Below are 229,096 nucleotides of genomic sequence, written 5' to 3' on the forward strand. Positions count from 1 at the left end.
GATCGTCGAGGCGTTCCTGCACGCCGCCGGCTACTGCGGCATGCCGCGGGCGCTGAACGCGACCTTCGTGGCCAAGAAGGTCTTCGCCGAACGCGGCCTCCTCCCGGTCGAGAACTGACACGTCGCACTCGGCGGTCCACCACGACGGCAGCCCCCGGCACTACTCTGAGTGACTGACGATCTCGGAGAGGAGACGCGAGGTGCGGATCCGGCGGGCCACCACGGCCACCCTGCTCGCGGCCCTGACCGGCCTGGCGCCGGCCCAGGCCGCGCGGGCCGCCAGCCTGTACGACTTCGCCGGCCAGGGCGTGATCATCTGGAGCGAGCCCACGGCCGGCTCCCCCCGCGTCGGCCTCGGCAATCCGGGCGAGGGCTTCGTGTCGGACCGGTCGGAGGAGCGCGAGCCGTACCGCTGCGCATGGTTCGACAGCGTCCTGTGGCACCACGGCCGCAACGCGACCACCGGCGCGGCCGGCTGGGTCGCCGCCTGCGACCTCGTCGACGCCGACTAGACCCCCAGTTCGACCGGCTCCGGACGCCGAGACTCCGGGCCGCCCTCCTCCTCGTGGCCCTCCACCGAGAGGTTCGGCAGCAGGCGGTCCAGCCAGCGCGGGCACCACCAGTTGAGCCGGCCCAGCAGCACCATCGTCGCCGGCACCAGGAACCCTCTGATGATCGTGGCGTCCACCGCGATGGCCACCGCCAGCCCCACTCCGAACGTCTTCACCATCGGGTCCGGGTACGCGATGAACGCCGCGAACACGGCCACCATGATCAGGGCGGCCGAGGTGATGACCCGCCCCGTCGAGCCGAGCCCCTCCGCCACGGCCCGTGCGTTGTCCCCGTGCCGCTGGTACGCCTGCCGCACCGCCGTCAGCAGGAACACCTCGTAGTCCATCGACAGCCCGAACAGCACCGCGAACAGCATCAGCGGCACATAGCTCTCGATCGGCACCGAGAAGAAGAGCGTCCGCAGGGCGTGGGAGCCCGCGGGTGCGTCCATGCCGACCAGGGCGCTGCCCAGGCCGATCGAGAACACCAGGGCCAGCGCGCCGAAGGCGGCGCCGAGCGAGATCAGGTTCATCACCGCGGCCTTCACCGCGACGACGGGAGCGCGGAAGGCGAGCAGCAGGAGCAGGGCGCTCAGCAGCACCACCACGCCGATGACCAGCGGGGTGCGCTCCGACATCCGGGTGCCCGAGTCAGCCATGGCCGCCACCTTGCCGCCCACGTGCACGCTCACCCCGGGCAGCGAGATGGCCCTGATGTCCTTGACCACGTCGGCCGCCCGCGTGTCGCTGGGGGCGTAGTCGGTGACGACCTGCAGCAGGATCGAGCGGCCCGAGGAGTTGACCTTGGGAGTGGCCACGTGCGCGACGCCGTCGACGTCCTGCACCTCGCGGGTGACCTGGTCCACGACGGGGTCCTTAGGGTCGGCCACCTGGGAGGGCAGCTCGGCGACCACGATCAGCGCGCCGTTGGCGCCGGGGCCGAAGCCGGTGGCTATCAGCTCGTAGGCGCGCCTGGGCTCCGAGCCCTGCGTGCCGTACCCGTCGTCGAGCGGCCCGAGCTTCAGCGCGAGCGCCGGGGCCGCGAGCAGGCCCAGCACCACCACGCTGCCGAGCAGCACCCGCCACGGCCGGCGCGCCACCCAGGATCCCAGGCCCGCCCATCCGGTGCCCGACGAGCCGCCACCGCGCAGGAAAGGCACCTTGAGCGCGTTGACCCGGTGGCCGAGCAGCCCGAGCAGGGCGGGGACGAGCGTGACCGAGGTCAGCACGGCGGCGATGACGGAGATGCCGGTGATCCAGCCGAGCGTCGCCAGCAGCGGGAACCCGCCCAGCATGAGCGCGCTCAGCGCGATCATCACCGTGCCGCCCGCGAACACCACGGCCCCGCCCGAGCTCGCCACGGTACGCCGTACGGACTCCATGACCGGCACCCCGTCAGCGAGCAGCCGCCGGTGCCTGGACAGCAGGAACAGCGCGTAGTCGATGCCCACACCCAGGCCGATCATCGTGGCCATGATGCCCGCCTGCTTGGGCACGTCCAGCACGTGCCCGAGCAGCCCGATCACGCCGAGCCCCGAGGCGACGCTGACCAGGGCCGTGAAGATCGGCACCATTGCCGCCACCAGCGTCCCGAACGCGAACACCAGCACCAGCAGCGCGCACACCACGCCGATGATCTCGCTGGGCCCGGTCTTGATCTCCTTGTCGGCGGGCGTGGAGCTGTCGGCCGCCACCACCTCGATCCCGGCGGCCCGCGCCGGGTCCGCCGCCTTCGACAGGGCGCGCGTGTTCTCGGCGGGCTTGGTGCTGTCGTGACCCTGCATGCGGATGGCGATGAGCCCGATCTGCAGGTTGGAGGCGATGCCGCCACGCCGGAACGGCGTGTCCACCTGCACGACGTGCGGCACGGCCCGCAGCCGCGCCAGGGCGTCCTCCACGGCCTGCTTGCGCCGCTTGTCGATGAGGGGCCCGTCGGCGGAGTACAGGACGAGCTGCACCGTGCCGCCGGGATCGTAGCCCGGCCCGAAGCCGCTCTTCATGAGATCGTGCGCCCGCTGCGTGTCCGTGCCGGGGATCGACACGTCGTTGCTGACCGGGCTGCCGAGCACGAGGCTCCCGCCCATCAGCGCCGCCGCCACGACCACCCATGTCGCCAGCACCAACCGGCCGTGCCGCGCGCACCAGCCGCCCAGCCGCCCAAGAAACCGCGTCATCGCCTGAAGTCCCTTTCGACGGCCGTCCTGTACGGTCGTACAGGACTACGATAAAGCAGGAAATATCCGACGGGGATGGATCACACCGGAAATGAGACGATGACCACACCCGACGACACCCGGAGCCGGATCCTGGCCGCGGCCAGGCAGCTGTTCGCCGAGCGCGGTTACGCGGGCACCTCCCTGGCCGACATCGCCGCGGCCGTGGGGCTGACCAAGACCGCCGTCGCCTACCACTTCCACCCCAAGGACCGCCTGGCCTACGAGCTGCTCGCCCCGGCGGCCGACGACATGCTGGCGCTGCTCGGGACCGACTTCCCCGACAGGGAGGCGTTCGTCGAGGCGCTGGTGACGTTCGCGGTGCGCTACCGCTCGGTGATCCGCCTGTTCATGGAGGATCTGGCCGCCGAGGACCCCGGCTCGCCGGACTCGGAGCGCGCGACGGTCAGGTCCTTCCGTGACGAGATCTTCGCCAGGCTCGCCGGCGACGACCCCGACCCGACGACCCGGCTCAAGAGCTGGGCCCTGCTCGGCGCGCTGCAGTGGGGCGCGGTCAGGACGACGGACCTGCCCGAGGACGAGGTCCGCGACGTGCTGCTGGAGGCCTGTCGGGGCTTCTAGAGCCTTCTAGAGCCCGAGTACCTGGCGTTCCACGTGGTCGAGCGCGAGGCGTACCGCGCCCAGCGCCACGGCCTCGTCCCCGAACGTGGACGCCACCACCTCCGGCACGCTCACGCAGAGCTCGGCGAGGTGGCGGCGGAGCGGCTCGAGCAGCACGTCGCCGGCGCGCGCGTGGCCGCCGCCGAGCACCAGCAGATCGGGGTCGACGGCCAGAGCCAGCGCGGAGGCGCCGATCGCCAGGTTCTCGGCGTAGCGGTCGACCCGCCGCACGGCGTCGCGATCACCCGCCAGCGCCGCCTCGAACACCTCCGCCGCGGTGGCGAACTCCGGGCCGTCCTTGACCAGCTCGCGGGCGGCGTCCTCCCAGCCGACCTGGCGCAGCGTGCCGATCTCGCCCGCCGCCCCGTTGCGCCCCTGATGCAGCCGGCCGCCGATCAGGATGCCCGCGCCCGCCCGGTGGCCGATGAGCACGTACACGACGTCGGAGGCGTGCTGCGCGCTGCCGCGCCAGTGCTCCGCGAGCGCGGCGAGGTTGGCGTCGTTGGCCGCCAGCGCGGCGCCGCCGAACCAGCGCCCGGCCAGCCCGGCCAGGTCCACGCCCGTCCAGCCGGGCAACGTGATCGACAGCGACACCCGCCCGGTGCGGTCCACGATGCCCGGGGTGCCCGCGGCCACCGCCCACACCCGCCTGTGCGCGATGCCCGCGCCGTCCACGCAGGCCAGCGACGTACGCCGGGCCGCCTCCAGCCGCTCGTGGGCCGCGGCGTCGCCGGGGACGGCGGCCCGCTCCCAGGCGATCACCTCGCCGTTGAGATCGGCCAGCGCGGCCACGATCGCGTCGCCGCCGACCTCCACGCCCATCACGTAACCGGCGTCCGCGCGGAACCCGAACCGCCGCGCGGGCCGGCCCATCGCGCCCTCGTCCGGCGGCACCTCTCTGACGTAGCCGCGCTCGCCCAGCTCGTCGAGGACCGTCTCCACCGTCTGCCTGGACAGGCCGGTGACGCGGCCGAGCCGGGTCAGCGTGGCCACGCCCTCGCGGCGCAGGGCACTCAGCGTGAGCTGGGTGTTCACCTTGCGCAGCAGCGAGGCGTCACCCGGGCGGAGCTCCGTCACTTATGAGACCCTTCCCCATAACTCAATGTTGACGAAGAACAGCCAGGATCCTAGCATCGGCCCGACATACGTTAACTGGTTCCATATGTGGAGGCGCAATGGTCACGCTCGCCGTCGTGGGCGCGGGTTCGCGGGGGGCCTCGTACGCCCGCCACGCCGTCGAGAGCGGCCAGGCGCGGGTGGTCGCGGTGGCCGATCCGCTGGACGCCCGCCGCGACAGGTTCCCCGGGGCGGCGCAGTACACGGACTGGCGCGAGCTGGCCGCGCAGCCCCGCCTGGCGGACGCGGTGATCATCGCCACCCAGGACAGGGACCACGTCGAGCCCGCGGTGCGCCTCGCCGAGCTGGGCTACGACATCCTGCTGGAGAAGCCGATGGCGGTCTCCGAGGAGGACTGCCGGAGCATCGTGGCGGCGGCCGAACGCTCCGACGCCGTCTTCGCCGTCTGCCACGTGCTGCGGTACACGCCGTACACGCGGGCGCTGAAGAGGCTGCTGGACGAGGGCAGGATCGGGGAGATCGTCAGCATCCAGCACCTGGAGCCGGTCGGCTGGTGGCACCAGGCGCACTCGTACGTGCGGGGCAACTGGCGGCGGGCCGACGAGTCCACGTTCATGCTGCTCGCCAAGTCCTGCCATGACCTCGACTGGCTGGTGTACCTCACGGGCAGGCAGGTCACGCGCGTGTCGTCGTTCGGCGGGCTCAAGCACTTCCGCCCGGAGAACCGCCCGGAGGGCGCGGCCGACCGCTGCCTGGACTGCCCGGTCGAGGCGGCGTGCCCGTACTCGGCCAGGCGCATCTATCTCCCGCTGGCCGGACGCGAGGTGTGGCCGCTGTCGGTGCTCACCGAGGACGTCTCCGAGGCGGGCGTGCTGGAGGCGCTCAGGACGGGCCCGTACGGCAGATGCGTGTACGCCTGCGACAACGACGTGGTCGACCACCAGGTCGTGAACATGGAGTTCGAGGGCGGCACGACCGCGTCGTTCACCATGACCGCCTTCACCCCGTCAATCCACCGGCAGACGCGGATCTTCGGCACGCGAGGGTCGATCGAGGGGGACGGCGAGCGGCTGACCGTCCACGACTTCGTCACCGGCCGCGCCGAGATCGTCGAAACCCGTCCCACGGGCCCGGAGCGGAGGAGCTCGGGGGGAGAGAGCGAGGGACGAGCCAACGAGCCCCGAAGCGGCCGCGACCATAAGCACGCGACAGCGGGTGGCGGCCACGGCGGCGGCGACGCAGGGCTGGTGGACGCGTTCCTGGCCGCGGTCGCCACCAGGGACCGCTCCTCGATCCTCTCCTCGCCGAGGGCCAGCCTGCACAGCCATCTCATCGCCTGGGCCGCCGAGAGGTCACGGCTGCACGGCGAGACCGTCACGCTCGAAGCGCGATGACGTCACTCGCCGGCGATCGTGCCCGTCGGGGTCTCCTGAGGCTCGTTGGGGTCGGGACCTGACTGGGCCGCCAGGCCGAACACGATCACGACGGCGCTGCCCGGCGCGGCGCACGTGCCCGGCTGGACGGTCTGGCTGAGGACCGTGCCCACCCGGGACTCGTCGTCCACCACCTGTCCCCTCGACCGTACCGAGAAGCCCGCCGCGGTCAGCGCCGCCCGCGCGTCCTCCAGGGACCGGCCGACGACCGAGGGCACCGGGACGCCGTTGCGGGCCACCGTGAGCGCCACCGGAGTGCCGCCCGTGACGCGGCTGCCCGCCGTGGGCTGCGTGGAGAGCACCTGGCCGTCCGGCTGGTCGGTGCAGGAGCGGGTGACGGCGCCGACCGCCAGGCCCGCGCCGGTCAGGCGGGACTCGGCGGCCTTGAGCTGCAGCCTCGTGACCGCGGGCACCGGCAGCCCCGCCGACACCTGCAAGGAGACCGTGCTGCCCTTGGCCACCGCCGTGCCCGGGGCGGGCTCGGCGGCCAGGACCTGGCCGATCTTCTGGGGCGAGTCGAGCTGGGTGACGGCGCCCAGGACGAGCCCGGCCCGTTTCAGCGCCTTCGCCGCCGCACTCTTGTCCATTCCCGTCAAGGACGGGACCGGGACGGTGACCGGGTGCGCCACCGATGAGCCGGCGGGATCGCGCTCCTGCGTCTTCTCCGGCGCGGCCGGGGACGACCGGCCGGCCGGGGAACGGGATTTCACCGGGTCCGAGTGCGGGGGGACCGACGGGCCGGCCGCCTGGGACGGCTGGACCTCGGGGTCCTTGTTCACGGCGGGGAGGAGGGTGGTGAGCAGGACGGCGGCCGTGACGCACAGGGCCGCGCAGACCGCGATGACCGCCCTCGGCCAGCCGCGCCTCGGCGCCGACGGGGCGTTCCCATAGGTCACCGGCTCCATCGAGCCGCTGCTCTCCCGGGTGTCCGGTAACCGGTAGCCGCCGGGCGTCCCCGTGGCCTCGGGCTGGGCGACGGGCGTACGGGGCCCGGAGGGCGCCGAGCGCTGCTCGGGCACCAGCGGCGGAGTGGCCCGCAGGATGTGCGGCGGGGGCGAGCTCAGCACCTCGGCCGGCACCTCGGCCCCGTCGCCCAGCAACTCGAACAGCAGGTCCCTGCTGGTGGGCCGGTTCCGCGCGTCCTTGTCCAGGCACGCGTCGACCAGCGTGCGCAGCCGCCCGTCCAGGCGTCCCAGCTCGGGCGGCGCGGTCAGGATGCGGTGCAGCACCGGCGCCACCGAGTCCTGTCCGAACGGCGCCGTGGCGTTGGCCGCGAAGCACATGGTGGCGCCCCACGAGAACACGTCCGCCGCCCCCGTGACGGCCGACGCGGTGATCTGCTCGGGCGCCATGTACGCGGGCGTGCCCACCCCCCGCCCGCTCACCGTGGCCGCCGCGTCCAGCGCCCTGGCCAGGCCGAAGTCGATCACGCGCGGCCCGTCGGACCCGAGCAGCACGTTCTGGGGCTTGAAGTCCCGGTGGACGATCCCCGCCCGGTGGATCGCCGCCAGCGCGGTGGCCGTGCTGACCGCGAGCCGCTCCAGCGCGCCGCCCCTGCGCGGCCCGGTGAGCGCGACCTCCCGGTGCAGCGAGGGCCCGTCGACGTACTCGCTCACGATGTACGCCCGGCCCTCGTCGAATCCGGCGTCGACCACCTGGGCCGTGCAGAACCTCGCCACGTGCTTGGCCAGCTCGACCTCCCGCAGGAACGCCGCCCGCTCGTCACCCACGGGCCCGTGCAGCAGCTTGACCGCGTACGTCTCCCCGCCCCGCGAACCGAGGAACACCGTGCCCTGTCCGCCCTCGCCCAGCCGTCCGGAGAGGTCGTACTCACCGAGTCGCTGGGGGTCCCCCGTTCTGAGCGGCTGCGCCGTTGGCACGGGCGCCTCCCCTCGCCGCCACCCTTCCTGCTCTCTACTGAAAGCAACGGGCCGCCTTCAGTCAACGGTGCGCACGGCAATCGCCGCCTGACCGTGACACAGCTGGTCAAGAAGCTCGTGCGACCGTGCCCGAATACGTCACTTCGTCCTTACCTTGGCGCGTCACCTTGATGGCCATCCGGTTCGAGTCGGACATCGGGAACATCCGCAGCGTTCCCGGATAGCACTCGCTCCCCATGACCTGATCGAGGGTGAAGACCGCACCGCGCCCGCTGCGCGCGAGCCGCCCGGAGCAGTGCAGGTCCGCTCCCCACCGCATCGTCCCGCCGTCGGCGCCCATGCGCAGCTCCACGGGGAAGACCCGGTGTGCGGTGAAGTGCTCGGCGGAGCCCGTCCACGTGCCTTCCAGCCCCGGCCCCTCCGCTCCGCGCAGCCAGAACACGAACCCGGCCACCGCCATGGCCACCCCGATCGCCGCCACGCCCAGCTGCCAGGGCCACACCCGCCTGCGCGCCGGGCGCTCCGTGGCGGTGTCGCGTGCGACGGCGGGGAAGCTCGTGGTGGGGTCGGGGTCCATGATCCGCCCGGAGTCGCCGGGCGGCGCGCTCTCCATGACCAGCCGCAGCCCGGCCGTGGCGGGATCGCCAGCGGCCGGAGGCTGCGCGGAGCGGGTGGCGCCGACGGCGGCCTGTGCGCCCGACGACAGCACGTCGCCGCCCGCCGCCTGCCCAAGCAGCCGCCGCAGCACCTCCTCCGCGTCGGGCCGGTCCCCCGGCTCCGGCGCCAGGCAGGACTCCACGATCTCCCGCAGCCGCCCGGTCAGCGTGCCGAGGTCCGGCTTGCCGTACAGGATCCTCGCCAGGACCTCCTGGTAGGTGTCCGCCTTGTACGCGTGCCGCCCCGTGGCGGTGTAGACGACGGTCAGCCCCCAGGCCCACAGGTCGGCGGGCGGCCCGGCGAGCTCACCTTTGATGCGCTCGGGCGCGAGGTACGCCGGGGTGCCGACGGGCACCGCGGCGGTCGTGGCCGCGGTGTCCATGAGCCGGGCCACGCCGAAGTCGATCACTCGCGGCCCGTCGATCCCGAGCAGCACGTTCTGCGGCTTGAAGTCGCGATGCACGACGCCGGCCCGGTGGATGGCCCCGAGGGCGGTGGCGGTGCCGATGGCCAGCCGCTCGAGCGAGCCGCCCAGCCGCGGCCCCTTGGCGACGACGTGCTCCAGCAGCGAGGGGCCCTCGACGTACTCGCTGACCAGGTACGGGCGGTCGCCTTCGAGGTCGGCGTCGAGCAGCTGGGCCGTGCAGAACGCGGCCACCCGGCGTACCGCCTCGACCTCTCCCAGGAACCTGCGCCGCACGTCCGGATCGCCGGACAGGCTCGCGTGCAGCAGCTTGACCGCGACCTGGGCGCCCTGCTCGGAGTGGCCGAGGTAGACGACGCCCTGACCGCCCTGGCCGAGCCTGCGCGACAACCGATACTCCCCCAGCTGTCTCGGGTCATCGGCTCGGAGTGCGGACATATCTTTCGATTATGCCGGGGTTTCGATCAGCCTCGCATAATCATCGAGGATCGGCAGCACTGTGCTCGCAGGGCCGCTGGGGAGCGTGGCCACCGCCTCCTCGATGCCCAGCTCGGCGAAGTAGTCGAGCTTCTCCCTGGTCGGCATCGTCCCGAACGGGATCACCTTGGCCATCGGCCGGCCCGCCTTCTCGCACGCCTCGCGCAGCATCGGCAGCGCCGCCCTGATGCCCTTGCCGCCGATCGGCATCCAGCCCTCGGCGTACTCGGCGACCTGGGCGAACAGCTTCGGCCCCGCGGCGCCGCCCACGTACACCGGTGGCCCGCTGCGCGGCTTGGGCCAGGACCAGGACGGCTCGAACCCGTCGAACGAGGCCACCTCGTCCCGCCACAGCGCCTGCATGGCGAGCACGTTCCGCCTGGCCACCTCGCGGCGGCGGCCGTACGGGACGCCGTGGTTCTCGATCTCCTCGACGTTCCAGCCGAAGCCGACCCCGACCACGACCCGGCCGCCCGACAGGTGGTCGAGCGTGGCGACGGCCTTGGCGGTCACGATGGGGTCGCGCTGGGCGGCGAGCAGGACACCGGTCCCGACGCGCAGCCGCTGCGTCGAGGCGGCGGCGAAGGAGAGGGCCACGAGCGGGTCGAGCGTGCGCTTGTACTCCTCGGGCAGTTCGTCCTGGCCCGTCGCGGGAGGGGTACGGCGCGAGACCGGGATGTGGGTGTGCTCCGGCACGTAGAGGGAGTCGAAGCCGCGCTCCTCCGCCGCCCTGGCGAGGTCCTGGACCGGCATGGCCAGATCCGTGACGAACATCGTGACCCCGAGCCTCATGCGATCTCCTTCTCGTTAACCAAGCGATTGCTCGGTTAAGATTTCCAGAGTACCTTGCAGAAGACCGTTCCGCGGAAAGAGGTTCCCGGTGAAGTTTTCTATCTTCCTGAATCCGCAGATTCCCGGCTCCGGGTACGCGGCCGAGGAGAACGCGAAGGCCAGACGGCCCATCGGGCGCGACACCGAGTCGTACCAGAAGCTGCTGCACGAGGTGCGGGAGATAGCGGTGCACGCCGACCAGCTCGGCTTCGACGCGCTGATGATGACCGAGCACCACTTCCATTCGGAGGGCATGGAGTTCTCGGTCAACCCGCTGATGTTCCTCACCGACCTCGCCGCCAGGACCGAGCGGATCCTGCTCGCGCCGCTCGGCCTGGTGCTGCCCGCCTGGGACCCGATCAGGGCGGCCGAGGACGTGGCCCTGCTCGACCAGTTCTGCAAGGGGCGGCTGCGGCTGGGGGTGGCGCGCGGCTACCAGAACCGGTGGATGAACGTGCTGGGCCAGCGCTGGCACGCGGCAGCCGCGCGTTCGGACGGGTCGGCCTCCGACACGCGGAACTTCGACGTCTTCGGCGAGGTGCTGAAGATCATGAAGATGGCGTGGACGCAGGAGACGCTGCGCTACAAGTCGGACGTGCTGGACTATCAGGTGCCTTATCCGTTTGAGGGCATCGAGGGGTGGCCGGCGCTGGAGTGGACCCGGACGTTCGGCGCGCCGGGCGAGCTCTCCGAGGATGGGAAGGTGCAGGCCGTCTCCGTCTGCCCCAGGCCGTACCAGAATCCCCACCCGGAGCTGTGGCAGCCGTTCACGATCTCGGACCGGTCGGTCATCAGGGCCGCCCAGGAGGACATCCTGCCGTGGATGTTCACCCCCAACCCGGACGACCACGCGGCCAAGGCCAAGCTGTACCAGGAGGAGTCCGCCAAGCAGGGCCGCCACTACAAGCTGGGCGAGCACACCGGCATCCTCAAGATCGTCGGCATCGCGGACACCACCGAGGAGGCCATCAACACCTTCGGCCGCAGCATCCCCAAGGACTTCGCCGCCTTCTTCGGGCCGTTCGGCTACCTGGAGGTGCTGCGGAAGAAGGAGGACGAGAAGCACAAGCCCATCTCCCCGGAGAAGGGCGACGCCAAGCGCATGAACGACGTGGAGATGGCGCTGTTCGGCACCCCTGACGACGTCAAGCGCGGCATCCAGCGGATGCTCGACCGGATGCCCGACCTGGAGTGGTTCGGCCTCTACATGCAGGGGCAGCAGGGCGTGCTGCCGCTGGACACGGTCAAGCGGAACCTGGAGCTGTTCGCCACCAAGGTCATCCCGGAGTTCCCATGAGGTTCTGGCTGGGGGCCTCGTTCGTCGACACCGACCAGTTCCTCGAGCTGGCGCGAGCGGCCGAGCGGTGCGGGTTCGACACGCTGACGCTGTCGGACCACCTGTTCTACGCCGACTTCGCCACTCCTTACCCGTACTCGCGGTCGGGGCGGCCGCGCTGGGACGCGCGTACGCACTGGCCGGACGCGTGGGTCACGATCGGCGCCATGGCCGCGGTCACCACCTCGCTCCGCTTCTCCCCGAACGTCTACATCGCGCCGGCCCGCGACCTGTTCACCGTGGCCAAGCAGGTGTCCACGGCGGCGGTGCTGTCGCGGGACCGGGTGACGTTCGGGGTGGGCGTGGGGTGGTGCAAGGAGGAGTTCGTCGGCACGGGGCAGGACTTCCACACGCGTGGACGGCGCCTGGACGCCATGCTCCCCGTCCTCCGCTCCCTCTGGGCCGGCGAGACGGTCACGCTGGACGGCCTCCCCGAGCTGTCGATCTCCCCCACCCCGGCCCGGCCGATCCCCGTCTACGTGGGCGGCGACAGCGACGCCGCGCTGCGGCGGGCGGCCCGGCTGGGTGACGGGTGGATCGGGAACCGGATCTACACGGAGGAGCAGCTCGACACCGTGCTCGACACGCTGCGGCAGCACCTTTCCGAGAGCGGCAGGACCGAGCCCTTCGACATCGTGGCGCCGCTCGCGGTGCTGCCGGACGCCGACACGTACCGCCACTTCGCCGCCAAGGGCGTGACCGCGACCATGGCCGCGCCGTGGTGGCTGGCCACCCCCGAGGAGAAGGCCCGGTACGGGGAAGGGACGCTGGAGCTCAAGATCGCCACCATGGAGCGCTTCGCCGAGGAGGTCATCGCCAAGCTCTGACGTCAGCGGGGCGGGAGGCCCAGCTTCACCATGGCCAGATCGACCAGGCCACTCGGGGCCTCCGCCGCCGCGCCGATGCGGGCCGCGGTTGCCGGGGGCTTCGCGGCCTCCGGGGGCTTCGGGACCTCTGTCGCCACACCGATGCGGGCCAGGGCCGCGAGGCCGAGATAGCCGCCGTACGCGTCCTGCGCCCGCCGGGACGCCTCCTCCGGCGACTGGCCGGCCTCCTCCAGGGCGGCCCGCATGAAGGCCAGCCGCCGTTCGGTCACCCGCCGCACCACCGGGCCGACTACTGGGCCGACCACCGGGTCGTCGGCCTCGCTGATCAGCCGGAACGAGATGGCCGCGTCACGCCCGTCACCGAAGGCCCGCTCGAGCAGCACCCGCATGCGCTCCACCGGATCGCGCACCTGCACCAGCCCGGCGATGATCGCCTCGGTCTCGGCCTCCCACCGCTCCAGCGCCGCCTCGACCAGCGCCTGGCGGTTGGGGAAGTGCCAGTAGAAGCTGCCTTTCGACACGCCGAGCCGCACCGCCACCGGCTCCACGGCCACGGCGGCCGTGCCGCCCTCCGCCAGCGCGTCCAGCGCGGCCTTCGCCCAGTCGTCCGCGTTCAACCGACCCACCCGCCCATCCTTCCATACGCCACCGTATAGTCCCTTCCATACGCAGCCGTACGGAAGGGGCAGCCATGCCGACGCTCACCGACCGGTTCATCCCTCGACCCGACGCCGCCGAGCGCCACTCCATCGTGATCCCCGCGTCACGCGACCGCGTCTGGGCCGCCGTCACGCATCCGACCTCGTTCAACCTCCGGGCGATCGTCGCCGTCCGGAACGTGGCCGCGCGGTTGAGCGGCGGCCGGCCGGAGCGCGAGGCCCCCCGCTTCACGCCGCTCGCCGAGGACCCGGGCCGCGAGGTGGTCCTCGGCATCATCGGGCAGTGGTGGCGCATCGGCCGCGCCGAGAGCGCGGGTCCGATCACCGGCGCCGGCGACTTCGACGCGTTCGACCGCCCCGGCTACGCGAAGGGCACGCTCAGCTTCCTGCTCGACGAAACGGCCGAGGGGCGGGTCAAGCTGGTCACGGAGACCCGCGTGGTGGCGACGAGCGAGGACGCGCGGCGCGCGTTCCTGCGGTACTGGATGGTGATCCGGCTCGGCAGCGGCCTCATCCGCCGCATCATGCTCGCCACCATCCGCGCCCGCGCCACCCGAACCCCCTAGCCGCCTTCGGCGAGGTTTCCCAGGATCCGCTGGAGCATGTCCGTGACCTGGGCGACCTCCTCCGGCGAGAACCCCGCGAAGACCTGGTGACTGATCCTCCCGAAGATCGGCGGCAGGCCGGGCACCAGCGCCCGACCCTCGTCCGTCAGCTCGATGACGATCGAGCGCCGGTCCTCGGGATGCCGGACCCGCCGCAGCAGCCCCTTGGCCTCCAGCCGGTCGAGCAGCCTGGTCATCCCGGCCGTGTCCGTGCCGAGCCGGCTCTTCAGCAGGCTGGGCGTGCTGTCACCGCGCGAGGCGTGCAACAGCAGCGCGGCCTGCTGCGCCGTGAGGCCGAGGGGGGCGAGGCGCCGCTCGGTCTCGGTGTTCAGCTCCCTGCCCACCTGCACGAGCAGCGACCCTCCCCCCAGGACCAGCTCGAACGTGGACTGCGCCGCACGGTTCTCGTTCATCTCCGCAGAATATCCTGTGTAGACATTTGCTGTCACGACAGCTACAGTCGCGACATGACCGACCATCACCTCTTGATCGTGGGAGGCGGAATCGCCGGATCGTGCCTTGCCCAGGGCCTGCGACGGGCAGGCCTCGGCGTCACCCTCTTCGAACGCGACCCCTCGGCCGCCCACCGCCCCCAGGGGTACCGCATCAGCCTCAAGGAGACCGGCGCACGGGCCCTGCGGGCCTGCCTGCCGGACGGCCTGTTCGACCTGGCCGTGGCGACGTCCATCCGCCCGGCCACTCGCATGATCTTCATGGAGACCGACCTGCGGCCCAAGTTCGCCAAGGACATCCCGGAGACACGGCCCGGCGTGGACGGCTTCGGCGTCAACCGGCTCACGCTCCGCGAGATCCTCATCTCTGGGTTGTCGGATTCCGTCCGTTTCGGCATGGACTTCCAGCGGTACGAGCGGCTCGGCGACGGCCGCGTACGCGCTCACTTCGCGGGCGGCCGGAGCGTGGACGGCGATCTGCTCGTGGGGGCGGAGGGCGTAGGCTCGCGGGTGCGGGCGCAGCTCCTGCCCGATGCCGTGGTGGACGAGCTCGACTGGGCCCTGTACGGCAGGACGTGGATCACCCCCGACCTGCTGGCCGCCACGCCGCCGGAGCTGGTCGACTCGTTCAACCGGGTCATCGCCCCCGACGGCGGCGCGATCGCCATCGCCACCTGTCGCCCGCTCACTCCCGTCCCCGAGGCCGTGGCCCGCCATGCCCCCGGCACACGGCTGACGGACATCCCCGGTTACTTCTCGTGGACGCTGAGCGCCCCCGGCCCGCGCCCCGACGGCGTGCCCCCGGCCGCCCTGCACCGGCTGGCCATGGACACGGTGCGCGGCTGGCACGAGGGCGTGCGGCGCATCGTGCACGAGGCGTCGCCGGAGGAGACGTTCGTCCTGCGGACCCATTCGGCGCGGCGCGTGGAACCGTGGGACGACCCTGCGATCACACTGGTAGGAGACGCGGTGCACAGCATGAGCCCAGGGCGGGGCGAGGGCGCCAACGTGGGGCTCCGGGACGCCCGGGTGCTGAGCGACCTGCTCGGGGCGGCGGCGGCCAAGGGGCACCCGCTCGCGACCGCCAAGGCCTCGTACGAACGCCGCATGCTCGACTACGCCTTCACCGCCGTCGACGCCTCCCGCCACCACCCCTTCGCCCCCTTCCAACCCCGCACCCCGGCCGGCTGACCCACCCGTCGTTGCGCCGCCCCGGACGCCTGTAAGGGGAGATGAGCGGAGGGGGCGTGGTGGGGTGGGGGAACAGGGGGTGCGCGTGGGCGATAGCCTCATCCTGTGCTGGAAACGATCGCAGCCACCCGTTATGTGACCCCCTTGCGGGAGGGCGGGTCGCTGCCGGGCGTCGTCGAGGCCGACGACCTGGGCACCTACGTGGTGAAGTTCCGTGAGGCGGGTCAGGGCCGGCGGGTGCTGGTCGCCGAGATCATCGCCGCCGAGCTGGGCCGCCGGCTGGGGCTCAGAATTCCCGATCTCAAGCTCATCGACCTGGACCCGCAGCTGGCCATCAGGGAGCCGGACGAGGAGGTGCAGGACCTGCTCAAGGCCAGCACCGGGCTCAACCTGGCGGTCGACTTCCTGCCCGGCGCGCTCGGGTTCGAGCCGTTGGCCTGGGTGGCGGATCCGGTGTTCGCGGCGAGGGTGGTGTGGTTCGACGGTCTCATCCACAACATCGACCGCAGCTGGCGCAACCCCAACCTGCTGGTCTGGCACCGCGACACCTGGCTGATCGACCACGGGGCGGCGCTCTGGTTCCATTACAACTGGAAGACGGCCAACCCTGAGCGGGTGTTCAACGCGGGTGACCACGTGCTCGCGCCGTACGCCGGTGACGTGCGGGCGGCGGGCGCCGAGCTGGCCGGTAAGATCGACCGGGAGCTGCTGGAGACCGTGACGGCGCTGGTGCCCGACGAGTGGCTGGACGGCGAGCCGGGGTTCGACGGGCCGGGAGCCGTGCGGGAGGCGTACGTCGACCATCTGCTGCGGCGGGCGCACGGCCCGCACGAGTGGCTCGTGCGGTCCGAGGCGAAGGCTCAGCCGGCAGGGCCGGGAACCGTGGGCGAGTTCTGGCGGGGAGGCGACCGGTGACCAGGGACGTCTACGAGTACGCGGTGATCCGCGTGATCCCCAAGGTGGAGCGCGGCGAGCTGATCAACGCCGGCGTCCTGCTCTACTGCCAGCCGCGCGACTACCTGTGCGCCCGGGTCCAGCTCGACCCGGGCCGCCTGCGCGCCCTCGACCCGGGCGTCGACATCGACGGGGTACGCCGGGCGCTCAGCGCGTACGAGCTGGCCTGCGGCGACAAGCCGGGACCGCTGGCCGAGGAGTCGCTCGGCGGCAGGTTCCGCTGGCTGACGGCTCCCCGCAGCACGATCGTCCAGGCCGGGCCCGTACACGCGGGCCTCACCGCCGACCCGGACACCGAGCTGAACAGGCTGTTCGACAAACTCGTACGGGTCTAGCCGGCCGAGCGGTAGCCGCTGCTCAGCCGTGAGCCGCTGCGGGAGCGGCTGCATCAATCACCGGCCGTGCGGCTGGGTTCAGGTCATGGTGGGGTGGGCTCTACCAACCCCACCATGACCATCGCGCCCCGGAGGACGACTCGAGGCCTACTTGTTGACGTGCCGATAGAGGAACACGGCCGAGCTCTTCAACTGAGCCGTGGTCGCCTTGCCGATCCGGCGCTTCTCAGCGGTCTCGATCGCCTGCTTCAGCGTGGTGTCGCCGTACACCTTGGCCGAGGAGTTGTACACGCCGTGCGCGTAGTTCAGCCACGCGGCCAGCAACTCCCTGTCGAGCAGCGCCTTGGCGATCTTCGACTTGGTGGTGAGCACCTTGTACGCCCTGGCGAGAGTGCCAGCCTTGCTCAGCTCGGGAAAGACCTTGCTGCCGTTCTGCACGATGGACAGGTAGCAGACGAGGGTCTGGTCCGACAGCGCGCCCTTGTTCTTCAGCATCTCCGTGGCCCACTGCTTGGAGCTCAGCGGCTTCGTCCCCTTGCCGCGCACACAGCTGTCCACCACGGGCTCGGTGTTCGGGTCGAAAATGATCGAGTCCGGCTCTGGCTGAGAGGTGGGCGGCGTCGACGTGCTGGTCGGCGACGGAGTGCTGGTGGGGGCGGCGGTCGGCGTGGCCGTCGGGGTGGCGGTCGGGGTTGGGGTCGGGGTCGGGGTCGGCTTGGGGGGCAGAGCCTTGAAAAGGTCAATCCGCTTGGTCGTGACCCCGCCGTAAGTGATCGGCTTGCCTGTGTCCTGAAGCCGCTTGAGGAGCTGGGCGACGGTCGCGTTCGGCATAGCCTGCCTGAGCACGGCAAACGCTCCTGTCACGTGCGGGGCGGACATCGAGGTGCCGGTGGCGGTGCCGTACACGTTGCCCGGCAAGGACGACTCGATCTGGACACCGGGTGCGAACAGGTCGAGCAGCGGTCCACGGTCGGTGAAACGGGCGGGGGCGTCCTCATCGTCCGTCGCGCCCACCGTGACAGCCGAGGAGATGCAGGCAGGCGCCCCCACGCCGTTCGGATTGCCGGCGTTTCCCGCGGAGAACACCGAAGCGACGCCCTTGGTGGCCAGTGCATCGATGGCCGGCTTGAAGAAGCGGCCGATGGCCTCGGTGTCGCACGCCGTCGAGTACCTGCCGGCGCCGAGGCTCATGTTGGCCGCGACGACGCCGGGCTGGTCGGCGATGTACCGCAAGGCGTTCCTGATCGAGGAGTAGTACGCCCGGGCGCAGGGAGCGGGCCGGCCGCCGCACCGCCTGGCGTCGTCGACGCGGCTGAAGACCTGAACGGCGAAGATCTTGGCCTCGGGAGCAACGCCGTCGGCAGGTGCGCCCGTCGTCTTCCTCCCGGCCGCGATACCTGTCACGTGAGTTCCGTGATCGCAGATGGACTTGTCGCCATTGCGGCAGCGCGGGTTCCTGGCATCCGCCGAGCCCTTGCCGAACTGGGTCTTCTGCCCGTTCGGGCAGAGCGAGGTCGTGGAGTCCGCGGCGTTGATCTCCGAGAAGCATGCCTCACCGGCGATGCGATCGGCGTAGAAGGGGTGGCTGGTGTCCACGCCGGTGTCCAGGATCGCGACCGTCTCGCCCTTGCCGGTGAAGCCGCCTGCATGCGCCTGATCCGCACCAATGATCTTGATGCTGGACAGGAGGGTGGGCTCGAAGGAGCCGTCCTCCAGAACCAGCTTGACTCTGTCATCGGACCGCAGTGATTCGAGACCTTGCCGATCGATCGTCGCGACGAAGTTGTCGCTCGATCCCGGCGGTGACTCGATGCTGGACTTCAGCGAGGAGCGGTCCGTCTTTCTGGCCACCGCTGGGGCGTCGCTTGCATGGTCCACCTCGACGATGACACGCACCGCCTTCCCGTGGTTCACCTGCTCGGTGACCGCGGGATCCACCGCCGGCGCGGGAGCTGGTGTGGCTGCTTGAGCCGGTGCTGCGACTAAGGCGGTGACTGTAACAGCGAGCACAGCGGTGCTCACCAGAAGAGACCGTAGTCTCACTCTTCCTCCGGGAATTGGCAAGTAGAGAGAACGCCGCGGCCTCAGGCGAGGAGAAGATCCCCTGTTGCTCGTCGCACGACGAATCCCCCATAAGTGGATCTATAGGGCTTGAGTGCACTTAAGGTGCATAAGGTGATATCGGCGTCGATATCGACCGCTATTCGAGGATCCCGACTTCGCGCACGCCAGCGAAGCGTATTGGCCGCGTGGTCTCACACCACCGCACCTTCCGCATCACCCCGGAACCACTCTGCCCGTCCATCGAGCCGAGCGACCTGGCGGCGAAGCCTCGCGAGCAGACCGCCCCGACCATGGACGTCTTGGTGCACGCGGCGCGGTCGAGGCCGGCGGCAGGCCGACCGGGGGGACGTCCTCTCGGTCCTGCGCCGCGCACTGCCCCCATCGTCGTTCGCACCCGTCCCCATCGACCTACGTCATGAACATGACGAGAGATCCCGGCCTGTCCTCGATGAGGGTCGATCATGTTCGTGATCTCGCGCGTGAACTGGGGTCAGCCGTGGGGACGGAACTCGAAGATTCCGGGGTTACGCCGCCCCAAGATGTCTGAGGCGGCGTTCGCCCGCCCTGGAACTCAGTGGGCCAGGGCGTAGCGCTTGGGGTTGCTGATCGTGGTGCAGTAGTAACCGCTGGGCGCCAGCTTGAGATCGATCTGGCACTTCTGGTAACCCGCCGAGGTGTACGGGTACGTCTTTACGACCGTCTGTGCGGATGCCGTGCCGGCGCCGAGGGCGAGGCCGACGGCGGCCATCGCGACGACGACGGACAGCCCCTTGGACATACTGCGGAACATCAAAACTCCTGACTTCTCGGCTCAGAGTGACGTCCCTAAGATACACAATTATGGAGCATACGCTCTGTTATTTCTTTGGTGAGCGCTTGCTCTCCGGCTGCAGCACCGTCTTCTGCCTCACCAGGCGGCGAGCCGCTGCCGTTCGACAGCGCGTTGCGGGAGCTTGGCATCTGCGCACCTCAGAGCTGCCAGGAAGGACGTCGGCGGTCGCGACAGGTGTGGTGCGACGATCGCGTACGGCGTACGACGAGCTAGAACAGGACCGACATGAACGTGTCGACCTCCTGGAAGCCCACCTTGCGGTAGACGGCCCTGGCCGAATGGTTGAAGTCGTTGACGTACAGCGTGACCACGGGAGCGAAGAGACTCAGCGCGGCCTCCACCACGGCGGCCATGCCCGCCACGGCGTGGCCCCTCCCCCGCAGCTCCGGCGCGACCCAGACGCCCTGGATCTGGCAGGCCTGCGGCGTGACGGCCCCGATCTCCGCCTTGAAGACCACCCGCCCCTCGTCGATGCGGGCGTAGGACCGGCCGATCCTGATCAGCTCGGCCACGCGGGTGCGGTAGAGGGCGCCGCCGTCGCCGAGGTTGGGCGAGACGCCGACTTCCTCGGTGAACATGGCCACGCAGGCAGGCAGCACGAGCTCGAACTCGTCCGGCCGCACCCGGCGCACCAGGGGATCGGGGGGCACCGACGGCTTGCGCGAGGTGGCCATGACCGGCTGCGCCCACCGGATCGCCCGGGCCCGGCCCCAGTGCGGCTCGAGGCGCTCCCACAGCAGGGAGACGGCGTCGACCGGGCCCACGATGGAGGAGCAGCGGCGCCCCTGCTTGCGGGCGCGGTCGGCGAACGCGTGCACGGCCTCGGGACCGGCGTTGACCGGCACCAAGTTGGCACCGGCGTAACAGAGTGACACAAGTCCACCGCGCGGCCCGAAGCCCCACATCTGCCCGCCCAGCCTCGCCGGATTGAGTCCGACGGCCCGCACTCGGGAGGAGACGAAGACGTTCGCGACCGGGTCGGTGTCCAGCAGGGCGAGAACCTCGTCCCGGTCGCTGTCGTCGAGCACGCGCGACGCCGATGTACGCAGCATCACATGGTCAGACTACGCGAAGGGTTACCGATTAGCTCATTGGGCAATGCCGACGGTAATCCATTCTTGACGTCATATCCCCTGAAGCAGCCCGAGGAGTCCGAGCAGGCCGCCCGAGGGGTTCTCGGCCGCCATGTGCTGGGACGCCTTCGGCTCGGGCAGCGCGGGGCACTCCACGTCCCGCCGCGGCAGCGTGCCGTCCCTCAGGTACGCCGCGAGGCGGGCGTCCACGCAGGTGTTGCCGGCCAGCGAGACGCCGTGGTTGCCGCCGCCCTCGACCACCATGGTCGCGTGGTCGAAGTGCCTGCGCATCTCCAGTGCCCCCTTGTACGGCGTCGCTGCGTCGTCACGGGACTGGATCATGAGGATCGGCGGCAGCTTCCGCGACCCCTTCACCTCGACCGGCGTGCCGCCCGGGGCCGACCAGTAGAGGCAGGGGGCGTTGAACCAGGCGTTCGGCCAGGTCATGAAAGGCGCCTGGCGGTGCATCCGCGTCATGTCGGCCTTCCACGTGGCCCACTCGCGCGGCCACTTGGCGTCGGTGCACTGAACGCCCAGGTAGATGGCGTAGCCGTTCTCGGCCTTCTCGTCGTCCTTGCCGTACTTCTCGTAGAGGCCGAGCAGCCCACCGACGTCGCCCTGCCGTACGTACGAGGACCAGGCCTGGGCGAACTGGGGCCACACCCGGTCGCTGTACCCGGCGGTCGTGAAGATGTCGTCGAGCTCGCTCGGTCCGACGATGCCGCCCGCCGGGCGGGCGTGCAGCCGGTCGCGCATCGCGTAGTAGGCGAACGACGTCTGCTTGGCGGTGGCGCCCAGCTTGTAGACGGAGTTGTGCCTGGCGGTCCAGGCGAGGAACTGGCGGTGGCGGTGCTCGAAGGCGCTGTCCTGCCGGAGGTTCGACTCGTACCAGACCAGCGTGGGGTCGATCGTGCTGTCCATGACGAGCCGCTTGACCCTGGACGGGAAGAGCGTGGCGTAGACGGCGCCCAGGTAGGTGCCGTACGAGTAGCCGAGGTAGCTGATCTTCTCCTCGCCGAGCGCGGCGCGGATGGAGTCCATGTCCCTGGCGGAGTTCTCGGTGGTGAGGTACGGCAGCAACCAGGCCCAGTGGTCGCCGCACCGGTTCGCGTAGTCGGCCGCCCTCGAGAGCAGCACCCGCTCCTCCACCTCCCCGTGCGGCACCGCGTCCGGCCGGGGAGCCTTGAAGTAGCTCTCCGGGTCCACGCAGTGCACGGCCGGCTCGCTGCCGCCGACGCCGCGCGGGTCGAACCCGACGATGTCGTACCGCGCGCTCACGTCCTGCGGCAGCGCCGCGGCCACGAACTCGGTCAGTTCGCGCCCGGACGCCCCCGGCCCGCCGGGGTTCACCAGGAGCGTGCCCAGGTGGTTGGCGTCCCTGGACACCTTGGCCCTGATCCGGTTGATGGCCAGCGTGATCGCCTGCCCCATGGGCTCGCGATAGTCGAGCGGCACGCGTACGGTGGCGCACTCGAGCTCGGCCGGCGTGGCCCGCTCCGGCTCGCTGGGGCAAGGCGCCCACGCCACGTTGCCCGGCATCCCTGTCGCACCACTGGCCAGCGCCGTCCCGTCCGCGCTCACGATCCCGCCGACGAGCAGCGCGACACTGGCCACAACCCCCATGACCCGCTTCACCCGGGCCCCCTTCCCCCGTCTGCACAGGCCTGCGATGCTCCCGTGCGCGACCGGGTCATGACGCTGGGTATGGGGAAAGGCTTGCCAATTTGTAATGGCTTGATTGCACCCCGTAATGCCCTACTTGATCACAAGGAGTGCCTGGGATGAAGGGGGCAGGGGCGCGCGGGCTCGAGCCGCCGCGCCCCCCGGGAGAACCGGAGCAGGGGTCAGCGGACGACGACCTGGGGGCCGGAGTCGTCGTCGAGGTCGACCTCGACGCCCATCTCCTCGGCCAGCCGGAGCGCCTCCTCGATCAGCGTCTCCACGATCTGCGACTCCGGCACCGTCTTGATGACCTCGCCCTTGACGAAGATCTGCCCCTTGCCGTTGCCGGAGGCCACTCCCAGGTCGGCCTCGCGAGCCTCCCCTGGCCCGTTCACCACGCACCCCATCACGGCCACCCGCAGCGGCACCTTGAGCCCTTCGAGCCCCGCCTGCACCTGGTCCGCGAGCGTGTACACGTCCACCTGGGCCCGCCCGCACGACGGGCAGGAGACGATCTCCAGACCCCGCTCCCGCAGCCCGAGGGACTCCAGGATCTGGGCGCCGACCTTGACCTCCTCCACCGGAGGCGCGGAGAGCGAGACCCTGATGGTGTCGCCGATGCCCTCCGCCAGCAGGGCGCCGAAGGCGACCGCGGACTTGATGGTGCCCTGGAAGGCCGGGCCGGCCTCGGTGACGCCCAGGTGCAGCGGGTAGTCGCACTTCTGGGCGAGCAGCCGGTACGCGTTGATCATCACGACCGGGTCGTTGTGCTTGACCGAGATCTTGATGTCGCGGAACCCGTGCTCCTCGAAGAGCGAGCACTCCCACAGCGCCGACTCGACGAGCGCCTCGGGCGTGGCCTTGCCGTACTTCTGCAGCAGGCGCGGGTCGAGCGAGCCGGCGTTGACGCCGATCCGGATCGGCACCCCGTGGTCGGAGGCCGCTAGGGCGATCTCGCCCACCTTGTCGTCAAATTTCTTGATGTTTCCGGGGTTGACCCGAACCGCCGCGCACCCCGCCTCGATGGCGGCGAACACGTACTTGGGCTGGAAGTGGATGTCGGCGATGACCGGGATCTGCGACTTCTTCGCGATGATCGGCAGCGCGTCGGCATCGTCCTGGGACGGCACCGCCACCCGCACGATCTGGCAGCCCGACGCCGTGAGCTCCGCGATCTGCTGCAACGTGGCGTTGACGTCGGCGGTCACCGTGGTCGTCATCGACTGCACCGAGACGGGCGCGTCGCCGCCCACGGGCACGCTGCCGACCATGATCTGGCGAGAGTGTCGGCGTTCGGCGAGCGGCTTGGGCCGGACCGTCGGGATGCCGAGAGCAACAGAAGACATTTCAACCCTTACTGTGACGACGGTTTCCAGTCTAGGTAGTGAGCTCCACCGCGCGGGCCCGGGCCCAGGCATCGGCCGCCAGCACCTCTTCGACGGAGTCGGCCGGGGTCACCTGGTGCTCCTCGACGACCTTGGCCACGGTGTCGACGATCGCCAGGAACGGGAGCTCACCACGCATGAACGCGTCGAGGCACGCCTCGTTGGCCGCGTTGTAGACGGCGGGCGCGGTGCCGCCCTCGGTGCCGACGTGCCTGGCCAGCGCGACCGAGGGGAACGCGACGTCGTCGAGCGGCTCGAACGTCCACGTGTGCGCCTTGGTCCAGTCGATGGGCCGCGCCGCCCCGGGGATGCGGCGAGGGTGGCCGAGCGCCAGGGCGATCGGCAGCCGCATGTCAGGTGGGCTGGCCTGGGCGATGGTCGAGCCGTCCACGTATTCCACCATGGAGTGGATGATCGACTGCGGGTGGACCACCACCTCGATGCGGTCGAAACCGAGGTCGAACAGCAGGTGCGCCTCGATCACCTCGAGCCCCTTGTTGACCAGGGTGGCGGAGTTGATCGTGATCACCGGGCCCATCGACCAGGTGGGGTGGGCCAGCGCCATCTCGGGCGTGACGTCCGCCATCTCCGCGCGCTTCCTGCCTCTGAACGGCCCGCCGCTCGCGGTGACCACGAGCTGCTTGACGCTGTCGGGGTCGTAGCCGCCGGGCCCCGAGGCCCACAGGCACTGCTGCAGCGCGGAGTGCTCGGAGTCGACCGGCAGGATCTGGCCGGGCTTGGCCAGCCGCTTGACCAGCGGCCCGCCGATGATCAGGGACTCCTTGTTGGCCAGCGCGAGGGTCCTGCCCGCCTCGAGCGCGACCAGCGTGGAGGTCAGCCCGAGCGCGCCGGTGATGCCGTTGAGCACCGTGTCGCACGGCCACGCCGCCACCTCGGCGACGCCTTCGGGCCCGGCGAGCACGGTGGGCCGGGCGCCGTGCGCGGCCAGCGCGTCCCTCAGCGCGGGCACGGCCGCCGCATCGGCCACCGCCACCGCCTCGACCCCGAACTCGGCCGCCTGCCTGGCCAGCAACTCGACCTTGCCACCCCCCGCCGCCAGCGCGGCGACCCGGAAGCCGCCCGGGTTGGCGGCCACGACATCGAGGGCCTGAGTGCCCACGGAGCCGGTGGAGCCGAGCACGACGACGGTGCGGAGGGTCTCTTCATGCACCTGTCCATTGTCCCCGCTGGCGGACGTACTCAGGCACGCGGCACCGACCGTGCCAAAATTCCGTCACTTATGTGACCCGAGATAACACAGTTAATTCATGCCGGAATAGCGCTATATCGGTATGCGCGAATCTTGAGAAATCTGGATATTGCTACGGCTACCTTCCGTACCCCAGGTCCGGTTTTCGGGAGGTACGTAATGCACCGCAGAGTCGTTCTGCTTTCCATCCTCACCCTCACCGCGGGAAGCGCCGCCCTGCTCCCGGCGAGCGCGGCACAGGCCGGCGTCCAGCTGCGGCCGAAACCGGCCCAGCACGCGGCGGCGGACTCGGCCTCTGAGCAGCGGCAGGTCCTGACGTACTGGACCGAGCAGCGGATGGAGGCGGCCCAGCCGCTGGACGCGCCGAACCCCAAGAAGGGGACGAAACTGACCATGGACGAGCCCTCGGAGGGCAGTCCGTGGACGGCGCCGCCCACCGGCGCGGCCCGCGCCGGCACGGAGCCGCAGGCGGCCAGATCGTCCGGCGAGGCGTGGACCGGCGGCGGCGCGGTCGTGAAGACCACCGGCCGGATCTTCTTCACCACACAGGGGCGGAACGCCTCGTGCTCGGGCTCGGCGGTGAACAGCGCGAACAAGAGCGTCGTGCTGACCGCCGGCCACTGCGTGAAGTTGAATGGCACGTTCCACACGAACTGGGTCTTCGTGCCCGGCTACAGCAACGGCCAGCGGCCGTTCGGCACGTGGGCGGCCACGAAGCTGCTGACCACGCCCCAGTGGAACGCGAGCGAGGACATCAACTTCGACGTCGCCGCCGCGGTGGTCGTGCCGCTGGAGGGCAAGACGCTGGTCGACGTCGTGGGCGGCCAGGGCGTCGCGTTCAACCAGCAGAGAAGACAGCAGATGTACGGGTTCGGCTACCCGGCGGCGGCGCCGTACGACGGCTCGAAGCTGATCTACTGCAGCGGCCGGACCTTCGACGACTTCCTCATGAGCGACGACCAGGGCCTGACCTGCAACATGACCGGCGGGGCGAGCGGCGGCCCCTGGATGCTGAATTTCAACGAGTCGACCGGGCTCGGCACCCAGAATTCGGTCAACAGCTTCAAATACAACTTCGCCCCCAACTGGATGTTCGGCCCATATTTCGGAAATGAGGCCCAAGCCGTCTACCAATCAGCGCAAAACACCAACGCACTCTGAGAGATTTACCGAAAGTAGTCACAAGAACACATCTCGTGGTGCAGACTCCGGGGGCATGACCTTGAGCACCCCCCTGCTTGCGGCTGCCCCGCTCCTGGCAGGACTGATCGGCCCTGCCCTCCTCGGCGGGGCCCCCGCCCGGCAGCAGGCCGACCAACCCGCCCACAGGGCTGTGCGTACCGAGATAGTCGAGCACGTGGCCGCCCGCACCGCTGCGGACCAGCGGCGCGTGCTCGACTACTGGACGCCGGAGCGCATGGCCAAGGCACTGCCGATCCGCCTGCTGGACCTCGTGACGGACGGCGCCGGCCTGCTGAGTGGCGTGACCGGACGCACGGGCGTCCGCGCCGCCCCGGACGTGTCAGGCGGCCGCGTGTCTCCCGGCACCCTGAATTTGACCCCGTCACGGCGCCACCAGACGGCCGGTCGGCCGCAGACCAACACGGTCGGCTCGCGCTGGATCACGGGCGGCGCCGTGGCCAGGACCACGGGCCGCGTCTTCATGACGGTGGCCGGCACCGACTTCGTCTGCTCGGCCAGCACGGTCAGAAGCGCCAACAGGGACGTCGTGGTCACCGCCGGCCACTGCGTCAAGGACGGCACGGGCGAGTGGGCGGCGAACTGGACGTTCGTCCCCGGATACGAAACGGCCGGCCTACAGCCGTACGGGCAGTACGCGGCACGCCGCATGTTCGTCGCCGGGCCATGGTCGCGCAGCGGCGACGACAACTACGACGTGGGCATGGTCGCGCTGGCCGCGTCGGGCGGCAGACACGTGGCCGACGTGGTGGGTGCGCAGGAGATCGCCTTCAACACCCCGCGCGGGGGCCAGGCGTTCGGCTTCGGCTACCCCGCCGACCCGCCGTACGACGGTGACCACCTGGTCTACTGCGCCGGGCGGCTCAAGGACGACCCGTACGGACAGAGCCGCGACCAGGGCCTGGCCTGCGACATGACGGCGGGATCGAGCGGCGGGCCGTGGATGACCGCGTTCGACCCGGGCTCGGGCAAGGGCACGATCACGTCGCTGAGCAGCTTCAAGTACAGCGACGACCACCGCACCATGTACGGCCCGTACTTCGGCGACACCGTCAAGGCGCTCTTCAATACGACGGAGCACGCGTGATGCGGGCTGTCTCAGCGCCGATCCAGTAGGGCCAGCGCAGTGGCGACGCTCAGCATGACATCCCTGGCCTCCTGCGACGTTCTCGAGACGGAGGCCATGATCTCGTCTCTATCGACATCGGTGGTCAGCACCAGGTCGCCCAGGATGGCCTTGATCAACGGTGTGAACTCGCCTCGGTCGCACTCGGCGATCGCGCGAGTGTAGGCCTCACCTCGGTCGTGGCTGTCGTGCTGCAACGCCAGCACTTCCAGCAGCCCACGTATCGGAGCTCCGACGCCCCTGGACGGCCCTGCGGCCTCCATGATGCCGAGGAACGGCGTGATGGCTTGGAAGAGCGCCATTTGATCCGTGTCATAGCAGAAGACGGCTTCTATCGCGACTCCCAGGATGGTGCGCGAATCCAGGAAGGGATCGGGCAGGCCGCTCAACGACCGCGCTTCCGTATCATCGCGCGCGCTCAGCACCATGTCCGCCATCTCCGGCTTCACCGCGATCGCATCGAGGATGCTGGACCATTCCTCGGGAGCGCACTGCGACCGCCACAACAGCGCATACCCGCGCCATTCCCGGATCGTCGACTCGTACCCTGGCATCAACTCGCTCGCCCGCAGCTTTCCGCCGCAAACCAGCGCGAGCAGCACGAGGTTCGCCGAGTAATAGGCGTACCGCCGCTGCGGACCGGCCGTCCACGGCCGATACGGATATGACGGCTCCTCCCGCGTGTCCAGCCCCCGGAACAGCCGCACGATCAGCGGCCGCCACTCCGGTTTCGCGAGGTCGCGCAGGAACGAGATGACAGGGGCACGAGTGCTGAGCGTCGCCCAGGACAGCAGCGTTCTGAGCCGCCCGTCGTCGACGTCGCCCATCACGGAGTGAGCTTCCTGCGCGAGGATCTCACCGAGCAGAGAGGCCACGAACCTCGCGATGAGGTACTCACCGAAGGTCGCGTGCAGGAACTCATAGGTCTGCAGCACCTCGTCGTCACGGGTCGCCCTGTCTTCGTGGACGAAGAAGAACTTGCCCGGCGCCAGATCGCCCGAGCTGAGCGGGGTCGCGAACCCGGCCTCAACCCTGGGCCGGTCCAGTCGCAGCGCCTTCAGATCCTCGTCGAACTCGGCGCTGGTCGCCCACTGCCGCCCGCGGTTGAACATCGAGAACGCCACGCATGCGAGATGCACCAGCTCCCGTTCGACCAGCCTGCCGACCTCGGCGGGCGGATGGGCCTTCTTCAGCTCGCGCTCGACGAACCTCCGCATCAGCCGCTCGTACAGCTCCGCCTCACCCAGCTCGGCGGCCGAATGCAGCGCGTTCCCGTCGGCGTCGTAGAGCGCGAGCATCAGCAGCAGCAGCGGCTGCTCGGCGAGGGCGGCCTGGCGGCTCACCACGTCCAGGGTCAGCGGGCGCAGCTTCTGCCACCGGAAATATCCGGCGTTGGCGGTGTTCCAGACTTCCAGCCAGCGAGCGATCTGGTTGCCGTCGAAGGGCTCCAGCTTCGCAACGCTGGTCCCTTCCGGAAAGTCCGCCCGGTTGGCGACGGCCGTCCGCGAGGTGACGATCACGGCCACGGCCCGTCCCGCGTCCCGCTCGCGCTGCTGGAACCTGGCCACCTTCTCCAGATAGTCGGTCTGCCGCACGCCGGTGGCCTGCAGTAACTCGTCGAACCCGTCGAGGAACACGACCGGCAGCACCCCGTCGGCGGCCCTGGCCACCTCGGGCCACTGCAGGCGTTCGCCGCTGAGCCGGTAAATGGCCTGCTCGATCTGCTGCTGGAGGTCGGCACCAGCCGACACCTCGCGGAGCGGCACCCGGATCGGCAGGAACGCTTCCTGGGAGAGCCGGGCCGCCAGCACCTTGGTCAGCACGGACTTGCCCGCCCCTGGCTGGCCGAGCACCACCAGCGGCCGTTCCGTGGCGCCCGAGCCCGTCAGGAAACCGGCCAGGAATCCCGCGAGATCCTCCCTGACCTCCTTGCCCGCCCACCACGGCTCCGTGCTGGGATCGTCTTGGCGTTTCACCTCCGCGACCCGGTAATGAGGAGTCTGGTACGCCAGGTCGAGCGTGGGCAGCTCCATGCCCGCAGGCACGTCCCCCGTCTCGGCGACCGGCCGGGTCAACGCGACCAGGTGCAGCCGGGAGATCGTGTCCAGCTGATCAGGCAGGGCGCCGCCAGAGGCGACCGTGGCGAGCAATCGCGCGAGCCCCGACAGCCCCGCGCGAGTGGCCTGATGGTCGATCTGCCCCGCCCAGAAGGCGAACTCGGGCACGTCCAGAGCCAGCTGCCGGAACCGGTCGGTATAGCGGCGCCTCGCCTCCTCGACCAGCTCGTCGCCCCTGAACGCCGCGGCGACCGCCTTCCACTCATGGCCCTCGAGCCGGAGCTCGAGGCCTTCGAGGAAGCCGATCATGTTGCCGTTGAACGCCCGGTAAGCAGCAGCGATCTCTTCAACGTTCTGCTCGAAGGGTCGATGCGGCGCAGGGCATGGGATGTCCGGCATCCCGAAGACCGCCCGCTGCTCGTCCTTGCTGAAGCTCCTGAAAGAGTCGGGCAGCTCGAAGCGGCCCAGCGCCTCCAGGTAGGCGGTGACGACGAGGATCGCGTGCGCGGCCTCCAACCGCTCGGTACGGCTGCGCCACACCTTGTCGGCGCGCCAGTCCCGCCACCGCCCCAGGAGGCCGTTCCCGACCTTGACGAGCTCGTTCTTGGCCTCGATCAGGTCCCAGACACCCAGGGTGCCGACCCCCAACAGGATGTCCAGGGCCTTGACCGCCGGGTCCTCCCCGCCCAGGAGCCGGACCGCGTCGACGTACCGATATCCCCTCGCCATGCGGGGATATTAAGCCCTGTCAGAGCGTCAGGCCGGTCAGAACCATGACCTTCTCGTACGTGAAGTCCTCCATCGCCGAGTGCAGCCCCTCGCGTCCGATCCCCGAGTCCTTGACCCCGCCGTAAGGCATCTGGTCCGCCCGGTACGAAGGCACGTCGCCGATGATGACGCCGCCCACCTCCAGCTCCCGGTTGGCGCGGAAGGCGGCGTCCAGCGAGCGGGTGAACACTCCGGCCTGGAGACCGTACTTCGACTCGTTGACCAGCGCGTACGCCTCGTCGATCGAGGCGACGGGCTGGAGGATCATGACCGGGCCGAAGACCTCCTCGCAGGCCACCTTGGCGTCGTGCGGGACGTCGGCCAGCACGGTCGGCGCGATCGTCGCCCCCTCGCGGGTGCCGCCCGCCAGCACGCGGGCGCCCGCGGCGACCGCCTCCTTGACCCACTGCTCGACCCGCTCCGCCGCGGCCTCCGAGACGAGCGGGCCTACCTGGGTCTTCTCGTCCGCCGGGTCGCCGGTGACGAGGCCGGAGACGGCCGGGAGGAGGCGCTCGACGAAGGCGTCGTACACGGGCCGCTCGACGATCACCCGCTGCACGGCGATGCAGCTCTGGCCGGCCTGGTAGTTGGAGTAGAGGGCGATGCGCTGGGCCGCCCAGTCGAGGTCGGCGTCGGCCAGCACGACGGCGGCCGCGTTGCCGCCCAGCTCCAGCGTCACGTGCTTGCGCGGCACCTGGTCGGCGATGGCGTAGCCGACGGGCGCGGAGCCGGTGAACGACACCACGGGGAGACGGGGGTCCTGGACCAGGGCCGAGGCGCGCTCGTTCTCGATCGGCAGGACCGAGAACATCCCCTCGGGCAGATCCGTCTCCGCCAGGATCTCGCCGAGCAGCAGCGAGGAGAGCGGCGTGGCGGGGGCGGGCTTGACGATGACGGGGGCGCCCACGGCGATGGCGGGGGCGACCTTGTGGGCGACCAGGTTCAGGGGGAAGTTGAACGGGGTGATCGCCAGCACGGGCCCGTGGGGGACGCGGGAGACGTACGCCAGCCGCCCGGCCGCCGCGGGCTCGGTGTCGAGCCGCTGCACCCCGCCCGACCAGCGCCGGGTCTCCTCGGCGGCGAAGCGGAACGTGGCGACGGCGCGGCCGACCTCGCCACGCGCCCAGAGGATCGGCTTGCCGTTCTCGGCCGTGATGAGCTGGGCGATCTCCTCGGCCCGCTCCGCGAGGCGGCGCGACACGTGGGCCAGCGCCTCGGCGCGTACGTGCACGGGCAGCGCGGCGGCCTCGCGGGCCACCGCGTGGGCGGCGGCGACGGCCTCCTCCACCTGGGCGTCGGTCGGCACGGAGTGCCGACCGACGGCGCGGCCGTCATGGGGGTTGGTCACAGTGAGCTCGGAGTCCCCGGTCGCGGCGCGGCCGGCCAGCCAGAAGGTACGCACGTCCATACACATGACGTTATGCCAAGCCTGCCATGGGGGATTTACACCACGGTGCACAAGACTCCCATGAGGGCCCACCGTTAAGTACAAGCTCCGTGGTATACCCATGATGTAACAGAAGTAGACCCAATTCGGGATGTTTACCATGCGGAGTGGTTTGAGCGATCTCCGCCATGGCTAAGTCATCGTGTGCGGGTCTCCAGCGCGGCGGGCCCCCGACTTCAGAAAGGCGTGGGCCCCGTGACCGAACAACGTGAGGTCACAAGGACGCTGAGCTCCTTGGCCACGAGGGAGGTCTCATGACCTCGGCGCCGCTGGGGCTGCAGGGCGCCTACCTCCTGGGTGAGCGCGCCAGCCACGACGAGCTCCGCTCCCGGCTCCTCGACGTGGCGGTGAACCTTCTCGAGTCGGACGGGGCCGACAGCCTGACCATGCGCAGGATCGCCGCGGAGGCGGGCTGCACGACGACCGTCATCTACACGATGTTCGGCAACAGGGAGGGGCTGGCGGAGGCGCTCTATCTGGAGGGGTTCGAGCGGTTCCGCCGTTTCCTGGAGGCGGTGCCGGCGCGGCGCAGCCCGTTCGAGCACCTGACCGCGCTCGGGCCCGCGTACCGGGAGGCGTGCCTGGCCGAGCCCGGCTTCTACAGCCTGATGTTCGAACGGGCGATCCCCGGCTTCGAGCCCAGCGAACGCGCCAGGACCCTGGCCCGCGCGGCCCTGAACATCCTCGACCGCGTGATCGCCGACTGCATCTCGGCCGGTTACCTGATCCCGACCCAGCCCCGCAAGATCGCGGACGCGCTCTGGGCGGGCGCCCAGGGGGCTATCAGTCTGGAACGCGCCGGTCACCTGCGTGACGGGAGCACGTTCGAGGCGGTCACGACGGCGATCATCTGCTGCTACCTGGTGGAGAAACAGGAGTAACACCGCCGCCCCCTGTAAGCTCCAGCACACGGACAAGGGGGGACATCGTGAATCGTCGTCGTGCTTACGCCCTGGCGCTCGCCGCATCGGCGCTGGCCGTCGGCATGGGCGCGGCACGGCCGACCCCGACACCGACCGCCACCCCCACTCTGGCGCCCACGCTCACCCCCACGCCCTCGCCCAGCCCGAGCGCGACGCAGAGCGACGGCACGCTGCAGATCCTCACCTACCGCGGCTACGCCGAGTACGGCGGCATCAGCCCCAAGGCCAACTGGGTGGGCACGTTCGAGAAGGAGACCGGCTGCCGGATCGCCAAGCTCGACACCGTGCAGACCGCGGAGGACATGGAAAAGGCCGACACGCGGCCCTACGACGTGATCTCCGCAGGCCCCGTGCTGGCCGCCGACCTGATCGAGCGCAAGCAGGTGCAGCCCATCGAGCCGGCCAAGGTGACCGGGTACGACGACATCGACGAGCGCTTCCGCGACATGTCCACCGTGTCGGGCAAGGTGTACGGGGTGCCGTACCTATGGGGCTATCACGAGTTCGTCTACGACTCGGCCAAGGTCAAGCCCGACATCAAGCAGGCGTTCGCGTCCGACCGCGTGGCCCTCAGGGACACCCCGCTCACGATCGCCGACACCGCGCTGGCCGACGGGTCGGTGAAGGAGCCGTTCGAGCTGACCAAGGACCAGTTCGACGGGGCGATGGCCCTGCTCGAGCAGAGCAAGGGCCGTACCTACTGGAAGAACCCGCTCGACCTGGTCCAGGGGTTCGCCACCGGGGCGCTCGACTACGCCCAGGCCACCCCGTACTACCGCCTGCTCCTGCAGCAGGCCGGAATGCCGGTCAAGACGCTCAAGACGGACAAGACCACCGGATGGGTGGATTCCTGGATGCTCGGCGCGAGCGTCTCCGACACCACGTGCGCCTACCGATGGCTCAACTGGATGACCGACCCGGACGCGCAGCGTGACGCCGCCGCCTGGGTGGGGCTGGCCCCGGCCAACGTCAAGGCGTGCAAGGGGCGGGCCAAGCTGATGTGCGATACGTACGGGCGGGGCAAACAGCTGGACCGCGTGGACTTCGCCGTTCGGCCACCCGGGGGTTGCCGGGCGGATGACGGGGAATGCACTGAATACAAGGCTTGGACCGACAGGTGGGAGAAGCTCGCCAAATGACGGTGACGCGGGCGCGCCCGCTTCCCCCCGCTGGGCGCCGCCCGTAGGGACGCCCCGGGCCTTCCCCCTCGTCCCGGGGCGTCTCGTTTCGCCGTGGTCAGCGGTCTTGGTCAGCGGGCGTGGTCAGCAGGCGTGGTCAGCGGGCGTGGTCACCGGGCTGGGAACGCCACGACGGTGGCCGTAGGAGCGGGAACGAGTGCCTCGGCGCAGTCGCCGCAGGCCAGGACCGACGAGTTGTCGGGTAGCACGCCCACGCGCACGCGCGGACGCGGCCATCTCTTGTGGCAGACGACGCAGGCGTCGCCGTCGCGCTGGGCCCCGGTGAGGCCTTCAGGGTCGAACGTCAACATACTCTGCGCCGATCTGGTCGGACTCCAGTTCATCACGCTCCCTGCAGCCATCGCCCATCCGTATGTCGCAACCGTTATAACCCTGACCGAGGCCGTGAGGGATCAGCTGAGCGTCAAGTCAGGGTGAATTCTCTACCCGACGGACGCCAGTTACACCACAAAATCGGGCATCCAGCCGCAAGCCGGATGCCCGATTGGTGGGGGTTTCCTCTAGAGTTCGGCGATCGCCTTCTCCAGGATGCCGAGGCCCTCCTCGAGCAGGTGCTCGGGGATGACGAGCGGAGGCAGGAAGCGCAGCACGTTGCCGTACGTGCCTGCCGTCAGCACCAGCAGGCCCTCGGCGTGGCAGCGCTTGACGACCTCCTGCACGGCGGTGGGGTTCGGCTCCTTGGTGCCCGGCTCGACCAGCTCGATCGCGATCATCGCGCCGCGGCCGCGGACGTCCCCGATCACACCGAAGCGCTCCTGGAGCGCCTTGAGCCGGGGCAGCATGATCTCGCCGATGCGGCGGGCCTTCGCGACCAGGTCCTCCTCCTCAATGGTCTCGAGTACGCCGAGCGCGGCCTCGCAGGCCAGGGGGTTGCCGCCGTACGTGCCGCCCAGACCGCCGACGTGCACCCTGTCCATGATCTCCGCGCGCCCGGTCACGGCGGCCAGCGGCAGACCGCCCGCGATGCCCTTGGCGGTGGTGATGATGTCGGGTACGACGCCCTCGTCCTCGCAGGCGAACAGGTCGCCCGTCCTGGCGAAGCCGGTCTGCACCTCGTCGGCCACGAACACGATGCCGTTGGCCCGGCAGAACTCCGCGATCCGCGGCAGGAAGCCCCGGGCCGGCACGATGAAGCCGCCCTCGCCCGCGATCGGCTCGATCACCACGGCGGCCACGTTGTCGGGCCCGATCTGCTTGGTGATCAGGTCGATGGCCTCCGCCGCGGCCTCCTCGGCGCAGTTCTCGGGGCCGGTCGGCCAGCGGTACGGGTACGCCAGCGGCACCCGGTACACCTCGGGCGCGAAGGGGCCGAAGCGGTGCTTGTACGGCATGTTCTTGGCCGTCAGCGTCATGGTGAGCAGCGTGCGGCCGTGGTAGCCGTGGTCGAACACGACGACGGCCGGCCTGCCGGTGGCGTGCCTGGCGATCTTGACGGCGTTCTCGACGGCCTCGGCGCCCGAGTTCACCAGGAACGTGCGCTTCTCGTGGTCGCCCGGCGTCAGCTCGTTCAGCTTCTCGCACACCCGGACGTACGACTCGTACGGGGTGACCATGAAACACGTGTGGGTGAAGTCGGCGACCTGCTTCTGGACGCGCTCCACGACCTTGGGGGCGGCGTTGCCGACGTTCGTCACGGCGATGCCGGAGCCGAAGTCGATCAATGAGTTCCCGTCGGCGTCCTGCACGACTCCCCCGCCGGCGCGGGTGACGAAGACCGGCAGCGTGGTGCCGATGCCGGGCGGTACGGCGGCCTGCTTGCGGGCCAGCAACTCCTGCGACTTGGGGCCTGGGATCGCGGTCACGACGCGCCGCTCCTGGGGAATGCTCATGGCTCGACGCTACGGCGGGCTCTCACCTGCGCCGATACGTCGATATGTACCATTGAACTGGTCGTCTTTGCCAGAATGGACAAAAATCCGCATGCCGCCTCCGCTCCACACCGTCATACGCCGCATGGGCCTCCAGCCGGTGGCCGGCATCCTTGGCGGTGTGGGCCGGCTGGACGCGGTGGTGCGGTGGGTCGCGGTCAGCGAGCTGGCGGACCCGACGCCGTACCTGGAGGGCGGGGAACTCCTTCTCACCACAGGCATGCGGATGGAAGGCGACCAGTCCCAGTATGTCGCCCGCCTGGTCGCCCGCGGCGTAGCGGGGCTCGGTTTCGGCGTCGGCGTCTCGCACGAGGAGGTGCCGCCCGCCCTGGTCGCGGCCGCCGACGAGGCCGGTCTGCCGCTGCTGGAGGTGCCGCGCGAGACCCCGTTCATCGCGGTCGGCAAGGCGGTCAGCGAGCTGCTGGCGGCCGAGCAGTACGAGGAGATCACCCGCGCCTTCGCCGCCCAGGGCCGCCTGACGCGGGCGGCGCTCCGGCCGGAGGGCATGCACGCGGTCATCGACCGGCTCGCCAAGGAGGTCGGCGGCTGGGCGGCGCTGTTCGACGAGTCGGGCGAGGTCCGCCACGCCTCCCGCGGCGCCCACACGGACGCCGTCGTCGCCGAGCTCACCCGCCTCCGCACGGGCCGCCCCCCGGCCGGGCATGGTGACCGCCGCGGCCCCGGACACGTCGGGGACGAGGACCACGGCGATACCGCGCACGTCCGCGATGGTGCCGCCCATGAGGACGGGAGCATTACACAGGACGCGACGCCCGAAGGTGTGGGCATCGCACGCACCACCCGCGACACGACGCACGCACGACGGGGCGCCGCCGCGGGCGCGGCCGGCGGCGGGACGCGTGCGAGCGGAGGCGGGACGCGGACGGGCGGGCTCCCCGCACCTGGACCCGGAGGAGCCGCTGAGCGCGCGGGTGGGGGTGCCGGGCGAGCCGGCTGGGGTGCCGGGCGGGCGGGGCCGTTGCCTGCCAGCCTGGCGCTGTCGGGTCCCGGTGAGCACATCGTGGTGCAGCCACTGGGCGGAGGGGCGCGTCCGCGCGGATTCTTCGCCGTCGGCGCCCAGGAGCCCTTCTCGCCGGTCACCCACACAGTGATCAACGCCGCGGGGTCCCTGCTCACCCTGGCCATGGAGCAGGGCAGGACCCAGCTCAACGCCGTTCGGCGGGCCCGCTCCGCCGTACTGCAGCTGCTGCTGGCCGGTGAGAAGGAGCGGGCGCGGGCGGTGCTGAGGCCACTCGGCGGGTGGCTGCCCGAGGAGCCGTTGGCGGTGCTGGCGGCCGACGCCGACGCGCTGGAGGCCCTGGAGTCGCACGCGTTCGCGGCGCTGCTCGATGACGACGCGCCGGGCTCCCTGGCCGTGGCGCTGACGGACAGCACGACGGCGGACAGCATGACGGCGGACGGCATGACGGCGGACAGGGCGGCGCTGGAGCCGGAGGTGCCCGTGGGTGTCAGCCTGCCGTGCCGTTACGCCCCTGAGGCCCTGCACGGCGCGCTGGACCAGGCGAGGCGCGCGCTGGAGGCCGCCAGAGGCGGCGGCCACGACTTGCGAGCGGGCGCGGGGCGGGTGGTGCGGTTCGGGGAACTGGCCGGGCAGGGCCTGATCGGGCTGCTCGACCAGACCGTCGTGCAGGCGTTCGCGGCGGCGCTGCTGGCCCCCCTCACCGCGTACGGCTCCAAACCCGACCTGGTCGGGTCGCTCCGCGCGTACCTGGACAGCAACGGCCACTGGGACGCGGCGGCGCAGCGGCTCGGCGTGCACCGCCACACCCTGCGCTACCGCATGAAACGCGTCACCGAGCTGCTGGGCCGCGACCTGGACGACCCCGGAGTGCGAGCCGAGCTCTGGCTCGCACTCGAGGCCACCCGTCGATGACGGTCACTTGTTGGTGGGGAAGCCCAGGTTCACGCCGCCGTGGGAGGGGTCGAGCCAGCGCGAGGTGACGACCTTGCCGCGGGTGTAGAAGTGCACGCCCTCGGTGCCGTGCACGTGCGTGTCGCCGAAGAGCGAGGACTTCCAGCCGCCGAAGCTGTAGAAGGCCATCGGCACCGGGATGGGCACGTTGATGCCGACCATGCCGACCTCGACCTCGTTCTGGAAGCGCCTGGCGGCGCCGCCGTCGTTGGTGAAGATCGCGGTGCCGTTGCCGTACAGGCCGCCGTTGATGATCTCCAACCCCTCCTCGTACGAGGAGACCCGCACGATCGACAGGACCGGCCCGAAGATCTCGTCCTCGTGCGTGCGCGAGCCCGGCGGGACGTGGTCTAGCACGGTCGGGCCGAGCCAGAAGCCGGGCGTCTCCGCGGCCTTGCCGCCGCCGAGCACGGCCGTCTCGCGGCCGTCCACGACCAGCTTGGCGCCCTCCTCGACGCCGAGGTCAAGGTAGGAGGCGACCTTGTCACGGTGCACCTCGGTGACGAGCGGTCCCATCTGGGACTTCGGGTCGTCGCCCGGGCCGATCACCAGCCCGTCGACCCGCTCGACGATCTTCTGTACGAGCTCGTCGCCGATCGGGTCGACGGCCAGCACGACGGAGATCGCCATGCACCGCTCACCCGCCGAGCCGAACCCCGCCGACACGGCCGAGTCGGCCACCAGGTCGAGGTCGGCGTCGGGGAGGACGAGCATGTGGTTCTTGGCGCCGCCGAGTGCCTGCACGCGCTTGCCGTGCGAGGTGCCGGTCTCGTAGACGTACCTGGCGATCGGGGTGGAGCCGACGAACGACACGGCCCGCACGTCGGGGTGCTCGAGCAGCCGGTCCACGGCAACCTTGTCGCCCTGCACGACGTTGAACACGCCGTCGGGCAGCCCGGCCTCCTTCCACAGCCGCGCCATGAGCAGGGACGCCGACGGGTCCTTCTCCGACGGCTTGAGCACGAACGCGTTCCCGCACGCGATCGCGACCGGGTACATCCACATCGGCACCATGGCCGGGAAGTTGAACGGCGTGATCCCGGCCACGACACCCAGCGGCTGGCGGATCGAGTAGGAGTCGACCCGGGTCGAGACACCCTCGGAGAAGCCGCCCTTGAGCAGGTGGGGAATCCCGCAGGCGAACTCCACGACCTCCAGGCCCCGGGCCACCTCGCCGAGCGCATCGGAGTGGACCTTGCCGTGCTCGGAGGAGATCAGCGCGGCCAGCTCGTCGCGGTGGGCGTACATGAGCTCGCGGAAGCGGAACAGCACCTGTGACCGCTTGACCAGCGACGCGTCCCGCCAGGCGGGGAAGGCCGCGACGGCGGCCGCCACGGCCGCGTCCACGTCGGCCGCGGAGGCGAGGGCCACGTGGCCGCTGACCTCGCCGGTCGCCGGGTTGTAGAGCGCCGCGGTGCGGGCGTCGCCGTCCGCGAGGGCTCCGTTGATCCAATGGTTGACGGACTTCACTGGGCGGCTGCCTCCGCGTCGATGGTTTCCAGAGCGGTCACGATGATGCCAAGACCCTCGACGGCCTCGTCCACCGTGAGGGTGAGGGGCGGGGCCATGCGGATCGCGGTCCCGTACAGGCCGCCCTTGCCCGCCAGCAGCCCCGCCTTCTTGGTCTCCTCCATGAAGCGGGCGGCCTGCGCGGGGCTCTCCAGCTCGACGGCGAACATCAGGCCCTTGCCGCGCACGTCCTTGACCACGGGCAGCCGCTTGGCGGCCTCCTTGAGGCCGTTGATGATGATCTCGCCGGTACGCGCGGCGTTGGCCTGCAGGTCGTGGTCGAGCACGTAGTCAAGGGTGGCGTTGGCGGCGGCCATCGAGACGGGGTTGCCGCCGAACGTGGCCAGGCCCACGGCGTGCGGAGCGTCCATCAGGTCGCCGCGCGCCACGACGCCGCCGACGGCGAAGCCGTTGCCGAGCCCCTTGGCGAACGTCATCATGTCGGGGGTCACGCCGTGGTTCTGGATGCCGAAGAACGCGCTGCCGGTGCGGCCCCAGCCGGTCTGCACCTCGTCGGAGATGAACAGGATGCCCTGCTCGTCCAGGACCTCCTTGTACGCGGCGAACAGCCCGTCGGGGGCCATCGTGAACCCGCCCACGCCCTGGATCGGCTCGGCGATCAGCGCGGCCACGTCGTTGGAGACCGCGGTGGCCAGCACGTGGCGCAGGTCCTCCACGCACGCCTGGATGTAGTCGGCGTCCGACATGCCCTTGAACGGGGTGAGGTGCCGGTCGGCGCCGTGCAGGAACTGCACGTTGAGCGGGGAGAGCGAGTTGTTCTTCCAGGCGCGGTTCGAGGTGACGCCGATCGTGCCGAAGCTGCGCCCGTGATAGCTCTGCCGCATGGCGAGCACCTGGTCGCTCTTGCGCGCGTACGTGGCCAGGAGCAGGGCGGTCTCGTTGGCCTCGGTGCCGGAGTTGGTGAAGAAGACCTTGGCGTCAGGGATGCCGGAGAGCCGCGCGATCTTCTCGGCCAGCTCGATCTGGCCGCGCAGCAGGTAGACGGTGCTGGTGTGCACCACGCCGGAGGCGATCTGGCGTTCGACGGCCTCGCGCACCTCGGGCACGTCGTACCCGATCATGTTGGTCAGGATGCCGGCGAAGAAGTCCAGATAGCTCTTGCCGTCCGCGTCGATGACGCGGTTGCCCTTGCCGCTGACGATCTCGATGGGCTCGTTGTAGTTGAGTGCCAACCAGTTGGGCATCACTGCCCGGTGGCGCGCGAGAAGCTCCGACATGTCACCGAGTATCCCTTTTTCCTTCCGCACACTCCCACCTCACACTGTCGGCACAGGGGAAAAATCCCTTACACCTTGCAAAGTACCCGTCCCACGGATGCGACGCCCCCTAGGGGATTTCCCGTCCGCCTGGAGGTGTACGCCGGGCCAGGCCGGTACGCCGCGGGAGGCACGGCGAATGCCCACTGGCGGCCGACGACCGGGGCCATGCCGGTCGACCACCATCGGATCATCCAGAAACACGAAGGAGTGACCGAGATGACCGTCACGATCGACCGCCGCCCCGAAACACCCTCCGGCCCGCCCAAGCTCGACCGCGACCAGCTCCGCCGGGCCCAGCAGGACACGCTGGACACCCCGCGCATGCGCTACAGCCTGCTGGCCAAGATGATGTTCAAGCCGGTGGACCTCATGTACGGCGAGAAGGGCTCGTACACGAAGTTCGCCATGCTGGAGATCATCGCCCGCGTGCCGTACCAGGCGTGGGAGCGCATGGGCTATTGGGCCGTGCACCGCCACCGGGGACGCTCGGCGCTGGCCAGAAGGGTCTTCGAGCGGATCGTGGAGGCCCGGGCCGACCAGGACAACGAGCAGTGGCACCTGCTGATCCTGCAGGACCTCGTGCAGCGGACCGGACAGCGGCAGAACTGGCTCCTGCACCGGGCCGCCCCGTGGCTGATCGCGTTCTTCTACTACCACGTGTCCTGGGTGCTGTTCCTGGTCAGGCCGGAGTGGAGCTACCGCCTGAACGCGGAGTTCGAGGACCACGCCGAGCACGAGTACATGACCTTCGTGGCCGAGAACCCGGAGCTCGAGTTCGTGCCCGACCCCGGCACGTACGCCGCCGAGTACGGCCACTATCGCTCGGTGGCCGACCTGCTCAGGCAGATCGGCCACGACGAGCGCACCCACAAGCTCGACAGCCTGGAGAGCATGCGGGAGCCCCGTGTCCGCTAGACCCCGCTGCTCTCCGGCACCGGCACCGGAGCCGCGACCGGGCGCAGGACGGCCACCGCGAGCAGCGCGGCGGCCACGCAGAAGGCGGCCCCGACCCACGAGCCCAGGTGCATGGCCGACGTGAACGCCTGGTTGCCGGCCTCGGCGAACCCCGTCAGATGCGCGCCGCCGATCGACTCCCTGGCGGCGGCGGGCAGGTCGGCCGGCATCTGCGAGGTGTACTGCCCGGCCAGCACGCTGCCCAGGATCGCGATGCTCAGCGCCATGCCCACCTGCTGGACGGTGTCGTTGAGCGCCGAGCCGACGCCGGCGTGCTCCACGGGGATCGCGCCCATGAGCGAGGAGTACGCGGACGGCCCGGCCAGCCCGGCGCCCATACCCATGATCACCAGGCCCGTGAGGAGCGGGAGGTATCCGGTGGTCGTGGCCATGACGGCGAAGCCGCCGGCCATCACCAGCAGCCCCAGCCCCACCAGCACCCGGTTGCTCGCCTTCTTGCCCAGCCCGGCGCCCACGCCGTTGAAGATCGCGGCGGCCACGGCATAGGGCAGCATGGCCAGGCCCGCCTGCATCGCCCCATACCCCAGCACGAACTGCAGGTACTGGGTCAGCATCAGCAGCACGGCGCCCGCCCCGAACGCCATCAGCAGGATCGAGAACGACGCGCCGCTGAAGTTGCGGTTGGCGAACAGGTGCAGCGGCAGCATCGGCTGCGTCTGCCTGCGCTCCCAGACCACGAACGCGCCCAGGGCGACGACCGCGATCGCGATGCCGATCACGTTCCATTCGCGCTCGATGATGACGTACACGGCCGACGTCAGTCCCACCGTCGACAGCACCACGCCGACGGGGTCGATCTTCCGCCCGCTGCTGCGGGTCTCGGGCATGAGCACGACGGCGGCCACGATCGCCACGGCCGCGATCGGGATGTTCAGCAGGAAGACCGAGCCCCACCAGTAGTGCTCCAGCATGAAGCCGCCGAGCGTCGGGCCGGACACCATGCCGACCAGGGCCACCGCGCTCCAGGCCGCCATCGCCTTGCGCCGCTCCTCCTCGTCGAAGACGGTCATCAGGATCGACAGCGTCGAGGGCATGAGGAGCGAGCCGCCGACGCCCATCAGTGCGCGGGCGCCGATGAGCTGCCACGGCTCGGAGACGAGCACGGCCACCAGGGACGCGCCGCCGAAGAACGCCAGGCCGATGATGAGGAACAGCCTGCGGCCGTACTTGTCGGACAGGCTGCCCGAGGTGAGCAGCAGTCCTGCGTAGGCCAGCACGTACGCGTCGATGATCCACTGAATGTCCGACGGGCTCGCGCCCATCTCCTTGTTCAGCGAGGGGATGGCGAGGTTGAGGACGGTGTTGTCCACGACAAGCACCAGCAGCGCCAAGCAGAGCACGCCGAGGATCCACCATCGGCGTGGGTCTCGTACGGTGTTCGAGTTCACTCGCACACCGTATGGCATTCCTCGTACAGTGTGCGAGTGCATTTATCCTTGAAGGATGACAGGCAAGCAGTTCACCTCCGTGTGGCTCCGCGAGCCGCGCAAGGCCACGAGCCCCGGGCTCAGCCGTGAGGAGATCGTCAGAGCCTCCATCGAGCTGCTCGACGCGGAGGGCCTGGCGGGGCTGAGCATGCGCAAGCTGGGCGCGAAGCTGGGCGCGGGCGCCACCAGCATCTACTGGTACGTCGCCCACAAGGATGAGCTGCTGGAGCTGGTCTACGACGAGGTGTGGGGCGAGATGAGATTGCCTGAGCCCGAGGACGTGGGCTGGCGTGACGCGGCCTCGACCCTGGCCTACAGCATGCGCCAGGTGATGCTGCGCCATCCGTGGTCTGCCGACCTCCTCGGCCGCCTGCCCGCACTTGGCCCCAACGCGATGCGGGTGGCCAGCGGAATGCGCAGGATGTTTAGAATGGCCGGGTTCGAGGGGATGGACGTCGACTACGCCGGCAGCACGCTCACCGCCTACGTCTACGGCAAGACGCTGCCGGAGATCGCCTGGAACACCTCGATGTCCGCCCATGAGTACGACCCCGACGAGATGCGCAACATGGTCGTCACGGCGGCCCGTGACTACCCCGACATGCTGGAAGGCCTGGACATGTCCGCCTACGACGACGTGAGCGCCATCCAGGCGGTCGCCTTCGATTTCGGGCTGGTGTCGGTGCTCGACGGCCTTGAGCGGCGGCTGCCGGCGTAGCAGGATCCGGGCATGAGCCATTTCCGTGCCGCCCGCGATTTCTTGCTCCACGCCGACGCTGCCACCGCCCGCCGCGACTTCCGCTGGCCGGAGCTCACGGAGTTCAACTGGGCGCTCGACTGGTTCGACGGGGTCCTGGCCGCCGAGACGCCGGACGCCGTCGCGCTCAAGATCGTGGGGGCGAGCAGCGCCCGCTACACGTTCGCCGAGCTGTCGGCCCGCTCCAACCAGGTCGCGAACTGGCTGCACCTGCAGGGTGTGCGCCGGGGCGACCGGATCCTGCTCATGCTGGGCAACCAGGCCGAGCTGTGGGAGTCGCTGCTGGCCGCGATGAAGCTGGGCGCGGTCGTCATCCCCGCCACGACGCTGCTGACGGCCAAGGACATCGCCGAGCGCATCGCCCGGGGCCGCGTCTCCCACGTGATCGCCGACGCCGCCGACGCGGGGAAGTTCAGGTCCGGCGAGTACACGAAGATCGCTGTGGGCGACGCCTACAACTGGCTGCCGTACCACGAGGCGTACGAGGAGAGCGAGCGCTTCGTCCCCGACGCCCCGACGCGGGCCGGCGACACGCTGCTGCTCTACTTCACCTCGGGCACGACCTCGCAGCCCAAGCTGGTCGAGCACACCCACGCCTCCTATCCGGCCGGGCACCTGTCGACGATGTTCTGGATCGGGCTCAGGCCCGGCGACGTGCATCTCAACGTGTCCTCGCCGGGGTGGGCCAAGCACGCGTGGAGCAACGTCTTCGCCCCCTGGAACGCCGGCGCCACCGTGCTGATCCACGACTACCGCCGCTTCTCCGCCCCGGCGCTGCTCGAGGTGCTGCGGGACGAGCAGGTCACCACGTTCTGCGCGCCGCCGACCGTCTGGCGGATGCTCATCCAGGAGGAGCTGGCGGCGTGGCAGCGGCGAACGATCAGGCCCGAGAGCGGTAGCTCGCGTGACCAGCGAGGGCCAAGTGAGCGCGACCATGAATCGCACTTGCCCCTGCGTACGGCGGTGGCCGCCGGCGAGCCGCTCAACCCCGAGATCATCGACCAGGTGGCCAAGGCGTGGGGCATCACGATCAGGGACGGCTACGGCCAGACCGAGACCACCGCGCAGATCGGCAACGCGCCGGACGAGCCGGTCAGGCCGGGGTCGATGGGCCGTCCGCTGCCCGGCTACGACGTGGTGCTCCTCGACCCGGTCACCGGTGAGCCCGGGGACGACGGCGAGATCTGCCTGCCGCTGGACGACCGCCGCCCCCTAGGCCTCATGTCCGGATATGTCGGTGGATCGAGTGACGCGATGCGCGCCGGCTTCTATCACACCGGCGACGTCGCCACCCGCGACCAGGACGGCTACATCACCTACGTGGGCAGGACCGACGACGTCTTCAAGGCCTCCGACTACCGCATCTCGCCGTTCGAGCTGGAGAGCGTGCTGCTGGAGCATGAGGCCGTGGCCGAGGCGGCGGTGGTGCCCGCCCCCGATCCGGTACGCCTGGCCGTACCGAAGGCCTATGTGACGCTCGCGCCCGGGTTCGAGCCGGACGAGGCGACCGCGCGGTCGATCTTCGAGCACTGCCGCAGGGAACTGGCCCCCTACAAGCGGGTGCGGCGGCTGGAGTTCGACGAGCTGCCCAAGACGATCTCCGGCAAGATCCGCCGGGTGGAGCTGCGGGTGCGCGAACCTCGGAGGGAATACCGGGAGGAGGACCTCGGCCAGTGACAAAGCGTAAATGGCCCCATGGCCGTTCTTACATTCTGATCGGCTAGGCTCTGCCCCGTGTTGCCCACCATCGCCGACGTCCTCGCACTGGAGACCGTACGCCGGGGCAGCCCGCGTGTGGTCGCGGGCGCCGACCGGCTCGACTCCAAGGTGCGGTGGGTGCACGTCGGCGAGATCGCCGACATCGCCCACCTCCTGCGCGGAGGGGAGCTGGTGCTCACCACGGGCGTCGCGCTGCCCGAGGACCCGGAGAAGCTCGCCGACTACATCGGCGAGCTCTCCTCTGTCGGCGCCTCCGGGCTCATCGTGGAGCTGGGCCGCAGGTTCGTCCGCGAGCTGCCCCGTGCCGTGGTCAAGTCGGCCGAGGAGCACGGGCTGCCGGTCATCGTGCTGACCCGCGAGACGCCGTTCGTGCAGATCACCGAGTCCGTCCACTCCCGGATCATCGACATCCAGCTGGAGGAGCTGCGGGCCTCCGAGCAGCTCCACGAGGTCTTCACCGAGCTGTCGGTCGAGGGCGCCTCGCCCGCCGAGGTGCTCGCCCAGGTGTCCAGGCTCTCCAACCGGCCCGTGCTGCTGGAGAACCTCGCGCACCAGGTGCTGGCCTGCGAGTCCGCCGGTCGCGACGCCGGCGCGCTGCTGGCCGGCTGGGAGGCCAGGTCCCGGGCGGTGGCCCCGTCGGAGCGCACCGCGTACGACACCGCCTCCGGATGGCTGGTCACCACGGTCGGGGCACGCGGGCAGGACTGGGGGCGGCTGATCCTGATCTGCGACTCGCCGCCGACGCCGCGCGACATGGTGCTGGCCGAGCGCGCCGCCACGACCCTCGCCCTGGGGCGTCTGCTGGAGCGCCACCAGGAGTCACTCGAACGCCAGGCGCACGGCACGATCATCACCGGCATCCTGACCCACGCCTACGCCGACCCCGACGAGGCCGCCGCCCGCGCCCGCGCCGTCGGCGTGCCGCTCACCGGCCGCAAGCTGATCAGCGTGGTCATCAGGCCGACCGAGCCGGCCGACCAGGCGCTCGACGGTCAGGCGCAGCTCGGCGAGCTGGCCGAGGCCACCGCCGCCGCCTGCCGCGACATCCGCCTGCCCGCCCTGGTCGGCGCGCTCGACCAGGAGCGGGTGGGAATCCTGCTGCCCCTCCCGCCACGCAGCCAGGCCGAGCCCGCGCTGACCGCGCTCTCCGAGCGACTGCGGGTGCTCTGGCGGCCGGGGTCCTCCTTCGTGCTGGCGGCCGGCTCGATGGTGGAGTCCATCAGGGACGTACGGCGGAGCTTCCTCGAGGCCGAGCAGGTGGCCGACGTGGCCGTCCGCCAGCCGGACGGCCGGGCCTTCTACCGGCTGCCGGACCTGCGCCTGCGCGGCCTGCTGCACCTGCTGCGCGACGACGCCCGGCTGCAGACGTTCGCGGAGCGGGAGCTCGGGCCGCTGCTGGCGCACGACGCGCAACGGGGCGGCGACCTGACGCGGATCCTGCGCATCTACCTCGACGCGGGGCGCAACAAGGCGGTCGCCGCGCAGAAGGCCCATCTGTCCAGGCCCGCCTTCTACGACCGGCTGCGCCGCCTCGAACGCATCCTGGACACCGACCTCGACGACGTCGAGTCGTGCATGTCGCTCCACGTGGCCCTGCTGGCCCTGGAGTCCTTCCGCCGCGAACCCCGCTGACGCCCGCGGACACCACCGGCGCGGGGGCGCCTGCCCGGTTAACGTCGCAAGTGTGCCCCTCTTCTTCAACGCCCTTGAGGCGGCGGCTCACCGGCTGTCGCTCGTGCCTCCGATGTTCGACTACTTCGGCGCTTTAGGCCTGCACACGCTCCTCGCGGCGGCCAGGATGGGCGTCTTCGACGCCCTGCGCGAACGCCCGTCCACCGGCGGGGAGCTCGCCGCCGCGCTGCAGCTCGACCCCCGCTCCACGGACATGCTGTTACGCGCCCTGGCCGGGCTCGGCTACCTGCGTGCCAGGCGCGGCCGGTACGGCCTGACCCGCGCGTCTCGGCTGTGGTTCGTGACCGGCTCGCCGACGTCGCTGGTGGCGGGGCTGGAGTTCTGGGAGCGTACCGCGTTCGTGATCTGGCCCAGGCTGGAGAAGGCGGTACGTGACGGGGCTCCCGCCACGTCCTTCTACGCCCTGCTGGAGGGCGACCCGGATCTGTCCCGGTCGTTCCAGGCGTGGACGGCGGCGCTGGCCAGACAGCAGGCCCCGGCGGCAGCCCGGGCCATCCCGCTGCCGCGCGGCGCCAGGCGGGTGCTGGACGTGGGCGGCGGCCACGGCGAGTTCAGCGTGGAGCTGCTGCGGCGGCACCCCCGGCTGCACGCCACGGTGATGGACCTGCCGCAGGCGCTCGAGGCCGCCGCCGGCCACCCCCGGCTCACCGCGCGCGCCGGATCGTTCCTGGACGACGACCTGGGCGAGGGGTACGACGTCGTCCTGCTGTTCAACATCGTGCACGGCCTGGACGACCAGGACGCGGCCGCACTCCTGCGGAGAGTGGCCGCCGCGCTCAACCCCGGAGGGACGATCGTGGTGGGCGAGCAGTTCGGGGACAGCGTCATGCCGGGCCGGTCCAGCCGCACCCTGCTGCGCCTGCTCGACCTGAACTACCTGGCCACGGCGGGCGGCAGAGTGCGGGACTTCCGGGAGGTGTCTCACCTGCTCCGGGCGGCGGGCTTCCGCCGGCCCCGGCACCGGCGCCCGTTGCGCGCCGTGCCCACCGAACTGGCCATCGCCCTCAGAAACCCATAGCGGCCCGTACCTCCTCGAGCGTCGCGACCGCCCGCTCCCGCGCCTTCTCATTGCCGGCGGCCAGGATGGCTCTCACATCTGTCTCGGCGAGCTCGGCGCGGCGTTTCCTGATCGGCCGCAGGAACTCGTTGACCGCCTCGGTGGCCAGGCCCTTCAGCGCGGCGGCGCCGCCGTTCCCGATCTCCTCGGCGATGTCCTGCGGTGGGCGACCGAGACAGAGTCCGGCCAGCGTGAGGAGGTTCGCCACCTCGGGACGGTGCGTCTCGTCGAACGTGATCAGCCGGTCGGAGTCCGTGCGGGCTTTGCGGATGAGGGCGGCCGTCTCGTCCTCGGTGGCCGACAGGGCGATCGCGTTGCCGCGGCTCTTGCTCATCTTGCCGCCGTCGAGGCCCTTGAGCATCGGCCGCTCGCCCATCATGGCCTCGGGCAACGGGAACACCTCGCCGTACCGCTCGTTGAAGCGGCGCGCCACCAGCCGAGTGACCTCCACGTGCGGAAGCTGGTCCTTGCCGACCGGCACCAGCGTGCCCTTGCAGAACAGGATGTCGGCCGCCTGGTGCACGGGATAGGTGAACATCAGGCCGCTCACCGCCGCCTGCGAGCTGTGCGCGATCTCGTCCTTGACCGTGGGGTTGCGGCTCAGCTCGGACACCGACACCAGGCTGAGGAACGGCAGCAGCAGCTGGTTCAGCTCGGGGATCGCGCTGTGCTGGAAGATCGTGACCTTGTCCGGGTCGATCCCGATCGCGAGGTAGTCGAGGAGCAACTCGGTGATGTTGCGCTGGATCTCGCCGGGCAGGTCCCGGTCGGTGATCACCTGATAGTCGGCGATCAGCACATACATCGGGTACGTGTCCTGCAGGCGTACCCGGTTGGCGAGCGAGCCGAAGTAGTGGCCAAGATGCAGCGGCCCGGTCGGGCGGTCACCGGTGAGCACGACGTCGTTCATTCTGGTCTCTCCTTGAGGTCGTGCCGTCTCAGGGAGGACCCGCACGCTTAGAGGGCCGTCCCGGGGACGGCCACGCATGGGGAATTCAGCGGCCGTCTGTCGGCCGCCACCACATGCTGATGCGTGTCATACGCGGATTGTATCCGGTGCGATGTCAATCTTGTAACCTCTTCGGCCGATTAGCGCGTTCGGCTGCCCCGAAGACCATGATCTCGTCACTATGGTGCGGTCCCTGTTCCGCCCTCTGGAGAATCCATGTCTCGACGCACCCTCGCCGGCGGCCTGGCCATAGCCGCCACCCTCACGCTCACCCCTCTGCCCGCCACCGCGGAGCAGGCGTCGGTGGCGTTCCCGTCGGCCAAGTTCCCGCTGGGCGACCGGCCCGTGCCGACGAAGACAGCGACCGCCGTCACCCAGGGTATCGACCTGTACGACGTGAAGGCCGGCACGTCGACCGACGGCTACACGGTGACCGTGCTGATGCCGAGCGGCCGCGACTACGGGATGCAGTCGACCGCGGAGACCAAGGCCGCCGAGGTGGAGGCCGCCGGGGAGACCCCCAGCGTGCAGAAGGTGATCCGGCCGAGCGTCGCCGACGCCCCCATCCAGACCGTGTACATGGTCAGGGTCGGCCTCTGGTCCCTCGAGGACAAGAAGAAGGCCGAGGAGACGGCCAAGAAGCTCAAGGACGCGGGGCTGAAGGTCAAGGTCGACTACCTCGGCGACGACGGCCTCAAGACCACCGGCCCCTGGGACGTCAAGGTCGTGATGATCGACGCCCGGACGTTCCGCGGCTCGTACGTCTCCTCGCTCGGTACCAGCGTGGCCAAGCGGGAGACCGTCTCCTCGATGGCCAAGGCCAAGCACGCGCTCGTCGGGGTCAACGGCGGCTTCTTCAACATCCACACCGACAAGGCGCTGCGCGGCGAGCCCGTCGGCGCGTCGGTGGTCGCCGGCAAGCTGCTCAGCGAGGCCGTCCCCGGCCGCTCGGCCGTGATCCTCAAGGGCCACACCGCCAAGGTCACAGAGTTGCGGACGACCGTCACCGCGACCTCCCAGGACGGCCAGAAGACCGAGGTCAACGGCGTGAACCGGGCCGTCGCGACGGACGAGCTGGTGCTCTACACGGAGGAGTACGGAGCCAAGACGCCCGCCGGCGGGACCGACGCCGTGCTCGACGCCAACGGCAAGGTCCTCGGCCTGCGGGAGTCAGGCGCCGCGGTGGCCGCGGGAACGCGGGTGCTGCACGGCAACGGCCTGGCCGCCGACTGGCTCCACGAGCACGCCTTCCAGGACTGGACGGTCAAGGTCGACACCAAGGTCGTGGACCTGCGCACCAACCAGGCGCTCAAGCTGACCCCGGACCTGTACGTGATCGCGGGCAACGTCGGCCTGGTGCGCAACGGCCAGGTGAAGATCACCGCCAAGCGCGACGGCCACGACTCCGTGAACATGATCCTCCGCCGTCACCCGCGCACCCTCCTCGGTGTCACCGCCAACGGCAGCCTCATCCTGGCCACCGTCGAAGGCCGCAACCCCGGGGTGAGCGTCGGGGCGAACTTCCAAGAGGCGGCCGAGTTCATGCGCTGGCTGGGCGCCAAGCAGGCCGTCAACCTGGACGGTGGCGGCTCGACGGCGATGGTGGTCCGCGACAAGCTGGTCAACCGGCCCTCGGACGGCGTGGAGCGCGGCGTCGGTGACGCCCTCCTGGTCCTGCCGCATTGACGCGCTCCCCGGCAAACGCCAGGGATTCTGGTCTGTGCCGCCCTGTTCATGCGGCGGCACTTCCTCGGCTTCCTGCTTCGTCGGGCTGCGCCACCGCGAGCGGTGGTCTTACCGGCCCTCCACAGGCGTTTAGTCTCTCCGCCCGTCCGGCGGCGAGAATGTTGATCGCGGCATTGACATCCCGATCATGGACGGTGCCGCACGGGCAGGACCATTCCCGCACGTTCAACGCCATCGTGGCGGCGAGCGTCCCGCAGGCCGAACAGAGCTTGGACGACGGGAAGAACCGGCCGACCTTGGCGAACTGCCTGCCATGGAGTTTTGCCTTGTACTCCAGCATGCGCACGAACGCCGACCAGCCCGCGTCATGCACGCTCTTGGCCAACCTCGTGCGCGCCAGCCCCTTCACCGCCAGGTCCTCCACAAATACCGCTTGATTCTCGCGGATGATCTTGATGGAGGTCTGGTGATGGAACTCACGGCGCGCATCAGCGACCTTCGCATGCTGGCGGGCCACCTTCACCCGGGCCTTGGCCCGATTCGATGATCCTTTCTCCTTACGCGACAACGCCTTCTGCAACTTCTTCAGTTTCTTCTCCGCCCGGCGCAGAAACCGCGGCGAGTCGATCTTCCGGCCGTCCGCCAGGACGGCGAAATGGCCGAGCCCGAGGTCGATCCCCGTCTCGGCGGGCGCGGCGGGCAGCGACTGCTCGCGCACCTCGACCACGAAACTGGCGAAATACCGGCCCGCCGCATCCTTGATGACGGTGACCGAGGACGGTGGCGCGGGCAGCGGGCGCGACCACCGCACCTTCACGTCCCCGATCTTCGGCAGGCGCAGCTTCCCGCAGGCGGTGACGGCGAAGCGGGCGTTCTTGGTGAACCGGATCGCCTGCCGACGGTCCTTGCGGGACCGGAACCGGGGCGGGGCCATCCTCGGCCCTTGGCGCTTGCCGGACAGCGAGGCGAAGAAGTTGCGGAACGCGGTGGTGCAGTCGGCGAGTGCCTGCTGCAGCACCACCGCCGACACCTCACCCAGCCAGGCCCGTCCAGGTGTCTGCTTGGCCTGCGTGATGACCCGGCGGGACAACTCGGCATCGGCAACGAACGGCAGACCAGCCTCGCGGGCGTGGTTGCGCAACGCGAGCGCGTCATTGAACACCACCCGCGCACACCCGAACGCCTTGGCCAACGCGATGCGCTGGGCGGGGGACGGGTCGATCCGGTAGGTGTACCGAAGCTGCACGAGGCCATTCTAGAGTTGGTTTATCGGCGACTACACCGATATCAGAACCGGCAGGCACTGCGTTTTCATGCTGCACGCGCATTTGGTTTTCATCACGAAATTTCGGCATCCGGTCTTCACCGGCACCCACCTGACCCGGCTGGAAGAGACCATGCGATCGGTCTGCGCCGACCTCGAAACCGAACTGGCCGAGTTCAACGGCGAGGCCACCCACGTCCACCTGCTGGTGAACTTCCCACCCAAGATCGCGCTGTCCAAGCTGGTCAACCGCCTCAAAGGCGTGTCCTCACACCGAACGCGGCAGGAGTTCCCCCAACTGAGCAAGTGGACGCCGACATGCCTGGCGGCGAACCGACTGTACTCACCCCGCTACGCGGTTCCCCGGATAAGAACGATCACTCCCCCCCCTACAGCCGCCACGTTTACACACCAGCCGTCTTGGCAGTGACGGGCTTCGCCGTAGCATGCAGGCTCACCCCAGCTGACATGCCTCATACGCGGTTCGCGTTCCTCGGTGCAGGGATTCGCCTCGGGCTTCCTTCTCACCCCGCCTCACGACGACGCAGTTGCCTCCGGCTCGGAGTTGGTTAGCACCACTCTCCCTCCAGGGGACTTTCACTCCCAAGCGATCGCCAATGCCGGGCGTGCACGCAAAAAGGGCCACCCTTCCGGGTGGCCCTCCTTGTTAAATATTGTGCGGCGGTGACCTACTCTCCCACACCCTCCCGAGTGCAGTACCATCGGCGCTGGGAAGCTTAACTTCCGGGTTCGGAATGTAACCGGGTGTTTCCTTCCCGCCATAACCGCCGCAACCCCTCGAGCAGCAACTGTTTGCTGTCTCAGAATTGCCTAGTGGACGCGAGCAAGAACGACTCGAAAAGTCTGCTTTGTGGTCAAGTCCTCGGCCTATTAGTACCGGTCAGCTCCACACGTTACCGTGCTTCCACCTCCGGCCTATCAACCCGGTCGTCTACCGGGAGCCTTACCCACTCTCGTGGTGGGAGACCTCATCTCAAGGCAAGCTTCCCGCTTAGATGCTTTCAGCGGTTATCCCTCCCGAACGTAGCCAACCAGCCGTGCACCTGGCGGTACAACTGGCACACCAGAGGTTCGTCCGTCCCGGTCCTCTCGTACTAGGGACAGCCCCTTTCAAGTCTCCTGCGCGCGCAGCGGATAGGGACCGAACTGTCTCGCGACGTTCTAAACCCAGCTCGCGTACCGCTTTAATGGGCGAACAGCCCAACCCTTGGGACCTACTCCAGCCCCAGGATGCGACGAGCCGACATCGAGGTGCCAAACCATCCCGTCGATATGGACTCTTGGGGAAGATCAGCCTGTTATCCCCGGGGTACCTTTTAGCCGTTGAGCGACACCGCTTCCACACGCCGATGCCGGATCACTAGTCCCAGCTTTCGCTCCTGCTCGACCCGTCAGTCTCACAGTCAAGCTCCCTTGTGCACTTACACTCAACACCTGATTGCCAACCAGGCTGAGGGAACCTTTGGGCGCCTCCGTTACTCTTTGGGAGGCAACCGCCCCAGTTAAACTACCCACCAGACACTGTCCCCGATCCGGATCACGGACCAGAGTTAGACATCCAAAACGACCAGAGTGGTATTTCACCAATGACTCCACCCGAACTAGCGTCCGAGCTTCCCAGTCTCCCACCTATCCTACACAAGCCGTTCCAAACACCAATGTCAAGCTGTAGTGAAGGTCCCGGGGTCTTTCCGTCCTGCTGCGCGAAACGAGCATCTTTACTCGTACTGCAATTTCACCGGGTCTGCGGTTGAGACAGCGGGGAAGTCGTTACGCCATTCGTGCAGGTCGGAACTTACCCGACAAGGAATTTCGCTACCTTAGGATGGTTATAGTTACCACCGCCGTTTACCGGCGCTTAAGTTCTCACCTTCGCGTGATCACTCACACTAAGCGGTCCCCTTAACGTTCCGGCACCGGGCAGGCGTCAGTCCGTATACATCGTCTTACGACTTCGCACGGACCTGTGTTTTTAGTAAACAGTCGCTTCCCCCTGGCCACTGCGACCCCCACCAGCTCCGAGTGCAAAACTCATCACCAGCAGAGGTCCCCCTTCTCCCGAAGTTACGGGGGCAATTTGCCGAGTTCCTTAACCACAGTTCACCCGATCGCCTTGGTATTCTCTACCTGACCACCTGAGTCGGTTTAGGGTACGGGCCGCCACAACACTCACTAGAGGCTTTTCTCGGCAGCATAGGATCATCCACTTCGCCACAATTGGCTCGGCATCACATCTCAGGCATAAAGAACGCGGATTTGCCTACGTTCCGCCCTACATGCTTACCCCAGGACAACCATCGCCTGGGCTGGACTACCTTCCTGCGTCACCCCATCGCTTACCTACTACCCGATCGGTTCGAGCGTTCACTCTGACCCCAAGCCCGAAGGCTCAAGCGAGTTAAGGACTCTTAGCATCACGAGGTTCAGTATGGGCGCATTGAAGCGGGTACGGGAATATCAACCCGTTGTCCATCGACTACGCCTGTCGGCCTCGCCTTAGGTCCCGACTTACCCTGGGCGGATTAGCCTGCCCCAGGAACCCTTGGTCATCCGGCGCGAGGGTTTCTCACCCTCGATTCGCTACTCATGCCTGCATTCTCACTCGCACAGCTTCCACAACTAGATCACTCTGCTGCTTCACCAGCTGCACGACGCTCCCCTACCCACCAACAGCTCATAGCTGTCAGTGCCACGACTTCGGCGGTGTACTTGAGCCCCGCTACATTGTCGGCGCAGAATCACTTGACCAGTGAGCTATTACGCACTCTTTCAAGGGTGGCTGCTTCTAAGCCAACCTCCTGGTTGTCTCTGCGACTCCACATCCTTTCCCACTTAGCACACGCTTAGGGGCCTTAGTCGGTGATCTGGGCTGTTTCCCTCTCGACTACGAACCTTATCGCCCGCAGTCTCACTGCCACGCTCTCACTTACCGGCATTCGGAGTTTGGCTGACGTCAGTAACCTTGTCGGGCCCATTAGCCATCCAGTGCTCTACCTCCGGCAAGAAACACGCGACGCTGCACCTAAATGCATTTCGGGGAGAACCAGCTATCACGGAGTTTGATTGGCCTTTCACCCCTACACACAGATCATCCCCCAGGTTTTCAACCCTGGTGGGTTCGGTCCTCCACCCAGTCTTACCTGAGCTTCAACCTGCCCATGCGTAGATCACTCCGCTTCGGGTCTACAGCATGCGACTCAAACGCCCTATTCAGACTCGCTTTCGCTACGGCTCCCCCACACGGGTTAACCTCGCCACACACCATAACTCGCAGGCTCATTCTTCAAAAGGCACGCAGTCACATCACACAACAGCAAGCTGCTGTAAGCTCCTACGGCTTGTAGGCACACGGTTTCAGGTACTATTTCACGACCCCTCACCGGGGCACTTTTCACCTTTCCCTCACGGTACTCGTGCACTATCGGTCATCAGGGAGTATTTAGGCTTACCAGGTGGTCCTGGCAGATTCACACAGGATTTCTCGAGCCCCGTGCTACTTGGGATCCCCTCCAGCAGTCGACAAGGTTTCGCCTACCCGGCTCTCACGGTCTACGGCAGCCCTTCCCAGAGCTTTCAACTACCCCATCGATTTATCACTGCTTGCAGTTCCGGCAGAAACCACCAGAAGGTCCCACGACCCCGGACATGCAACGCCTGCCGGCTATCACACACGCCCGGTTTAGCCTCATCCGCTTTCGCTCACCACTACTCACGGAATCACATATTGTTTTCTCTTCCTACGGGTACTGAGATGTTTCACTTCCCCGCGTTACCACCAACCGCCCTATACATTCAGGCGGAGGCAACACCACATGACTGGTGCTAGGTTTCCCCATTCGGACATCCCCGGATCAACGTCTGGTTGGCGACTCCCCGAGGCTTAACGCAGCCTCCCACGTCCTTCATCGGCTCCTGATGCCAAGGCATCCACCGTGTGCCCTAAAAAACTTGGCCACAAAGATGCTCGCGTCCACTATGCAAATCTCAAACAACAAACAGCAACCGCATCCACAACTCCGAAAAGCTGCTTCAGCGGCCCTGTCATCCAAGAAGAACCAGGCACGCATGCCCGTTCCTTCAGGACCCAACAGTGTGTTCAGACCCGAACCAAAACCCCGCAACCACGTTCCCACTCCCTTACGGGCGGTACTAGCGGCCCGGCAACCCGGTCCGACTGACTAGCCAGTGCTCCACTAGTGAGCTGTCGCCCCACCGATCGTGCGCCGGTGACGGGCGAGTGTGCTCCTTAGAAAGGAGGTGATCCAGCCGCACCTTCCGGTACGGCTACCTTGTTACGACTTCGTCCCAATCGCCAGCCCCACCTTCGACCGCTCCCCCCCTTACGGGTTGGGCCACGGGCTTCGGGTGTTGCCGACTTTCGTGACGTGACGGGCGGTGTGTACAAGGCCCGGGAACGTATTCACCGCAGCATTGCTGATCTGCGATTACTAGCGACTCCGACTTCATGGGGTCGAGTTGCAGACCCCAATCCGAACTGAGACCGGCTTTTAGGGATTCGCTCCACCTCACGGTATCGCAACCCTCTGTACCGGCCATTGTAGCATGTTTGCAGCCCAAGACATAAGGGGCATGATGACTTGACGTCATCCCCACCTTCCTCCGAGTTGACCCCGGCAGTCCCCCATGAGTCCCCACCACCCCGAAGGGCGTGCTGGCAACATGGAGCAAGGGTTGCGCTCGTTGCGGGACTTAACCCAACATCTCACGACACGAGCTGACGACAGCCATGCACCACCTGTCACCCAGTCCGAAGAGGGCCCCATCTCTGGAGCTTTCCGGGTGATGTCAAACCTTGGTAAGGTTCTTCGCGTTGCGTCGAATTAAGCAACATGCTCCGCCGCTTGTGCGGGCCCCCGTCAATTCCTTTGAGTTTTAGCCTTGCGGCCGTACTCCCCAGGCGGGGCGCTTAATGCGTTAGCTCCGGCACGGAGATCGTGGAAGACCCCCACACCTAGCGCCCAACGTTTACAGCGTGGACTACCAGGGTATCTAATCCTGTTCGCTCCCCACGCTTTCGCTCCTCAGCGTCAGGTAAGGCCCAGCAAGCCGCCTTCGCCACCGGTGTTCCTCCTGATATCTGCGCATTTCACCGCTACACCAGGAATTCCACTTGCCCCTACCTACCTCTAGCCGGCCCGTATCCACCGCAGACCCGCAGTTAAGCTGCGGGCTTTCACGGCAGACGCGACCAGCCACCTACGAGCTCTTTACGCCCAATAATTCCGGACAACGCTTGCGCCCTACGTATTACCGCGGCTGCTGGCACGTAGTTAGCCGGCGCTTCTTCTGCAGGTACACGTCAACTTCGTCCCTGCTGAAAGAGGTTTACAACCCGAAGGCCGTCATCCCCCACGCGGCGTCGCTGCGTCAGGCTTCCGCCCATTGCGCAATATTCCCCACTGCTGCCTCCCGTAGGAGTCTGGGCCGTGTCTCAGTCCCAGTGTGGCCGGTCGCCCTCTCAGGCCGGCTACCCGTCGTCGCCTTGGTAGGCCACTACCCCACCAACAAGCTGATAGGCCGCGAGCCCATCCCCAACCGAAAAACTTTCCACCACCACCCGATGCCAGGGGCGGTCATATCCGGTATTAGACCCAGTTTCCCGGGCTTATCCCAGAGTCAGGGGCAGGTTGCTCACGTGTTACTCACCCGTTCGCCGCTCGAGTACCCCGAAGGGCCTTTCCGCTCGACTTGCATGTGTTAAGCACGCCGCCAGCGTTCGTCCTGAGCCAGGATCAAACTCTCCAAACAATGTCTCGTCTGGATTGTGAATCCAAGCAATAACCGTCAATCATGACGGGGTCATGCATGTGTATCTCATGCACTGGCTTTTAACACACTGTTGAGTTCTCAAGAAACGGACGCGTACATCCTCACTCGAGCCGTTCAGGCTTTTCGCTCGGAGGCGTTCATTTCGTTGTGTCTTAATTCTTTCAGCCGTTCAAGTCCCTGTCAAATTGACCCGACTTGCTCGACCTGCTGGAATTAATCCGCGCCCCGCTTCCGGGACAACCCCTCTAACTTACCAGCCCATCCGGAGTGATACGAACATCAACCGGAGTGGAGGTGTCTGGAGGTTGTCCCCGAGTGAGATCGGCGATCATCGCCGTCCTCGCGGGACTGGTGAACTCTATGTACGCCTCCGGGAACCGTCAAATCGATGGTTCGCGCGCGAAGCGGGGGTACGTACCGGGGGTGCGAGATCAACCCGCGCCCAGGGCGCTCATCATCCTGGTGGGCATCGCCGCCGCGATGGTCGTCCTCTATGGCATCCGCGAGGTGGCGTCGATCGCCGGCCCCGTCGTGCTGGCCCTCGTGCTGGTCATCGCCGTCTCCCCAGTACGCGGGTGGCTCGCCGCCAGGCGCGCGCCCATCTGGCTCCAGGTCGCCGTGCCGTTCCTCATTGTCGTGCTCGTGCTCCTCGGGATGGTCGGCATCCTGACCATCTCGGCCACCCAGCTCGCCTCGCTGCTGCCCACATACGCCCCCCAGTTCGACCGCCTCCTCACCGACGCGCAGCACTGGGCCACCACGCACGGCCTCAGCAACGAAATGATCAATAGGGGGCTGCGGTCGTTCGACCCCGGAAAGATCGTGGAATTGGCGCAGAGTCTGCTCGGCAGTCTGATCGGCATTCTCTCCGCGATGTTCCTCATCGTCGTGCTGTTGCTGGCAATGTGTCTCGACGCGCCGGTGACCGCGAAAATTCTCACCTCCGGCGTGGGCAGAAGGCCGCGGCTGGTGACGGCCCTGGGCATCTTCACGCACAAAACGCGGCGCTATCTGATTGTCTCGACCGTGTTCGGGCTGATTTACGCGGTGCTCGACGTGATCGCCCTGTCGCTGCTGGACGTGCCGCTCCCGCTGCTCTGGGGCGTGCTCGCGCTGATCGCCAACTACATCCCCAACATCGGCTTCCTCATCGGCCTGCTGCCGCCCGCCATGCTCGCCCTGCTGGACGGCGGCGTGCAGAAAATGCTGCTCGTCATCGCCGCGTACACGATCACCAATGTCGTCACCCAGTCGTTCATTCTCCCGAAATTCCTGGGGGACGCCGTGGGGCTCTCCACGACCATGACGTTCATCTCGCTGATCGTGTGGACTTTCGTCCTGGGACCGCTGGGGGCCGTGCTCGCCATTCCGCTCAGTCTGCTGGCGCGGGCGCTGTTCATCGACAGCGATCCGAGCGCCGGGTGGGCGCAGGCGCTGGTGTCGGGGAAGCTACCCGGAGGGTGAGACGAGGTGGCGCATGGACACCCCGCTCAGCCTCTTGACGTCGTGAGACAGGTGCGCCTGGTCGGCGTAGCCGGCCGCGACCGCCACCTCTGCCAGCGGGACGCCCGCGCGGGCCAGGGCCAGTGCGCGCTGGAAGCGGACGATGCGCTGGAGGGTCTTGGGCGCGTAGCCGAACGACGTCAGGCTGCGGCGATGCAGCTGGCGCTCGCTGAAACCCAGGTCCCACGCCACCTCCGCGACCGTGCGGCCGTTACGGAGAGCGCCGGCGATGGCGGAGCTCGCGGGATCGACGGATGTCCCCTGGGCCAGGCGAGCTCTGACCGCGACCCGCAGCGCGTCGAGCCGCCGCGAAGGACCGGCGTCCGGGACGTGCAGCGGCGGAAGGTCGGACAGCCTGACGTGCGGGGACGGGAGGCCGGACAGCCTGACGTGCAGGGACGGGAGGTCGGACAGCCGGACGCGCTGGTCGCGGAGCTCCTGGAGCGGGAGGCCGAAGAAGTCGCCCGCCGCGCCTGGCTTGAACCGGATGCCCACGAACGTGTCGCCGGGAACCAGGTGTGTCGGCATGGGGCCCGTGTCAGGCCCGGCCACGAACAGGCCCTCCGGCCCCCAGATCAGGTCGACGCACGCGTCGGGCACCACGAGCTGCGTGGTGTCCGCCTCGCTGACCAGGCGCCACTCGCAGGCGACGCGATCGGCGACGTCGGCGCCGGGGGGCCGTTCGACGTACATGCCCCCAACGTACGCGACCTCACCGACAGAACCCGGGCAGCCTCCCGTACGCGCGCAGCGTCTTGAGCCTCTGCACGGTGACGTACCCGCCCCATTCGTGCTCCACCAGCGGCGTCCACATCAGCCAGTTCCCGCTCCATCCCCCGTCATCGGACTGCGCGGCGATCAGGGCGTCGAGGTGGGTGTCCAGAACGTCCTGGGTGAACAGCGGCAGCCGCAGCGGCTCGGACGCGAAATCCGTCGGGAAGTGGGCGTGCCCCGGCGCGCCGGGGTCGAAGGCGACGGTCGCGAGGACGGCCTCGCGCAGTCGCGCGAACTCCGCCTCCGCACGGGCACGGTCCGGCACCAGGTCCAGGAACGTCACCACGGCCCTGGCCTCGTACTCGCCGGTCTCCTTGATCGCGGCGATCCGCGACCAGCAGAAGTCGGTGGCGGCGGCCAGCCAGGGATGCGTGCTGCCGTGCTTGTGCAGCAGCCCCGCGATCGACGCGGTGGGGATGAGGCTCCCGGGAGGCGAGTCGGGGGTCTCCCACCAGGGCGCGTGCGGAGTGTCGCGGACGGACGGCAGGACGAACGGCACGCCGCCGTCGGGCGCGCTGACCTCGGCCAGGTAGTCGCAGGCGGCGGAGACCATCGGCGAGTCGAACGCGTCGAGCTCGTCCAGGATCCAGAACGCCACCTCGACGGGCTCCGGCTGGCTGCCCGCCCCGCGCAGGTCGGGCTCCAGCGCGTTGCCGAAGCCGCCGTCGGCGTTCTGGTAGCAGCGCAACACGTCGAGCACCCGCTCGCGCGGCCCGTCCTTGAAGAGCGCCTCGAAACGCAGCCTGTCGAGCAGGCGCCCATGGAGCTGCAGATATTTCTCCGCGCGGTCGATCACGTCCATGCGGGCGAACCTATCCCTTGCCCCGGGCGGTTCTCTTGTCAGAATCGGACGTATGGAGCAGCAGCGGCGGTGGGACGGGGACGAGCGGTTCGTCGGCGTGAGCGACGCGGCGGCGATGCTGCCGGCCGTGCGGCGGCTCGACGAGATGATGCGCACAGAGGGGTGGGTCACCGAGGAGCCCGCGGCACATCTCCTCCCCCACCTGCGGCGCGTGCCCGGCTGGGAGGTGCTGGGCGAACGGCTGCTCGACGACGGCTTCTACGAGGTGCGGGCCCGTCCGGAGGAGGGGCTGGAGGGCATCGACGTGCAGCGGGCCGTGATCAGGCTGCTGTCGGTGATCGCCGAGCCCTCCTTCCTGGTAAGTCAGACGGGCGGCAACGTGTACGAGTGCGTGACCGGCGTGCTGCCCGACGACCATCCGCGGATCTTCAAGTCGCACGGGCACCTCATCCGGGTCATCGTGACCGGGGAGTAGCCGGCGCTTCCGTAGAGAGCACGTCAGAACACTCACTTCACGAAGAACACCGGCCCGCGCGGCCGGAACGGCAGTGAGGCGCCCTGCGGCACCAGGAACGCGTGCTCCCTGCGGATGTGCAGCACGTCACACGCGCCGTCGGTGATCACCAGGATGGGGCCGTCCGGCGGGAAGTCGTCGGCCTGCTCGAGCAGCCTGACGCCCGGCTGGAGCACCGTGCCGCCGCGGCCGCGCACCCTGACCTTGCCCGCGATCTCCTCGACCGGCAGGTATCCGGCGTCGTAGGCGGCGGCGTCGCAGAAGACCACACGGGCGCGCGGGACGTCGCGGGCGGCGGCGTAGGAGGCGATCGCGCCGAGCGCCTTGCCGAGCAGCGTCACGTCCATGGACCCCGAGGTGTCCAGCACGACACCGAACGTGGCCTTGCGCACGACCTCCTCGGGCCGCACCCAGCCGGGCCGCGGGATGCCGGGGCTCGACGCCTGCCTGCGCGAGGCGCGGGCGTAGGAGCGCCGCTTCTCCTCGGGCTGGAAGTGCTCGTCGAACCAGCGGGCGAGCCGGGCGTCCCAGGGCAGCGGCGGCTGGTCGAGCGCGCGGATCTCCTGCTCGAGCCCGGCGGGCAGCAGGCCGCGGCCGCTGCTCTGGTGGTAGGCCAGGCCGGTGCAGAGCGCGTTGCGGTAGTACTCGTCGAGATCGACGTATCCGCCGATGCGGCGGGGCGGCTGGTCGAGCACGTCGCCGAGCCCGCGCCCGCGCAGGGTGGCGAGCTTGCGCAGGCGGCGCAGGTCGGTGGCGATGCGGTCGTAGACCGCCTCCGCCGACATGCCGCCGAGCGACTGGTCGTACAGCAGCCCTTCCGGCATCTCGCCGACGCCCATCTCGATCAGCCACCCGTTGATGACGTAGTCACAGGCGATGTTCCACAGGTACGGCTCTCTCATGCCGCACCGCTCGCCGTGGCGCAACGCGGCGTGCAGCATCTCGTGGGCCAGCACGAAACGCCATTCGGGCTCGGAGTGCCGGGCGAGCGGATTGATGTAGATCTCCCCCGCCTCGGCGCTGACCGCGGCGATCGAGATGGACCAGCCCCTGGCCAGCTCGGCGTCAGAGACGATCTTCATGCCCGCGGCCAGCGCGCCGAGCAGCGGGTACGACGACGTGAACCAGCGCAGCGCCAGATCCCAGGGCCCCTTGACGTGCCCTTCAACGGGGGTGCGGGGCTCGCCGGCCCGGTCGAGCGCGCTGGTGGCCGCCTCGGCGATGCCGATCGCGAACGTGCGCTGGAAGTCGAGGTCCTCCGCCAGCTTCGCCGAGCCGATGCGGAAGTCGGGCTCACCCGATGGCTTGACCGGGGGCGGCACGCCGAGCCTGCGCCAGCGCTCCGACAGCGCCACCTCGTCCTGTTCGGGCAGCTCGTCGGGCAGCGGCCAGGGGCAGCGCCCGATCTTGAGTGTGCGCAGGAACCGCTCCACGGCCAGGCAGCAGGCCGCGTGGTAGGCAGGTTCGGGGCGGTCGCCGTCGATGTCCTTCGGCGCGCAGGCGCGCGGGTCGGCGTGGCCGAAGCCGAGGTGGAGCAGCAGATGGGCGAAGACCCACGTCCATTCGTCGGCCGGGGCGCGGCGCTTGGGGTGGAAGCGCACGTCGCCGTCGTCGGTGACGACGGCCCAGGTGTCGCTCCCCAGCTCGTCCTGCTCGGCCTCCAGGAGGTAGCTGTGGAAGACGCGGAAGAGCGGGTGACGGAGTACGGCGTTCCAGCCGTTGTGGATCTCCGCCCGCCAGGGATCGACCTTGGCCTTGGCGCGTCTCATGACCGGGCCGCCATCAGCCTGGGCACGTCCCTCCCGACCTCCACCAGGAACCAGGTGGGCAGGGCGGGCGCGCCGTCGGCGTTGTTGGCGATGACCAGCTGGGCGCATTCGAGGGAGATCTCGGCCAGCTCCACCAGCAGCGTCTTCGCCCGGAAGCCCAGGTCGCGACCGCGGTCGGAGGATCCGCGCTTGTCCGCGGGCAGTTCCTTGATCAGGCGGGCGCGGAACGCCTCGGCCAGGAAGTAGAGCAGGTCGCGTTCCTCGGGCCTGCGCGGCCAGGGGGCCTCGCCCTTCAGCACGGCCTCCAGGTCGTACGCGTGCCGCACGGTCTTGACGTAGGCGCGAAAGGCGGAGGCGTGCGTGGCGGTCAGTGTGCCGAACGCCAGCATGGCGATCGTCTCGTCGGTCACGTCGTCGCCGCACGACAGCAGCACGTCGGACAGCATGTGCCAGGCCCGCGGCGAGGAGAACGGCTCCTCGGTCTTCGGTGGCGGGCTCCACAGGTGGTCGGGCCGCTGGACCAGGTAGTCGACGATCCACGGGTGGATGCCGTTGGCGGCGGCCCACTTCAGCCAGTCGTCCGCCGAGGCCCGCAGGTGCACGTGGACCAGCCGGTTGAGCAGCGCGGACGCCATCGGGCGGGCGAGGGCGTTGTCGGTGGCGCGGTTGCCCGCGCCGATCACCACCGAGCCGGCGGGCAGCTCGTACGTGCCGATCCTGCGGTCGAGGATCAGCGAGTAGAACGCCTTCTGTACCTCGGGCGCGGAGGCGTTGAGCTCGTCGAGGAACAGGCAGTACGGCTCCGCGCGCGCGATCGACTCGGGCGGCGCGAACCGGCTGCGCCCGTTGACCAGCTCGGGCACGCCGATCAGGTCTTCAGGGGCGAGCTGGGTGCCGAGCAGCGTCACGCACTCCAGTCCGAGTGAGTCGGCGAACTCGCGTACGAGCGAGCTCTTGCCGATGCCGGGGGCGCCCCAGAGGAACACGGGCCGGACCACGGCGACGTGCAGCAGCAGCTCGGGGAGCTGCGCCGGGGTGACCGTGACCGTCGCCTGCACGTATTCCAGGGTGGCGAACCAGGCCCCGTCCGCGCATCACATTTAATTGCGTTGCCCGGATGAACTGCCGCTGCCTACTGTGACCGGCATGACATGCATGTTCACCTGCCAGGTTTTCATCCGCATCCGCCACGGCCGGGCTCTGGCCCGCTAGCGGACGCGACCATCTGATCCCAGGCTGATCCGCGCGTCCGCAGGCGTGCCCAGGGCCCTTCGAGACCTGTCAATCTCGAGGACCCGAAAGGGCAAGTGCTGTGGCGCAGAATTTCGCGCACGGAAACTATTCACATACTCAGCGCAAAGCCAGGAACACCGGCGGCCGCACGCCCATGGACCGGGCGCGGCGCACGCTCTCGCAGAATTTCCTGGCCGACCGGCATGCCGTCGATCTGATGGTGAAGGCCGCCGCCCCCGAAGGGCTCGTGCTGGAGCCCGGCGCGGGCCAGGGGGTGCTCACCTTCGCGCTGGCCGAGGCGGGTGCGAAGGTCGTCGCCTATGAGATCGACCCGAGGCTCGCCGTACGGCTGGCCGCCCGCACGAGCGGCGATCCCAGGATCGACGTGGTCAGGGGCGACTTCACGACCGCGCGGGCGCCGCGGGAGCCATTCGCGGTCGTGGGCAACATCCCGTACTCGGTCACGTCGAAGATCGTGGACTGGTGCCTGCGGGCGCCCGCGCTGACCTCGGCGACGCTGCTCACCCAGCGGGAGTACGCCCGCAAGCGCACCGGCGACTACGGCCGCTGGAGCCTGGTCACGGTCGAGTCGTGGCCGTGGTTCAGCTGGCGGCTCGGCGACACGATCGGCAGGGAGGCCTTCCGGCCCGTCCCGTCCGTGGACTCGGCGATCCTGCGCATCCAGCGCAGGCCGGACCCTCTCCTTCCCCGTGAGGGGCTTGAAGAGCCCCGAACAGCGGAGCGAAGCGGAGCCATGAGCTCGCGGCGTTCCTACCTGGAGCTGGTCGAGCTGGGCTTCGGCGGTGTCGGCGGCTCGGTGCGCGCCTCGCTGAAGACGCGCTACCAGGGGGTGGACGCCGCACTGGAGGCAGCGGGCGTCGCCCGTGACACCGTCGTGGGCCACGTCCACCCCGACCAGTGGATCACCTTGTGGGGACGCCTATGCCGGTGACGTGATCCGGGCCGGCTCCGAACGGCCGGCGAGGGGAGCCAGTCCTGGGGCCGCGGTCGCCATGCGGCGGCCCCAGGGCATGGCCAGCAAGAGGACGGGCAGCAGCACGATCGACGCCCGCGACCAGTCCTGGTGCAGGTACCACCAGGTGTTGACGTCGAACTGGGTCATGTAGAGATAGCCGTATCCGGCCCAGATCGACACGCCCACGATGGCCGGCCAGGCGAACCTGGTCGGCCTGGCGATCAGGAACGGCATGAACCACATCAGGTACTGGGCGCCCAGCCGCGGCGTCACCACCATGAAGATCAGCAGGATGGCGATGGTCATGTCGATCGGGTCGGCTCGCCGCCAGACGAGGATCGCCCCGATGACGCACGCGTAGATGAGGTTCGTGCCGAGGGAGGCCAGCGCCGGGATCAGCGCCCAGTCGCCGCCGGTGAACCACGGCGTCCAGCCCCACTCGCCGATGATCGGCCGGATGTCCCGGATCGTGTTGATGACCGCGGGGATCTGGTCGAGGGACGTGCCCGCGAAGATCGGCAGCGTGACCAGGAAGAACAGCGGCAGGAGTCCGGTGGTGAACAGCGCCGCGACCCTGGAGCGCAGGTTGGGCAGGAGCAGGAGCATGCCGGGGATCAGCCAGATCGGCCAGCTCTTCGCGCACAGCGCGAGGCCCATCAGGACGCCGGCCAGGGCGCCCCGCTTGAGGTCGGCCCGGTCCTCAGGCCCCGGCAGCAGGGCGCGGTGCAGCATGCCGCCCCGGCCGATCACGCGCGGGATCGAGGAGCGCACGCCGTACGCGGCCACGCCCGCCCGCACCTTGGCGACCACGTCCGTCACGACGCCGGGACGCTCCAGCGGGCCGGAGCCGCGGGCGACCACGAACGCGGCCACGCCGAACACGAGCGCGACCGGCTCCACCTGGCCATGGATGCAGGCGATCATCACGGCGAGCGGGTTGAGCGCGTACTGCAGGGCCCGCAGCGACGCCTTGGGACCGCCGGCCAGCTTGGCCACCAGCGGGATCAGCACGATGTCGGCGACCACGGTGACCAGGCGCCCGGCGAACTCCCACGGGATGCCGAGCCACAGCAGGATGCCGTACACGTACGGGATGGTCGGCAGGAAGTGCCAGCCGCCCTCGCTGGCCAGCACCGGGTCCTGGCCGCGCAGCACGGCCTCTCCCGCGGGCTTGAAGCTCTCCATGAAGTCGACCGGCTGCCACGAGTCGATCGCCGACGTGTACATGATCAGCAGGCGGACGGCCACGCCTACGAGGACGGCGACAATGAGCGGTGGCCGCCAATCGCGCCATTGGGCGATGAGAGCGAGCACGACACCGGCGACGAGGACTATCCCCGTGAGAACTGCGTAATCCATGGCGGCCTCTAGCCTGCCGTAACAGCGGCAGTGCTTGCCACCAGGGCTTCCAATTCTTATCCCCGACATGCCGATACGTATGGCGATAGAGGCTCACTGTCTGTGTTGAACTTTTTCCATGGGGGGATCGCAGGTCAACCAGGCACTGGTCAGGCTCTATTTCGAGGTGAGGGATGCGACGCGGGACCCGGTCGCCACCTGGGCGAAACTCACAGCGAATTCACAGCAATATCGCGCGGCGCGGGGCGAGCGGCGGGTGCCGCTCGACGACGCCACGGTGGCCGAACTGGTGGCCGCGGCGATGATGCACACGGCCGCCCAGCACGGGGCGGACCGGGTGGCGGCGCTGGCCACCTCGCCGCTGGCGCGGCTGGTCGGCGGGCTCGGCGGCGCGGTGCTGACCGAGCACCCGTGCGCGCCCGAGCAGGTGCTGGGGCCGCGGTTCGCCGGCCCGGGCGCCGACGACTGGGCGCGGGCGGCGTACGTGCTGCAGTGGGGGGAGAACAACCGGCTGGTACGCACGCCGGACACGCCCTGGGTGATCGCCGGGCGGTACAAGGGACAGAAGGTGGTCGCGGTGGGCACGCATCCCACGCGGCTGTCCGACGAGACGCTGGTCGTGCGCCCCGGCACGGACGGGGCGCTGGCGATGGCCATGGGGCACGTGCTGCTCAAGGAGTTCTACCTGGACAGGACGCCGTTCGCCGAGCACGCCATGGAACGCACCGATCTGCCGTTCCTCGTGCGGCTGCGGGAGCGCGAGGAGGCGTACGTGCCGGGCGGGCTGCTGGGGAGCGGCTGTGACCGGCTGAGCGTGTACGGCGGCGAGGCGGTGGAGGTGCTGCTGCCGCGCTTCGACGACGGACCCGGCGTGCTGCGCCGCGGCGTGCCCGTGCTGCGGGAGGGCGAGGAGCTGGTGACGACCGTGTTCGACCTGCTGCTGGCCGTCTACGGCGTGTCGCGCCCCGGGCTGCCCGGCGTGTGGCCGTCCGGGTACGCCGACCGGGCCGAGCCGTACACGCCGGCCTGGCAGGAGGCGTGCACCGGGGTGGCCGCGTCGCGGACGCTGAAGATCGCGCGCGAGCTGGGCGTGACGGCGGAGAAGACGGGAGGGCGCTGCCTGATCGTGCCGGGGCGGCTGGAGACGCCGCACGCCGACACCGCCTACCGGGCGATGGTGGCGCTGCTGGTGCTCACCGGGTGCGGCGGCGGGTGGGCGCAGAAAAGCGGGGCGGGGATCCCGCTGGTGCCGTACCTGTGCCTGCACGCGTGCGGCGAGGACCTGTCGGACGTGGGCGCGCTGAGCTGGGCGCTGGCCGAGGGGCTGTTCGCGCGGAGGACGTCGCGCTCGGTGCTGCTGGAGGCGGTGCGCGACGGCTGGCCGATGGCGCCGCCGCCGCGCGTGCTGGCCCTGCCGCGGCCGATCTACCCGCTGCCGCCCGACGTGGACCTGCTCATCGGGCCCGACGACCACTGCGACCTGTCGGCGCCGGAGGCGGAGCTGGTGGCGGACGCGGTCGAGAAGCTCTCCGGGCGCCGGCCCGCCGCCGAGACCGTCAGCGGTCCCGGCGGGGGGCGGATGCGGCTGCTGGTGGACCACGCCTGGATGCACGAGTACGGCGAGGCGCTGCCGACCTACCGGCCGCCGGGCCTCGGCGTCCCGCTCAAGCCCACGCAGCTCGTCCTGTGACCTGCGGCCCGCCCCCGGTGCGGACACGGGCCGCCGAGCGGGTCAGAATCCGGCGGTGATCCTGGTGAACTCCCAGTCGGCCTGGGAGATGCCGCTGCAGTTGGAGACCACGCCGCCGCCGGGGCAGGGGCGGTCACGGTTGACGGCCCAGTAGGCGAGCCTGGTCAGGCCGTGCGACTTGGCCCAGTCGCGGATCTGCGTCCAGGTGGACGGGTTGGTCAGCTCCTGCTGGTCGGACAGGCCGTTCATGCCCGAGATGCCCATGTGCGCGTACGCCTGGGCGTCGCTCCACCCGAAGGCGCTCTTGAGCGCGTTCTTCAGGCCCTCGGAGGCGTTGGCCGTGTCCTGGTACATGTTCGAGCCGCCGAAGTCGAACGGCATGATCGTGTAGTTGTCGATCGGCACGCCGAGCGCCTTGGACTGGTTGATGAGCCGCACGCCGGGCGCGGTGGGGCCGGTCTTGGAGGTGCCGAAGGTGACGACGACCTTGACGTTCGGGTTGTTCTGCTTGACGATCTTGAGGCCGTTCAGGATGCGGTCCTGGACGGTGTAGTTCTCGAACTCGTCGCTGTTCTCGATGTCGAAGTCCACGACGGCCGGGCCGACGGCGTTGATGACCTGCTGCACCGCGCCCGCGAACGCCTGCGGCGTCGAGCAGTTGGGGCCGAGCTTGTTGCCCGACCAGCCGCCGAAGGAGACCTGGACGCTGCCGCCCTTCGACTTGACCGTGTTGATGGCCTGCTGGTCGGCGCCGCCGGTCAGCGGCCGGTTGCCGTCCCAGGACGGGCTGCAGCCGCCGCCGGACAGGATGAACGCCATCGTGAACGACTTGACGCCGGTCGCGTCCATGACGGTGCCCGGGTTGGGCGGGTTGCCCCAGCCCATGTAGAGGTACGGGGCGCCGGCCATCTTGCCCCCTCCGCCGCTGGAGCAGCCGCTGGTGGTCGCGGTGGCGTCGCGGCCGGACGACTCACCAGCCGAGTTGTACGCCTTCACCGTGTACGTGTGCGTCGTGCACGTGCCGAGCCCCGAGATGGTCGCGCTGGTGCCGGTGACCTGGGCCCGCTGCGTCGAGCCCTCGTACACGCGGTAGCCGGTCACGGTGCCGGACGAGGAGCCCCAGCTCAGCGAGATGCTGGAGCTGGTCACGGACGTGCTGACCGCGCCGGGCTGGCCGGGGGCGCCGGGGTTGCCGCCGCCCGAGCCGGGCTTCCAGAGGGCCGGCACGTTGGGCGGCTCCCAGCCGGGCTGCGAAGTGTGGGCCTGGATGCAGACGTAGTCGACGCCGTTGTAGGTGACGACCTGGCCGATGGTGTACGCGGTCCACGGGGCCCAGGCGGCGGCCATCTGCTGTACGGCTCCGTACGCGGCGGGTGCGACGGCCGTGAATCCGGCGCCGGTCAGCGCGAGGGCCAGCCCGGCGAGTAATGCGAGGAATTTGCTGCGAAATTTCATGGCATTCCCTGGAGGTGGGGCTTGACGGTCTTGGAGAAGGACCAGTTGGTGCTCGCGTCCCAGTTGATGGACCAGGTCATCGCGCCCCTGATGTCCGGGTAGGCGCGCGGTGGCACGAAGGTCCCGCAGCTGGTGCGCTTGGCCAGGCAGTCGAGCGCCTGGTTGACGAGGGAGGGCGAGACGACGCCGCCGCCCGCGGCGCCCGGCCCGGCCGGCAGGCCCAGCGCCACCTGGTCGGGGCGCAGGCCGTTCTCGAGCTGGATGCAGGCGAGGGCGGTCATGAAGTTCACCGAGCCCTGGGTGTACGCCTGTGCCTGGTCGCAGCCGAGCATGGAGCCGGAGTTGTAGTACTGCGTGTGGACGACCGTGAGGATGTCCTTGATGCTCAGGGCGAGCTTGAAGTACTCCATCCCGGTCGACTGCATGTCGATGGTCTGGGGCGCCATCGTGATGATCAGCCCGGAGCCGGCCTTGGCGCGCAGCGACCTGAGCGCCTGGGCCATGTAGGTGGCGTTGAGGCCGTTCTCCAGGTCGATGTCCACGCCGTCGAAGCCGTAGGCCCGCATCAGCGCGTACACGGAGTCGGCGAATCTCGTCGCGCCGGCCGCGTCGGCGACCTGCACCCGGCCGGCCTCGCCGCCGACGGACAGGATGACCTTCTTGCCCCGCTGGTGCAGGGCCTGCACGTCGGCCTTGAACTGGGCGTCGGTGTACCCGCCGACCGCCGCGGCCAGCCCGGGGTCGAGCGCGAAGGCGACCTCGCCCGCCGTGGCGGTGGCCTCGCCGAACGCGATCGCGACCAGGTCGTACTCGTCGGGCACGGCCGACAGCTTGAGCTCGGCGGCGGCGTTCGCGAAATTGTGCCAGTAGCCGGTGAGGATGTGCTTCGGCAGGCTGCCACCGCCGCCGGTGCAGCCGGTGGTGGTCGCGGTGGCGTCGCGCCCGGCCGACTCACCCACCGAGTTGTACGCCTTGACGGTGTAGGTGTGGCTCTCGCAGGAGCCGAGGCCGCCGATCGTGGCCGTGGTGCCCGTGACCGTGGCCTTGACAACGCTCCCCTCGTAGACGCGGTAACCGGTCACCGTCCCGGAGGACGCCCCCCACGTGAGGGTGATGGCGCTCGCGGTCGCGGTGGCCGAGACGGTGCCCGGCGCGCCGGGCGCCCCGGTCGAGGAGCCGCCGCACGGGGCGCCGTTCAGCGTGCAGCCGGTGATGCCGGGGAAGTTGCCGGGGCTGCCGTTGAAGCCGAAGCTCGCGCTGGCCCCGGCCGCGAGCGGGGGCGCCCAGCTCGGGTTGGTGAAGGTGTAGTGCTGCCCGCTCCGCGACATGACCGCGTCCCACGCGGAGGGGATGGAGTAGCCGGCGGGGACGTCGAACTGGACGTTCCAGCCGGTCATGGCCGTGGTGGTGCCGTTGGTGACGGTGACCTTGCCCTCGAAGCCGGAGCCCCAGTCGGAGACCTTGACGAACGTCGCGGTGGCCCCGGATGCGAGGGGGGCGGCCTGGGCGGGGAGGGCGTACAGGCTGAGTGCGAGGGTGGAGAGGGCCAGGAGGATCGCGCGAGGTCTCACGAGTTCTTCCTTCGGGGGTGAGGTGCCGTACGTCTTGCGCCGGGGGGTGAGAGCGCAAGCCGTACGGCACCGGCAAGGAGAGGCTGGCTCGGAACCGGTGAACTTATAGGAAACTTTCCTAAGTATTTGGCGCGATCGTAGCCTTGACACCGAAGGCTTACAAGACCCAAACATGACTCCGCCGTACAAGACACAGGATCTTGTACGGCGGAGCGGCGGTGCGGTCTACGGTTGCTGGGTGATCCTGACGTCGTCCACGCCCGCCTCCACCAGGGAGGCCCCTGAGGCGTCAGCGGCGTCGACGAGGATGCGGACCGTCTGGCCCGCAGACGCTATCAGGCTGAAGGCTGCCAGCAGGTGGCTGTTCGACGCCTCACCCGGTCCTCCTCAGGCGCTCGCCGCCTGACCCGAGAGTCAACTGTGCAGGACAGAAATCCTGGGCTTGCGCCTCACGTTCCGGTCTGGCTGACCGACTCGGGACGCACTGATCCCACTTTCCACGGCGGGGTCGTTGGGCATGTTGACGAATACCCACGCCGTCCTGGCGCGTCTGGCGACGTTGAGGGCGGCGATATGGTCGGCGGGTCCAGCGAAGCCGCACGACCTGCAGATGAAGGCGTCCCGGGTGGGACGGTTCTTACGCTCGGTATGCCCACACCAGGAGTTTGGGCAGGTTTGGGAGGTGTAGGCCGGGTCCACCTCCAGGTAGGGGACGCCAACGCGGCGGGCCTTGTAGGCCAGGAAGGCGCCGAGCTGGTGGAACGGCCAAGTCGAGAGCGTGGCCCGCTGGGAAGGCCAAAGCCGTACCCGGTCGCGGATCCCCGCCAGTTCCTCAACGGCGATGCCGCGTCCGGTGCGTTGCGCATCGGTCACGATCTCTTTGGCTATCTGGTGATTGGTGTGCGTGGCATGCCGGGCCTCCTGCCGGGCCCGCCGCTTCAGCTTCCGCTTGGCGGACTTGGTGCCTCTGGCCTGCAACTCGGCCCGGATGCGGGCCATCCGCCGCCGGTAATGCGACAACTTCTGCCCGCTGTAGTTGGTCCCGTCCGAGGTGGTGGCCAGGTTGACGATGCCCCGGTCCACCCCCAGCCACCCCTGCGGGGCGGCGTTCATCGGCGCTTCGGGGATCTCGCAGGTGGCCGACAACAACCACGTCCCGTCCCGGAAGATCAGATCACTCTCGCCTCTGCGGTGCAGGGCGAGCATCTTGAACTGCTCCGGTGATGCGGTGAAGGCGATGTTCTTCAGGCGGCCCCGGACCGTCCAGATGGACACGGTGCGGGCGTCGATCTGCCAGGACAGGCACCGGTCATCGAACGGCTGAGCGGCTTGGGGACGGAAGGCGATCGGCTTGGACTCCGCCTTACGGCGGCGCTTGGAACGCGGGCCGCCCAGGCGCCCATTGCGGATCAGGCCGCGCAGGGCGGTGTAGGCGTCGGCGACCTTTTTGATGACGTGCTGGGCGGGCTGAGCCGACAGACCGGCCGCCTTCAATTCTCCGTACAGGTGCCTACGCAGCCGGTAGTTGCCGAACACCCCCATCTCGTGGGCCAGGCGTGAGACCTGATTAGCGGCATGGTTGCACGCACGCAAGGTCGCCTCCAACGCCTCCGCCTGCTCAGGCGTTGGCAAAAGCTTCACGTGCACCACAAGCCTCACAGTCGAACACTTTATCGTGTGATGCACGTCACTGCAATGGAAACGTCAAGGGCGTCTTAGCCCGGCTGCTACGCGAGGAGTTCTCTGGCCACGTCCGCACGTACCTGTGAGGCAGCCGCTTCTGGTCACCGCCCCACTTCGTCACCTCAAGCGGCGGCGCACCACTGTCGATCATCGACTGAAGACCCGGCCTCGCCTAGGAAGGGCCCAAAGTTACGGACATGCACCATCCCCCTGACAGGTCGCTGCCAGGGGGATGCCAGCGGGCCCGGACACCGTTGGGGACATGAAGTACGCGATCGAAGCCGAAGGACTCGTCAAGAGATACGGCGACAAGGCTGCGCTCGACGGCGTCGACCTGAGGGCCAGGACGGGCGCCGTGCTCGGCGTCCTGGGCCCGAACGGCGCGGGCAAGACGACGGCGGTCCGCATCCTCGCCACCCTGGCCGTCCCCGACGCGGGCCGCGCCCTGGTCGGCGGGTACGACGTGACCCGCCAGGCAGGCAAGGTACGCGAGCTGATCGGCCTGACCGGCCAGTACGCCTCGGTCGACGAGAAGCTGACCGGCACCCAGAACCTGCTGCTGATGGGCCGCCTGCTCGGCCTGTCGAGGTCGGAGGCCCGGGCCAGGGCGGCGGAGCTGCTGGCCCGCTTCGGCCTGGAGGAGGCGGCCGGCCGCGCGGCGAGCGGCTACTCGGGCGGCATGCGCCGCCGCCTCGACCTGGCGGTCAGCCTGGTGAGCCGCCCGCGCATCCTGTTCCTCGACGAGCCGACCACGGGGCTCGACCCCCATGCCCGCGGCGAGCTGTGGGACGTGGTCAGGGAGCTGACCGCCGACGGCGTGACCGTGCTGCTGACCACCCAGTACCTGGAGGAGGCCGACCAGCTCGCCGACGACCTGCTGGTCATCGACCGGGGCCGGGTCGCCGCCGCCGGGACGCCCGACGAGCTCAAGGCGCTGGCGGGCGGCCACCGGCTCGACGTCAAGCCGCTGTGCGCCGCGGACCTGGAGAAGGCCGAGACGATCCTCGGCGCGAAGGCCGTGGACGGGGTGGTGAGCATCCCGGTGCACGACCTGGCCGAGCCGCCCGCCACGCTCCGGACGCTCGACGACGCGGGCATCGTGCTCGCCGAGCACGCCCTGCGCCTGCCCTCACTGGACGACGTCTTCCTCACCCTGACCGGAGACCACCGATGACCACCGCTCTTTCCCAAGGGCTGACGCTGGCCTGGCGCAGCCTGATCCCGCTCAGGAACAGTCCGGGCCAGCTCCTGAGCATGCTGTTCCAGCCCGTCTTCATGATCGTCATCTTCGTGTACCTGTTCGGCGGCGCCGCCGGGGGCGACCGCGCGGGCGCGGTGGCGTACATGCTGCCCGGCGTGCTCGTCCAGGTGGCGCTGATGTCGACGATCACCACCGGCATGAACCTGGCCACCGACATCGGCAACGGCGTGTTCGACAGGTTCAGGACCATGCCGATCGCCAGGTCGGCGCCCCTCGCGGGACGCATCATGGCGGACCTGCTCACGCTGCTGATCACGATCGCGATGTCCATGCTCGTGGGGTACGCCGTCGGCTTCCGCGTCACGACGGACCCGTTCAGCGCGCTGGCGGGGCTCGGCCTGGTCCTGCTGCTGGCCATGGCGTTGAGCTGGGGCTCGGCCTGGATCGGACTGGTGGCCAAGTCCGTCACGTCGATGCAGGGCATCTCGACGGCCGTCCTGCTGCCTCTCACGTTCGGCAGCAGCGCCTTCGTGCCCGCCACCGACATGCCCGGCTGGCTGACCTGGTGGATGTCCGTCAACCCCGTCTCGCACCTGGCCGGCGCCCTGCGCGGGTTCCTGACCGGCGGCCTGCACGGGTCAGACCTGTGGATCACGCTCGGCTGGACCGCCGCGCTGCTCGCCCTCTTCGTCCCCCTTGCCCTTCGCGCTTACAACAGGAGAGTCCGATGATCGAGACCACCGAGACCATGACCACCCGTGACGGCGTCGAGCTCGTGTCGACGCTGTGGCGGCCCGCCGCAGACGGACGCTTCCCTGTGCTGCTCTCGCGCACCCCGTACGGCCGGGCCGTCGAGGGCCCCGGGTTCCACCTCGACGTGCCCCGCCTCGTGGCCGCCGGATACGCGGTCGTCCTTCAGGATGTGCGCGGCACGGGCGCCTCGCAGGGCGAGTTCCGGTTCATCGGGGGCGAGGCGGCCGACGGCTATGACGCGGTCCGGTGGGCGGCGACCGCGCCGTGGTCCGACGGAAATGTCGGGATGTATGGGGATTCGTACCTTGGCATTACCCAGCTGCTCGCTGCCCAGGAGCGGCCGGAGGGCCTGCGGGCCATCGCGCCGCACGTCGCCCCCGCCGGGCTGTACGAAGCCGTCTACCAGCCCGGCGGCGTACCCAACCTCAACATCATCCTCACCGTCAGCGCGATGGTACTCGCCGTGGACGAGCTGGACCGCCGGATCTCCCTGGGCACCGCCACGCAGGAGGACAAGGACAGGTACCTGGCGGCCATCGGCCTGCCCGACCGGCTCGACGAGCGCCTGCTGGAGCTCTCCGAGCGGCTGCCGCTCAGCGACCAGCCGCTGCTGGCGGACCTGGTGCCCTTCTACGCCTCGTGGATGGACCGCCCCGACCCGCTCGACCCGCTCTGGCGGGACGGGGTCGTCGACCACTCCAGGATCGAGGTGCCCGCGCTGGTCAGCACCGGCTGGTACGACTACTTCCGCGACGCCTCCATCGAGCACTACGAGCGGCTGCGCGGCGAGTCCCGGCTGATCGTGGGCCCGTGGACGCACTTCTCGCACGACCGGGCCATCTGCGGGCGAGACTACGGCGGCCACGCCAGTCAGGAGGCCGTCGACTGGACCGGGATACACCTCGACTGGTTCGACCGCTGGCTGCGCGGGGCGCCGGCGCGCGACAGGGCTCGCGTGAAGATCTTCGTGATGGGCGACGACGCCTGGCGCGACGAGGACGACTGGCCCGTCTCGCGGGCCCGGCACGTCCCGTACCACCTGGGCTTCGACGGGACGCTGAGCACGAGGCCGGTGGCGGGCGGCTCCGCCGAGTTCGTCAGCGACCCCGGTGCCCCGGTGCCGACGCTCGGCGGGGCGGTCATGACGTTCGCCGCGTTCGGGCCGCTCGACCAGCGGCCCCTCGACGAGCGCGACGACGTGCTGCGGCACCGGACCGAGCCGCTCGGCGCGCGGGTGGAGGTGAGCGGCGAGGTCGAGCTGGTCGCGCGCGTCTCCTCCACCGCCACGAGCGCTAATGTCACGGCCAAGCTGATCGACGTGCACCCCGACGGGCGGGCCGAGCTGCTGACCGACGGCGTCGCCAGGGTGGACGACCTCGTGCCCGGCGAGGTGCGCGAGGTCAGGGTGCGGCTCGGCGCGATCTCGAACGCGTTCCGGCCGGGTCACCGGATCAGGATCGACGTGGCGGGCTCGAACTTCCCCAGGTTCGGCCGGAATCCGGAGAAGGGCACCACCACGCTGCACGGCCCGTCCTACGTCGTGCTGCCGACCATCCCGTAGACCTCCTCCCTCGACATGGCCGCGCCCTTGGCGAAGCACTCCTCGAAGTGCTCGCCCCCGAGCGCGGCCCTGGCCGTTTCCCGGCCCTCCAACGTGTGGAGCGAGGTGTCGCACGGCTCGATCGCCGACGACGCGCCGAACAGCACGGCGGCCCGCTCCTGGTCGCCCGCGACCTGCGCGGCCAGCGCGAACCCGGCCAGCACCAGCGAAAGTATCGGCCGGTCGGGGTTGCCTGTGCCAAGTGTGCCAAGGGCCAGCCGGTGCTGCTCGATCGCGGCGTCCAGCTCGCCGCTCTGTGCCAGCGCCCGGCCGTACGCGGTCCTGAGCGCGGCGGCGAGCTGCACCACGGGCGGAGCCTGCGAGAGCACGTCGAACAGGCCGCGGTAGATCTCCAGCCCACGGTCCAGCTCTCCGAGTCGGCAGGCGTGGGCGGCCTCGCCCATCCCGAGCAGCAGCAGCGAGTGCGGCGTGGTCTCCTCGTCCACGCTGGCCCTGGCCCTGGCCAGGTCCTCGCCCGCGCCGTCCAGGTCGCCGCCGCGCATGCGCAGCTCCGCCAGCCTGATCAGGGTCGAGATCGCCTCATCGGCGCCGACCCAGCGGCTGGTCATGCCCCAGACCTCGGCGATGATGTCGTCGGTCGGCGCGCCCCTGACGGCCCGCAGCTCGGCCACCCCCAGGAGCGCCTCGGTCAGCCCCCACCGGTCGCCGAGCTTCCTGAACCCGGCCACCGCCTGCTCGAGGTCCTCCTCGGTGCGCTGGCCCGGGCCGCCGATCATGCGGGCGGAGCTGGCCAGCCAGGGATCGTCGCTCTCGACGTACCCTTCGAGCAGCTCGGCGGCCACCTCGTCGCGGCCCGCCACGGCGGCCATGACGACCCTGCTGAGCTTGAGCATCGGGTGCAGCGGCCCCTCCCGCTCGGCCCGCTCGACCAGGAGGTCCATCCGGTTCGACAGCGCCAGCATGGCGGGCCGGTCGTTGGCGATCGTGCCGATCATGGAGACGCCGTACGCGAACGTGCAGGACGTGTAGGCCGCGGCCAGCCCCGGCGGCGGCTCGTCGCCCACCAGGTCGAGCACCTGAACGGCCCAGGCCGTGCTCTCCCGCCGGTAGCCGCACATCCACCAGTACCAGTTGAGCGCCCCGCACAGCCGCAGCGCGGTCTCGACGTCCCGCTCGTCGATCACCCAGCGCAGCGCCGCGGCGAAGTCGTCGCGCTCGGGCGCCATCCGCTCGAGCCAGGCGGTCTGCGCGGCCGTGCGCAGCTCGGGCACCGCCCGTTCGGCCAGTTCCAGCAGGTACGCCGCGTGCCGCCGCCGGTACTCGCCGACCTCCCCCGCCTCGGCCAGCCGTTCGAGCGCGTAGGCACGGATGGTCTCCAGCATGGAGTAGCGGCCCTCGGGAGAGACCTGGACCAGCGACTTGTCGGCGAGGGCGCCCAGCACGTCCGCCGTCCCCCCGCAGACCGCCTCGACCGACTCAAGCGTCGCCCCACCCGCGAACACGCCGAGCCGCCTGGCCAGCACCCGCTCCTCCGCGCTCAGCAGGTCCCAGCTCCACTCCACCACCGCTCTGAGCGTCTGCTGGCGCGGCAGAGCGGTCCTGCTGCCGCCGGTGAGCAGCTTGAACCGGTCGTCGATGCGGTCGGCGAGCTGCTGCGGCGTCATGGTGCGCAGCCGGGCCGCGGCCAGCTCGATGGCCAGCGGCATGCCGTCCAGCCGGCGGCAGAGCGCCACCACGGCGGCCACGTTCCCGTCGTCGATCGCGAACCCGGGCCGGGCGGCGGTGGCCCGGTCCAGCAGCAACCGGACCGACGGGTACGCCTCCGCCTGCGCGGGGTCCGCGCCCACGGGCGGCGGCGCGAGCGGCGGGATGGGCGCCAGGTGCTCGCCCGGCAGGTTGAGCGGCTCCCTGCTCGTGGCCAGCACCCGCAGGTCGGGGCATTCGGTGAGCAGCCGCTCGGCCAGCTCGGCGGCCGCGTCGACGAGGTGCTCGCAGTTGTCCAGCACCAGCAGCGCGGACCGGCCCGCGACGGCCTCGGCCACCTGCGCCACCGGGTCGCCCCCGTCCGAGGGCATGCGGTACGGCGGGCGGTCGTCCCGTAGCCCCAGCACGTCCAGCACAGTGCCGATGACCTCTTTGGGGTCGCTGACGGGGGCCAGCTCGACCATCCAGGCCGCTTCTGCGGATCGCAGCGCCACCTCGGTGGCCAGCCTGGTCTTGCCCGCGCCGCCCGGGCCGACCAGCGTGACGACCCTGGCCTGGCCGAGCAGGGCGGCGAGCTGGTCCAGCTCGGCCTCACGGCCGATGAAGCTGGTCCTCGGGGCCCGTACGTTGCCCCGCTGCCGGATCTGGACCGGTGGGGCCTGCGCGCGTACCTCTCCTGAGATGACGGCCAGGTGAGCGGCACGCAGCTCGGGCCCGGGATCGACGCCGAGCTCGTCGGCGAGCGTGCGGCGGGTCCGCTCGAACAGCTCCAGCGCCTCGGCCTGCCGGCCCTCGGCGGCCAGCGCCCGCATGGCCAGCGCGGCCAGCCGCTCGCGCAGCGGGTGCGCGGCGACCTCCGCGGTCAGCTCGACCGGCGCCCCGGCCGCCAGCCGCGCCTCGGCGCGGCTCTCGACGGCGGCGAGGCGCTCCTGCTCCAGGGCGGCGGCCGCGTTCGCCAGGAGCGGCACCGAAGTGAGGTCCGCCAGCGCCGGTCCCCGCCAGAGCTCCAGCCCCTCCCCGTTCCTGGCCGTCCTCCTGAACCGGAGCGCGTCCACGTCGTCCGGCTCCACGGCCAGCGCGTAGCCACCCGGCCTGCTCTCCACCACCTCGTACGGGCGCAGCGCCCCCCTCAGCCGCTTGACCAGCGTCTGGAGGGCGTTGGCCGCGTTGGCGGGGGGCTCGTCCGGCCACAGTGCGTCGATCAGCCGCTCTGCGGTGACGGTACGGCCGGCTTCCAGGGCCAGGACGGCCAGCAGCGCCCGCAACCTGAACCCGCCGACCGCGACCGGTCCCTCGTCGCCCTCGACCTCCAACGGCCCAAGGATGGATATCCGCACATGTCACATCCTGCCCTGCCGCCGTGCAAAGGGCACGGTCCACGCGGCCACCCCTAGCCACGCGGACCGTGCCCGTTCGAACCGCGAACCCACCGGACAGCAGCGCCGCCAGCCACAGCGCGATCAGTGGACCCGCTGCATTTCATAGTAAACAAATAGGTATTGCAGGTAAAGCGCGAGTTTAGCGCCGGGCGAGATATCGTGATGTGCGGTCAAGCCTTCCCCTGGAGCGAACGGCATGTTCTTCGGCATCACGAACTTCTGGGCCTACGTCATCGGCGCCTTCCTGATCATCCTTCTCCCCGGTCCGAACTCCCTGTACGTGCTCAGCTTCGCCGCCCGCAACGGCGTCCGCCAGGGCTACCGTGCCGCGGCGGGCGTCTTCCTCGGCGACACCGTGCTGATGTTCCTGGCCGCCGCCGGCGCCGCCTCCCTGCTCCGCTCCAACCCGCTGCTCTTCACGATCGTCAAGTACGCGGGCGCCGGCTACCTGGCGTGGATCGGCTTCCAGATGATCAGGGGCGCCTGGAGATCGAGGACGGCGACCGAGGAGAAGCCGCAGGTCAAGATGGAGCGCCAGGAGCGCCCGTTCCGCAAGGCCCTGATGATCAGCCTGCTGAACCCGAAGGCCATCCTGTTCTTCGTCTCGTTCTTCATCCAGTTCGTGGACCGGTCGTACGCCACCCCCGCGCTGTCGTTCCTCATCCTGGGGGCGGTCATCCAGGTGTTCAGCTTCCTCTACCTGACGGCGCTGATCTTCGGCGGCACCTTCCTGGCCACCCAGTTCCGCCGCCGCAGGAAGCTCAGCACCGCTCTGACCTCGGGCGTCGGCGCCCTGTTCCTCGGGTTCGGCGCGAAGCTCGCCACCACGTCACTCAGCTGAAAGCCGGCCGAAAGGGTCTGCTGTTTTCGTGGGAACCAGATGGAACGCGTCAAAAGAGGCAGTCGCACCACCTCGCCTCGGGTACGGTAGGCCACCGGCGTGCTTCCCGGGGACGCGGGTGATGCCGTTCTGATTACGGCGAGTGCTCCATCTGGAAAGCCTTGTCCCCCGAAGCCCGGGTAGACGCTGATCGTCGGCCTATCTGCGGAGCAGCCTTGAACCATCCCCCAGTCACCCTCCCACGCCTCACCGCACTCGCCCGGCAGGCGGCTCCGAAGCTGCTCGAAGGCGTCGTGGCACCGCTGGCGGTGTTCTACCTGGCCATGATGGTCCTCGGATTCAAGTGGGCGCTCATCGCCACCGTCGCCTGGGTCTACCTGGGCGTGGCCTGGCGGCTGATCAGGCGTGTCAGGGTGCCCGCGACCATGTTCCTGGCCGCGGTCGCGGTCACGGTCCGCGCCCTCGTGGCGTTCTGGACCGGCACGTGGATGTGGTACTTCATCCAGCCGGAGATGGGCACGATCTGCCTCAGCATGGCCTTCCTCGCCTCCGTCCGGCTCAACAAGCCGCTCGTGCAGAAGCTCACGCTCGACTACATCCACCTGCCGTCGGCGGTGCTCAGGCACGAGCGGGTACGCAGGTTCTTCGCCAGGATCACGCTGCTGTGGGCCTTCGTGCTGCTGATGAACTCGACGTTGAGCATCGTCCTCGCGGTCCACGAGTACCTGGCGGGCTCGCTCGGCGCGTTCATGGTGCTGAGGACGTCAGCGGTGGCCGTGATCAGCGGCCTGGCGATCGCGTTCTCGATCTACGCCTTCAAGCGCGTCCTGCACCGGCTGCACATCGCTCACAACTGACCGCTCGATGAGCAGGAACGCCCCGCACATCCCCATGACCAGCCCGGTCAGCATGCCGAACAGCTCCACCAGTCCTCCCAGCGGCCCGAGCGGCGCCCTCACGGAACTGACGATCATCTCGTAGAACCCACCGCTGAACAGGGAGCCGGCACCGAGCCAGGCCACGACCAGCGGCAGCCAGAACGGGCCGTGCCCCCGGCGCCCGACCACCAGCACGAGCGCGACGGCCCCCGCCACGGCGAACCCGCCCTCCACAGCGTCCTGAAGGCCCCCGAAGAGCTTGATCGCGCCGATCGGCACGGCCACCAGCAGTGCGCCCCAGGCCACCACCGTCTGGAACGACCTGGTGGCGCTCGCGAAGGGCTGATCGAGCCGGGTGGTGAAGACGTGTGGCCACCGGTCGCGCGAGTAGAGCGCGAAGGCCACCATGAGCCCGGCGCCCTGCGCGATGAACCCGCCGTAGACCATCATGTAGATCCACGGCTCGATGGGCCCGCCGGTCTCGAACACCGACAGCCCACCACCCAGCACCATGATCGGCACCGTGACGATCACCGTCGAGAGCAGGCCGGTGCCCACCCAGAGCGGGAGCAGCACGAGCCAGGCGGGCAGCCGCAGCCCCCGGCGCGTGGCGAACGCCACCGCCAGCAGCAGCCCGACGGCTTCCATGCCGAACGTCATCGCGTTGAGCCCGACCATCGCCGGATCGTCCAGGAGGCCGGGATCGGTGGTGCCGATCGAGCTGCCCGTCAGCCAGAGCACCTTCAACGTGAGGTACGGCAGCATCGCGGCGACCGCGACGATCGCGGCGGTGACGCGCCCGATGCCCACTCTCTGTTCAGTCATGCCCCGAGCGTCGCGCTCCGGGCCGCCGATTCCCTCCCGAGCCGTGGGGATCCTCCTCGCCCTTGAGGGGGATGGTCACGTCCAGCTCGAAGCCGTCGCCGACCGGCCCGGCGGTCAGCGTGCCGCCGGCGAGCCGGACACGCTCACGCAGTCCCGCCAGCCCCAGCCCGCCCGGCAGCGCGGTCGATCGGCCCCGCGGCCGGCCGTTGCGCACGGTGACGCGGCCGGGCGCGATCCGCACCGTGACGGCGGCACCCGGCGCGTGCTTGGCCGCGTTCGTGAGCGCCTCCTGCACCACCGCGTGCGCCAGGCCGGGCACCGGCCCGGGCGCTAGGTCCAGGGTGACCGGCATGCCCGAGTCCCTGGCCCGGCGCACCAGCTCGGCCACGTCCTCGTCCACGGGTGACAGCGGCGCCACGTCGGAGTCCTCACGCAGCAGTCCGATGATCTGGCGCAGCCGCTCCGTGGCGTCCGCCGCCGCCAGCCGCAGCTCCCCCGCCGCCTTGACATGCGCCTGGTCCAGCCCGGCTGCCAGCTCGAGCCCCGCCGCCCTGACCGCGATCAGGGCCAGGTCATGGCCGAGCGAGTCGTGCATGTCCCGCGCGATCCTGGCCCTCTCGCGCAGCCTCGCCTGCGCCTCGCCCGACAGCCTGGCCTGCGTGCGCTGGTGCAGCAGCCTCCTCCTGAGCAGCCCCAGCAGGTACGGCACCACGTACGTGCCGAGCAGCCCCGTCACCATGGACACCCACAGGGCGAGATCGGCGCCCTGCGCCAGCACCACGCTCACACCGACGACCGAGATCAGGCAGAAGGCCACCAGCGCCGGCCAGATCGCGGCCAGGCGCCGCCCGCTGAGGTAGGCGTACCACATGATGAACGGCGAGGAGCCCAGCAACGGAAGGATCTTCACGCCGCGCCGGGGCAGCAGCCAGCTCAGGTCCACGGTCGCGAACCCCTCGCTGAACCGCCACGGCCCCAGCGGCAGCAGCAGCATCAGCGCGGCCAGCGGCCAGCGGCGGCCGACCAGCACCGCCACCGAGGCCAGCCCGATCCTGGGCACGGTCACGATGCCGAACGCGGCCGGGTCCTGGAACGGGTCAGGACCCATGGCCGCGACAAAGATGCCGAGCACGGCCCAGAGCAGCAGGTCGTAGACCACCTGGCGGCGGCTTTCGCGGCGAAGACGTCTCACCGCACCGACGTTATCCGCCCCACGGGCGCGGGGGCCTGCCCGAAAGTCGGCCGGCGACCCTGACGAAAGTCAGGGTGGGGCCTCGCCCCCCGTCGCGGTAGAGCTAGCACCACCTCGAAAGCGCCTACCTCCACTCCTGTTTCCGCCTGCGGAAGCCGGTTTGATCGATGGTGTCAACCGGAGGTCGGAACCGGGCCCCTGACGAAAGTAGGGGGTGTCGCGTACCGATCGTCCGATGTGCCGTGACCTGCGGAGTTTCTACCTTCATGGGGAACCGGCCCTGACCCGCTTAAGGGATGGGTCCGCGTTCGACCCGGGGCATCCCCGATGTCCCAGGCCCGCCCACGCCGACACGCTGTGTGGGTGCCCTAACGATCGGAGTCCACGCTCATGTCGCACGCCATCCTCGACCTGGTCCAGCAGGCGATGTCATCACCCTGGCTGTACGCCGCGCTGTTCGCCCTCGCGCTGCTCGACGGGTTCTTCCCCATCGTGCCGGCCGAGACCTCAGTGATCACCGCCGCGGTCTTCGCCGCGTCGGGCGAGACGAACCTGGCCCTGGTCATCCTGGTCGCGGCACTGGGCGCGTTCGCGGGTGACCACATCTCCTACCTGATCGGCAACAGGTCGGCGGGCAGGCTGCAGCAGAAGAAGGCGTTCGTCTGGGCACGCGGCGCGCTGGCCGAGCGGGGCGGTCTCGTCCTGGTCGCGGCCAGGTACATCCCCGGCGGGCGCACCGCGACCACGCTGACCATGGGCGCCGTGCGGCATCCGCTGCGCTCGTTCACGTTCTTCGACGCGATCGCGGCGAGCTCGTGGGCGGTGTACTCCGGGCTGATCGGCTTCTTCGGCGGGATGGCGTTCGAGAACGACCCGTTCAAGGGCCTGCTCCTCGGCCTCGGCATCGCGGTGTCCATCACCGCGGTCGTCGAGGTCGTGAGATGGCTCAGGAAGCGACGCGCCATCCAGCCTTCCCCAGAACGTCTTCCTGCGGACACGTCCGTTTGACCCTGCCTGGCAACCATCCGTCTGAAAGGAGTGCGCATGACTCTGCTGGCCGCGGCGATCGCCCTGGTCGGTTCGCTGTTCTTCGCGCTCGGAGCCGCGCTTCAGCAGTTCGAGGCAGTCGAGTCGGCCAAGCCGGGGCTGCTGACGCTGCTGCGCAGGCCGCGCTGGCTGATCGGCGGCGCCTCCATTCTGGCGGGTGGTGGCCTGCACATCGTCGCGCTCGGCCTCGGTCCGCTGACCATCGTCCAACCGATGGGCGTGGCCAGCCTGCTGTTCGCCCTCCCCATCGCCGCCACGCTGCACGGCCGCAGGCCCTCGCGCAGGGAGCTGACGGCCGCCGGCGTGGTGGCGGCCGGGCTGGTCGGGCTCGTGCTGCTCGTCCCCGCCTCCGAAGGTCCCACCTACCTCAGCCCGAGCGGCGTGCTCACGCTGCTCGGCGTGGCCGGCGTCGCGGCGGTCCTGCTGTGGGCCGGCTCGAAGGCGGTCTCGCCCGCCGGCCGGGCCGCGCTCCTGGCCACCAGCTCCGGCGTGCTGTACGGCGCCACCGCCACCCTCATGCGCGTGCTGGTGGACGGCGCCTGGAACTGGTGGTACCTGCTCGCGCTGCCGGTGCCCGCGCTGCTGGCGCTCATGATGCTCCAGCGGGCCTACGCCGCCGGGCACTTCGGCGTCTCGTTCGCCTCACTCCAGATCGCCGACCCCCTGACGGCGGTCGCGTTCGGCGCGCTCCTGCTCGGTGAGCCCCTGCCGAGCGGGATCGCGCCGGTCCTGGCCGCGGCTCTCACCGCGGCCGGCACCATCGCGCTCGCCCGGACCAGCCCGCTGGAAGCCCACCGCAATTCCCCCACCCCTGTGTGAAAACGGAGTCTCACTGCCATGGCCATGCCCCTGCGTTCGCTCCCCGAGACCGTCATCGCTTCCGAGACCGTCATCGCCCCCGAGCGTCCCCGTCGCGTCCTGATCTCGACCGACACCTACCCGCCGGACGTCAACGGCGCCGCCTACTTCACGCACCGCCTGGCCACCGGCCTGGCCGAGCGCGGCAACGAGGTGCACGTGGTCTGCCAGTCTGAGGCGGGCCCGCCCACCGCCGACGTGGTGGACGGCGTGATCGTGCACCGGCTGCGCTCCGCCCCCATCCCGGTCCACCCCACCATGCGCTTCACCGTGCCGACCCGGCTCGACCGGCTGGTCGCGGACATCAAGCCCGACGTCCTGCACACACAGGGCCACTTCGTGGTCGGCCGGGCGGCCATCGCCGCCGCCCGCCGCGCGGGCGTGCCCGTCGTGGCCACCAACCACTTCATGCCCGACAACCTCTTCCAGTTCTGCCACATCCCCGACCGGCTGCGGGCCAGGGCCGGCCGGCTGGCCTGGCGCGACTTCAGCCGGATCTTCAACCGGGCCGACCACATCACCACCCCGACGCCGCTGGCCGCCGGGCTCCTGGCCGACCAGGGCTTCGCCCGCGAGGTCGAGGCGGTCTCCTGCGGGATCGACCTGGCCAGGTTCCACCCGCACTCCGAGCCCAAGGCGTGGGCACGCAAGCTGTTCGACCTGCCCGACCGGCCCACGGTCCTGTTCGTCGGCCGCCTGGACGAGGAGAAGTGCCTGGACGAGCTCGTACGCGCGCTGCCGCTCGTGCTGAACGAGACCGACGCGCAGGTGGCGTTCGTCGGCAAGGGGAACCAGCGGGCGGAGCTGGAGAGGCTGGCCAAGCGCATCGGCGTGGGCGAGCGGGTGTTCTTCCTGGGCTTCGTGCCCGACGAGAACATGCCCCAGGCGTTCGCGGCCGCCGACGTGTTCGCCATGCCGGGCATCGCCGAGCTGCAGAGCATCGCCACGCTGGAGGCCATGGCCTCGGGGCTGCCGGTGGTGGCCGCCGACGCGATGGCGCTGCCGCACCTGGTGGACGACAACGGCTACCTGTTCCAGCCGGGCGACGTGGTCGCGCTGGCCAGGCATCTGACGTCCATCCTCACGGACGACGGCCTGCGGACCAGGTTCGGCAAGGCCAGCAGGGAGCTGGCGCTCACCCACGACCATCAGTCGTCGCTCGCCCGGTTCGAGCAGATCTACGATGAGGTGACCCGATGATCACACGCCAGAGCGCCTTGGGCGCTGTCGCCGGCACGGTCGTCTCCGCGGGCGCGCTGACGTACGCGCAGGTCGCCCTGCCCGCGCAGACGCTGCTCAGCGACTACGCGCTGGTCTCAGGCGGGCTCGTGCCCGTGCTGATCGGGATGCTGGCGCTGGCGGGGACGTGCCTGTCTCTCGCGTACGGCCTCGCGGCCGGCGACCCGGCGCGCACCGCGGCCACCAGGGTGCTGCTGCTGGCCGGAGCGGCGGGGCTGATGCTGAGCGCGATCTTCCCCACGGACCCGTCGCCGATCGGCTCGATGACCGGCGAGATCCACCGGTGGGCGGCGGCCGTCGTGTTCACCTCGCTGCCGGTCGCCGGCTGGGCCCTGGCGAGGGGCCGGGCCGCAGCGCCCCGATGGAACGCCGTCCGGGCCCTGAGCGTGACCTCCGCGGTCACCCTGGTCGTCTACCTGGCGGCGCACCCCGCCTCCATCACCTCGACGCTGATCGACGGCTCGGCCTACTACGGGCTGCTGGAGCGCGGCCTGGTGCTGGCCGAGATGGCGCTGCTGACCGCCATGGCCCTGGCCTGCCTCGGAAGGCGGCCCGCCGTCCAGGCCTCGGCGAGCCCGGCCGAGCCCCGGCCCTCGGAACGGTCGGAACGGCTGGCGGCCTGATGCTCCCATCTTTCGACCGGCGACGAAACTACCCCGTTCTAGCGTGGAGCCATGCTCATCACACGCCACGCGGACGCCGAAGCGGTGCTCTCCGATCCGAGGTACGTGCCCCCTCCCGTACGCCAGGACGCCGAGGAGGGGACGCTGGCCTGGCTGCGCGCCCAGGTGTCGCGGTTCAGCGCCGGCGAGACGCACGCCGGGCGGCGCCGGCTGCTCGTCGAACGGCTGGCCGCGCTTGACCCCGCCGAGCTGAGACCGGCGGCCAGAGCCATGACCTCGGAACGGGACGGGGACTGGCGGGGCGTGCCCACGGCCGTGCTCGGCGCCGCCCTGGGCGTCAAGGACACGAGCGCCGTGCCGGCCGCCGCGGCCGGCTACCTGTCCGGTGAGGAGAGCCCGGAGGCCGACGCCGCCGTCGCCGAGCTGCTCGAGCTGGCCGGCATCCCCGAGATCACGCTGCTGCTGCAGGGGCACGCCGCCACGGAGGCGCTCATCGAGAACGCGCTCAGGCAGGCCCACCCCGGAGACGACATCGAGACGCTGCTGAACGAGACGCTCAAGCAGGACCCGCCGCTCAAGGCCACCCGCAGGCTCGACACGCAGACCGGCGAGGAAGTGACGATCGACCTCGTGGCGGCCAACCGCGACCCCTCAGGCGGCCGGACTCCCCATCTGACCTTCGGGTACGGCGTACGTCCCTGCCCGGCACCCGCCCACGCGCTAGCGCTCGCCGCGGGCGTGCTCGAGGCCCTGCTCCACGGGAAGCCCGCCAGGAGGCCCGAATGAACTTCCACGACCTGCACCGCCCAGGAGATCCGCTGCTGCTGCCGAACGCGTGGGACTACGGCTCCGCCGCCCTCCTCGCCGCGCACGGATTCCCGGCGATCGGCACGACCAGCCTCGGCGTGGCCGCCGCATACGGAAAGCCCGACGGAACCGGAGCGACCAAGGCGGAGACGATCGAACTGGTCGAGGCCATCAAGGACCTGGGCGTCATGGTCACCGTGGACATCGAGGGCGGGTTCAGCGACGACCCCGCCGAGGTGTCCGACCTGGTCGCGAGCCTGGCCGTGCTCGGAGCCGTCGGCGTCAACCTGGAGGACGGCCGACCGGACGGCACGCTGCGCCCGATCGAGCTGCACCAGCGGATCATCGAGGCGGCCAAGGGACACGGCGTGTTCGTCAACGCCCGCACGGACACGTACTGGCTGAAGACCGGCGGCGACACGATGGAAAGAGTGGCCGCCTACGGGCACGCCGACGGGATCTTCGTGCCCGGGATGACCGACCTGAAGGAGATCGCCGAGGTGGCGGCCGGCACGCCGCTCCCGCTCAACGTCCTCCATCAGCCGAACGGCCCCACCCTGGCCCAGCTCGCCGAGGCCGGTGTGGCCAGGGTGAGCACCGGGTCGCTGCTGTACCGCGCCGCGCTCGGGGAGGCGGTGGCGACGGCGCTCGCCGCCCAGGGGAAGCAGGCACCGCCGATGCCGACATACGCGGAGATCTCGGCCCTGCTGCCCCGATAATCGAGGCATGCGCTTCCAGATCCTCGGGCCCACGGCCGTGCTGGGTGAGGACGGCGAGCCGGTTACGCTCGGCGGTCCGCGGGTGCGGGCGCTGCTGACCCTGCTGGCCCTGCACGCCGGCCGCATCGTCGGCGCCGAGCAGCTCGTGGACGGCATGTACGGCCCCAGGCCCCCGGAGGGCGTGGCCAACGCGCTGCAGTCGCAGGTGTCCAGGCTGCGCCGGGCGCTCGGCCGGGAGCTGGTGGAGTTCCACCCGGCGGGATACCGGCTGGTGGCCGACCCGCAGGAGGTCGACGCGCGCAGGTTCGAGCTGCTCGCGCAGGCAGGCAGGCAGGCCCTCGCCGCCGGCGATCCGGGCCGGGCCGCCACGCTGCTGCGGGAGGCGCTCGACCTGTGGCGGGGCGCGCCGCTCGCCGACGCCCCGCACGCCGAGGCCGCCGCGGCGGCGCTGGAGGAGCTGCGGCTGGCCGCCACGGAGGACCGCGTGCAGGCGGACCTCGACCTGGGCAGGCATCGCGAGCTCGTCGCCGAGCTGCGCCAGCTCACCACTGCGCACCCGCTGCGCGAGCGGTTGAGTGCCCAGCTCATGCGGGCGCTCTACGGCAGCGGGCGCCAGGCGGAGGCGCTGACCGTCTACGACGAGGCCAGGAAGGTCCTGGACGAGGAGCTGGGCGTCGAGCCCGGAGCCGAACTGGCCGCCGCCCACCTGGCCGTGCTGAGAGCTGACCCGGCGCTCGGCGCGCCCGCGGCCCCCGCGCCCAGGCAGCGGCGGGGGCTGCGTGCCCAGCTCACCAGCTTCGTGGGCAGGGACGAGGAGATCGAGCAGGTGGGCACCAGGCTGCGGGCGAACCGGCTGGTCACGCTGCTCGGCCCGGGCGGCGCGGGCAAGACCCGGCTCGCGATCGAGGCGGCGGAGCGCGCCGCCGGCGACGTGTGCTTCGTACCGCTCGCGCCGGTCTCCGACGGCGGCGACGTGCCGAGGGCCGTGCTGGCCGCGCTCGACATCCGCGACACCCTGATGTACGGCCCCGACCGGCCCGCCGTGGACCCGGTCACGAGGCTGGTCACCGCGCTGGCCGACCGGCAGGTCCTGATGGTGCTGGACAACTGCGAACACCTCGTCGCCGCCACGGCCGAGCTGGCGGACGCGCTGCTGGCCGCCTGTCCCGGGCTGCGCGTGCTGGCGACCGGGCGCGAGGCGCTCGGCATCACCGGAGAGTCGATCCTGCCCGTGGCGCCGCTGCGGCTGCCCCCGGCGGAGGCGGGCAACTCCTCAGGCGACCCCACGGGCAACCCCACGGGCAACCCCACGGAGTATCCGGCGGTCCGGCTGTTCGCCGACCGCGCCGCCGCCGTCCGGCCGGGCTTCGCCGTGGACGCGGACAACGCCGCGGAGGTCGTGCGCATCTGCCGGGCGCTCGACGGGCTGCCGCTGGCCATCGAGCTGGCCGCGGCGCGGCTGCGTACCCTCTCGGTGTCCGACGTGGCGGCGCGGCTCGACGATCGGTTCCGGCTGCTGATCAGAGGCAGCCGTACGGCGCTGCCCCGGCACCAGACGCTGCACGCGGTCGTCGCGTGGAGCTGGGACCTGCTCGACGAGGACGAACAGCGGCTGGCCAGGAGGCTCTCCGTCTTCCTTGGCGGCGCGCGGCCCGAGGCGGCCGAGCGCGTGTGCGGGCTGCCGGAGGAGGTGCTGTTCTCGCTGGCGGAGAAGTCGCTGGTGGAGTTCGTGGACGGGCGTTTCCGGATGCTGGAGACGATCAGGGCGTTCTGCGCGGAACGGCTGGCCGAGTCCGGCGAGGTCGACGAGGTCTGCGAGGCGCACGCCGGCTACTACCTCGACCTGGTCGTGACGGCCGACCCCTTGCTACGTACCGACCAGCAGCTGGACTGGCTGGCCCGGCTCGACGAGGAGAGCGCCGACCTCAACGCCGCGGTGCGCTGGGCGGCCGAGTCGGGCCGGCTCGAGATGGGGCTGCGGCTGCTGGCCTACGGCGCCTGCTACTGGTGGATGCGCGGCCACCGCACCTCCAGCGCCGCCCTCGCCTCCGAGCTGCTGGCCGCGCTCGGCTCCGTCCGGCCCGCGGGCATGGAGGAGGAGTACGTCATGTGCGTGCTCATCACCGCCTGGGCCGGGGAGATCGACGACGAGCTGCGTGCGCGGCTGGCGGAGGTCCAGCAGCTGCTGCCGACGGTCTACATCCCGCAGCGGATCGAGCTCCTGATGATGCTGCTGTCGAGCCTCAAAGGACCGCCGGGCGACCACTCCGAAGCTTACGAGCTGGTCATGCAGCACTCCGTCGGTCTCCCGCCCTGGCAGCACGCGCTCGCCTTCGCCGGCGCCGCGTTCGTACTGGACCTGCTCGGCCGGACGGAGGAGGCGGTGGCCCATTTCGAGCGGAGCCTGGCCGCGTTCAAGGCGATCGGCGAACGCTGGGGAACCATACTGGTGCTGGCCGGGCTCGGCCAGCTCCACCAGCAGCAGGGCGACTATCAGGTCGCGTACGCGCTGGCCGACGAAGCCCTGGAGGTGGCGCACGAGCTGGGCGCCAAGACGGAGATCGCCGAGTCCCTGTGCCTGCGCGGCGACGCCCTGCACGGCCTGGGCGAAGCGGAGGGCGCGCGGGCCGACTACACGCTGGCCGCCGAGCTGTCACGCAGGAACAGCTCCATGGACATCCTGGCCCGGGCGCACCTCGGCCTGGGCGAGGTGGCGCTGTCGCTCGGTGACCTGGACGCCGCCCGGGCCCTCCTGACTCAGGCACACCAGGAATGCCCCCGCGACTGGTACAGCACCGAGGACACCCGCGAGCGCATCGACGTCGGGCTGGCCGAGGTCAGCCGGATGGTCAGCGAGCGGTAGGTCCGCGGTCAGGCGTCCCCTGGACAGTGGGCGCCATGAAGAACAAATGGTCCTGTCTGGCCGTCGCCTGCCTGGCCACCCTCCTGCTGTCACTCGATCTCACGGTCCTGCACCTGGCCCTGCCGACGCTGGTGACCGACCTCGGCGCGAACTCCACGCAACTGCTCTGGATCGGCGACATGTACGGCTTCGCGCTGGCCGGCCTCCTCGTCACCATGGGCAACCTCGGCGACCGCATCGGCCGCAAGCGCCTCCTGCTGATCGGCGCGGCCACCTTCGGCGCCGCCTCGGCGGTGACCGCGTACGCGCCCAACGCCGAGCTGCTGATCGCGGCCAGGGCACTGCTCGGCGTGGCCGGCGCGACGATCATGCCGTCCACCCTGTCGATCGTCCGGAACGTGTTCACCGAGCCGGGCGAGCGGACCGCGGCCATCGGCATCTGGAGCGGGATGAGCGCCGCCGGCTTCGCCGTGGGCCCGGTCGTCGGCGGGCTGCTGCTCGGCCACTTCTGGTGGGGCTCGGTCTTCCTGATCAACGTGCCGATCATGCTGCTGGTGCTGGCCGCCGGGATCATGGTGCTGCCCGAGTCGCGCAACCCCCATGCGGGCAGGATCGACCTGGCCAGCGCCGCACTGTCGTTCGCCGGCGTGGTGACGGCCGTCTACGCGGTCAAGGAGGGTGCGCACAAGGGTGTGGCGCACGCCGACGTGCTCGCGGCGGGCGCGGCCGGGGTGCTGCTGGTGGGCCTGTTCGTGTGGCGGCAGACCCGGCTGGCCGAACCGATGATCGACGTACGGCTCTTCACGCGGAGGGCGTTCAGCGCGTCCATCCTCACGAACCTGCTGGCGATCTTCACGATGTCCGCCATGATGCTGATGTTCGGCTGGTACCTGCAGCTCGTCCTGGGCTGGACGCCGCTCCAGGCGGGGCTCGCCCAGCTGCCCGGCGGCCTGAGCGGCGCGGTCGGCGGCATCCTGGCCGCCCGGCTGGTGCACCGCATCGGCAGGAACGGCGTGGTCGCCCTGGGCCTGGCCATGAACGCGGGCGCGTTCCTGTACTACTCCACGCTCGGCCTGTCCCTGAACTACCTCACGCTGCTGCCCTTCATGCTCGTCGGCGGCCTCGGGGTCGGGTTCACGTTCACCGTCAACAACGACAACGTGCTGGCCACCGCCCCCAGGGAACGGGCCGGGGCGGCGGCCGCGGTGTCGGAGACGGCGTTCGAGCTGGGCGGGGCGCTCGGCATCGCGATCCTCGGCACGGTGCTGAACACCGCGTACCGGGCCGGCCTGGACGCCACCGCCACCTCCGTGGCGACGGGCGAGGCACGGGAGTCCATCGCCGGGGCGATGCGCGCGGCGCAGGCGCTGCCCACCGAGAAGGCGGCCACGCTCGTACGGACGGCACAGGTGGCCTTCATCGACGGGCTGCACCTGACCTCGCTGGTCACCTCGGGACTGCTGGTCGTGGTGGCCCTGGTGGCACTGGTCGGGCTGCGCGGCGTGCCGAAGGTCATCCCGGAGGAGGCGCTGGCCAGGGCATGACCCATGAGAACCCCGGAGGAAACGCTGGGAGCTCGGGCAGCGCGCGACGGAGCCTGCGCTGCTCAGGCTGCGCGGTCGCCTTGCCCCTTCTCACCGCTCAGCGCAAAAACGCGTTGCCGTAGACGCCCTCAAAACGTATGGTTTTGCGCTCGTGATTACAGTGGTGGAGCGAGTCCTACCTGCCCGGCTCGGGACAGGATTCCGATGGTTGCTGGCCTCGAGCTGGCTGACGAATCTCGGTGACGGGCTCGCGGCCGCGGCGGGCCCGTTGCTGATCGCGACGTTGACCCGCGACCCGCTGATGATTTCGCTGTCGGCCCTGGTGGGCTGGGCTCCGCCGCTGCTGTTCAGCCTGTATGCGGGCGTGCTGTCGGATCGGTACAACCGGCGCGCGATCGTGCTCATCGCGAACGCGGTGCGGGCCGTGGTGCTGGCGGCGCTCGTCGCGCTCATGGTGACCGGCACCGTGACCGTGGCGACGGCGCTGGCGGCGCTCACGCTGCGGTCCATCGCCGAGGTGTTCGCCGACAACACGACGGCCACGCTGACCCCCATGATGGTCAGCAGGGACGATCTCGTCATCGCCAATGCCCGCCTGGGCACGGGGTTCATCACGCTCAATCAGCTCGCCGGGCCGCCGATCGGCGCGGCGCTGTTCGGCCTGGGCATGACCTGGCCGTTCGCGAGCCAGCTGCTCCTGGTGGTGGCGGGCATCGTCCTGGTCTCCCGGATCACGTTGCCGCCGCACGGCCGACAGGCCGGCGATCCCACGCCCAACACCGTACGGGAACTGATCGCCGGGTTCAGCTGGACCATCCGGCACGCGGCGGTCCGCACGCTGGCGCTCACCATCCTGATCTTCAACTTCACGTTCGGCGCGGCCTGGTCGGTTCTCGTCCTCTACACCCAGGAGCAGCTCGGCCTCGGCGCCATGGGCTTCGGCCTGATGACCACCATCGGCGGGATCGGCGGCTTGATCGGCACCGGCCTGTACGGTGCCATCACCCGCAGGATGAGCCTCGGCGCCCTGATGCGGATCGGCCTCATCATCGAGACGTTCACTCACCTGGGCCTGGCACTGACCCATTCGCCGTGGGTCGCCGGGGGCATCTTCCTGGTCTTCGGCGCGCACGCGTTCATCTGGGGCACGACCTCGTCCACCGTCCGCCAGCGCGCGGTCCCGCACGAACTGCAGGGCCGGGTGGGCAGCGTCAACACCGTCTGCGTCTTCGGCGGTCTGGTGGTCGGCTCGTTGATCGGCGGTGTCCTGGCCACCCGCCTCGGTGTCGCAGCGCCCTTCTGGTTCGCCTTCGCCGGCTCCGCGGTGTTCGTGGTGCTGCTGTGGCGGCAGCTCATGCACATCGCCCACGACGACTGAGAACGTGGCCTAACGACGTCGCAGGGCGAGCAGCTCTGAGACCGTGACGAATCGATATCCCTGCTCGCGGAGGCCGGTGACCAGGCCTTTGATGGCCTCGCGAGTGTTCCGCCCGCCGGCGTACCAGGGGTGGAGCAAGATGATCGATCCTGGCCTGGTCTCCTCGCGTACAGCCGTGACGATCTCGGCGGCGGTGGGGGTCTTGCCGGAGTCCGGCTCCACGTCCCACATGACCGTGCGCCGCTGATGGTCGGCCAGGTACAGCGGGAGCATCAGCAGTTTCTTGCCTGTCGGCGGACGGAAGAGGATCTCGTCGCGCTGCCCCGCCGCCCGGATGGCCGCATCGGTGCGCTCGACCTCATTCGCCACGGTGGCGGGGGAGACGAAGATCATCCGCTGATGGGTGTACGTGTGGTTGGCCAGCTGATGGCCGTGGGCCACCAGCGCCTGCGCGGCCTGGGGCCGGGCTTCGACCTGGGAGCCGATGACGAAGAACGTCGCGCGGACGCGCAGCTCGTCAAGAATGTCGATGATCTCGGGAGCGTGCTCGTCAGGGCCGTCGTCGAAGGTCAGGGCGACGACCTTCTCGTCGGTCGCCACGCGGTCGATCAGCTCTCCGGCCAGTTGGAAGGTCCGCGCGTTCATCAGCCGATAAAGGCCCAACGCTCCTAAGAGGAGGATGGCGAGAAGGGCCGCGAGAAGCTTGAGCCACTTCCTCCGCACGCCCGTTGCTGCTGCGTTCATGGGTGATCATGGAATCACAGACCGCAGGACCATGACGGGCGAGCGGCTAAATAGACGGTCTGGTCGGGCACGGGCGGGTGATGGTCGGCGAGAGGGTGTCGAGGCGGGTGCCGATGAGATGGGCCACGCCCTCGATGGTCTCGATGCCCGCCTCCTCCCCCGGCTGCTCGTCCGTCTGCACCGACAGCAGCAGGTCGCGGTCCGGCCCCACGATGCGGCCGTAGCTCGTGACGGCCCAGGTGTTGTAGGCGAACGGGCGCGGCGTCCAGCCGTTCTTCAGCGCCACCCGGTCCCCCCGGCGGGCCGCGGCGCTGACGCCCCATGATTGGTCCTTCTGGACCCGGTACATGAGGTCCAGCACCAGTCTCCGATCGGGCGCGGTCATGCCCTTGCCGCCCTTGACCAGGAGCTTCATCAGGCGGACGCGGTCGGCGGGACTGGTGGTGGTGCCGCCCCAGTAGATGCCGGGGCCCGGTGTGGTCTCCCGGAGACCCATCCGCTCGTAGAAATCGCTCATCGAGGAGCCGACGCGTGACCACAGGGTGTCCGCCGCGCTGTTGTCGCTCTCGGTGATCATGCGGACCGCCAGGTCGCGTTCGCCGTCGTCCAGCTCACCGGTGCCGCGGAGCAGGAGGGCGGCGAGGATGTCCACCTTGGCGCCGCTGGCGGTGATGATGTCGTGCTCGTGTTCCCCCTGGCCGAACGACACCCCGGTGGCCAGGTCCAGCGCGGCGTAGACGATCCGGCCGGGGCGCTTGCTCACGTATTGGGAAATGTCGCGTTGGAGGCGGACGCGGGCCGCCGCGGCGGCCCGCGGGGCGGGGAACTTCATGACGCAGCGGGCCACCTTGATGGGGGCTTTCACCGCCACTGGAGCGATCACTTCCCGCTCGGTCCCGCACCCCGCCGCCAGTATCAGCGCCAGAACCAGCACCGGCCAGGCCGCCATCCACTTCGCACGCACGCGCCCACTCCCATGATCTCATCGGGGGGACACGAGGAGCATGCTCCGCGACGGCGGCCTGGCCCGCCACGCCACGCGCTTTCCTGGCCAGGCCTTCAGCACGACCTTGCAGAGCCGCTACCACACGCCGGTCAGAGGTGCTCGGCGAGGAAGTCGGCCGTCGCGTCCACGGCCTGGGTGACGTACGGCTCGCGGTCGTAGAGGTCGATGTGCTGCTTGGCGTCCACCCAGACCAGCTTCTTCGGCTGGTCGAGCCGCCGGTACGCCTCCTCGGCCCCCTCGGGCGAGCAGAACCGGTCGACGACCCCGTGCACGATCAGCGCCGGCTTCGGTGACAGGAAGTCCGCTCCCATCATGCTGTCCAGCGTGACGAGCTCCCGCACGCTGGCCCTGGTCACCGAATTGGACCAGTGCGGCGAGGCGCCCCGCGAGGTGCCGTAGTACGCGTACGGCTCGTCACCCGGCATGGCGGCCTCGCCCTCCTCGGCGACCGCGGGCATGTACTCGACGTCGCCGCCCTGGTCCTGCCGCTCCAGCACCTCCGTGAGCCCCGCCAGCACCGACGGGTAGTCCATGCCCGCCCGCATGGTGTAGGGGTTGTTGTACGCACCCGCAATACCGACAAATGTCCGGACGCGAGGGTCGAAAGCGGCAAATTTCAGGGCGTATCCCGCGCCCAGGCACACCCCCACCACCCCGATCCGCTCCCGGTCCACCTCGTCCCGCGACCGCAGGAACGACACGGCGGCCCGCAGGTCGCGCAGCTTGCCCTGAGGGTCCTCCTCCCGGCGCGGCACCCCCTCGGACTCGCCCCAGTTCCGGTGGTCGAAGGCCAGCGTCACGTACCCCCGCTCGGCCAGCCGCTCCGCGTAGAGCCCGGTCACCTGGGACCGCACGCCCGTGAACGGCCCGGTGAGGACCAGGCCGGGCCGCGGCCCCACGCCGCCGGGGACCCGCAGGTCGCCGGCGAGTGTGAGGCCGTCCACCATGAATGCGACCCGGGTCACGAATCGAACCCCAGGCCCATGCGGTCGAGCGTGCGCAGCCACAGGTTGCGCTTGCCCTGGTGCTGGTCGGCCTGCGCGATCGACCACCGGGTGACCTGGATCACCCCGGACCGCACCGGCTCCGGCGGGAACGGCACCGGCTTCTCCTTGACCATCCGCAGCTCCGTCCGCTCGGTCCGCTCGCCCGACAGCAGGTCGAGCATGACGTTCGCCCCGAACCGGGTGGCACCCACGCCCATCCCGGTGTAGCCGGTCGCGTAGGCCAGCCGCCCGCCGTGCGCCTGCCCGTAGAAGGCGCTGAACCGGCTGCAGGTGTCGATCACCCCGCCCCACCTGTGCGTGAACCGCACCTCCGTGAGCTGCGGGAACGTGTCGTAGAAGTGCTCGGCGAGCTTGGCGAAGGTCTCGTCGCGCTGCTCGTACTCGGGCCTGACCAGGCCGCCGTTGTAGTAGACGGCGTCGTAGCCGCCCCACAGGATCCGGTTGTCGTCGGTCAGCCGGTAGTAGTGGAACTGGTTCCCGGAGTCGCCCACGCCCTGGCGGTTGCGCCAGCCCACTTCGGCTAGCTGCGCGCCGGACAGCGGCTCGGTCATCAGCGCGTAGTCGTACACGGGGACCACGAAGTGCTTGAGCCGCCGCAGCAGCGGCGGGAACACCCCGGTGCCCAGCGCCACCTGGCGGGCGCCGACCTCGCCCTGCGGGGTACGCAGCGTGATGGTCGTGCCGTCGTCGCGCAGCGAGCGGACGGGGCTGCGCTCGTAGACCCGCACGCCGAGGCTCAGGCACGCGTCCCGCAGCCCCCAGGCCAGTCGCGCCGGGTCGAGCATGGCGCAGCCGCTGCGGTCCCAGAGGCCGCCCAGGAAGGTGGGCGAGTTCACCTCGGCCCGCACCTGGTCCTGGTCGAGCGGCAGGTAGTCGAGCCCGTGCTCCGAGATCAGGTCCAGGTGCTCGTGGAGGCTCTCGAGCTGCCACGGCTCGGTGGCCACGTGCAGCTCCCCCGTGCGCTCGAACGAGCAGTCGACGCCGTAGCGCTCCAGCGTCCGCTCGATCTCGTCGAGGTTGGCCACCCCCATGCGCTCGAGGCGGTCGATCTCGTCCGGCCACCGCTCCAGGCCGTTGGCCAGGCCGTGGGTGAGGGTCGCCATGCAGAACCCGCCGTTGCGGCCGGTGGCCGCCCAGCCGATCCTGCGCCCTTCCAGCAGGACGACGTCAAGAGAGGGGTCTCGTTCCTTGGCCATCAGGGCGGTCCACAGCCCTGAGAAGCCTCCGCCGACGACGACCAGGTCGGCGCTCGTGTTCTCGTCGAGCCGCGGTCGCGGCTCGGGTCTGGCCGGGCTGTCCAGCCAGTACGGCTTGCGCTCCGCATCAGCAAGCGCCTTCAGCGGATCCACAAATCCCACTTCCCTACGAAGTACGTGGAGTTTTTATTTAGGTACGGCGCCGCGCCGCCACCGCGTTACCGATCGCGATCAGCACCCCGATGCCGAAGATCAGCGTACCCATGACGTTGACCTGCGGTGGGATACCTGTCTTAACCGCACCCACGATCCACAGCGGGAAGGTGACGGTCGAGCCGTTGACGAAGCTGGTGACCACGTAGTCGTCGATGGACAGCGCGAACGACAGCATCGCCCCGGCCATCACGCCCGGCAGGATCGACGGCAGCGTCACCTGCCTGAACGTCCCCCACGCCGTCGCCCCCAGGTCCCTGGCCGCCTCCTCCAGCGACGGGTCGAGCGTGACGATCCGCGCCCGTACCGTCACCACCACGAAGGACACCGAGAACAGCACGTGGGCGACGATGATCGTGTTGGCGTCGCGCGGCACGTTCCCCGAGACGAACAGCGACAGCAGTGACGCGCCCATGACCAGCTCGGGCGTGGAGATGGCGGCGAAGACCAGGAAGTTCGTCAGCCCCTTGCCGCGGAAGCGGTGCCGCCCGAGCGCCAGCCCCAGCATGGTGCCGATGACGACCGTGATGACGGTGCTGACCGCGGCGATCACCAGCGAGTTGCGCAGCGCCACGGTCAGGTCGGAGATGTCGAACAGCTCGGCGTACCAGCGGAGCGTGAAGCCCTGCCAGGAGGTGTTCGACTTGCTCTTCTTGTCGTTGAAGCCGAAGAGGATCATCACGGCGATCGGCGACGACAGCCAGACGATGATGATCCAGGTGTAGATGTGGAGGAGACGGTCTCCCAGCCGCGTGCCCCGCGTGCTCATTGGTCGCTCACCGCTCCTCATTCGCTTCGCGGAGTGCCTCCGGCCCTCCACTCCGCTTCGCGACGCACTCTGTCCACCTGCTCGCTCCGCTCGCTGGGCGTCGGGTTCGCTCATCGGGCCGCCGCCTCGAGGACGTTCTCGGTCCCGAGCGCCCTGGCGTAGATGAAGATGCCCACCAGCAGCACCGCCATCAGCGTGAACGACAGCGCCGAGGCGGTCGGGTAGTTCAGGTTGGTCAGGTACTCGGTCTGGATGATGTTGCCGATCATCGTGTTGGCCGTGCCGCCGAGGATCTGCGCGTTGATCGGGTCGGCCGTGGCGGGCACGAACGTCATCAGCACCCCGGCGAACACCCCCGGCAGCGACAGCGGCAGCACCACCCGGCGGAAGGCCGCCGTCCGCGTCGCGTACAGGTCCTGGGCCGCCTCGATCACCCGCGGGTCCACCCGCTCCAGCGCCACGTAGATCGGCAGGATCATGAACGGCAGGAAGTTGTACGTCAGACCGCCCACCACGGCGAACGTCGTGGCCAGCACGTGGAAGTCCTCAGGCAGCAGCCCCCAGCCCTTCAGCGTGCCGAACAGGATGCCGTTGTCCGACAGCAGGAAGTTCCAGGAGATCGTCCGCAGCACGAACGACACGAAGAACGGCAGCAGCAGCAGGAACAGGTACACGGACTTGCGCGTGCCGCCCTTGAACGCGATCCAGTACGCCACCGGATAGCCGATCACCAGCATGGCCACCGTGGCGAGCCCGCCGTAGAGCAGCGAGCGCAGCAGCTGGGTGCTGTACCTGCCGAGCGCGTCGCTGTAGTTGGAGAAGCTGAACGTCATCGCGAAGCCGTCGATGGCGTTGCCGGTCTGCAGGGAGACCGACGCCATCGCGGCCATCGGAACGACCAGGAAGATCCCCAGCCACATCCAGCTCGGCAGCGCCAGCAGGTAGGGGGTGAGCCGCCTCATCTGCTAGGCCTGGGTGATGGACTGGAAGATCGGGTTGAAGACCTGCTCCTGCTGGGTGGTCAGCGGGGTGTAGCTGCGCAGCTTGGCGTAGTCGGCCTCGGAGGGGAACATGAGCGGGCTGTCGACCATGTCCTCGAGTGCCTTCTTGTCCTTGCCCTTGGCCGTCTTGGCCTTCTCCCTCAGCAGGTCCTGCACGGCCGGGACCGGCGTGACGTACTGGATGAACTCGTCGAGCTCGGCGGCCACGACCGGCTGGTAGAGATAGTCCATGAGCATGAGGGCGTCCACCGGGTTGGCCGCGCCCTTGGGGATGAGCATGTTGTCGGTCCAGATCGTGCCGCCCTCCTCGGGCACCACGAACTTGACGGGCTCGCCGGCGAGCTGGCGCTGGAAGACGTCGCCCGACCAGGCCATGGAGAGCCAGACGTCGCCCTTGGCCACGGCGTCGATGTAGCTCTGGTCGTAATATTTCCGGACAATTCCGTCGTCGCGCTGCGCCTTGAGCTTCTCCCCGGCCTTCTTCCAGTCGGCCTCGGTCGACTTCTCGGGGTCGATGCCCAGCGCGAACATCGCGAAGTTGCCGATCTCCTGCGCGTCGCCCATCATGCCGACGCGCCCCTTGTACTTGGGATCGAACAGCGCCTCGATGCTGGTGATGTCATCGTCGACGTACTTGGTGTTGTACGCGATCCCGGTCACGCCGGACGTGTACGGCACCGTGTACTTGTTACCCGGGTCGTAGGCCCGCTCCTTGTACTTCTGACCGGCGTTGGCCTCGAAGTTCGGCAGCTGGGCGTGGTCGAGCGGCGTCGCGTAGCCCAGGTCGATCATGTGCTGGAGCTGGACGCCGTTGGTCATGACGACGATGTCGTAGCCCAGGGGCTGCCCGGCGCGGAGCACGGGGTCGGCCTTGCCGAAGAACTCGGCGTTCTCCTGGATGACCTCTTTGTACTCGTACGAGATGCCGGTGGCCTGCTGGAACTTCTTCAGCGGGGCCTGGTCCTCCGGCATGTACTCGGGCCAGTTGGCGAAGACGACCTTGCCGTGCTTGGTCTGCTTCGCCCAGTAGTCCTTGACCGCGTCGGCCTTCGGGGGCGCGGCCTTCTGTCCTTGGACACCGCAGGCGGCCAGAGCCAGCCCGGCGGCGGAGAACCCGGTGACTCGGAAGAAGTCACGACGAGAGCGGGGCATGGGGTGGTTCATGAGGTGCTATCAACTTCCAATCACATACGAGTGCTGCGCCTGCCACGACAGCCACACGGAGTCGCCCCGCTCCGCGGTGGCCGTGGCGTCAAGCGCGTTCTGCTGAAACACCGTGATGATCGTTCCGCCGCGAGCGGCGGAACGATCATCACCAAGGTGGCGTGCTTGATTGGCGCCCTCGCTACGCTCGGTCGCGCTGGCCCCGTCAGCGAGACTCACGGCGTAGCTGTTGTACGTCCCCAGGTAGACGACCTCGGCGACGGTCCCACGCACGGCGCTCAGGCCCTCGGCGGGCTCCTCCGTGCCGATGGTGATCTTCTCCGGCCGCACGGTCACCGTCACGTCGCCGTCGCCCCCCGGCACCAGCACCCGGCCACCGCCGATCTTCAGCACCCCGCCGTTCGCGGTGCCCGTGAGCAGGTTGGAGGTGCCGATGAAGCCGGCCACGAACGCGGTCGCGGGCCGCTCGTAGATCTCGCGCGGCCCGGCCAGCTGCTCGACCAGGCCGTCGTTCATGACCGCGATCCGGTCGCTCATGGTCAGCGCCTCGTTCTGGTCGTGCGTCACGTACACGAACGTGATGCCGACCTCGCGCTGGATGCGCTTGAGCTCGATCTGCATGGCCTGGCGGAGCTTGAGGTCGAGCGCGCCGAGCGGCTCGTCGAGCAGGAGCGCCCGCGGCCGGTTGACCAGCGCGCGGGCCAGCGCCACGCGCTGCTGCTGGCCGCCCGACATCTCGCGCGGCCTGCGCTTCTCCCTGCCGGTGAGATCGACGATCTCCAGCATCTCGCCGACCCGCCGCCGGATCTCCTCCTGCGGCGTCTTGCGCTGCTTCAGCCCGAACGCCACGTTGTCCCAGACGCTCATGTGCGGGAACAGCGCGTAGGACTGGAAGACCATGTTGACGTCGCGCTTGTTGGGCGGGACGTTCGTGACGTCCTTGCCGTGCAGCCGCACCAGGCCCTTCGAGGGCGGCTCGAACCCGGCGATCATCCTCATCGTCGTGGTCTTGCCGCACCCGGACGGGCCGAGGAGGGAGAAGAACTCCCCCTCGGCGATGCCCAGCGTGACGCCCTTGACCGCCTGGACGACCTCGCCATGCGAGAGGTATTCCTTGACGACGTCCTCAAGCTCTATCGCATTAAGCTCAGCCATCCCAGGTACTGTCCCTATTCGCCGATGTAGTGCATGACGTGCTTGACCCGGGTGTAGTCGTGCAGGCCGAACACCGACAGGTCCTTGCCGTACCCGGAGTGCTTGAAGCCGCCGTGCGGCATCTCCGAGACGAACGGGATGTGCGTGTTGACCCAGACCACGCCGAAGTCGAGGCGGTTGGACATCCGCATGGCGCGGCCGTGGTCGGAGGTCCAGACCGAGCCGCTCAGGCCGTACCTGACGTCATTGGCCTTGGCCAGCGCGTCGGCCTCGTCGGTGAACGTCTGGACGGTGATCACGGGGCCGAAGACCTCGTTCTGCACCATCTCGTCGTCCTGCTTGAGACCGTCGACGATCGTCGGCGCGAAGAAGTAGCCCTTCTCGCCGACGCGGTGACCGCCGGTGAGGACCTTGGCGTGTGCCGGGACCCGGTCGATGAAGCCCTGGACCCTGGTGAGCTGGTTCTCGTTGTTGAGCGGTCCGTAGAGCGCGTCCTCGTTGTCCAGGCCGCCCGTCACGGTGCCGGCGGCGGCCTCGGTCAGCGCGGCCACGAACTCGTCGTGCACGCTCTCCTGCACCAGCACCCGGCAGGCGGCGGTGCAGTCCTGGCCGGCGTTGTAGAGGCCCGCGACGGCGATGTCCGCGGCCGCCTTGCCCAGGTCCTTGACGTCCTCGAACACCACGACCGGGGCCTTGCCGCCGAGCTCCAGGTGTACGCGCTTGAGGTCGTCGGCGGCGCTCTTGGCGACCGACATGCCCGCGCCGACCGAACCGGTGATCGCGACCATGGAGGCCGTCGGGTGGCCGACGACGAGCGCGCCGGTCTCGCGGTCGCCGGTGACGACGTTGAAGACGCCGGCGGGCAGCACGTCGCCGAGGATCTCGGCCAGCTTGAGCGTGGAGGCCGGGGTGGTGTCGGACGGCTTGAGCACGACCGTGTTGCCGGCCGCGAGCGCGGGGGCGATCTTCCAGACCGCCATCATCATCGGGTAGTTCCACGGCGTGACCTGGCCGATCACGCCGATCGGCTCGTGCCTGATGACGCTGGTGTGGTCGGCGAGGAACTCGCCGGCCGTGGGGCCCTCCAGCGTGCGCGCCGCGCCCGCGAAGAACCTGAAGTGGTCTCCGGCGACCGGGGTCTCGTCCTCGGCCATGCGGGCGCGCGGCTTGCCGGTGTTGCGGCACTCCGCCTCGTTGATCTCGTCGGCCCGCGCGTCGATCGCGTCGGCGACCTTGAGCAGCAGGTTGGCCCGCTCACCCGGGGTGGTCCTGCCCCACGACTCGAAGGCGGCGGCCGCGGCGGCGAAGGCGGCGTCGACGTCCTCGGGGCCCGAGACGGGGGCCTGCAGGTAGGCCTCGCCCGTGCACGGATCGATGACGTCGGAGAATCGGCCGCTCTTCGCGTCCACGAACTCCCCGTTGATGAAGTTCTGGAGACGGGTGATCAAGGTGCCCCTCCTCGTGGCTGAGATGCCGCGACTCTTACAGAGCACGTTGCATCTGAACAAGGGATTTCGTGGTGAAGATACCAAATTGCTACGAATTCGCTTGACAGGCCGCCAAGAACTGACAACATGTCGCACCGGGACGGCAACTCGGCGGGAACGTGCCCGTAACGCCGTACCGCTAGGAGGAGTGCTGTCGATGACGACGCCGCCGCGCGTACGCCGCACCAACCCCAATGCCGGACCGGTGGTACTCGACGATCTGTCCAAGCAGATCATCGAACAGCTCCAGCGGGACGGGCGCATGCCGTACGCGGCGATCGGGAAGGCGGTGGGCCTGTCCGAGGCCGCCGTGCGCCAGCGCGTCCAGCGACTGCACGACGCCGGCGTGATGCAGATCGTCGCGGTCACCGACCCGCTGACGCTGGGGTTCCCGCGGCAGGCGATGATCGGCATCAACATCGAGGGCGACCTGGAGGCGGTGGCCGACGAGCTGGCCGCCATCGAGGAGATCGACTACGTGGTCCTCACAGCGGGCTCCTTCGACGTGATCGTCGAGGTCGTCTGCGAGGGCGACGGGCACCTACTGGAAATTCTTAGCAAAATTCGTGCCATCCCCGCCGTACGGGCCACGGAGTCGTTCGTCTACCTGAAGCTGCGCAAGCAGACCTACTCCTGGGGCACCCGCTAGACCAGCCCCGCCTCGTGCGCCAGGAGCCCGGCCTGGGTGCGGTTGGCGCAGCCGAGCTTGTCCAGCATGCGTGACACGTAGCCCTTGATCGTGGCCTCGGCGAGGAAGAGCCGACCGGCGATCTGGGCGTTCGACAGTCCCTCGCCCAGCAGCTTCAGCACCTCCACCTCGCGCGGGGTCAGGTCGGCGAGGCGTTCCCTGGCGCCGCTGGAGTCCGACGAGGCGGCGACCAGCCGGCGCGCCGCGGCCGGTGAGAGCACCGTGTGCCCCTCGGAAGCCACCCGGACCAGCCCGATCAGATCCTCCGGCGGCGTCGATTTCACCAGGAACCCGGATGCGCCGGCGCGGAGCGCCCGCAGCACGTACTGGTCGGCGTCGAACGTGGTCAGCACCACGATCACCGGCGGATCGGCCTCCCCTGCCAGGTGCTCGATCGCGGTGATCCCGTCCATCCCCGGCATCCGCAGGTCCATGAGCACCACGCCGGGCCGGTGCCGGCGGATCTCGGCGATCCCCGCCGCGCCGTCGTGCGCCTCGGCCACCACCTCGACGTCGTCGGCCGTGTTCAGGATCGTGCGCAGGAACTTGCACACCATCGGCTCGTCGTCGACCACCACCACCCGGATCACGCGCTTCACACCGCCGTCGGGACGTAGGCGGGCAGGGTGGCCTCCAGCGTGAAGCCGCCGTCACGGGTGCTCCCCGCGCTCAGCGACCCCTGGACGACCTCGATGCGCTGGCGCAGGTTCGCGATCCCGAGTCCGGAACCGGTGGCGGCCAGCGCGTCGGGCCTCGCGGTCGGTGCCGTGTTCGTGACGGCCAGCCGTACCTGCGACTTGTCGTAGGCGACGCGGACGGTCACCCGCGCTCCCGGCGCGTGCTTGCGCACGTTGGTGAGCGCCTCGCGGACGACGCGGTAGGCGGTACGGCCCACCAGCGGCGAGGCCAGCCCGGGGTCGCCCTCCTCGACCAGTTCGGCGGGCACGCCCACCGCGGTCGACTCGGCGACCAGGTCGGCGAATCCGGACACCGAGGGGCTCTCGTCACCCTCGGGCTCGGCGCGCAGGATGCCGACCAGGTCGCGCAGCTCGTCCAGCGCCTGGACGCCCGCCACCCGCAGTTCCTCGGCCTGCCTGCGGGTCTCCTCGTCCTGGGCGGTCATCCGCATCGCGCCCGCCTGGAGCACCATGAGGCTGACCCGGTGAGTGACCACGTCGTGCATCTCGCCCGCCAGGCGGGCGCGCTCCTCGGCGCGGGCCTGCTCGGCCAGCAGGTGCTGCTCGCGTTCGGCGCGTTCGGCGCGTTCGGTGAGGGCGCGGACGAGCCGCCTGCGGGCGTCGAAGTAGAGGGCGAGCAGCGGCCCGACCGCGATGCGCAGCAGCGCGATCGTGATCAGCAGGATCGACGGCTCCCACGGCCTGGCGACGACCACGGTGAAGGCGATCAGCGCGACGAAGGCCCGCCGGCGACTGTCCCTGCAGAAGTACAGCGGCCCGTAGGCGGCCAGCGACGCGGCGAAGGGTGCGTAGATGGTGTCGGGGTTGGCGGGGACCAGCGCGCCGAGCGGCCAGACCAGCGCCGTCACCACCAGCGTGAAGCCGGCGTGCACGAGGAGCACCGGCAGCGACGCCACCTGCCTGAAGGCCAGCGACAGGCAGGTGAGCACCTGCGCGCCGAGCAGCACCCAGGCGATGGTGTTCGGCTGCGTGGGCCACCAGGACGCTCCGGCGAGCGTCGCCACGGTGTCGAGCGCCGCGAAGCCGACCGCGAGCGCGATGTCCGCGATCCAGTCCCTGCGCCTCATGCCGACCACGGTAGGCCACCGGACACGGCAGAAGATACCTACGAAAGTTGCACGTCACTCCCCACCACCGGCCCTGCCGGGGCAGAGGACTCAGACAGTGCAATGAGCTCATGACACCTCAGATCGGGCACTACACGATCGACACCGCGGTGATCGCTTTCCGCACCCGGCACCTGTTCGGGCTCGGCGCGGTGAACGGCACGTTCGCCCTCAGAGCGGGAACGGTCGACGTGACCGAACCGGTGGCGAGCTCGCACGCCCACGTGGAGATCGACGCGGGCAGCTTCCACACCGGAAACCCGCAGCGTGACGCCGGCGTGCGGTCGTCCGTCTTCCTGGACGCCGACCGCCATCCGGTCATCGCCCTCGACCTCGACGGCAACCTGACCGGAACACTGACCGTGCGGGGCGTGTCCGCGCCCATCACGCTGGAGCTGCAGAGCTGGATGGCCGTCCCCTCCGGGTTCAGCGTCCGGGCCACCGCCCGCGTCGACCGCGTGGCGCTCGGCGTGCGCGCCAAGCCAGGGCTGGCCGCCCGCCACCTCTACTTCACCGTGGAGGCCACGTGCCTGCGCTCGTAGTGGAACACCTGGCCAAGAGCTACGGAGCGGTGCGGGCCATACGTGATGCGACCTTCACGGTCGAGCACGGGGAGATCTTCGCGCTGCTCGGACCGAACGGCGCGGGCAAGACGACCACGCTGGAGATCCTGGAGGGGTTCCGCCGCGCCGACTCCGGGCGGGCCGAGGTGCTCGGCGGCGAGCCCGCCGACCGGGAGCTGCGCGCGCGGACCGGGCTGGTGCTGCAGGACATCGCGGTCGAGCCGTACCTGACGGTGCGGGAGACCATCGCCCGCGACGCCGGCTACTACCCGCGGCCGCGGCAGGTGGACGAGGTGATCGAGCTGGTAGGCCTGCGCGGGCTGGGGCGCCGGAAGGTCAAGGCGCTGTCCGGTGGCCAGAAGCGGCGGCTGGACCTCGCGCTCGGCATCATCGGGGATCCGAGCCTGCTGTTCCTGGACGAGCCGACGACCGGCTTCGACCCGGGCGCGCGCAGGGACGCCTGGCAGCTCGTGCGCGGGCTGCGGGACGCCGGGATGACGATCCTGCTCACCACGCACTACATGGAGGAGGCGCAGGAGCTGGCCGACCGGGTGGCGGTGATGTCCGGCGGCCGGATCGTCGCCGAGGGCACCCCGGCCACGCTGGGCGGCCGGGACGCCGCCAAGTCCCACATCCGCTACGTGACCCCCGACGGGCCCGTCACGATCGAGACCGCCGACCCCACCGAGACCCTGCGCGACCTGCTGCACCGCGGGGTCGTGCTGCACGGCCTGACCGTCACCCGGCCCAGCCTGGAGGACGTCTACCTGGAGTTGACCTCATGATCTGGCACCAGATCCGCTACGAGCAGCTGTCGTTCTGGCGCAATCCGCAGAGCGCGTTCTTCACCTTCGTCTTCCCCGTCGTGGTGATCGTCATCTTCGGCACGCTGTTCCACGGGATGGACACGGGCGACTACTTCTACGGCATGTCGCCCATGCAGTACTACGTCCCCACGATCACCGCGGTCTCCGTCCTCGGCTCGTGCTTCAGCCAGCTCGCCATCGTGCTGGCCTCCCGCCGCCAGAGCGGCATCCTCAAGCGCGTGCGCGCCACCCCGCTGCCGGCCGGCACCTACTTCCTCGGCCTGCTGGCCCACTGCGTGCTGGTCAGCGTCGTCGACGTGCTGCTGATCGCGGGAGTCGGCAGGCTGTACGGCGTGCCCATCCTGGAGCCGGACCGGTGGCCGGGCCTGGTGCTCGGCGCCGCCGCCTTCTGCGCGATCGGCGTGGCCGTCGCCTCGCTGATCAGCAACGCCGAGGCGGCGCCGGCGGTCGTGCAGCTGGTGCAGTTCCCCCTGGTGTTCATCTCGGGCACCTACCTGCCCATCCACTCCGAGCTGATGAACACGATCGCCGGATTCCTTCCGGTTCGTCCGTTCAACCAGGCCCTGCTCAACGGCCCGACGTGGCAGAACCTGTCCATCCTGGCGGCCTGGGGCGTGGTCGGGGCCTTCGTGGCGATCAAACGGTTCCGGTGGGATCCGCGGCCGGAGTGATCGACGCTCACAGCGTCATCAGGCTCACCAGGTCGTAGGCCACGTGGGAGGCGGCGCTCCACATCCACCCCAACACCCTGGCCTACCGCTTGCGGCGCTTCGCCGCCCTCACGGGGCGGGATCTGTCGTCGAGCTCGGCGTTCGCGGAGGTCTGGCTAGCTATCCGCGCCGCCCGCCAACTCGGCCTTCTGGGGTTTGGGCCGTGACAGGCCGGTTGGCCCGTACGTCCAGACTTGGCCGGAGCCGAAGAGCTCTCCCGCCGACTCGACGTGGAACGCCTCCACGAGCCAGGCGTCCAGGATGATCGGGTCCCGGCAGCCGAGAATTCGCTCGCGGATGTCGTCGGACACAGACAAGCCGCTGGTCTCAAGAATGTGGAGCACCGTGCCGGCCTTCTCCCGCAGCTTTTGCATGTAGAGGCGCTGGTACTCGTATTTCTCTTCGGCCATGAGGCTCATCCAGTACTCGCGTGGCGAGATCTCCGTGGTCGTCGGCTCAGGCAAAGAGCTCCTCCGCTGACTCGACGGTGAACGCCCGCTGGAACCAGGCTTCGAGAGTGGCCGTGTCGTCACAGCCCGCGATCCGCTCACGGACCTCCTCGGACACCGCGATGCCACGCATCTCCAGCAGCTTCAGCAGAAGCCTGGCTTCGCCTTCCGCCCTGCCTTCCGCCCGGCCCTCAGCCAGTAGGCTCTCGGCGTACTCGCCCTGGTAGGGATAGGTCTGCATAGCCATGAGTCTCCCCCATTCTTCCTGTGCCACGCCAGTCAGCGACACGTTTATGTAGTGCCCGTACTGTCCGGCAAGCTTGCGATCGATCCCGCTCAGAGCCTTGTTCAAGGTGCCCAGGATGTCCTTGTACAGCGGGTCGTCGCTCTTCGTGATGGCTGAGACGATGGCCAGCCCGAGATTGCCCGCCGCCTCCTCCACGTCGGTGATAGCCGGAGTGTTGTCGGGACCGATGACCAACGGGGTCAGAGTCAACCCAGGATGGCCGGTTTCTATGGGCTTGGCCGCCCAGCGGGCGATCTTTCGATCGGGACAGATGACCACCAGGCAGACCGGACATCTCTCACGGGCCCGGAAGTTGGCGATGTACTCCAGCCACGAATAGAGCTTGTCCTTGTCCTCTCCGCGTTGGGTCTCCGTGATGACCCCGAGCTTCTCCTTTCCCTTGCCGTAGAGCAGCGCGCCGTCAGCTCGGCATACAGCCGGCTTAGCGTCCGAAAAATCGGGCGAGCCGAGCCGACCCTCGCCCGATTCCGGTATCGGCAGATCGAACAGCGCCCGCAGCATCTGCGCGGTATGTCCGAAGTCGAGGGTGGCAACCTTGGTGATCCCCTCGTGTTGCGACGTGACCATGCCGCAACATTACAACTGGCGTTCGATCCATTACTCAGAGTTGACGAATTTGGATGGTCGCGATTTCCCACGGCCCCATGGGAAGCCGCACCTCACCATCGCCGACCTGTACGGACTCACCAGGACGGCCGCGCAGATCCGCACGCCGCGCTTGCCCGAAACCACCGGATACGACGGCTTCCGTGGCATCGGGGGTCAGCGCCACCACCCGAAGCTCCTGCCAGTCGTCGCGCATCCGGAGCGAGGTCATCACCACCCCGTCGCCCGTCACCGACAGCCCGGACGCGGGGGAAGGCAGCGCGAGCGCCCGGTCGCCCTGGCCCGGGATTACCAGGAGGTCGTGGCGGAAGGTCTCCGCCTGGGGGACCACTTCCTGCCAGGACTCCTCGTACGGCATCAGCGCCAGGCTCACCGAGCGGAGCCCGCGTGACTGGGCGGCCGGGGTCGGGAGCTGGGGGCCGGCCGGTTCGGGGCGGAGGGCGTTGCGGTTGCGGGAGAGGTAGCCGACCGAACGCAGCAGGGTGAGGGCGAGCTCGCCGTCCACCAGCTCGTACTCCGTCACGTGCTCCAGCAGCGCCGCCACGCCCCCGGCCGCCACCCACGACGAGGCGGGGAAGGTGGGCAGCGGGGTCTCGCCGCAGCCGCCTTCCGCGGTCGTCCCACGGGTGACGACCGCGAACTGGCCCTCGGCGTGCGACTGCGACGCCGGAGCCGGCAGCGGCACGTGCAGGCGCACCCGATGGTCCGCGCACCGGTTGTCGAACTCGACGTGGAGACGCACGTACGGCTCCCCGGCCCGCAGCTCGACGCGGGTGGTGACGACGATCTCCTCGGTACGGGGGCTCCGCGAGGGCGCGGGGAGCTCGGGAGCGCCGTCGACGCCGTCGCCGGAGGCGGGCCACCGGTACGTGCGCCGCACGTCCACCCGGGCCACCACGGGACCGGAGCAGATCAGCTCCGTCTCCACGGACGACGGCTCGGAGACGATCTGGTCCGTGAGCGGGGGCGCGTAGTTGTAGGTGTCGCCGACGTCGCCTCCGTCCACGATGCGGCCCGCGCCGCTGATCGTGGTGCCGTCCCGGCCCGCCAGCGTCAATGTGCCGTCGCCGGCGATCGTGACCCGGAGCAGGCCGTTCTCCAGCACCTGCTCGTCCCCGCGCACCGGCAGGGTCGCCGAGCCGGGGCCGAGCCGGCAGGACGGGTCGTGCTCCATGGGCAGGCGGCCGGGGGCGGGAGTCCCGTACACCTGCTCGTGCGGAGCGGGCCGCAGGCTCGTGTGGCCCAGCGGCGGTACCTCGACCAGGGCCGCGACCTTGCGCCTCGGCTCGGCGAGGATGCGCACGCGGGTCACCCCGTCCAGCGCCCCGCGCAGGTCCTCCACGTCGAAGGCCAGCGACGTCTCCCGCGCCACCGTGAACGTCAGCGTCTCGCCCTCGACCGACCAGCCCGTGATCTGCTGCCCGTAGAGCTCGGTGCCGTGGATGAAGGTCAGCGCGAGCGCCGGGTCCATCTCCTCGTCGAGCAGCAGCGTTCCGGCGTACTCCAGCGTCTGCGACGGCACCGGCGCGCCGGAGGCGTCCACGAGCGGGTCCGTACCGGCCAGGTCCACGACGACCACGCCGCTGCGCGTCTGAGGCGTCGGGTTGACGACCAGCGCCCCGTCGGAGGGCACCGACCCGGCCAGGCGGGCGGTCACCATGTCGCGTACGGCCTGCCCGAGGTGCTCGGCCTCCGCGATGCGCGCGGCCACCTGCTGGGCGGTGTCGTCCACGCCGCAGCCGGTCACCGAGTCGTGCCCACTGGCGTCCACCAGCCGCCACCACGCCATGTCGAGGAAGCGGGCCGGCCACTCCCCGCCCCAGAGGGTGGCGAGGGGCTCGGCGTAGCGCTCGACCATGCGTTCGGCGCGGCCCATGGCCTGCTTGACGTGGGCGCGGACCGAGATGACGCCGGGCAGGATGTTGGCGCGCGCGTGGGAGCGCAGCTCGCCGGGCACGCGCGGCAGCCCGTCCACGTCGCCATTATTTTCCTCGATATGTCCGGACCCGATATATCCGGACAGGGTGTCCATGCGGGCGCCGATCGCGGCCACCATGTCCGGGAGCCCGCGTACGGGCGCCGAGTGGTCGGTGCCGTACATGGCCAGCAGCGGCCCCTCGGGCCCGTGCCACTCCCGCATGGTCGTCACGAACGCGGCCGCCCGCTCGTCCAGCCCGGACGGGTCGGAGAACAGGTGCGCCCCGTTGCCGTACCCGCCCGCGGGCAGGTACTGGGTACGCAGCGCCGTCCCGTCGGGCGCGACCCAGGCGAAGGCGTCGGTGACGACCGAGGACGGCACGCCACGGTAGACGCAGGCGTGCAGCAGCCCGGCCTTGCGCAGGATCTGCGGCATCTGCGCCGTGTGCCCGAACATGTCGGGCAGGTACCCGACCGCCATCGCCCCGCCGAGCTTGTCCGCCCGGGCCATGCCCAGCTCGAGGTTGCGCACGATGTTCTCGCCCGAGCACAGGAACTCGTCGAGCAGGATCTGCCACGGACCCACCGCCAGCCGCCCCGACTCGACGAGCGCGGCGATGCGGTCGCGGTTCTCCGGCCGCACCTCCAGGTAGTCGTCCACGCAGGCCAGCTGCCCGTCGAGGGTGAAATGGTAGGCGGGCTCGCGCTCCATCCGGTCGAGCACCTCGTCGAGCAGCGCCACCAGCCGCAGCCGGAAGCGCTGGAACGGCTCGTACCACTCCCTGTCCCAGTGCGTGTGCGGGACGACGACGATCTCGGCGCTCACGCGGCCTCCCCTCCGATGGGCAGATCATGCTGTACGGCGTAGCGGGCGGCGATCCGCTGGGCCGTCACGATGTCCTCCAGCCCGCCGCCCACGTCGGTGAGCGGCGGCTTGCCATCGTTCACGAAAGCATGGAAGGCGGCCAACTGCACCTCGAACGCCTCGGTGACGTCCCGGTGCTCGATACGGCTCTCGGCGCCGGACACCACAGTCAGGGTGGTGGGGGCGTTCATCAGGTAGGGCGAGGGGAAGACCAGCTCCAGCGAGCCCTTGTCGTGGTGGATCGCCACGGTCTCGCGGTAGGCCGGGTAGTCCTCCAGGTAGTGCCAGCGGATCGAGAACCGTCCCCGGACCGGCAGGGGGCCGCTGATCTCGATGGACCCGGGCCCGGGACCCCACGTCTCAACGTACGAAACGTCCGCGGGAGAACCGGTGAAGCGCCTCAGGAGCGACAGGTCGTGGCAGATCGAGCCGAGCGCCACCCCGTACAACGCCCGCACCGGGTCCGGCGCCGACTCCCCCAGCGCCTGCGAGACGAGACCGCGCTCGGCGGCGCGGAGCGAGTCGAGCAGGCCGGGATCCACGTCCCGCGCCTGCGTCAGGTTCGCGAAGGCCAGCTGCGACTCCCCGCTGGGGTGCAGCACGGTCACCTCGATCGACCTGATCACCTCGGGGCCGCCCAGCTCGGCCAGCAGCTCCTCGGCCCTGCGCACGGCCGGGTCGTACTGCTTCATGTAGCCCACCATCAGCCGCCCCTCGGGCAGCGCCGCCACCTCGGCCCTGGTCAGCGCGAGCGGCTTCTCGCACAGCACGGCGTACCCGGCGGCCAGCGCCCGGCCCACCGTCTCCCCGTGCGAGCCGGAGGCGAGGACGAGCACGGCGTCGAAGCCTCCGGCGGAGATCAGCTCCTCCACCGCCGTGTAGCGTCCGGCCGCACCCAGCCGGTCGCCCACGGCGTCGGCCAGCGTCCGTGACAGGTCGCAGACCGCGACCACCTCGAACAGGTCGCGCCGCCTCGACAGCAGCGGCACGTACACCGCCTGCGTCACGGCGCCGCATCCCACCAGCGCGATTCTCAAATTCCCAAGTCCTTCAGCTTCTGGCGGTTGGCCGCCTGGTCGGCGATGTTCTGGGCGACGGTGCGACGTCCGGGCAGGGTGTCCTGCTCGATGATGATCCATCCCGCGTAGTCGGTCTCGTCGAGGGTGCGCAGCACGGCGGGCAGGTCCAGCTCGCCCTCGCCCAGCCGGGCGAACCCGCCGCGCCCCATGAGCTCGCGCAGGTCGGCGCCGTCGGCCAGGGCCGTGGCGAGGATCTTCGTGTCGCCGTCCTTGATGTGCACGTGCCCGACCCGGCTCGCCCAGTCGCGCAGCGCCGTCACGGGGTCGCCCCCGGCCAGCAGCAGGTGGCCGGTGTCGAGACAGAGCTGCACGTCGGTCAGCTCAAGCAGCCGCTCCACGTCATCGGGGGTCTCGACGTACGTGCCGAGGTGGTGGTGGAACGCGGGCTCCAACCCGCGCTCGCGGCACCGGTCGGTCGCGTCCTGCACGCGGGCCGCGTAGCCCGCCCACTCGGACGCCGCCAGACCTGGAACGCTCCCACCGGGGCGCGCGAACCGCTCGGGCGATCCCGAGCAGGCCAGCGTGGGCCGCGGCCCGAACCCCTCGGGCGCCGGGGGCGCGGCGGCGAACACGTCGAGCGCGGTCTCCAGCGCGGACAGTCCGCCCTGGTACGCCCCCGCGTCGCGGTAGGGCAGGTCCACCCAGCCACCCGCGAGCAGCAGCCCGTGGCCGGCCAGCCGGTCGGCGAGGCCGGACCCGGTGCCCAGGTAACCGATCGGCCCGGAGTCGATGCCCTCGTAACCGGCCTCGGACAGCGCCAGGACCATCTCGTCGGCGCTGAGCGGCGGTGCCTCGGTGGCCAGCTCGAACACGCCGAAGCTCACGGGCGCGTTGGCCACTTTTACTCGCATAGCGCTATCACCTCGTTCTCATAGGTTTCCAGGCGATGCCGTCCCTCAATGGCCCGCAGTAACGCGCGCTCCCCGCGTACGACCTGCCGCGTGCCGTCCGGGCGTACCAGCACCAGGCCGTCGGCGTCCAGTGCCAGCAGCTCGTCGCCCAGCCTGAGCAGCAGTGGCCCGTCGGGGCCCGTGGAGACGGCGGTGCGACCGGCGCGCACGCCGTCCAGCACCGTGCTCGTGTCCTCGGCCAGCACCCATGTCGTCGGCGCGCCCGGCTGGCCGTCGGAGCCGTCGCGGTGGAAGTCGCTGCCGCCGATCGCGATCACGTCGTGGCGCCAGGCGTCGGCCCAGGCCAGCGGCGCGCCCCAGCGGCGGTCCCACCAGCCGGAGCTCCAGACCTCGGCGATCCGGGGCCGGCGATCGATGGGCAGCAGCCAGGCACAGTCGCCGCCGAGCGGGTGGTTGATCGAGATCAGCCCACCCGCGCGCTCGGCGTGCTCGACCCAGGAGTCGGCGGGCTGCCTGAAGTCGACCCAGCCAACGTCGCCGAACACGTTCGCGTGGCCCCGGTCGGTGGTGACCTCCTGGCCCGGGATGAGCGTGATGTCACGGTCGATCCTGGTCAGCCAGGGGTGGTGGCTGACGGTGTTGTGGTCGGTGACGGCCAGGAAGTCGAGGCCGCGGCCGTGGGCCAGCTCGGCCAGCTCGGCGATGGTCAGGGTGCCGTCGCTGTGCAGGGTGTGGGCGTGGAAGTCCCCGGCGAACCACCGCAGACCGTCGACGGAAGGGATGTCCCGGCGGGGCGGGCGCTCCCCGTGCGGCGGCTCCTCGGCGACCGGCTCGGCGGGGGCGACGGCCGAGGTGGTGATCTCCAGCTCGTAGTCGAGCCCCTGCGGCGGGATGCGGTGCAGCCGCAGCCACACGTGCCACGTCCCGGCCTCCGGCTCGCCGGGCAGGTAGCCGGGGGTGGCCCAGTCGTGGGTGATCGTGTACGAGTCACGAGCGCCCCCGGACCAGCCGCGGAAGCCGCCCGGCGCGCCGCAGCCGAGGTCGATCACGCCTTGCGACCTGTCGTACGACAGGCGGACGGAGACGGCCGCGGTCCCGGCGGGCACCTCGAACGGCACCTCGCGCAGGATCCGCTCCAGCCGGTCGTCCAGGCTCCAGTGGCCTCTCAAACAAGCTCTCCGTCCCGGTAGACGAGGGCGCGGTCGCGCCGGGGCGTCGCGTAGCCGTTGTCGCCGATCTCGGGCTCGCCGCCCTCCGGCACGACGGCCTGCACGGTCACCTCGTTGACGTCGAGGGTCACCAGGTGGGACGCGCCGAGGTTCTCCACGATGACCACCTTGCCGCCGAACGCGCCCTCGGCGGGCTCGGACGAGTAGGCCAGGTATTCGGGCCGCACGCCGTACACGATCTTCTCCCCGTCGGACAGCCGTCCTTCGGCCGAGGCCGGGACGGCCACCTTGCACCCTGCCACCTCCAGCGTGTCACCTCGTACGGTGCCGTCCAGCAGGTTCATGGGTGTCGAGCCGATGAATCCGGCCACGAACGTGTTCGCGGGCCGCTGGAAGACCTCGGCCGGGGTGCCGATCTGCCGGATGTGCCCGCTCTCCATGACGGCCATCCGGTCGGCCATGGCCAGGGCCTCCGCCTGGTCGTGGGTGACGAAGACGGTGGTGACGCCCAGTTCGCGCTGGAGCTTCTTCAGGAACGTACGGGCTTCGAGCCGCAGCCGGGCGTCCAGGTTGGACAGCGGCTCGTCGAAGAGGAACGCCTGCGCCTGCGTGGCCATCACCCTGGCCAGCGCCACGCGCTGCTGCTGCCCGCCCGAGAGCTGCCCCGGCCTCCGGTCCATGAGGTGTTCGAGGCCGAGCCGCGCCCCCACCTCGGCGGCCTTGTCGTGGCGCGTGGCCTTGGCGACCTTCTTGATGCGCAGCGGGTAGGCGATGTTGTCCGTGACGTCCATGTGCGGGAAGAGCGCGTAGTCCTGGAAGACCATGGCGATGTCCCGGCCGCCCGGCTGCACGCCTGTCACGTCCCTGTCGCCGATGACGACGGCCCCGCCGGTCGCGGTCTCCAGCCCGGCGATCGTGCGCAGCAGCGTCGTCTTGCCGCAGCCGGAGGGTCCGAGCAGGGCGAAGAACTCGCCGTCGGGGATGGCCAGGTCGAGCGAGTCGAGCGCCTTCACCCCGCCGGGGTAGACCTTGGTCAGGCCGCGTAGTTCGATTCCGGCCATTAACGCTTGATCCCTCCGTGGAAGCGGAAGCCGTACTTCTTGCTGACGAACAGATACATGAGCACCACGGGGACCGAGTAGAGCAGGCCGAACGTGGACAGCATGCTGAGGTTGGCCTGCCCGCCCTCGGTGTACAGCGTGTACGTGATCACGGCGGCCGGCTGCTTCTCGACGTCGCTCAGCAGCAGGTACGGCATGAGGAAGTTGCCCCACACGTTGGCCACGGCCCAGACCGCGATCGTCGCCAGCCCGGGCCGGACGAGCGGCACCACCACGTGCCGCACGATCTGCAGCGGCGTGGCCCCGAAGACGCGCGCCGACTCCTCGTACGACTTCGGCGTCGAGTCCATGAAGTCCTTGAGCATGAAGATCGCCGCCGGCAGCAGCCCGCCGGTCAGGATGAGGATCAGCCCGAGCTGCGAGTCGATGAGGTTCAGCTCTACCGCGAGCTGGAACAGCGGCACCATGGCCGCCGTGCCCGTGATGATCGACGACAGCAGCAGCAGCGCGTAGAGCAGCGCGTCCCGGCCGGGCAGGCGCACCCGGCTCAGCGCGTACGCGGCCAGCGCGGCCATGATCACCACCAGGACGGCCGTGCCGACCGACAGCAGCAGGGAGTTGTAGAGGGACGGCAGCGCGTACGGGTGCTCGATGACCGCCTCGAAGTTGTCCCAGGTGAAGTCGGGCACGGTGACCTCGTACGTCGGGTTCGACGTGAAGGGCGCCGTCACCAGCCACAGCAGCGGGATCGTGAAGAAGGCCAGCAGCACCGCGATCAGCGTGTAGAAGCCGATCCGGCCCAGCACGAAACGCGTCATTTCTTGCTCCGGAGCAGCCGCAGGTAGAACACCGCCACGACCAGGTTGATGAGCAGGATGATCGTGGAGACCGCGGCTCCGTGGCCCAGCTCGCCGCTCTGCAGCGCGACCTTGTACACGTGCACGGCCAGCACCTCGGACTTGCCGTCGGGGCCGCCCGCGGTGAGCAGGAAGGGGGTGAAGTCGTTGAAGGTCCACAGGCTGATCAGCAGCAGGTTCGTCAGGATGTGGCCTCTGATGTGCGGGAACACCACGTCCCTGAGCTGCTGCCAGCCGGAGGCCCCGGCCAGGCGGGCGCTCTCTAGGTGCGACGGGGGCACGTTGCCGAGCGCGGCGCCGTACAACATCATCGAGAACGCCGTCCCGCGCCAGATGTTGAACACGATGATCGACAGCATGGGGTGGTCGAGCAGCCAGGCGAAGCCCTGGATGCCGAGCAGCGCGTTGAGCGTGCCGGCGTCGCGGTCGAGCAGCGCCACCCACAGGAACGACACGATCGCGCTCGGAAGGATCCAGGCCAGGATGACCAGGCCCTCCACCAGCCGTTTCAGCGGCCCGCGCCGGTCACGCAGCAGCCAGGCGATGGTGAAGCCGAGCCCGACCTGCCCGATGACGGCCGAGCCCGCCACGAACTCGACCGTCAGCCACGTGGAGCTCCAGAACTCCGGGTTGGAGACCGCCTCGATGAGGTTGGCCGGCCCGACGAACTGGGGCGCCGCCGCGGCGGCGCCGGTCAGGCGGTAGTTCGTCAGCCCGAGGTAGAGCACCCAGAGCGCGGGGAAGACGAGGAAGACCGCGACGAGCAGCAGGGCGGGGGCCACGAAGACCCCTGCCCGCAGCCTGCCGAGGCCCGCCGCGTCCGAGCTGTACCGGTCCGGCCGGGCGGCCTCGGCGGCCTCAGGAGGCGATGTTGCCAGCGCCACCGACGATTCCCTCAAGCTTCTTCTGATAGTCGGCCGCCGCCTGGTCGGGCGGGGTGCCGCCCGCCACCGCGGCGGTGGCCTCCTGCAGCGCCACCGACACCTGCGGGTAGACGGCGACCGGCGGCCGGTAGGCCGTCAGGGGGAGCACCTTCTCCGAGATGTACGTCAGCAGCGGCTCACCGGCGAGGATCTCCTTGTTGACGTCGGTACGCGGTGTGATGCGTACGTTGCCGCCCTTGGTCTCCTCCTTCAGCCCCTCCGGCGACAGCGTGAACGCCGCCAGCTCGAAGGCCTCCTTCGGGTGCTTGCTGTTGGGGTTCACGGCACGCAGGGCGCCGCCGGACATGCTCACGAAGTCCTGGCCGCGGATGCCCTTGCCGGGCTCCATGGCCGGGATCATGGCGTAGCCGACGACCTGGTCACGGTCGGCCATCTTGGCCACGCCGGTCTTGGGGTTGACGACGCCGCGCCAGAAGTAGTCGCCCTCCATCAGGATGCCGATCTTGCCCGCGGCGAACTGCTGGAACGACTTGTCGCGGCCCTTGGCCTCCTGCTGGAGCTTGGGGTCGCCGAGGCCGCCGCCGTAGATCTTCTGGTAGAGGCCGAGCGCGTCCTTCATCGACTGCGAGGCGCCGGTCCACTTGCCGTCCTTCTGAACCTCGCCACCCGCGCCCGCGAGCAGCGGCAGCACGCCTTGCATGGAGGTGGCCTCGCCCATCGCGGTGCCGGCGTTGATCTGGATCGGCACGGGCACGCCGGAGGACTTCAGCTTGGCGCCGGCGTCGAGGATCTCCTGCCAGCTCTTCGGCTGCCAGTCGGCCGGGAGCCCGGCCTTCTGGAAGAGGGTCTTGTTGAAGTACAGCACCCGGCCGTCGGTGCCGACGGGCAGGGCGTACTTCTTGCCGTTGAACGTGGCCATGCCCTGCACGGCCTCGGGGATCTGCGACCAGCCGTCCCAGTTGTCGGCGTCCGCCCCGACCAGGTCCGGCAGCGGCTTGAGGTAGCCGGCATCGGCGAACTCGCCGGCCCAGATGCTGTCGATGTCCATGACGTCCGCGCCCTTGCCTGACTTGAGATCCAGGGAGAGCTTGGTCTTGTACTGCTCGTCGTCGACGCCGCTGGGGATGAACTTGACCTTGACGTCCTTGCCCTTCGCCTTCTGGGCCGCCTCGAACTTGGGGATCACCCAGTTGGTGATGAAGTCCGCGCCCGCGGCGTTCTTCCCGCCCGCGATGGCGTTCTGGGTGATCGTTAATTCGATGGCGTCACCACCTCCACCGGACGACTGGCCGCAGGCGGCCAACCCCAGCCCGGTCGCCGCCAGAACCGCGACCACACCCATCGACCGTTTCCGCAATGCCATGCGTACCCTCCGACATGTCCGTAAAGGAGGTAAAGCCATCGGCCAATATGTCATGACATTCAGATGACGTAAAGGCCCGGGCGAACTTCCGGGATGTGCCTGCATGCTGCGCCTTTGCCCGGACACCCGGGGGCTAACAGTCCGACATCTTCCGTTGTGCGTCGCACAGGTTTCGGTCTGGGCACGTTAGGTAACATAGCGGACGTCCGAATGTCATGACAATATGCCATAGTGTCGACGGTAGGCTCCCTCTTGGAGGTGCTTTGTACGACCTGATCACGATCGGCCGCTGCGGCGTCGACATCTATCCGCTGCAGACCGGCGTCGGCCTGGCCGACGTCGAGACCTTCGGCAAGTTCCTCGGCGGCAGCCCGACCAACGTGGCCGTCGCCGCGGCACGCCACGGGCTGCGCTCCGCCGTGATCACCGGCGTGGGGGCGGATCCGTTCGGAGAGTTCGTACGCCGGGCGATCCGCGGCTTCGGCGTGGACGACGCCTTCGTGAGCACCATCGAGGGCCCGCCGACGCCCGTGACGTTCTGCGAGATCTTCCCTCCCGACCACTTCCCGATCCACTTCTACCGCGGCGAGCACCCGCCGGACCTGCGGATCTCTCCTTCCCATCTGGACCTGCGGGCAATCGCGGAGACGAGCCTGTTCTGGTTCTCGCTGACCGGGCTGAGCAAGGAGCCGAGCGCCGCCGCCCACGACGCCGCCCTGTCGACCCGCACGTCGACCCGCACGTCGGGCTGGACCGTGTTCGACCTCGACTGGCGGCCGACGCTGTGGGAGTCGCGGGAGGCCGCGCACGAGGCGGCGCGGCGGGCGCTCCCGTACGCGAACGTCGCCGTCGGCAACCTGGACGAGGTGGAGACCGCGGTGGGCGTGCGCGACCCGGAGGCGGCCGCGCAGGCGCTGCTGGACGCGGGCGTGAAAGTGGCCGTCGTGAAAATGGGCCCCGAGGGGGTTCTCGCGCGTACCTCTGAGGAAAGTGCCTTGGTGGAGCCGGTGGAGGTGAAGGTGGTCAACGGCATCGGAGCGGGCGACGCGTTCGGCGGCGCCCTCTGCCTCGGGCTGCTGCGCGGCTGGCCGCTGGAGCGCACGGTGCGCTTCGCCAACGCGGCGGGCGCGTACGTGGCCGCCCAGCTGGCCTGCGCCGACGCGATGCCGTCCACGGCGGAAGTGGAAGACCTGCTGAACGGGGCCGGCTCTTGAGTGACGTCACGCTGTCCAGGACAGCCGCGTACGAGCGGCTCACCCACATCAGGGCGACGCGCCCCGAGGAGATCGCCGAGGCCGCGGCCCGCCGGCAGCGGCGCGGCCTGCCCGGCGAGGGCGAGCGGCTACTGATCATCGCCGCCGACCATCCGGCCCGCGGCTCCCTGGGCGTACGCGACCGGCCGCTGGCCATGGCCAGCCGCACGGACCTGCTCGACCGCCTCCAGGTGGCGCTCGCCCGCCCCGGCGTGGACGGCATCCTGGCCTCGCCCGACGTGCTGGAGGACCTGCTCCTGCTGGGCGCGCTGGAGGGCAAGCTGGCCTACGGCTCCATGAACAGAGGCGGCCTGCAGGGCTCCGTCTTCGAGCTGGACGACCGCTTCACCGGCTTCGACGCGGCCTCGATCGACGCCATGCGCCTGGACGGCGGCAAGATGCTCTGCCGCATCGACCCGACCGACCACGCGACCGTGTCCACCCTGGAGTCCTGCGCCCGCGCGGTCACGGACCTGGCCCGCCACCGCCTGATGGCCATGGTGGAGCCCTTCTGGTCGCGACGCACGGAGTCGGGGGCGCTCCGCAACGACCTGTCGCCCGACGCCGTGATCCGCTCGATCAGCATCGCCCAGGCGCTCGGCGTGACCTCGGCGTACACGTGGCTCAAGATCCCGGCCGTGGCGGAGATGGAGCGCGTGATGGCCGCCACCACGCTGCCCGCCCTGCTGCTCGGCGGCGACCCGCCGGACATCGACGCCGCCTACGCCGGCTGGCACCGCGCCCTCGCCCTGCCCGGGGTACGGGGCCTCGTGGTGGGCCGCGCCCTGCTCTACCCGCCGGATGACGACGTGGTGACCGCGGTGGACGGCGCCGCCGCCCTGGTTCGAGAGGCTCGTAAATGACATACATTCCGTACGGCAAGGCCGCCAGCGGCCCCTGGTCGGTCGAGATCACCCCGTCCTCGGCAGGCTGGACGTACTCGGGACTGCGCGTCGTGGACCTGACGGACGCGCCGGTCTCCTTCGACACCGGCGAGGAGGAGATGCTGGTCCTCCCGCTCTCGGGCTCCTGCACGGTGACGATCCCTGACGACACGTTCGTGCTGACGGGCAGGGCCTCGGTGTTCGACGGGCCGAGCGACTTCGCCTACGTCCCGATCGGCACCCAGGTGACCATCCAGGGCGCCGGACGGATCGCGCTGCCCTCCGCCCGCGCCACCCGCGCGCTGAAGCCGCGGTACGTGGCCGCCGCCGAGGTCGCGGTCGAGATCCGCGGCGCGGGCCAGGCCACCCGCCAGGTGAACAACTTCGCCGCTCCCGACGCCTTCGACTGCCACAAGCTCATGGCCGTGGAGGTCATCACCCCGGGCGGCAACTGGTCGTCGTACCCGCCGCACAAACACGACACCGACAATCCGGGCGAGGCGGTCCTGGAGGAGATCTACTACTTCGAGGTGCGCGACCAGGGCATCGGCTACCAGCGCGTCTACTCCTCCGAGCGCGGCCACATCGACACCCTGGCCGAGGTCTCCTCCGGCGACGCCGTCCTGGTCCCGTACGGTTACCACGGCCCTGCCATGGCCGCCCCCGGCTACGACATGTACTACCTGAACGTCCTGGCGGGCCCGGCGGAGCAGCGTTCGATGGCGTTCTGCGACGACCCGCGCCACGCCTGGATCCGCTCCTCCTGGGAGGCCCAGCCCACCGACCCGCGACTGCCGTTCGGGAGGATCGCATGATCGAGCTTGTCGAGATCATCAATGAACACAGCACCCTGGTCATGAGGCCGACGAAGGAGGTCTCATGACCCAGCTCACGGTCGGGCAGGCCGTCGTACGCTTCCTGGCCCAGCAGTGGAGCGAGCGCGACGGGCTGGAGCGCAGGTTCTTCGGCGGCATCTGCGGCATCTTCGGCCACGGCAACGTCGCCGGGCTCGGCCAGGCGCTGGCCACCTCCACCGAGGACCTGCCCTACCACCTGAGCCGCAACGAGCAGGCCATGGTCCACACGGCCGCCGCCTACGCCCGGGCCTCCAACCGCCTGGCCACGCTGGCGTGCACGACCTCCATCGGCCCGGGCGCGACCAACATGATCACCGGCGCGGCCGGCGCGACGATCAACCGGCTGCCGGTGCTCCTGCTGCCCGGCGACATCTTCTCCACCCGTGTGGCGGGCCCGGTGCTGCAGGAGCTGGAGGATCAGCGCTCGTACGACATCTCCGTCAACGACTGCTTCAAGCCGGTCTCCCGCTACTGGGACCGGATCAACCGACCCGAGCAGCTCCCGTCCGCGCTGCTGGCCGCCATGCGCGTGCTCACCGACCCGGCGGAGACCGGCGCGGTGACGCTGGCGCTGCCGCAGGACGTGCAGGCGGAGGCGTACGACTGGCCGGACGAGCTGTTCGCGCGGCGCGTGTGGCACATCCCCAGGCCCGCCCCCGAGCGAGCCGCCGTGTACAGGGCGGCCCGGCTGGTCAAGTCGGCCTCGCGTCCGCTCATCGTGGCGGGCGGCGGGACGATCTACAGCGAGGCCACGGAGCAGCTGCGGATCTTCGCCGAGACGTACGGCATCCCGGTGGCCGAGACGCAGGCCGGCAAGGGCGCCCTCCCGTACGGGCACCCGCTCGCCATGGGGGCGATCGGCGCCACCGGCACCACGGCGGCCAACGCGCTGGCCCGCGAGGCCGACCTGATCATCGGCATCGGCACCCGCTACAGCGACTTCACCACGGCCTCCCGGACGATCTTCGCGCCGGACGCCCGGTTCCTGAACCTCAACATCACCGCCTTCGACGCCGCCAAGCTGTCGGGCACGCAGCTGGTGGCCGACGCCCGCGAGGGGCTGGCGGACCTGGTCGAGGCGTTCGCGGGCTGGAGCGGCCCGCCGCACGCCTACCGCGAGCGGGCCGCTGAGCTGACCCGGGAGTGGGACGCGGCAGTGGACCACGCGTACGCCCTGGAGGGCTCGCCCCTGCCCCAGTCCGCCGTGATCGGCGCGGTCAACGCGGCGGCGGGCGACGACGGCGTGGTGGTGTGCGCGGCCGGTTCGATGCCCGGCGACCTGCACAAGCTCTGGCGGCCGAGCGGCCCGGGCAGCTACCACGTCGAGTACGGCTACTCCTGCATGGGCTACGAGATCGCCGGCGGGCTGGGCGTCAGGATGGCGGCGCCGGAGCGCGAGGTGTTCGTCATGGTGGGCGACGGCTCGTACCTGATGATGGCCCAGGAGCTCGTCACGGCGGTCTCCGAGGGGATCAAGCTGATCGTCGTCCTGGTCGACAACTCCGGCTTCGCCTCCATCGGCCGGCTGTCGGAGAGCGTCGGCGCGGAGCGGCTCGGCACCTCGTACCGCCACCGCGACGGCGGGCCGCTGTCGGTCGACCTCGCCGCCAACGCGGCCAGCCTCGGCGCGTCGGTGCTGCGTCCCGAGTCGGTCGCCGACCTGCGCAAGGCGCTCGACGCGGCCCGCTCGGCGACCGAGACCACGGTGATCTACGTCCGCACCGACCCGATGGCGGACGACGTGCCGTCCTCCGAGGCATGGTGGGACGTGCCCGTGGCGGCGGTCGGCACGACGGACGCGACCCGGGCGGCGCGGGAGACGTACGAGGTGAACAAGCTCGCCCAGCGACCCCACCTCACTCCGCCCGGCTGACCAGGATTGCCGCCGATCCCTCCAGGGAACGCCTCTGACCAGGCAGAACGGGGGGCAGGGGATGAGGCCGTGGCGGCTGCTCGGCTGGCTCGCGTTGATCGCGGTGGCCGGCTTCTGCCTTTACCACGTGCGCACGGTGGCGATCTCGATCGTCATCGGCGTGTTCATCACGGCGCTGCTCCTGCCCGCCGCCCGCTGGCTCAGGTCGCGCGGGCTGAACCGCGCCCTGTCCACCGCGATCGTCTTCGGGGGCGGGCTCGTGCTGGCGGCGGGCCTGCTCGCGCTGGTGGTGCCGCCCACCATTGACAGCGTGTCCCAGCTACGGACCAGCTTCGGCAAGGTGCTCGACGACCTGCACCATCTGACCGCCAGGTTCGGGCTCGATCCGCGCCGGCTCGCCGCGCAGGCCAAGGAGTACCTGACCGGCCAGGGCCGCCAGCTCACCACCGGCGCGCTGGCCGGGGTCAGGACGGTGGGCGAGATCGTCGTCGGGGCGGTGCTCGCGGTCATCCTGTCGATCTACTTCGTGCACGGCGGCGACCGGCTCTTCCGCTGGCTCGTGGAGCTCGCACCCGCCTCGGCCAGGCCCCGCCTCACCGATGCCGGTCACGTGGTGATCACGGTGGTCGGCCGCTACATCCGCGGGATCGCGATGGTGGGCGCGGTGGACGCCCTCTTCATCGGATCGGCCCTGTGGCTCCTGGGAGTGCCGATCGCGTTGCCGCTGGCGGTGCTGACGTTCGTGGGGGCGTACCTGCCGGTGGTGGGCGCGTTCGTCGCGGGGCTGCTGGCCGCGGTGGTGGCGCTCGTGGCCAAGGGCTGGCTGGTGGCGCTCATCGTGGTCGGCGTGACCGTGGCGGTGCAGCAGATCGAGGGACACGTGCTGGCGCCGCAGATCTACGGCAGGGCCCTGGACCTGCCCGGCGCGGTCATCCTGATCGCCATCGCGGTGGGCAGCCTGGTCGCGGGCGTCATCGGCGCGTTCCTGGCCGCCCCGGTGGCGGGGGTGATCGTGGCCCTGCTGCGCAACTCGAGGGGCCCCGCCGGTCACGCGGAGGTCAGGACGCCTCCCACCCGGCCGCAGCCCCCTCCAGCGACTCCTGCGACCAGGTGAGCCGCCCGGCCCGCAGATCCTCGAGGACCGCGCGGAGCCATCGGGTCTCGGCGGCCGTCATCTCGCGCAGGTATTCGACCTCCAGCATGGTGACGCGTGGCAGGCCGGCTTCGGCGGCCAGGGACGCGTCCAGCCCGGCCAGCGTCTGGGCGACCGCCCGCTCGCGCCGCTCGAGCGCCTGCGTCAGCGCTTCCGGGGCGAGCAGGAGAGCGTTCGCCAGTGCCGCGGGGAACTGCGGGAACTCCTGCTTGGGCGTGCTGAGCATCTCCTCCAGCCACTTGCCCAGCGCCGCCCCGCCCTCGTCGGTGAGCTCGTAGACCGTGCGCTCGGGGTACTGCTGGTCGCGCCCCGTCTCGCGGACCCTGATCAGGCCGCCCTCCAGCAGCCGGTCGATGGTCCGGTAGAGGCCGGCCCGCTGGCCGACGTTGACCACCAGGTCCTTGCCCCACTGCTTGAGCAGGCGCTGGATGCCGTACGGATGCAGCGGCTGGTAGCGCAGGAGGGCCAGCACAGTCAGGGCGAGCGGCGAGCCGCGATCGAGAGCCATATGTCAATACTAGCCCCAAAGTTACTAGTTGACGAGGAACTAGTTTCAATGCAACTATCGAGCTATGAGCGATGTTGAGCGAATCCACTCCGACCACGCAGACACCAAGCGTCTGGGCAACTGGACCACCGCAGGCCGCTTCGAGGTCCGCAACCGTTATGGCAAGAGCACCATCGACCTGCGCTCCCCCGGCCTGCCCGACGAGGTGGAGGTCCGGCTGGACCTCGACCACGGCGTGGTCAAGCTGCTGGTCCCCGATGACGCCACCGTCGACCACTGGGACCTCCACTGGACCGGCAGGGGCAAGGTCAAGGACTACGAGGCGCCCACGGAGAGCTCCGGCCGGCGCATCCGCCTGGTCGGCACGGCCATCACGAGCGAGGTCCGCGTCCTGCGACACGGCGGCGCGATCATCACCGCGATGATGTCCCGCGAGTACTTCCGCGACGTCCGCCAGGCCCAGAAGAACCGCACCCACCCCACGGTCGACGACCCCGCGCGCAACCTGGAGACCGCCCCGTGCAAGACGTCGCGGTCCTGATCGTCGGAGGCGGCTACGCGGGCCTCGCCTCAGCGCTCTTCCTCTCCCACCAGGGCGTGCCCTGCCTGCTGGTCGACCGCCACCCCGGCGCGTCGATCCTGGGCAGGGCCAGGGGGATCAACCCGCGTACCCTCGAGATCTACCGGCCACTCGGCCTGGAGCAGCGCGTGATGGAGGCGGGCCGTCCTTTCGAGGAGGAGGGCGGCGTCGCCCGCTGCGCGACGCTGGTGGACGAGTGGCACTGGCTGTTCGGCGACGAGTTCCCGCGGGCGCTGCCCGACCTGACCGCCGGCGAGTTCTGCATGGCCGACCAGAGCACGGTCGAGCCGATCCTGATCGAGGCGGCCCGTGCCAAGGGTGCGGAGCTCTGGTTCGACACGCAGTGCCGGTCGATCGAGCCCGACGACGACGGCGTGACGGCCGTGGTGGAGAACCGCTCCACCGGCGAGCGGCGCACGATCAGGGCCCAGTACGTGATCGGTGCCGACGGCTACGGCGGCGCCATCAGGGAACGGCTCGGCATCGCCCGCAGCGGCCCCGGCCCGCTGCGGCACTTCGTGACCTTCGTCTTCAAGGCCGACCTTTCGGACATCATCACCAAGCGAGCGCTGTTCTGGATGATCGGCGCACCCGGCAGCCCGGTTTCCGGAGGGTTCGTCTCCCACGCGATGCGCGACCACTGGGGCCTGGCCCTGATGTACGACCCGCGCGAGGAATCGCCCGACGACTTCACCGACGAGCGCTGCGTATCCGCCGCCAAGGCTCTCATCGGCCGCGACGTCCCTGTCGAGCTGGTCAGCAGGGCATCGTGGACGGAGGCGGCCGGCGTGGCCGACAGCTACCGTTCCGGCCGGGTCTTCCTCGCCGGGGACGCCGCGCACGTGTGGCCGCCGGCGCAGGCGCTGGGCGCCAACTCGGCGGTCCAGGACGCGCACAACCTGGCCTGGAAACTCGCGGCCGTCCTCGCGGGACGGGCCTCGGACGCGCTGCTCGACACGTACGAGGCCGAGCGTCGCCCGGTGGCGCTGGAGCTGGCCGACCTGACCGTACGCAGCCAGAACGCCCGCTTCAGCCCCACTCCCGAGGAAGACCCGATGGACCCGATCACGTCCATCCTCGGCCAGCGGTACACCTCCACCGCGATGATCGGCGCCTCCCCCGGTCCGGTGTTCGGCGACGGGGTGTCAGAGCACGCGCGACCCGGCACCCGGGCACCACACCTCTGGCTGGACATGGACGGGCGCCGGATCGGCGTGCACGACCTGTTCCATGACTCGTTCGTGCTGTTGTGCGGGCCCGGCGCGGATTCGTGGGCGCGGGCGGCGGGCGACGGGGTGCGGGCCTACCGGGTCGGATCGGACCTGATCGACGTGGACGGTCACTGGGAGTCCCGCTACGGCTGCGACGCCGTCCTGGTCCGCCCGGACGGATACGTGGCCTGGCGCTCCGACACACCCGAGCCTGGAGACGGCGGCACGCCTGCGGCGCGGCTGGAAAGCGCCCTCCGCCAGATCCTCCACTGACCGGACACGCGTCCGGGGCCACTTGGTGCAGGCCGCCGGTCAGAGGATGAGTTCCAGCTCCAGCTCGTGCCGGATCGGGATCCCGTCGGACTCGGCGGGGATGCCCGGCTTGAGCTCCCTCGCCCGATCCACACCGTGCCTGTGCAGGGCGATCAGGTCGAAGCCGTAACGCTGGTAGAAGCGCAGCGCGTGCGTGTTGTCGTTGGTGGTGACCAGCCAGAGCCGGGCCGCGCCGCGCTCGGCCGCCGCGGCGCGTACCGCGTCGAGCAGCGCCGCGCCGACCCCCCTGCCGGGGATCACGGCGTCGATCGTGATGATCTCCACGGAGTCGCCGCGCTGCGCGTAGGTGATGACCCCGGCCGGCTCGCCGTCGATCTCGGCGATGAAGCCGGGCTGGGCGGCGGCGTCGATCAGCTCGCCGCGGCCCAGTGCGACGACGGTGGTGCCACCCCAGCTCTCGGTCAACACCCGGGTCACATTGGCGAGATCTTGTGGCTCGACAGCACGCACAGACATCGACATGGGCATCATTATGAGACTTATGCGATGGGCAACATTCGACTGTTTCGGGACACTTGTCGACTGGCGGCACGGGATCCGCACCAGCGCCGACCTGATCGCGCCGGGTCAGGGGGCGCGGCTGCTGGAGGCGTACAGCCGGCATGAGCACGCCGTGCAGGCCGAGTCACCGGCGCTCCGCTACCGCCACGTGCTGGCCGAGGCGCTCCGCAGGGCCTGCGCCGACGAGAAGATCAAGCTGAACGACGACGACGCCTCGGTGCTGGGCACCACGCTCCCGTACTGGCCGGTCTTCCCGGAGGTCGCCGCCGAGCTGTCGGCGCTGCGCGCGGCGGGCTGGCACCTGGCGCTGCTCACCAACTGCGACCGCGACCTCATCGCCGAGACGCGGCGGCGGCTGCCCGTGCCGTTCGACGCGGTGGTTACCTCGGAGGACGTGGGCGCCTACAAGCCGTCCGACGCTCACTTCGAGGCGTTCAGGTGCTCGTACGAGCCGACTACCTGGGTGCATGTGGCGCAGAGCTACTTCCACGACATGGTCCCGGCGCACCGGCTGGACATCCCGCGCGTGTGGATCAACCGGCAGGGCGAGCGGCCCGAGGACGAGAAGATCATCCAGCAGGTCCTGCCCGATCTCGGCGGGCTGCTCGCGACCGTCGAGAACGCCTAGCCACGCTGCTCCAGCACGTCCGCGATACCCGAGAGGAAGGCGTCCACGTCCGAGATCAGATAGCCCGACCTGAACAGCACGGTCGAGAACCTCGCCTCCCGCACCTGCTTGGCCGTCACGGGGAAGTCGGTCGTCCCGCGCAGGGTGGCCACGATGCGGTCGAGGAAGGCGTCGATCTCGTCCTCGTTGTAGCCGGTGCCCATGCGACCCGGGCGGAAGGCCACGCGTTCGACGCGGGCCGCCTGGGTCTCGAACCACTCCTCGCGCAGCATCTCGCCGGTGGGCTCGGCCATGGCCAGCCGTACCGGCCGCCTGGCCTGGGTCTCCAGCGCCACCACGAACGCCTCCAGGGCGAAGTCGACCGCGGTCTCGTGATAGCCGCCGCGTCTGGCGCGGAACGTGGCCCGGCGCACGTCGTCGGCCGTGACCGGCTCCAAGGCGTGCGGGCCCCTGCCGAGCGTCGACTCGATCCGCCCGATCAGGGCGTCGACCTCGGCGGGGTCATAGCCTGAACGCATACCAGTGACGCGCGGAAAGCGATTCAAGCTCCACTCCTTTTGAGAACCTGCTGAGGGTGCCTCTATTGTGAGGCTCTTTATCGCGACGATGCGACCCGAGATATAGCGTGCAGGATCGTGCAGCTGTCCAAGGTCTCATTCCGCTACCGAAGACGTGGCCCCTCGGTCATCCAGGACGCCGACGTACGGCTCGCCCCCGGCGACGTGATCGAGCTGACCGGCGTGAACGGGGCGGGCAAGTCGACCCTGCTCCGGCTCCTGGCGGGCCTCGCCCGGCCGACGACGGGCACGATCGCCGGCCGTCCCGAGGTCGTCGGCTTCGCCCCCGACCGCTTTCCCACCGCCCAGCCGTTCACGGTGACCGCCTACCTGCGCCATATGGCCCGGGTACGAGGTGGCGCCCGCTGGGAGCCGTGGGCCGAGCGCCTGACCATGGACCATCTCCTCGACGTCCCCCTGGGCGAGCTGTCGAAGGGCAGCGCGCACAAGGTCGGCCTGGTCCAGGCGCTGATGGCGGAGCCGGGGCTGCTGATCCTGGACGAGCCGTTCGCCGGGCTCGACGCCGACACCCGCGAGACGCTGCCCTCGATCGCCGCCGAGGTGGCGGCGCGCGGCGGCATCGTCATCGCCAGCGACCACCAGGGCGGCCTGCGTCTCCTTCCCGCCGTACGGCACTGGTCGCTGGTCGACGGGCACCTCAAGGAGAGCACCGCGACACCGCCACCCGAGCACCCGTCCGAGGACGCGGTCGTGGCCGTCACCGTGCCTGCGGGCGAGCTGGACCGCTTTCTCGCCAGGATGCGCGCCGAGGGCTACCGGGCCCGCGAGATCGAGGAGACACGATGATCGCCCTGGCCACGTTCCGATTGGCCGCCTACGTCCGCTCGCACCGCGTGTACCAGGCGCTCCTCCTGACCCTTGCCATGCTGGCGATCCTCTACGGCAGCAAGGCTCCCAGGGGTGCGGAGGTCGGCGTGCTCACGGACGGCGGCGTACTGATCATTCCCATCCTGGCCTGGACAGCCAGGAGCCTCCTCGACACCGAGCCCGACCCGCAGCGCGAGATGTCCGCGATCCAGGTGGGCGGCCGGGGCAGGGAGGTGGCGGCGGGACTGGCGGCGGCGTTCGCGGCGTGCACGGTGCTGGCGGCGCTCGGCCTGGGGTGGGCACTCCTGCTCGGCGTCAGCCAGGCTCCGAGGGGCCGCATGCTGGCCGCCGTCCTCATCCTGCACGCACTGGCCGCGCTGACCGGGACCGCGCTGGGAGCGCTCACCAGCCGCGCGGTCGTCCGTTCCCCTGCTGTCTCCATCATGGCGCTGGTGCTCGGGTTCCTGGCGATGCTGCTGCTCAGCACCTCGTCCCTGCACTGGCTCACCGTGCCGCTCATCGCCTGGATGAAGGCGGCGAACGCCGGTCACCTCCTCGACGAGCTTCCCGAGCTCGCCACCGTCTCGCTGGTCTGGTGCCTGATCGGCCTCGGCACGTACGCGTGGCTCCGGCGTAGGGTAGGTTAGTGGGCACTCACTCACCCCCTTAGAGGAGGCAACGGTGAAGGTGATCTGCATGGGTGACAGCATCACCCGCGCACAAGTGAGCGCCGACTACGTGACCATGCTGCGCACGCGGCTCCCCGAGGCGAACGTGATCAATGCCGGGGTCAACTACGAGCCGTCCTCGGAAACGGTGAAGCGGCTCGACGACATCGTGAGCCAGGACCCGGACGTGGTGACCGTGCTGATCGGCACAAACGACGCGAACTTCACGCTCAGCCCCAAGCTCGCCACGACACTACGCAAGCGCTGGAAACTCTCCGCGGACCCGACCCCGGAGAGCTACGCCGCCAACCTCACCACCATCGCCAGGAGGCTGCAGGACCAGACCATGGCCCGGGTGGCGCTGCTCTCCCTGCCGGTCATCGGCGAGGACCTCGGCTCGGGGCCGGTGCGGCGGGCCGCCGAATACAGCGAGATCGTCCGGCGGGTCGCGGCGGACCAAGGCGTCACGTACCTGCCGCTGAACGAACGGATGACCGCGTACCTGGAGGAGCAGGGCCGGCGGCCCGGCACCCACTACCGTGCGGAGGGCCGGCTGGCGCAGACCGCCGCCATACAGCACTTCCTGCTCGGCCGCAGCCTGGACGCCATCTCCAGGAGCCGCGGCCTCCAGCTCACCACCGACACCGTCCACCTGAACGGCCGGGGCGCCGGCATGATCGCCGACCTGATCGAGGGCTTCGTCACCCGCTCGATAGCCCACCACTGACCGCCCGTGGGCGGGGGGCATTCGGCAGGGGTCATTCGGCAGGGGTCATTCGGCAGGGGTCATTCGGCGGCGGCGAGCTGGCCGCAGGCGCCGTCGATCTCGCGGCCGCGCGTGTCGCGCACCGTCACCGGCACGCCGTGGAACTCCAGCCGCCGCACGAACGCCCGCTCGTCCTCGGGCCGGGAAGCCGTCCACTTCGACCCGGGAGTCGGATTGAGCGGGATCAGGTTGACGTGGACGAGCTTGTTCCTGACCAGCTTGCCCAGCAGGTCGGCCCGCCACTCCTGGTCGTTGACGTCCTTGATCAGCGCGTATTCGATCGAGATCCGTCGCTTGGTCTTCGCCGCGTACGCCCAGGCGGCGTCGAGGACCTCGGCCACCTTCCACCGCGTGTTGATCGGCACCAGCGTGTCACGCAGCTCGTCGTCGGGCGCGTGCAGCGACAGCGCCAGCGTGACGGGCAGCCCCTCGTCGGCGAGCTTGCCGATCGCGGGCACCAGCCCGACCGTGGAGACGGTGACGCCGCGGGCCGAGATGCCGAGCCCGTGCGGCACGGGCTCCACCAGCCGGCGGACCGCCCCGATCACGGCCTTGTAGTTGGCCAGCGGCTCACCCATGCCCATGAACACGACGTTGCTCACCCGCCCCGGCCCGCCGGGGACTTCGCCGGCCGCCAGTGCCCGGGCTCCGGCGACGACCTGCTCGACGATCTCGGCGGTGGACATGTTGCGGGTCAGGCCCGCCTGGCCGGTGGCGCAGAACGGACAGTTCATCCCGCAACCGGCCTGCGACGACACGCACATCGTGACGCGGTCGGGATAGCGCATGAGCACCGACTCGACCAGCGCCCCGTCGAACAGCCGCCACAGCGTCTTACGCGTCGTGCCGCGGTCGGTTGTCATCTCCCTCACGGAGGTCAGCAGGTCGGGCAGCAGCGTGGCGAGCTTCTCGCGGGAGGCCGCGGGCAGGTCGGTCATCGCGCCGACGTCGGTGGTGAGGCGCTCGAAGTAGTGGCGGGAGAGCTGGTCGGCGCGGAACGCCTTCTCCCCCAGCTCCGTGACCGCGGCCCGCCGGTCGGCCATCGACAGGTCGGCCAGGTGCCGTGCGGGCTTGGCCCGCCGGGGCGCGACGAAGGTGAGCTGGCCTGGTGGCTGGGACACGTTCCTGCCTTTGCGTGAGGGGCTGTCAATCAGGGTAATGAACGTTCGGATCGGAGGTGGCATTCCTGGTCAAGGTTCGACTCGCGTCATGGTCGCCACCCGATCTACAGTCATCTCGTATGGCGATTTTCCGGTCGGCATCTGGCGAGGGTGGCGCCGAGGTCGTACTCGCCGTCGGCAACCCGTACGGGAGCCGGACGCTCGTGATCGAGCGGGACGAGGACTCCTCGGTAGCTTACCTGTGCTCTCCGGACGGCACGGTGCACGGCGCCGTCTGGCTGGCCAACCATCGCCCCGCCCCGGCCGTGGTGGACCTGGCCAGGCTCAACGCCGGGCTGCCGCCGCTGATGCCCAGGGCCAACACCGCCCACCCCGACGGCCGCAGGCCGCTCGGGCAGCTCACCGCGCTGTGGTTCGAGGAGGGGGACGGGGTCGCCCTGTACGAGGACGACGACCTGCTGGCCGTCATCCCCGGCTGGGCCGACATGAGCAGGGGCATGCCCGGTTACGCCCGCGACGCGGTGGGCGAGTCGCCGTTCGCCTGGGCGCTCTCCGAGGCGCTCGAAGGGCTGCGGCCGCGCATCGCCAACGCCAGGTCCTACTGGCGCTGGCGGCACAACGAGGGGTCGTGGCCGTCGTTCCAGCAGTTCGTGATGGGGCATCTGGACCGGGTGCTCGGGCCCGCGGGACGCTACTGGGACGCCAGCGGCGAGCGGCTGCCGACCGTCGGGATCACCGAGCGTCCGCCGCACGAGGGCCGCGGCTACACCGTCCTGTCCACGGTCGGGATGAGCTGCCAGCGCATGCCCACAGTTGAGCAGTGGATCGACAAGCCGGGCGCGTACGCCAGGATCGAGCTCGCCGTGGCCACCCGCGAGGACCCGCGGGACGCGGCGCTGCTGCTGGTGTGGCTGGCGCAGTATCCGTGGCACTCGGTCACGTGGCTGGGCCACGGGCACACGGCGAAGTGGTATCACGAGCCTTCGACGTTCCCGTTGGGGCCGCGGTACTCGGGCGTCCTGATGCTGGCCAACGCACCCCACATGCCCGACATGTCGGGATTCGCGTTCGGCGGGGAGGCCGTACGGTGGCTCTGGATCTCACCGGTCACCACCGAGGCCCTGGAGGCGCAGCACGCCGACTAGAAGACGCGCCGATCAGAGGGCGCGCTGATCAGAAGAACAGCGTCATCAGCAGCCAGACCGGCACCAGCGTCGTGACCAGCGAGTCGAGCCGGTCCATCAGGCCGCCGTGGCCGGGCAGGATGGTGCCGAGATCCTTGATCCCGAGGTCCCGCTTGATCATCGACTCGATCAGGTCGCCCACGGTCGCCAGCAGCGCCGCGAGCCCGCCGATCAGCGCTCCCTGCCAGATCGCGCCGTGCATCAGCCAGGTCACCAGCCAGGCCCCGACCGCCGTGCACGCGACCACCGACCCAGCGAACCCCTCCCAGGTCTTCTTCGGGCTGATCACCGTCATCTTGTGCCGACCGAACAGCACGCCCGCGATGTAGCCGCCGATGTCACTGGCCACGGTCACCGCGATGAAGATCAGCACCCGGTTGTCGCCGTCCGTGGCGCGCAGCAGCATGGCCGCGAACGCCGCAAGCATGGACGGATAGAACAGCGTGAGCACCGAGGCCGACGCGTCCCGCACGTAGCCCTCGGTCCCGTCGCTGAACATGCGCCAGATCAGCAGCACGAACGCGAACACCGCGAACGTGGCCAGCAGCCACACCGGCCCGCCCCAGTACGCCGCCGCCTGCATCGCCGCCATGCCCACGACCACCGGCACGGCCGGAACCTTGACGTCGCGGGTCGCGAAGGCCTTGACCAGCTCCAGCACGCCGACGCCCACGGCTCCGACGAGCACCAGCAGGAACAGTTCCTTGATCGTGTAGAGGGAGGCCACGACAAGGGCGCCCAGCACCAGACCGACCGCGATCGCGGCAGGCAGGTTCCTTCCGGTACGGCTGCCGCCGCTCGAGCTGGTGCCAGCCGTACGGTTATTCACAGAGTTCTCCAAGAGCCACGGCCCCCGCCCCGGGGCGAGGGCCGTAGATGCAAGAGCCGCTACCTGCGGCGGCCCACCGAACGCGAACCGCCGTAGGCGCAAGAGCCTGCGGCGGCCCGCTCGACGCGACCCACCGCAGGTGCAGACCTGCCACCTCCGGCAGCCCGCGACCGCGACCCACCGTAGGCGCAAGCCCGCCACCCGCGGCGGCCCGCTGAACGGGGTCCGCCCTGCGGCGTGCCGCTCAGACCTCGAGCAGCTCGGCTTCCTTGTGCTTGAGCAGCTCATCGATCTTCGCGACGTGCTTCTGGGTGAGGTCGTCGAGCTCCTTCTCGGCCCGCCTGACCTCGTCCTCGCCCGCCTCTCCGTCCTTGATCATCTTGTCGAGGACCTCTTTGGCGGAGCGGCGGATGTTGCGTACCGACACCTTGGCGTGCTCGCCCTTGTTCCTGGCGACCTTGATGTACTCCTTGCGGCGCTCCTCGGACAGCTCCGGGAACGTCACGCGGATCACCTGGCCGTCGTCGGTGGGATTGACGCCGAGGTCGGAATCGCGGATGGCCTTCTCGATGGCGCCCATCGAGCTCTTGTCATAAGGCTGGATGAGCACCATGCGCGCCTCCGGCACGTGGAACGACGCCAACTGCTGGATGGGCGTCGGCGTGCCGTAGTACTCAGCATTGATCTTGTTGAACATCGAGGGGGTGACGCGGCCAGTACGGATCGTCGCGAAGTCCTCCTTCGCGACCGAGACGGCCTTGTCCATTTTTTCCTCGGCTTCGAGGAGGGTTTCGTCGATCACAGCGGCTCCCTGTCTTCTAGCTGGCGGTGTCGGGCTCGCTCCCTCATTTGCCTGTGGGACTCACCAGCGTGCCGATTTTCTCACCGCGTACCGCTCGCAGGATGTTGCCCTCGCCCATGAGGTCGAAGACCACGATCGGCAGGTCATTGTCCTTGCACAGGCTGATGGCGGTGGCGTCCATGACCGCGAGGTCACGGAGCAGCACCTCGCCGTAGTCAAGATGGTCGAACCTGACCGCATCCGGATTTTTCCGTGGATCGGAGTCGTAGATCCCGTCCACCTGTGTCCCCTTGAGCAGCGCCTCTGCGCCGATCTCCAGGGCTCGCTGGGACGCCGCGGTGTCGGTGGAGAAGAACGGCGAGCCGAGTCCGGCGCCGAAGATGACCACGCGGCCCTTCTCGAGGTGCCTGATCGCCCGGCGCGGCAGGAACGGCTCGGCCACCTGCTGCATGGTGATGGCGGTCTGCACGCGCGTCTCGACGCCCCGCCGTTCGAGGAAGTCCTGGAGGGCGAGGCAGTTGATGACCGTGCCGAGCATGCCCATGTAGTCGGCCCTGGTGCGGTCGATGCCTCCCTGCGACAGGGTGGCGCCGCGGAACATGTTGCCGCCGCCGACCACGACAGCGACCTGCACACCCTCCTTGACCGCTTCGGTGATCGAATCGGCCAGGTGATCGACGACCACCGGGTCGATGCCCAACGGCTCGCCCCCGGCGAACGCCTCCCCTGACAGCTTCAGCATCACCCGCTTCCACCTCAGTGGATTGTGCGGGTTCGGAGATGGGGAAGCCGCCGTCCGTGTGGATTCGTGGGCTGTCTCCCGGTGGTCCTGCACGGCGGCGGCCTCCTTCGTTCGGTGGGTCGATAGGGCTGGTGGCTCGTCTCTTGCCTTGCTGCCCCAGCTGACGGGCTCCGTCCCGCTGACGGCCCGCCCTAGCTGGTGAGCTGCACTAAGCCTAAGCCTGACCGACCTTGAAGCGGACAAAGGCCTGGACCTCGACACCGTTCTCTTCGGCGTACTTGCCCACGCTCTTCTTGTTGTCCTTGACGAAGGCCTGCTGGAGGAGCGTGAAGTCCTTGTACCAGCCGTTCACGCGACCCTCGACGATCTTGCCGATGGCAGCCTCGGGCTTGCCCTCCTCGCGGGTCATCTCCTCGAAGAGCTTGCGCTCCTTCTCGACGACCTCGGAGGGAACGGAGGCCGGCTTGAGGTACTGCGGGGCCATCGCGGCAGCGTGCTGCGCGATGTCCTTGGCGACCTCGGCGTTCGGCTTGTCCAGCTGGACCAGCACGCCGACCGCCGGGGGCAGCGCCGGGTCCGTCTTGTGCATGTACGCACCGATGTAGCCGCCCTCGAGCACCGCGAAGCGGCGGATCTCGATCTTCTCGCCCAGCGCGGCGTTGGCGATGTCGAGGTGCTCCTTGACGGTCTTGCCGTCGAAGGACGACTCGAGCAGCGTCGCCACCTCGGCGGGCTTGGTCTCGAGGATGTGCGCGACGACCTGGGCGGCAAGCTCCTGGAAGCGCTCGCCCTTGGCCACGAAGTCGGTCTCGCAGTTGAGCTCGAGCAGCGCGGCGGAGGAGTCGCCGTCCTGCTTGAGCGCGACGAGGCCGTTGGAGGCGGTGCGCGCCTCTCGCTTGCCCACGTCCTTGGCGCCCTTGAGGCGCAGCAGCTCGATCGCGCGGTCGAAGTCGCCCTCAGACTCTTCAAGCGCCTTCTTGCAGTCCATCATGCCGGCAGCGGTGATCTCGCGAAGCCGCTTGACATCGGCCATGTTCACGGAAGCCATTGCTTTTTCCTTGTGGGATTTCGTCGTCGTCGTGGATCGGGTGGGCTCCGTAGTCCGGTCGCCCACCCTGGTTCTGGTACGGCAGGCGCTTGCCGTACGGAAGCCTTTGTCTTGCGTCAGCCTTTGTCTTGCTTCTCGGCCCCGGCTCGCCTGGCATACTGCCCAGCCTCGCCCTGGCTTACCATCCTGGACCGACAGCGCCTAGCACCGACGCCACCTGTCCCGGCACCGCACCCGGCCCAGATCCGGTAGTCCGACTCGACCACCGCGCCCAGCCCGAGCTCAGCAGGCCGCCCGGCTGGGCAACCGTGTACCCAGCGGGACCGTGGCCTTCACCCGGCGATCGCCCGCCCAGCGGGACCCCGCCTCAGCTCGGCGATCGCCCGCCCAACCGGACCCCGCCTCGGCTCGGCAACCGTTGGCCAGCGCGGGACCTTGGCCTTGGCTCGGCGACCGTCCGCCCAGGGCGGGGACCCTGGCCCGCGCCTGGCATCGGAGTCGTCCTTTGCCCCGACATCCTGCCGGGGCGACCAGGAAGATCCTTTGCCTTGCCGCTGTCCGCCGGGAGCGGGACCGCGCCCTACCTGGTGGAGTATTCACCCACCTGGTCGGCGCGGCCCGTACCCGGATGCCTGGGGACCGAGGACCTCGGCGTCAGGCCTGCTGCTCGGCGTCGCCCTCGGCGGCGGGAGCGGCAGCCTCGGGAGCAGCCTCAGCCGGGGCTTCAGCCTGGGCCTCAGCGGGAGCCTCAGCGGGGGCCTCAGCTGCCGGAGCAGCGGCTTCCGCCTCGGCGGCCGGGGCCTCACTGGTGCCCTGCTCGATGAGCTCGCGCTCCCACTCGGCCAGCGGCTCGGCGGCGGCCGGCTTCTCGTCACCACGGGCGGCACCGGAGCGGGCCATCAGACCGGCCGCGACACCGTCGGCGACAACCCTGGTCAGCAGGCCGACGGCGCGGATGGCGTCGTCGTTGCCCGGGATCGGGTAGTCGACCTCGTCGGGGTCGCAGTTGGTGTCGAGGATCGCGACGACAGGGATGCCAAGCTTCTTGGCCTCGCTGATCGCGATGTGCTCCTTCTTGGTGTCGACGACCCACACCGCGCTGGGCACGCGGCCCATGTCACGGATGCCGCCCAGCGTGCGCTCGAGCTTGTCCTTCTCGCGGCGGCGCATGAGGAGCTCCTTCTTGGTGAGCCCCGAGCCCGCGACGTTGTCGAAGTCGAGCTCCTCGAGCTCCTTCAGCCGCTGGAGCCTCTTGTGCACGGTGGAGAAGTTGGTGAGCATGCCGCCCAGCCAACGCTGGTTGACGTACGGCATGCCGACCCGGGCGGCCTGCTCGGAGATGGCCTCCTGAGCCTGCTTCTTGGTGCCGATGAACAGGATGGTGCCGCCGTGGGCGACAGTCTCCTTGACGAAGTCGTACGCGCGGTCGATGTACGAGAGCGACTTCTGCAGGTCAATGATGTAAATGCCGTTGCGCTCGGTGAAGATGAACCGCTTCATCTTCGGGTTCCAGCGCCGGGTCTGGTGACCGAAGTGAACGCCGCTCTCGAGCAGCTGTCGCATGGTGACGACGGGGGCCATGTGCTGGTCCTCCAGGTCTTGGCGCCCTGCGGATGGGCGCGATTCTCGGTTGTGCCGCGACAGCGCATCGTCTGTCGCCCTGATGCCCCGAAACCTCGCCAGCCGGGCGTGTAGCCCGGACCGATGGCGCGGTCCGCAATGGGACATGCGAAGTCGGCCTGTGGTCACAGGCCACCGAAAAGTCTACCTCCCACACCAGCCCAGCCTGACCGCCAGCCGTCAGACAGCCATCTCTCATCCCCGGCGCGCGCGACACCCTCAACCCGCCGACGAGAGACGGCCGAGAGCCATCCATCCCCGCTCAGCGCGCCGCGTCGTGATCCTCGGTAGGCAGCCCCTGCGCCGACCTCTTCGCCACGGGAAAGAGGTTGAGCTGCACTTCGGCGACCCTGGCCCCGCTCGGCGCGTCCTTCTCATCACGGTGGCGGGCGACGTACGGCTCGATCAGCTTCTCGATCGACTCACTGAGCCGGGCCAGCTCTTCGGCGTCGACCCTGATCCGGGTACGGCTGAACCGCGTGGCATCCCGCCAGTCAGAGGACTCCCTTTCGACCTGGGCCAGCGCGCGATCCGCTGCTTCATTGGCATCCCGGCGGAACGCCAGCATCAACGACAACTTGGCATCCCGCACATCCGGCTGATCGCCGGGAATCGAGGCGATGCTGATCGGCGCGTCCGCGGGCTTCCACAGCCGCTCCCTGCCGTCCCCCCGCGGCGGCGCGTCCTCAACGAACCCGTACTTGGCCAGCATGCGCAGGTGATAACTGGCGGCACTGGGCGTGATCCCCGCGATCTCGGCCACTTCGGTGGCGGTGGCGCTCCCCTCGATGCCCAGCTGGTTGAGGATCATCAGGCGCGCCGGGTGGGCCAGCGCCCGCATCGCCTTGGGATCACTGAGCCCCTCACTCATGCGGCCAAGGCTACCCCGCTCCCAGATCTGAAGCATTGCTTTCATAACTATGAAGGGTTATCTTCACAGTTATGAAGCAATCCCTTCACAACTCTCGTCCCTCCCACCTTGGCTCGGACCCCAACAGCACCGGTCACCACCAGCACCCCGAAGCCGGACTCACCACCCACGACCGGCATCCCGAAAAGGGATTCACCGCTCTCGACCGCGCCCCAGGACGCAATCACAGGTCCGACCATCCCAACCCCGACGTGGACAACCCCGCCGCGGACACAAGCGACGAAGGCGCGGCCGATCCACCCCCACTCCGAAAGCAGCGCGACTACCGCCTCCTCTGGACGGCCCGCACCATCTCGGTCACCGGCTCAGAGGTGTCCAAGCTGGCCATCCCCCTGACCGCGGTGACCCTGCTGGCCGCCTCCCCTTCCCAGATGGGCGTGCTGACAGCCGCCGCTTCGGTGCCCGCTCTCCTGGTGGGTCTCCAGTCAGGCGCACTCGCGGACAGGCTCACCCGGCACCGCCCGCTGATGATCGCCTGTGAGCTCGTGTCGTGTGCGGCCGCTGCCACGGTCCCCGTGGCCTGGCTCCTCGGCCTCCTCAGCATCCCCTGGTTGATCGCCGTAGCCCTGGTGATCGGCTCGGCCGGCGTGCTGTTCAGAGCCGCGAACTTCCCCCATGTCGCAGCAGTCGTCGCGCCCTCCCAGCGAACTGAGGCGATGGCCGGCTTCCACGCCTCCTACTCCATGGCCTCGGTCAGCGGCCCCAGCCTGGCGGGTCTTCTGGTCCAGCTCCTCACGGCACCGCTGGCCGTACTCGCGGAGGCCCTGTCCTTCCTGGCCTCGGCGCTCTTGCTCCGCGCCATCCGGACCCCGGAGAAGAACGAGCCGGCGACCTCCCGGGGCATGTGGCGCGACGTCGTGGAAGGCCTCCGGACCAGCGTCACACACCCTGTGCTCCGCGCTCTCCTGGGCGCGGGCGTCACGATCAACTTCTTCGCGATGGCGTACACGGCTGTCTACATGCTCTACATGGTCAACACGCTGAACATCCCCAAGGCCCTGATAGGCGGCCTCATCGCCTTGAGCGGCATCGGCGGCCTGCTGGGCTCCTGGGCCACGGCCCGCCTGTCCAAGCGCTACGGCGAGAACCGCATCCTGCTCGTCTCGGTGCTCTTCTTCCCCATCGAGATCCTCGCGGTGGGCCTGCTGACCGGCCCGCTGTGGTGGAAACTCTCGCTGCTCGCACTCACCGGAACGATCACAGGCGGCATCGTCGTGGCCTTCGCCACCTGCATGGGCGCCATCACCCTGCGCGAAACCTCCCCAGAGCTCCGCGGCCGGGTGAACGCCACCATGACCTTCGCCGTGCAGGGCGTCCTGGCCCTCGGCGGCATAGCCGGAGGCGTCCTGGCCGAGTTCGTCGGCCTACGCCCGGTAATCCTCATCTGCGCGGCCGGCGTAGCCCTGAGCACCATCTGGATCTGGACGTCGCCCCTACGCCCGCACCGGCCTCGACGCGTACTCACAGCAATGCCAGGCGCCAGCCCGGATTCGCCTCACGACATGGCTTCCTGGATCACTACCAAGCGCCGTTCCACCCTCTGACCGCACCCGCCGCCGCTTGCGCACCCACCCAAGATCACAACCGTCACCGACCTGCACGGCACCGGCGACCGGCAGGCCCATCATCGCAGCTCTTCGCCCGCCTCAAAGCCATCGTCCATCCACTTGTCCACAGGTCATCAGCAGCGACTCACTCCATCCACAGAATCCCGTTCGCCTCCTCGTCGCCCCGGCGCGATCAACCACACTCGCGCCATGAACGACCAGCCCCGCAACCGGCGACAGGCAGGCTGCCTTCGCAGCACAAGGCGCGAAGTCCCACCGCCCGTCCGCCGTCTCCCCAAGCCGGCCAGAGGAGTCCTGACAGCACTGGCACTGCTCTTCGCCGTCGCCGCGATGGTCCTCTTCATGGCTCCCCCGGCAAGAGCCTCCCCGCCCACCTGGCGCTGGCCGTTGGACGGGCATCCCCGCATCCTGCGCCGCTTCACCCCACCGCCGGAGCCGTGGCTGGCCGGACATCGCGGCCTCGACCTGGCCGCTCCCACAGCCACTCCGGTCCTGGCAGCGGGGCCGGGCACGGTCCGCTTCGCCGGCCCCGTAGCGGGAAGGGGCGTGATCACGGTCGAGCACGAGGGCGGCCTCCGTACGACATACCTCCCTGTCGCAGCGTCCGTGCGCCGGGGCCAACCTGTCACCGCAGGCTCAACACTCGGCGTCATGGAGGCCGCGACGGGGCACTGCCAGGAGTCCTGCCTGCACTGGGGTCTCCGACGCGGCACCCACTACCTCGACCCCCTCCTGCTCCTGGGCCACGCCCCCATCCGCCTCCTCCCGTTCTGGGCCATAACCGAGAACGCCCTTGAGCCGACGGGAGAGGGCGCCTTCGAGCAGGTGGCGGCCAGGAGTCAGGCCACCCGGCGCCTCAACCGGCAACAACCGAGAGCTCCAGCAGTTCCCCGTCCGCTGCGACCAGGGGATCCCGCCGACCTCGGTTCACTGGCCCGCTCAGCCTCGGCCCCCACGGCACCGGCCGTCGGCCTGGGCGGCGCACTGTTCGGGATGGTCATCCTCGTCACAGTCCTACGCCACCACCGGCGCACTCGAACGGCTCAGCACACTCACAGAGGAGGCCAGCACCGCAGGCACCGTCGTCGGAGAAAACCCCGAGGACACCGGCAGCCGTCATCGCCATGAGAGCAGGAGGCCCACCGACCCAGCAGGCGAGCAGTGCCGTCAGCACGAAGCTCGACACCAACGCCAGGACGCGGACTGACGAGGTGGACCAGCACCAGGGAGCAGCTCAAGAGGGTCGGCAGGGATCTCGAAGACCGATCACAGGCGGGCTTGACCGCCACATCCCGGCCTCAGGCTCTGGGGTGCGCCTGACGATACGCCGCTCTCAGACGATCGATCGAGACATGCGTGTAGATCTGCGTGGTGTTCAGCGACGCGTGCCCCAGCAGTTCCTGGACGCTCCGCAGATCCGCGCCGCCCTCGAGCAGGTGCGTCGCCGCGCTGTGCCGCAACCCATGCGGCCCCATGTCCGGCACACCCTCCACCTGAGCCAGCCGCGCATGCACCACTCGCCGAACGGTCCCCGCGTCGATGCGCCCACCTCGCACCCCAAGGAAGAGCGCAGCTCCTGTCCGAGCCCGCACCCACAACGGCCGCCCGTGGATGCACCATCTGTCCACCGCCCGAAGTGCGGGCAGCCCGAACGGCACAGACCGTTCCTTACGCCCCTTACCGAACACCCTGACGACGCGCCGGTCCCGATCCACATCGTCGACATCGAGCGCACACAGCTCACTCACCCGCACACCAGTGGCGTACAGCAGCTCAAGGATGGCCTGGTCCCGCAGTTCCTTGGGCTCGCCTGTCGAAGGGACCTCGAGGACGGCCTGTGCCTGCTCCTGGTCGAGCACGGAAGGCAACGGCCGCGCCGCCTTGGCGCTTCCCAGCAGCAACCCGGGATCGGCGGCCAGCCAGCCGCGGCGATGGCAGTAAGCGGTGAAGGTACGCACACAAGCGGTCCGCCGCGCCAGAGTGGTCCGCGCCTTCCCCTCGCGGTGCTGCTCAGCCAGCCACTCTCGCAGCACCCCGATGTCGAGCCCCTCGAGCCGCCCGTCCACGTGATCAAGCAGCAAGTTCACGTCAGCCAGATAGGCCCGCACGGTGTGCGGCGAAAGGTCCCTCTCGAACCGCAGGTGCCGGCCGAACTCCGCCACCACTTCGTCCCGGCCGACGCCCTCACCCATCTCCAAAATCGTCGCCTCCCGCCGTACCCACTCTCCCACTCACAGCCAAGCTCACCACCGCTCCGAAAAGTGCCCGTCACCGTCACAAGCACCTCACGAGAAGCATCCTTGCCCCACACCAACCCACTCCATCCGCAAATCACCGCCCAAGATCGGAAGTGGGAAATGCGAGGGATGCGACGTGGCCGGAGCCGCGCCAAGCCGCCGCCCGCGCCGAAGTCGGATGCGTGCGCCAATCGGATCGTCGAACGCACCGAAGCAGTTCCAAGGAAAAGCCATTCAGGCCACAGACCAGAAAGGCACAGGACCCGCGTAAAGCTCTCTACTCATCACCAGCGGCAACGAACTGGAGGATGCGCTCCGTCACGAGATCAGGGCGATCCATCGGTAGCGCATGCCCAGCTCCAGGCACGATCTCGACCTCGGCACCGGGCACGATGCGTGCCAGGCGGTCTGCGACCTGTCGGGACCTGTGGAGGGCGCTGCGGCTCGCGAGGAGGAACAAGGAACGAGTGCGGAGAGCGCGTAGGTCGTCGTCGCTGAAAACGAGGGCGTTCGGCAGTCGGCGCCGGTATCGTGCGGACGCCGGGATCAGACTCATGAGCTCCGTTTCCAGGATGGTCCCGTTGGCCACCAATCTCGCCAGGCCAGGGCGTAATGCCCGGGGCGCGAAGCCTGCCAGCCCTCCGGCGATCGCCCAGCCGAAGAAGCGCGGCCCCGGCAGAGCGAAGCCGGCGGGGTCGAGGAGGACGAGGTTGGCGATCCGGCCAGGGCGATGGATCTCGTGATGTATCGCTAACCAGCCGCCGTATGAGCAGCCGACGACATGTGCCGAGTTCACGTCGAGGGCCGCCAGTAGTTCGTCGAGCCATGCCGCGCCGTCGCGTCCGTCATCGATCGGCGCCTGCTGGACGCTGGCACTTGCCTCTCCGACCGTGTCGACGGCGATCAATGGATGATGGTCGCCGAGCGTCCGGATGTAGCGGTGCCACATCAGGGCATTCCCGCCCGCCCCCGGCAACAGCACGATCGGCGGGCCGTCGCTTCGGCCTGCGCGGTAAACACGTGTGGAGCCGAACGCGGTCGGCACGTCGACTGCTGCCGGCGGTCCCGGCCAGAGCCGGTCGAAGGCGCGCTGGTAGAGGTCGAGGAACCTGGTCTTCGCGGCGTCGTCCGTAAATTCACCGATTTTCATGATACATACGTATCATAAAGAAAGGTCAAGCGACATGCCTCTGCAAGTTGATCATGAGCAGCGTCGAAAGCAGATCGCCGAGGCGGTGTTGCGCATCGCCGAGGCCCAGGGCCTCCAGCAGGTGACCATGCGCGCCGTAGCCGCCGAGGCCCATGTCTCGCTCCGCCTGGTGCAGTACTACTTCCAGACCAAGGACGCGCTGCTCGTAGACGCTCTGGAGCGCTTGAGCGCGCAACTCGATGCCCTCATGAGGCAGTCGATCGCCGTTGCTGATACTCCGCCCACGCCACGCACCGTCGTGACGGCCGTCTTGACCACCATCCTGCCCATCGATACGGAAAGCCGGCGAATCGCCCGTACGTACGCCGCCTTCTACTCGCTCGTCCTCAGCGACCCGCAGTTCGTCGAGCAGCACGGCACCCCGCAACCAGACATGCTCGAAGGCTTTCTGGCCAAGCAGATACGCGCCGCGCAGGAGGCCGGAGAAGTGTCGGCCGACGTGGATCCGGCAGTGAAAGCGGCCGGGCTCCTGGCCATGACCAACGGGCTGGTGTCGAGCGTGTTGGGAACGCAGCGCACTGCCGAGGCCGCGCTGGCGATCCTCAACAGCCATCTTGATGAGTTGTGGGCTTGACCCGGGGTGCACCTCACGCCCCAGGCGCGCAAAGCTGAACCGCTTCCAAGCTCATGGCACCCATATCTCCGCGACGACAATGAGGAGGGGGCAGAGCCCACCAGGGGTGCCGCAGCGTAGGGCCGAGGTGGCGCCCGCGGGAGTGATGCACCAGTTCGGGCTGGTCACGCGGCGTAATCGTGACGGCCATCGCTTGGTCCTTCGTGGGCCTAGGTCGAGACCGAAGGAGACCAGAACGATGGCCGCAAACACAGTGTGCCGCTCGAGCGGTGGCCGGCGGAGCGAATGGGCGACCCGTGACCCCGACTTTGTCGCAGTCCTTCCTGCTCAGGGCCCCAGCTTCAGCCCGGGTACCTACGACCGAGCCGGCCAGATGTCCTCCCCGGCACCTTGCCTGAACCTGACGGCACTCCCCCGGTAAGACCGGGCCATCTCTAGGCACGAAAGTCGTCGTCCGGGAACGGGGGTTCGTCGGTCGGATCGGACTCCGGGGTGAGCGGCGGTTCCAGGACGGCGGAATCCGGGGCCTTGCGGTAGGAGGCCGTTTGTTTGCGCAGGCGCCAGCCGCTCGTGGTTCGTTCTATGTAGCCTGCCGCCGCCAGGCCGCCCAGGGCGCTCAAGGCGGCGTCCAGGCTGACGCCTGCGGCGACCGCGATGGACGCGGGGCCTGCGCCGCCCCGGACAGGGATCGCGTCCAGGACCTTGCGGGTGGTCTCATTGAGTTTGTCTCTGGGGACCGCCGGGGGTCGGGATGGAGTGGCCAGGTCGTCGCCTATGACGCCGACGAGGTCGATCATCTCCTCCGGCGAGGTGACGCATACGGCTTTGCGCTCGCGGAGGAGTTTGTGGCAGCCGGCTGACATGCCTGACGTGACCGGCCCGGGGACCGCGCCCAGGTGTCTGTTGAGGGACAGGGCGTGGGCGGCTGTGTTGAGGGCGCCGCTGCGCAGGGCCGCTTCCACCACCACCGTGCCTCGCGACAGAGCGGCTATCAGGCGGTTTCTGATCAGGAAACGGGCTCGGGTGGGGTGGACGCCGGGTGGGCACTCGCTGATCACGACGCCCTGGTCTCTGACGGCGGCGAACAACGTGTCGTGATCCGCCGGGTAGCAGACATCCACCCCGCAGGCCAGGACGACCACCGTCGGGGAGCCGCCTGCCAGGGCGCCCCGGTGGACCGCGCCGTCCACGCCGAAAGCGCCTCCCGACACCACGGACCAGCCTGATTCGCTGAGACCGACGCCGAACTCGGCAGCGATGTGGGCGCCGTACGCCGTCGCGGCTCTGGCTCCCACCACCGCGACGGATCTGAGGCAGGAGAAGCGGAGGTCGGCGGCCCCGTGGAGCCACAGTCCCAGGGGGCGGCCCAGGCCTAGCTGGTCCAGTTGGGTGGGCCATTCGGGGCTGCCGGGAATGATCAATCTGGCTCCCGACCTCTCCCCGGCTTCGAGGTCCGCTGCCGGGTCGGCGGCCGCCAAGCGGGCCTGCCAGGCGTTCAGGCGGGCGGTCAGATCGGGTGTGCGGTCCTGCTTGGCTTCATGGGCTCGCTGGGCCTCCTGGGCGGCGAACTCGGGCGGCAGCGCGCGTGCGCGGATCGCCTCCACTGCCGCCGGGGCGCCGTACTGCATCACCAAGCGGCCCATGACGGGGTCTCCGACGTCGGCGGCCCTCATGAGAGCGGCTCTCGCCTCAGTCTCGGTCTGAGGCCGGCTCTGGGGCCGGCTCTGGGGCCGGCTCTGGGGCCGGCTCTGGGCCTGGGTCATACCTACGCCGACGGCTGCACCATTGCCTGTGGCGGTGCCGGGCGCTGTGTTTACGGCGGGCGTGGTGCCGGTGCCAGCGCCGGTGCCAGCGCCGGTGGCACTGCCTGCGCCGGTGCCGGTGTGGGCGCTGATGGCGGCGGTGCCGGCGCTGGTGGCAGTCCCAGGGCCTGCTCCGGTCTCGGTGGAAGCGTCGCTGGAGGTCGCAGTGCCGGCGGCGGTGCTGGTGCTGCTCCCGGCTGGGGTGGACATGAGGGCTCCTAAAGGGGTGCAGGACCAGAGGCCGGGTGGGCCGCGACTCGAGCCGAACGAGGCGATGAGCGGCGCTTCAGATGGTCGGGAGAGGAAGTGGGTGTCGGCGTCACGACTGCACCCCGAGCCAGAAGCCGAGTGCGGCGTTGGTCTCGTCCTGCTCCGGGGCATCCTTGCCGGCCAGGTCGGAGAGCGTCCAGGCCACGCGTACGACCCGGTCGAGACCGCGGGCGGTGAGGGCGCCCGAGTCCAGGCAGGACGTCATGGGCTTCATGGCCTCGCTGGACGGACGGTAGTCGGAATGGAGGAGGGCCGAGGGGATCTCGGCGTTCGTACGCCAAGGGGTGCCGGCCAGCCGTTCGGCGGCTCGTTCGCGGGCCACGAACACGCGTTCGCCCACCGTCTTGCTCGTCTCCACGAACTGACGGTCGGCCAGGAGCTCGCGTCTGGACGAGCGGGCCACGGTGACCTTCATGTCGATGCGGTCGAGCAGCGGGCCGGAGAGCCTGCCCAGGTAGCGGCGCCTGATCGTGGGCGTGCACTTGCAGCTCTCGCCCTGGTCCTCCGACTGGGCGCAGGGGCAGGGATTGGCCGCCAGCACCAGCATGAACCTCGCCGGGAACGTGACCGAGCCCGCCGATCTGGAGACCGTCACGCGACCGGACTCCAGCGGCTGCCGCAGCGCGTCGAGCACATGGCGGGGGAACTCGGGGCCCTCGTCCAGGAAGAGCACGCCCCTGTGGGCGAGGGAGACCGCCCCAGGGCGCACGGTGGCGCTGCCGCCGCCGATGATCGCGGCCGACGTCGCCGTGTGGTGCGGGGCGACGAACGGGGGTCTGCTCATCATGGGGGCGTTAGGCGGCAGGACGCCCGCGACCGAGTGGATGGCCGTGACCTCCAGGGCATGGTCGAGCTCCAGGTCCGGCAGGAGGGTGGGCAGGCGCTCGGCCAGCATGGTCTTGCCGGTGCCCGGCGGGCCGAGCATCCACAGGTTGTGACCGCCTGCCGCGCACACCTCAAGGGCCCGGCGGGCGACCGGCTGCCCGACCACGTCCGCCAGGTCCACCGCCGGCTCGGTGGCGGGTCTGAGCGGCTCCGCGCACTCCTCGGCTCGCGACTCCGGGGCTTCCTCTCCCTTGCGCAGCCACTCCACGAGCTGACGCAGGTGGGACACCGGGACCACCTTGACGTTGGGCACCAGGCCGGCCTCGGCTGAGTTTCCGGAGGGGACGACGACCGTGACGTCCCCGTGCTCGGCCGCGCCGAGGATGGAGGGCAGCACGCCACGTACGGGCCGTATGCGGCCGTCGAGTCCGAGCTCGCCCAGGAAGAACGGCTCCGCGATGCGTTCGGCGGGAATCACTCCGGCGGCGCTCAGGATGGCCACGGCCACGGCCAGATCGAACTGCGAGCCTCGCTTGGGCAGGCTGGCCGGGAAGAGGCTGACGATGATGCGGGCGTCGGGCCAGGGGTAACTGCTGTTGACCGTGGCGGATCTGACCCGGTCGCGGGCCTCGCTGAGCGCCGTGTCGGGCAGGCCGATGAGGTGGATGCCTGCCAGGCCGTTGCCCACGTCGGCCTCGACCTCGACGATGCGGCCCGTGACTCCGATGACGGCTACGCTGCGGGTGCGGGCCACGGCCATCTAGATCGCCCCCCGTACGTGATTGAGGGCGAAGTCACCGGCGAAGCGCTCGAGGGCGATCACATCCACCCGCACGGCGGCGAACGTGCGCGACTGCGTGGCCAGCCAGGCGGCGGAGAGCATGCGCAGCCGGGCCAGCTTGGCCCGGCTCACGGACTCCAGGGCTGTGCCGTGGGATCTGCCTGATCGGGTTTTGACCTCGACGACGACCAGGTCGGGGCCGTCTTCGGCGATGATGTCGATCTCGCCGTGGCGGCAGCGCCAGTTACGGCCGATTATCTTCATCCCCTCGGCCTCCAGGTAGGTCACGGCTACCTGTTCGCCCTGTTTGCCGAGGTCCTGCTTCGCGGCCATGTGCCACCTCCGTCGGGTCCGCTCCTGGTCAGGCACTGACCTTCGCGGATGAGGGGTGGCGGAGAAGGGGCCGAACGGCGTTCTGGGGATGAAGGGTGGGGGTTACCACCCGGTTGTGGATATGCCCTGCCAGGACAGGACCTCCAGGCCGGCCGGTGCGGGCCGGCCTGGAGGTCATGATCACACGAGGTCGAACCGGTCCAGGTTCATGACCTTGACCCACGCCGCGACGAAGTCGTTCACGAACTTCTCCTTCGCGTCGTCGCTCGCGTAGACCTCAGCGAGCGCGCGCAGCTCGGAGTTCGACCCGAAGACCAGGTCGGCCCGGCTGCCGGTCCACTTGACCTCGCCCGTGGCGGCGTCGCGGCCCTCGAACGTGTTCGCGTCCTCGGACGTCGACTTCCACGTCGTGCCCAGGTCGAGCAGGTTGACGAAGAAGTCGTTGGTCAGGGCCCCGGGGGTCGTGGTGAAGACGCCGACCGGCGACTGCTGGTAGTTCGCGCCCAGGACGCGGAGCCCACCGACGAGGGCGGTCATCTCGGGGGCGCTCAGGGTCAGCAGGTTCGCCCGGTCGAGCAGCAGGTACTCGGCCGGCAGGCGGTTGCCCTTGCCGAGGTAGTTGCGGAACCCGTCGGCGGCCGGCTCGAGAGCGGCGAACGACTCCACGTCGGTCTCCTCCTGCGAGGCGTCCACGCGGCCCGGCGTGAAGGGCACCTGGACGTCGAAACCGGCGTCCTTGGCGGCCTTCTCGACGGCCGCGCCGCCGGCGAGGACGATCACGTCGGCGAGCGAGACCTGCCTGCCGCCCGTCTGGGCGCCGTTGAAGGCCTTCTGGATCCCCTCCAGGGTGCCCAGCACCGTCGCCAGCCGGTCGGGATCGTTGACCTCCCACCCGCTCTGCGGCTGGAGGCGGATGCGGGCGCCGTTGGCGCCGCCGCGCTTGTCGCTGCCGCGGAAGGACGAGGCCGACGCCCACGCGGTGGACACGAGCTCGGACACCGACAGGCCCGAGGCGAGGATCTGGCTCTTGAGCGAGGCGATGTCCTCGGCGTCGACGAGCTCGTGCGTCACCGCGGGGAGGGGGTCCTGCCACAGCAGCGTCTCGGCCGGGACCTCCGGGCCGAGGTAGCGCGCGACCGGGCCCATGTCGCGGTGGGTCAGCTTGAACCACGCGCGGGCGAAGGCGTCCGCGAACTCGTCGGGGTTCTCGAGGAAGCGCCGCGAGATCTGCTCGTAGACCGGGTCGAACCGGAGCGAGAGGTCGGTCGTCAGCATCGTCGGAGCGTGGCTCTTCGACGGGTCGTGCGCGTCGGGGACGGTGCCGGCCCCGGCGCCGTCCTTCGGCCGCCACTGGTGCGCGCCCGCGGGGCTCTTGAACAGCTCCCACTCGTAGCCGAACAGGATCTCGAAGAAGCTGTTGTCCCAGGTGATCGGGGTGTTCGTCCAGATGCCCTCGAGACCGCTGGTGATCGTGTCGGCGCCCTTGCCGGTGCCGAACGAGTTCCGCCAGCCGAAGCCCTGCTCCTCGATCGAGGCGGCCTCGGGGTCGGGGCCGACGTGGTCGGCCGGGCCCGCACCGTGGGTCTTGCCGAACGTGTGACCGCCCGCGATCAGGGCGACCGTCTCCTCGTCGTTCATCGCCATCCGGCGGAACGTCTCACGGATGTCACGGGCCGCGGCCAGCGGGTCCGGGTTGCCGTTGGGGCCCTCTGGGTTGACGTAGATGAGGCCCATCTGGACCGCGCCCAGAGGGCTCTCCAGCTCCCTGTCGCCGGTGTAGCGCTCGTCACCGAGCCAGGTGGTCTCGGGGCCCCAGTAGACGTCCTCGTCGGGCTCCCAGACGTCCGCACGGCCGCCGGCGAAGCCGAAGGTCTTGAAGCCCATCGACTCCAGGGCGACGTTGCCGGCCAGGATCATGAGGTCGGCCCACGAGAGCTTCTGGCCGTACTTCTTCTTGACCGGCCAGAGCAGCCGGCGGGCCTTGTCGAGGTTCCCGTTGTCCGGCCAGCTGTTGAGGGGCGCGAAGCGCTGCTGGCCGGCCCCGGCGCCGCCACGGCCGTCGCTGATCCGGTACGTGCCCGCGCTGTGCCACGCCATCCGGATGATGAACGGGCCGTAGTGCCCGAAGTCGGCCGGCCACCAGTCCTGCGAGGTCGTCAGCACCTCCGCGATGTCCCGCTTCACGGCCGGCAGGTCGAGGCCCTTGAACGCCTCCGCGTAGTCGAACTCCGCACCGAGGGGGTTGGCCACGGCGGGGTTCTTGGCGAGGATCTTCAGGTTGAGCCGCTCCGGCCACCACTGGCGGTTTCCACCGCCCTGAGTCGGGTGCGGGGCGCGCACGTGCGCGACCGGGCAACCGTCTCCGCCCTCCGTCTTCGCGTCTGTGACGATTGCGTCATGGTTTTCGGACATGGGAATCCCTCCGGCTATGCGGACACGAGCGCTCAGGAACTGAGGGCAGCGGAACAGTCGGGGCACAGGCCCCAGTAGATGACCTCGGCCTCGTCGATGGTGAAGCCGTGGTCGTTCGACGCGGTCAGGCAGGGCGCGTGGCCGACCGCGCAGTCGACGTCAGCGACGACGCCGCACGACCGGCACACGACGTGATGGTGGTTGTCCCCGACGCGTCCCTCGAACCGGGCCGGGCTGCCGGACGGTTCGATGCGGCGTACGAGCCCCGCCGCGGTGAGCGCGTGAAGGGCCTCGTACACGGCTTGAAGTGAGACGTGGCCTACGCGTTCGCGCACCCCGGAGGCGATCGCCTCGACATCGAGGTGGTCACCGTCCCGGACGGTCTCGAGCAGCGCGACGCGGGCGGCCGTCACCCGCAGGCCCGCTCCGCGCAGCTCCTCGGCGATGTTCGGAGAGCTGGGCGCGGTCATGACGCCGTACCTGACTTCATAAACGCGAATCATACAAGGGATTGAATGGTTCAAGTCTAGCGCCGCGCCGGGGTCCGGCCGTGGACGTGGCAGCGCCACGCCAGTAGGTGACCGTCCCTGTACGCAAAGCGACGGCAGCAGGACATGGCAGCGCAGGGGCCAGCATCAACAGGGCGAGCCCCAGGGCGAAAGTTCTGGGAGGCCGGAGCAGTCAGCCCGAGAAGCCCTCCTTGGGCATCTCCAGGTCCGCCTTGGCCAATTCCTCCACGTTCACGTCCTTGAACGTGACCACCCGCACGTTCTTGACGAATCGCGCCGGTCGATACATGTCCCACACCCAGGCGTCCTGCATCTTCACGTCGAAGAAGACATCGCCGTTCTCCGCGGTGCGGACGTCGAGATCGACCGAGTTGGTCAGGTAGAACCGCCGCTCAGTCTCCACCACGTATGTGAACAAACCGACGACATCCCGGTATTCGCGGTAAAGCTGCAGCTCCATCTCGGTTTCGTACTTTTCGAGATCCTCTGCGCTCATCGCGGTCCTCCTGTCGTACCGGTCCCCCGGTTTGCCTGGTCAGGCAACCCCGGCCCCCATTTCATTTTCACCCATCCCCCTCGCCACCGTGACGAAGGAGTAACGGTGATCAGGACACGGACCGTGCGTTTCCAGCGCCAGCCGGTGTCCTGGTGTGACATACCCCTTGTGCTCCGCGAAGCCGTACTGCGGGTAACGCTCGTCGAGCGTGACCATGAGGCGGTCTCGGGTCACCTTGGCCACGATCGACGCGGCCGCCACGCACGCGGCCACCTGATCCCCCTTCCACACGGCCAGCGACGGCGCCGGCAGCCCGGGCACCGGGAAGCCGTCCGTCAAGATGTACTCCGGATCACAGGGCAACTGCGCGACAGCGCGCCGCATTCCTGAAACGTTGCATTTGTGCAGACCTTTAGCGTCGATCTCCCCCGGCGAGATGATCACTATGCCGATGTGGGAGACGCGCAGAATCTGGTCGTAGAGGCGTTCGCGCACCGCCGGGCTCAGCAGCTTCGAGTCGCCGAGGCCGTCGATCTGCCTGCGCAGGATCACGGCCGCGACGACGAGCGGCCCCGCGCAGGCGCCGCGGCCGGCCTCGTCGACGCCCGCGATGGGGGTGAGGCCGCGGCGGGCGAGTGCCCGCTCATAGGCATAGAGCCCGGAATCGCGCCGGACGACACTCGGCCGAGGACGGAACGCAACTGTCATGACAGAGGCAGCGTACGCCCCATACGCCGCGAACCGCGACCGGAAGCGACCGCTACTTGACCTTGTCGAAGGTGTCAGGACGGGAGAAGAGATAGCCCCGCGACAGCGGCCAGTAACGCACCACGGCCTTGCCGATCACGTCGTTCTCCGAGATGAACCCGCCTCCGGGCTCGTCCATGTGGGCCCGCGAGTCGGCCGAGGCGCTGCGGTGGTCACCCATGAGCCAGAGCTTGCCCGCAGGCACCGTGACGTTGAACTTATCGCCGGAAGCGTAATCATTGGGGAAGAGGTAGGACTGCTCGTCCAGCGGGGTGCCGTTGACGGTGATGCGCTTCTTGGAGTCGCAGCACACCACCTTGTCGCCGCCGATGCCGATAACCCGCTTGATGGTGTCCTCGCCGGTGGTCCAGCCCTTGAACACCACGATGTCGCCGCGCTCGGGCTTGCCCGAGAGCTTGTTGACGAAGACCCGGTCGTTGATCAGCAGAGTGTTCTCCATCGACTCCGACGGAATGTAGAAAGAGCCGACCACGAACGCCTGCAGCAGCAGCGCGATGCCCACTCCGAGGACCAGCAGCAGGACGGTCTCGCGGAAACCACCCTTCTTCTTCTCTTTCCCCACACCCTCCGCCTTCTTGGTGACGGCCATCAACGCCTCCTCCTGCCCAACCAGCGGCGACGAACCAAGATCAAGGGTACGGCGAACGCGAACCCGGCGAGCATCGGCACGGAGTCACCGAGCGCCTGAAGCGCCGGTTGCGCGAACGTGGCGGGAATGTCGATCGAGGTCGCCCGGTTGAACGGCCAGACGATCACGAAGGCGCGCCCGACGACCTGACTCACGGGGATGGAGCCGCCACCGGCGTCACCGGTGTGGGAGCGGGAGTCGAGCGAGACCGACCGGTGGTCGCCCATCACCCACAGCCGCTCGTCCGGCACCTTGATGTCGAAGAACCTGTCGGACGGCACATTGCCCGGATAGAGATAGCTCTCCTCGTCGATGGGCGTGCCGTTGACCGTGATGCGTCCCTTGGAGTCGCAGCACTTGACGTGGTCGCCCCCGACGCCGATGACCCGCTTGATGTAGTCCTTCTCGCCGGGCACGAGGCCGAACGCCGTGCCGACCCACCGGAAGAACCCCGCGACCGGGTTGGACGGCTCCTCCATCTGGAACTCGCCGTCCCAGGAGTCGACGCCCGAGAACACCACCACGTCGCCGCGCTCGATGTCACGGGTGTGGTAGACCAGCTTGTTGACCAGGACCCTGTCGTTTTTCAGCAGGGTGTTCTCCATCGACTCCGATGGAATGTAGAAGGCCTGGACCACAAACGTCTTGATGATCAGGGCCAGCACCAGCGCGACAACGACAAGAACGGGAAGTTCTTTCCAGAACGACCCCTTCTTCTCATTTTTCCCATCTTTTGCCGGCTTCTGAGTCTCTTCGGCGACCACGTCCACCTCGTCCTCGACAGGGCGGCGCGCAGCGCCGTGCTCCTGGCTCTCGCTAGTCATCGCTGACGAGCCTAGATGATGCGTCGGCTCGACAAGCCCGGACCGACGTTACACCCATGCACGAGTCGCTCCGCATAAAGGAAACGGCCTGCAAAGCCGAATGGCCCGCGCGAAGGCGCGGGCCACCGAGAAAGACCAGGTTACTTCGCGGGCGTGGTCTCGCGCTTCTCGCGGATGCGGGCGGCCTTGCCGCGCAGGTCACGCATGTAGTAGAGCTTGGCGCGACGCACGTCGCCGCGGGTCACGAGCGCGATCTTCTCGATGACCGGGCTGTGCACGGGGAAGGTGCGCTCGACGCCGACGCCGTAGCTGACCTTGCGGACCGTGAAGGTCTCGCGGGCGCCGCTGCCCTGCCTGCGCAGCACGAAGCCCTTGAAGACCTGGATACGGGAGCGGTTTCCTTCGACGACTCGTACGTGGACCTCGAGCGTGTCACCGGGGCGGAAATCCGGCACGTCGCTGCGCAGGGTCGCCTTCTCGAGCTCCTGGATCTTCGTGTGCATGAGAGCTGTCCTCAAGTCCTCGTGAGCACGCGGAGGTCCACCCGGCCGTGGCTCGCGGCGGACGCGCTTGCTGATCTGGTGTGCCCGGGACGTTTCCCGGGCATGACGAACCAACCACATGAGGTTGGTAGCGATTCAGTTTGCCATATCTTCGCGCCCGACGCGAAACGAGAGCTCCTCCAGGAGCTTCCTGTCGTGCTTGTCGAGCGTCTCGGGGTCGAGCGCCGCCGCCAGCTCCGGCCTGTTCAGCACGGTACGGCGCAGCGCCTGATCCCGCCGCCATCTGGCGACTTTCCCGTGGTGCCCGGACAGCAGCACATCGGGCACCTCATGCCCCCGCCAGACGGGCGGCTTGGTGTAGACGGGTCCTTCGACCAGATTCCTCATGGAACCGGGCGCGAACGAGTCGTCCACGACCGACTGGGCGTTGCCGAGCACGCCGGGAAGCAGCCTTCCGACGGCCTCGACCATGACCAGCACCGCCACCTCGCCCCCGGCCAGCACGTAGTCGCCGATGCTGACCTCGTCCACGCGCAGCCGCGAGCCGTACTCGGCCATGACCCGCGAGTCGATGCCCTCGTACCGCCCGCACGCGAACAGCAGCCACGGCTCCCCCGCCAGCTCCTGCGCCAGCTCCTGCGTGAACGGCCGCCCGCTCGGCGTCGGCACGATCAGCCGCGGCGCGCCGTCGCCGATCACGTCGTCGACGGCCTCGCCCCACACCTCGGGCTTCATGACCATGCCGGGCCCCCCGCCGTAGGGGGTGTCGTCCACGGTCTTGTGCACGTCGTGGGCCCAGTCCCGGAGCTGGTGCACGCGTACGTCGAGCGTGCCGCGCTCTCGGGCCTTGCCGATCAGCGAGACGTCGAGCGGCGCGAAGTACTCGGGGAAGATCGTGATGATGTCGAGCCGCATCAGAGCAGGCCCTCTGGCGGGTCGACGATCAGCCGGCCCGCCGCCAGGTCGACCTCGGGCACCAGGACCTTGACGAACGGGATGAGCGCCTCGTCCGCCCCGCTCCGCCGCACCACCAGGAGGTCCTGGCCGTGGTGCAGGACGTCGGTGACCTCGCCCACGGGCTCGCCCGACGTGGTCTCCACCGCCAGCCCGATGAGCTCGTGATCGTGGAACTCGTCGGGGTCGTCAGACGGCACCACGTCGGCCGAGTCGATGACGAGCATGGTGCCCCGCAGCTCCTCCGCCGCGTCGCGGTCGTGGACGCCCTCGAACGCCAGCAGCAGCATGTCCTTGTGCCGGCGGCGGCCCTCGACGACGAGCGGCCCCCTGTCGCCGGGGTCCGTCGTGATCGACGCGCCCACGGCGAAGCGCAGCTCGGGATCGTCGGTGAGCACCTCGACGGTGACTTCACCGCGTACCCCATGTGGACGGCCGATCCGGCCGACGACCAGCTGCAACATGAACTCCTAACGCAAGCGCCCCCATCGGCCGTCAGAGCCGATGAGGGCGCGGAAACCTGACGCTAACGGACTGTTTCGTGCAGATCGAGCAGATCGACCCGCACGTACTTCCCGTCGGCCAGGGCGTTCACAACGGTGCGCAGCGCCTTGGCGGTGCGCCCGCCGCGTCCGATGACCTTGCCCAGGTCCTCGGGGTGCACCCGGACCTCCAGGACGCGCCCGCTGCGAATGCGGCGTGCGCGGACCCGGACATCGTCTGGATGTTCGACGATGCCCTTGACGAGGTGCTCGAGAGCCTCCTCGAGCACGTCAGGCCTCGCCCTCGGCCTGGGTCTCGGCGGGGGCCTCGGCCTCTTCCTTCTTCTTGGCCTTCTTCGGCGTGGTGGCGGCCGTGCCGGTGTCGCCACCGGACAGCGCCTCCTTGGCCGCGGCCTCGTAGAGGGCGTGACGGTCGGGCGCGGGCTCGGCGACCTTCAGGGGCGCCGGAGCGGCCTCGCCCTTGAACTTCTGCCAGTCACCGGTGAGCTTGAGCAGCTTGAGCACGGGCTCGGTCGGCTGCGCGCCGACACCCAGCCAGTAGGCCGCACGCTCAGCGTTGACCTCGATGCGCGAAGGGTTCTCCTTCGGGTGGTACAGGCCGATCTCCTCGATCGCCCGGCCGTCACGCTTGGTGCGGCTGTCAGCGACGACGATGCGGTATTGAGCGTTGCGGATCATTCCGAGCCGCTTGAGCTTGATCTTGACTGCCACTGGTGTGGTCTCTCCTGCATTCGAGCGTGGGTGAACGGCATCTCGCCGAGTGGGGCACGACGGGACGACGCTCCAGGGACAGGCGTGTCCGGCGGGAGGTGAGAGGGCACCCGCCTGGTCACGGTGTTCCAACATGTCATTGTGCCAGATCGACGGCACTGCCATCGACGTCCTGTACGGCGCGGCGCGCGGTCCGCGCCCGAACGCCTCTTGCCCGACGTCACGGACGTGGACACCGTCGGACGCAAGAGACCGACCCACGCGTGGCGGTCTGTGCGAAGGGCATGCCGCCAAGGTGCCACCGCTCGCGCAGCGGCCCGTGCAAGCGGCACGAGGCCGCCACCACAAGGCAGCCCCGCGCGGGAACGGCGCGTCCCCGGAAGGCGAAGCAGCCGGAAGGGCGGCCGCCGGGAGATGAAGGTCCCGGCGGCGGTTTACTTCTGCCCGGGCAGCCGGAGCTTGGACGGGTCGAAGCCCGGCGGCAGCTCCATGCCCGGCGGCAGCTTGCCACCGAGGTTGCCGAGCACGCCACCCTTCTTGGGCTCGTCGGCGGATGCGTCGGCGGGGGCCTTGCCGAGCGCGGCCTTGCGCGGGTCGCCGCTGACGCGCCGCCCCTTCTTGGCCTTCTTCTGCGCCTTGGCCGCCTTGCCACGACCGCCCGGCATGCCCGGGATGCCCATGCCGCCCGCCATCCGCTTCATCATCTTCTGTGCATCGAAGAAGCGGGTGACGAGGTTGCTCACGGCGGTGACCGAGACGCCGGAGCCGGCCGCGATGCGGGCCCGGCGCGAGCCGTTAATGATCTTGGGGTCCTGGCGCTCGCCGGGCGTCATCGAGCGGATGATGGCGGCGATGCGGTCGAGGTCGCGGTCGTCGATGGAGTTGAGCTGATCGCGCATCTGCCCCATGCCGGGCATCATGCCCAGCAGGTTTTTGATGGGCCCCATCTTCTGGACCATCATCATCTGCTCGAGGAAGTCCTCGAGCGTGAAGTTCTCGCCCGAGGTGAGCTTGCTCGCCATCTTGGCGGCCTGCTCCTCGTCGAACGTCTTCTGGGCCTGCTCGATCAGGGTGAGGATGTCACCCATGTCGAGGATGCGGGAGGCCATCCGGTCGGGGTGGAAGGCGTCGAAGTCTTCCAGCTTCTCGCCCATGGAGGCGAACATGATCGGCCGGCCCGTGATGTGCCGGACCGAGAGGGCGGCGCCACCCCGGGCGTCGCCGTCGAGCTTGGTCAGCACGACCCCGTCGAAGCCGACGCCGTCCATGAACGCCTGCGCCGTCGTGACGGCGTCCTGGCCGATCATGGCGTCGACCACGAACAGGACCTCGTCGGGCGAGACCGCGTCGCGGATGTCGGCGGCCTGCTTCATCATCTCCTGGTCGATGCCCAGGCGGCCGGCGGTGTCGATGATGACGATGTCGTGCTGCAGGCGCCTGGCCTCGTCGACCGACCTGCGGGAGACCTCGATCGGGTCGCCCACGCCGTTGCCCGGCTCGGGGGCGTAGACCGCGACCTGGGCGCGCTCGCCCACGACCTGGAGCTGCTGGACGGCGTTGGGGCGCTGCAGGTCGGCGGCGACGAGCAGGGGCGCGTGCCCCTGCTCGCGCAGCCACTTGGCGAGCTTGCCCGCCAGGGTCGTCTTACCCGAGCCCTGCAGACCCGCGAGCATGATGACGGTCGGCGGCGTCTTCGCCAGGCGGAGCCTGCGGGTCTCGCCGCCGAGGATCGCGATCAGCTCGTCATTGACGATCTTGACGACCTGCTGCGCCGGGTTGAGCGCCTGGGAGACCTCGGCGCCGCGGGCGCGCTCCTTGACCTGGGCGACGAACGCCTTGACCACCGGGAGAGCGACATCGGCCTCCAGCAGGGCGATGCGGATCTCGCGGGTGGTGGCGTCGATGTCGGCATCGGACAGCCGGCCTTTGGACCTGAGGGAGGAGAAGACCGATGTCAACCGGTCGGAAAGCGTCTCGAACACGTGGTTGGCCAGTCCTCGAAGCGAATGAACGTCTAAGACTCCAGCCTATCCGCTCCGTTAGCCGCTCCAGCCTGGCACGGCCATGCGGACTGTGAGAGCGTGCTCGACCAGGTTGATCAGCGCGCTCTTGACCGAGTCCTTGGAGCGGGCGTCGAGGCGCACCATCGGGATGTGCGGCGCCAGAGTGAGCGCGTCGCGCACCTCGGCGTCGCTGTGCCCGTAGACGCCGTCCCATCCGTTCACCCCCACGATGAACGGCAGCTGGGCCTCCTCGAAGTAGTCGATCGCCGGGAAGCTGTCCGCCAGACGCCGGGTGTCCACGAGCACGACCGCGCCGATCGCACCGCGGACCAGGTCGTCCCACATGAACCAGAACCGGTGCTGTCCGGGCGTGCCGAACAGATAGAGGATCAGGTCACGGTCGAGCGAGACCCGGCCGAAGTCCATGGCGACGGTCGTGGTCGACTTCAGCGGCGTCATGCCCAGGTCGTCGATGCCCTTGGAGGCGTCGGTCATGACGGCCTCCGTCGTCAACGGCATGATCTCCGACACCGCGCCGACGAACGTCGTCTTGCCCACCCCGAATCCGCCGGCGACCACGATCTTCGTCGAGGTCAAACCGGGGCTAGAGCCTGCGAAGTCCACTGAGCACCCTTTCCAGCAGGTTGACGTCCGGTCTACCCGCATCCAGCTGCGGCTGATGCACCCGAACCAGGCCTTCCGCCGCCATATCCGCGATCAGAACACGCACCACACCGAGCGGGATCCGCAGCAGCGCCGAGACCTCGGCCACCGACCTGACCTGCAGGCAAAGCTGGCTGATCGCTTTGTACTCGGGGGTGATGTGCGAGAACTCCCGGTGCTCGGCGGTCGCCGAGGACACCAGCGCCTCCATGGCCAGCTTGACCTTGGGCGCGGTACGCCCGCCGGTGACGGCATAGGGCCGTACCGGCGAGGCGGGGTCAGCGCTGGGAGGCGGTGTGGGAGGAGGCTGCCAGCTCGGCGGCGGAGGCTGCCAGCTCCCACTGTTCTGGGAGTCCCATGCACCGCTGTTATGGGAGTCCCAGCCGCCGCTGTTCCATCTGGGGTCTGTCACTTACATCACCTGGTCTGGCTGGCGCGCAGTTCGGCCCGCACAGCCGGAGTCAGCACCTGACCGGCGCGATCAACCATCAGCGTCATCTGGTACGCCACCAGCCCCATGTCACAGTCAGGGGACGCCAGCACCGCGAGGCACGAGCCGTCACTGATCGACATGGTGAGCATCAGGCCGTGCTGCATCTCCACGATCGTCTGGTTGACCGCGCCGCCCTCGAACACCCTGGCGGCGCCGTGCGTCAGGCTCACCAGGCCCGACGCGATCGCGGCCAGCTGATCGGCCCGGTCAGCCGGGAAACCCGACGAAGCCGCCAGCGGCAGCCCGTCGGACGAGACGACCACCGCGTGCGCGACTCCCGGAACGGTACTGACGAAGTCGGTGATCAACCAGTCCACCCCGCGTGCCGCGTGGCTAAGGTCGTTCACGCGCCCTCCTCCCTACTGTCACTCCTGGAGCCGGACCCGTACGTCCTGCCCTCGCTGATGTCATCGCGCGCGGCGCGGAAGCCCTGCTGGAAGCTGGAGAGCCGGCTGCGTACCCGTTCCGGGGAGACCGACGGCGTGGGCGCGACCCCCTTCGGGGCCGACACGGTGTCGGCCGAGCCGGGCACCAGGTTCGCCTTCGGCACCCGCTTGGGCAGGCCCGCCGCCGTCGAGCCATCACGAACCGGCTCGACCACGGCCTGGGCGGCGCTCCAGCCCGCGTCGGCCTTGGCGGAGCCCCAGGTCGCGCCGCTCTCGACGCCGTGGTCGAACCAGGCCGATTCGACCGAGGCGAAGATCGGCAGGTACTCGTCCCCGGCCGAGGCCGGCTTCACCGCGGGGATCGGGCCCGTCGCGGCGGCTTCGGTCTCGGGGAAGTCGTAGCGCTGCTGCGGGGGCAGGCCCTTCTCGGCGGCGCGCGACCAGGGGCGCGGGTCGTCGGGCAGGGCGCCGCGCTTGGGCAGCGCGGTCTCCCCGGTCATCGGCGCGCGTGAGGAGACCCACACGTCCGAGGCGGGCTCGTTGGAGGCCGCCCAGTTCGGCGACTCGGCCGGCCACTGCGGGGCCGACGGCCAGGCGCCGCTCGGCACCGGCTCCGAGGACGGGTACGACGGATACGAAGGGTGCCCGCTGCTGGGATACGACGGATGTCCGGGGCCCATCTGGTAGCCGCCGGACGGCCATGGGCTTGCCGAGGCCGGCTGCGGCGTGGGGAACGCCTCCTGGGCCGGCTGGTTCGCGGGCGTGGAACCGGCGTACGACGGGGCCGCGGCCCCCAGCAGCGACTCGGGGATGAGCACCATCGCGGTCAGGCCGCCCGTGCCGTGCGGGCGCAGCTGCACCCGGATGCCGTGCCGGTGCGCCAGCCTGGCGACCACGAACAGGCCCATGCGGCGGGAGACGGAGACGTCCACGCTGGGCGCCTCCATCAGCCGCTGGTTGGCCTCGGCGAGCTCCTCCTGCGTCATGCCGATGCCGGAGTCGCTGATGGAGAGCATGATGCCGCCGCCGTCGATCCTGCTGCCGGAGACCGGCACGCGGGTCTCGCGGGGCGAGAACGACAAGGCGTTCTCGATCAGCTCCGCGAGCAGGTGGATGACGTCGTTGACGGCCTGGCCGGCGATGGAGACACCCTCGGGGACCTCCAGGACGACCCGCTCGTAGTTCTCGACCTCCGACAGGGAGGCACGGGCGACGTCCACGAGCTTGACCGGCTGGCTCCAGCGGCGAGGCGGATCCTGACCCGCGAGCACCAGCAGGTTCTCACTGTTACGCCGCATACGCGTGGCCAGGTGGTCCAGCTTGAACAGGTTCCCGAGCCGCTGCTCGTCCTGCTCGCCCTGCTCCAGTCCGTCGATCAGCGTGATCTGCCGCTCGACCAGCGTCTGGCTGCGCCGCGACAGGTTCACGAACATCGCGTTGACGTTGCTACGGAGCCTCGACTCCTCACCGGCGAGACGGACCGCCTCGCGGTGGACCTCGTCGAAGGCCCGGGCGACTTCACCGATCTCGTCCTTGGTGTTGATCTCGATGGGTGGCACCCGTAGCTGTTCGGGGCGCACGTCGCTCTGGCGGAGCTGGCGGACGAGGTCGGGCAGCGTCTGGCCGGCGATCTTCAGCGCGTCACCGCGCAGGCGCCTGAGCGGGCGTACGAGCGAGCTGGCCATCAGGGCGGTGATCGCGAGGACCAGGACGAGCAGCACGGCGACGATGCCGATGTTGACCGCGGCCAGCTGCCTGTCGCTGCTCGCGACGTCGGCGCTCCGGGTGGCCACCTGCTCACCCAGCGACTTCTGCACCTGGTGGAGGCGGTCGACGGTCTCGCTGATGGACTGGAACCAGCGGTCGACGTCGTTCGTGGTGGAGCTGTCCAGCCTGCGCAGGGACTGGTGGTTGTTCGTCAGCAGCACGGCGCGGGCGATGTAGAACTCGGCGCGGCCGATCTTCACGCTGGCGACCGTGTTGTCGAACATCTGCCGCTGCGCCTGCGTGGCAACGGCGAGGAACGCGGCCCGCTCGCTCTCACGCCGGGAGCGGGCGTCGAGGAAGGCGTTGAACTCCGGCTCCTCGAACGAGCCTCTGGTCAGCGCGATCGCCAGAAGGGCGCGCTGCCTGGAGGCCTGCTCCTCCGTACGGGCGATGGCACGGAGCGCGGAGCTCGTGGAGATGAGCTCCTCGTCGGTCGCTCCCTGGCCGAGCTCCTCGTAGAGCTGCAGCATGTCGGCGATCGTCTCGGAGTACTTCTCCACCGTCGGCAGCGGCGGCAGCTGCGAGCCGGCGACGGTGGCGCGCAGCGAGGCGAGCTGGCCGAGGCGGGTGCGGATGCGGTCCAGGTTCCTGCGGCCGGTGTCGGACAGTGACGACTCGGCGGTCTTCGCGACCTCCAGGGTGCGGCCGACGCTGGCGTCCACGATCTCCTGCTGGCTCTTCAGCCGGTCCCGGTCGGCCGCGCTCCGGTTGGAGGCCACGAAACGGCCGGCCAGGTCACGTTCGAGACCGAAGTCCCTGGACAGCTCGCCGAGCTGCGTCACCAGCGCGCCCACCTGGCTGATCTGCTGGTACTGCTGGGCGCTGTTGATGGAGGTGGTGACGCGCAGCCCGCCCAGGATCACGCCCACAAGCGTGGGAACGGCGATGAGGGCGATGAGACGGGTACGCACCCGCCAGTTGCGCAGCGCGAACGGGCTACCCGGCCTGGGCTGCCGCACCTCTGGTGCCTCACCGCCCACAGATTCTTCAGGCAGGTCCGGAGCCCTGCCACGACCTGGGCCGGTCGTTGTTGTCGTCACTGATGGCAACCTCTCGCCATTGGCCTGCTTCTAGGGGGTCTCAGCGGCTTCGTCACATGGACGAGTGATCGCAGGCAAGTTCGAGGCCCAATTTGAGCACAAACCTCATACTTCAGCCAACGTCTCGTAGGGTTTCAACCGTTCCAAGTCACACATTGTTCACGTCGCAAGCTCCCGTTTACGGAGCGCAACCGCCGCACCAATCCGGACATAAGGTAACAAAAGATGCTATATGCCAATATTTACACCTATGGCGTCTTACAGTCATCTTTAGCAGATAACTTCATATTCGCGGCATGGATCTGCCGCCGCCATCTCCCCTCCGGTACGCTTCACGCCCGGCATCCCGTGCCGATCTCCAAAAGCTTCCCCTGGTAGGAGAACCCCCCGATGACACGCAAACTGCGCTGTAACGCCATTGCTCTCGGCGTCGCAGTCGCTCTCGCCCTGACCGGCTGCAGTGGGTCCGACAAGCCCGCGGACTCCTCGGCCGACAGCAAGGGCTTGGAGAAGACCACCATCAAGGTCGGCGCTCTCCCTGTTCCGGACGCCGTATCCCTCTACCTCGCCAACGAGAAGGGCTTCTTCAAGGAAGAGGGACTGACGGTCAACCCGGTCATCATCACCGGTGGCGCCGCGGCACTGCCGCAGATCGAGAGCGGCGCGCTGGACATCTCGATGACCAACTACGTCTCGACCTTCCTGGCCGTCAGCACGGGCAAGAAGATCAAGCTGATCGCGGACTGCTATCAGGCCGGTCCGAACACGTTCAACATCATGGTCCCAGGGGACTCCCCGCTCAAGACGGTGGCGGACCTGAAGGGCAAGACCGTCCTGGTCAACAACCTGCACAACATCTCCACCCTGGCGGTGGCGACGCAGCTCAAGGTGGCCGGTCTCAAGGAGACGGACGTCAAGTTCGCCGAGAAGCCGCTCCCCGAGATGGGCGCCGCGATCAAGAGCGGCCAGGGCGAGGCGGGCCTTCTCACCGAGCCGTTCATCACGGCCACCCAGAGCGCCAGCGGCTTCCGCAAGCTCGCCGACACCATGACCGGTCAGATGGAGAACTTCCCCATCGCGGGCTGGATGGCCACCGAGGAGTGGTCCTCGAAGTACCCGAAGACGCTGGCCGCGTTCCAGCGCGCCATCTCCAAGGCGCAGCAGCTCGCCTCGAGCGACCGCAAGCAGATCGAGACCATGCTGCCGAAGTACACGAAGATCGACGCCAAGACGGCGTCGGTGATCACGCTGGGCACGTACCCGAGTGAGCTGAACGCGGACCGCCTGCAGAAGGTGGCCGACCTCATGCTCGAGTACGGCTACCTCAAGGGCGCCATCGACGTGAAGTCCGTCATCGCGGCGCCGTCGTCGAGCTGATGGCCGGTGCCCGACTGCTCCGCGGCGCCGTCGGCGCCGCGGGGTTCCTTGTTCTCGGGGAGGTGGTGATCCGCTTCGGGCTGCAAGGCCTGGGCACTCCCCCTCCTTCGGTCATCCTGTACGAGGCCGCGCGCATGCCGGCCGACCCCGACTTCCTCGCGGGGGTCGGCGCCACGCTCACCAACTGGGCGCTCGGCCTGCTGATCGCCACCGCGGTGGCCGTGCCCCTGGGCGTGCTGCTCGGGGCGCTGGCGCCGCTGGAACGGGCCATCAGGCCGGTGCTGGAGTTCATGCGCCCGATCCCCTCGGTGGCCATCATCCCGCTCGCGATCCTGCTGATCCCGGCGGACGAGCTGATGAAGGTCTCGGTCATCGTGTACGCCTCCATCTGGCCGATCCTGATCAACACCCTGTACGGCATGCACGACGTGGACCCGCAGGCCAAGGAGTCCCTGCGCAGCTTCGGATTCGGCGACCTGGCCGTGCTCGCCAGGGTGAGCCTGCCCAGCGCGGCACCGTTCGTCGCGACGGGGATCCGGATCGCCGCCGGGGTCGCGCTCGTCCTGGCCGTCAGCGCCGAGCTGATCGCCGGCGGCGTCGCCGGCATCGGCGTCTACGTGAACGTCGCGGGCAGCGGCAACCGGATGGACCTCATGCTGGCGGCGACGTTCTGGGCCGGCATCATCGGCGTGATCGCCAACGTGGTCCTGCTGGCCGGCGAGCGACGCCTCTTCCACTGGCACCGCGTGCGGACGGGGGTGGCCGAGTCGTGAAAGCCCTCACCAGGTTCTGGGTGGTCCCCACGGTGCTGGTCGTCTGGGAGCTCCTCGGGCGCGCCATCGGCGACACCGACTTCCCGCCGCCCACGACCATCGTCGTCCGCATGTACGAGCTCTGGTTCTCCGGCCCGGTAACCCGCGTCTTCCTCACCGACGACGCGATCGGCAACATCCTGCCGAGCCTCGGCCGCATGTTCGGCGGCTGGATCCTGGCCGCGCTGATCGGCGTGGTGGCGGGCATATTCCTCGGGCGCTCGCGCTCGGCGACCGACTACGTGGACCCGCTGATCGAGTTGGGTCGGTCCGTGCCTCCCCCGCTGCTGCTGCCGGTGTTCCTCCCCCTGTTCAAGGCCGGGCTGGCCACGCAGCTGGCCACGATCGTGTTCGGCGTGATCTGGCCGACGCTGCTCAACTCGATCGAGGGCGCCAGGGCAGTGGACCGGACCTACACCGAGACGGCCACGGTGTTCAACCTGTCGAAGCTGCAGCGCCTGCGCGTGGTCATGCTCCCCGCCGCCTCGCCCAAGATCTTCGCCGGGCTGCGGCTGAGCCTGTCACTGGCGTTGATCCTCATGGTGCTCACCGAGTTCATCGGCGGCACCGACGGCATCGGCTACCAGTTGCTGACAGCCCAGCGCAGCTTCGACGGCGCCGCGGTGTGGGCGACCATCGCCTTGCTCGGCATCCTCGGTTACGTCGTGAACTCCCTGTTCGTGCTGGCCGAACGCCGTGTCCTCGTCTGGCACCGGCAGGCCACCCGCAATCCGTGACCCCTGGAAGGACCCATGCCGCATTCCGATGAGCTCCTTTGGGGAGCCTTAGGCGACATCTCCCGTTTCGCGGCCCTGCTCACCATGGCGGAGCTGGGCCTGGCCGACCACCTGGCGCACGGTCCGCTTGACACCTCCGAGCTGGCCGTGCGCGCCGGCGCCAACGCCCCCGCGCTGCGCCGGGTCCTGCGCGAGCTGGCGAGCATGGGCCTGGTCCGCACCGCGGGGCCGGGCGCGTACGACCTGACGGAGAAGGGCACCGCGCTCCGCTCGGACGCCCCCGACTCCGTGCGCTCCTCGATCCGCATGCTCGGCGAGGAGAGCTTCTGGTACGCCATAGGCATGCTGCCCGCCACGGTCCGCGACGGCAGCTCGGCCTTCGTCAAGCGGTACGGTCACGTGTACGACCATCTCGCAAAAAATCCGGCTTCGAGTCGGCTGTTCAACGACTACATGACGGCCAGGGCCGCCGCGCTGACCGAGGGCCTGGCCAAGCGGTACGCCTTCCCCCCGACAGCGACCATGGTGGACGTGGCCGGCGGCAAGGGCCACATCCTGGCCACGGTGCTGCACGCCAACCCGCAGATGCGCGGCATCCTGTTCGACCTGGAGCACGTCGCCGACCACGCCAGGCGGACGCTGGCCGCGGAGAGCCTGGCCGAGCGGTCCGAGGTCGTCGCCGGCGACTTCTTCGCCGAGGTCCCGGCCGGCAGCGACGTCTATCTGCTGGCCAGCGTCCTGCACAACTGGGACGACGAGGACTGCGTCAAGATCCTGCGCAACGTCCGCAAGGCCATGAACCCCGACGGCCGCGTCCTGATCCTGGAGGCGGTGCTTCCTGATGACGAGGAGCCGCACCTGGGTAAGGACATCGACATGCGCATGCTGGCGATTTTCAACGGCGGCACCGAGCGCAGCCGCGACGAGTTCGCGGCCCTGCTCTCCCAGGCCGATCTGGCGCTGACCGAAGTCGTCGAGCTGGGCTCCGGCGCGAGCCTCATCGAGGCCAGGCCGCGCTGACCCTCTTCTCCCGGTCTCCCACCTGATGACAAGACCAAGAAAGGCGGTTGCATGAAACTGGCCAGGTTCGTAGTCGCGGGTATGGCGATCGCGCTGACACTCAGCGCGTGCGGCGGAGGAGGAAGCGGGCAGACGGGCACGGGCGGCGCCGCGTCCTCCGGCGGGCTGGAGAAGACCCAGCTCCTGGTCGGCGTGGTTCCGGTCCCGTCGTCCGCGTCCCTGTTCATCGCGGAGAAGCGCGGCTTCTTCAAGGCGGAGGGCCTGACGGTCAAGACGGAGATCATCCAGGCGCCGCAGGCGGTCATGCCGAAGATCCTCAACGGCAGCATGGACGCGTTCATGACGAGCTACGTGGCGCTGATGACGATCAACGACTCCGGCGCGGCCAAGCTCAAGCTCTTCCAGCACAGCCAGGAGGCCGCCCCCAACGTCGCCGGCGTCGTCGTGGCCAAGGGCTCGCCGATCAAGGCGCCCGCCGACCTCAAGGGCAAGACGATCGCGGTCAACGTGCTCAAGGCGCTCGGCCAGACGCTGACCAACGCCCACCTGCAGGAGGCCGGGCTCAAGCCGGAGGACGTCAAGTACGTCCCCGTCGCCTTCGCCGACCAGCTCACCGCGCTGTCCTCGGGCAAGGTGGACGCGGCCTGGCTGGTGGAGCCGTTCCTGACCGCGGCCAAGAAGAGCGGCGCGACGCAGATCATCGACACGACCAGCGGCGTGACGGCCGGCGTGCCGATCGACGGGTGGGGCGTCACCGAGGACTGGCTGGCCAAGTACCCGAAGACGGCCGCCGCCTTCCACCGCGCCCTGGCCAAGGCCCAGCAGATCGCCAGCTCCGACAGGAAGGCGATCGACGAGGTGGTGCCGACGTACACGCAGATCCCGGCGGACGCGGCGGCGGCGATGACGCTCGGCAGGTTCTCGATGGAGGCGGACAAGGCGAGCGTCCAGAAGCTGGCCGACCTGCTGCAAGGCTACGGCTACCTCAAGTCCAAGGTGGATGCGGCGCAGCTGTTCGCGCCCGTGAGCGGATGATCGAACACCGGCTCGGGCGGGCGGCGCTCGGAGTGCTCGGGATCGCCGCCTTCGCCGCCCTCGCCGAGCTGGCCGGGCGGATCGGGCTCGTCCCCGACGTCGTGCCGCACATGTCGGCCGTGCTCGCCGCGGCGGCCGAACTGCCGCTGGAGCCGCAGTTCAGGGCCGACGTGCTGGCCACGCTGGCGGCGTGCGCGAGCGGGCTGGCGATCGCCGTGGCGGTCGCCGTGCCCGCTGGGCTGCTGCTCGGGACGGTGCCGTTCGTGGAGCGGTCGGTGCGGCCGCTGGTGGAGTTCCTGCGGCCGATCCCGTCGGTGTCGCTGATCCCCGTCGCGATGTTCCTGTTCGCCCAGAGCCAGGACGCCAAGACCGCGCTGGTCGTCTACACCTGCACGTGGCCGGTGCTGATCAACACGCTGTACGGCCTGACCGACGTCGACCCGCTGGCCAAGGACACCCTGCGGAGCTTCGGCTTCGGGCCGGTCGCCGTGGCGTTGCGGGTGAGCCTGCCGAGCGCGGCGCCGTTCATCGCGACCGGCATCCGGATCGCCGTGTCGGTCACCCTGATCGTCGCGGTGAGCGTGGAGCTGCTGGCGCCCGGCGACGGCGGGATCGGCGCGTTCCAGTCGCTGGCGGGCAGCGCGAACCGGCTCGACCGCATGCTGGCGGCTCCCCTGTGGGCCGGGCTCATCGGGCTGGCCGCCAACCTGCTGTTCACCGCCGCCGAGCGGCGCGTGTTCCGCTGGCACCGTGCGCGTACGGGGGGCACCGCATGAACAGCACGGCTCCTCCTCTCCCCCAAGGGCGGCCGCTCCGCCGTCGGAAACTCGGCAGGCGGCTGGTGTGGTACTGGCTGCTGCCGGTGGCGGTGGCGTGCTGGGAGCTGGCCGCGCGCTCGGCGGAGGCCGCGTACTTTCCGCCGCCGTCGCGGATCGTGGCCAGGCTGCACGAGCTCTGGTTCTCGGGGCCGGTGACGCGGGCGTTCCTGACCGACGAGGCCGTGGCCGACCTGCTGCCCAGCCTGGGCAGGCTGTTCGCGGGATGGACTGCGGCGTGCGCGGCCGGGGTGGCGATCGGCGTCGCGCTCGGCCGCTCCCGCTGGCTGTCGGCCCTGGTGGAGCCGCTGCTGCACTTCGGCCGCTCGGTGCCGCCCACCACGCTGGTGCCGGTGTTCCTGGTGCTGTTCAAGATCGGCACCCCGATGCAGCTGGCCTCCATCGTGTACGGCGTCGTCTGGCCCGTGCTGATCAACTCCATGGACGGCGCCCGTACGGTCGACCGGCAGTACATCGAGACTGGCACCGTCTACCGGCTCGGCCCGTGGCAGCGGCTCACCCGCATCATCCTGCCCGGCGCCTCCCCCAAGATCTTCGCCGGTCTGCGGCTGAGCGTCTCGCTGGCACTGATCATGATGATCATCTCGGAGCTGGTCGGCAGCAGCGAGGGCATCGGGCACCGCATGCTGGAGGCGCAGAGCCAGTTCGACATCCCGGCCATGTGGGCGGGGATCGTGCTGCTGGGGGTGCTCGGCATCGTGCTGAACGCCGCGTTCCTGGGCTTCGAGCGCGCCATGCTGTCATGGCACCGCGGAGCGCGAGGCTGAGTCAGCCCACGCGGCGCTCGTCGATCAGGGTCCGCTTCACGCACACGCCGTCCTTGATCCACTGCCAGACGCGGCTGCGTGACTTGCCGTCCTCGCTCAGCACGATCATCTCGTGTAGCCGCAGGTCCTCGTCCTCGGCCTTGTACTGCCAGCTGAGGTAGATGGTGGTCGCGTCCAGCTCCCAGAACTCGCCCTTGATCCGCTCGGTGTCGAACCCGCACCGCCCGCCGCCCAGGTACGTCCCCGGGAACTCGTGCACCTCCGTGCGCCCGTCGTCCCAGGTGTAGCGGTTGGTCTGGTGGTAGACGGCGTCGTCCAGGATCGCGCAGGTCATCCGGACGCGGTGCCGGTCGATCAGGGTGCCGTCGCGGTCGAGGTGCAGATACTCCCCCTCCCACTCGCCCTCGTGGCGGGCCAGCAGCGGCATGTCCGCGCGAAGTCCCATCCTGAGCTACTCCTTCGTCGTGTGCCACCACGGGTCGGCGGCGTCGGATCGGTTGACCAGGAAGGCCCGGCGGCGCAGGAACCTGCGGATGGAGGCCGCGCCCATACGGGAGCCGCCGAGGCCCGACAGGCGGAAGGAGTGCTTCTCGCCCTCGTGCACCAGCGCGGTCAGCGAGGCGTCGTTGACGCTGATCGCGCCCGCGCGCAGCCGGGCCGCCACGGCCATGGCCTGCTCCTCCGTGGCGGCGAAGACCGCGGCCGACAGCCCGTAGACCGAGTCGTCGGCCAGCGCGACGGCCTCGTCGGCGTCCTCCACGGCCATGACCGGCAGCACCGGGCCGAACGTCTCCTCCGTCATCACCAGCATGCCGTGGTCCACGCCGGAGAGCACGGTCGGCCGGCACCAGTGGCCGCCGCCGTGCCGCTCGATCGCGCCGCCCGTGTGCACGGTCGCGCCCTTGGCCACGGCGTCGGCCAGATGCGCGGCGATCACGTCCTCCTGGCCCGGGCCGATGATCGGCCCGATGGGGCCGCCCTCGCAGGTCAGCCCGACCCTCGTGGCCTTGTCCACGAGCAGCCCGAGGAACTCGTCGTGGACCTCCCTGGCCACATAGACGCGCTCGATCGACTGGCACGACTGCCCGGCGTTGGCGGTGCCGCCCCACAGGATCGCCGACGCCGCCCGCTCCAGGTCGGCCCCGGCCAGCACGATCGCCGGGTCCTTGCCGCCCAGCTCCAGGAACGCGGGCACGAACGCGCGCGCCGCCGACCCGGCGACGAGCCGCCCCGTCTCCACACTGCCGGTGAACACGACGGCGTCCACCAGGTCCACCAGTGCCGCGCCCGTCTCGCCGTCGCCCTCGACGACCTCGAGCGGCAGGTCGTCGGGGACCAGCCGCATCAGCGGCTCGATGAACCTGGGCGTCACCTCGCTGGGCTTGACCAGCACCGCGCATCCCGCGGCCAGCGCGGGCACGGCGTCGATCAGGCCGAGCAGCAGCGGGAAGTTCCAGGGGCTGATCACCCCCACCAGCTCGTACGGCACCGCGTCGCCCCCCACGAAGACACCGGGCAGGGAGGCGGGGAACTCGGCCGGCGGCTCGAGGAGAGCGGGCGCCTGGCGTACCCATCGGTCGATGAGACCTGCGACGATCTGCCGTTCCAGCACCGACTCCCCCACCCTGCCGGTGTCGGCCACCAGCGCGGCGAGCAGGTCGTCGTCATCGGCCAGCGCGGCGCCGAACCTGGACAGGGCCTCGCCGGCCGGTCGGCCCGAGGCCCGTTCGCGCAGGCCGGCCGCGACGGCGGCGAGCCGGTCGTGCGGGACAGGGGCGAGCGCCCTGTCGGTCTGCCCGGTGAGCGGGTTTCTCACGTTCATGTGGTGCGGCCACGGGACATGACGCTCCTGCGATGCTCGGCGGGAGCCATTGTGATCAGGAGAGTGCCGCGGCTGTCAACGCGCTCACGAACCGGGGGATCACCCGCCCCAGCCCGGCACGGCCATGCGCACCGAGAGCGCGTGCTCGACCAGATTGATCAGCGCGGCCTTGACGGAGTCCTTGGAGCGGGCGTCCAGCCGCACCAGCGGGATGTGCGGGGCCAGCGTCAGGGCGTCGCGCACCTCGGCGTCGCTGTGCGGATACTGTCCGTCCCAGCCGTTGACGCCCACCACGAACGGCAGCTGGGCCTCCTCGAAGTAGTCGATCGCCGGGAAGCTGTCGGCGAGACGGCGCGTGTCCACGAGCACGACCGCGCCGATGGCGCCCCGTACCAGGTCGTCCCACATGAACCAGAACCGGTGCTGTCCGGGCGTGCCGAACAGGTACAGGATCAGGTCACGGTCGAGCGAGACCCGCCCGAAGTCCATGGCGACGGTCGTGGTCGACTTCAGCGGCGTCATGCCCAGGTCGTCGATCCCCACGGAGGCGTCGGTCATCACGGCCTCCGTCGTCAACGGCATGATCTCCGACACCGCGCCGACGAACGTCGTCTTGCCCACCCCGAAACCTCCAGCCACCACGATCTTCGTCGAGGTGAGGCCGGGGCTAGAGCCTGCGAAGTCCACTGAGCACCCTTTCGAGCAGATTGACGTCGGGCCTGCCCTCGTCCAGCTGTGGCTGATGCACGCGGACCAGACCTTCGGCAGCCATGTCAGCGATCAGCACGCGCACCACGCCGAGGGGGATCCGCAGCAGGGCCGACACCTCTGCCACGGACCGGACCTGCCGGCACAGTTGACTGATCGCCTGGTACTCCGGCGTGATATGCGAGAACTCCCGATGCTCGGCGGTCGCCGAGGACACCAGGGCCTCCATCGCCAGCTTGACCCGCGGCGCCGTCCGTCCGCCTGTCACGGCGTACGGGCGGACGGGCGAGGCGGGGTCAGGATTCAGCTGCGACTGGGACTGGGGCACAGGCTGGGGCGCCCAACCGCCGCTGTTCCATCTGGGGTCTGTCACCTACATCACCTGGTCTGGCTGGCGCGCAGTTCGGCCCGCACAGCCGGAGTCAGCACCTGACCGGCGCGATCGACCATCAGCGTCATCTGGTACGCCACCAGCCCCATGTCACAGTCAGGAGCCGCCAGCACCGCCAGGCACGAGCCGTCGCTGATCGACATGATCAGCATCAGCCCACGCTGCATCTCCACGATCGTCTGGTTGACCGCGCCACCCTCGAACACCCTGGCAGCCCCCTGCGTCAGGCTTACCAGACCCGACGCGATCGCAGCCAGCTGATCGGCCCGGTCAGCCGGGAAACCCGACGAAGCCGCCAGCGGCAGCCCGTCGGACGAGACGACCACCGCGTGCGCGACTCCCGGAACGGTACTGACGAAGTCGGTGATCAACCAGTCCACCCCACGTGCCGCGTGGCTCAGATCGTTCATGCGCCCTCCTCCCTGTCGTTGTTCTTCGGGCCAGAGGGGAACGCCCTGCCCTCGCTGATGTCGTCACGTGCCGCCCGGAAGCCCTGCTGGAAGCTGGAGAGCCGGTTGCGGATCCGATCGGGCGACACCGCCGGCATCGGTGTCACGCCCTTCGGCGCCGCCGAGGAGTCGGCGGAGCCGGGCACCAGGTTCGCCTTCGGCACCCGCTTGGGCAGGCCCGCCGCCGTCTGGCTGTCACGTACCGGCTCCACGACCGCCTCCGCGGCGCGCCATCCCTCGTCCGCCTTGCTCGAGCCCCAGTTCGCCCCGTTGTTACGGCCGAACCAGGCGGACTCCACCGCGGCGAAGATCGGCAGGTAGTCGTCCCCCGCCGAGGCGGGCGGAACGGCCGGAATCGGGCCGGTGGCGCCGGAGTCGCTCTCCTGGAACTCGAATCCGGGCCGTTGCGGCGGCATGGTGTCGCGGCCCCAGCCGCCCGGCGGCGGTTCGGGCGCGGGCCGTCGGGGCAGGGCGTGGTCGCCGTTCCAGGCGGGACCGCGCGGCGGCGTCCAGACATCGGCGCTGTCGTAGCCGCTGAGGCGGGGCTCCGCCGGCCACCCTCCGGGCTCCGGCTGCCACTGCTGGGTGGCCGCCGGCCAGTTGCCGTCCGGGCCCGACGGGAACGACGGGTGGCCGGGTCCCAGCTGGTACGGGGCCTGCGGCCAGTCGGTGGCCGGAGGCGCGGGGTGCGGTGCTTGCGGCCAGTCCGTCGCCGGGGGAGCGGGATGGGGTCCCGAGTACGGCTCGTCCCTGGGCCCGCCGGCCACCGCGCCCGCGAAGGCGGGGGGCTGGTTGCCGGAGAGGGACGGCGTGCCGGTGAAGGTCGGGGCCTGGGAGCCGAGCATGTTCTCGGGGATGAGCACCATCGCGGTCAGGCCGCCCGAGGCGTGCGGGCGCAACTGCACCCGGATGCCGTGCCGGTGCGCCAGCCTGGCCACCACGAACAGGCCCATCCGCCGCGACACCGACACGTCCACGGTGGGCGCGTCCGTCAGCCGCTCGTTGGCCTGGACCAGCTCCTCCTGTGTCATGCCGATCCCGGCGTCGGTGATCGACAGCATCACGCCGCCGCCGTCGATCCTGCTGCCGGAGACCGTGACCCTGGTCTCGCGGGGCGAGAACGACAGCGCGTTCTCGACCAGCTCGGCGAGCAGGTGGATGACGTCGTTGACGGCCTGGCCCGCCACCGAGACGCCGTCGGGCACCTGGAGCACGACCCGCTCGTAGTTCTCCACCTCCGACAGGGAGGCTCGCGCGACGTCCACCAGCTTGACCGGCTGACTCCAGCGGCGCGGCGGATCCTGACCCGCGAGCACCAGCAGGTTCTCGCTGTTACGCCGCATACGCGTCGCCAGGTGGTCCAGCTTGAACAGGTTCCCGAGCCGCTGCTCGTCCTGCTCACCCTGCTCCAACCCGTCGATCAGCGTGATCTGCCGCTCCACCAGCGTCTGGCTGCGCCGCGACAGGTTCACGAACATCGCGTTGACGTTGCTGCGCAGCCTCGACTCCTCACCGGCGAGACGGACCGCCTCGCGGTGCACCTCGTCGAAGGCCCGCGCCACCTCACCGATCTCGTCGTGGGTGTCCACGCCGATGGGGATGACCGGCCCGATCGAGCCCTCGCCGTTCTCACGCAGCTGCCGCACGGTCTCCGGCAGGCGGTGGCCCGCGACGTCGAGCGCCTCGCCGCGCAGCTTGCGCAGCGGCCTGATGAGCGAGCGGGCGATGAGCGAGATGATCGCGACCACCACGAGCAGCAGGAGCAGGATGAGGCCGCCGGAGATCAGGGCCGAGCGGTTGGCGCCCTCCTCCAGGGCGCGGGCGCGCAGGATGACGGAGGAGGCGAGCTCCTTCTCCACGCTGCGCAGCGCGTCGATCTTGCCGGTGCTCACGTCGAACCAGGTGCTCACGTCCCTGTCCGGCCGCACGCCGATGCTCAGGTCCTTGCCCTCGGCGGACTGCGCCATGGCCCGGAGCCTGAACAGGTCGGTCTGGTCGACGTCCCTGCCCACGACCGTGTTGCGGTAGAGCTCGAGCTGGTCGAGGTTGGCCAGGGTCGCGAACAGCGTCTCCTCGCTCTCCTCGCGCGACTTGGCGTCGGTGAGCGCGTCGAGCTCGCCGCTGTCGAAGCCCTTCTTGTCCAGGGCGCTGGCCAGGACGCCGCGCTGCTTGGAGGCCTCCTCCTTGGCCCGCGCGATGGCGGCCATCGAGCTGGCGCTGTGCGAGACCTCGTCGTCCACCGCGACCTGGCCGACCTGGTCGTGGAACTGCAGCAGGGCGGAGATGATCTGGGAGTACTTCTGGATCATCGGGAGGGGCTGGATCTTCCCCTTGACCGCCGTGTCGCGCAGCGTCTGGATCTCATCCAGGCGCCGCAGCACCGGCCGTACGGCGTCCGCGTGGGTGTCCGTGAGCAGCGCCGCCCGCCGCTTGGCCTCGTCGATGAGGCCGTTCACGCCGCTGTACGTGGTGCGGAGCTGGGCCTCGCGGTTCTCCGGCCGGCCCTGGGCGATGTAGAGGGCGGTCTCGTCACGTTCGAAGCCCAGCTCGTGGGTGACGGCCCCGAGCTGCTCGCTGAGCTCGGCGACCTCCCTGAGGGTCTGATAGGTGCTGGCGTCGCTGAGCGAGGTGATGACGTTCAACCCGCCCAGCCCCACGGCCACGGCCGTGGGTACGACGATCAGCGCGACAAGGCGCGATCGCACGTGCCAGTTGCCCAGCCCGAACCTCCGGGAAGGAGGGTTGGGCAACCGTCGCTTCTGATGCCCGTGCGGCTCGCGGTCAGCGGAAGCTTCAGCGCTCTGCGTTCTCACTTGCCTTCGCTACCTCTCGCCCGTGGAGGGGAATTCTCGGTGACTCTGCAGGTAAATGCAGGTGGGGCATTATGTACGTCGAGATATGCGCCATTTGAGCACAGGGGTTGCCCAGGGCCAACCACCGTCAGTGCTCTCTTGAGGTGTTCATCCCCGATTGTCCAGAAAATTCGTTGAAATCGGTCCAACAGCCCTCTATCTGGGGAAAGAGGCAGCACAAAACCCTTCCGCGAGGCACCTCTTGACTCGCGGAAAAGATCGAATAGCATGCCCCATCAGTAACTGAAGACCCCGCCGACACCTCCTTTACCAAACCGGACAAACATCAGTTTCATCCGTACTTCAATTTTCACGATAGAGCCACAATCGGACATTGCAACTACAAGTGCTATTTTCGCGATAATGACTGCAGATTTGGTGTTACGGTCGATCCCTGTTGTGCGTCAGGCACACAGCCCCCGGGAGCAGAAGCCACCCGGTCCCCCCCTGGCTCCATGAAGGGAGTCCCTGACATGAGGCTTGGCCGTCCCGCCAGGGCCGCCGTCATCGGGTTAGCTTTGACACTCGGCGCCGTTGCGTGCAGCACAAGCGGTTCCACGACCGCGAGCGCGCCACCGTCCGCGTCCGCCGGCGGCCTGGAGAAGACGAAGATCAAGGTCGCCACCCTGCCCGCCATCGACAGTGCCGCCATCTACGTCGCCATCGACCAGAAGCTCTTCGAGAAGGAAGGGCTGGAGGTCACCCCGCAAGTGGTCCAGGCCGCGCCGGAGGCCATCCCCATGCTGGTCAAGGGCGAGATCGACGCCATGTTCGGCAACTACGTGTCGATGTTCCAGGCGCACGACAAGCAGGCGCTGAAGCTGCGCATCCTGGCCGAGGGCTCTCGCGCAGCCCCCGACTCGCTCAGCATCATGGCCCTGCCCAACTCACCCATCAAGACGCCGAAGGACCTCGAAGGCAAGACGATCAACGTGAACGTCCTGCACAACTTCCAGGAACTGGCGCTGACACAGGTGCTCAAGGCCAACAACGTCGACCCCGCCAAGATCAAGTACGTCCAGGTGACGTTCCAGAACATCATGCCCTCGTGGAAGGGCGGCCAGATCGACGCCGCGTACCTGGGCGAGCCCATGGTCACGGCGGCCACGTCCTCGATGGGCGCCCGCAAGATCCTCGACCCGGCGTCCGGTCCCGCCGCCGAGTTCCCGATCTCCGGCTACGTCAGCACGCAGGAGTGGTACGACAAGAACCCCAAGACCGCGGCGGCGTTCCAGCGGGCCATCCACAACGCGGCCAAGCTCATGGAGAACAACCGCGAGGTGGTGGCCAAGGTGCTGCCCAACTTCACGCAGATCGACGCGGCCACCGCGGCCACCGTCACGTTCCCGTATTTCTCCAGCAACGACAACCCCGTCAGGCTCCAGCGGGTGGCCGACTGGATGCTGGAGGCCAAATGGCTCTCCAAGGCGATCGACGTCAAGTCGCTGATGTCGCCCACCACCAACGGGTGAGCACTCAGACCCTGGCCCGTGCCCGTCCGGCGACCGCCGCCACACGCTGGCGTCGCCGGGCGGCCGGGGCCCTCGCCTTCGCCGCGCTGATCGAGCTGCTCAGTCGTACGGAGCTGGTGGACCCGCAGTATCTGCCGCCCGCCACGGAGATCCTCGGACGGGCGGTGACGCTGATGTCCGATCCGGCCTTTCACGCGCACGCCCTGACCACCCTGCTCTCGTGGGGCGCCGGCCTCGGCCTCGCGACGGTGATCGCGATCCCGCTCGGCCTGGTGCTCGGCAGCGTGCCGATCATCGACGCCGCCACCCGCACGGTCGTGGAGTTCCTGCGGCCGATCCCGTCGGTGGCGCTGATCCCGCTGGTCTCCCTCATGATCGGCACGGGGCTGCAGCTGCGCGTCACGCTGGTGGTCTACGCGTCGCTGTGGCCGATCCTCTACAACACGATGTACGGCCTGCGCGGCGTCGATCCCCTGGCCAAGGAGTCTCTGCGATCGTACGGCTTCGGACCTCCGGCGGTGCTGATGCGCGTCTCGCTGCCGTCGTCGGCGCCCTTCATCGCCACCGGGTTCCGGCTGGCCGCGGGGGTGGCGCTCATCCTGACCGTCATCATCGAACTCCTGGCCGGGCGGGGCGAGGGCATCGGCGTGTTCACCTTCTTCGCCTCTATCGCCGTGCCCGCGCGGATGACCGACATCCTGGCCACGGCCCTGTGGGTAGGGCTGTTCGGAGTGCTGGTGAACGCGGTGCTGGTGGCCGCCGAGCGGCGGGCGTTCCGCTGGCACCACGCGCGGTTGGGGGATGCCGGATGAGGACCAGGGGCATGCGTACGGCGACGTTCCGGTCGCTGGTCCTGGTCGTGCTGATCGTGGCCTGGGAGGTGGCCACGCGGGCCGCGGGCAACACGTTCTTCCCGCCGCCCAGCACGATCGTGGTCAGGATGCACGCGGCGTGGTTCTCGGGGCCGCCGGGGAGGCTGTTCCTGACCGACGCGGCACTCGAGAACATCCTGCCGAGCCTGGGCCGGATGGCCGCCGGGTTCGTGGGAGGCTCGCTGGCAGGGGTCGTGCTCGGGCTGGCCGTGGGGCTGTCCGCGAGGGCGTACGACTATCTCGACGGAGTGCTGCAGTTCCTGCGGGCCATCCCGCCGCCCCTGCTGATCACGATCTTCCTGGTGGTGTTCGGGTTCGGGCTGAAGATGCAGCTGGCGTTCATGACGTTCAGCATCGTGTGGCCGGTGCTGCTCAACACCGCCGACGGCGCCCGCTCGGTCGAGCCGCTGCACCTGCAGACCAGCCAGGCGTTCCGGCTTTCCAGGGCCGAGCGGCTGTACCGGGTGATCCTGCCGTCGGCGCTGCCCAAGATGTTCGCGGGGCTGCGGCTGGCCCTTTCCCTTTCGCTGATCGTCATGGTCTTCTCCGAACTGCTGCCCGGCACCGACAACGGCATCGGGTTTCAGCTCACGTCCGCGTACCAGATGTTCGACCTGCCTCTCATGTGGGGCGGGATCGTGCTGCTCGGAGTACTGGGCTATGTGCTCAACGAGCTGTTCCTGGCCGTGGAGCGGCGCGTTCTCGCCTGGCACCACGCAGCCCAGCAACTGACCGGCGAATGAGAGTACGATCGCCTAGATTCATGTTCGCGTTGTCCATGGTCTCGCCCCCCGAGGAAATCCATTGCTCGAGATAGACAACCTCTCCCATGTGTACGGCGGCGGTAGCCCCAACGAGCACCGCGCCATCGAGGGCCTCAACCTCAGTGTCGCCGAGGGCGAGCTGCTGTGCATCGTCGGGCCTTCCGGATGCGGCAAGTCGACACTGCTGCGTTCGATCGCCGGGCTGATCACGCCGACGGGCGGGCAGGTCAAGGTCGAGGGCAACGTGGTCCGCCAGACCCCGGACAACCTGGCCGTGGTCTTCCAGGACTACAGCCGTTCGCTGTTCCCGTGGATGTCGGTGGCCGACAACGTGGCGCTACCGCTGCGCCGCAAGAACATGGACAAGCGCCAGCGCCGCGAGGCCGCCCACGAGGCCCTGGAGTCGGTCGGGCTGGCGGACGCCGGGCGTAAATACCCGTTCCAGCTGTCCGGGGGCATGCAGCAGCGGGTGGCGATCGCGCGGGCGCTGGCGTACCGGCCGACACTGATGCTCATGGACGAGCCGTTCGGCTCGGTGGACGCCCAGACCCGCGAGGACCTCGAGGACCTGGTGCTCAAGGTCCGGGGCCACCACCAGATGACGATCGTCCTCATCACGCACGACATCGACGAGAGCGTCTACGTGGGCGACCGCGTGGTCGTCCTCTCCAAGGCCCCTGCCCACGTGGTCGGTGACCTCAAGGTGGACCTGCCCGCGCCGCGCGACCAGATCACGACCCGCGAGCACCCGGACTTCGTCCACCTGCGCGCCGAGGTCGGCCGTTTGGTCCGCGGCCACGCCACGGTGTAGGTGACCCAGGCTCACCCACCCGTTGCCCATCTGGGTGGTGGGCCTGCTGATGCCAGCCCTGCCGTCTGGACCAGGCGAGCGTGTTGACCATTTAACCAATCTGTCTCGTGCGGCCATTGCCCCGTCACAGCCACCGCGCCTATTCCTCTCGGGGTGCCGTCAGTCGCCGTTCTGCCAGGGGAACGGGGCAAGGTCGGGCTCGACCCAGCCGGTCTTCGCCTGTGGGCTAGCCAGCGTTGCCGGACGATAGAAGCGGGTTAGCAGGCGTTTGTCGAGCAGCGCGGGGTGGTGGTCGACAAACGCGGTGAAGTCGCCTTCGCCGAGTTCGGCCGCGTGGTGCCCGACCAGTTCTACCCAGGCGCGACTGATGGTCGCGTGGTATTTCTGCGGCGCGCCTGCGTAGCGGGCAGTGCGCTGGATGCCGTCGCTGACCAGGTCGACCGCTGCTGGCACGCCACACCGTCGCACCGCCAGCCACGTCAGGTGGACATGCTCCCGGTGACCGAACCGCTCAGCGATCGCCATTACTTCGGCCATCAACGCTTCGAAGGTGGAGGCGCTGTTGGCCTGCGTCCCGGCGTGGTGGGGGGTCATGAGGACACTTCCGTCAGGGCTTCCAGGCCGGCGCGCAGGCCCGCGATCGCGTCGGCGGGCAGGTTGCGGAGCGCGCGGTGCTCCAGGTCGGTGACGGCCTGTCGGATCGTGGTGGCGGTCTGGCGTCCGGAGGAGGTGAGTTCGATGAGCACTGCCCGGCGGTCTCCCGGGCGGGAGCCGCGGGTGATGTGGCCGCGTCGTTCCAGGCGGTCCAGCACGCTGGTCAGCGTGGTGGGGCGGGTGCCCACGGCCGCGCCCAGTTCGGACACGGTTCGCCCGTGGCCGTCAGCAAGGTTGGCCAGCGCATTGATCTCGGAGGCGGTCAGGTCTAGGTCGACGAGCTCTGTCGCGAGCATCTGCAGGGTGGCGTGGGTAGCCCGCTGCAGCGCGAGCAGTGCCGACCACTCGGGTGGTACGGACTCGGATTTCACGATATCGGACTATACGATTTCGTTGCATCTGCTGCAAGTGGCATCTCAGCCGCAGCCACCCGCCAATTGTTCTCCGGCCGCCAGCACTGATCACTGTCGCCTACGTTGAGCGCCGACAGACAGAGAGGCGTTTCCTCAAGGCAAGGAACAAAAAGCAACATCGCGGTTATGGTGGCTGAAGACCGGGCCACACGGCAAACACGGAGGTCGGAGTATGTCCAGCCCTCAGCAACGCCTAGACGAAGCACGAGGAATCCTCGCCGCCCGTCTGCGCGAGATCCGGAGTGCAGCCGGAATAACCGGCCGCGACCTGGCACAACAGGCAGGATGGCACTTCAGCAAAGTCTCGAAGCTGGAGAACAACAAGCAACTTCCGACGGAGGCCGACGTCCGGGAATGGTGCCGGGTCTGCGATGCCCAGTCTCAGACGACGGATCTGGTGGCTAGCGTCCGGAACGTGAACGCCTTCTACACCCAGTGGCGACGGCTCGAAGAAACCGGCATCGGCCAGGTACAGCGTTCCTTCCTCCCGCTGTACGAGCGGACCAACCACTTCCGGATCTTCCAGCACAGCGCGATCCCCGGACTCGTCCAAACGGCGGCATACGCGCGCGGCCACCTGTCGAAGATCGTCGGCTTCCGGGGAATTCCGGACGACGTAGACACCGCCGTCGAGGCACGCATGAAGCAACAGGAGGTCATGACGACCGGCGCGCGCCGGTTCGCGCTCCTGATCGGCGAGCAGGCGCTTCACACGCCATACTGCGCGCCGGCCGACATGGCGGAGCAGATGGACAAGCTCGCCGAACTGACGCGACGCGCCAACGTCAGCCTCGGCGTGGTCATCTGGCGACCCGACACCAGCATCTGGCCGCCGGAGAACTTCTGGATCTACGACACCGAACAGGTTCGCGTGGACACGGTCCCCGGTCAGGTCCGGGTCAAGGCTCCCGGCGACGTCGCGCTGTACGAGAAGGCGTTCCAGGCGCTGTCCGAGTCGGCCGTCTACGGCGACGAAGCGCGCGCCCTCTTCGCATCAGCACGGCAGGAATGGGCCGGACAGACCTGATCAAAAGGGATTGTTGCGAGGGTCCACGAGAAACATCAAGCAACATCGTGGACCCTCGAAAACCGGTGTTCGTACCTTCCTGGCATGGACGCCTTGACCAGCCGTCAGCTACCCGCCCCGGACAAGGTGGCGGTCGAGATCAACGGCATGCTGATCTTCGTTCCGAAGAACGCGACGAACGTGTATCTCGTGCAGGCTCACATCAACCCGATCAAGCCTGAAGAGGTCTCCGGATCGATCCTTACGACCGACCTCATGTTCGCCTGGACGTGGTTGATCGAGGGGCTCGCTGACGGAGGTTGGGGCGAGGTAGTCGCGTTCGATGTGGCGATCAAGAAGCTCCCGCGGTGGTCCCGCAGTCTGGGCAGAATCGATGGGCCGACAAAGTACCCCCACCCTCTTCGACACACTCCCGTCGAGCTATGACCACGCCGGGCACGACCAGCCTTGAGTGGAGCCCCTACAACTCACGAGGGACGCGACCAAGGATCAAAGAATTCGTCACCCATGGTGATGTCGAGTACGAGCAGTGCATAGAAGGCGGCTCGTACCTGATCCGGCGGACGAAGTGGAATGACAATGGCCAGCCGACGGTCATGGAGACTGGTCGTGGCATGGCACGGATCCGCGTACTTGGTCTCTGGAAGCTGATCGCCAGCGGAGATGCGAGCTGACAGTCGCGGATCACGAAGTGTTCCACGGCCTATCCCACCCCTCAGCCGTCGTCTTGCCGACAATCAGCAACTAAGCGGTCTCGCTCATAGGTTCTTCGGGCGTCAGTGGCTGAGGTAGAGATGGCAGCGCGGTCAAGAGATCAACGTGCGGCCACGACCATCGTCAGTGACGAGAGAGCCAACCCCGCACGGGCTGAACGACGCCCCGGCGCCGGTCAACCGTGTCGGGTCGGCCGATAGGTCAGCACCTGCGTGTGGCCGTCGAAGGTCCGGGCCTCGAGCAGCTCGAGGTCGAAGTCGTCCACACCGTCGAAGATCCGGTCCACGCCGGTCTTCCCGGAGATCACGGGGAAGACCGTCACCTCGATGGCGTCGATCAGGCCGGCGTTCAGCAGCGCCCGGTTGAGCGTCAGGCTGCCGTGGGAGCGCAGCGGCACATCGGATTCGGCCTTGAGGCGCGTGACCACTTCCACAGGATCGCCGGACTCGATGGTCGTGCCCGGCCACTCGAGCGGCTCGGTCAGCCCGCTGGAGAGCACCGTGACCGGGGAGTCGAACATGCGCGTGATCCACCCGTCGAACAGGCTGCGGTCGAAGCCCGCGTCAAGGAACGGCGCGTTCGAGGAGTAGGTCTTGGCCCCGAGCACCATGCGCAGCGGGTCGCGGTAGGCGGCGGCGCGATAGGCGAGGAATTCGGGGCCCTGCTTGCCCCAGTAACCGCCCCAGTCGCCGTCGTGGTTGGCGAAGCCGTCGAGCGTGGAGAAGATGTCGAAGGTGTACGTGGCGGTCATGGTGTCTCCTTGCGGGAAGTCGGTCGCCCGCCTTGCGGCGGCCTCACCCCTGCTACGAAGACCACCGCCCCGATCCGACACGCCTGCCGGATTTCTTTTCAGAACTTTTCGGGCTCGGCAGGTGCCGGTCCGGCCGAAGGAGGCCGGCACGTCGGCGGCCCGGCGTTTGAGCGTCCGCCCGAATGTGATCAGCTCTGTCAGGGCCGATGTATAGTCGAACTCGACTATACGAATTCGGCTAGGAGGAGCGATGCCTGCGCGTGTGCTGCGCACGCCGATGACCATCGCCGTGCTGGGCCTGCTCGCCGAGCGGCCCAGGCACACGTACGACATGCGTGTGGCGATGCGCGAACGAGGTCACGACAGGATGCTGGAGATCAAGAACGCCTCGCTGTACGACGCGCTGCGCCGGCTGGCCTCCGCGGGATTGGTGGAAGCCGGCGCGACCATCAGGGACAGCGCCCGGCCGGAGCGGACGGTCTATCACCTCACTTCGGCCGGCGAGCAGCGCCTGCTCGAATGGCTACGCGAGGTTCTCGGCGATCCGGCACACGACCGGACCGCGTTCATGAGCGCGCTGATGTTCATGTACGCGCTACCGCGCACCGAGGTCGCCGACCTTGTGATGCGGCGGGCCCGGCTCCTCCAGGAGGAGATCGATGCGTCCGAAGCGGCCATCGGCGCAGCGAAGGCACGCGGCGTCGAGGCGGTCTTCCTGTCCGAGGACGCCTACGCGCAGGCGCTACGTCGTTCCGAATGCGACTGGCTGCTCGCCTTCGCCGACGACCTGCGTGAACAACGACTGACTTGGCCCGAAAGGACGTTGACATGAGCATCGAGACCGGCAGCGGACCGGGAACGCGTGGGGACGAGAGCGGGGACCGGACCGCCGTTCTCGTCGTGGGCGGAAGCGTGGTCGGGCTGTCGGCGGCCGCGTTACTGGCTCGCTACGGCGTTCCGTGCGTGCTGGTGGAGAAGCACCGTGCCGCGCTGATCCATCCTCGCGCGCGCGGCTTCAACCCGCGCACCATCGAAATCTTCCGTCAGCTGGGGGTAGAGGACGCCGTCATCGCGGCGGCCGGGCTGGGCAGCGACGATCCCTCCACGCCGGGCATGCGGGCCACCACGCTGTCCGACCCGGACTTCCAGTGGTTCGAACCGGGAGCGCTCGACGCCATGTCCGCGCTGAGCCCCTGCGCGGCACAGCCGGTGCACCAGGACCGGGTCGAGGAGGTGCTGCGCAGGCGCGCGATCGAGCTGGGAGCCGACATACGATTCGGGACGCGCCTGGTCGGCCTCGACCAGGACCCGGCCGGTGTCACCGCCACAGTGCGCGACGGCCGAGGCGTCGAGTCCGTCATCCGCGCGGACCATCTCATCGCGGCCGACGGATCCAGCAGTCCGATCCGCCGCCTGTGCGGAATCCCCGTGCACGGGCCCGGCACACTGTTCCAGGTCATCAGCCTCATGTTCGAGGCCGATCTGAGCGACCTGCTGAACGGGCGCCGGTTCAACGTGTGCTACCTCGACCGCCCGTCTCCCGGTACCGTACTGGCGCCCGCCGGCGAGGGCCGCTGGTCCCTGGCCACCAGATACCTCCCCGAGCACGGGGAGACCCTCGCCGACTATCCCCCTGAGCGATGCAGAGAGCTGATCGCCGCCGCACTGGGCGACTCCCGGGTGGAGGTGAGGCTGCTGCCCCAGATCCCGGGCACCGACGAGATCGCGGTACCGTTCGTGATCGGCGCCCAGGTCGCCGAGCGCTTCCGTCACCGGCGCGTTTTCCTCGCGGGTGACGCCGCGCACGTCGTGCCTCCCACAGGCGGTTTCGGCGCGAACACCGGAATCCAGGACGCCCACAACCTGGCGTGGAAGATCGCCGCTGTCCATCATGGGCAGGCCGGTCACGGGCTGTTGGACACCTACCACGCCGAACGGCACCCGGTGGCCTCGTACACGCTGGAGCAGGCCCTGGCCCGGGCACAGCAGCGCACCGGATACCGCGGCACCGACAGCCCACCACAGAATCTCGACCCGGCCCCCACCGTGATCTTCGGATATCGGTATCGATCGGCGGCGATCCTCGACGCACCCTCTGACGACGCTCCGGCGATCGAACCTACTCAGCTCACGGGCCGGCCGGGCACACGCGCCCCACACCTGCCGGTCCTGTGCGGCCCACACGAGAGGTCCACACTCGACCTGTACGGCGACGGCTTCGTCCTCCTGGCCGGCCCCGACGGAGATGACTGGGTCAAATCCGCGAGCGAACAGGCCGGGCAGCGCGGAATCCCGCTGAGCACCGTCCGCATCGGCACCGACATCGCCGACCCCGACGCCCAGGTCACCCGAGCACACGGCATCACCGCAACAGGCGCCCTCCTCATCCGCCCGGACGGCTTCGTCGCCTGGCGCAGCGCGACCATGACACCCGCACCGCACCGCACCATCGCCGACGTCCTGGAACGCGTCCTCTGCACCATCACCTGACCACACGACGGCGGACGATCGACACTCGCCCGGGCAGGCTGCCGCACTACCGACAGCCGCGTGAACCCCTGAAGAAGTTGCGGGCCGGGCCACTAAGCGGCGACCCGGGTGCGGTTGACCAGGGCGCGGGCGAGGACGATGGTGACGGTGCCGGCCAGGACGACGGAGAGCAGACCCACACGCAGGCTGCTGAGATCGGCGACGAACCCGACCAGGAGCGGGGAGAGCAGGAATCCGCCGCGCAGCAGCCAGCTGACGATGGTCAGGCCGGTGCCGGGGGGCAGGCCGGGCAGCTCGTCGGCGGTGTGCATGGCGGCCGGGATCAGGGTGGCGACGCCAAGCCCGGCCAGGGCGAAGCCGGCCAGCGCGGTGGCGACGGAGGGAGCGGCCAGCGCGGCGCCCATGCCGGCGGCGGCCAGGACGCCTCCCGCCCGGGCCACCGTGCGCTGGCCGAAGCGGTCCACGACGCGGTCGCCGGTGAGGCGGCCGACGGTCATGGCGATCTGGAAGACCACGACGGCCAGGCCGGCGGTGGCCGCGTCGGCGTGCAGGCCGCTGAGGTAGAGGGCTCCCCAAGACGCGCCGGCGTCCTCGACCAGCGCGCCGCAGGCGGCCAGCACGCCGAGCGCGGCGAGCATCCGCACGGCCTGGCCCGTGAACGAGCGGCGGCCCGCCTGCGGGGCCGGCGAGGCCGGCGAAGCAGAGGAGGCGGAGGCCGGCGAGGCAGGCGAGGCGTGCGGGTGGCCGTCGGCGGCGGCGGCGAGATCCTGGGCTTCGGCAGGGCGCTCGGCATCTTCCGTGCCGGGCAGCAGGAACCGGTAGGCGACGACGGCGACGATGCTGAACAGCGTCGCGGAGATGCCGAGATGGACCGCGAGAGGCAGGTGGAGACCGGCGGCGGCCGAGCCCATCAGGCCGCCCAGGACGGCGCCGATGCTCCACACGCCGTGCAGCGAGTTGAGGATCGAGCGCTGGTAGAGCCGCTGGACGCGCAGGCCGTGGGCGTTCTGCGCGACGTCGACGACCGCGTCGAGCGCGCCCACGACGAACAGCGCGCCGCCGAAGGCGATCCAGTTCGGCACGAAGGGGATGGCCAAGGTCACGACGGTGGTCATGACGATGCCGAACGCCGCCACGCGGGCGGAGCCGAAGCGGCGGATGGCGGCGCCGGCGAGCAGCCCGGCCAGCAGCGCGCCGATCGAGCAGCCGGCCAGCGCGGTGCCGAAGACGGCGTTGTTCACACCGAGCTCGGCCTTGATCTGCGGGTAGCGCGGAACGATGTTGAAGAACACGGCGCCGTTGGTGAGGAACAGCGCGGCGACGGCGGCGCGGGCCAGGCGCGCCTGGCGGGTGGGCATGGTGAGCGGGGCGGCGGCCATCGGCTCTCCAATCCGGGTGACGGAGGGGTGGATGAGGGGCGGGACGCAGGGTCAGCGCAGGAACCGGTGGATGGCGTGGCGGATCTGCTCGGGCGTCATCGGGTCGGTCGACAGGGCGCTGTGCAGCACGAGCCCTTCGATGAGCGCGTCCAGTTCGCGGGCGGTGGTGGCGTCGAAGTGGCGCTCCAGCGCTTGCCGGCTGCGCGCCATCCAGGCTTGGGTGACGCCCCGCAGGGCCGGGTTGCGCGCGGCGGCCACGTACAGTTCCACGGACAGGACGAGGTCGTGCTGGGAGCCGAGCAGGTCGTCGGCCACCAGCGCGATGACGGCCTCGGTCGCCTCCTCGCGGTTGCGGGCGGCGGTCAGGCGTTCGTCGAAGGCGCGGGCCACGGAGTCGGCGTGCCGGGTGAACGCCTCGGCGAGCACCTCTTCCAGCGAGGTGAAGTGGTAGGTCATGGATCCCAGCGGCACGTCGGCGACGCGAGCGATCTCCCGGTGCGTCGTTGCGGCCACGCCGCGCTCGGCAATCACGGTCAGGGCGGCGTCGATCAGCCGGTCCCGCCGGCCCGGGTCATGCCGGCGTGGCCGCCTCGCGACGGAGGGCCGTGGCACAGTGGGGTCACTCATACCGCGCCCAGGCCGTGCCGTGGAGGACCGTGGCGAGGTGGGTTCACTCATGCCGCGTGCCCGGCTGGATGGTGCGGATCACCCGGGCGGGGTTGCCCACCGCGACCACGTTCGGCGGCAGGTCGCGGGTGACCACCGCGCCGGCGCCGACCACTGTGTTCTCCCCGATGGTGACGCCGGCCAGGACGATCGCCCCGCTGCCCAGCCAGACGTTGTCGCCGATGGTGATGGGTTTGGCGGCTTCCCACTTGGCCCGGCGCAGCTCCGGATCGATCGGATGGGTGGGCGTCAGCAGCTGCACGTTCGTACCGATCTGCACGTCGTCGCCGATGGTGATCGGCGCGACGTCGAGAGCGACGAGGCCGAAGTTGGCGAAGGAGCGGGCGCCGATGCGGAGATTGCTCCCGTAGTCGACCCGGAGCGGCGGCCGAATCTCGGTGCCCTCGCCGATCGCGCCGAGCAGTTCGGCGAGCAGTCGGCGCCGCTCCAGCGGGTCACGGGCCGAGGTCGCGTTGTACGCCTCCATCAGGTCCGCCGCGCGCAGTATGAGCTCGCCCAACTCTGGGGCGACGGCGAGGTAGAGGTCGCCGGCGAGCATTCGCTCACGCATGGAGCGGTCATCCATATCGGGCAGCATATGTACGAGTGTACCTATGATGTGTACGCCCGTACATAGCGCGTGATACCCGGGTGGTCAGGCGATGCGCAGGATGCTCTTGCCGCAGGTGGCGCCGTCGGCGAGGTTCTGGACGGCGGTGTCGAGGTCGGCTGCTTCGTATTCGGCGGTGATGTCGATGCGGACCCGGCCCTCGGCGACGGCCTTGAGTGCCCGGCGGGCGCTGTCGGCCAGGCGCTCGGGGTGGGTCTGGCCGAGCAGGTTGCTGTTGTAGGTCAGCAGGGACTTGCCCTGCATGAGCAGGTCGTTTACGGAGACCTGGACGGGTTCGAAGGTGGCGATGTTGCCGTAGACGACAAGCCGCCCGTGCGGGGCCAGGCGTTCCAGGTTGGCAAGGCGCGCGGGTCCGCCGACGGGGTCGAGGATCACGTCGAACTGCTCGCCGCCCAGGGCATCGGGAAACTCCTCACGCACCAGCACCTGGTCGAAGCCGAACGAGGCGGCGTAGCTCGCCCGTTCGGCGCTGCCGACCACACCGACGACCCGGCCCGCCCCGGCGGCCTTGGCGAACTGCGCGGCCAGGGTGCCGACACCGCCTGCGGCGGCGTGGATCAGTACGCTCTCCCCGGGCCGCACGCGGGTGATGGTGTTGATCAGGTCGTAGGCGGTGGGGGTGGCCCAGCCGAAACCCGCCGCGACGCGCGGGTCGATGCCTGCCGCGTCGAAGGTGAGCACGGCGGGAGCGAGGGCCACTTCTGCGTACGCGCCACCACCGACCAGCGCGGTGACCTGCGCACCGATCCGGGCCGGATCCACTCCCTCGCCGACCGCGACGATCTGCCCTGCGGCCTCGAACCCGGGGACGAACGGCCGCGGCACCTCGAAGTGGCCGTTGCGGACCAGCACGTCGCCGTACTGGATCCCGGCATAGGCGACGGCGATGGCGACCTGGCTGGGGCCGGCGGTGGGCTCGTCGAGGTCGGCGAGACGGAGCTGGTCGTCGGTGTCGAGCACAACAGCCTTCATCATTGCAGCCTCCTGAGCTGAATCAGTAACCTGATACAGACGGAAACCGTAGCGAGTATCAGAATGCTGAGTCAACACAGCTATCTGTGAGATAGGCGGGGGATGATGGCCGAGATCCCGGTCGAGGAGTACCTGTGCACCCGCATCAGGCGTACCGAGCAGGCTCTGATGGGCCACCACGAAGCGGTGCTGCGCGGTCACGGGCTCACCATGACGCAGTACACGGTGCTGCTGACGCTGGCACGCGAGGGCGGCATGTCCGGCGCACAACTCGCCCGCGCCTGCGGCGTCACCCAGCAGACCATGGCCACCGTCCTCACCGGTCTGCAGAACAAGGGCCTGATCGTCCGCGAGCCCTCCACGGCCCACGCCAAGGTCCTGATCACCACGCCCACAGAGCAGGGCAGGCGGCTGCTGGACCGCGCCTACCAGGAAGTCATCGTGCTGGAACGCGCACTCACCGATGCCTTCACCTCCGACGAACACGCCGCCTTCTGCGAGCTGCTCGACCGCGCGACCAGCATCCTGACCCGGCAGACGCCGCGCACCGAGACCCGGTCCACATCCTGAGCCACTCCGGCCGCAAGGCAGGCAGCCCTTGACGACTGTTCACTCAAGTGGCAGAGCGGGGATGTCGGCCCGATAGAAGCTCAGGAGCAGCCCGTACGGCTCGGCCTCGGCGTCGGGCCCCGGGCCGGCCGCCGGGTGCTTGTCGGGGGCGAACGTGTCGAGCCGGGCGGCCAGCGCTCGGGCCTCGTCAGAGGTGAGCCAGAGATGCCACAACATCGTGTGCTCAGGGTGGCCGGGGCGGTCGGGCAGCATCTCCGCCAGGGCGGCGCCGACCAGGAACTCGGCCCCTACGCCGGCGTGCTCGTCCAGCTTGAAGCCCTTGCTGACGAGTTCGAAGCGCTGCTCGGTGCCGCCGCGCACGTGCCGGGTGCCGGCCAGGCGGACGAGGCCGGCCTCGCGCAGGACGCGCAGATGGTAACCGATCGTCCCCTTGGTCGACTCGAGCGTCGCCGTCTCTCGCCCAGCGTGGCAGGACGCCGGCGCAGCACGTTCACCATGCTGTGGGGCCGGCGCACAAGTGTCGAGGATTCTCGACACTTTCCTGGATGGTTGGGAAGGATCCTCGGATGCCCCTTTCAACGGCACATGTAGCAACCTCTCGCCCTGAGCGTTACGTCAAGCAGCTGATCTCACACATGAGTCACAAGGCCGCCGCCGAGCTCACCGACCACGGTAGGGGCACCATCGCCTTCCGCCACGGCACCTGCACGCTCGTCTCCGCGGGAGACGAGCTGATCCTGATCGCCGCCGCAGCGGACAACGACGCCGTGGCCGGGGTCCAGGACGTCATAACCCGCCACCTCCTGCGCTTCGCCACCCAGGAGGAGCTCAGGATCGACTGGACGGAGCCCGTCGCGGGGGACGCCCTTCGGATCGTCGACCCGAGCATCGACGACTACCTGCGCGCGCACTGCACCCCAGCCGACGAGCTGCTGCGGGAACTGGCCGCCACCACACGGGAGGCGACCGGCCACGCCGCCGGGATGCAGATCTCGGCCGACGAGGGCGCCCTGCTGAGCATGCTGGTACGCCTGTCCGGCGCGCGCCGCGCGATCGAGATCGGCGTGTTCACCGGATACTCGTCCCTGTGCATCGCCCGTGCGCTGCCCGCCGACGGCCAGTTGATCGCCTGCGACGTGAGCCGCGAATGGACGGCCATCGCCAGGACCTTCTGGGAGCGCGCGGGCGTGGCCGATCGTATCGACCTCAGGATCGGCCCGGCGCTCGAGACGCTGCGCGCGCTGCCCGCGGAGCCCGCCTACGACTTCGCCTTCATCGACGCCGACAAGGCGAACTACCCCGCCTACTACGAGGAGGTCGTCCCGCGGCTCAACTCCGGCGGCCTGCTCGTCCTCGACAACGTGTTCCTCGGCGGCAGGGTGCTCGACCCGGCCTTCCAGGAGGAGAGCCACCTGGCGATGCGCCGGGTGAACGAGGCGATCGCCGGCGATGACCGGCTGGATTGCGTGATGCTGCCCGTCCGCGACGGCGTCACGTTGGCGCGCAAGCGCTGAACCCCGCTGCACGACGATCCGCTCGGTTCTCCCCGAGATGACCTCGGGGAGAAACCGGGCGAGCCATCACAGGTCCACGGTCGGCATCTCCGGCTGCGCCCCGGTCGCCAGCCACTGGCCGCGCCGCGTGATCCCGGCGGCCCAGCCGTCCGGCACCACGGCGAAGGTCCCCGCCCGCACGGCCGCGAGAGCCTGTTCGGCGATGGTCGCGGGGTCCTCGCCTTCGGGTGACATGCCGGTGCGGACCAGGGCCGGGCAGAGCATCGTCACGCCGACCGGCGTGTCCGCCAGCGCGAGCGCCGCCTGCTCGGCGAGGGCGACGACGGCGTGCTTGGAGGCCGCGTACGCGCCGCCGGCAGGGAACGTGACGAGCCCCGCCAGGGACGCGGTGATCAGGATGTGCGCGGGCCGGCCGGCCGCGAGGAGGCGGGGGACGAACGCGCGCAGCCCGTTGACGACGCCGCCGACGTTCACCGCGAACACCCGGTCCCAGTCCTCGGGGCTCACCTCCCACGGCGCGCCCAGGTCCCGGCCGACGATGCCCGCGTTCAGGCACACCAGGTCGACGTCCGGAACGGCGGCGGCGAGGGCCTCCACCTGCGCGGCGTCGGAGACGTCGGTCCGGACGGCGTCGGCTTCCAGCTCGGCCGCGGCTCCGGCGAGGGCCGCGGCGTCGACGTCGGCGAGCACGACCCGCGCGCCGGTCGAGCGGAGACGGGCGGCGAGGGCTCTGCCGATCCCGCCGGCGGCGCCGGTGACGACGGCGCTTGTGATGTCCATGATCTGCTTTCCTCGCTAGAAGTTCACGGTGGGGTCGGTCGTCGCGGTGGGCGCGCTCATGACCGCGTCGAACGCCTGATGCAGCGGCGTGTTCACGAATGCGCTCTGCGATCGGATGCGATCGAGCGACGTGCGCGAACGGAGATCGGTGAGGGTGACCACCCTGCCGAGCCCGGCTTCGGCGAGTGCCCTTTCCACGCTTCCGGGAGGCGGCGCGTCCAGGGTGACGAGGCCGACCGTGAACCCCACCGGCGAGCCCTCGGCGGTGACGCTCATCTCCGGCACCTGGCCGGCCGTGTGGGTCAGCGCCACGGCGCGGTACTGCCGGCCGAGGTCTCTCGCCAGGTAGTGGCCCATCGGCAGGGCGGCCAGGTAGCCGCCGAAGGTGACCGGGGTCTTCTGGATGTGGTTGTTGTGGGCCACCAGCACGACCCGCGCGCCGGCGCCCGCTCGTGCGAGGTGCCACTGTACGGCCGCGGCCATGTAGTGGTCGCGAACCGAGGTGTCGCCCGTCGCTCCCCGGCCGGAGAACAGGTCGTTCATGGCCCGGAGCATGTAGTCGGTGTGGCAGGCCGCGTCGAGGTGGCGGCGGGCGGTGTCGTAGCGGTGCTGATCGCTGCGGGAGACGTAGATCGGCTCGAGCGCGCTGAGCCGCGTCGACAGTCGGGCCAGGCCCGCTGTGAGGGCGTCCTGGAACGCCGGGTCGAGACTCCCCCACCGGGGCCCCGACACGGCGGCCGAGTCACCGGTGATCTCGCCGGCCGCGCGCAGGACGTCCGCCACGAGGTCGCCGACGTCCGGGTCGACCAGCTTCAGATAATCGGCGACCGGATCGAGGTCCGGAAGGAGCGTCAGGGTGTTGGGAAGGTCGATCCCGACGATCTGGACGGGATGCGGCCTGCTCACGTTGAAGCGGCGCAGCCAGCGCAGCAGCTCTCCGAAGACGCCGAGGGTGAGGGGGCCGCTCAACCGGTGCAGGTCCGACTCGTCGCCGTCGCCGGCGAGCCAGGGGTTGACGTCGGAGGCCTGGGCGGATCCGAGCTCGAGCGCCACGTGGGTGAAGCCGCAGCGTTCGACGAGGAAGCGCAGCAGCCGTGCGCGGGCGAGGGTGAACTCCTGGACGAAATGGGCGCCCTCGCCGATGCCCACGACGCGGGCGTCCTCGATGACGCCGCGCAGCGGTTCGAGATCGTCCAGGACGGGGTCGCCGGGGTCGAGGGTGTTCAGGACAGCGGTGTGCTCGGAAAGGAAACCGGAAGCCATGGTGATGCACTCGTTTCTCTGCTGATGCCGATTGGCGGTCGACGCGGTGAGAGAACGCGGGCTACGGCCGGGCTCAGGCGCGGCCGAGCCGCCACTGGGGCCGACGCGCTCCAGCGGCACTGCGCCTTCTCACGAGTGCGTGATCAGCGAAACAAAGTGCCAGGTACCATGCGGCAATCCTACCCCAGCCGCATCAGGACTCCCGGTACCGTCACCGTCGCGCCGGGCCCGCATGCCGAGCCCCGGCGCGACAGGCTCAGGTCAGAGCGTGGTCAGCCGGAGGTCCGAGCCGCCGTGGCCGAGTCTCAGCGACACCTGGCCCGCCGGGGCGTCGGAGTCGATCTCCGGGTAGTCGTCGCTGGACACCGTGACGCGGAGGCTGTGCCCGGCCGCGACGCGGTAGTGGGTGGGCCAGGTCCGGATCTCCAGGTCGTACGTCCTGCCCGGGCGCACCGGCACGGCGCGGTCGTGGCCGAATCGGTGGCTCGCCTTCAGCCAGCCCTGGGTGATGCGGGTGGCGGCGCCGTCGGGGGCGACGTCCTGCACCACGACCGCGAGGTTGCCGTCGGTCGCGGTGAACGAGGCCCGTACCTTGGCCTGGACGTCACCGGCGAGGACCAGGTCGCGCTGGACCGGCGCCGTCGCGAACTCCAGCCGTTGGCCAGGACCGCCCGCGACCGGCTTGGTGTTGACCTCGAACGTACGGGTCGCCGAGGCCCCCGGGGTGGCCGACAGGGTGCCGTCGGAGGACAGGCCCAGGCGGACCTGCCGCGTCCCGGCGGGCGGCCAGCTGTCGAACTGCCGCCAGCCCGTGCCCGGCACCTCGTACGAGGTCACCTTGGCCGCGGGCAGCGGCGCGCCGGGGCGGCGGGCCAGCCAGCGGTCCCACCAGGCGAGATAGGCGCCGTTGCCGATGTCGGCCGGCTGCCCGGCCGGCCAGCCGTGCACCCAGGGGCCGGACACCAGCCAGACGTTGCGTTCGCGCGCCTGGAAGTTCTCGACCATGCCCTGGCGGTACCGGTCGTACCAGCCGGCGATCTCCAGGACGGGGACGTCGAGGTCCTGCCAGCGGGACTTGACGCTGCGCCCGCGCCAGAAGTCGTCGTAGAGCGGGTGCTGGGCGTAGGTCACGAGCGTGTCGGGTGCGGTGGCGCGCTGCCAGTCGCGGATCCTCGCCGAATAGATGCCGCCCCGGTAGATCGTGTTCTCGTACCAGTCGCTGATGCCGTCCACGGGGATGACGGCGGCCAGGTGGGGCGGCTTGTTGACGGCGACCAGGAGGGACGAGTGGCCGCCGTAGCTGACGCCCGTCTGCCCGATGCGGCCTGTGGACCAGGGCCGGGCGGCCAGCCATTCGATGAGGTCGTAGTTGTCGCGCTGCTCCTGGGGGCTGAACGGGTCGAGGTGGCCGGGCGAGTCGCCCGATCCCCTGACGTTGCAGACGGCCGCGACGTAGCCCCTGGTGACGAAGTACGCGGCGGCCCGGCCCTGGGCCTCCAGCTGGTTGTAGGCGTTGTAGTCGTAGACGATGCCGGGGAAGCGGCCGGGGGCGGGCGTGCCGTCGGGGGCGGCGGGGCGGTGCAGGTCGCAGGCCAGGTGGCTGCCGTCGCGCAGCGGTACGGTGACGCGCTCCTGGTGGACGCCGTACTCGGCGGGGCGGTCGTACGAGAAGAAGGGGTCGGACGGGAGCGGTGCGTCGGCCGTGGCGGAGACGGGGGCGGGAGCGCAGGTCAGAGTGAAGGCGGCCGACAGCGCGGCCATGATCTTGACAGATTTCACGTGCGATCCTCTGAGGGCGGAAGGGGGGTGGTTCAGAGGGAGAAGGCGCCGGTGAGCAGCGCGACCGCGGTCATGACGAGCGTGGAGGCGAAGGCCCACTTGAAGATGAAGCGCTGGTGCTCCCCCAGCTGCACGCCGCTCATCCCGACCAGGATGAACGTGGAGGCGGTGAGCGGGCTGAGCGGGAAACCGGTGGTCATCTGGCCGAGGATGGCGGCCCTCGCGACCTCGGCGGGCGCGCCGCCGAAGCCGCTGACGGTCTCGGCGAGCACCGGGAGCACGCCGAAGTAGTAGGCGTCGGGGGTGAAGACCAGACTGAGCGGCATGCCGGTGAGGGCCACGAGGACGGGCAGGTGCCCGCCGAGCGAGTCGGGGATAACGCTGACGAACGCGGACGCCATCTGGCTGATCATCTTGGTGCCGGTGAGGATGCCGGTGAACACCCCGGCTGCGAAGATCATGGTGGTGACCAGGACGACACTCTTGCCGTGCCGCTCCAGGAGCTCCTGCTGGCGTTCCCAGGTCGGGTGGTTGACCAGCAGCGCGATCGCGAACCCGACCACGAACAGCACCGGCAGCGGCATCACCTGCAGCACGAGCCCGACCAGCAGGGCGACGGTGAGCACCAGGTTGAAGACGGTCAGGGCCGGGTGCACGGGCGCCCGCTGGGTGCCGGGGCCCTCGCCGACCAGGCGCTCGTCGGGCACGTCGGCGGGCGGCAGCGCGCCGAGGCGGCGGCGCTCCCTGAGCCCGATCAGGTACGACGCCACCAGCACCCACACGATGCCCGCCGCCATGGCGGGCAGCACCGGGGTGAACACCTGGGAGCTGTCCAGCTTCAGCGCCGCCATCGCGCGTGCGGTGGGGCCGCCCCAGGGGATGAGGTTCATGACGCCGGCGCCCAGGCAGACTACGCCCGACAGCACCAGCGGGCTCATGCCGAGCCGCCGGTAGACCGGCAGCAGCGCCGAGACCGTGATGAGGAACGTCGACGCGCCGTCCCCGTCGAGTGCCACGCACATGGTGAGCACGGCGGTGCCGACCGCGATGCGCAGCGGGTCACCCTTGGCCAGGCGCAGGATGCCGCGGATGAGCGGATCGAAGAGGCCGGCGTCGATCATCAGGCTGAAGTACAGGACCGCGAACGCGATCATGATGCCGGTCGGCGCGACCTTGCCGAGCCCGTCGAGGATCATCTTTCCCAGCTCGCCGCCGAAGCCCCCGGCCAGCGCGGTCAGGACCGGGATCAGCACCAGAGCGATCAGGACCGACACGCGCTTGGTCATGGTGAGCAGCAGGAACAGAACGATCGTGGTGAATCCCAGGGCTGCCAGCATCGGTTTCGCCTTCTTCCTTGCCCGGCTCACGGGGGGTGATGTGCCGGAGTGTTACGGAAGAGTTTCCGAGCGACCAAATCGCAGGTCCAGCATCAAAGCAACATTTATCCATGCGATCTGCGCAACAGTTGCGTCTATGCTCACCGCCATGGAGGCGAACCTGCGGCTGCTGGCCGCGTACGCCGCCGTGGCCAGGGCGGCGAGCTTCACCGCGGCGGCGGCCGAGATGCACGTGTCGCAGTCGTCGCTCAGCCGCGCGGTGGCGGAGCTGGAGCGGCTGCTCGGCGCGCAGCTGCTGGAGCGCGACACCCGGAACGTGCAGCTGACGGCGGCCGGGGTGGAGACGCTGCGGGTGGCCGAGCAGATCGTGTCCGCTCACCGATCGGGCATGAAGGAGCTGGAGCGCTACCTGCTCGGCGAGTCCGGCGTGGTGGCGGTGGCCACGCTGCCGTCGGTGGCCGCGGTGCTGCTGCCCAGGGTGATCTCCGACTTCCGTGGGCGGCGGCCCCTGGTGACGTTGCGGATCATGGACGGGCTGGAGCAGGTGGTGCTGGGCCGGGTCCTCTCGGGGGACGCGGACTTCGCGATCTCCACGGTCGGCGCCGCGCCCGAGCAGCTCGAACACCGTCCGCTGATCAGGGACCGCTTCTACGCCGTGCTGCCCGAGCGCCATCCGCTCGCCGCGCAGGAGTCCGTCACATGGGAGGAGCTGGCGCGGGAGCCGTTCCTCGCCGTCGGGCCGGAGTCGAGCGTGCGGCGGCTCACGGACGCGGCGTTCGCCCAGGCCGGAGCCGCTGTGACGCTCGCGGCGGAGGCGGGGAGCGTGGCGACGGTGGGCGGTCTCGTCACGGCCGGGCTCGGGGTCTCGGCGATGCCCGCCCTGGTGCTGCCGCTGATGGGGGCGGGGTCTCTGGTGTACCGGCCGCTCACCGAACCCGTCGTGGACCGCCGCCTGGACGTCGTCGTCCGCGCCCGCCGCACGCTGCCGCTGGCGACGAGCGCGTTCCTCGACCTGCTCGACACGTTCCGCCGCGAACTGCGCGACCTGCCCACTGGCGTCTCCTGGAACCGCGACTGACGCGCACCCAAACATCCCCCCGATTTATGTGGAAAGCGCATTGAATGATGGTTTTCTTGTGCTGGACACGCATTTCACCACCTCGGCAGGATGAAACGACCGCAATCGCGATCGGGAGGCGAAGGAGCACAGGTGACAGGTACAGGGCAGCTGCGCGGCCTGAAGGTGGTGGAGTTCGCGCACGTGGTGGCCGGGCCGATGGCCGGCTCCATGCTCGCCGACCAAGGTGCGGACGTGGTGCACGTGGAGGCCCCGGGCGCCGGTGACGCCGCTCGCGCGATGGGTCCCGTACGCGACGGCGTACCCCTGTGGTTCAAGGTCGCCGGGCGCAACAAGCGTTCGGTCACCCTCGACCTGCACCACGCGGCCGGGCGGGAGATCGCCCACCGGCTCGTCGCCTGGGCGGACGTCGTGATCGTGACCCTGCGAGCCGGACGGCTGCGCGACTGGGAGCTGGACTGGGAGGCCGTGCACCGGATCAACCCCGCGGCGATCCTGCTGCAGATCTCCGGGTTCGGGGCGACCTCCTCGCGCGCGGACGAGCCGGGCTTCGGCAAGATGGGCGAGGCCAGGAGCGGGGTGGTGCACCTGACCGGGTTCCCCGACGGGCCTCCCGTGCACACCGGGTTCTCGCACGGCGACGCGGTCACGGGGCTGATGGGTGCGTACGCCGTGCTCGCCGCGCTCCACCGCCGGGCCACGGACCCCGGGTTCGACGGCGAGTGGATCGACCTGGCCCTCTTCGAGCCCCTGTACCGGCTGATCGAGTGGCAGATCATCACGTACGACCAGCTCGGCACCGTGCCCGGACGGGCGGGCAACCAGCTCGCCGTCGCGCCCGCCGCGGTGATCAACACCTACCGGTCGCGCGACGGCGAGTGGATCACGGTGACATCCGCGACCCTCCGTTCCGTACGCAACGTGGCCCGCCTGCTCGGCCTGCCCGAGGAGGACTTCGCCACCTCGGCGCAGCAGCACGCGGGCCGCGAGACCCTGGACGAGGGCCTGCGGGAGTGGGTGGCCGCGCGGACCACGGGCGAGTGCCTGGAGGAGTTCGCCCGGGCCGAGGTGGTGGCCTCGCGGGTGTTCACCGCCGCCGACATCGTCGCCGACCCCGTCTACGCCGAGCGCGGCGACGTCATCACCGTCGACGACGCAGACCTCGGCCCCGTACGCATGCAGGGCGTCATCCCGCACTTCCACCACCGCCCCGGGAAGGTCTGGCGCACCGGCCCCAGGCTCGGGCAGGACAACCGCCTCGTCTACCACGACTGGCTCGGACTCGGCGAGGACGAGCTGGCCGACCTGGAGAAGCAAGGTGTCATCTGAGCGGCTCCCCCTCCGTTCGCTGCTCTTCGTCCCGGGCACGCGGACGGACTGGCTGGCCAAGGCGGAGGCGGCCGGGGCGGACGCCGCGATACTCGACCTCGAGGACGCGGTCCCGGCCGGCGGCAAGGCCGAGGCGCGCCGCCGGGTGGCCGCGGCGGTGGCCGCGTTCGACGGGCGCATGGCCCTGTTCGTCCGCGTCAATCCGCTGGACGGCTGGGCGGGAGCCGAGGAGCTGCGTGCCGTCGCGCACGAGAGGCTCGCCGGGATCGTGCTGCCCAAGGTGACCGGCCCCGACGACGTACGGCTCGCGGACCGGCTGCTCGGCTGGTGCGAGCGCGAGCACGGCCTGGCGCCGGGGCACATCGCCCTGGTGCCGCTGCTGGAGACGGCCTCCGCGCTGCGCGGGGCGTACGAGATCGCCCGGGCGGCCGCCCGCGTCGCCTACCTCGGCGCCGTGACCGCGCCCGGGGGTGACGTGGCCCGCGCCGTCGGCTACCGCTGGAGCCTGGAGAGCACGCTGGGCCTGCGTTCCCGGGTGCTCCTGGACGTACGCGCGGCGGGGACGCCCAACCCGGTCGCGGGCCTGTGGACGGGCATCGGCGACCTCGAGGGGCTGCGTGCCTTCGCCGAGCAGAACCGCTCGCTCGGGTACGAGGGCATGATGGCGATCCATCCCTCCCACATCCCGGTCATCAACGAGGCGTTCTCCCCTTCGGCCGATGAGCTGGCCCGTCACGCCCGGCTGATCGCCGCTGTGGAGGCGGCCCAGGCCGGCGGGGCGGGGGCGGTGACGTTCGAGGGCGAGATGGTCGACGAGGCCATGGCCGCCACGGCCCGCGCGCTCCTGGCCCGCCACATCGAGGAGCCGGGCCGATAAACCGGTTGCGCCCGCCGAAATGATGGACGGCATGGACAGAGAGCTGATCAGCACCATCGCCCATCGTGACCACCCGATCGCCACGCCCATTTCGCCCGGCAATCTCGACCGGCTGCTGCGCCGGGCGGCCCTGCCGGAGCGGGCGCGCATCCTCGACCTGGGGTGCGGCGAGGGCGAATGGTCGCTCCGGGCGCTCGAGCTGGTCCCGTCCGCCGTCGCGGACGGGGTGGACATCTCGCCGTCGGCCCTGTCGGCAGCGGAGAAATCGGCCGCCGCGCGCGGCCTGTCCGACCGGCTGTCGCTGCACCGGGTGCCCGCCACCGAGTTCTCCGCCTCGGAGCCGTACGACCTGGTGCTCTGTGTGGGCGCGACCCACGCCTTCGAGGGGTTGGCGGGCACGATGGAGACGGTCGCGAAGTTCGTCAGGCCGGGCGGGCTGGCGCTGGTCGGGGAGGGTTTCTGGGAGCGGACCCCGGCTCCGGAGGTCGTGGCGGAGATCGGGGAGTACCCCGACCTGGCGGGCACGGTGACCGCCGCCGAGTCCGGGGGCTGGCTGACCGTCTACGCCCACGTGAGCACCCAGCCCGAGTGGGACGAGTACGAATGGTCGTGGACGGGAACGCTGGCCCGATGGGCCGCCGCCAACCCGGGTCCGGACGGCGAGCAGGCCCTCGCCGTCGCCCGGGAGCACCGGGAGATGTGGCTCAACGGCTACCGAGGGGCGCTCGGCTTCGTCTCCCTCCTGCTCCAGCGCGTGTGAGCGAACGGCCGGGCCCTTGAGCGGGCCCGGCCGTCGGAGCGTGCGTCAGCCGTTGATCAGGGCCATCGCCAGGTCGGGATCGAACGTCCCGGCCGTCTTGTCGGAGATGCCGCACTGGCCGTCAGAGTCGCCGGGCACCTTGACCCAGAAGAGGTACTCGGCGCCGTTCACCTGCCTGACCGGAGGAGTGCCGAGCTTGCGACCGGGCGGGTTGCACCAGTTGTCCCCAGGCGTGTCGTCCTCGTAGGGACCGTTGCCGTTGCGGCTGGTGTCGATCACGTACTTCTTGGCGCCGACCGTGCCCGACAGGTAGCCGTTGACCGCGACGGAGTACGTCTCGGAGTCCGAGGTGGTGAAGTAGTTCGACACGTTCACGGAGAAGCCGCGAGTGTTGGCGATGCCCGACTTGACCAGCAACGGCGCCATCTTGTCGGCCGCGATCCAGGTGGCGTTGGCCGCGTCCAGGTAGACCCACGCGTTGGGGGCCTGGGCCCGCAGCACCTGGGTGGCGTCGAGGAGCATCCGGTACTGGTCCTCGGGGTCCTTGCCGAACCTGGTGACACACCCGGCGGCGGCGACCGCGTCGGGCTCGAGCACGACGATCGCGTGCCTGGTGCCGATGGCCTTGGCGAACTCGGTGATCCAGTTGTGGTAGCCGGTCGCGTCACCCGCGCCGCCGCCCGACTGGTCGGCGCACGCGTCCCGGTTCGGGATGTTGTACGCCACCAGCATCGGCAGCTTGTCCTGGGCCTGCGCGGCGCCGACGTAGGTGTCCACGGCCTTCGTGATGTCGCTGAACCAGCCGCCGAACCACTCGAAGATCGGCTTGCTGCCGATGCTCGCCTGGATGGCCTGCCCCTTGGACGTGCCCATGTTGGCGGCCGCCCACGCGGCCGGGTGCGACTCGCTGGACACGTACAGGGCGGTCGGCCTTGTCGTCTGCGTCTCCATCAGCGACACGTTGTCGAACCGGACCACGGGGGTGGCGCCGGATCCGCCGAGCTGGAACGTCACCTCGGCCGCCGTGTCCGTGGCGGTCGCCGCCGTGAAGGGGATGCTGTAGCGCTTGCTCGCCGTGGTGAGTTGCACGCCCGTGGCCAGTGACTGGTTGCTGCTGGGCGTGGCCTTGTACTGCACCGTCGCGGTGGCCTTGAAGGCGACGGTGGAGTAGGCGTCGAAGGAGAGGGTGTAGCTCTTGCCCGGGTTCAGCGGGGCGGTGGTGGGCGAGGCCACCATGGCGTCCCACGGGTTCGCGACGACGGCCTTCACGTCCGCCCGCAGGCGACCGGACTCGGCCGCGACCGTGGTCCGGCCGATCGCGGACCAGGGGGAGGCGGAGCTGTTGAAGGTGCCGTTCCCGATGAGCTGGACGGCCGCGGAGGCGGGCTGGGGAGCGAGGAGGACGGCGGACAGGACGGCGGCCACGGTCGTGGCGGTGCCTGCGATTAATCGCACGTGATCACCTTTCGGCGGGATTCGCCGTTGATCATTACCGACCGACCTGACAAAGGTCAAGAGATCACAGGCCCCGTCACAAGCTTTTTGACCTCTAGGTCCAGAAGCTGCTACGGTCATGAGCATGGGCAGACCGAAGCAGTTCGATCCGGACGCGGCCGTCGACCAGGCCATGGACGTGTTCTGGCGTAAGGGCTACGCCGGCACCACGCCGCAGGACCTGGTCGACGCACTGGGCATCGGCAAGGGCAGCCTCTACAACACCTTCGGCAGCAAGCACGCCCTGTTCGAGGCGGCGCTGAGGCGCTACCGCGACGGCCAGGCGGCGGCGCTGATCGAGCTGCTGGGAGAGCCGGGGCCCGCGAAAGACCGGCTGCGCAGGGCGCTGCGCCTGGTGGCCGAGATGGACCTGGCCGATCCCGACCGGCGCGGCTGCCTGGCCGTGAACACCGCGGCTGAGCTCGGGCAGGCGGACGAGAGCGCGGCCCAGCTCGTACGGCGCATGCTCGACCGCACCGAGGAGGCCTTCCGCGCACTGATCGAAGAGGGTCAGCGCGCCGGGGAGATCGCCACAGACCGCGACGCCCACGCGATCGGGAGCCTGCTACTGAACACCATCGTCGGCATGCGCCTGATCGCGCGCGTCGCCGAAGGGCCGGAGCGCCTCGACAGAGTGATCGACGCGATCGTCGACTCCCTCTGATCCCGCCGGCCATGCCGGGATCTTCGCCATGCCCATTTTTTGTACCTACGGTTAAAGAATTGGAGCAGCTCATGGAGCTCAACCTTCACGCCAAGACCGCCGTCGTGACCGGCGCCAGCCGGGGCATCGGGCTGGCCACCGTGCGGACCCTGATCGCCGAAGGGGTACGCGTGGTCGGCGCCGCCCGCACCATCACCCCAGAGCTGGAGAAGTCGGGCGCCGTCGCGGTGTCGGCCGACCTGAGCACCGCCGACGGCGTCGCGAGCCTCATGGAGACTGCGCTCGCGCAGCTGGGCGGCATCGACCTGCTGGTGAACAACGTCGGGGGCGGCGACGCCATCGAGCCCGCCGGATTCCTCGACACCGGCGACGCCGAATGGGCCGCCATCTTCGACATCAACCTGCTCAGCGCCGTCCGCGTCACCCGGGCCGCCCTGCCCAGCCTGATCGAGCGGCGCGGATCGGTGGTCAACGTCTCGTCCATCAACTCAAGGCTCCCGGCCGCCGGCCCCGTCGCCTACAGCGCCGCCAAGGCCGGGCTGGCCGCGCTCGGCAAGTCGCTCGCCGAGGAGTTCGGGCCGCGGGGCGTGCGGGTCAACACCGTCTCGCCCGGCGTCGTCCGTACCGCCATCTGGGAGGATCCGGACGGCTTCGGCGGCAGGGTCGCCGCGCTCGCCGGAGCCGAGCACGGCGCGTTCCTCGAGCAGATCCCGCAGGCGTTCGGCATCACCACCGGCCGGATCACCGAGCCCGGCGAGGTGGCCGCCTTGATCGCGTTCCTGCTGTCGGACGTCGCCGCCAACATCACCGGCGCCGACCACGTCATCGACGGCGGCACCGTCAAGACCCTCTGACGGCCCCCTGACGTGAAAGGCGGCCCACCACAGGAACGTGGGGGCCGCCTGAAAACCGGGAGGGCTACACCGGGGTGTGCATGTGGCGGGTCAGGGCGTGTTCCACCAAGGTGATCAAGGTGGCCTTCACCGACTCCCGCTGCCTGGCGTCCAGGCGGACGATCGGGATGTGGTCGCCGATCGACAGGGCCTCGCGGATCTCCTCCGCCGCGTGCGCGAACTGCCCGTCCCAGCCGTTGATGCCGATCACGAACGGCAGCTTCGCCTCTTCGAAGTAGTCGATCGCCGGGAAGCTGTCCGCGAGACGGCGCGTGTCCACCAGCACGACCGCGCCGATGGCGCCCCGCACCAGGTCGTCCCACATGAACCAGAACCGGTGCTGTCCGGGCGTGCCGAACAGGTACAGGATCAGATCACGGTCGAGCGAGACCCGCCCGAAGTCCATGGCCACGGTCGTGGTCGTCTTGTTGGGCGTGAGGGAGACGTCGTCCACGTGTGCCGAAGCGTCCGTCATGACCGCTTCGGTGGTGAGCGGCAGGATCTCCGAGACCGCACCAACGAACGTCGTCTTCCCCACGCCGAAGCCCCCGGCCACGACGATCTTCGTCGAGGTTAGGCCGGGGCTAGAGCCTGCGAAGTCCACTGAGCACCCTTTCGAGCAAGTTCAGGTCCGGCTTTCCGGCGTCCAGCGCAGGCTGGTGCACGCGGATCAGGCCCTCCGACGCCATGTCGGCAATCAGCACCCGGACCACGCCAAGGGGCTGCCGTAAAAGGGCGGAGATCTCGGCAACCGACCGGACGTTCCGGGTCAGCTGGATGATCGCCTGATACTCCGGACTAAGTAGGGAAATGTCTTGGTATTCCGACGTCACGGAGGACACCAATGCCTCCATGGCGAACTTCATCCGCGGCGCGGTGCGCCCCCCGGTCACGGCATAGGGCCGTACCAGGGAGCTCGGCTTCTGCGGACGGGGAGCCGCCGGATGCGGCGGAGTGCTATCACCAGCCCAACCCTGACCTGACACCATGTTCTCCTGTCACCGCCCCGCTAGCGGGGGCGGGCCGCTTGCAGTTCGGCGCGTACGGCCGGGGTCAACACCTGACCGGCCCGCTCGACCAGCAAGGTCATCTGGTACGCCACCAACCCCATGTCACAGTCGGGAGCGGCCAGGACGGCCAAGCAGGAGCCATCGCTGATGGACATGATCATCAAGAGCCCGCGCTGCATTTCGATAACGGTCTGCGTCACCATACCGCCCTCGAAGACCCGCGCGGCGCCTTGGGTCAAGCTGATCACACCCGACGCCACCGCGGCGAGCTGGTCGGCTCGGTCCTTGGGAAAACCCTCCGAGAAGGCCAGCGGCAAGCCGTCGGACGACACCACGACCGTGTGCGCGACACCCGGCACGTTGTTCACGAAGTCCGTGATCAACCAGCTTATGCCGCGCGCTCCCTGGCTCATTTCTCTCATTTGTCCTCCTCATTCTCTTCTCCGCGGGTGAACGCTCGGCCTTGCCGGACACCCTGCTGGAAGCTGGAGAGCCGGCTACGCAGCCGCTCGGGCGAGATCTGCGGCGCCGGTGACGGAGCCTGGGGTTCCGCGAGGCTCGCCGTACCGGGCACCAGGTTGGCCTTGGGGACGCGACGAGGCAGGCCCGAGGGCGTTGTGCCGCTCTGCACGGGCTGCGCGGCGGCCTGTGCGGCCTGGAAGCCGGAGTCCGCGGGCGACGACCAGGTCGCGCCCGCCCCGGACGCGCCCGGCGTGCGCCGGGGCAGCCCGCTGGACGTGGGAGGAGCCGCCTCGACGGGCACCGCCGGATGCACAGCCGTGATGTCGGGCTCCGCCTCCCTCAGGGAAGGCGCCTCGATACGGTCCTGCAGCACCTCGGGATCGGGCCGGCGGAACCAGTCGGACCCGACCGACGAGAAGATCGGCAGGAACTCGTCGCCCTGGTCCTCCATGGGCGAGCTGCGCACCACGGGGAGCGGCCCGGTCATGTCCTGCGAGGAGTAGGCGCCGGGGCCGAACCTGTCGAGGTCCGAGCGCCCGTTCTGCTCGAACGGGTCGGCGGGCTTGGGCTCATCCGCGAACGGCGAGCGGTAGCCGTCGGCGGGCTGCGTCGGCGGCCGGTCCTCCGACTCGAACAGCGACCTGCGCGGCAGCGGGTCGGCGAACGACGACCACCGCGACTCGTCCTGCGGCTGCTGCTTCGGCGGCTCGGTGGCGAACGACGGCCAGCGCGGCTCGTCGTCCTGCAGGGGCGGCGGCTGCTCCGCGAAGGACGGCCACCGGTTCTCCGCGAACGGATTCTCCACGGCGGGCTGCGGCGTCTCCTCGGAGAACGACGGCCAGCGCGGCTCCTCGAACGGCTTCTGGGCCGGCGGCGCCGACTCGTCGGAGAAGGACGGCCAGCGCGGCTGGTCGCCGCCCTGCGCCCCCTGCGGCTGCTCGGCGAAAGGCGACTGCCGCTCACCGAAGGACGGCTGCTCACCGAAGGAGGGCCGCTCGCCGAACGCCGGCTGGTCACCGAAGGACGGCTGCTCGCCGAAGGGCTGCTCGAACGGGCGATCCCCGACCGGCCGCTCGTTGAACGCCGCGGGCTGCTCGCCGAACGCGGTCCAGCCCGCGCTCCCGGGCGCCGGCAGCGACCCCGGCCACTGCGTGTCCACCACCTGCTCGGGCCCGTCGGGCATCGAGTGGGCACCGTTCTGCGACGGCTGCCCGAACATGCTCGGGTCGAAGTCGGTGAACGCCTCGTACTGCCCGCCCTGCTGCGGCACGCCGATCCCGCTGCTGATCAGCATGTCGGGCAGCATGACCAGCGCGCTCAGCCCGCCGGTCTCCCGCTGGCTGAGCTGCACGCGGATGCCGTGCCGCAGGGCCAGGCGGCCGACCACGAACAGGCCCATGCGCCGCGACACCGACACGTCCACGACGGGCGGGTTCGCCAGCCGCCAGTTGGCCTCCGACAGCTCCTCGGGGCTCATGCCGATGCCCAGGTCGTTGATCGACACGAGGACGCCGCCCTCGGCGGGCGTGCTGGTGACCGTGACCTTGCTCTCGCGGGGCGAGAACGAGATCGCGTTCTCGATCAGCTCGGCGAGCAGGTGGACGGCGTCGGTGACGGCCGGGCCGACGATCAGCGTGCCGGACGGGATCTGGATCTGGACCCGCTCGTAGTTCTCGACCTCGGACAGCGAGGCGCGGGCGATGTCGACCAGCGGCACCGGCTCGCTCCACTTGCGCGCGGCCTCCTGGCCGGCGAGGACCAGGAGGTTCTCGCTGTTGCGGCGCATGCGGGTGGCCAGGTGGTCGAGCCTGAACAGGTTCGCGAGCCGCTGCTCGTCCTCCTCGCCCTGCTCCAGACCCTCGATGAGCTGCAGCTGCCGCTCGACCAGCGTCTGGCTGCGGCGGGAGAGGTTGACGAACATCGAGTTGACGTTCGTACGCAGCTTGGCCTCGTCGCCGGCCAGCCGGATCGCCTCGCGGTGGACCTCGTCGAACGCCCGCGCCACTTCACCGATCTCGTCGCGGGTGTTGACGCCGACCGACGGCACCTCGGGCACGTGCGCGCCTTCACCGGACTCGCGCAGCACGCGGACGGTCTCGGGCAGCCGGGTCGTGGCGACCTGGAGCGCCTCGGCCCGCAGCCGGCGCAGCGGGCGGACCAGCGAGCCGGCCACGCGGGTGGTGAAGATCAGGACGAGGAGCAGCAGGACGAGGATCATCGCGCCGGAGATGATCGCGTTGCGCTGCTCGGTGTCGCTCAGGTCACGGGTCCTGGCCACGATCTTGGTGGCCAGGCCGTCCTCGACCTTGCGCATGGCGTTGCCGGACAGGCTGGTGCTGTCGAACCAGTTGCTCAGGTCACGATGGGTGGTGACGTCGAGGTCCCTGATCCGGTTGTACGCGCGGACCTGCGCCAGCGCGCGCTGGCGCATGGCGTCGGCGAGGTCGATCTGGGGGCCACGGACGAGCTGCTGGTACGTCTTCAGGTCCTTCGGGTCGGCCTCCTGCTCGAAGGCCGCCAGCTCGGCCTGCTGCTTGTTCCAGGAGCCCAGGAAGTCCGACAGATCGTCGCTGTCCAGCTGACGCTCGACGAGTGCCACGATGAGGATGATCTGCTGGCGCGAGATCTCCTCCTTGACCCGCTGGAGCGAGCCGAGCGCGGCCACCTCACGCTGAAGGGTGTCGTCGCCGACACCGTCACCCAGGTCGCCCTGGATTGTGGAGAAGATGCCGATCATCGTGCTGTACGTGCTGACGGAGGCGCGCGGCGGCACGTTCGAGACCATGGACTCGCGCAGGCTGTCGAGGCCGTCGAGCCAGCGGCGCATGTTCTCGACGCCCTCGCGGACGCGGGAGGAGTGCGTGGCGTCGATCGACTTGGCCGCGCTGAGCACCTGCTTCTTGGCCGCGTCGGTCGCCTGCCGCTGCGTCTTGAGCTGGACGAGGCGCTGGCCTCTGCTGCGGTCGGCGACGTACCACGCGGTGAGCGTGCGCTCCTTGCCGAGCTCGTGGTTGAGCGCACCGATGCGCTGCGCCAGCTCGGCGACCTGGGTGAGCCGGCGGTACTGGGCGCTGGTGCCGATGGCGTCGGCCAGCTGCACGCCGGCGAGCAGCACACCCACGACCGTGGGGATGAGGATCAGCGCGACCAGCCTTGAGCGCACACGCCAGTTCCCCAGCCGGAAACGTCCGCCTGTGTACTCCCCTGACCTCGTGTGCCTGGGGTCTTTCGTCCTCACTGACTCTCGCTACCTCTCGCCGGTACGTGCTCGAAAAATCAGACACGCGTGTGGCGCATGGGATTCTGTCCGGCTGGGTAATTGGAACACAACCCGTACCAGATCGGCCAACCGAACATATCCCATCACACGTGCCCAAAGCGTCACTTTGGGCAACATAACGCCGTACACGCTTCAGGCGGGCCGGAACGAATCCCGCTCTGCCGGAGCCGCGTGCTTCACCATCAGGTGCCGCGTCACCGAGTACTCCTGCACTGCTTCCTGGCTCATGTCCTTGCCGAACCCACTGCCCTTCACCCCGCCGTGCGGCGCCTCGCTGGCAATGGGCAGATGGTCGTTCACCCAGGTCACGCCCACATCGAGCCGGTGCGACACGCGCATGGCCCTGGCGACGTCGCGCGACCACACCGACGACGCCAAACCGTACCGGGTGTCGTTGGCGAATTTGACCGCTTCGTCCTCGCCGTCGAACGGTAGCGCCACGAGCACCGGTCCGAAAAGTTCTCCTTGCACGATCTCGCTGTCCTGAGCGACGTCGGCGACCAGCGTGGGCGGGTAGAAAAATCCGGAGCCCCCGATCGGGGCGCCGCCGTGCAGCACCCGCCCACCGGCCCTGGAGACGAACCCGTGCACCCGCTGCCGGTGGGCGGCGGAGATCAGCGGGCCGATGTCCGTGGCCGGGTCCCAGGGGTCACCGACGGTTATTTCGGCAAGAGTTGCCCGTAGGGCCTCCACCGCGTCCGCGTAGATCTCGCGGGCGATGTACACGCGGGTGGCGGCCGTGCAGTCCTGCCCGCTGTTGTACGTCGCCCCCAGGACCACGCCGCGGGCCATCTCCGCCAGGTCGGCGTCCCCGAAGACCAGCGCGGGCGCCTTGCCGCCGAGCTCGAGGTGCACCCGCTTGAGCGTGGTCGCGGCCCCGGTCATCACCGCCCGGCCGGTCTCCGTGGAGCCGGTGACGCTGACCATGTCCACGCCCGGGTCGGTGACAAGCGCCTGGCCGACCTCCGCGTCCCCGGTGACCGCCTGCACGAGCCCGTCGGGCGCGCCCGCCTTGGCGAACAGCTCGGCCAGCCGCAGCGTCGTGCGCGGCGTCTGCGGCGCCGGCTTGATCACCACTGCGTTGCCGGCGGCCACCGCCGGGCCGACCTTCCAGACGGCCATGACGAACGGGAAGTTCCACGGCGCGATCGATCCCACCAACCCGACGGGGCGGCGCAGCAGGACCGAGGTGTAGCCCGCGCTGAACACCCCGGCGCCGGAGCCCTCGAGCGAACGGGCGGCCCCGGCGAAGAAGCGCAGGTTGTCGACAGCGAACGGCAGCTCGCCGTCCCTGAACACCGCCGCCGGCTTGCCCGTCTCCTCCACCTCGAGCCTTGTCAGCTCCTCGGCGTCGGCCTCCACCAGGTCGGCGACCCGCAGCAGCAGCCGGGCGCGGTCGGCCGGGGTGGCCTGCGACCACTCCTCGAAGGCCGCGCGAGCCGTCCGTACGGCCGCCGCGACCCCCTCCACCGGCGTGTCCGGAACTTCGGCGCACGGCAGGCCGGTGGCAGGGTTGATCAGTTCACGCATGTCACTCGCCAAGTTGCTCGATCAGGTCGGCGGCCTTGCGCAGGCCGTCGCGACGGCGGATCTCCTCGCCCGCGGCGGCGAGCCGGGCACGCAGCTCGGTGTCCCCGAGCAGCCGCTCGACCGCCCCCTTCAGGTCCTCGTCCGTGAAGGTGTAGGTGGAGAGCCTGACACCATAGCCGAGTTCGTCGACCCGCTGAGCGTTGTCGTACTGGTCCCAGAAGAGCGGCAGCAGGATCATCGGCTTGCCGAAGTGCACCGCCTCCGTGGTCGTGTTGTTGCCGCCGTGGGTGATGACCAGGTCACACAGTGGGATGATCTTAGTCTGCGGGAGGAACTCCGCGCCCCACATGTTGTCGGCCAGCTTGATCTCCTCGTGCAGCGGGCCCTTGGAGACGATGTACTGGTGCGGCGTGGTGGCCAGGACGTCGATCACCCGCTGCATCAGCTCCACGTCGGACGAGCCGAGCGAGCCGAGCGAGAAGTAGACCAGGGACCCCTTGTCGTTGCGCTGGAAGGGCAGAGCGAAGTCGTCGTCGGTCTCACGCACGGAGGAGTCGAGCCGGTGCCAGGACGGGCCGAGCGGGCGGGCGTCGGTGTAGTCGAGGACCTCCGGGTAGACGTAGAGGTTCAGGTCGCCCTCGTGGATGAAGTCGAGGTCGGGCAGCGGCGCGGTGCCCTGCTCGACGCACCACTCGTTGAAGGCGCTCCAGAGCTCGCGGTGGGTGCGGTCGTACTCGGCGCGGAACGCCTCCCACTCGGAGCGGTCGTCGGCGGCCAGGCCGGAGAAGACCGGCGCGATGTTCTCGCCGCGCACCTCGAGCGGGTTGCAGGAGACGATGCGGACGAACTTCTTGCCCGCGGTGAGCAGCGCCGGGAACATGATCACGTTGTCCTCGACGATCACGTCGGGGTTCACCCGCTCGATGATGGCCTTGAGCTGCGGCTCGCAGTACTTCACGCCGTCGATCAGCTCGGCCCAGATGGGCTTGGTGACGGTGTCGAGCTGCTCCAGCGTGCTCTTGCGGTACTCGGGCGCGGTCTCGCGGATGAAGTCCTTCCAGAACTGACCGGGGTCCTGCTCCTCGGCGTTCTCGGGCGGCGGGGCGAGGTCCACCAGGTCCTCCTCGAAGCCGAGCGCCTCGAGCTTGCCCTTCCACGACGCCTCGGCCGCGAAGACGACGCGGTGGCCGCGGCGGCGGAGAATGTCGCCGATGCCGATGCAATTGTTGGTCGGACCGTACGCGCTTTCAGGCATGAACAGAATGGTGAGAGACATCTCGCGACTCCGGGGAAACTCATCAATTTGAAGAGGAATTCAAGAACTCATCTAGCGTTGAGGTCAAGTTACGGGCACTATGGTCACGGCTAACTGAACGGCGGGCGAACGAGTGAGGGTGGTGCGGGTGGCCCAGCGTAAGAGCCGCGACGACCGGCGCATCGACTTGATCGAGGCCGCGCGCAGGGCCATCATCCGCCACGGCATCGACGGTGTGCAGCTCTCGCACGTCGCCGAGGAGGCCGGGCTCACCTCCGGCGCGGTGCTCTACCACTACCCCGACCTCAGCGAGCTGCTGGTCGAGGCGCAGCACGCGGGCATGGAGCGCTTCTACGAGCAGCGCGCGCGGCAGCTCGCCGCGCTCACCGACCCGGCCGAGAAGCTGGTCGTCACGGTCAGGTCGGGGCTGCCGACCGGGCCGCTCGACCCCGACGTGCGCCTGCTCAACGAGCTGGGCGGGGCCGCGGGCCGCAACCGGGTCTACGGCGTGCTGCTCACCTCGCTCTACGACCGCCAGGTGTCGATGTACCAGGCGATCCTGGACACGGGGGCCGCCCTCGGGGTGTTCAAGCTGAGCACCGACTCGCTGACGATCGCGCGCAACCTGGTGGCCCTGGAGGACGCGTACGGCTACCGCATCACGGCCAGACACCCGGTCATCGGCCCGGACGAGGCGGCCGAGCTGATCCTGTCGTACGCGCGCACGGCGACGGGCAACGACCTGACCCGCTGACATCATGCATCGACCGCCATGATGACCGCGTCCTCGGCCTTCCAGCGCACCTTGACCTTGGCGCCCACTTCCACCGAGCTCGCCCCCTGCACGGCGACGAGCACCGGCTTGGCGCGGCCCGGCACGTCCACGGAGATGTGCGACACACCGCCGTAGAAGCTGACGTCCAGGACGCTGCCCTTCAGGCCGCGGGCGGCGCTCTCGTCGGCCAGCTCCATCTTCTCCGGCCGGACCGCCAGCAGCGCCTTGGCGCCCGCCTCCAGCTCCTCCAGCGGAGTGCCGGCCAGCATGCCGAAGTCGTCGGTCTTGATCCCGTCGAGCCCGCCGGCCGTGCCGTGGAAGAGGTTGTTGGCCCCCACGAAGTCGGCCACGAACGGCGTGCGGGGCCGCTCGTAGAGCGCGACCGGCCGGTCCACCTGGCGCACGCTGCCGCTGTCGAAGACCGCGATGCGGTCGGCCAGCGACATGGCCTCCTCCTGGTCGTGCGTGACGACCACGAACGTGATGCCGACCTCGTGCTGCAGCCGCTTCAGCTCCAGCTGCATGTCGGCGCGGACCTTCTTGTCCAGGGCCGACAGCGGCTCGTCGAGCAGCAGCAGACGGGGCCGCTTGACGATGGAACGGGCCAGCGCGACCCGCTGCCGCTGCCCGCCGGAGAGCTGGGCGGGCTTGCGGTCGGCGTGCGCCGACAGCCCGACGGTCTCCAGCACCTCGCCGACGCGCTGCTTGACCTCCTGGCGGGGCAGCCGCTCGCGCTCGAGGCCGTAGGCCACGTTCTTGGCCACGCTCATGTGGGGGAACAGCGCGTACGACTGGAACATGAGGCTGATCGGCCGCCGGTTCGGCTGCTTGGACAGCAGGTCGTCGCCGTCGAGCGTCACCGTGCCCGCGTCGGGCGTCTCGAACCCGGCGATGATGCGCAGCAGTGTGGTCTTGCCGCAGCCGGACGGGCCGAGCAGGGCGAAGAACTCGCCCTGGCCGATCTCCAGAGACACGTTGTCGAGCGCGGTGACCTCACCGAACCTGCGGGTGATGCCATCAATCTTGAGCACGAGCTTCACCGATCTTCGTCATACGCTGCCCGGCGATCACCGCCGTGAAGCTCACGAGGAGCAGGATCGCGGCCAGCGCGTTGATCTTGGGGGTGACCCCGAAACGGATCATTGAGTAGATGACGATCGGCAGCGTCTGCTCAGTGTTGCCGATCGTGAAGTACGCGATCACGAACTCGTCCAGCGACAGCGTGAACGCCAGCAGCGCGCCCGCGACGATGCCCGGCGCGAGCTGCGGCAGCGTGATCCTGATGAACGTCTCCACCGGTCCGGCGCCGAGGTCGCGCGAGGCCTCCTCCAGCGAGGTGTCGGCGTTGGCGAGCCTCGTGCGCACCACCGCGGCCACGAACGACATCGAGAACAGGCCGTGCGCGAGCACCGTCGAGTACAGGCCGAGCGTGAGCGCGATCAGGCCGTAGAACAGCAGCAGGCCGATCGCGATCACCAGGTCGGGCAGCACGGCCGGCATGAGCGCGATGGCGTCCAGCAGCTTCGACCTGCTGTGCCTGGCCAGCCCGACGGCCAGCAGCGTGCCCAGGACGGTGGCGATCACCGTGGAGCCCGCGGCCACGATCAGCGTGTTGACCAGGCCGTCCCTGACCCGGTCGTCGTGGGCCAGCTCGCCGTACCACTTGAGGCTGAAGCCCTCGTACGTGTACGCCGACCTGCCGGAGTTGAACGACATGACGACCAGCACGACGATCGGCAGGTAGAGGAAGACGTACGTGGCCCAGAACGGGACGAACAAGAGCTTGGACCTACGCACGGCGGGCCGCCCATGCCTGCGCGAGGAGCAGCACGATCAGCACCGCGATGAGCGCCAGCGCGAGCGTCGCGCCGAAGGGCCAGTCGCGCGCCTTCAGGAACTGGTCGCGGATCAGGTTGCCCACCATGATCGACTTGCTGCCCCCGAGGATCTCCGGGATGACGAAGTTGCCGAAGCTCGGCACGAAGACGAACAGGCATCCGGTCAGCACGCCGGGCACCGTCAACGGCAGCGTGACCTTCCTGAAGGTCGTGAACCCCGAGGCTCCCAGATTGGCCGAGGCCTCCCTGAGCTGCGGGTCGAGCCGCTCGATCGCGGAGTACAGCGGCAGCACCATCAACGGCAGGTACGAGTAGAGCAGCCCGGCGACGATCGTGCCCTGCTTGTACAGCAGCTCCATGTGCGTGCCCAGCAGCGAGTTCACCAGGCCGGGGCCGCTGAGCAGGATGATCCACGCGTACACGCGGATGATGAAGTTCGTCCAGAACGGGAGCACGATCGCGACCAGCGCCACCGTCTTCCACTTCCGCGGGAGCTGCGCGATCACGTACGCCGTCGGGTAGCCGATCAGCAGCGCGACGAGCGTCGTCAGCGCCGCGAGCTTAAGCGAGACGACCACCACGCCCAGGTAGAGCGGGTCGACCAGGCGCTCGAAGTTCTCGGTGGTGAACTCGTAGACGACGCCGCCGAAGCGGCCCCGCTGGAACACCGTGTTGCTCAGCACCAGCGCCAGCGGCACCAGCAGCAGCACGATCAGGTAGGTGACACCGGGTGACAGGAAAACGAACGCGCCCAGCCGGCGTCCCCGCCAACGGGACACCGGCCGGGCCTTGACCTCAGACTTCACCGCAATTACTGCTGTGCCGTGACTTCGGTCGACAGGCGTGTGTACTTGGTCGACGCCTGGCCCAGGTCGATGATCGACTCACCGTTGAGCAGCTCGGCGGGCTTGATGCCCAGCAGCGAGCCCTTGGGGATCGTCACCCGCTCCATGGCGGCCTTGTTCGGGACCTTGTAGTTGATGTTCTCGGCGGCCCAGCTGTGGATCTCGGGGTCGAGGATGTAGTTGATCAGGGCGTGCGCGGCCTCCTTGTTCTTGGAGGACTTCATGATCACCATGGTGTCCACCCAGAGGTCGCTGCCCTCCTTCGGCACCACGAACTTGATGTTGCCCTTCGGGTCCGTGGTCGGGCACCAGCCGTCCCACGCCTCGACCATGACGGCCTCGCCGGACTTCAGCTTCTCGCCGAACGTGGTGTCATCGTAGGTGAGCAGGTGAGGCTTCTGCGCGACGAGGGCGTCCTTGACCTTCGCGATCTCGTCGTCCTTGTCGGTGTTGAGCGAGTAGCCGAGCGCCTTGAGCGCGGGCAGGGCCAGCCAGCGCTCGGTGGTCATCATGGTGACCTTCTTGTCGGCCCAGGACGGGGGCTTGAGCAGATCGTTCCAGCTCTTCGGCTCGGACTTCACCAGGTCGCTGCGGTAGCAGATGCCGGTCGTGCCCCAGGTGTAGGGCACCGAGTACTTGTTGCCCTTGTCGTAGGAGAGCTGGGTGGCCTCCGGGTAGAGGTTGGCCAGGTTGGGGATCAGCTCGGGGTGGATCGGCTCCAGCAGGCCGGCCGCGTTGAGCGCCTGGGCGTACTGGCCCGACACGAACGCCACGTCGATGCCGCTGTCACCGGGGGCGGTGAGCTTGGTCATCGCGATCTCGTTGGTGTCGTGCAGGGTGACCTTCATGTCCTTGACGTGGAGCTTCTCCTTGACCTTCTGGGGCAGCTCCGCGGGCGTGTAGCCGTCCCATACTGTGATCTGGAGGGTCTGCTGCGACAGGTCCGCGTTCGGCTTGAGCTGGTCGGCCGCCGCCGCGGTCGTGCCTTCTGAGCTGGTCGACGACTCACCGCCGCACGCCGCGACGGCAAGCGTGAGGCCGGCCACCGCCACGGCGGCCGGGAGACGACGGGTGAACCGGGTACGGGACACGGCCGCTACTCCTTCTGAATTTGTGCTGTACGAGGGGTCGCGCGACCTTACCGGACACAGCAGACCAAAGCAGGAGTGTTGCAGGGTAAATCAACATGAGCAAGACTTTTGCCCACATTGCTACCTGGAAGTTTGGTAAATGAGTTGAATTGGGCTTCAATAGCCGCCCGGCTGATCCCTCTCGGTGAGTCTCCACTCACCGCCCGAGACCGCGGCCTCACGGCGGCCCTTCTCCTGCTGCTGGAGGGTGAGGTGCCGGCGCCGTTCGCGGTCCGCCGGTTCCTGCCGTTGCCAACCCTCTCGTACGGGGTTGGAGATCTCCACACTGGGGCTCCAGCTGAGCGCGACTTCGGCCCCCACGTCGACCAGACCAACTACTCCGTGGTGGTGGACGAGCAGGTCGTCGTCAAGTGGCTCACCCCACCGGTCCCGCTCCCGCATCCCACTCCGGAGATCTTCGCCCACCTCGTCGATGCGGGCTTCACGGACACCGCCCCGCCCTACGCCGCACTCATCCTTGCAACGGACACCCACGAGGAGCTCCTCGCCCTGGTCACCGGCTATCTGCCGGAGGCCCGCGACGGCTGGGAGTGGTGCGTGGACGAGGCCGCCGCGGGCAACGCGGACTTCGCCGCCGAGATCGGCCGCCTGGCCGCCGACCTCCACCTCGCCCTCGCCACACTCCCTTCCGCCGGTGCGGCGCACACCTCCGCGGCGTCCAGGGCGGAGGCGGCGCTCGCCGAGGCGCTGGAGCTCACCGGCGGCGAGGACGGCGCGTGGCTGGCCACCAGGGCGGGACGCATGAGGCAGGAGCTCGCGCCCCTCCAGGACGACATCACGAGCCCCCGCATCCGGATCCACGGCGACCTCCACGTGGGCCAGATCCTGCGGTGGCGGGACGGCTACGCGGTGATCGACTTCGACGGCAACCCCACCGTCACCGACGCGGCGCCGTGCCAGCCCGCCGCCCGGGACGTGGCCCAGCTCACCACGAGTCTCGAGCACGTGGCCCAGGTGGCGATCAAGCGACGAGGCACCGAGCCCGCTCATGCGGCGGCGTGGGCGGCGAAGGCCCGTGCCGGGCTGCTCGCCGCCTACGGACGGCGCCTGGCCGAGCGGAACAGGCCGGACCTCCTGGACGAAAGGCTGATCCGCCCGTTCGAGGTGGAGCAGGAGTGCCGCGAGCTGATCTACGCCGCCCGCCACCTGCCCCGCTGGAGTTACGCCCCCATGGGCGTTCTGCGTACCTGGTACCAAGAGGAGAACATCACGTGAATTCCGAGCTCTACCTGTCCGATCTGGAGGCCAAGCCGGGAGCGCTCAGGAGCCTGGCCGCTGCCCTGAAGGAGGAGAACCCCTTCGCCGCGCTCCCCCAGGGCCTCACCCGGGTGCTCTTCCTGGGCATGGGCAGCTCCAGGTACGCCGCCGGGGTGGCCGCCCTGCGCCTGCGCGCCGCGGGCATCGACGCGTACGCCGACTACGCCTCGGCCGCCGCCACCTACCCGGCCGCCGCGGGCACCCTGGTCGTCCCGATCTCGGCCACCGGCACCAGCAGGGAGACCCTGGACGCCATGGAACGGTACGCGGGCGGCGCGTCCTTCCTCGCCGCGCTCACCAACTCCCCCGATTCGCCTCTCGCCCAGGTGGCCGACCTGGTGGTCGGCATGCGGGCGGGCGAGGAGCGCGGCGGCGTGGCCTGCCGTACGTTCCAGCACACCCAGGCCCTGCTCCTGGCCTTGGAGGCGCACCTCACCGGGGCCGGCCGCGACGTGCCGGGACTGCTGGAGCGGGCCGCCGAGGCCACCGAGGACCTGCTTGACCGCAGGGACGAGTGGCTCCCCCCGACGATGGAGCTGCTGGACGGCGGGCACGGCGTCTACACCATCGCCCCCGCCGAGCGCCTGTCGTCGGCCGAGCAGTCGGCGCTGATGTTCCGCGAGGGTCCGCGCCGCCCCGCCGACGCCTGCGAGAGCGGCGACTGGTCCCACGTGGACGTCTACCTCACCAAGACCCTCGACTACCGCGCCGTTCTCTTCCCCGGCTCCCGCTACGACGGGCAGGCCATGGAGTGGGTTCGCGAGCGCGGCTCCACGGTGGTCGCCGTGGGCGCGGAGGTGAAGGGCGCCACGGCCGCCGTCAGGTACGTCCACGACTCCGAGCCGGACGTCGCCCTGCTCACCGAGACTCTGGTGGCCGAGCTGGTGGCCGCCTCCTGGTGGTCGGCGAGCTAGCTAGGACCGGACGCTCAGGGCGTGCTCGACGAGCGTGATGAGGGTGCTCTTGACCGCCTGCCGCTCCCGGGCGTCGGTGCGCGCGATCGGCACGTGCGGCGACAGGGTGAGCGCCTCCCGCACCTCGCTCTCGACGTGCGGGAACTCCCCGTCCCACCCGTTCAGCCCGACGACGAACGGGATGCCGGACTCCTCGAAGTAGTCCACGGCGGGGAAGCTGTCGGCCAGCCGCCGCGAGTCGACCAGCACGACGGCCCCGATGGCGCCCCGCACGATGTCGTCCCACATGAACCAGAACCGGTGCTGCCCCGGCGTGCCGAACAGGTAGAGGATCAGGTCGCGCTCCAGAGAGAGCCGCCCGAAGTCCATGGCCACGGTGGTGGTGGTCTTCCCCGGCGTGTGCGCGAGATCGTCGATCTCCGCGGCCGCGTCCGTCATCACCGCCTCCGTGGTCAGCGGCATGATCTCGGACACGGAGCCCACGAACGTGGTCTTCCCGACGCCGAAGCCGCCCGCAACGACGATTTTCGTGGAGGTGAGCCCGCTAGAGCCTGCGAAGTCCACTCAATACCCTTTCGAGCAGGCCCCTGTCGGGGAGGCCCGCATCCAGCTGCGGCTGATAAACCCTGACCAGCCCGTCCGCCTCCATGTCGGCCACGAGCACCCGCGCCACCCCGAGCGGCACACTCAGCAGCGCCGAGATCTCCGCCACGGACCGCACCTGGCGGCACAGCTCGCTGATCGCGCGGTATTCACGGGTGTACGTCGGACCGAGTTGTGCGGAGGTGGCCGACGATACCAGGGCCTCCATGGCGAGCTTCGTGCGCGGAGCGGTCCTGCCGCCGGTGACGGCGTACATCCGGACGAGCGAGCTGCGCTCCTGCTCCGGCTCATCGTTCTGCCACATGGATGTCCCCGTTCCTATCTGTCTGCCTCGCTCCGCGAGGAGGTCCCTGAATGGATGTCCTCGCTCCGCTGCGGATCCATTCAGGGCCGCGCCGCCGACAGTTCAGCCCGTACGGCCGGTGTGAGCACCTGCCCCGCGCGCTCGACCAGGATCGTCATCTGGTACGCCACCAGCCCCATGTCGCAGTCGGGCGCGGCCAGCACCGCCAGGCAGGATCCGTCACTGATCGACATCACCAGCAGCAGGCCGCGTTCCATCTCGACGAGGGTCTGGGTGACGCCTCCGCCCTCGAACACGCGCGCCGACCCCTGCGTGAGGCTGACGAGCCCGGCCGCGACGGCGGCGAGCTGGTCGGCGCGGTCTTTGGGGAAGCCCCTGGAGTAGGCCATGGGCAGCCCGTCGGCCGACACGACCACGGCGTGCGCCACGCCGGGAACCTCGTCGACGAAGCGGCTGACCAGCCAGTTGATGTCCCTGGCCCCCTGGCTCAACTCCTTCATCAATCCTCCTCGAGCTCGGCGCGGCCCTTGCGCACGCCCTGCTGGTAACTGGCCAACCTGTTACGCAGCCGATCAGGCGACGCCGGAGGAGCAGGGGCGGGCGGGGGTTTCGGATTCGCCGTACCCGGTACCAGGTTCGCTCTCGGGGTCCGCTTCGGCAAGCCGGAGCTGGTGGTGCCGCCCTGCTCGGGCTCGGCGGCCGCGCCGGCGGCCTGCCAGCCCTGGTCGGCGGGCGAGGCCCAGGCCGGGTCGCGGTGGTCCGCGGTCGGCGCCGACTTGGTGAACCAGCCGGTCTCCTCGATGGCGGCGTAGATCGGCAGGAAGTCGTCCTTGGCCGGGCTGGGAGTGGCGAACGAGGGGTACGCGTCGTGCGGCGTGGCGAGCCGGCCCGGCAGGTCCGGCGGCTGCGACTCGACCGAGTGGGCCGGGGCCGAGCTGAACCAGGACGAGGGCTCGGGCGCCGGGGCCACGCTGTCCAGCGACGGATGCCCGGGGAGCAGCCCGGCGGGCGGCAAGGTGGAGAAGGACGGGTGCCCAGAGGACGGGTGCCCAGAGGACGGGTGCCCAGAGGACGGCCGGCCGTTCACCGGCCCAGTGAACGGGCCGGTGAACGGGCCGGTGAACGGCTCAGGGGCCGGCGGGGAGGGTGCCCGCGTCGCCTGGGCGGGCACCTGGACGCGCTGCGGGGCGGCCGCCGGACCCGGCACCGCCGTGAGCAGCGCCGGCGGGACGAGCACCATGGCGGTCAGCCCGCCGATGTCCTGCCTGCGCAGCTGGACCCTGATGCTGTGCCGCAGGGCCAGGCGGCCGACCACGAACAGGCCCATGCGCCGCGACACCGACACGTCCACGACGGGCGGGTTCGCCAGCCGCCAGTTGGCCTCCGACAGCTCCTCGGGAGTCATGCCGATCCCGTGGTCGGTGACCGACAGCATCAGCGAGCCGCCGTCGATGCGGCTGCTGGAGATGACGACCTTGGTTTCCTGCGGGGAGAACGAGACGGCGTTCTCGATCAGCTCCGCGAGCAGGTGCACCGCGTCGGTGACGGCCTGACCGGCGATGGCCACGTCCGACTGGACCTGGATGCTGACCCGGTCGTAGCTCTCGACCTCGCCGAGCGCGGCGCGCACGATGTCCATCAGCTCTACCGGCTCGCTCCACTTGCGTGCCGCCTCCTGGCCGGCGAGGACCAGGAGGTTCTCGCTGTTGCGGCGCATGCGCGTGGCCAGGTGGTCGAGCTTGAACAGGTCGCCGAGCCTGGCGTCGTCGCGCTCGCCGCGCTCCAGCCTCTCGATCAGCGTCAGTTGCCGCTCGACCAGCGTCTGGCTGCGCCGCGACAGGTTGACGAACATGGCGTTGACGTTCGCGCGCAGCTTGGCCTCGTCGCCGGCCAGGCGTACCGCCTCGCGGTGCACCTCGTCGAACGCGCGGGCGACCTCGCCCACCTCGTCCCTGGAGAAGATCCCGATGGGCGGCACCTCGGCCTGGACCGCGCTGTCGCGCGACTCGCGGAGGTGCTGGACGAAGTCGGGCAGCCGCTTGCCGGCGATCTGCAGCGCCTCGCTCCGCAGGCGGCGCAGGGGGCGTACGAGCGACCTGGCGACCCCGGTGGTGACCAGCAGGACGGCCACGAGCAGCGCCAGCACGGCGCCGGCGACGACGAACGCCTGCCGCCGCTCGTCGGCGCTGAGCGCCTCGCTGCGGGCCACGATGCCCTGGGCCTGGCGCTCCTCGACCTTGCGCATGGAGTCGACGACCACGCCCGTCGCGTCGAACCACTCCTTGGCGTCGTCGCGCCTGCTCAGGTCGAGGCCGCGCAGGGGCAGCCCCTTCGTGGCCCTGATCAGCACGAGCTCGCGCAGGAACAGCATGCGGTCGGCGGACCTGCCGTTGACGGTCTCGTCGAAGAAGCGCCGCTCGTCCGCGGTGGCCTCGACGGCGTAGGCCTTGCGCTCGTTGAGCTCCTTGGACTGCTCGCCGAGGAAGCGCTCGAGCGGGTCCTCGTCGAACGCCCCCTCGACCAGCGCGACGGTGACGAGCGCCTGCTGGTACGAGACACTCTCCTTCGCCCTGGCCAGAGCGTCGAGCATGCGGGTCCGGCGGAACAGCTCGTCGTCCACGCTCTCTTTGACCAGCTCGTTGTGGACGGCGAGCAGGTCGCCGATCACGGTCGTGTAGAGCTCCACGGCCGGGCCGGGCAGCAGGGTGGCGTCGAGTGCCTGCTTGCGCAGGGCGGTCAGGTCGTCCAGCCGGCTGAGCAGGTTCTCGAGCTGGTCGGCGGAGCGGCCGGTCGCGTCGTTCAGCAGTTGCCGGACGGTGCCGCGTACCTGAGCGGCGGTCCTGTCCACCTCGTCCATCTGGGCGCGCACCGCGGACAGACCGTCCGCCGGGCGGTTGCGGGCGATGTACCAGGCGGTCCTGGCCCGCTCGGCGGCCACCTCGTGGGTGAGGCTGCCCAGTTGGACGGAGAGCTGGGCGAACTGGTTGGTGCGTGCGTAGTCGCCGGCGGCGGACGTGCTCGCGAGTACCTGGATGCCGCCGAGCAGCACGGCGGCGGCCGTCGGGATCAGGATGAGGGCGACGAGACGTGCGCGTACGCGCCAGTTGCTCAGCCGCCAGTTGCCCCTGCCGGCCTGCCTCTCGCCCAGCTCTGTACTCACAGAACGCACCTCGCCCGAAATCGGCGTATTTGAGGGGGATGTGCCCCATGGGAAAGCAGCAAGTGCCGGTAATTAGAACACATCCCAACGCAGCGTAGCCCACACGAAGATAACGCTACAAAAAACAAGTCCTGTGACTCTTGGGGTAAAAGCTGGGGTTCCACCATAAATGATCAGAGAGTAGGAAATAAACCCTTAAGGCCCTACATGTCCGATAGTGGGAGTTTCGCACGTTCCAACTCCATAACGTGCGAGGAGCGCCCCGATCTCTGGACGGTCACGGCGTTGAGATACCCGTTATTCGCGACATATGTTGTGCCAGTCATGAAGGAGGCAGGGTGGGAGATTCTCCCGACAGCGCGGCCATCACCGTTGAGGGTCTTTGGAAGATCTTCGGTTCCAGGGCACAGAAAGTGCTGGACAGCGAGGACAGACATCTCGACCAGGCGACTCTGAGAGAGAAGACCGGCTGCACCGCCGCCGTGAGAGACGTGAGCTTCCAGGTGCGCCCGGGCGAGGTCTTCGTGGTCATGGGCCTGTCGGGCAGCGGCAAGTCCACCCTCGTACGCTGCCTCACCCGGCTGATCGAGCCCAGCGCGGGCGAGATCAGGATCGGCGGCGAGGACATCGGCGGCGCCTCCCCCGCCCGGCTCCGCGAGCTCCGCCGCCACCAGGTCAGCATGGTCTTCCAGCACTTCGGCCTGCTGCCGCACCGCAAGGTGATCGACAACGTCGCGTACGGGCTGGAGATCCAGGGCGCCGCCAAGGCGGCCAGGCACGCGCGGGCCGCGGAGATCCTCTCCCTCGTCGGCCTCGACGGCTACGCCGACGCCTACCCCGACCAGCTCTCGGGCGGCATGCAGCAGCGGGTAGGGCTGGCCCGCGCGCTGGCCGTGGACCCGCAGGTGATGCTGTTCGACGAGCCGTTCAGCGCGCTCGACCCGCTGATCAGGCGCGACATGCAGGCGGAGGTGATCCGCCTGCACCGGGAGGTCGGCAAGACGATGGTGTTCATCACCCACGACCTGTCGGAGGCGCTCAAGCTGGGCGAGCGGATCGCGATCATGCGGGCGGGCTCGATCGTGCAGCTCGGCACCGCCGAGGAGCTGGTGGGCGCGCCCGCCGACGACTACGTGGCCGACTTCGTCCGCGACGTGCCCAGGAGCCACGTGCTGACGCTGCGCTGGATCAGCCGCGACCCGGAGCCCGGCGAGCCGCTGGACGGGCCGGCGTTACCGGTCACCACGCTCGTCAAGGACGCCATCGGCGCCTGCTCGGCCTCCTCCCGCCCGATCAGGGTCATGGACGGCGACGATCTGGTGGGCGTCGTGGACCGCGTGGACCTGCTGTCCTTCCTGTCGGGCCAGGGCCTCGCGGTGCAGGCGGGGACATGAGCTCGGCGGCGGTCAGCACGCCGGCCAGGCTCCGGCTGCCCCGGTGGGTGGCGCCTGTCGGCGTGTCGGTCCTGTTCGTGGCCGCGTACCTCGTCTTCCGCGGCACGGCCACGCTGCCGCACGACAAGGAGGCGCCGCAGTTCCTGGCCGTCACCGACCTGCGCGAGTGGATCGACGACCACCGCAACGACAACCCGCTCTTCCTGTACTTCCTCAACTACATCCGGCTCTTCGTGGGCCGGCTCTACGACCTGTTCGAGGTCGTGCTGAACGCGCTCGGCTGGCCCGGCATCACCGGCGTGCTCGGCGCGCTGGCGTGGCTGGCGGGCGGCCGGAGGATCGCGCTGCTCGCGGTCGCGGGCGTGAGCGCGTTCGGCGTCCTCGGGCTCTGGCAGTCGAGCGTCGACACGCTGGCCCTGGTCGCGGTCTCCGTGCTGCTGTCGCTGGCGATCGGGATCCCGCTGGGCGTCTGGGCCGGGCTCTCCGGCCGCGTGCGGCGGTTGATCACACCGGCGCTGGACGTCATGCAGATCATGCCGACGTTCGCGTACCTGGCGCCGCTCGCGCTCTTCTTCCACATCGGCGCGCCGGCCGGGGCCATCGCGACGATGATCTACTCGATCCCGCCCGCCATCCGCATCACCGCGCTGGCCGTCTCGGAGGTCTCCCCCACGGCGGTCGAGGCGTCCACGTCACTGGGCGCAACACGTACGCAGACGCTGTTCAAGGTCTACCTGCCGCTGGCCAGGTGCACGATCGCGCTCGCCGTCAACCAGACGATCATGATGGCCCTGTCCATGGTCGTCATCGCGAACCTCATCTCGGCCCCCGGCCTCGGTGGCGACATCATTCGCGGCCTGTCACGGGCGCAGGTCGGCATCATGCTCCCGGCCGGCGTGGCCGTCGTGATCATGGCGGTGCTGCTGGACCGGATGACGATGGCGGTCGCCAGACGAGGACCGCATTCGAGGATCGGCAAGCTGGATCTCGCCGCCGCCGGCGTGCTCGCGGCGGCCGGGCTCGCGCTCATCCCCGTGCTCCCCCGGACGTGGCCGGACGGCCTCACGGTCAACTTCGTGTCCGAGGTGAACGCCGCCGTCCTCTGGGCCGAGGACAACTGGTTCGCGGTGACCACGTTCATCAAGGACCTCACCACCGCTGCCCTGCTCAACCCCCTGGAGACGCTGCTCACCTCGGCCCCGTGGTGGCTGGTCGCCCTGGCGGTGCTGACCGTCGCCTGGTGGGTGAGCGGCGTGCGCCCGGCGCTGACGGCGCTGGGCTGCCTGCTGGCCATCGCGCTGCTCGGCGTCTGGGAGCACACCATGCAGACGCTGACCACGGTGGTCGTCGCCGTGCTGGTCACGCTGGCCGTCGGCCTGCTGCTCGGGGTGGCCGCGGCCCGCTCGCCGCGCTACTCGGCCGTGCAGCGGCCCGTGCTCGACGCCGCCCAGACCATGCCGGCGTTCGTCTACCTGCTGCCGGCGCTGGCGCTGTTCGAGACCACCAGGTTCACCGCGATCTTCGCCTCCGTCATCTACGCGGTGCCGCCGGTGGTGCGCCTGGTCGAGGACGGCATCAAGGGCGTGCCCGCCACGGTCGTCGAAGCGGCCGTCTCGGCGGGCTCGACGCCCGGCCAGCTCCTGTGGAAGGTGCAGCTGCCCATGGCCAGGCGGGGCATCCTGCTCGCCGCCAACCAGGGCATCGTCATGACGCTGGCCATGGTCGTCGTCGGCGGTCTGGTCGGGGCCGGGGCCCTCGGCTACGACGTGGTCACCGGGTTCTCCCAGCGGACCGACTTCGGCATGGGCTTCGTGGCCGGCATCGCGACCGTGCTGCTCGGAGTCATGCTCGACCGCATCACGCAGGGCGCCGACAGGCGTCCTTCCCCCCGAAAGAGGAAGTTCACATCATGAAGATTCGCCTGCTCGCAGGCCTCCTCGCAGTTGGGCTCGGCGCCGCGGCCTGCGGCGGGGCCAAGGTCGAGACCTCTCCCAGCTCCTCCGCCGCACCGCAGGCCGGCTCCAGCGCCCCCGCGGGGACCGTGAAGATCGCCATCAACCCCTGGGTCGGGTACGAGGCCAGCGCGAACGTCGTGGCGTACCTGCTGAAGAACGAGCTGCACTACAACGTGGAACTGCCCGAGATCAAGGAGCAGCTCGCCTGGGAGGGCTTCGAGACCGGCGACGTCGACGTCATCATCGAGAACTGGGGACACCCGGACCTGAAGAAGAAGTTCATCGAGGAGAAGAAGGTCGCCGCCGAGGCGGGCTCCACCGGCAACAAGGGCGTCATCGGCTGGTACATCCCCAAGTGGATGGCCGACGAGCACCCCGACATCACCGACTACAAGAACCTGAACAAGTACGCCGGACTGTTCAAGACCTCCGAGTCGGGAGACAAGGGCCAGCTGCTCTTCGGCGACCCGTCGTACGTCAGCAACGAGGAAGCCCTGATCAAGAACCTCAAGCTGAACTTCAAGGTCGTCGTGGGCGGCAGCGAGGCGGCCCTGATCAAGGGCGCCCAGCAGGCGCAGGAGCAGAAGAAGCCGCTGCTGTTCTACTTCTGGGACCCGCACTGGCTGTTCAGCAAGACCCAGCTGGTCCGGGTGAAGCTGCCCGCCTACACCGAGGGCTGCGACGCCGACCCGAAGAAGGTCGCCTGCGACTACCCGGAGATGGACCTCGACAAGATCGTCAGCAAGAAGTTCGCCGACACCGGCGGCAAGGCGTACGAGCTGGTCAAGAACTTCACCTGGACCAACGAGGACCAGAACTCCGTCGCCGACGACATGACCAACAACGGCATGACCGGCGAGCAGGCCGCGAAGAAGTGGGTCGAGGCCAACACCGCCAAGTGGCAGGCCTGGATCCCCAAGTGACGCCCTCTTGACCGCGGCCCCCGCGGACGGGGCCGCGGTCTCCGGGAGACCTCTCATGTTGCGAACGAACAAGCTCGTCGGGCCCCTGGTCGCGGCCCTGCTCCTGGCGGCCGCCTGTTCCGGCGAGGAGCCCGCCGCCACCGCCGGGGCCAAGGGCACCGTCACCATCGACATCCACGGCTGGGTCGGGTACGAGGCCCAGGCCGCCGTGCTGGCGTACCTGCTCGAGCACGAGCTGGGCTACAAGGTGCACAAGCGCGCCATGAAGGAGGGCGATTCCTGGAAGGATTTCGAGACCGGCAAGGTCGATGTGATCGTCGAGAGCTGGGGTCACAACGACCTGAAAAAGACGTACATCGAGCAGAAGAAGGTGGCGCTGTCGGCCGGGCTCACCGGGAACAAAGGCGTGATCGGGTGGTATGTCCCTGAGTGGATGGTCAAGAAATATCCCGACATTACGGACTACCGAAACCTCAATAAATACGCCGGCCTCTTCCGGACCGAAAAAACCGGAAATCTCGGACAAGTCCTCGACGGGGATCCGACCTTCGTGACGAACGACGAGGCTCTCGTCAAGAACCTCGGCCTCAAATACAAGGTCGTCTACTCGGGCAGCGAGGCCGCGTTGATCAAAGCGGCCGAGTTCGCGACCAAGAACCGGACA

At 69.6% G+C, this 229,096-nt stretch carries 209 protein-coding genes and 3 rRNA genes (2 of these 212 only partly in view); 91 read left to right on the plus strand and 121 right to left on the minus strand.

The features are described 5' to 3' along the window. Together ABD830_RS11785 and ABD830_RS11790 are read left to right on the plus strand one after the other, a co-directional pair. A protein-coding gene (locus ABD830_RS11785) for a carboxymuconolactone decarboxylase family protein (protein WP_344986694.1) crosses the window boundary here: on the plus strand, positions 1–118 show its 3' portion. The gene continues 281 nt to the left of window position 1, outside the view; 118 of the gene's 399 nt are visible here — the last part of the coding sequence; its start codon lies beyond the left edge, outside the window; its stop codon occupies positions 116–118. Positions 119–200: 82 nt separating this feature from the next. Further along, the gene (locus ABD830_RS11790; RefSeq protein ID WP_344986695.1) at positions 201–512 is read left to right on the plus strand and encodes a hypothetical protein; all 312 of its coding nucleotides are present in this window, start codon (positions 201–203) and stop codon (positions 510–512) included. Here the strand turns inward: ABD830_RS11790 and ABD830_RS11795 are convergent. Further along, on the minus strand, positions 509–2,725 hold the full coding sequence (locus ABD830_RS11795; RefSeq protein ID WP_344986696.1) for an MMPL family transporter: 2,217 nt from the start codon (positions 2,723–2,725) through the stop codon (positions 509–511). The two genes, ABD830_RS11790 and ABD830_RS11795, sit on opposite strands and share 4 nt — an antisense overlap. A gap of 99 nt (positions 2,726–2,824) precedes the next feature. Between ABD830_RS11795 and ABD830_RS11800 the strand changes: the two genes are divergently transcribed. Then, the gene (locus ABD830_RS11800; protein ID WP_344986697.1) at positions 2,825–3,346 is read left to right on the plus strand and encodes a TetR/AcrR family transcriptional regulator; all 522 of its coding nucleotides are present in this window, start codon (positions 2,825–2,827) and stop codon (positions 3,344–3,346) included. A gap of 6 nt (positions 3,347–3,352) precedes the next feature. Here the strand turns inward: ABD830_RS11800 and ABD830_RS11805 are convergent, their stop codons facing one another. Continuing rightward, positions 3,353–4,462, minus strand: coding sequence for an ROK family transcriptional regulator (locus ABD830_RS11805; RefSeq protein ID WP_344986698.1), 1,110 nt, complete (start codon positions 4,460–4,462; stop codon positions 3,353–3,355). A gap of 98 nt (positions 4,463–4,560) precedes the next feature. Between ABD830_RS11805 and ABD830_RS11810 the strand changes: the two genes are divergently transcribed. Further along, entirely contained in the window at positions 4,561–5,856 is a 1,296-nt protein-coding gene (locus ABD830_RS11810; protein ID WP_344986699.1) for a Gfo/Idh/MocA family protein, read from the plus strand. Between the two features lie 2 nt (positions 5,857–5,858). Here the strand turns inward: ABD830_RS11810 and ABD830_RS11815 are convergent, their stop codons facing one another. The 3 genes from ABD830_RS11815 to ABD830_RS11825 form a co-directional block, all read right to left on the minus strand. Beyond that, a complete protein-coding gene (locus ABD830_RS11815) occupies positions 5,859–7,775 on the minus strand; it encodes a PASTA domain-containing protein (protein ID WP_344986700.1) in 1,917 nt (638 codons plus the stop codon). A gap of 106 nt (positions 7,776–7,881) precedes the next feature. Continuing rightward, positions 7,882–9,294: a serine/threonine-protein kinase gene (locus ABD830_RS11820; RefSeq protein WP_344986701.1), complete on the minus strand. Its 1,413-nt coding sequence runs from the start codon at positions 9,292–9,294 to the stop codon at positions 7,882–7,884. A gap of 9 nt (positions 9,295–9,303) precedes the next feature. Then, positions 9,304–10,125, minus strand: a complete 822-nt coding sequence (locus tag ABD830_RS11825) for a TIGR03619 family F420-dependent LLM class oxidoreductase (RefSeq protein ID WP_344986702.1) — start codon at positions 10,123–10,125, stop codon at positions 9,304–9,306. 88 nt (positions 10,126–10,213) lie between these two features. Between ABD830_RS11825 and ABD830_RS11830 the strand changes: the two genes are divergently transcribed. Then, the gene (locus ABD830_RS11830; protein ID WP_344986704.1) at positions 10,214–11,461 is read left to right on the plus strand and encodes an LLM class flavin-dependent oxidoreductase; all 1,248 of its coding nucleotides are present in this window, start codon (positions 10,214–10,216) and stop codon (positions 11,459–11,461) included. Continuing rightward, entirely contained in the window at positions 11,458–12,327 is an 870-nt protein-coding gene (locus ABD830_RS11835; RefSeq protein ID WP_344986706.1) for a TIGR03619 family F420-dependent LLM class oxidoreductase, read from the plus strand. The genes ABD830_RS11830 and ABD830_RS11835 overlap by 4 nt, the downstream gene beginning before the upstream one ends. A gap of 2 nt (positions 12,328–12,329) precedes the next feature. Here the strand turns inward: ABD830_RS11835 and ABD830_RS11840 are convergent, their stop codons facing one another. After that, positions 12,330–12,953 (minus strand): TetR/AcrR family transcriptional regulator, encoded by a 624-nt coding sequence (locus tag ABD830_RS11840; protein ID WP_344986708.1) that lies wholly within the window; start codon positions 12,951–12,953, stop codon positions 12,330–12,332. A gap of 65 nt (positions 12,954–13,018) precedes the next feature. Here ABD830_RS11840 and ABD830_RS11845 point away from each other — a divergent pair, with 65 nt between their 5' ends. Next, positions 13,019–13,552 (plus strand): hypothetical protein, encoded by a 534-nt coding sequence (locus tag ABD830_RS11845; RefSeq protein ID WP_344986709.1) that lies wholly within the window; start codon positions 13,019–13,021, stop codon positions 13,550–13,552. Here the strand turns inward: ABD830_RS11845 and ABD830_RS11850 are convergent. Then, positions 13,549–14,004, minus strand: a complete 456-nt coding sequence (locus tag ABD830_RS11850) for a MarR family winged helix-turn-helix transcriptional regulator (RefSeq protein ID WP_344986710.1) — start codon at positions 14,002–14,004, stop codon at positions 13,549–13,551. The genes ABD830_RS11845 and ABD830_RS11850 overlap by 4 nt on opposite strands. Before the next feature lie 54 nt (positions 14,005–14,058). Here ABD830_RS11850 and ABD830_RS11855 point away from each other — a divergent pair, with 54 nt between their 5' ends. The 3 genes from ABD830_RS11855 (at position 14,059) to ABD830_RS11865 (ending at position 16,523) form a co-directional block, all read left to right on the plus strand. Further along, positions 14,059–15,234, plus strand: coding sequence for an FAD-dependent oxidoreductase (locus tag ABD830_RS11855; RefSeq protein ID WP_344986711.1), 1,176 nt, complete (start codon positions 14,059–14,061; stop codon positions 15,232–15,234). Between the two features lie 105 nt (positions 15,235–15,339). Next, entirely contained in the window at positions 15,340–16,149 is an 810-nt protein-coding gene (locus tag ABD830_RS11860; protein ID WP_344986712.1) for a HipA family kinase, read from the plus strand. Beyond that, positions 16,146–16,523 (plus strand): DUF3037 domain-containing protein, encoded by a 378-nt coding sequence (locus tag ABD830_RS11865; RefSeq protein ID WP_344986713.1) that lies wholly within the window; start codon positions 16,146–16,148, stop codon positions 16,521–16,523. Before ABD830_RS11860 ends, ABD830_RS11865 begins: the two co-directional genes overlap by 4 nt. Before the next feature lie 147 nt (positions 16,524–16,670). Here ABD830_RS11865 and ABD830_RS11870 read toward each other — a convergent pair whose 3' ends face one another. From ABD830_RS11870 to dxr, 6 genes are all read right to left on the minus strand, one after another. Continuing rightward, positions 16,671–18,461: a S8 family peptidase gene (locus ABD830_RS11870; protein WP_344986714.1), complete on the minus strand. Its 1,791-nt coding sequence runs from the start codon at positions 18,459–18,461 to the stop codon at positions 16,671–16,673. Positions 18,462–19,158: 697 nt separating this feature from the next. Beyond that, positions 19,159–19,377, minus strand: coding sequence for a hypothetical protein (locus ABD830_RS11875; protein ID WP_344986715.1), 219 nt, complete (start codon positions 19,375–19,377; stop codon positions 19,159–19,161). 251 nt (positions 19,378–19,628) lie between these two features. Continuing rightward, positions 19,629–20,471, minus strand: coding sequence for a GNAT family N-acetyltransferase (locus ABD830_RS11880; protein ID WP_344987667.1), 843 nt, complete (start codon positions 20,469–20,471; stop codon positions 19,629–19,631). Positions 20,472–20,543: 72 nt separating this feature from the next. Then, complete coding sequence (locus ABD830_RS11885; protein ID WP_344986716.1) at positions 20,544–22,127, minus strand: alpha/beta hydrolase; 1,584 nt, start codon at positions 22,125–22,127, stop codon at positions 20,544–20,546. Positions 22,128–22,336: 209 nt separating this feature from the next. Further along, a complete protein-coding gene (gene ispG / locus ABD830_RS11890; protein WP_344986717.1) occupies positions 22,337–23,500 on the minus strand; it encodes a flavodoxin-dependent (E)-4-hydroxy-3-methylbut-2-enyl-diphosphate synthase in 1,164 nt (387 codons plus the stop codon). Positions 23,501–23,531: 31 nt separating this feature from the next. Continuing rightward, positions 23,532–24,710 (minus strand): 1-deoxy-D-xylulose-5-phosphate reductoisomerase, encoded by a 1,179-nt coding sequence (gene dxr, locus ABD830_RS11895; RefSeq protein WP_344986718.1) that lies wholly within the window; start codon positions 24,708–24,710, stop codon positions 23,532–23,534. A gap of 198 nt (positions 24,711–24,908) precedes the next feature. On the opposite strand from dxr, the gene ABD830_RS11900 reads away from it, so the two are divergent. Together ABD830_RS11900 and ABD830_RS11905 are read left to right on the plus strand one after the other, a co-directional pair. After that, a complete protein-coding gene (locus ABD830_RS11900; RefSeq protein ID WP_344986719.1) occupies positions 24,909–25,910 on the plus strand; it encodes a trypsin-like serine peptidase in 1,002 nt (333 codons plus the stop codon). Positions 25,911–25,965: 55 nt separating this feature from the next. After that, positions 25,966–27,036 (plus strand): trypsin-like serine peptidase, encoded by a 1,071-nt coding sequence (locus ABD830_RS11905; RefSeq protein WP_344986720.1) that lies wholly within the window; start codon positions 25,966–25,968, stop codon positions 27,034–27,036. Positions 27,037–27,047: 11 nt separating this feature from the next. Here the strand turns inward: ABD830_RS11905 and ABD830_RS11910 are convergent, their stop codons facing one another. Together ABD830_RS11910 and ABD830_RS11915 are read right to left on the minus strand one after the other, a co-directional pair. Next, positions 27,048–29,861: an NACHT domain-containing protein gene (locus tag ABD830_RS11910; protein ID WP_344986721.1), complete on the minus strand. Its 2,814-nt coding sequence runs from the start codon at positions 29,859–29,861 to the stop codon at positions 27,048–27,050. Positions 29,862–29,880: 19 nt separating this feature from the next. Then, positions 29,881–31,308 carry an aldehyde dehydrogenase family protein gene (locus ABD830_RS11915; RefSeq protein WP_344986722.1) on the minus strand — a complete coding sequence of 476 codons (1,428 nt, stop codon included), beginning with the start codon at positions 31,306–31,308 and terminating at the stop codon, positions 29,881–29,883. Positions 31,309–31,601: 293 nt separating this feature from the next. On the opposite strand from ABD830_RS11915, the gene ABD830_RS11920 reads away from it, so the two are divergent. Continuing rightward, a complete protein-coding gene (locus ABD830_RS11920; RefSeq protein ID WP_344986723.1) occupies positions 31,602–32,228 on the plus strand; it encodes a TetR/AcrR family transcriptional regulator in 627 nt (208 codons plus the stop codon). A gap of 47 nt (positions 32,229–32,275) precedes the next feature. Next, positions 32,276–33,409: an extracellular solute-binding protein gene (locus tag ABD830_RS11925; RefSeq protein WP_344986724.1), complete on the plus strand. Its 1,134-nt coding sequence runs from the start codon at positions 32,276–32,278 to the stop codon at positions 33,407–33,409. 149 nt (positions 33,410–33,558) lie between these two features. Here ABD830_RS11925 and ABD830_RS11930 read toward each other — a convergent pair whose 3' ends face one another. Together ABD830_RS11930 and gabT are read right to left on the minus strand one after the other, a co-directional pair. Further along, a complete protein-coding gene (locus tag ABD830_RS11930) occupies positions 33,559–33,759 on the minus strand; it encodes a hypothetical protein (RefSeq protein WP_344986725.1) in 201 nt (66 codons plus the stop codon). 210 nt (positions 33,760–33,969) lie between these two features. Beyond that, positions 33,970–35,298, minus strand: a complete 1,329-nt coding sequence (gene gabT, locus ABD830_RS11935; protein WP_344986726.1) for a 4-aminobutyrate--2-oxoglutarate transaminase — start codon at positions 35,296–35,298, stop codon at positions 33,970–33,972. A gap of 91 nt (positions 35,299–35,389) precedes the next feature. Here gabT and ABD830_RS11940 point away from each other — a divergent pair, with 91 nt between their 5' ends. Further along, positions 35,390–37,231 (plus strand): PucR family transcriptional regulator, encoded by a 1,842-nt coding sequence (locus ABD830_RS11940; RefSeq protein WP_344986727.1) that lies wholly within the window; start codon positions 35,390–35,392, stop codon positions 37,229–37,231. Between the two features lie 3 nt (positions 37,232–37,234). On the opposite strand, the gene ABD830_RS11945 is transcribed toward ABD830_RS11940, so the two are convergent. After that, entirely contained in the window at positions 37,235–38,740 is a 1,506-nt protein-coding gene (locus ABD830_RS11945; RefSeq protein ID WP_344986728.1) for a CoA-acylating methylmalonate-semialdehyde dehydrogenase, read from the minus strand. Next, the gene (locus tag ABD830_RS11950) at positions 38,737–40,017 is read right to left on the minus strand and encodes an aspartate aminotransferase family protein (RefSeq protein ID WP_344986729.1); all 1,281 of its coding nucleotides are present in this window, start codon (positions 40,015–40,017) and stop codon (positions 38,737–38,739) included. Before ABD830_RS11950 ends, ABD830_RS11945 begins: the two co-directional genes overlap by 4 nt. Before the next feature lie 258 nt (positions 40,018–40,275). On the opposite strand from ABD830_RS11950, the gene ABD830_RS11955 reads away from it, so the two are divergent. Further along, positions 40,276–40,974, plus strand: coding sequence for an alternative oxidase (locus ABD830_RS11955; protein WP_344986730.1), 699 nt, complete (start codon positions 40,276–40,278; stop codon positions 40,972–40,974). Here ABD830_RS11955 and ABD830_RS11960 read toward each other — a convergent pair. Beyond that, positions 40,971–42,422 (minus strand): MFS transporter, encoded by a 1,452-nt coding sequence (locus ABD830_RS11960; RefSeq protein WP_344986732.1) that lies wholly within the window; start codon positions 42,420–42,422, stop codon positions 40,971–40,973. The genes ABD830_RS11955 and ABD830_RS11960 overlap by 4 nt on opposite strands. Positions 42,423–42,477: 55 nt before the next feature. Between ABD830_RS11960 and ABD830_RS11965 the strand changes: the two genes are divergently transcribed. Genes ABD830_RS11965 through ABD830_RS11980 form a run of 4 tightly spaced genes read left to right on the plus strand, consistent with a single transcriptional unit; the run spans position 42,478 to position 47,647 of the window. Then, positions 42,478–43,179, plus strand: a complete 702-nt coding sequence (locus ABD830_RS11965) for a TetR/AcrR family transcriptional regulator (RefSeq protein ID WP_344986733.1) — start codon at positions 42,478–42,480, stop codon at positions 43,177–43,179. Between the two features lie 12 nt (positions 43,180–43,191). Beyond that, entirely contained in the window at positions 43,192–44,895 is a 1,704-nt protein-coding gene (locus ABD830_RS11970; protein ID WP_344986734.1) for an AMP-binding protein, read from the plus strand. A 57-nt stretch (positions 44,896–44,952) separates the two neighbouring features. Next, positions 44,953–46,569: a PucR family transcriptional regulator gene (locus ABD830_RS11975; RefSeq protein ID WP_344986736.1), complete on the plus strand. Its 1,617-nt coding sequence runs from the start codon at positions 44,953–44,955 to the stop codon at positions 46,567–46,569. Between the two features lie 52 nt (positions 46,570–46,621). Continuing rightward, positions 46,622–47,647: a methyltransferase gene (locus ABD830_RS11980; RefSeq protein ID WP_344986737.1), complete on the plus strand. Its 1,026-nt coding sequence runs from the start codon at positions 46,622–46,624 to the stop codon at positions 47,645–47,647. On the opposite strand, the gene trpS is transcribed toward ABD830_RS11980, so the two are convergent. Beyond that, positions 47,634–48,596: a tryptophan--tRNA ligase gene (trpS, locus tag ABD830_RS11985; RefSeq protein ID WP_344986738.1), complete on the minus strand. Its 963-nt coding sequence runs from the start codon at positions 48,594–48,596 to the stop codon at positions 47,634–47,636. The genes ABD830_RS11980 and trpS overlap by 14 nt on opposite strands. A 255-nt stretch (positions 48,597–48,851) precedes the next feature. Between trpS and ABD830_RS11990 the strand changes: the two genes are divergently transcribed. Further along, positions 48,852–50,321: a phosphodiester glycosidase family protein gene (locus ABD830_RS11990; protein WP_344986739.1), complete on the plus strand. Its 1,470-nt coding sequence runs from the start codon at positions 48,852–48,854 to the stop codon at positions 50,319–50,321. A 46-nt stretch (positions 50,322–50,367) separates the two neighbouring features. Here ABD830_RS11990 and ABD830_RS11995 read toward each other — a convergent pair whose 3' ends face one another. Beyond that, on the minus strand, positions 50,368–51,567 hold the full coding sequence (locus tag ABD830_RS11995; RefSeq protein ID WP_344986740.1) for an RNA-guided endonuclease InsQ/TnpB family protein: 1,200 nt from the start codon (positions 51,565–51,567) through the stop codon (positions 50,368–50,370). A gap of 22 nt (positions 51,568–51,589) precedes the next feature. Between ABD830_RS11995 and tnpA the strand changes: the two genes are divergently transcribed. Then, positions 51,590–52,015 carry an IS200/IS605 family transposase gene (gene tnpA / locus ABD830_RS12000; RefSeq protein WP_378521091.1) on the plus strand — a complete coding sequence of 142 codons (426 nt, stop codon included), beginning with the start codon at positions 51,590–51,592 and terminating at the stop codon, positions 52,013–52,015. A 246-nt stretch (positions 52,016–52,261) separates the two neighbouring features. Here tnpA and rrf read toward each other — a convergent pair. From rrf to ABD830_RS12015, 3 genes are all read right to left on the minus strand, one after another. Then, positions 52,262–52,378 (minus strand): 5S ribosomal RNA (gene rrf, locus ABD830_RS12005). Between the two features lie 78 nt (positions 52,379–52,456). Next, positions 52,457–55,560: ribosomal RNA gene (locus ABD830_RS12010) — 23S ribosomal RNA — on the minus strand. Between the two features lie 296 nt (positions 55,561–55,856). After that, positions 55,857–57,375 (minus strand): 16S ribosomal RNA (locus ABD830_RS12015). Together the 16S, 23S and 5S rRNA genes form the textbook arrangement of a ribosomal RNA operon. A gap of 444 nt (positions 57,376–57,819) precedes the next feature. On the opposite strand from ABD830_RS12015, the gene ABD830_RS12020 reads away from it, so the two are divergent. Then, positions 57,820–58,860, plus strand: coding sequence for an AI-2E family transporter (locus ABD830_RS12020; RefSeq protein ID WP_344986741.1), 1,041 nt, complete (start codon positions 57,820–57,822; stop codon positions 58,858–58,860). On the opposite strand, the gene ABD830_RS12025 is transcribed toward ABD830_RS12020, so the two are convergent. Both ABD830_RS12025 and ABD830_RS12030 read right to left on the minus strand, forming a co-directional pair. Next, positions 58,846–59,592, minus strand: a complete 747-nt coding sequence (locus ABD830_RS12025; RefSeq protein WP_344986742.1) for a DUF6597 domain-containing transcriptional factor — start codon at positions 59,590–59,592, stop codon at positions 58,846–58,848. The genes ABD830_RS12020 and ABD830_RS12025 overlap by 15 nt on opposite strands. A 19-nt stretch (positions 59,593–59,611) precedes the next feature. Continuing rightward, positions 59,612–60,475: a hypothetical protein gene (locus ABD830_RS12030; protein ID WP_344986743.1), complete on the minus strand. Its 864-nt coding sequence runs from the start codon at positions 60,473–60,475 to the stop codon at positions 59,612–59,614. Positions 60,476–60,527: 52 nt separating this feature from the next. Here ABD830_RS12030 and ABD830_RS12035 point away from each other — a divergent pair, with 52 nt between their 5' ends. After that, entirely contained in the window at positions 60,528–60,950 is a 423-nt protein-coding gene (locus tag ABD830_RS12035) for a hypothetical protein (protein WP_344986744.1), read from the plus strand. A gap of 32 nt (positions 60,951–60,982) precedes the next feature. Here the strand turns inward: ABD830_RS12035 and ABD830_RS12040 are convergent, their stop codons facing one another. Both ABD830_RS12040 and ABD830_RS12045 read right to left on the minus strand, forming a co-directional pair. Next, complete coding sequence (locus ABD830_RS12040) at positions 60,983–62,758, minus strand: vWA domain-containing protein (RefSeq protein ID WP_344986745.1); 1,776 nt, start codon at positions 62,756–62,758, stop codon at positions 60,983–60,985. Continuing rightward, complete coding sequence (locus ABD830_RS12045; RefSeq protein WP_344986746.1) at positions 62,755–63,816, minus strand: AAA family ATPase; 1,062 nt, start codon at positions 63,814–63,816, stop codon at positions 62,755–62,757. The genes ABD830_RS12040 and ABD830_RS12045 overlap by 4 nt, the downstream gene beginning before the upstream one ends. Before the next feature lie 329 nt (positions 63,817–64,145). On the opposite strand from ABD830_RS12045, the gene erm reads away from it, so the two are divergent. Further along, on the plus strand, positions 64,146–64,943 hold the full coding sequence (gene erm / locus ABD830_RS12050) for an ErmE/ErmH/ErmO/ErmR family 23S rRNA (adenine(2058)-N(6))-methyltransferase (RefSeq protein ID WP_378520955.1): 798 nt from the start codon (positions 64,146–64,148) through the stop codon (positions 64,941–64,943). On the opposite strand, the gene ABD830_RS12055 is transcribed toward erm, so the two are convergent. Further along, a complete protein-coding gene (locus ABD830_RS12055) occupies positions 64,932–66,326 on the minus strand; it encodes a hypothetical protein (RefSeq protein WP_344986748.1) in 1,395 nt (464 codons plus the stop codon). The two genes, erm and ABD830_RS12055, sit on opposite strands and share 12 nt — an antisense overlap. A gap of 118 nt (positions 66,327–66,444) precedes the next feature. On the opposite strand from ABD830_RS12055, the gene ABD830_RS12060 reads away from it, so the two are divergent. Continuing rightward, complete coding sequence (locus ABD830_RS12060) at positions 66,445–68,016, plus strand: molybdopterin-dependent oxidoreductase (protein ID WP_344986749.1); 1,572 nt, start codon at positions 66,445–66,447, stop codon at positions 68,014–68,016. 42 nt (positions 68,017–68,058) lie between these two features. Here the strand turns inward: ABD830_RS12060 and ABD830_RS12065 are convergent, their stop codons facing one another. From ABD830_RS12065 to ABD830_RS12075, 3 genes are all read right to left on the minus strand, one after another. Further along, positions 68,059–69,471, minus strand: a complete 1,413-nt coding sequence (locus ABD830_RS12065) for a carbohydrate-binding protein (protein WP_344986750.1) — start codon at positions 69,469–69,471, stop codon at positions 68,059–68,061. Beyond that, positions 69,468–71,042 (minus strand): chitinase, encoded by a 1,575-nt coding sequence (locus tag ABD830_RS12070; RefSeq protein WP_344986751.1) that lies wholly within the window; start codon positions 71,040–71,042, stop codon positions 69,468–69,470. Before ABD830_RS12070 ends, ABD830_RS12065 begins: the two co-directional genes overlap by 4 nt. Positions 71,043–71,456: 414 nt before the next feature. Beyond that, a complete protein-coding gene (locus tag ABD830_RS12075) occupies positions 71,457–72,701 on the minus strand; it encodes an RNA-guided endonuclease InsQ/TnpB family protein (RefSeq protein WP_344986752.1) in 1,245 nt (414 codons plus the stop codon). Between the two features lie 286 nt (positions 72,702–72,987). Between ABD830_RS12075 and ABD830_RS12080 the strand changes: the two genes are divergently transcribed. The 3 genes from ABD830_RS12080 to ABD830_RS12090 are packed head-to-tail and all read left to right on the plus strand — an operon-like array spanning position 72,988 to position 76,240. Next, a complete protein-coding gene (locus ABD830_RS12080; RefSeq protein WP_344986753.1) occupies positions 72,988–73,899 on the plus strand; it encodes an ATP-binding cassette domain-containing protein in 912 nt (303 codons plus the stop codon). Then, entirely contained in the window at positions 73,896–74,657 is a 762-nt protein-coding gene (locus tag ABD830_RS12085; RefSeq protein WP_344986754.1) for an ABC transporter permease, read from the plus strand. Before ABD830_RS12080 ends, ABD830_RS12085 begins: the two co-directional genes overlap by 4 nt. Next, on the plus strand, positions 74,654–76,240 hold the full coding sequence (locus ABD830_RS12090) for a CocE/NonD family hydrolase (protein ID WP_344986755.1): 1,587 nt from the start codon (positions 74,654–74,656) through the stop codon (positions 76,238–76,240). Before ABD830_RS12085 ends, ABD830_RS12090 begins: the two co-directional genes overlap by 4 nt. On the opposite strand, the gene ABD830_RS12095 is transcribed toward ABD830_RS12090, so the two are convergent. Then, complete coding sequence (locus ABD830_RS12095; protein WP_344986756.1) at positions 76,213–79,281, minus strand: AfsR/SARP family transcriptional regulator; 3,069 nt, start codon at positions 79,279–79,281, stop codon at positions 76,213–76,215. The genes ABD830_RS12090 and ABD830_RS12095 overlap by 28 nt on opposite strands. A gap of 238 nt (positions 79,282–79,519) precedes the next feature. Between ABD830_RS12095 and leuE the strand changes: the two genes are divergently transcribed. Both leuE and ABD830_RS12105 read left to right on the plus strand, forming a co-directional pair. Then, positions 79,520–80,164 (plus strand): leucine efflux protein LeuE, encoded by a 645-nt coding sequence (gene leuE / locus ABD830_RS12100; RefSeq protein WP_344986757.1) that lies wholly within the window; start codon positions 79,520–79,522, stop codon positions 80,162–80,164. Positions 80,165–80,379: 215 nt separating this feature from the next. Continuing rightward, the gene (locus tag ABD830_RS12105; RefSeq protein ID WP_344986758.1) at positions 80,380–81,021 is read left to right on the plus strand and encodes a VC0807 family protein; all 642 of its coding nucleotides are present in this window, start codon (positions 80,380–80,382) and stop codon (positions 81,019–81,021) included. Here ABD830_RS12105 and ABD830_RS12110 read toward each other — a convergent pair. Together ABD830_RS12110 and ABD830_RS12115 are read right to left on the minus strand one after the other, a co-directional pair. Beyond that, positions 80,929–81,867, minus strand: coding sequence for a DUF1700 domain-containing protein (locus ABD830_RS12110; protein ID WP_344986759.1), 939 nt, complete (start codon positions 81,865–81,867; stop codon positions 80,929–80,931). The two genes, ABD830_RS12105 and ABD830_RS12110, sit on opposite strands and share 93 nt — an antisense overlap. Further along, positions 81,860–83,059, minus strand: a complete 1,200-nt coding sequence (locus tag ABD830_RS12115) for a sensor histidine kinase (protein ID WP_344986760.1) — start codon at positions 83,057–83,059, stop codon at positions 81,860–81,862. Before ABD830_RS12115 ends, ABD830_RS12110 begins: the two co-directional genes overlap by 8 nt. A gap of 390 nt (positions 83,060–83,449) precedes the next feature. Between ABD830_RS12115 and ABD830_RS12120 the strand changes: the two genes are divergently transcribed. From ABD830_RS12120 to ABD830_RS12160, 9 genes are all read left to right on the plus strand, one after another. Further along, on the plus strand, positions 83,450–84,067 hold the full coding sequence (locus ABD830_RS12120) for a DedA family protein (RefSeq protein WP_344986761.1): 618 nt from the start codon (positions 83,450–83,452) through the stop codon (positions 84,065–84,067). A 36-nt stretch (positions 84,068–84,103) separates the two neighbouring features. Continuing rightward, the gene (locus ABD830_RS12125) at positions 84,104–84,925 is read left to right on the plus strand and encodes a DMT family transporter (RefSeq protein ID WP_344986762.1); all 822 of its coding nucleotides are present in this window, start codon (positions 84,104–84,106) and stop codon (positions 84,923–84,925) included. Positions 84,926–84,943: 18 nt separating this feature from the next. Beyond that, entirely contained in the window at positions 84,944–86,164 is a 1,221-nt protein-coding gene (locus ABD830_RS12130) for a glycosyltransferase (RefSeq protein WP_344986763.1), read from the plus strand. After that, positions 86,161–86,826 (plus strand): DUF998 domain-containing protein, encoded by a 666-nt coding sequence (locus ABD830_RS12135; protein ID WP_344986764.1) that lies wholly within the window; start codon positions 86,161–86,163, stop codon positions 86,824–86,826. Before ABD830_RS12130 ends, ABD830_RS12135 begins: the two co-directional genes overlap by 4 nt. A 51-nt stretch (positions 86,827–86,877) precedes the next feature. Beyond that, complete coding sequence (locus tag ABD830_RS12140; RefSeq protein ID WP_344986766.1) at positions 86,878–87,612, plus strand: hypothetical protein; 735 nt, start codon at positions 86,878–86,880, stop codon at positions 87,610–87,612. After that, positions 87,609–88,352 (plus strand): isocitrate lyase/PEP mutase family protein, encoded by a 744-nt coding sequence (locus ABD830_RS12145; RefSeq protein ID WP_344986767.1) that lies wholly within the window; start codon positions 87,609–87,611, stop codon positions 88,350–88,352. Before ABD830_RS12140 ends, ABD830_RS12145 begins: the two co-directional genes overlap by 4 nt. 7 nt (positions 88,353–88,359) lie before the next feature. Continuing rightward, positions 88,360–91,215 carry an ATP-binding protein gene (locus ABD830_RS12150; RefSeq protein ID WP_344986769.1) on the plus strand — a complete coding sequence of 952 codons (2,856 nt, stop codon included), beginning with the start codon at positions 88,360–88,362 and terminating at the stop codon, positions 91,213–91,215. 35 nt (positions 91,216–91,250) lie between these two features. Beyond that, the gene (locus tag ABD830_RS12155) at positions 91,251–92,759 is read left to right on the plus strand and encodes an MFS transporter (RefSeq protein WP_344986771.1); all 1,509 of its coding nucleotides are present in this window, start codon (positions 91,251–91,253) and stop codon (positions 92,757–92,759) included. A 208-nt stretch (positions 92,760–92,967) separates the two neighbouring features. Next, positions 92,968–94,137: an MFS transporter gene (locus ABD830_RS12160; protein ID WP_344986772.1), complete on the plus strand. Its 1,170-nt coding sequence runs from the start codon at positions 92,968–92,970 to the stop codon at positions 94,135–94,137. A gap of 9 nt (positions 94,138–94,146) precedes the next feature. Here the strand turns inward: ABD830_RS12160 and ABD830_RS12165 are convergent, their stop codons facing one another. The 9 genes from ABD830_RS12165 to ABD830_RS12205 all read right to left on the minus strand — a co-directional run bounded on the left by ABD830_RS12165 (position 94,147) and on the right by ABD830_RS12205 (position 103,840). After that, positions 94,147–94,782 (minus strand): polysaccharide deacetylase family protein, encoded by a 636-nt coding sequence (locus ABD830_RS12165; protein ID WP_344986773.1) that lies wholly within the window; start codon positions 94,780–94,782, stop codon positions 94,147–94,149. Between the two features lie 145 nt (positions 94,783–94,927). After that, positions 94,928–95,845, minus strand: a complete 918-nt coding sequence (locus ABD830_RS12170) for a serine hydrolase (RefSeq protein WP_344986774.1) — start codon at positions 95,843–95,845, stop codon at positions 94,928–94,930. A 131-nt stretch (positions 95,846–95,976) separates the two neighbouring features. Beyond that, positions 95,977–96,852: an alpha/beta hydrolase gene (locus tag ABD830_RS12175; RefSeq protein ID WP_344986775.1), complete on the minus strand. Its 876-nt coding sequence runs from the start codon at positions 96,850–96,852 to the stop codon at positions 95,977–95,979. Then, positions 96,849–98,243: an NAD(P)/FAD-dependent oxidoreductase gene (locus tag ABD830_RS12180; RefSeq protein WP_344986777.1), complete on the minus strand. Its 1,395-nt coding sequence runs from the start codon at positions 98,241–98,243 to the stop codon at positions 96,849–96,851. The genes ABD830_RS12175 and ABD830_RS12180 overlap by 4 nt, the downstream gene beginning before the upstream one ends. 37 nt (positions 98,244–98,280) lie before the next feature. Next, the gene (locus ABD830_RS12185; RefSeq protein ID WP_344986778.1) at positions 98,281–99,072 is read right to left on the minus strand and encodes an ABC transporter permease; all 792 of its coding nucleotides are present in this window, start codon (positions 99,070–99,072) and stop codon (positions 98,281–98,283) included. A gap of 110 nt (positions 99,073–99,182) precedes the next feature. Next, positions 99,183–100,034, minus strand: coding sequence for an ABC transporter permease (locus tag ABD830_RS12190; RefSeq protein ID WP_344986779.1), 852 nt, complete (start codon positions 100,032–100,034; stop codon positions 99,183–99,185). 3 nt (positions 100,035–100,037) lie between these two features. Then, entirely contained in the window at positions 100,038–101,225 is a 1,188-nt protein-coding gene (locus ABD830_RS12195) for a polyamine ABC transporter substrate-binding protein (RefSeq protein ID WP_344986780.1), read from the minus strand. A gap of 21 nt (positions 101,226–101,246) precedes the next feature. After that, positions 101,247–102,392, minus strand: coding sequence for an ABC transporter ATP-binding protein (locus ABD830_RS12200; RefSeq protein ID WP_344986781.1), 1,146 nt, complete (start codon positions 102,390–102,392; stop codon positions 101,247–101,249). A gap of 14 nt (positions 102,393–102,406) precedes the next feature. Next, entirely contained in the window at positions 102,407–103,840 is a 1,434-nt protein-coding gene (locus ABD830_RS12205; RefSeq protein WP_344986782.1) for a gamma-aminobutyraldehyde dehydrogenase, read from the minus strand. A 196-nt stretch (positions 103,841–104,036) separates the two neighbouring features. On the opposite strand from ABD830_RS12205, the gene ABD830_RS12210 reads away from it, so the two are divergent. Next, entirely contained in the window at positions 104,037–104,528 is a 492-nt protein-coding gene (locus ABD830_RS12210) for an Lrp/AsnC family transcriptional regulator (protein ID WP_344986783.1), read from the plus strand. Here ABD830_RS12210 and ABD830_RS12215 read toward each other — a convergent pair. Beyond that, entirely contained in the window at positions 104,525–105,166 is a 642-nt protein-coding gene (locus ABD830_RS12215) for a response regulator (RefSeq protein WP_425567069.1), read from the minus strand. The genes ABD830_RS12210 and ABD830_RS12215 overlap by 4 nt on opposite strands. Further along, positions 105,163–106,332, minus strand: coding sequence for a sensor histidine kinase (locus ABD830_RS12220; protein ID WP_344986784.1), 1,170 nt, complete (start codon positions 106,330–106,332; stop codon positions 105,163–105,165). The genes ABD830_RS12215 and ABD830_RS12220 overlap by 4 nt, the downstream gene beginning before the upstream one ends. Before the next feature lie 110 nt (positions 106,333–106,442). Between ABD830_RS12220 and ABD830_RS12225 the strand changes: the two genes are divergently transcribed. The 4 genes from ABD830_RS12225 (at position 106,443) to ABD830_RS12240 (ending at position 108,638) form a co-directional block, all read left to right on the plus strand. Continuing rightward, complete coding sequence (locus ABD830_RS12225) at positions 106,443–106,913, plus strand: YceI family protein (RefSeq protein WP_344986785.1); 471 nt, start codon at positions 106,443–106,445, stop codon at positions 106,911–106,913. Continuing rightward, positions 106,898–107,719: an ABC transporter ATP-binding protein gene (locus ABD830_RS12230; RefSeq protein WP_344986786.1), complete on the plus strand. Its 822-nt coding sequence runs from the start codon at positions 106,898–106,900 to the stop codon at positions 107,717–107,719. Before ABD830_RS12225 ends, ABD830_RS12230 begins: the two co-directional genes overlap by 16 nt. Beyond that, complete coding sequence (locus tag ABD830_RS12235; protein ID WP_344986787.1) at positions 107,716–108,432, plus strand: ABC transporter permease; 717 nt, start codon at positions 107,716–107,718, stop codon at positions 108,430–108,432. Before ABD830_RS12230 ends, ABD830_RS12235 begins: the two co-directional genes overlap by 4 nt. An 89-nt stretch (positions 108,433–108,521) precedes the next feature. Continuing rightward, positions 108,522–108,638: a hypothetical protein gene (locus tag ABD830_RS12240; RefSeq protein ID WP_344986788.1), complete on the plus strand. Its 117-nt coding sequence runs from the start codon at positions 108,522–108,524 to the stop codon at positions 108,636–108,638. On the opposite strand, the gene ABD830_RS12245 is transcribed toward ABD830_RS12240, so the two are convergent. The 10 genes from ABD830_RS12245 to ABD830_RS12290 are packed head-to-tail and all read right to left on the minus strand — an operon-like array spanning position 108,588 to position 119,879. Then, a complete protein-coding gene (locus ABD830_RS12245) occupies positions 108,588–108,935 on the minus strand; it encodes a hypothetical protein (protein WP_344986789.1) in 348 nt (115 codons plus the stop codon). The genes ABD830_RS12240 and ABD830_RS12245 overlap by 51 nt on opposite strands. Next, entirely contained in the window at positions 108,928–109,794 is an 867-nt protein-coding gene (locus ABD830_RS12250) for an RpnC/YadD family protein (RefSeq protein WP_344986790.1), read from the minus strand. Before ABD830_RS12250 ends, ABD830_RS12245 begins: the two co-directional genes overlap by 8 nt. A gap of 34 nt (positions 109,795–109,828) precedes the next feature. Next, complete coding sequence (locus ABD830_RS12255) at positions 109,829–112,576, minus strand: glycoside hydrolase family 38 N-terminal domain-containing protein (protein ID WP_344986791.1); 2,748 nt, start codon at positions 112,574–112,576, stop codon at positions 109,829–109,831. Further along, positions 112,573–113,652: a Gfo/Idh/MocA family protein gene (locus ABD830_RS12260; RefSeq protein ID WP_344986792.1), complete on the minus strand. Its 1,080-nt coding sequence runs from the start codon at positions 113,650–113,652 to the stop codon at positions 112,573–112,575. Before ABD830_RS12260 ends, ABD830_RS12255 begins: the two co-directional genes overlap by 4 nt. Beyond that, positions 113,649–114,545 (minus strand): TIM barrel protein, encoded by an 897-nt coding sequence (locus ABD830_RS12265; protein ID WP_344986793.1) that lies wholly within the window; start codon positions 114,543–114,545, stop codon positions 113,649–113,651. The genes ABD830_RS12260 and ABD830_RS12265 overlap by 4 nt, the downstream gene beginning before the upstream one ends. Continuing rightward, positions 114,536–115,714, minus strand: coding sequence for a CehA/McbA family metallohydrolase (locus ABD830_RS12270; RefSeq protein ID WP_344986794.1), 1,179 nt, complete (start codon positions 115,712–115,714; stop codon positions 114,536–114,538). The genes ABD830_RS12265 and ABD830_RS12270 overlap by 10 nt, the downstream gene beginning before the upstream one ends. After that, entirely contained in the window at positions 115,711–116,775 is a 1,065-nt protein-coding gene (locus ABD830_RS12275; RefSeq protein WP_344986795.1) for an ABC transporter ATP-binding protein, read from the minus strand. Before ABD830_RS12275 ends, ABD830_RS12270 begins: the two co-directional genes overlap by 4 nt. Continuing rightward, on the minus strand, positions 116,775–117,593 hold the full coding sequence (locus ABD830_RS12280) for a carbohydrate ABC transporter permease (RefSeq protein ID WP_344986797.1): 819 nt from the start codon (positions 117,591–117,593) through the stop codon (positions 116,775–116,777). Before ABD830_RS12280 ends, ABD830_RS12275 begins: the two co-directional genes overlap by 1 nt. Next, positions 117,590–118,516: a carbohydrate ABC transporter permease gene (locus tag ABD830_RS12285; RefSeq protein ID WP_344986799.1), complete on the minus strand. Its 927-nt coding sequence runs from the start codon at positions 118,514–118,516 to the stop codon at positions 117,590–117,592. Before ABD830_RS12285 ends, ABD830_RS12280 begins: the two co-directional genes overlap by 4 nt. After that, complete coding sequence (locus ABD830_RS12290; protein ID WP_344986800.1) at positions 118,491–119,879, minus strand: extracellular solute-binding protein; 1,389 nt, start codon at positions 119,877–119,879, stop codon at positions 118,491–118,493. The genes ABD830_RS12285 and ABD830_RS12290 overlap by 26 nt, the downstream gene beginning before the upstream one ends. Before the next feature lie 263 nt (positions 119,880–120,142). Between ABD830_RS12290 and iolC the strand changes: the two genes are divergently transcribed. The 5 genes from iolC to ABD830_RS12315 all read left to right on the plus strand — a co-directional run bounded on the left by iolC (position 120,143) and on the right by ABD830_RS12315 (position 125,860). Next, positions 120,143–121,093 carry a 5-dehydro-2-deoxygluconokinase gene (gene iolC / locus ABD830_RS12295; protein ID WP_344986802.1) on the plus strand — a complete coding sequence of 317 codons (951 nt, stop codon included), beginning with the start codon at positions 120,143–120,145 and terminating at the stop codon, positions 121,091–121,093. Continuing rightward, positions 121,090–121,995 (plus strand): Cgl0159 family (beta/alpha)8-fold protein, encoded by a 906-nt coding sequence (locus ABD830_RS12300; RefSeq protein ID WP_378520953.1) that lies wholly within the window; start codon positions 121,090–121,092, stop codon positions 121,993–121,995. The genes iolC and ABD830_RS12300 overlap by 4 nt, the downstream gene beginning before the upstream one ends. Then, positions 121,992–122,831: a 5-deoxy-glucuronate isomerase gene (iolB, locus tag ABD830_RS12305; protein WP_344986804.1), complete on the plus strand. Its 840-nt coding sequence runs from the start codon at positions 121,992–121,994 to the stop codon at positions 122,829–122,831. Before ABD830_RS12300 ends, iolB begins: the two co-directional genes overlap by 4 nt. Positions 122,832–122,895: 64 nt before the next feature. Next, positions 122,896–124,746, plus strand: a complete 1,851-nt coding sequence (gene iolD / locus ABD830_RS12310; RefSeq protein ID WP_344986805.1) for a 3D-(3,5/4)-trihydroxycyclohexane-1,2-dione acylhydrolase (decyclizing) — start codon at positions 122,896–122,898, stop codon at positions 124,744–124,746. 61 nt (positions 124,747–124,807) lie between these two features. Then, positions 124,808–125,860, plus strand: coding sequence for an AI-2E family transporter (locus ABD830_RS12315; protein ID WP_344986806.1), 1,053 nt, complete (start codon positions 124,808–124,810; stop codon positions 125,858–125,860). Here the strand turns inward: ABD830_RS12315 and ABD830_RS12320 are convergent. Then, a complete protein-coding gene (locus tag ABD830_RS12320; protein ID WP_344986807.1) occupies positions 125,805–126,407 on the minus strand; it encodes a PadR family transcriptional regulator in 603 nt (200 codons plus the stop codon). The two genes, ABD830_RS12315 and ABD830_RS12320, sit on opposite strands and share 56 nt — an antisense overlap. A gap of 64 nt (positions 126,408–126,471) precedes the next feature. Here ABD830_RS12320 and ABD830_RS12325 point away from each other — a divergent pair, with 64 nt between their 5' ends. Together ABD830_RS12325 and ABD830_RS12330 are read left to right on the plus strand one after the other, a co-directional pair. After that, positions 126,472–126,948 (plus strand): hypothetical protein, encoded by a 477-nt coding sequence (locus ABD830_RS12325; protein ID WP_344986808.1) that lies wholly within the window; start codon positions 126,472–126,474, stop codon positions 126,946–126,948. Continuing rightward, positions 126,927–128,471: an FAD-dependent monooxygenase gene (locus ABD830_RS12330; RefSeq protein WP_344986809.1), complete on the plus strand. Its 1,545-nt coding sequence runs from the start codon at positions 126,927–126,929 to the stop codon at positions 128,469–128,471. The genes ABD830_RS12325 and ABD830_RS12330 overlap by 22 nt, the downstream gene beginning before the upstream one ends. A gap of 39 nt (positions 128,472–128,510) precedes the next feature. Here ABD830_RS12330 and ABD830_RS12335 read toward each other — a convergent pair whose 3' ends face one another. Further along, a complete protein-coding gene (locus ABD830_RS12335) occupies positions 128,511–128,993 on the minus strand; it encodes a GNAT family N-acetyltransferase (protein ID WP_344986810.1) in 483 nt (160 codons plus the stop codon). Positions 128,994–129,012: 19 nt separating this feature from the next. Here ABD830_RS12335 and ABD830_RS12340 point away from each other — a divergent pair, with 19 nt between their 5' ends. Beyond that, complete coding sequence (locus ABD830_RS12340; protein ID WP_344986811.1) at positions 129,013–129,660, plus strand: HAD family hydrolase; 648 nt, start codon at positions 129,013–129,015, stop codon at positions 129,658–129,660. On the opposite strand, the gene ABD830_RS12345 is transcribed toward ABD830_RS12340, so the two are convergent. Beyond that, entirely contained in the window at positions 129,657–130,178 is a 522-nt protein-coding gene (locus tag ABD830_RS12345; RefSeq protein WP_344986812.1) for a DivIVA domain-containing protein, read from the minus strand. The genes ABD830_RS12340 and ABD830_RS12345 overlap by 4 nt on opposite strands. A 117-nt stretch (positions 130,179–130,295) precedes the next feature. Between ABD830_RS12345 and ABD830_RS12350 the strand changes: the two genes are divergently transcribed. From ABD830_RS12350 to ABD830_RS12360, 3 genes are read left to right on the plus strand one after another with little or no spacing between them, the layout of a single operon-like run. Further along, a complete protein-coding gene (locus ABD830_RS12350) occupies positions 130,296–131,024 on the plus strand; it encodes an ABC transporter ATP-binding protein (protein ID WP_344986813.1) in 729 nt (242 codons plus the stop codon). Further along, on the plus strand, positions 131,021–131,692 hold the full coding sequence (locus tag ABD830_RS12355; protein WP_344986814.1) for a hypothetical protein: 672 nt from the start codon (positions 131,021–131,023) through the stop codon (positions 131,690–131,692). Before ABD830_RS12350 ends, ABD830_RS12355 begins: the two co-directional genes overlap by 4 nt. Before the next feature lie 49 nt (positions 131,693–131,741). Then, positions 131,742–132,440 carry an SGNH/GDSL hydrolase family protein gene (locus ABD830_RS12360; RefSeq protein WP_344986815.1) on the plus strand — a complete coding sequence of 233 codons (699 nt, stop codon included), beginning with the start codon at positions 131,742–131,744 and terminating at the stop codon, positions 132,438–132,440. 59 nt (positions 132,441–132,499) lie between these two features. Here the strand turns inward: ABD830_RS12360 and rlmN are convergent, their stop codons facing one another. Then, positions 132,500–133,600: a dual-specificity RNA methyltransferase RlmN gene (gene rlmN / locus ABD830_RS12365; protein ID WP_344986816.1), complete on the minus strand. Its 1,101-nt coding sequence runs from the start codon at positions 133,598–133,600 to the stop codon at positions 132,500–132,502. Between the two features lie 119 nt (positions 133,601–133,719). Between rlmN and ABD830_RS12370 the strand changes: the two genes are divergently transcribed. Beyond that, positions 133,720–134,745 (plus strand): suppressor of fused domain protein, encoded by a 1,026-nt coding sequence (locus ABD830_RS12370; RefSeq protein WP_344986817.1) that lies wholly within the window; start codon positions 133,720–133,722, stop codon positions 134,743–134,745. Between the two features lie 28 nt (positions 134,746–134,773). Here the strand turns inward: ABD830_RS12370 and ABD830_RS12375 are convergent, their stop codons facing one another. The 6 genes from ABD830_RS12375 to ABD830_RS12400 all read right to left on the minus strand — a co-directional run bounded on the left by ABD830_RS12375 (position 134,774) and on the right by ABD830_RS12400 (position 140,696). Then, complete coding sequence (locus ABD830_RS12375; RefSeq protein ID WP_344986818.1) at positions 134,774–135,613, minus strand: phosphatidate cytidylyltransferase; 840 nt, start codon at positions 135,611–135,613, stop codon at positions 134,774–134,776. Positions 135,614–135,857: 244 nt separating this feature from the next. After that, positions 135,858–136,415, minus strand: coding sequence for a ribosome recycling factor (frr, locus tag ABD830_RS12380; protein WP_344986819.1), 558 nt, complete (start codon positions 136,413–136,415; stop codon positions 135,858–135,860). A 43-nt stretch (positions 136,416–136,458) separates the two neighbouring features. Then, entirely contained in the window at positions 136,459–137,157 is a 699-nt protein-coding gene (gene pyrH, locus ABD830_RS12385; RefSeq protein WP_344987671.1) for a UMP kinase, read from the minus strand. Positions 137,158–137,371: 214 nt separating this feature from the next. Further along, the gene (gene tsf, locus ABD830_RS12390) at positions 137,372–138,205 is read right to left on the minus strand and encodes a translation elongation factor Ts (RefSeq protein ID WP_344986820.1); all 834 of its coding nucleotides are present in this window, start codon (positions 138,203–138,205) and stop codon (positions 137,372–137,374) included. Positions 138,206–138,859: 654 nt separating this feature from the next. Next, complete coding sequence (rpsB, locus tag ABD830_RS12395; protein ID WP_344986821.1) at positions 138,860–139,786, minus strand: 30S ribosomal protein S2; 927 nt, start codon at positions 139,784–139,786, stop codon at positions 138,860–138,862. Positions 139,787–140,087: 301 nt separating this feature from the next. Beyond that, positions 140,088–140,696 (minus strand): ArsR/SmtB family transcription factor, encoded by a 609-nt coding sequence (locus ABD830_RS12400; RefSeq protein ID WP_344986822.1) that lies wholly within the window; start codon positions 140,694–140,696, stop codon positions 140,088–140,090. A 71-nt stretch (positions 140,697–140,767) separates the two neighbouring features. Between ABD830_RS12400 and ABD830_RS12405 the strand changes: the two genes are divergently transcribed. Both ABD830_RS12405 and ABD830_RS12410 read left to right on the plus strand, forming a co-directional pair. Continuing rightward, positions 140,768–142,300 (plus strand): MFS transporter, encoded by a 1,533-nt coding sequence (locus ABD830_RS12405; protein WP_344986823.1) that lies wholly within the window; start codon positions 140,768–140,770, stop codon positions 142,298–142,300. Positions 142,301–142,513: 213 nt separating this feature from the next. Next, a complete protein-coding gene (locus ABD830_RS12410) occupies positions 142,514–143,452 on the plus strand; it encodes a M23 family metallopeptidase (RefSeq protein WP_344986824.1) in 939 nt (312 codons plus the stop codon). Between the two features lie 170 nt (positions 143,453–143,622). On the opposite strand, the gene ABD830_RS12415 is transcribed toward ABD830_RS12410, so the two are convergent. Both ABD830_RS12415 and ABD830_RS12420 read right to left on the minus strand, forming a co-directional pair. After that, complete coding sequence (locus ABD830_RS12415) at positions 143,623–144,516, minus strand: tyrosine recombinase XerC (RefSeq protein WP_344986826.1); 894 nt, start codon at positions 144,514–144,516, stop codon at positions 143,623–143,625. A 322-nt stretch (positions 144,517–144,838) separates the two neighbouring features. Further along, positions 144,839–145,711: an alpha/beta fold hydrolase gene (locus ABD830_RS12420; protein WP_344986827.1), complete on the minus strand. Its 873-nt coding sequence runs from the start codon at positions 145,709–145,711 to the stop codon at positions 144,839–144,841. 34 nt (positions 145,712–145,745) lie between these two features. Between ABD830_RS12420 and ABD830_RS12425 the strand changes: the two genes are divergently transcribed. After that, positions 145,746–146,345 (plus strand): TetR/AcrR family transcriptional regulator, encoded by a 600-nt coding sequence (locus ABD830_RS12425; protein ID WP_344986828.1) that lies wholly within the window; start codon positions 145,746–145,748, stop codon positions 146,343–146,345. Between the two features lie 434 nt (positions 146,346–146,779). Here ABD830_RS12425 and dprA read toward each other — a convergent pair whose 3' ends face one another. The 19 genes from dprA to ABD830_RS12520 all read right to left on the minus strand — a co-directional run bounded on the left by dprA (position 146,780) and on the right by ABD830_RS12520 (position 164,935). Then, a complete protein-coding gene (gene dprA / locus ABD830_RS12430; RefSeq protein ID WP_344986829.1) occupies positions 146,780–147,988 on the minus strand; it encodes a DNA-processing protein DprA in 1,209 nt (402 codons plus the stop codon). A 478-nt stretch (positions 147,989–148,466) separates the two neighbouring features. Further along, a complete protein-coding gene (locus tag ABD830_RS12435; protein WP_344986830.1) occupies positions 148,467–150,002 on the minus strand; it encodes a YifB family Mg chelatase-like AAA ATPase in 1,536 nt (511 codons plus the stop codon). Further along, a complete protein-coding gene (locus tag ABD830_RS12440; protein ID WP_344986831.1) occupies positions 150,003–150,356 on the minus strand; it encodes a YraN family protein in 354 nt (117 codons plus the stop codon). Between the two features lie 180 nt (positions 150,357–150,536). Then, on the minus strand, positions 150,537–152,768 hold the full coding sequence (gene katG, locus ABD830_RS12445; protein ID WP_344986832.1) for a catalase/peroxidase HPI: 2,232 nt from the start codon (positions 152,766–152,768) through the stop codon (positions 150,537–150,539). Positions 152,769–152,800: 32 nt separating this feature from the next. Then, a complete protein-coding gene (locus ABD830_RS12450) occupies positions 152,801–153,238 on the minus strand; it encodes a Fur family transcriptional regulator (protein ID WP_344987672.1) in 438 nt (145 codons plus the stop codon). A 211-nt stretch (positions 153,239–153,449) separates the two neighbouring features. Next, positions 153,450–153,773: a DUF2469 domain-containing protein gene (locus tag ABD830_RS12455; protein WP_026215037.1), complete on the minus strand. Its 324-nt coding sequence runs from the start codon at positions 153,771–153,773 to the stop codon at positions 153,450–153,452. Between the two features lie 39 nt (positions 153,774–153,812). Beyond that, positions 153,813–154,481 carry a ribonuclease HII gene (locus ABD830_RS12460; protein ID WP_344986833.1) on the minus strand — a complete coding sequence of 223 codons (669 nt, stop codon included), beginning with the start codon at positions 154,479–154,481 and terminating at the stop codon, positions 153,813–153,815. A gap of 52 nt (positions 154,482–154,533) precedes the next feature. Then, the gene (gene lepB, locus ABD830_RS12465) at positions 154,534–155,130 is read right to left on the minus strand and encodes a signal peptidase I (RefSeq protein ID WP_344986834.1); all 597 of its coding nucleotides are present in this window, start codon (positions 155,128–155,130) and stop codon (positions 154,534–154,536) included. Further along, positions 155,130–155,993, minus strand: a complete 864-nt coding sequence (gene lepB, locus ABD830_RS12470; protein ID WP_344986835.1) for a signal peptidase I — start codon at positions 155,991–155,993, stop codon at positions 155,130–155,132. The genes lepB (ABD830_RS12465) and lepB (ABD830_RS12470) overlap by 1 nt, the downstream gene beginning before the upstream one ends. Before the next feature lie 140 nt (positions 155,994–156,133). Beyond that, positions 156,134–156,496, minus strand: a complete 363-nt coding sequence (gene rplS / locus ABD830_RS12475) for a 50S ribosomal protein L19 (protein ID WP_344986836.1) — start codon at positions 156,494–156,496, stop codon at positions 156,134–156,136. Between the two features lie 135 nt (positions 156,497–156,631). Next, positions 156,632–157,411: a tRNA (guanosine(37)-N1)-methyltransferase TrmD gene (trmD, locus tag ABD830_RS12480; RefSeq protein ID WP_344986837.1), complete on the minus strand. Its 780-nt coding sequence runs from the start codon at positions 157,409–157,411 to the stop codon at positions 156,632–156,634. Then, on the minus strand, positions 157,411–157,911 hold the full coding sequence (gene rimM, locus ABD830_RS12485; protein ID WP_344987673.1) for a ribosome maturation factor RimM: 501 nt from the start codon (positions 157,909–157,911) through the stop codon (positions 157,411–157,413). Before rimM ends, trmD begins: the two co-directional genes overlap by 1 nt. Positions 157,912–157,976: 65 nt before the next feature. Beyond that, positions 157,977–158,222 (minus strand): RNA-binding protein, encoded by a 246-nt coding sequence (locus ABD830_RS12490; protein ID WP_113699978.1) that lies wholly within the window; start codon positions 158,220–158,222, stop codon positions 157,977–157,979. A gap of 1 nt (position 158,223) precedes the next feature. Beyond that, on the minus strand, positions 158,224–158,664 hold the full coding sequence (gene rpsP, locus ABD830_RS12495; RefSeq protein WP_344986838.1) for a 30S ribosomal protein S16: 441 nt from the start codon (positions 158,662–158,664) through the stop codon (positions 158,224–158,226). Positions 158,665–159,098: 434 nt separating this feature from the next. Beyond that, positions 159,099–160,646, minus strand: coding sequence for a signal recognition particle protein (gene ffh, locus ABD830_RS12500; protein WP_344986839.1), 1,548 nt, complete (start codon positions 160,644–160,646; stop codon positions 159,099–159,101). A gap of 57 nt (positions 160,647–160,703) precedes the next feature. Next, positions 160,704–161,264 carry a GTP-binding protein gene (locus ABD830_RS12505; protein WP_344986840.1) on the minus strand — a complete coding sequence of 187 codons (561 nt, stop codon included), beginning with the start codon at positions 161,262–161,264 and terminating at the stop codon, positions 160,704–160,706. 7 nt (positions 161,265–161,271) lie between these two features. Then, the gene (locus tag ABD830_RS12510) at positions 161,272–161,742 is read right to left on the minus strand and encodes a DUF742 domain-containing protein (RefSeq protein ID WP_344986842.1); all 471 of its coding nucleotides are present in this window, start codon (positions 161,740–161,742) and stop codon (positions 161,272–161,274) included. A gap of 5 nt (positions 161,743–161,747) precedes the next feature. Then, on the minus strand, positions 161,748–162,170 hold the full coding sequence (locus ABD830_RS12515) for a roadblock/LC7 domain-containing protein (protein ID WP_344986843.1): 423 nt from the start codon (positions 162,168–162,170) through the stop codon (positions 161,748–161,750). After that, positions 162,167–164,935 carry a sensor histidine kinase gene (locus tag ABD830_RS12520; protein WP_344986844.1) on the minus strand — a complete coding sequence of 923 codons (2,769 nt, stop codon included), beginning with the start codon at positions 164,933–164,935 and terminating at the stop codon, positions 162,167–162,169. Before ABD830_RS12520 ends, ABD830_RS12515 begins: the two co-directional genes overlap by 4 nt. Positions 164,936–165,406: 471 nt before the next feature. Here ABD830_RS12520 and ABD830_RS12525 point away from each other — a divergent pair, with 471 nt between their 5' ends. From ABD830_RS12525 to ABD830_RS12555, 7 genes are read left to right on the plus strand one after another with little or no spacing between them, the layout of a single operon-like run. Then, positions 165,407–166,393: an ABC transporter substrate-binding protein gene (locus ABD830_RS12525; RefSeq protein ID WP_344986845.1), complete on the plus strand. Its 987-nt coding sequence runs from the start codon at positions 165,407–165,409 to the stop codon at positions 166,391–166,393. Continuing rightward, complete coding sequence (locus ABD830_RS12530) at positions 166,393–167,166, plus strand: ABC transporter permease (protein ID WP_344986846.1); 774 nt, start codon at positions 166,393–166,395, stop codon at positions 167,164–167,166. The genes ABD830_RS12525 and ABD830_RS12530 overlap by 1 nt, the downstream gene beginning before the upstream one ends. Then, positions 167,163–167,942 (plus strand): ABC transporter permease, encoded by a 780-nt coding sequence (locus ABD830_RS12535; protein WP_344986847.1) that lies wholly within the window; start codon positions 167,163–167,165, stop codon positions 167,940–167,942. The genes ABD830_RS12530 and ABD830_RS12535 overlap by 4 nt, the downstream gene beginning before the upstream one ends. A 15-nt stretch (positions 167,943–167,957) precedes the next feature. Next, positions 167,958–168,962 carry a methyltransferase gene (locus ABD830_RS12540; RefSeq protein ID WP_344986848.1) on the plus strand — a complete coding sequence of 335 codons (1,005 nt, stop codon included), beginning with the start codon at positions 167,958–167,960 and terminating at the stop codon, positions 168,960–168,962. A 51-nt stretch (positions 168,963–169,013) separates the two neighbouring features. Next, the gene (locus ABD830_RS12545) at positions 169,014–169,997 is read left to right on the plus strand and encodes an ABC transporter substrate-binding protein (protein ID WP_344986849.1); all 984 of its coding nucleotides are present in this window, start codon (positions 169,014–169,016) and stop codon (positions 169,995–169,997) included. Next, a complete protein-coding gene (locus tag ABD830_RS12550; protein ID WP_344986850.1) occupies positions 169,994–170,773 on the plus strand; it encodes an ABC transporter permease in 780 nt (259 codons plus the stop codon). The genes ABD830_RS12545 and ABD830_RS12550 overlap by 4 nt, the downstream gene beginning before the upstream one ends. Beyond that, the gene (locus ABD830_RS12555; protein WP_344986851.1) at positions 170,770–171,600 is read left to right on the plus strand and encodes an ABC transporter permease; all 831 of its coding nucleotides are present in this window, start codon (positions 170,770–170,772) and stop codon (positions 171,598–171,600) included. The genes ABD830_RS12550 and ABD830_RS12555 overlap by 4 nt, the downstream gene beginning before the upstream one ends. A 1-nt stretch (position 171,601) precedes the next feature. Here the strand turns inward: ABD830_RS12555 and ABD830_RS12560 are convergent, their stop codons facing one another. The 6 genes from ABD830_RS12560 to ABD830_RS12585 form a co-directional block, all read right to left on the minus strand. After that, the gene (locus ABD830_RS12560; protein ID WP_344986852.1) at positions 171,602–172,045 is read right to left on the minus strand and encodes a DUF3598 family protein; all 444 of its coding nucleotides are present in this window, start codon (positions 172,043–172,045) and stop codon (positions 171,602–171,604) included. Positions 172,046–172,051: 6 nt separating this feature from the next. Next, complete coding sequence (locus tag ABD830_RS12565) at positions 172,052–173,416, minus strand: aldehyde dehydrogenase family protein (RefSeq protein WP_344986853.1); 1,365 nt, start codon at positions 173,414–173,416, stop codon at positions 172,052–172,054. A 105-nt stretch (positions 173,417–173,521) separates the two neighbouring features. Then, positions 173,522–174,109, minus strand: a complete 588-nt coding sequence (locus tag ABD830_RS12570) for a GTP-binding protein (RefSeq protein WP_344986855.1) — start codon at positions 174,107–174,109, stop codon at positions 173,522–173,524. Beyond that, on the minus strand, positions 174,090–174,458 hold the full coding sequence (locus ABD830_RS12575; RefSeq protein ID WP_185078676.1) for a DUF742 domain-containing protein: 369 nt from the start codon (positions 174,456–174,458) through the stop codon (positions 174,090–174,092). Before ABD830_RS12575 ends, ABD830_RS12570 begins: the two co-directional genes overlap by 20 nt. 50 nt (positions 174,459–174,508) lie before the next feature. Continuing rightward, entirely contained in the window at positions 174,509–174,931 is a 423-nt protein-coding gene (locus ABD830_RS12580; RefSeq protein WP_020546542.1) for a roadblock/LC7 domain-containing protein, read from the minus strand. Further along, a complete protein-coding gene (locus tag ABD830_RS12585) occupies positions 174,928–177,675 on the minus strand; it encodes a nitrate- and nitrite sensing domain-containing protein (protein WP_344986856.1) in 2,748 nt (915 codons plus the stop codon). The genes ABD830_RS12580 and ABD830_RS12585 overlap by 4 nt, the downstream gene beginning before the upstream one ends. Before the next feature lie 620 nt (positions 177,676–178,295). Between ABD830_RS12585 and ABD830_RS12590 the strand changes: the two genes are divergently transcribed. The 4 genes from ABD830_RS12590 to ABD830_RS12605 all read left to right on the plus strand — a co-directional run bounded on the left by ABD830_RS12590 (position 178,296) and on the right by ABD830_RS12605 (position 181,741). Next, positions 178,296–179,294: an ABC transporter substrate-binding protein gene (locus tag ABD830_RS12590; protein ID WP_344986857.1), complete on the plus strand. Its 999-nt coding sequence runs from the start codon at positions 178,296–178,298 to the stop codon at positions 179,292–179,294. Further along, positions 179,291–180,106, plus strand: coding sequence for an ABC transporter permease (locus ABD830_RS12595; RefSeq protein WP_344986858.1), 816 nt, complete (start codon positions 179,291–179,293; stop codon positions 180,104–180,106). The genes ABD830_RS12590 and ABD830_RS12595 overlap by 4 nt, the downstream gene beginning before the upstream one ends. 11 nt (positions 180,107–180,117) lie before the next feature. Then, entirely contained in the window at positions 180,118–180,909 is a 792-nt protein-coding gene (locus ABD830_RS12600) for an ABC transporter permease (protein ID WP_344986859.1), read from the plus strand. Positions 180,910–180,970: 61 nt separating this feature from the next. After that, positions 180,971–181,741 (plus strand): ABC transporter ATP-binding protein, encoded by a 771-nt coding sequence (locus ABD830_RS12605; protein ID WP_344986860.1) that lies wholly within the window; start codon positions 180,971–180,973, stop codon positions 181,739–181,741. Between the two features lie 159 nt (positions 181,742–181,900). Here the strand turns inward: ABD830_RS12605 and ABD830_RS12610 are convergent, their stop codons facing one another. Both ABD830_RS12610 and ABD830_RS12615 read right to left on the minus strand, forming a co-directional pair. Beyond that, entirely contained in the window at positions 181,901–182,335 is a 435-nt protein-coding gene (locus ABD830_RS12610) for a hypothetical protein (protein WP_344986861.1), read from the minus strand. After that, positions 182,332–182,766 carry a MarR family winged helix-turn-helix transcriptional regulator gene (locus tag ABD830_RS12615; protein ID WP_344986862.1) on the minus strand — a complete coding sequence of 145 codons (435 nt, stop codon included), beginning with the start codon at positions 182,764–182,766 and terminating at the stop codon, positions 182,332–182,334. The genes ABD830_RS12610 and ABD830_RS12615 overlap by 4 nt, the downstream gene beginning before the upstream one ends. A gap of 214 nt (positions 182,767–182,980) precedes the next feature. On the opposite strand from ABD830_RS12615, the gene ABD830_RS12620 reads away from it, so the two are divergent. The 3 genes from ABD830_RS12620 (at position 182,981) to ABD830_RS12630 (ending at position 184,509) form a co-directional block, all read left to right on the plus strand. Then, positions 182,981–183,835, plus strand: coding sequence for a helix-turn-helix domain-containing protein (locus ABD830_RS12620; RefSeq protein ID WP_344986863.1), 855 nt, complete (start codon positions 182,981–182,983; stop codon positions 183,833–183,835). 84 nt (positions 183,836–183,919) lie between these two features. After that, positions 183,920–184,261, plus strand: coding sequence for a hypothetical protein (locus ABD830_RS12625; protein WP_344986864.1), 342 nt, complete (start codon positions 183,920–183,922; stop codon positions 184,259–184,261). Next, positions 184,258–184,509 carry a hypothetical protein gene (locus tag ABD830_RS12630; RefSeq protein WP_344986865.1) on the plus strand — a complete coding sequence of 84 codons (252 nt, stop codon included), beginning with the start codon at positions 184,258–184,260 and terminating at the stop codon, positions 184,507–184,509. Before ABD830_RS12625 ends, ABD830_RS12630 begins: the two co-directional genes overlap by 4 nt. Positions 184,510–184,724: 215 nt before the next feature. On the opposite strand, the gene ABD830_RS12635 is transcribed toward ABD830_RS12630, so the two are convergent. Continuing rightward, complete coding sequence (locus tag ABD830_RS12635; RefSeq protein ID WP_344986866.1) at positions 184,725–185,300, minus strand: dihydrofolate reductase family protein; 576 nt, start codon at positions 185,298–185,300, stop codon at positions 184,725–184,727. 250 nt (positions 185,301–185,550) lie between these two features. On the opposite strand from ABD830_RS12635, the gene ABD830_RS12640 reads away from it, so the two are divergent. Together ABD830_RS12640 and ABD830_RS12645 are read left to right on the plus strand one after the other, a co-directional pair. Further along, complete coding sequence (locus ABD830_RS12640) at positions 185,551–186,132, plus strand: PadR family transcriptional regulator (RefSeq protein ID WP_344986867.1); 582 nt, start codon at positions 185,551–185,553, stop codon at positions 186,130–186,132. Further along, on the plus strand, positions 186,129–187,790 hold the full coding sequence (locus tag ABD830_RS12645) for an FAD-dependent monooxygenase (protein ID WP_344986869.1): 1,662 nt from the start codon (positions 186,129–186,131) through the stop codon (positions 187,788–187,790). The genes ABD830_RS12640 and ABD830_RS12645 overlap by 4 nt, the downstream gene beginning before the upstream one ends. Positions 187,791–187,882: 92 nt before the next feature. Here ABD830_RS12645 and ABD830_RS12650 read toward each other — a convergent pair whose 3' ends face one another. The 4 genes from ABD830_RS12650 to ABD830_RS12665 form a co-directional block, all read right to left on the minus strand. Beyond that, entirely contained in the window at positions 187,883–189,169 is a 1,287-nt protein-coding gene (locus tag ABD830_RS12650) for an MFS transporter (protein WP_344986870.1), read from the minus strand. Positions 189,170–189,220: 51 nt separating this feature from the next. Further along, positions 189,221–189,796, minus strand: a complete 576-nt coding sequence (locus ABD830_RS12655; RefSeq protein WP_344986871.1) for a TetR/AcrR family transcriptional regulator — start codon at positions 189,794–189,796, stop codon at positions 189,221–189,223. A gap of 43 nt (positions 189,797–189,839) precedes the next feature. After that, positions 189,840–190,421: a sugar O-acetyltransferase gene (locus ABD830_RS12660; protein WP_344986872.1), complete on the minus strand. Its 582-nt coding sequence runs from the start codon at positions 190,419–190,421 to the stop codon at positions 189,840–189,842. A 69-nt stretch (positions 190,422–190,490) separates the two neighbouring features. Next, positions 190,491–191,441: a quinone oxidoreductase family protein gene (locus tag ABD830_RS12665; RefSeq protein WP_344986873.1), complete on the minus strand. Its 951-nt coding sequence runs from the start codon at positions 191,439–191,441 to the stop codon at positions 190,491–190,493. Positions 191,442–191,540: 99 nt separating this feature from the next. On the opposite strand from ABD830_RS12665, the gene ABD830_RS12670 reads away from it, so the two are divergent. Beyond that, positions 191,541–192,008 (plus strand): MarR family winged helix-turn-helix transcriptional regulator, encoded by a 468-nt coding sequence (locus ABD830_RS12670; RefSeq protein WP_344986874.1) that lies wholly within the window; start codon positions 191,541–191,543, stop codon positions 192,006–192,008. Between the two features lie 39 nt (positions 192,009–192,047). On the opposite strand, the gene ABD830_RS12675 is transcribed toward ABD830_RS12670, so the two are convergent. Further along, the gene (locus ABD830_RS12675; RefSeq protein WP_344986875.1) at positions 192,048–192,545 is read right to left on the minus strand and encodes an ArsR family transcriptional regulator; all 498 of its coding nucleotides are present in this window, start codon (positions 192,543–192,545) and stop codon (positions 192,048–192,050) included. Positions 192,546–192,574: 29 nt separating this feature from the next. Between ABD830_RS12675 and ABD830_RS12680 the strand changes: the two genes are divergently transcribed. Further along, positions 192,575–193,522: a DUF2218 domain-containing protein gene (locus tag ABD830_RS12680; RefSeq protein ID WP_344986876.1), complete on the plus strand. Its 948-nt coding sequence runs from the start codon at positions 192,575–192,577 to the stop codon at positions 193,520–193,522. A gap of 66 nt (positions 193,523–193,588) precedes the next feature. Here ABD830_RS12680 and ABD830_RS12685 read toward each other — a convergent pair whose 3' ends face one another. The 4 genes from ABD830_RS12685 to ABD830_RS12700 form a co-directional block, all read right to left on the minus strand. Further along, entirely contained in the window at positions 193,589–194,302 is a 714-nt protein-coding gene (locus tag ABD830_RS12685) for an SDR family NAD(P)-dependent oxidoreductase (protein ID WP_344986877.1), read from the minus strand. A gap of 15 nt (positions 194,303–194,317) precedes the next feature. Next, positions 194,318–195,565, minus strand: a complete 1,248-nt coding sequence (locus tag ABD830_RS12690; protein ID WP_344986878.1) for an erythromycin esterase family protein — start codon at positions 195,563–195,565, stop codon at positions 194,318–194,320. Between the two features lie 261 nt (positions 195,566–195,826). Then, positions 195,827–197,344 carry a CocE/NonD family hydrolase gene (locus tag ABD830_RS12695; RefSeq protein WP_344986879.1) on the minus strand — a complete coding sequence of 506 codons (1,518 nt, stop codon included), beginning with the start codon at positions 197,342–197,344 and terminating at the stop codon, positions 195,827–195,829. A 32-nt stretch (positions 197,345–197,376) separates the two neighbouring features. Continuing rightward, positions 197,377–198,681, minus strand: a complete 1,305-nt coding sequence (locus ABD830_RS12700) for a CitMHS family transporter (protein WP_344986880.1) — start codon at positions 198,679–198,681, stop codon at positions 197,377–197,379. A 136-nt stretch (positions 198,682–198,817) separates the two neighbouring features. Here ABD830_RS12700 and ABD830_RS12705 point away from each other — a divergent pair, with 136 nt between their 5' ends. The 4 genes from ABD830_RS12705 (at position 198,818) to ABD830_RS12720 (ending at position 202,725) form a co-directional block, all read left to right on the plus strand. Further along, the gene (locus ABD830_RS12705; RefSeq protein WP_344986881.1) at positions 198,818–199,759 is read left to right on the plus strand and encodes a LysR family transcriptional regulator; all 942 of its coding nucleotides are present in this window, start codon (positions 198,818–198,820) and stop codon (positions 199,757–199,759) included. 132 nt (positions 199,760–199,891) lie between these two features. Beyond that, on the plus strand, positions 199,892–201,088 hold the full coding sequence (locus ABD830_RS12710) for a CaiB/BaiF CoA transferase family protein (RefSeq protein ID WP_344986882.1): 1,197 nt from the start codon (positions 199,892–199,894) through the stop codon (positions 201,086–201,088). Next, positions 201,078–201,965 carry an HpcH/HpaI aldolase/citrate lyase family protein gene (locus ABD830_RS12715; RefSeq protein WP_344986884.1) on the plus strand — a complete coding sequence of 296 codons (888 nt, stop codon included), beginning with the start codon at positions 201,078–201,080 and terminating at the stop codon, positions 201,963–201,965. Before ABD830_RS12710 ends, ABD830_RS12715 begins: the two co-directional genes overlap by 11 nt. A gap of 31 nt (positions 201,966–201,996) precedes the next feature. Continuing rightward, positions 201,997–202,725 carry an SAM-dependent methyltransferase gene (locus ABD830_RS12720; protein WP_344986885.1) on the plus strand — a complete coding sequence of 243 codons (729 nt, stop codon included), beginning with the start codon at positions 201,997–201,999 and terminating at the stop codon, positions 202,723–202,725. Positions 202,726–202,770: 45 nt separating this feature from the next. Here ABD830_RS12720 and ABD830_RS12725 read toward each other — a convergent pair whose 3' ends face one another. After that, on the minus strand, positions 202,771–204,180 hold the full coding sequence (locus tag ABD830_RS12725; protein WP_344986886.1) for a glycoside hydrolase family 6 protein: 1,410 nt from the start codon (positions 204,178–204,180) through the stop codon (positions 202,771–202,773). A gap of 124 nt (positions 204,181–204,304) precedes the next feature. Here ABD830_RS12725 and ABD830_RS12730 point away from each other — a divergent pair, with 124 nt between their 5' ends. Both ABD830_RS12730 and ABD830_RS12735 read left to right on the plus strand, forming a co-directional pair. Beyond that, positions 204,305–204,883 carry a TetR/AcrR family transcriptional regulator gene (locus ABD830_RS12730; RefSeq protein WP_344986887.1) on the plus strand — a complete coding sequence of 193 codons (579 nt, stop codon included), beginning with the start codon at positions 204,305–204,307 and terminating at the stop codon, positions 204,881–204,883. A 71-nt stretch (positions 204,884–204,954) separates the two neighbouring features. Continuing rightward, complete coding sequence (locus ABD830_RS12735; RefSeq protein ID WP_344986889.1) at positions 204,955–205,737, plus strand: oxidoreductase; 783 nt, start codon at positions 204,955–204,957, stop codon at positions 205,735–205,737. 64 nt (positions 205,738–205,801) lie between these two features. Here the strand turns inward: ABD830_RS12735 and ABD830_RS12740 are convergent, their stop codons facing one another. From ABD830_RS12740 to ABD830_RS12765, 6 genes are all read right to left on the minus strand, one after another. After that, positions 205,802–206,380 carry a GTP-binding protein gene (locus ABD830_RS12740; RefSeq protein WP_344986890.1) on the minus strand — a complete coding sequence of 193 codons (579 nt, stop codon included), beginning with the start codon at positions 206,378–206,380 and terminating at the stop codon, positions 205,802–205,804. Then, entirely contained in the window at positions 206,361–206,765 is a 405-nt protein-coding gene (locus ABD830_RS12745; RefSeq protein WP_055507219.1) for a DUF742 domain-containing protein, read from the minus strand. Before ABD830_RS12745 ends, ABD830_RS12740 begins: the two co-directional genes overlap by 20 nt. Positions 206,766–206,785: 20 nt before the next feature. Then, a complete protein-coding gene (locus ABD830_RS12750; protein WP_090935862.1) occupies positions 206,786–207,208 on the minus strand; it encodes a roadblock/LC7 domain-containing protein in 423 nt (140 codons plus the stop codon). Continuing rightward, entirely contained in the window at positions 207,205–210,411 is a 3,207-nt protein-coding gene (locus ABD830_RS12755) for a sensor histidine kinase (RefSeq protein ID WP_344986891.1), read from the minus strand. Before ABD830_RS12755 ends, ABD830_RS12750 begins: the two co-directional genes overlap by 4 nt. A gap of 249 nt (positions 210,412–210,660) precedes the next feature. Beyond that, on the minus strand, positions 210,661–212,058 hold the full coding sequence (locus ABD830_RS12760; protein WP_344986892.1) for an aminobutyraldehyde dehydrogenase: 1,398 nt from the start codon (positions 212,056–212,058) through the stop codon (positions 210,661–210,663). A gap of 1 nt (position 212,059) precedes the next feature. After that, entirely contained in the window at positions 212,060–213,313 is a 1,254-nt protein-coding gene (locus tag ABD830_RS12765; RefSeq protein ID WP_344986893.1) for a glycosyltransferase, read from the minus strand. 148 nt (positions 213,314–213,461) lie between these two features. Here ABD830_RS12765 and ABD830_RS12770 point away from each other — a divergent pair, with 148 nt between their 5' ends. Continuing rightward, on the plus strand, positions 213,462–214,067 hold the full coding sequence (locus ABD830_RS12770) for a TetR/AcrR family transcriptional regulator (RefSeq protein ID WP_344986895.1): 606 nt from the start codon (positions 213,462–213,464) through the stop codon (positions 214,065–214,067). Positions 214,068–214,069: 2 nt separating this feature from the next. Here ABD830_RS12770 and ABD830_RS12775 read toward each other — a convergent pair whose 3' ends face one another. Genes ABD830_RS12775 through ABD830_RS12790 form a run of 4 tightly spaced genes read right to left on the minus strand, consistent with a single transcriptional unit; the run spans position 214,070 to position 217,862 of the window. After that, positions 214,070–215,119 (minus strand): ABC transporter ATP-binding protein, encoded by a 1,050-nt coding sequence (locus tag ABD830_RS12775; RefSeq protein ID WP_344986897.1) that lies wholly within the window; start codon positions 215,117–215,119, stop codon positions 214,070–214,072. Beyond that, entirely contained in the window at positions 215,106–215,885 is a 780-nt protein-coding gene (locus ABD830_RS12780) for an ABC transporter permease (protein ID WP_344986900.1), read from the minus strand. The genes ABD830_RS12775 and ABD830_RS12780 overlap by 14 nt, the downstream gene beginning before the upstream one ends. Further along, the gene (locus tag ABD830_RS12785) at positions 215,878–216,732 is read right to left on the minus strand and encodes an ABC transporter permease (protein WP_344986902.1); all 855 of its coding nucleotides are present in this window, start codon (positions 216,730–216,732) and stop codon (positions 215,878–215,880) included. The genes ABD830_RS12780 and ABD830_RS12785 overlap by 8 nt, the downstream gene beginning before the upstream one ends. A gap of 5 nt (positions 216,733–216,737) precedes the next feature. After that, positions 216,738–217,862 (minus strand): polyamine ABC transporter substrate-binding protein, encoded by a 1,125-nt coding sequence (locus ABD830_RS12790; protein WP_344986903.1) that lies wholly within the window; start codon positions 217,860–217,862, stop codon positions 216,738–216,740. Positions 217,863–218,114: 252 nt separating this feature from the next. Between ABD830_RS12790 and ABD830_RS12795 the strand changes: the two genes are divergently transcribed. Together ABD830_RS12795 and ABD830_RS12800 are read left to right on the plus strand one after the other, a co-directional pair. Beyond that, positions 218,115–219,137, plus strand: coding sequence for a hypothetical protein (locus tag ABD830_RS12795; RefSeq protein ID WP_344986904.1), 1,023 nt, complete (start codon positions 218,115–218,117; stop codon positions 219,135–219,137). After that, positions 219,134–220,093, plus strand: coding sequence for an SIS domain-containing protein (locus tag ABD830_RS12800; protein ID WP_344986905.1), 960 nt, complete (start codon positions 219,134–219,136; stop codon positions 220,091–220,093). The genes ABD830_RS12795 and ABD830_RS12800 overlap by 4 nt, the downstream gene beginning before the upstream one ends. Here ABD830_RS12800 and ABD830_RS12805 read toward each other — a convergent pair whose 3' ends face one another. The 4 genes from ABD830_RS12805 to ABD830_RS12820 all read right to left on the minus strand — a co-directional run bounded on the left by ABD830_RS12805 (position 220,094) and on the right by ABD830_RS12820 (position 224,160). Next, complete coding sequence (locus ABD830_RS12805; RefSeq protein ID WP_344986906.1) at positions 220,094–220,657, minus strand: GTP-binding protein; 564 nt, start codon at positions 220,655–220,657, stop codon at positions 220,094–220,096. Next, entirely contained in the window at positions 220,638–221,000 is a 363-nt protein-coding gene (locus ABD830_RS12810; protein ID WP_344986908.1) for a DUF742 domain-containing protein, read from the minus strand. The genes ABD830_RS12805 and ABD830_RS12810 overlap by 20 nt, the downstream gene beginning before the upstream one ends. Positions 221,001–221,080: 80 nt before the next feature. Continuing rightward, positions 221,081–221,500, minus strand: coding sequence for a roadblock/LC7 domain-containing protein (locus tag ABD830_RS12815; RefSeq protein WP_344986909.1), 420 nt, complete (start codon positions 221,498–221,500; stop codon positions 221,081–221,083). After that, entirely contained in the window at positions 221,500–224,160 is a 2,661-nt protein-coding gene (locus ABD830_RS12820) for a nitrate- and nitrite sensing domain-containing protein (RefSeq protein WP_344986910.1), read from the minus strand. The genes ABD830_RS12815 and ABD830_RS12820 overlap by 1 nt, the downstream gene beginning before the upstream one ends. Positions 224,161–224,498: 338 nt before the next feature. Here ABD830_RS12820 and ABD830_RS12825 point away from each other — a divergent pair, with 338 nt between their 5' ends. The 4 genes in view from ABD830_RS12825 to ABD830_RS12840 are tightly spaced (at most 55 nt apart) and all read left to right on the plus strand, a layout consistent with a single transcriptional unit that may run on beyond the window. Beyond that, complete coding sequence (locus ABD830_RS12825; protein WP_344986911.1) at positions 224,499–225,554, plus strand: quaternary amine ABC transporter ATP-binding protein; 1,056 nt, start codon at positions 224,499–224,501, stop codon at positions 225,552–225,554. After that, on the plus strand, positions 225,551–227,467 hold the full coding sequence (locus ABD830_RS12830) for an ABC transporter permease (protein WP_344986912.1): 1,917 nt from the start codon (positions 225,551–225,553) through the stop codon (positions 227,465–227,467). The genes ABD830_RS12825 and ABD830_RS12830 overlap by 4 nt, the downstream gene beginning before the upstream one ends. Next, entirely contained in the window at positions 227,464–228,432 is a 969-nt protein-coding gene (locus ABD830_RS12835; protein WP_344986913.1) for an ABC transporter substrate-binding protein, read from the plus strand. The genes ABD830_RS12830 and ABD830_RS12835 overlap by 4 nt, the downstream gene beginning before the upstream one ends. A gap of 55 nt (positions 228,433–228,487) precedes the next feature. Further along, positions 228,488–229,096: the 5' portion of an ABC transporter substrate-binding protein gene (locus ABD830_RS12840; protein WP_344986914.1), read on the plus strand. The gene runs 333 nt beyond the window's last position; 609 of the gene's 942 nt are visible here — the first part of the coding sequence; its start codon is at positions 228,488–228,490; the stop codon falls past the right edge of the window.

It is taken from the genome of Nonomuraea helvata, assembly GCF_039535785.1.
Classification (GTDB): domain Bacteria; phylum Actinomycetota; class Actinomycetes; order Streptosporangiales; family Streptosporangiaceae; genus Nonomuraea; species Nonomuraea helvata.

Excerpts from the sequence above, each read along its gene's own strand:
- ABD830_RS11795 (WP_344986696.1), bottom strand. The coding sequence starts at position 2,725 with ATGACGCGGTTTCTTGGGCGGCTGGGCGGCTGGTGCGCGCGGCACGGC.
- ABD830_RS11800 (WP_344986697.1), top strand. The coding sequence starts at position 2,825 with ATGACCACACCCGACGACACCCGGAGCCGGATCCTGGCCGCGGCCAGG.
- ABD830_RS11810 (WP_344986699.1), top strand. The coding sequence starts at position 4,561 with ATGGTCACGCTCGCCGTCGTGGGCGCGGGTTCGCGGGGGGCCTCGTAC.
- ABD830_RS11820 (WP_344986701.1), bottom strand. The coding sequence starts at position 9,294 with ATGTCCGCACTCCGAGCCGATGACCCGAGACAGCTGGGGGAGTATCGG.
- ABD830_RS11825 (WP_344986702.1), bottom strand. The coding sequence starts at position 10,125 with ATGAGGCTCGGGGTCACGATGTTCGTCACGGATCTGGCCATGCCGGTC.
- ABD830_RS11835 (WP_344986706.1), top strand. The coding sequence starts at position 11,458 with ATGAGGTTCTGGCTGGGGGCCTCGTTCGTCGACACCGACCAGTTCCTC.
- ABD830_RS11845 (WP_344986709.1), top strand. The coding sequence starts at position 13,019 with ATGCCGACGCTCACCGACCGGTTCATCCCTCGACCCGACGCCGCCGAG.
- ABD830_RS11850 (WP_344986710.1), bottom strand. The coding sequence starts at position 14,004 with ATGAACGAGAACCGTGCGGCGCAGTCCACGTTCGAGCTGGTCCTGGGG.
- ABD830_RS11855 (WP_344986711.1), top strand. The coding sequence starts at position 14,059 with ATGACCGACCATCACCTCTTGATCGTGGGAGGCGGAATCGCCGGATCG.
- ABD830_RS11875 (WP_344986715.1), bottom strand. The coding sequence starts at position 19,377 with ATGTTCCGCAGTATGTCCAAGGGGCTGTCCGTCGTCGTCGCGATGGCC.
- ABD830_RS11880 (WP_344987667.1), bottom strand. The coding sequence starts at position 20,471 with ATGCTGCGTACATCGGCGTCGCGCGTGCTCGACGACAGCGACCGGGAC.
- ispG (WP_344986717.1), bottom strand. The coding sequence starts at position 23,500 with ATGTCTTCTGTTGCTCTCGGCATCCCGACGGTCCGGCCCAAGCCGCTC.
- ABD830_RS11900 (WP_344986719.1), top strand. The coding sequence starts at position 24,909 with ATGCACCGCAGAGTCGTTCTGCTTTCCATCCTCACCCTCACCGCGGGA.
- ABD830_RS11905 (WP_344986720.1), top strand. The coding sequence starts at position 25,966 with ATGACCTTGAGCACCCCCCTGCTTGCGGCTGCCCCGCTCCTGGCAGGA.
- ABD830_RS11910 (WP_344986721.1), bottom strand. The coding sequence starts at position 29,861 with ATGGCGAGGGGATATCGGTACGTCGACGCGGTCCGGCTCCTGGGCGGG.
- ABD830_RS11915 (WP_344986722.1), bottom strand. The coding sequence starts at position 31,308 with ATGGACGTGCGTACCTTCTGGCTGGCCGGCCGCGCCGCGACCGGGGAC.
- ABD830_RS11920 (WP_344986723.1), top strand. The coding sequence starts at position 31,602 with ATGACCTCGGCGCCGCTGGGGCTGCAGGGCGCCTACCTCCTGGGTGAG.
- ABD830_RS11930 (WP_344986725.1), bottom strand. The coding sequence starts at position 33,759 with ATGTTGACGTTCGACCCTGAAGGCCTCACCGGGGCCCAGCGCGACGGC.
- gabT (WP_344986726.1), bottom strand. The coding sequence starts at position 35,298 with ATGAGCATTCCCCAGGAGCGGCGCGTCGTGACCGCGATCCCAGGCCCC.
- ABD830_RS11940 (WP_344986727.1), top strand. The coding sequence starts at position 35,390 with ATGCCGCCTCCGCTCCACACCGTCATACGCCGCATGGGCCTCCAGCCG.
- ABD830_RS11950 (WP_344986729.1), bottom strand. The coding sequence starts at position 40,017 with ATGTCGGAGCTTCTCGCGCGCCACCGGGCAGTGATGCCCAACTGGTTG.
- ABD830_RS11955 (WP_344986730.1), top strand. The coding sequence starts at position 40,276 with ATGACCGTCACGATCGACCGCCGCCCCGAAACACCCTCCGGCCCGCCC.
- ABD830_RS11965 (WP_344986733.1), top strand. The coding sequence starts at position 42,478 with ATGACAGGCAAGCAGTTCACCTCCGTGTGGCTCCGCGAGCCGCGCAAG.
- ABD830_RS11970 (WP_344986734.1), top strand. The coding sequence starts at position 43,192 with ATGAGCCATTTCCGTGCCGCCCGCGATTTCTTGCTCCACGCCGACGCT.
- trpS (WP_344986738.1), bottom strand. The coding sequence starts at position 48,596 with ATGAACGACGTCGTGCTCACCGGTGACCGCCCGACCGGGCCGCTGCAT.
- ABD830_RS11990 (WP_344986739.1), top strand. The coding sequence starts at position 48,852 with ATGTCTCGACGCACCCTCGCCGGCGGCCTGGCCATAGCCGCCACCCTC.
- ABD830_RS12025 (WP_344986742.1), bottom strand. The coding sequence starts at position 59,592 with ATGTACGTCGAACGGCCCCCCGGCGCCGACGTCGCCGATCGCGTCGCC.
- ABD830_RS12030 (WP_344986743.1), bottom strand. The coding sequence starts at position 60,475 with ATGGACGTGATCGACCGCGCGGAGAAATATCTGCAGCTCCATGGGCGC.
- ABD830_RS12035 (WP_344986744.1), top strand. The coding sequence starts at position 60,528 with ATGGAGCAGCAGCGGCGGTGGGACGGGGACGAGCGGTTCGTCGGCGTG.
- ABD830_RS12040 (WP_344986745.1), bottom strand. The coding sequence starts at position 62,758 with ATGAGACGCGCCAAGGCCAAGGTCGATCCCTGGCGGGCGGAGATCCAC.
- erm (WP_378520955.1), top strand. The coding sequence starts at position 64,146 with ATGGACCGGGCGCGGCGCACGCTCTCGCAGAATTTCCTGGCCGACCGG.
- ABD830_RS12055 (WP_344986748.1), bottom strand. The coding sequence starts at position 66,326 with ATGGATTACGCAGTTCTCACGGGGATAGTCCTCGTCGCCGGTGTCGTG.
- ABD830_RS12060 (WP_344986749.1), top strand. The coding sequence starts at position 66,445 with ATGGGGGGATCGCAGGTCAACCAGGCACTGGTCAGGCTCTATTTCGAG.
- ABD830_RS12065 (WP_344986750.1), bottom strand. The coding sequence starts at position 69,471 with ATGAAATTTCGCAGCAAATTCCTCGCATTACTCGCCGGGCTGGCCCTC.
- ABD830_RS12080 (WP_344986753.1), top strand. The coding sequence starts at position 72,988 with ATGAAGTACGCGATCGAAGCCGAAGGACTCGTCAAGAGATACGGCGAC.
- ABD830_RS12085 (WP_344986754.1), top strand. The coding sequence starts at position 73,896 with ATGACCACCGCTCTTTCCCAAGGGCTGACGCTGGCCTGGCGCAGCCTG.
- ABD830_RS12090 (WP_344986755.1), top strand. The coding sequence starts at position 74,654 with ATGATCGAGACCACCGAGACCATGACCACCCGTGACGGCGTCGAGCTC.
- leuE (WP_344986757.1), top strand. The coding sequence starts at position 79,520 with ATGTTCTTCGGCATCACGAACTTCTGGGCCTACGTCATCGGCGCCTTC.
- ABD830_RS12110 (WP_344986759.1), bottom strand. The coding sequence starts at position 81,867 with ATGACTGAACAGAGAGTGGGCATCGGGCGCGTCACCGCCGCGATCGTC.
- ABD830_RS12120 (WP_344986761.1), top strand. The coding sequence starts at position 83,450 with ATGTCGCACGCCATCCTCGACCTGGTCCAGCAGGCGATGTCATCACCC.
- ABD830_RS12125 (WP_344986762.1), top strand. The coding sequence starts at position 84,104 with ATGACTCTGCTGGCCGCGGCGATCGCCCTGGTCGGTTCGCTGTTCTTC.
- ABD830_RS12130 (WP_344986763.1), top strand. The coding sequence starts at position 84,944 with ATGGCCATGCCCCTGCGTTCGCTCCCCGAGACCGTCATCGCTTCCGAG.
- ABD830_RS12135 (WP_344986764.1), top strand. The coding sequence starts at position 86,161 with ATGATCACACGCCAGAGCGCCTTGGGCGCTGTCGCCGGCACGGTCGTC.
- ABD830_RS12140 (WP_344986766.1), top strand. The coding sequence starts at position 86,878 with ATGCTCATCACACGCCACGCGGACGCCGAAGCGGTGCTCTCCGATCCG.
- ABD830_RS12145 (WP_344986767.1), top strand. The coding sequence starts at position 87,609 with ATGAACTTCCACGACCTGCACCGCCCAGGAGATCCGCTGCTGCTGCCG.
- ABD830_RS12150 (WP_344986769.1), top strand. The coding sequence starts at position 88,360 with ATGCGCTTCCAGATCCTCGGGCCCACGGCCGTGCTGGGTGAGGACGGC.
- ABD830_RS12155 (WP_344986771.1), top strand. The coding sequence starts at position 91,251 with ATGAAGAACAAATGGTCCTGTCTGGCCGTCGCCTGCCTGGCCACCCTC.
- ABD830_RS12165 (WP_344986773.1), bottom strand. The coding sequence starts at position 94,782 with ATGAACGCGCGGACCTTCCAACTGGCCGGAGAGCTGATCGACCGCGTG.
- ABD830_RS12185 (WP_344986778.1), bottom strand. The coding sequence starts at position 99,072 with ATGAGCACGCGGGGCACGCGGCTGGGAGACCGTCTCCTCCACATCTAC.
- ABD830_RS12190 (WP_344986779.1), bottom strand. The coding sequence starts at position 100,034 with ATGAGGCGGCTCACCCCCTACCTGCTGGCGCTGCCGAGCTGGATGTGG.
- ABD830_RS12195 (WP_344986780.1), bottom strand. The coding sequence starts at position 101,225 with ATGCCCCGCTCTCGTCGTGACTTCTTCCGAGTCACCGGGTTCTCCGCC.
- ABD830_RS12200 (WP_344986781.1), bottom strand. The coding sequence starts at position 102,392 with ATGGCTGAGCTTAATGCGATAGAGCTTGAGGACGTCGTCAAGGAATAC.
- ABD830_RS12210 (WP_344986783.1), top strand. The coding sequence starts at position 104,037 with ATGACGACGCCGCCGCGCGTACGCCGCACCAACCCCAATGCCGGACCG.
- ABD830_RS12220 (WP_344986784.1), bottom strand. The coding sequence starts at position 106,332 with ATGAGGCGCAGGGACTGGATCGCGGACATCGCGCTCGCGGTCGGCTTC.
- ABD830_RS12225 (WP_344986785.1), top strand. The coding sequence starts at position 106,443 with ATGACACCTCAGATCGGGCACTACACGATCGACACCGCGGTGATCGCT.
- ABD830_RS12235 (WP_344986787.1), top strand. The coding sequence starts at position 107,716 with ATGATCTGGCACCAGATCCGCTACGAGCAGCTGTCGTTCTGGCGCAAT.
- ABD830_RS12250 (WP_344986790.1), bottom strand. The coding sequence starts at position 109,794 with ATGGTCACGTCGCAACACGAGGGGATCACCAAGGTTGCCACCCTCGAC.
- ABD830_RS12265 (WP_344986793.1), bottom strand. The coding sequence starts at position 114,545 with ATGCGAGTAAAAGTGGCCAACGCGCCCGTGAGCTTCGGCGTGTTCGAG.
- ABD830_RS12275 (WP_344986795.1), bottom strand. The coding sequence starts at position 116,775 with ATGGCCGGAATCGAACTACGCGGCCTGACCAAGGTCTACCCCGGCGGG.
- ABD830_RS12280 (WP_344986797.1), bottom strand. The coding sequence starts at position 117,593 with ATGACGCGTTTCGTGCTGGGCCGGATCGGCTTCTACACGCTGATCGCG.
- ABD830_RS12290 (WP_344986800.1), bottom strand. The coding sequence starts at position 119,879 with ATGGCATTGCGGAAACGGTCGATGGGTGTGGTCGCGGTTCTGGCGGCG.
- iolB (WP_344986804.1), top strand. The coding sequence starts at position 121,992 with ATGACATACATTCCGTACGGCAAGGCCGCCAGCGGCCCCTGGTCGGTC.
- iolD (WP_344986805.1), top strand. The coding sequence starts at position 122,896 with ATGACCCAGCTCACGGTCGGGCAGGCCGTCGTACGCTTCCTGGCCCAG.
- ABD830_RS12315 (WP_344986806.1), top strand. The coding sequence starts at position 124,808 with ATGAGGCCGTGGCGGCTGCTCGGCTGGCTCGCGTTGATCGCGGTGGCC.
- ABD830_RS12320 (WP_344986807.1), bottom strand. The coding sequence starts at position 126,407 with ATGGCTCTCGATCGCGGCTCGCCGCTCGCCCTGACTGTGCTGGCCCTC.
- ABD830_RS12325 (WP_344986808.1), top strand. The coding sequence starts at position 126,472 with ATGAGCGATGTTGAGCGAATCCACTCCGACCACGCAGACACCAAGCGT.
- ABD830_RS12335 (WP_344986810.1), bottom strand. The coding sequence starts at position 128,993 with ATGTCGATGTCTGTGCGTGCTGTCGAGCCACAAGATCTCGCCAATGTG.
- ABD830_RS12340 (WP_344986811.1), top strand. The coding sequence starts at position 129,013 with ATGCGATGGGCAACATTCGACTGTTTCGGGACACTTGTCGACTGGCGG.
- ABD830_RS12345 (WP_344986812.1), bottom strand. The coding sequence starts at position 130,178 with ATGCGTTCAGGCTATGACCCCGCCGAGGTCGACGCCCTGATCGGGCGG.
- ABD830_RS12355 (WP_344986814.1), top strand. The coding sequence starts at position 131,021 with ATGATCGCCCTGGCCACGTTCCGATTGGCCGCCTACGTCCGCTCGCAC.
- ABD830_RS12360 (WP_344986815.1), top strand. The coding sequence starts at position 131,742 with ATGGGTGACAGCATCACCCGCGCACAAGTGAGCGCCGACTACGTGACC.
- ABD830_RS12370 (WP_344986817.1), top strand. The coding sequence starts at position 133,720 with ATGGCGATTTTCCGGTCGGCATCTGGCGAGGGTGGCGCCGAGGTCGTA.
- pyrH (WP_344987671.1), bottom strand. The coding sequence starts at position 137,157 with ATGCTGAAGCTGTCAGGGGAGGCGTTCGCCGGGGGCGAGCCGTTGGGC.
- tsf (WP_344986820.1), bottom strand. The coding sequence starts at position 138,205 with ATGGCTTCCGTGAACATGGCCGATGTCAAGCGGCTTCGCGAGATCACC.
- rpsB (WP_344986821.1), bottom strand. The coding sequence starts at position 139,786 with ATGGCCCCCGTCGTCACCATGCGACAGCTGCTCGAGAGCGGCGTTCAC.
- ABD830_RS12400 (WP_344986822.1), bottom strand. The coding sequence starts at position 140,696 with ATGAGTGAGGGGCTCAGTGATCCCAAGGCGATGCGGGCGCTGGCCCAC.
- ABD830_RS12405 (WP_344986823.1), top strand. The coding sequence starts at position 140,768 with ATGAAGCAATCCCTTCACAACTCTCGTCCCTCCCACCTTGGCTCGGAC.
- ABD830_RS12410 (WP_344986824.1), top strand. The coding sequence starts at position 142,514 with ATGAACGACCAGCCCCGCAACCGGCGACAGGCAGGCTGCCTTCGCAGC.
- ABD830_RS12415 (WP_344986826.1), bottom strand. The coding sequence starts at position 144,516 with ATGGGTGAGGGCGTCGGCCGGGACGAAGTGGTGGCGGAGTTCGGCCGG.
- ABD830_RS12420 (WP_344986827.1), bottom strand. The coding sequence starts at position 145,711 with ATGAAAATCGGTGAATTTACGGACGACGCCGCGAAGACCAGGTTCCTC.
- ABD830_RS12425 (WP_344986828.1), top strand. The coding sequence starts at position 145,746 with ATGCCTCTGCAAGTTGATCATGAGCAGCGTCGAAAGCAGATCGCCGAG.
- dprA (WP_344986829.1), bottom strand. The coding sequence starts at position 147,988 with ATGGGCCGCTTGGTGATGCAGTACGGCGCCCCGGCGGCAGTGGAGGCG.
- ABD830_RS12435 (WP_344986830.1), bottom strand. The coding sequence starts at position 150,002 with ATGGCCGTGGCCCGCACCCGCAGCGTAGCCGTCATCGGAGTCACGGGC.
- ABD830_RS12440 (WP_344986831.1), bottom strand. The coding sequence starts at position 150,356 with ATGGCCGCGAAGCAGGACCTCGGCAAACAGGGCGAACAGGTAGCCGTG.
- katG (WP_344986832.1), bottom strand. The coding sequence starts at position 152,768 with ATGTCCGAAAACCATGACGCAATCGTCACAGACGCGAAGACGGAGGGC.
- ABD830_RS12450 (WP_344987672.1), bottom strand. The coding sequence starts at position 153,238 with ATGACCGCGCCCAGCTCTCCGAACATCGCCGAGGAGCTGCGCGGAGCG.
- ABD830_RS12455 (WP_026215037.1), bottom strand. The coding sequence starts at position 153,773 with ATGAGCGCAGAGGATCTCGAAAAGTACGAAACCGAGATGGAGCTGCAG.
- ABD830_RS12460 (WP_344986833.1), bottom strand. The coding sequence starts at position 154,481 with ATGACAGTTGCGTTCCGTCCTCGGCCGAGTGTCGTCCGGCGCGATTCC.
- lepB (WP_344986834.1), bottom strand. The coding sequence starts at position 155,130 with ATGGCCGTCACCAAGAAGGCGGAGGGTGTGGGGAAAGAGAAGAAGAAG.
- lepB (WP_344986835.1), bottom strand. The coding sequence starts at position 155,993 with ATGACTAGCGAGAGCCAGGAGCACGGCGCTGCGCGCCGCCCTGTCGAG.
- rplS (WP_344986836.1), bottom strand. The coding sequence starts at position 156,496 with ATGCACACGAAGATCCAGGAGCTCGAGAAGGCGACCCTGCGCAGCGAC.
- trmD (WP_344986837.1), bottom strand. The coding sequence starts at position 157,411 with ATGCGGCTCGACATCATCACGATCTTCCCCGAGTACTTCGCGCCGCTC.
- ABD830_RS12525 (WP_344986845.1), top strand. The coding sequence starts at position 165,407 with ATGACACGCAAACTGCGCTGTAACGCCATTGCTCTCGGCGTCGCAGTC.
- ABD830_RS12530 (WP_344986846.1), top strand. The coding sequence starts at position 166,393 with ATGGCCGGTGCCCGACTGCTCCGCGGCGCCGTCGGCGCCGCGGGGTTC.
- ABD830_RS12540 (WP_344986848.1), top strand. The coding sequence starts at position 167,958 with ATGCCGCATTCCGATGAGCTCCTTTGGGGAGCCTTAGGCGACATCTCC.
- ABD830_RS12545 (WP_344986849.1), top strand. The coding sequence starts at position 169,014 with ATGAAACTGGCCAGGTTCGTAGTCGCGGGTATGGCGATCGCGCTGACA.
- ABD830_RS12550 (WP_344986850.1), top strand. The coding sequence starts at position 169,994 with ATGATCGAACACCGGCTCGGGCGGGCGGCGCTCGGAGTGCTCGGGATC.
- ABD830_RS12555 (WP_344986851.1), top strand. The coding sequence starts at position 170,770 with ATGAACAGCACGGCTCCTCCTCTCCCCCAAGGGCGGCCGCTCCGCCGT.
- ABD830_RS12560 (WP_344986852.1), bottom strand. The coding sequence starts at position 172,045 with ATGGGACTTCGCGCGGACATGCCGCTGCTGGCCCGCCACGAGGGCGAG.
- ABD830_RS12580 (WP_020546542.1), bottom strand. The coding sequence starts at position 174,931 with ATGAACGATCTGAGCCACGCGGCACGTGGGGTGGACTGGTTGATCACC.
- ABD830_RS12590 (WP_344986857.1), top strand. The coding sequence starts at position 178,296 with ATGAGGCTTGGCCGTCCCGCCAGGGCCGCCGTCATCGGGTTAGCTTTG.
- ABD830_RS12600 (WP_344986859.1), top strand. The coding sequence starts at position 180,118 with ATGCGTACGGCGACGTTCCGGTCGCTGGTCCTGGTCGTGCTGATCGTG.
- ABD830_RS12610 (WP_344986861.1), bottom strand. The coding sequence starts at position 182,335 with ATGACCCCCCACCACGCCGGGACGCAGGCCAACAGCGCCTCCACCTTC.
- ABD830_RS12620 (WP_344986863.1), top strand. The coding sequence starts at position 182,981 with ATGTCCAGCCCTCAGCAACGCCTAGACGAAGCACGAGGAATCCTCGCC.
- ABD830_RS12625 (WP_344986864.1), top strand. The coding sequence starts at position 183,920 with ATGGACGCCTTGACCAGCCGTCAGCTACCCGCCCCGGACAAGGTGGCG.
- ABD830_RS12630 (WP_344986865.1), top strand. The coding sequence starts at position 184,258 with ATGACCACGCCGGGCACGACCAGCCTTGAGTGGAGCCCCTACAACTCA.
- ABD830_RS12635 (WP_344986866.1), bottom strand. The coding sequence starts at position 185,300 with ATGACCGCCACGTACACCTTCGACATCTTCTCCACGCTCGACGGCTTC.
- ABD830_RS12640 (WP_344986867.1), top strand. The coding sequence starts at position 185,551 with ATGCCTGCGCGTGTGCTGCGCACGCCGATGACCATCGCCGTGCTGGGC.
- ABD830_RS12645 (WP_344986869.1), top strand. The coding sequence starts at position 186,129 with ATGAGCATCGAGACCGGCAGCGGACCGGGAACGCGTGGGGACGAGAGC.
- ABD830_RS12650 (WP_344986870.1), bottom strand. The coding sequence starts at position 189,169 with ATGGCCGCCGCCCCGCTCACCATGCCCACCCGCCAGGCGCGCCTGGCC.
- ABD830_RS12655 (WP_344986871.1), bottom strand. The coding sequence starts at position 189,796 with ATGAGTGACCCCACTGTGCCACGGCCCTCCGTCGCGAGGCGGCCACGC.
- ABD830_RS12660 (WP_344986872.1), bottom strand. The coding sequence starts at position 190,421 with ATGGATGACCGCTCCATGCGTGAGCGAATGCTCGCCGGCGACCTCTAC.
- ABD830_RS12665 (WP_344986873.1), bottom strand. The coding sequence starts at position 191,441 with ATGATGAAGGCTGTTGTGCTCGACACCGACGACCAGCTCCGTCTCGCC.
- ABD830_RS12670 (WP_344986874.1), top strand. The coding sequence starts at position 191,541 with ATGATGGCCGAGATCCCGGTCGAGGAGTACCTGTGCACCCGCATCAGG.
- ABD830_RS12680 (WP_344986876.1), top strand. The coding sequence starts at position 192,575 with ATGCCCCTTTCAACGGCACATGTAGCAACCTCTCGCCCTGAGCGTTAC.
- ABD830_RS12685 (WP_344986877.1), bottom strand. The coding sequence starts at position 194,302 with ATGGACATCACAAGCGCCGTCGTCACCGGCGCCGCCGGCGGGATCGGC.
- ABD830_RS12690 (WP_344986878.1), bottom strand. The coding sequence starts at position 195,565 with ATGGCTTCCGGTTTCCTTTCCGAGCACACCGCTGTCCTGAACACCCTC.
- ABD830_RS12700 (WP_344986880.1), bottom strand. The coding sequence starts at position 198,681 with ATGCTGGCAGCCCTGGGATTCACCACGATCGTTCTGTTCCTGCTGCTC.
- ABD830_RS12705 (WP_344986881.1), top strand. The coding sequence starts at position 198,818 with ATGCTCACCGCCATGGAGGCGAACCTGCGGCTGCTGGCCGCGTACGCC.
- ABD830_RS12720 (WP_344986885.1), top strand. The coding sequence starts at position 201,997 with ATGGACAGAGAGCTGATCAGCACCATCGCCCATCGTGACCACCCGATC.
- ABD830_RS12730 (WP_344986887.1), top strand. The coding sequence starts at position 204,305 with ATGGGCAGACCGAAGCAGTTCGATCCGGACGCGGCCGTCGACCAGGCC.
- ABD830_RS12735 (WP_344986889.1), top strand. The coding sequence starts at position 204,955 with ATGGAGCTCAACCTTCACGCCAAGACCGCCGTCGTGACCGGCGCCAGC.
- ABD830_RS12745 (WP_055507219.1), bottom strand. The coding sequence starts at position 206,765 with ATGGTGTCAGGTCAGGGTTGGGCTGGTGATAGCACTCCGCCGCATCCG.
- ABD830_RS12750 (WP_090935862.1), bottom strand. The coding sequence starts at position 207,208 with ATGAGAGAAATGAGCCAGGGAGCGCGCGGCATAAGCTGGTTGATCACG.
- ABD830_RS12760 (WP_344986892.1), bottom strand. The coding sequence starts at position 212,058 with ATGCGTGAACTGATCAACCCTGCCACCGGCCTGCCGTGCGCCGAAGTT.
- ABD830_RS12765 (WP_344986893.1), bottom strand. The coding sequence starts at position 213,313 with ATGCCTGAAAGCGCGTACGGTCCGACCAACAATTGCATCGGCATCGGC.
- ABD830_RS12810 (WP_344986908.1), bottom strand. The coding sequence starts at position 221,000 with ATGTGGCAGAACGATGAGCCGGAGCAGGAGCGCAGCTCGCTCGTCCGG.
- ABD830_RS12815 (WP_344986909.1), bottom strand. The coding sequence starts at position 221,500 with ATGAAGGAGTTGAGCCAGGGGGCCAGGGACATCAACTGGCTGGTCAGC.
- ABD830_RS12830 (WP_344986912.1), top strand. The coding sequence starts at position 225,551 with ATGAGCTCGGCGGCGGTCAGCACGCCGGCCAGGCTCCGGCTGCCCCGG.
- ABD830_RS12835 (WP_344986913.1), top strand. The coding sequence starts at position 227,464 with ATGAAGATTCGCCTGCTCGCAGGCCTCCTCGCAGTTGGGCTCGGCGCC.